215 protein-coding genes, 1 tRNA gene and 1 pseudogene (2 of these 217 cut by a window edge) are annotated in these 230,686 nt (G+C 44.4%); 132 read left to right on the forward strand and 85 right to left on the reverse strand.

What is annotated here, in order from left to right:
• Positions 1-1,756, reverse strand: the 5' portion of a protein-coding gene (locus DYU05_RS11625) for a DUF5916 domain-containing protein (protein ID WP_117383211.1). The gene continues 695 nt to the left of window position 1, outside the view; only the first 1,756 of its 2,451 coding nucleotides appear in the window; the start codon lies at positions 1,754-1,756; its stop codon lies off the left edge, out of view.
• A gap of 160 nt (positions 1,757-1,916) precedes the next feature.
• Between DYU05_RS11625 and ffh the strand changes: the two genes are divergently transcribed.
• From ffh to DYU05_RS11660, 7 genes are all read left to right on the forward strand, one after another.
• A complete protein-coding gene (gene ffh / locus DYU05_RS11630) occupies positions 1,917-3,245 on the forward strand; it encodes a signal recognition particle protein (protein WP_117383212.1) in 1,329 nt (442 codons plus the stop codon).
• A 79-nt stretch (positions 3,246-3,324) separates the two neighbouring features.
• Positions 3,325-4,107 (forward strand): energy transducer TonB, encoded by a 783-nt coding sequence (locus DYU05_RS11635; protein WP_165852060.1) that lies wholly within the window; start codon positions 3,325-3,327, stop codon positions 4,105-4,107.
• Between the two features lie 86 nt (positions 4,108-4,193).
• The gene (locus tag DYU05_RS11640; RefSeq protein WP_117383214.1) at positions 4,194-6,341 is read left to right on the forward strand and encodes a S9 family peptidase; all 2,148 of its coding nucleotides are present in this window, start codon (positions 4,194-4,196) and stop codon (positions 6,339-6,341) included.
• 284 nt (positions 6,342-6,625) lie between these two features.
• Complete coding sequence (locus tag DYU05_RS11645; protein WP_117383215.1) at positions 6,626-7,003, forward strand: hypothetical protein; 378 nt, start codon at positions 6,626-6,628, stop codon at positions 7,001-7,003.
• Positions 7,004-7,094: 91 nt separating this feature from the next.
• The gene (locus DYU05_RS11650) at positions 7,095-8,120 is read left to right on the forward strand and encodes an acyltransferase family protein (protein ID WP_117383216.1); all 1,026 of its coding nucleotides are present in this window, start codon (positions 7,095-7,097) and stop codon (positions 8,118-8,120) included.
• A gap of 75 nt (positions 8,121-8,195) precedes the next feature.
• Positions 8,196-9,734, forward strand: coding sequence for a YifB family Mg chelatase-like AAA ATPase (locus DYU05_RS11655; RefSeq protein ID WP_117383217.1), 1,539 nt, complete (start codon positions 8,196-8,198; stop codon positions 9,732-9,734).
• Between the two features lie 92 nt (positions 9,735-9,826).
• Positions 9,827-10,201, forward strand: a complete 375-nt coding sequence (locus DYU05_RS11660) for a response regulator (protein ID WP_117383218.1) — start codon at positions 9,827-9,829, stop codon at positions 10,199-10,201.
• A gap of 276 nt (positions 10,202-10,477) precedes the next feature.
• Here the strand turns inward: DYU05_RS11660 and DYU05_RS11665 are convergent, their stop codons facing one another.
• The gene (locus tag DYU05_RS11665; RefSeq protein ID WP_117383219.1) at positions 10,478-13,438 is read right to left on the reverse strand and encodes an outer membrane beta-barrel protein; all 2,961 of its coding nucleotides are present in this window, start codon (positions 13,436-13,438) and stop codon (positions 10,478-10,480) included.
• A 212-nt stretch (positions 13,439-13,650) separates the two neighbouring features.
• Entirely contained in the window at positions 13,651-14,451 is an 801-nt protein-coding gene (locus DYU05_RS21230) for a collagen-like protein (RefSeq protein ID WP_205771869.1), read from the reverse strand.
• A gap of 203 nt (positions 14,452-14,654) precedes the next feature.
• Here DYU05_RS21230 and DYU05_RS11675 point away from each other — a divergent pair, with 203 nt between their 5' ends.
• Positions 14,655-14,927 carry a hypothetical protein gene (locus DYU05_RS11675; RefSeq protein ID WP_133300219.1) on the forward strand — a complete coding sequence of 91 codons (273 nt, stop codon included), beginning with the start codon at positions 14,655-14,657 and terminating at the stop codon, positions 14,925-14,927.
• A 67-nt stretch (positions 14,928-14,994) separates the two neighbouring features.
• On the opposite strand, the gene DYU05_RS11680 is transcribed toward DYU05_RS11675, so the two are convergent.
• From DYU05_RS11680 to DYU05_RS11690, 3 genes are all read right to left on the reverse strand, one after another.
• Positions 14,995-17,586 carry a zinc-dependent metalloprotease gene (locus DYU05_RS11680; protein WP_117383221.1) on the reverse strand — a complete coding sequence of 864 codons (2,592 nt, stop codon included), beginning with the start codon at positions 17,584-17,586 and terminating at the stop codon, positions 14,995-14,997.
• 91 nt (positions 17,587-17,677) lie between these two features.
• Entirely contained in the window at positions 17,678-18,844 is a 1,167-nt protein-coding gene (locus tag DYU05_RS11685) for an aspartyl protease family protein (RefSeq protein WP_165852061.1), read from the reverse strand.
• 170 nt (positions 18,845-19,014) lie between these two features.
• Positions 19,015-20,007 (reverse strand): YihY/virulence factor BrkB family protein, encoded by a 993-nt coding sequence (locus DYU05_RS11690; RefSeq protein WP_117383223.1) that lies wholly within the window; start codon positions 20,005-20,007, stop codon positions 19,015-19,017.
• A 45-nt stretch (positions 20,008-20,052) separates the two neighbouring features.
• Between DYU05_RS11690 and DYU05_RS11695 the strand changes: the two genes are divergently transcribed.
• On the forward strand, positions 20,053-20,664 hold the full coding sequence (locus DYU05_RS11695; protein ID WP_165852062.1) for a phosphoglycerate mutase family protein: 612 nt from the start codon (positions 20,053-20,055) through the stop codon (positions 20,662-20,664).
• Here DYU05_RS11695 and DYU05_RS11700 read toward each other — a convergent pair whose 3' ends face one another.
• From DYU05_RS11700 to porX, 3 genes are read right to left on the reverse strand one after another with little or no spacing between them, the layout of a single operon-like run.
• On the reverse strand, positions 20,665-21,891 hold the full coding sequence (locus DYU05_RS11700) for an alanine dehydrogenase (protein ID WP_117383225.1): 1,227 nt from the start codon (positions 21,889-21,891) through the stop codon (positions 20,665-20,667).
• A gap of 54 nt (positions 21,892-21,945) precedes the next feature.
• Positions 21,946-22,362 carry a tRNA (adenosine(37)-N6)-threonylcarbamoyltransferase complex ATPase subunit type 1 TsaE gene (gene tsaE / locus DYU05_RS11705; protein ID WP_117383226.1) on the reverse strand — a complete coding sequence of 139 codons (417 nt, stop codon included), beginning with the start codon at positions 22,360-22,362 and terminating at the stop codon, positions 21,946-21,948.
• A gap of 11 nt (positions 22,363-22,373) precedes the next feature.
• Positions 22,374-23,927, reverse strand: coding sequence for a T9SS response regulator signal transducer PorX (gene porX / locus DYU05_RS11710; RefSeq protein ID WP_117383227.1), 1,554 nt, complete (start codon positions 23,925-23,927; stop codon positions 22,374-22,376).
• Positions 23,928-24,064: 137 nt separating this feature from the next.
• Between porX and DYU05_RS11715 the strand changes: the two genes are divergently transcribed.
• From DYU05_RS11715 to DYU05_RS11740, 6 genes are all read left to right on the forward strand, one after another.
• Entirely contained in the window at positions 24,065-25,297 is a 1,233-nt protein-coding gene (locus DYU05_RS11715) for an HD domain-containing protein (protein WP_117383229.1), read from the forward strand.
• A 68-nt stretch (positions 25,298-25,365) separates the two neighbouring features.
• Positions 25,366-26,412 (forward strand): UDP-3-O-(3-hydroxymyristoyl)glucosamine N-acyltransferase, encoded by a 1,047-nt coding sequence (gene lpxD / locus DYU05_RS11720; RefSeq protein ID WP_117383231.1) that lies wholly within the window; start codon positions 25,366-25,368, stop codon positions 26,410-26,412.
• 71 nt (positions 26,413-26,483) lie between these two features.
• Positions 26,484-27,881, forward strand: a complete 1,398-nt coding sequence (locus tag DYU05_RS11725) for a bifunctional UDP-3-O-[3-hydroxymyristoyl] N-acetylglucosamine deacetylase/3-hydroxyacyl-ACP dehydratase (protein WP_205771870.1) — start codon at positions 26,484-26,486, stop codon at positions 27,879-27,881.
• Positions 27,882-27,884: 3 nt separating this feature from the next.
• Entirely contained in the window at positions 27,885-28,670 is a 786-nt protein-coding gene (gene lpxA / locus DYU05_RS11730; protein WP_117383234.1) for an acyl-ACP--UDP-N-acetylglucosamine O-acyltransferase, read from the forward strand.
• A gap of 113 nt (positions 28,671-28,783) precedes the next feature.
• Positions 28,784-29,416 (forward strand): ABC transporter ATP-binding protein, encoded by a 633-nt coding sequence (locus DYU05_RS11735; RefSeq protein ID WP_117383236.1) that lies wholly within the window; start codon positions 28,784-28,786, stop codon positions 29,414-29,416.
• Between the two features lie 67 nt (positions 29,417-29,483).
• Positions 29,484-30,296 (forward strand): hypothetical protein, encoded by an 813-nt coding sequence (locus DYU05_RS11740; protein ID WP_117383238.1) that lies wholly within the window; start codon positions 29,484-29,486, stop codon positions 30,294-30,296.
• 14 nt (positions 30,297-30,310) lie between these two features.
• On the opposite strand, the gene DYU05_RS11745 is transcribed toward DYU05_RS11740, so the two are convergent.
• Positions 30,311-31,171, reverse strand: a complete 861-nt coding sequence (locus DYU05_RS11745; protein ID WP_117383239.1) for an NAD-dependent epimerase/dehydratase family protein — start codon at positions 31,169-31,171, stop codon at positions 30,311-30,313.
• Positions 31,172-31,264: 93 nt separating this feature from the next.
• On the opposite strand from DYU05_RS11745, the gene efp reads away from it, so the two are divergent.
• Entirely contained in the window at positions 31,265-31,825 is a 561-nt protein-coding gene (gene efp, locus DYU05_RS11750; RefSeq protein ID WP_117383241.1) for an elongation factor P, read from the forward strand.
• Positions 31,826-32,130: 305 nt separating this feature from the next.
• On the opposite strand, the gene DYU05_RS11755 is transcribed toward efp, so the two are convergent.
• The 3 genes from DYU05_RS11755 to DYU05_RS11765 are packed head-to-tail and all read right to left on the reverse strand — an operon-like array spanning position 32,131 to position 33,948.
• Complete coding sequence (locus tag DYU05_RS11755) at positions 32,131-32,898, reverse strand: exodeoxyribonuclease III (protein WP_117383243.1); 768 nt, start codon at positions 32,896-32,898, stop codon at positions 32,131-32,133.
• On the reverse strand, positions 32,895-33,602 hold the full coding sequence (locus tag DYU05_RS11760; protein WP_117383245.1) for a peptidylprolyl isomerase: 708 nt from the start codon (positions 33,600-33,602) through the stop codon (positions 32,895-32,897). The genes DYU05_RS11755 and DYU05_RS11760 overlap by 4 nt, the downstream gene beginning before the upstream one ends.
• 1 nt (position 33,603) lies before the next feature.
• Positions 33,604-33,948, reverse strand: a complete 345-nt coding sequence (locus DYU05_RS11765) for a hypothetical protein (protein ID WP_117383246.1) — start codon at positions 33,946-33,948, stop codon at positions 33,604-33,606.
• 134 nt (positions 33,949-34,082) lie between these two features.
• Between DYU05_RS11765 and DYU05_RS11770 the strand changes: the two genes are divergently transcribed.
• Together DYU05_RS11770 and DYU05_RS11775 are read left to right on the forward strand one after the other, a co-directional pair.
• Positions 34,083-34,412: a hypothetical protein gene (locus DYU05_RS11770; RefSeq protein WP_117383248.1), complete on the forward strand. Its 330-nt coding sequence runs from the start codon at positions 34,083-34,085 to the stop codon at positions 34,410-34,412.
• A 61-nt stretch (positions 34,413-34,473) separates the two neighbouring features.
• Positions 34,474-36,777, forward strand: a complete 2,304-nt coding sequence (locus DYU05_RS11775; RefSeq protein WP_117383251.1) for a TonB-dependent receptor — start codon at positions 34,474-34,476, stop codon at positions 36,775-36,777.
• 57 nt (positions 36,778-36,834) lie between these two features.
• Here the strand turns inward: DYU05_RS11775 and DYU05_RS11780 are convergent, their stop codons facing one another.
• The 5 genes from DYU05_RS11780 to thrA form a co-directional block, all read right to left on the reverse strand.
• Entirely contained in the window at positions 36,835-37,440 is a 606-nt protein-coding gene (locus tag DYU05_RS11780) for an HAD family hydrolase (protein ID WP_117383253.1), read from the reverse strand.
• The gene (locus tag DYU05_RS11785) at positions 37,437-37,829 is read right to left on the reverse strand and encodes a hypothetical protein (protein WP_117383255.1); all 393 of its coding nucleotides are present in this window, start codon (positions 37,827-37,829) and stop codon (positions 37,437-37,439) included. Before DYU05_RS11785 ends, DYU05_RS11780 begins: the two co-directional genes overlap by 4 nt.
• Position 37,830: 1 nt before the next feature.
• Positions 37,831-39,141, reverse strand: a complete 1,311-nt coding sequence (gene thrC, locus DYU05_RS11790) for a threonine synthase (RefSeq protein ID WP_117383257.1) — start codon at positions 39,139-39,141, stop codon at positions 37,831-37,833.
• 103 nt (positions 39,142-39,244) lie between these two features.
• A complete protein-coding gene (locus tag DYU05_RS11795) occupies positions 39,245-40,249 on the reverse strand; it encodes a homoserine kinase (RefSeq protein ID WP_117383259.1) in 1,005 nt (334 codons plus the stop codon).
• A gap of 42 nt (positions 40,250-40,291) precedes the next feature.
• Positions 40,292-42,742 carry a bifunctional aspartate kinase/homoserine dehydrogenase I gene (gene thrA, locus DYU05_RS11800; RefSeq protein ID WP_117383987.1) on the reverse strand — a complete coding sequence of 817 codons (2,451 nt, stop codon included), beginning with the start codon at positions 42,740-42,742 and terminating at the stop codon, positions 40,292-40,294.
• A gap of 245 nt (positions 42,743-42,987) precedes the next feature.
• Here thrA and rsgA point away from each other — a divergent pair, with 245 nt between their 5' ends.
• The 4 genes from rsgA to DYU05_RS11820 all read left to right on the forward strand — a co-directional run bounded on the left by rsgA (position 42,988) and on the right by DYU05_RS11820 (position 45,789).
• Positions 42,988-43,905, forward strand: coding sequence for a ribosome small subunit-dependent GTPase A (gene rsgA, locus DYU05_RS11805; protein WP_117383261.1), 918 nt, complete (start codon positions 42,988-42,990; stop codon positions 43,903-43,905).
• 2 nt (positions 43,906-43,907) lie between these two features.
• Positions 43,908-44,366, forward strand: coding sequence for a D-aminoacyl-tRNA deacylase (gene dtd / locus DYU05_RS11810; protein ID WP_117383263.1), 459 nt, complete (start codon positions 43,908-43,910; stop codon positions 44,364-44,366).
• 87 nt (positions 44,367-44,453) lie between these two features.
• On the forward strand, positions 44,454-44,780 hold the full coding sequence (locus DYU05_RS11815) for a nucleotide pyrophosphohydrolase (RefSeq protein ID WP_117383265.1): 327 nt from the start codon (positions 44,454-44,456) through the stop codon (positions 44,778-44,780).
• Between the two features lie 82 nt (positions 44,781-44,862).
• Positions 44,863-45,789, forward strand: a complete 927-nt coding sequence (locus DYU05_RS11820) for a DUF4349 domain-containing protein (protein ID WP_117383267.1) — start codon at positions 44,863-44,865, stop codon at positions 45,787-45,789.
• A gap of 3 nt (positions 45,790-45,792) precedes the next feature.
• Here DYU05_RS11820 and DYU05_RS11825 read toward each other — a convergent pair whose 3' ends face one another.
• The 4 genes from DYU05_RS11825 to DYU05_RS11840 form a co-directional block, all read right to left on the reverse strand.
• Entirely contained in the window at positions 45,793-46,551 is a 759-nt protein-coding gene (locus DYU05_RS11825) for a 2-phosphosulfolactate phosphatase (RefSeq protein WP_117383269.1), read from the reverse strand.
• 33 nt (positions 46,552-46,584) lie between these two features.
• Positions 46,585-47,664 carry a glycine cleavage system aminomethyltransferase GcvT gene (gene gcvT / locus DYU05_RS11830; protein WP_117383271.1) on the reverse strand — a complete coding sequence of 360 codons (1,080 nt, stop codon included), beginning with the start codon at positions 47,662-47,664 and terminating at the stop codon, positions 46,585-46,587.
• A gap of 50 nt (positions 47,665-47,714) precedes the next feature.
• Positions 47,715-48,911, reverse strand: a complete 1,197-nt coding sequence (locus DYU05_RS11835) for a glycosyltransferase family 4 protein (protein WP_117383273.1) — start codon at positions 48,909-48,911, stop codon at positions 47,715-47,717.
• A 62-nt stretch (positions 48,912-48,973) separates the two neighbouring features.
• Positions 48,974-49,570: a ribonuclease HII gene (locus DYU05_RS11840; RefSeq protein ID WP_117383275.1), complete on the reverse strand. Its 597-nt coding sequence runs from the start codon at positions 49,568-49,570 to the stop codon at positions 48,974-48,976.
• Between the two features lie 132 nt (positions 49,571-49,702).
• Here DYU05_RS11840 and DYU05_RS11845 point away from each other — a divergent pair, with 132 nt between their 5' ends.
• Positions 49,703-50,176 carry a DUF4920 domain-containing protein gene (locus tag DYU05_RS11845; RefSeq protein WP_165852063.1) on the forward strand — a complete coding sequence of 158 codons (474 nt, stop codon included), beginning with the start codon at positions 49,703-49,705 and terminating at the stop codon, positions 50,174-50,176.
• Between the two features lie 6 nt (positions 50,177-50,182).
• Here DYU05_RS11845 and DYU05_RS11850 read toward each other — a convergent pair whose 3' ends face one another.
• Together DYU05_RS11850 and carB are read right to left on the reverse strand one after the other, a co-directional pair.
• Positions 50,183-50,860, reverse strand: a complete 678-nt coding sequence (locus DYU05_RS11850; RefSeq protein WP_117383279.1) for a hypothetical protein — start codon at positions 50,858-50,860, stop codon at positions 50,183-50,185.
• 95 nt (positions 50,861-50,955) lie between these two features.
• Entirely contained in the window at positions 50,956-53,775 is a 2,820-nt protein-coding gene (gene carB, locus DYU05_RS11855; RefSeq protein ID WP_117383988.1) for a carbamoyl-phosphate synthase large subunit, read from the reverse strand.
• 242 nt (positions 53,776-54,017) lie between these two features.
• Here carB and DYU05_RS11860 point away from each other — a divergent pair, with 242 nt between their 5' ends.
• On the forward strand, positions 54,018-54,542 hold the full coding sequence (locus DYU05_RS11860; protein ID WP_117383281.1) for a hypothetical protein: 525 nt from the start codon (positions 54,018-54,020) through the stop codon (positions 54,540-54,542).
• On the opposite strand, the gene DYU05_RS11865 is transcribed toward DYU05_RS11860, so the two are convergent.
• From DYU05_RS11865 to panC, 3 genes are all read right to left on the reverse strand, one after another.
• Entirely contained in the window at positions 54,543-55,514 is a 972-nt protein-coding gene (locus tag DYU05_RS11865) for an energy transducer TonB (RefSeq protein ID WP_117383283.1), read from the reverse strand.
• Positions 55,515-55,543: 29 nt separating this feature from the next.
• Positions 55,544-55,894, reverse strand: a complete 351-nt coding sequence (gene panD, locus DYU05_RS11870; protein WP_117383285.1) for an aspartate 1-decarboxylase — start codon at positions 55,892-55,894, stop codon at positions 55,544-55,546.
• 145 nt (positions 55,895-56,039) lie between these two features.
• Entirely contained in the window at positions 56,040-56,870 is an 831-nt protein-coding gene (gene panC / locus DYU05_RS11875; protein WP_117383288.1) for a pantoate--beta-alanine ligase, read from the reverse strand.
• 144 nt (positions 56,871-57,014) lie between these two features.
• Here panC and DYU05_RS11880 point away from each other — a divergent pair, with 144 nt between their 5' ends.
• The 3 genes from DYU05_RS11880 to glmS all read left to right on the forward strand — a co-directional run bounded on the left by DYU05_RS11880 (position 57,015) and on the right by glmS (position 61,189).
• Positions 57,015-57,839 carry a glycogen/starch synthase gene (locus DYU05_RS11880; protein WP_117383290.1) on the forward strand — a complete coding sequence of 275 codons (825 nt, stop codon included), beginning with the start codon at positions 57,015-57,017 and terminating at the stop codon, positions 57,837-57,839.
• 15 nt (positions 57,840-57,854) lie between these two features.
• Positions 57,855-59,243 carry a DUF4270 domain-containing protein gene (locus tag DYU05_RS11885; protein ID WP_165852064.1) on the forward strand — a complete coding sequence of 463 codons (1,389 nt, stop codon included), beginning with the start codon at positions 57,855-57,857 and terminating at the stop codon, positions 59,241-59,243.
• 110 nt (positions 59,244-59,353) lie between these two features.
• Positions 59,354-61,189 carry a glutamine--fructose-6-phosphate transaminase (isomerizing) gene (glmS, locus tag DYU05_RS11890; protein WP_117383293.1) on the forward strand — a complete coding sequence of 612 codons (1,836 nt, stop codon included), beginning with the start codon at positions 59,354-59,356 and terminating at the stop codon, positions 61,187-61,189.
• Positions 61,190-61,427: 238 nt separating this feature from the next.
• Here glmS and DYU05_RS11895 read toward each other — a convergent pair whose 3' ends face one another.
• A complete protein-coding gene (locus DYU05_RS11895; RefSeq protein ID WP_117383295.1) occupies positions 61,428-62,924 on the reverse strand; it encodes a catalase in 1,497 nt (498 codons plus the stop codon).
• 90 nt (positions 62,925-63,014) lie between these two features.
• Between DYU05_RS11895 and DYU05_RS11900 the strand changes: the two genes are divergently transcribed.
• Positions 63,015-63,950 carry a hydrogen peroxide-inducible genes activator gene (locus DYU05_RS11900; protein ID WP_117383297.1) on the forward strand — a complete coding sequence of 312 codons (936 nt, stop codon included), beginning with the start codon at positions 63,015-63,017 and terminating at the stop codon, positions 63,948-63,950.
• A gap of 3 nt (positions 63,951-63,953) precedes the next feature.
• Here the strand turns inward: DYU05_RS11900 and DYU05_RS11905 are convergent, their stop codons facing one another.
• The 3 genes from DYU05_RS11905 to DYU05_RS11915 form a co-directional block, all read right to left on the reverse strand.
• Positions 63,954-64,364 carry an HIT family protein gene (locus DYU05_RS11905; RefSeq protein WP_117383299.1) on the reverse strand — a complete coding sequence of 137 codons (411 nt, stop codon included), beginning with the start codon at positions 64,362-64,364 and terminating at the stop codon, positions 63,954-63,956.
• Between the two features lie 67 nt (positions 64,365-64,431).
• The gene (greA, locus tag DYU05_RS11910) at positions 64,432-64,905 is read right to left on the reverse strand and encodes a transcription elongation factor GreA (RefSeq protein ID WP_117383301.1); all 474 of its coding nucleotides are present in this window, start codon (positions 64,903-64,905) and stop codon (positions 64,432-64,434) included.
• A gap of 227 nt (positions 64,906-65,132) precedes the next feature.
• Positions 65,133-66,062 (reverse strand): 2-hydroxyacid dehydrogenase, encoded by a 930-nt coding sequence (locus DYU05_RS11915; RefSeq protein ID WP_117383303.1) that lies wholly within the window; start codon positions 66,060-66,062, stop codon positions 65,133-65,135.
• A 139-nt stretch (positions 66,063-66,201) separates the two neighbouring features.
• On the opposite strand from DYU05_RS11915, the gene DYU05_RS11920 reads away from it, so the two are divergent.
• Positions 66,202-66,765, forward strand: coding sequence for a hypothetical protein (locus DYU05_RS11920; RefSeq protein ID WP_117383305.1), 564 nt, complete (start codon positions 66,202-66,204; stop codon positions 66,763-66,765).
• 19 nt (positions 66,766-66,784) lie between these two features.
• On the opposite strand, the gene rsmA is transcribed toward DYU05_RS11920, so the two are convergent.
• Entirely contained in the window at positions 66,785-67,570 is a 786-nt protein-coding gene (gene rsmA, locus DYU05_RS11925; protein ID WP_117383307.1) for a 16S rRNA (adenine(1518)-N(6)/adenine(1519)-N(6))-dimethyltransferase RsmA, read from the reverse strand.
• Positions 67,571-67,756: 186 nt separating this feature from the next.
• On the opposite strand from rsmA, the gene pdxA reads away from it, so the two are divergent.
• From pdxA to porN, 16 genes are all read left to right on the forward strand, one after another.
• A complete protein-coding gene (pdxA, locus tag DYU05_RS11930; RefSeq protein WP_117383309.1) occupies positions 67,757-68,812 on the forward strand; it encodes a 4-hydroxythreonine-4-phosphate dehydrogenase PdxA in 1,056 nt (351 codons plus the stop codon).
• A 79-nt stretch (positions 68,813-68,891) separates the two neighbouring features.
• On the forward strand, positions 68,892-70,076 hold the full coding sequence (locus DYU05_RS11935) for a DUF5009 domain-containing protein (protein WP_117383311.1): 1,185 nt from the start codon (positions 68,892-68,894) through the stop codon (positions 70,074-70,076).
• 138 nt (positions 70,077-70,214) lie between these two features.
• A complete protein-coding gene (locus DYU05_RS11940) occupies positions 70,215-70,739 on the forward strand; it encodes a YceD family protein (protein ID WP_117383313.1) in 525 nt (174 codons plus the stop codon).
• Between the two features lie 11 nt (positions 70,740-70,750).
• A complete protein-coding gene (gene rpmF, locus DYU05_RS11945; RefSeq protein ID WP_117383315.1) occupies positions 70,751-70,942 on the forward strand; it encodes a 50S ribosomal protein L32 in 192 nt (63 codons plus the stop codon).
• 14 nt (positions 70,943-70,956) lie between these two features.
• Positions 70,957-71,895 carry a phosphate acyltransferase PlsX gene (plsX, locus tag DYU05_RS11950; RefSeq protein ID WP_117383317.1) on the forward strand — a complete coding sequence of 313 codons (939 nt, stop codon included), beginning with the start codon at positions 70,957-70,959 and terminating at the stop codon, positions 71,893-71,895.
• 6 nt (positions 71,896-71,901) lie between these two features.
• Complete coding sequence (locus DYU05_RS11955) at positions 71,902-72,891, forward strand: beta-ketoacyl-ACP synthase III (RefSeq protein ID WP_117383319.1); 990 nt, start codon at positions 71,902-71,904, stop codon at positions 72,889-72,891.
• Between the two features lie 200 nt (positions 72,892-73,091).
• On the forward strand, positions 73,092-73,577 hold the full coding sequence (gene accB, locus DYU05_RS11960; RefSeq protein ID WP_117383989.1) for an acetyl-CoA carboxylase biotin carboxyl carrier protein: 486 nt from the start codon (positions 73,092-73,094) through the stop codon (positions 73,575-73,577).
• 83 nt (positions 73,578-73,660) lie between these two features.
• Positions 73,661-74,995 carry an acetyl-CoA carboxylase biotin carboxylase subunit gene (gene accC, locus DYU05_RS11965; RefSeq protein ID WP_117383321.1) on the forward strand — a complete coding sequence of 445 codons (1,335 nt, stop codon included), beginning with the start codon at positions 73,661-73,663 and terminating at the stop codon, positions 74,993-74,995.
• A gap of 74 nt (positions 74,996-75,069) precedes the next feature.
• Positions 75,070-75,936, forward strand: a complete 867-nt coding sequence (gene tatC, locus DYU05_RS11970; protein WP_117383323.1) for a twin-arginine translocase subunit TatC — start codon at positions 75,070-75,072, stop codon at positions 75,934-75,936.
• Between the two features lie 57 nt (positions 75,937-75,993).
• Positions 75,994-76,428, forward strand: coding sequence for a ribose 5-phosphate isomerase B (rpiB, locus tag DYU05_RS11975; protein WP_117383325.1), 435 nt, complete (start codon positions 75,994-75,996; stop codon positions 76,426-76,428).
• Between the two features lie 25 nt (positions 76,429-76,453).
• Positions 76,454-78,013 (forward strand): M28 family peptidase, encoded by a 1,560-nt coding sequence (locus DYU05_RS11980; protein WP_117383327.1) that lies wholly within the window; start codon positions 76,454-76,456, stop codon positions 78,011-78,013.
• 117 nt (positions 78,014-78,130) lie between these two features.
• Positions 78,131-78,556 (forward strand): VOC family protein, encoded by a 426-nt coding sequence (locus tag DYU05_RS11985; RefSeq protein WP_117383329.1) that lies wholly within the window; start codon positions 78,131-78,133, stop codon positions 78,554-78,556.
• Between the two features lie 6 nt (positions 78,557-78,562).
• Positions 78,563-78,940: a VOC family protein gene (locus DYU05_RS11990; RefSeq protein ID WP_133300220.1), complete on the forward strand. Its 378-nt coding sequence runs from the start codon at positions 78,563-78,565 to the stop codon at positions 78,938-78,940.
• 53 nt (positions 78,941-78,993) lie between these two features.
• Positions 78,994-79,668 (forward strand): tRNA (guanosine(37)-N1)-methyltransferase TrmD, encoded by a 675-nt coding sequence (gene trmD / locus DYU05_RS11995; protein WP_117383333.1) that lies wholly within the window; start codon positions 78,994-78,996, stop codon positions 79,666-79,668.
• Positions 79,669-79,874: 206 nt separating this feature from the next.
• Positions 79,875-80,222 (forward strand): 50S ribosomal protein L19, encoded by a 348-nt coding sequence (gene rplS / locus DYU05_RS12000; protein ID WP_117383334.1) that lies wholly within the window; start codon positions 79,875-79,877, stop codon positions 80,220-80,222.
• Between the two features lie 71 nt (positions 80,223-80,293).
• Entirely contained in the window at positions 80,294-81,523 is a 1,230-nt protein-coding gene (porN, locus tag DYU05_RS12005) for a type IX secretion system ring subunit PorN/GldN (protein WP_235854008.1), read from the forward strand.
• Positions 81,524-81,752: 229 nt separating this feature from the next.
• Here porN and DYU05_RS12010 read toward each other — a convergent pair.
• The 4 genes and pseudogenes from DYU05_RS12010 to DYU05_RS12025 all read right to left on the reverse strand — a co-directional run.
• A pseudogene (locus tag DYU05_RS12010) lies at positions 81,753-82,406 on the reverse strand (phosphatidylserine decarboxylase family protein); the annotation flags it as partial.
• A 36-nt stretch (positions 82,407-82,442) separates the two neighbouring features.
• A complete protein-coding gene (locus DYU05_RS12015) occupies positions 82,443-83,255 on the reverse strand; it encodes a phosphatidate cytidylyltransferase (RefSeq protein WP_117383336.1) in 813 nt (270 codons plus the stop codon).
• Positions 83,252-83,464, reverse strand: coding sequence for a putative signal transducing protein (locus tag DYU05_RS12020; RefSeq protein ID WP_117383338.1), 213 nt, complete (start codon positions 83,462-83,464; stop codon positions 83,252-83,254). Before DYU05_RS12020 ends, DYU05_RS12015 begins: the two co-directional genes overlap by 4 nt.
• Entirely contained in the window at positions 83,465-84,388 is a 924-nt protein-coding gene (locus DYU05_RS12025) for a CPBP family intramembrane glutamic endopeptidase (protein WP_117383340.1), read from the reverse strand.
• A 37-nt stretch (positions 84,389-84,425) separates the two neighbouring features.
• Here DYU05_RS12025 and dusB point away from each other — a divergent pair, with 37 nt between their 5' ends.
• Entirely contained in the window at positions 84,426-85,418 is a 993-nt protein-coding gene (gene dusB, locus DYU05_RS12030; protein WP_117383342.1) for a tRNA dihydrouridine synthase DusB, read from the forward strand.
• Between the two features lie 45 nt (positions 85,419-85,463).
• Positions 85,464-85,850, forward strand: a complete 387-nt coding sequence (apaG, locus tag DYU05_RS12035) for a Co2+/Mg2+ efflux protein ApaG (protein ID WP_117383344.1) — start codon at positions 85,464-85,466, stop codon at positions 85,848-85,850.
• Between the two features lie 66 nt (positions 85,851-85,916).
• Here the strand turns inward: apaG and DYU05_RS12040 are convergent, their stop codons facing one another.
• A complete protein-coding gene (locus tag DYU05_RS12040) occupies positions 85,917-86,645 on the reverse strand; it encodes a zinc metallopeptidase (protein WP_117383346.1) in 729 nt (242 codons plus the stop codon).
• Positions 86,646-86,750: 105 nt separating this feature from the next.
• Here DYU05_RS12040 and DYU05_RS12045 point away from each other — a divergent pair, with 105 nt between their 5' ends.
• A complete protein-coding gene (locus DYU05_RS12045) occupies positions 86,751-87,893 on the forward strand; it encodes an NAD(P)/FAD-dependent oxidoreductase (protein ID WP_117383348.1) in 1,143 nt (380 codons plus the stop codon).
• Here the strand turns inward: DYU05_RS12045 and DYU05_RS12050 are convergent, their stop codons facing one another.
• Both DYU05_RS12050 and recQ read right to left on the reverse strand, forming a co-directional pair.
• Positions 87,894-89,249, reverse strand: a complete 1,356-nt coding sequence (locus tag DYU05_RS12050; protein ID WP_205771871.1) for a UDP-N-acetylmuramoyl-tripeptide--D-alanyl-D-alanine ligase — start codon at positions 89,247-89,249, stop codon at positions 87,894-87,896.
• Complete coding sequence (gene recQ / locus DYU05_RS12055) at positions 89,246-91,390, reverse strand: DNA helicase RecQ (RefSeq protein WP_117383350.1); 2,145 nt, start codon at positions 91,388-91,390, stop codon at positions 89,246-89,248. Before recQ ends, DYU05_RS12050 begins: the two co-directional genes overlap by 4 nt.
• A gap of 462 nt (positions 91,391-91,852) precedes the next feature.
• Between recQ and DYU05_RS12060 the strand changes: the two genes are divergently transcribed.
• Positions 91,853-94,357 (forward strand): M14 metallopeptidase family protein, encoded by a 2,505-nt coding sequence (locus DYU05_RS12060; RefSeq protein WP_235854009.1) that lies wholly within the window; start codon positions 91,853-91,855, stop codon positions 94,355-94,357.
• Positions 94,358-94,478: 121 nt separating this feature from the next.
• Here DYU05_RS12060 and DYU05_RS12065 read toward each other — a convergent pair whose 3' ends face one another.
• From DYU05_RS12065 to DYU05_RS12080, 4 genes are all read right to left on the reverse strand, one after another.
• A complete protein-coding gene (locus tag DYU05_RS12065) occupies positions 94,479-96,941 on the reverse strand; it encodes a TonB-dependent receptor domain-containing protein (protein ID WP_117383354.1) in 2,463 nt (820 codons plus the stop codon).
• A 212-nt stretch (positions 96,942-97,153) separates the two neighbouring features.
• On the reverse strand, positions 97,154-97,363 hold the full coding sequence (locus tag DYU05_RS12070; RefSeq protein WP_117383356.1) for a hypothetical protein: 210 nt from the start codon (positions 97,361-97,363) through the stop codon (positions 97,154-97,156).
• Between the two features lie 4 nt (positions 97,364-97,367).
• Positions 97,368-99,038 carry a PspC domain-containing protein gene (locus tag DYU05_RS12075; RefSeq protein ID WP_117383358.1) on the reverse strand — a complete coding sequence of 557 codons (1,671 nt, stop codon included), beginning with the start codon at positions 99,036-99,038 and terminating at the stop codon, positions 97,368-97,370.
• Positions 99,039-99,062: 24 nt separating this feature from the next.
• On the reverse strand, positions 99,063-99,398 hold the full coding sequence (locus DYU05_RS12080) for a PadR family transcriptional regulator (RefSeq protein WP_117383360.1): 336 nt from the start codon (positions 99,396-99,398) through the stop codon (positions 99,063-99,065).
• Between the two features lie 184 nt (positions 99,399-99,582).
• On the opposite strand from DYU05_RS12080, the gene DYU05_RS12085 reads away from it, so the two are divergent.
• The 3 genes from DYU05_RS12085 to DYU05_RS12095 are packed head-to-tail and all read left to right on the forward strand — an operon-like array spanning position 99,583 to position 105,302.
• Positions 99,583-102,726, forward strand: a complete 3,144-nt coding sequence (locus tag DYU05_RS12085; protein WP_117383362.1) for a SusC/RagA family TonB-linked outer membrane protein — start codon at positions 99,583-99,585, stop codon at positions 102,724-102,726.
• A 10-nt stretch (positions 102,727-102,736) separates the two neighbouring features.
• Entirely contained in the window at positions 102,737-104,308 is a 1,572-nt protein-coding gene (locus DYU05_RS12090; RefSeq protein WP_117383363.1) for a SusD/RagB family nutrient-binding outer membrane lipoprotein, read from the forward strand.
• A 22-nt stretch (positions 104,309-104,330) separates the two neighbouring features.
• Positions 104,331-105,302, forward strand: coding sequence for a DUF1735 domain-containing protein (locus tag DYU05_RS12095; RefSeq protein WP_117383365.1), 972 nt, complete (start codon positions 104,331-104,333; stop codon positions 105,300-105,302).
• 156 nt (positions 105,303-105,458) lie between these two features.
• Here the strand turns inward: DYU05_RS12095 and DYU05_RS12100 are convergent, their stop codons facing one another.
• The 3 genes from DYU05_RS12100 to DYU05_RS12110 all read right to left on the reverse strand — a co-directional run bounded on the left by DYU05_RS12100 (position 105,459) and on the right by DYU05_RS12110 (position 107,589).
• The gene (locus DYU05_RS12100) at positions 105,459-106,163 is read right to left on the reverse strand and encodes a toxin-antitoxin system YwqK family antitoxin (protein ID WP_117383367.1); all 705 of its coding nucleotides are present in this window, start codon (positions 106,161-106,163) and stop codon (positions 105,459-105,461) included.
• Between the two features lie 85 nt (positions 106,164-106,248).
• Positions 106,249-106,656 carry a DoxX family protein gene (locus DYU05_RS12105; RefSeq protein WP_117383369.1) on the reverse strand — a complete coding sequence of 136 codons (408 nt, stop codon included), beginning with the start codon at positions 106,654-106,656 and terminating at the stop codon, positions 106,249-106,251.
• Positions 106,657-106,677: 21 nt separating this feature from the next.
• Positions 106,678-107,589, reverse strand: coding sequence for a S66 peptidase family protein (locus tag DYU05_RS12110; RefSeq protein ID WP_117383371.1), 912 nt, complete (start codon positions 107,587-107,589; stop codon positions 106,678-106,680).
• Between the two features lie 134 nt (positions 107,590-107,723).
• Here DYU05_RS12110 and metG point away from each other — a divergent pair, with 134 nt between their 5' ends.
• From metG to DYU05_RS12130, 4 genes are all read left to right on the forward strand, one after another.
• Complete coding sequence (gene metG, locus DYU05_RS12115) at positions 107,724-109,790, forward strand: methionine--tRNA ligase (RefSeq protein ID WP_117383373.1); 2,067 nt, start codon at positions 107,724-107,726, stop codon at positions 109,788-109,790.
• 62 nt (positions 109,791-109,852) lie between these two features.
• Positions 109,853-109,924, forward strand: a tRNA-Arg gene (locus tag DYU05_RS12120).
• A 64-nt stretch (positions 109,925-109,988) separates the two neighbouring features.
• Complete coding sequence (locus tag DYU05_RS12125; protein WP_117383375.1) at positions 109,989-110,717, forward strand: cell division protein ZipA C-terminal FtsZ-binding domain-containing protein; 729 nt, start codon at positions 109,989-109,991, stop codon at positions 110,715-110,717.
• An 88-nt stretch (positions 110,718-110,805) separates the two neighbouring features.
• Positions 110,806-111,909, forward strand: a complete 1,104-nt coding sequence (locus DYU05_RS12130) for an acyltransferase family protein (protein WP_117383376.1) — start codon at positions 110,806-110,808, stop codon at positions 111,907-111,909.
• Positions 111,910-111,962: 53 nt separating this feature from the next.
• Here DYU05_RS12130 and DYU05_RS12135 read toward each other — a convergent pair whose 3' ends face one another.
• The 3 genes from DYU05_RS12135 to DYU05_RS12145 all read right to left on the reverse strand — a co-directional run bounded on the left by DYU05_RS12135 (position 111,963) and on the right by DYU05_RS12145 (position 114,074).
• A complete protein-coding gene (locus DYU05_RS12135) occupies positions 111,963-112,262 on the reverse strand; it encodes a hypothetical protein (RefSeq protein ID WP_117383377.1) in 300 nt (99 codons plus the stop codon).
• Between the two features lie 109 nt (positions 112,263-112,371).
• Positions 112,372-113,016, reverse strand: a complete 645-nt coding sequence (locus tag DYU05_RS12140; protein ID WP_165852065.1) for a DUF47 domain-containing protein — start codon at positions 113,014-113,016, stop codon at positions 112,372-112,374.
• Positions 113,017-113,087: 71 nt separating this feature from the next.
• Complete coding sequence (locus tag DYU05_RS12145) at positions 113,088-114,074, reverse strand: GlxA family transcriptional regulator (RefSeq protein ID WP_117383379.1); 987 nt, start codon at positions 114,072-114,074, stop codon at positions 113,088-113,090.
• Positions 114,075-114,183: 109 nt separating this feature from the next.
• Here DYU05_RS12145 and DYU05_RS12150 point away from each other — a divergent pair, with 109 nt between their 5' ends.
• The 8 genes from DYU05_RS12150 (at position 114,184) to DYU05_RS12185 (ending at position 118,537) form a co-directional block, all read left to right on the forward strand.
• Complete coding sequence (locus DYU05_RS12150) at positions 114,184-114,393, forward strand: hypothetical protein (protein ID WP_117383380.1); 210 nt, start codon at positions 114,184-114,186, stop codon at positions 114,391-114,393.
• Between the two features lie 26 nt (positions 114,394-114,419).
• Positions 114,420-114,830, forward strand: coding sequence for a VOC family protein (locus DYU05_RS12155; RefSeq protein WP_117383381.1), 411 nt, complete (start codon positions 114,420-114,422; stop codon positions 114,828-114,830).
• Between the two features lie 24 nt (positions 114,831-114,854).
• Complete coding sequence (locus tag DYU05_RS12160) at positions 114,855-115,241, forward strand: DoxX family protein (RefSeq protein WP_117383382.1); 387 nt, start codon at positions 114,855-114,857, stop codon at positions 115,239-115,241.
• Positions 115,242-115,244: 3 nt separating this feature from the next.
• Positions 115,245-115,790 (forward strand): SRPBCC family protein, encoded by a 546-nt coding sequence (locus DYU05_RS12165; protein ID WP_117383383.1) that lies wholly within the window; start codon positions 115,245-115,247, stop codon positions 115,788-115,790.
• A 23-nt stretch (positions 115,791-115,813) separates the two neighbouring features.
• Complete coding sequence (locus DYU05_RS12170) at positions 115,814-116,191, forward strand: DoxX family protein (protein WP_117383384.1); 378 nt, start codon at positions 115,814-115,816, stop codon at positions 116,189-116,191.
• A gap of 61 nt (positions 116,192-116,252) precedes the next feature.
• Positions 116,253-117,104, forward strand: coding sequence for a helix-turn-helix domain-containing protein (locus DYU05_RS12175; RefSeq protein ID WP_117383385.1), 852 nt, complete (start codon positions 116,253-116,255; stop codon positions 117,102-117,104).
• A gap of 62 nt (positions 117,105-117,166) precedes the next feature.
• Positions 117,167-118,072: an energy transducer TonB gene (locus DYU05_RS12180; RefSeq protein WP_117383386.1), complete on the forward strand. Its 906-nt coding sequence runs from the start codon at positions 117,167-117,169 to the stop codon at positions 118,070-118,072.
• A 33-nt stretch (positions 118,073-118,105) separates the two neighbouring features.
• Positions 118,106-118,537: a hypothetical protein gene (locus tag DYU05_RS12185; RefSeq protein ID WP_117383387.1), complete on the forward strand. Its 432-nt coding sequence runs from the start codon at positions 118,106-118,108 to the stop codon at positions 118,535-118,537.
• Positions 118,538-118,611: 74 nt separating this feature from the next.
• Here DYU05_RS12185 and DYU05_RS12190 read toward each other — a convergent pair whose 3' ends face one another.
• A complete protein-coding gene (locus tag DYU05_RS12190) occupies positions 118,612-120,516 on the reverse strand; it encodes a beta-N-acetylhexosaminidase (protein ID WP_117383388.1) in 1,905 nt (634 codons plus the stop codon).
• Between the two features lie 176 nt (positions 120,517-120,692).
• Between DYU05_RS12190 and DYU05_RS12195 the strand changes: the two genes are divergently transcribed.
• Positions 120,693-122,087 (forward strand): Gfo/Idh/MocA family oxidoreductase, encoded by a 1,395-nt coding sequence (locus DYU05_RS12195; protein WP_117383389.1) that lies wholly within the window; start codon positions 120,693-120,695, stop codon positions 122,085-122,087.
• Between the two features lie 52 nt (positions 122,088-122,139).
• Here the strand turns inward: DYU05_RS12195 and DYU05_RS12200 are convergent, their stop codons facing one another.
• The 8 genes from DYU05_RS12200 to DYU05_RS12235 all read right to left on the reverse strand — a co-directional run bounded on the left by DYU05_RS12200 (position 122,140) and on the right by DYU05_RS12235 (position 136,310).
• Positions 122,140-126,012: an NHL domain-containing protein gene (locus DYU05_RS12200; RefSeq protein ID WP_133300221.1), complete on the reverse strand. Its 3,873-nt coding sequence runs from the start codon at positions 126,010-126,012 to the stop codon at positions 122,140-122,142.
• 1 nt (position 126,013) lies between these two features.
• On the reverse strand, positions 126,014-129,814 hold the full coding sequence (locus DYU05_RS12205; protein ID WP_117383391.1) for a T9SS type B sorting domain-containing protein: 3,801 nt from the start codon (positions 129,812-129,814) through the stop codon (positions 126,014-126,016).
• 13 nt (positions 129,815-129,827) lie between these two features.
• Positions 129,828-130,814 (reverse strand): glycoside hydrolase family 43 protein, encoded by a 987-nt coding sequence (locus DYU05_RS12210; protein ID WP_117383392.1) that lies wholly within the window; start codon positions 130,812-130,814, stop codon positions 129,828-129,830.
• A gap of 2 nt (positions 130,815-130,816) precedes the next feature.
• The gene (locus DYU05_RS12215) at positions 130,817-131,560 is read right to left on the reverse strand and encodes a YdcF family protein (RefSeq protein ID WP_165852066.1); all 744 of its coding nucleotides are present in this window, start codon (positions 131,558-131,560) and stop codon (positions 130,817-130,819) included.
• Between the two features lie 504 nt (positions 131,561-132,064).
• Positions 132,065-132,697 (reverse strand): gluconate 2-dehydrogenase subunit 3 family protein, encoded by a 633-nt coding sequence (locus DYU05_RS12220; protein WP_117383394.1) that lies wholly within the window; start codon positions 132,695-132,697, stop codon positions 132,065-132,067.
• A gap of 3 nt (positions 132,698-132,700) precedes the next feature.
• A complete protein-coding gene (locus DYU05_RS12225) occupies positions 132,701-134,434 on the reverse strand; it encodes a GMC family oxidoreductase (RefSeq protein ID WP_117383395.1) in 1,734 nt (577 codons plus the stop codon).
• A 43-nt stretch (positions 134,435-134,477) separates the two neighbouring features.
• The gene (locus tag DYU05_RS12230) at positions 134,478-135,140 is read right to left on the reverse strand and encodes a 3-keto-disaccharide hydrolase (RefSeq protein ID WP_117383396.1); all 663 of its coding nucleotides are present in this window, start codon (positions 135,138-135,140) and stop codon (positions 134,478-134,480) included.
• A 159-nt stretch (positions 135,141-135,299) separates the two neighbouring features.
• Positions 135,300-136,310 carry a hypothetical protein gene (locus DYU05_RS12235; RefSeq protein WP_117383397.1) on the reverse strand — a complete coding sequence of 337 codons (1,011 nt, stop codon included), beginning with the start codon at positions 136,308-136,310 and terminating at the stop codon, positions 135,300-135,302.
• A gap of 171 nt (positions 136,311-136,481) precedes the next feature.
• Between DYU05_RS12235 and DYU05_RS12240 the strand changes: the two genes are divergently transcribed.
• The 3 genes from DYU05_RS12240 (at position 136,482) to DYU05_RS12250 (ending at position 139,866) form a co-directional block, all read left to right on the forward strand.
• Complete coding sequence (locus tag DYU05_RS12240) at positions 136,482-137,726, forward strand: DEAD/DEAH box helicase (RefSeq protein WP_205771872.1); 1,245 nt, start codon at positions 136,482-136,484, stop codon at positions 137,724-137,726.
• An 84-nt stretch (positions 137,727-137,810) separates the two neighbouring features.
• Entirely contained in the window at positions 137,811-138,686 is an 876-nt protein-coding gene (locus DYU05_RS12245; protein WP_117383399.1) for a TIM barrel protein, read from the forward strand.
• Positions 138,687-138,747: 61 nt separating this feature from the next.
• On the forward strand, positions 138,748-139,866 hold the full coding sequence (locus DYU05_RS12250) for an alpha/beta hydrolase (protein WP_117383400.1): 1,119 nt from the start codon (positions 138,748-138,750) through the stop codon (positions 139,864-139,866).
• Position 139,867: 1 nt separating this feature from the next.
• Here DYU05_RS12250 and DYU05_RS12255 read toward each other — a convergent pair whose 3' ends face one another.
• From DYU05_RS12255 to DYU05_RS12265, 3 genes are read right to left on the reverse strand one after another with little or no spacing between them, the layout of a single operon-like run.
• On the reverse strand, positions 139,868-140,644 hold the full coding sequence (locus tag DYU05_RS12255) for a molybdopterin-dependent oxidoreductase (protein ID WP_117383401.1): 777 nt from the start codon (positions 140,642-140,644) through the stop codon (positions 139,868-139,870).
• Positions 140,634-141,335, reverse strand: a complete 702-nt coding sequence (locus DYU05_RS12260) for a cytochrome b/b6 domain-containing protein (protein ID WP_165852067.1) — start codon at positions 141,333-141,335, stop codon at positions 140,634-140,636. Before DYU05_RS12260 ends, DYU05_RS12255 begins: the two co-directional genes overlap by 11 nt.
• Positions 141,336-141,372: 37 nt before the next feature.
• Positions 141,373-142,173 (reverse strand): DUF1223 domain-containing protein, encoded by an 801-nt coding sequence (locus tag DYU05_RS12265; protein ID WP_117383993.1) that lies wholly within the window; start codon positions 142,171-142,173, stop codon positions 141,373-141,375.
• Positions 142,174-142,350: 177 nt separating this feature from the next.
• Between DYU05_RS12265 and DYU05_RS12270 the strand changes: the two genes are divergently transcribed.
• From DYU05_RS12270 to DYU05_RS12285, 4 genes are all read left to right on the forward strand, one after another.
• The gene (locus DYU05_RS12270; RefSeq protein ID WP_235854010.1) at positions 142,351-142,926 is read left to right on the forward strand and encodes a sigma-70 family RNA polymerase sigma factor; all 576 of its coding nucleotides are present in this window, start codon (positions 142,351-142,353) and stop codon (positions 142,924-142,926) included.
• Position 142,927: 1 nt separating this feature from the next.
• Positions 142,928-143,200 carry a hypothetical protein gene (locus DYU05_RS12275; protein ID WP_117383403.1) on the forward strand — a complete coding sequence of 91 codons (273 nt, stop codon included), beginning with the start codon at positions 142,928-142,930 and terminating at the stop codon, positions 143,198-143,200.
• Positions 143,201-143,340: 140 nt separating this feature from the next.
• Positions 143,341-143,856: a molybdopterin-binding protein gene (locus DYU05_RS12280; RefSeq protein WP_117383404.1), complete on the forward strand. Its 516-nt coding sequence runs from the start codon at positions 143,341-143,343 to the stop codon at positions 143,854-143,856.
• 21 nt (positions 143,857-143,877) lie between these two features.
• Positions 143,878-144,981 carry a DUF5700 domain-containing putative Zn-dependent protease gene (locus tag DYU05_RS12285; RefSeq protein WP_133300222.1) on the forward strand — a complete coding sequence of 368 codons (1,104 nt, stop codon included), beginning with the start codon at positions 143,878-143,880 and terminating at the stop codon, positions 144,979-144,981.
• On the opposite strand, the gene DYU05_RS12290 is transcribed toward DYU05_RS12285, so the two are convergent.
• Genes DYU05_RS12290 through modA form a run of 3 tightly spaced genes read right to left on the reverse strand, consistent with a single transcriptional unit; the run spans position 144,960 to position 147,037 of the window.
• Positions 144,960-145,601: an ATP-binding cassette domain-containing protein gene (locus DYU05_RS12290; RefSeq protein WP_117383406.1), complete on the reverse strand. Its 642-nt coding sequence runs from the start codon at positions 145,599-145,601 to the stop codon at positions 144,960-144,962. The genes DYU05_RS12285 and DYU05_RS12290 overlap by 22 nt on opposite strands.
• Positions 145,598-146,269 (reverse strand): molybdate ABC transporter permease subunit, encoded by a 672-nt coding sequence (gene modB / locus DYU05_RS12295; protein ID WP_117383407.1) that lies wholly within the window; start codon positions 146,267-146,269, stop codon positions 145,598-145,600. The genes DYU05_RS12290 and modB overlap by 4 nt, the downstream gene beginning before the upstream one ends.
• Before the next feature lie 3 nt (positions 146,270-146,272).
• On the reverse strand, positions 146,273-147,037 hold the full coding sequence (modA, locus tag DYU05_RS12300) for a molybdate ABC transporter substrate-binding protein (RefSeq protein WP_235854011.1): 765 nt from the start codon (positions 147,035-147,037) through the stop codon (positions 146,273-146,275).
• A 112-nt stretch (positions 147,038-147,149) separates the two neighbouring features.
• Between modA and DYU05_RS12305 the strand changes: the two genes are divergently transcribed.
• The 7 genes from DYU05_RS12305 to DYU05_RS12335 all read left to right on the forward strand — a co-directional run bounded on the left by DYU05_RS12305 (position 147,150) and on the right by DYU05_RS12335 (position 156,944).
• Complete coding sequence (locus tag DYU05_RS12305; protein WP_117383995.1) at positions 147,150-148,001, forward strand: glycoside hydrolase family 16 protein; 852 nt, start codon at positions 147,150-147,152, stop codon at positions 147,999-148,001.
• Positions 148,002-148,016: 15 nt separating this feature from the next.
• On the forward strand, positions 148,017-149,249 hold the full coding sequence (locus tag DYU05_RS12310; RefSeq protein WP_117383408.1) for a glycoside hydrolase family 5 protein: 1,233 nt from the start codon (positions 148,017-148,019) through the stop codon (positions 149,247-149,249).
• A 177-nt stretch (positions 149,250-149,426) separates the two neighbouring features.
• Complete coding sequence (locus DYU05_RS12315) at positions 149,427-151,337, forward strand: 7TM diverse intracellular signaling domain-containing protein (protein WP_117383409.1); 1,911 nt, start codon at positions 149,427-149,429, stop codon at positions 151,335-151,337.
• Between the two features lie 560 nt (positions 151,338-151,897).
• A complete protein-coding gene (locus DYU05_RS12320) occupies positions 151,898-153,772 on the forward strand; it encodes a glycoside hydrolase family 30 beta sandwich domain-containing protein (RefSeq protein ID WP_117383410.1) in 1,875 nt (624 codons plus the stop codon).
• Between the two features lie 79 nt (positions 153,773-153,851).
• Entirely contained in the window at positions 153,852-155,084 is a 1,233-nt protein-coding gene (locus DYU05_RS12325) for a family 16 glycosylhydrolase (RefSeq protein WP_117383411.1), read from the forward strand.
• A 58-nt stretch (positions 155,085-155,142) separates the two neighbouring features.
• Positions 155,143-156,027 carry a hypothetical protein gene (locus DYU05_RS12330; RefSeq protein WP_133300223.1) on the forward strand — a complete coding sequence of 295 codons (885 nt, stop codon included), beginning with the start codon at positions 155,143-155,145 and terminating at the stop codon, positions 156,025-156,027.
• Positions 156,028-156,080: 53 nt separating this feature from the next.
• Complete coding sequence (locus DYU05_RS12335) at positions 156,081-156,944, forward strand: 3-keto-disaccharide hydrolase (RefSeq protein ID WP_117383413.1); 864 nt, start codon at positions 156,081-156,083, stop codon at positions 156,942-156,944.
• A 39-nt stretch (positions 156,945-156,983) separates the two neighbouring features.
• On the opposite strand, the gene DYU05_RS12340 is transcribed toward DYU05_RS12335, so the two are convergent.
• The 3 genes from DYU05_RS12340 to DYU05_RS12350 form a co-directional block, all read right to left on the reverse strand.
• On the reverse strand, positions 156,984-157,889 hold the full coding sequence (locus DYU05_RS12340) for a prohibitin family protein (protein WP_117383414.1): 906 nt from the start codon (positions 157,887-157,889) through the stop codon (positions 156,984-156,986).
• A gap of 152 nt (positions 157,890-158,041) precedes the next feature.
• On the reverse strand, positions 158,042-158,227 hold the full coding sequence (locus DYU05_RS12345) for a DUF6358 family protein (protein ID WP_117383415.1): 186 nt from the start codon (positions 158,225-158,227) through the stop codon (positions 158,042-158,044).
• 1 nt (position 158,228) lies between these two features.
• Positions 158,229-158,543, reverse strand: a complete 315-nt coding sequence (locus DYU05_RS12350) for a rhodanese-like domain-containing protein (RefSeq protein ID WP_117383996.1) — start codon at positions 158,541-158,543, stop codon at positions 158,229-158,231.
• Between the two features lie 120 nt (positions 158,544-158,663).
• On the opposite strand from DYU05_RS12350, the gene DYU05_RS12355 reads away from it, so the two are divergent.
• The 4 genes from DYU05_RS12355 (at position 158,664) to ypfJ (ending at position 164,018) form a co-directional block, all read left to right on the forward strand.
• Entirely contained in the window at positions 158,664-159,782 is a 1,119-nt protein-coding gene (locus DYU05_RS12355) for a DUF4407 domain-containing protein (RefSeq protein WP_117383416.1), read from the forward strand.
• A gap of 82 nt (positions 159,783-159,864) precedes the next feature.
• Positions 159,865-161,724, forward strand: a complete 1,860-nt coding sequence (locus DYU05_RS12360) for a M61 family metallopeptidase (RefSeq protein ID WP_117383417.1) — start codon at positions 159,865-159,867, stop codon at positions 161,722-161,724.
• A 1-nt stretch (position 161,725) separates the two neighbouring features.
• Positions 161,726-163,030 (forward strand): M20/M25/M40 family metallo-hydrolase, encoded by a 1,305-nt coding sequence (locus DYU05_RS12365; RefSeq protein WP_117383418.1) that lies wholly within the window; start codon positions 161,726-161,728, stop codon positions 163,028-163,030.
• A gap of 139 nt (positions 163,031-163,169) precedes the next feature.
• Positions 163,170-164,018, forward strand: coding sequence for a KPN_02809 family neutral zinc metallopeptidase (gene ypfJ / locus DYU05_RS12370; protein WP_117383419.1), 849 nt, complete (start codon positions 163,170-163,172; stop codon positions 164,016-164,018).
• A 256-nt stretch (positions 164,019-164,274) separates the two neighbouring features.
• Here the strand turns inward: ypfJ and DYU05_RS12375 are convergent, their stop codons facing one another.
• The 3 genes from DYU05_RS12375 to DYU05_RS12385 all read right to left on the reverse strand — a co-directional run bounded on the left by DYU05_RS12375 (position 164,275) and on the right by DYU05_RS12385 (position 166,670).
• Positions 164,275-165,009, reverse strand: coding sequence for a lysophospholipid acyltransferase family protein (locus tag DYU05_RS12375; RefSeq protein WP_117383420.1), 735 nt, complete (start codon positions 165,007-165,009; stop codon positions 164,275-164,277).
• Positions 165,010-165,056: 47 nt separating this feature from the next.
• On the reverse strand, positions 165,057-165,617 hold the full coding sequence (locus DYU05_RS12380) for an NUDIX domain-containing protein (protein WP_117383421.1): 561 nt from the start codon (positions 165,615-165,617) through the stop codon (positions 165,057-165,059).
• Positions 165,618-165,728: 111 nt separating this feature from the next.
• The gene (locus DYU05_RS12385; protein WP_117383422.1) at positions 165,729-166,670 is read right to left on the reverse strand and encodes an EamA family transporter; all 942 of its coding nucleotides are present in this window, start codon (positions 166,668-166,670) and stop codon (positions 165,729-165,731) included.
• Positions 166,671-166,769: 99 nt separating this feature from the next.
• Here DYU05_RS12385 and DYU05_RS12390 point away from each other — a divergent pair, with 99 nt between their 5' ends.
• Positions 166,770-167,411, forward strand: coding sequence for a CGNR zinc finger domain-containing protein (locus DYU05_RS12390; protein WP_133300224.1), 642 nt, complete (start codon positions 166,770-166,772; stop codon positions 167,409-167,411).
• A 52-nt stretch (positions 167,412-167,463) separates the two neighbouring features.
• Here the strand turns inward: DYU05_RS12390 and metK are convergent, their stop codons facing one another.
• Positions 167,464-168,714: a methionine adenosyltransferase gene (gene metK / locus DYU05_RS12395; protein ID WP_117383424.1), complete on the reverse strand. Its 1,251-nt coding sequence runs from the start codon at positions 168,712-168,714 to the stop codon at positions 167,464-167,466.
• 209 nt (positions 168,715-168,923) lie between these two features.
• On the opposite strand from metK, the gene DYU05_RS12400 reads away from it, so the two are divergent.
• The 30 genes from DYU05_RS12400 to DYU05_RS12550 all read left to right on the forward strand — a co-directional run bounded on the left by DYU05_RS12400 (position 168,924) and on the right by DYU05_RS12550 (position 198,567).
• On the forward strand, positions 168,924-169,814 hold the full coding sequence (locus DYU05_RS12400) for a diacylglycerol/lipid kinase family protein (RefSeq protein WP_117383425.1): 891 nt from the start codon (positions 168,924-168,926) through the stop codon (positions 169,812-169,814).
• Positions 169,815-169,818: 4 nt separating this feature from the next.
• Positions 169,819-170,154: a translation initiation factor gene (locus DYU05_RS12405; RefSeq protein WP_117383426.1), complete on the forward strand. Its 336-nt coding sequence runs from the start codon at positions 169,819-169,821 to the stop codon at positions 170,152-170,154.
• Between the two features lie 485 nt (positions 170,155-170,639).
• The gene (locus DYU05_RS12410) at positions 170,640-171,476 is read left to right on the forward strand and encodes a MotA/TolQ/ExbB proton channel family protein (RefSeq protein ID WP_117383427.1); all 837 of its coding nucleotides are present in this window, start codon (positions 170,640-170,642) and stop codon (positions 171,474-171,476) included.
• Positions 171,477-171,566: 90 nt separating this feature from the next.
• The gene (locus tag DYU05_RS12415) at positions 171,567-172,184 is read left to right on the forward strand and encodes an ExbD/TolR family protein (protein WP_117383428.1); all 618 of its coding nucleotides are present in this window, start codon (positions 171,567-171,569) and stop codon (positions 172,182-172,184) included.
• A gap of 6 nt (positions 172,185-172,190) precedes the next feature.
• Positions 172,191-172,724 carry an ExbD/TolR family protein gene (locus tag DYU05_RS12420; RefSeq protein ID WP_117383429.1) on the forward strand — a complete coding sequence of 178 codons (534 nt, stop codon included), beginning with the start codon at positions 172,191-172,193 and terminating at the stop codon, positions 172,722-172,724.
• A gap of 29 nt (positions 172,725-172,753) precedes the next feature.
• A complete protein-coding gene (locus DYU05_RS12425) occupies positions 172,754-173,581 on the forward strand; it encodes an energy transducer TonB (RefSeq protein ID WP_117383430.1) in 828 nt (275 codons plus the stop codon).
• A gap of 224 nt (positions 173,582-173,805) precedes the next feature.
• Entirely contained in the window at positions 173,806-174,726 is a 921-nt protein-coding gene (locus DYU05_RS12435; protein ID WP_117383432.1) for a PstS family phosphate ABC transporter substrate-binding protein, read from the forward strand.
• Positions 174,727-174,752: 26 nt separating this feature from the next.
• The gene (locus DYU05_RS12440) at positions 174,753-176,438 is read left to right on the forward strand and encodes a tetratricopeptide repeat protein (RefSeq protein WP_117383433.1); all 1,686 of its coding nucleotides are present in this window, start codon (positions 174,753-174,755) and stop codon (positions 176,436-176,438) included.
• Between the two features lie 75 nt (positions 176,439-176,513).
• A complete protein-coding gene (locus DYU05_RS12445; protein ID WP_117383434.1) occupies positions 176,514-176,885 on the forward strand; it encodes an NADH-quinone oxidoreductase subunit A in 372 nt (123 codons plus the stop codon).
• Positions 176,886-177,002: 117 nt separating this feature from the next.
• Positions 177,003-177,545, forward strand: a complete 543-nt coding sequence (locus DYU05_RS12450) for an NADH-quinone oxidoreductase subunit B (protein WP_117383435.1) — start codon at positions 177,003-177,005, stop codon at positions 177,543-177,545.
• Positions 177,545-178,048, forward strand: a complete 504-nt coding sequence (locus DYU05_RS12455) for an NADH-quinone oxidoreductase subunit C (RefSeq protein ID WP_117383436.1) — start codon at positions 177,545-177,547, stop codon at positions 178,046-178,048. Before DYU05_RS12450 ends, DYU05_RS12455 begins: the two co-directional genes overlap by 1 nt.
• Before the next feature lie 8 nt (positions 178,049-178,056).
• Complete coding sequence (locus DYU05_RS12460; RefSeq protein WP_117383437.1) at positions 178,057-179,268, forward strand: NADH-quinone oxidoreductase subunit D; 1,212 nt, start codon at positions 178,057-178,059, stop codon at positions 179,266-179,268.
• Entirely contained in the window at positions 179,261-179,785 is a 525-nt protein-coding gene (locus DYU05_RS12465) for an NADH-quinone oxidoreductase subunit NuoE family protein (RefSeq protein WP_117383438.1), read from the forward strand. Before DYU05_RS12460 ends, DYU05_RS12465 begins: the two co-directional genes overlap by 8 nt.
• Position 179,786: 1 nt before the next feature.
• Entirely contained in the window at positions 179,787-181,151 is a 1,365-nt protein-coding gene (gene nuoF, locus DYU05_RS12470) for an NADH-quinone oxidoreductase subunit NuoF (protein ID WP_117383439.1), read from the forward strand.
• 13 nt (positions 181,152-181,164) lie between these two features.
• Positions 181,165-182,157 carry a 2Fe-2S iron-sulfur cluster-binding protein gene (locus tag DYU05_RS12475; protein WP_117383440.1) on the forward strand — a complete coding sequence of 331 codons (993 nt, stop codon included), beginning with the start codon at positions 181,165-181,167 and terminating at the stop codon, positions 182,155-182,157.
• Positions 182,157-183,203 carry an NADH-quinone oxidoreductase subunit NuoH gene (gene nuoH / locus DYU05_RS12480; RefSeq protein WP_117383441.1) on the forward strand — a complete coding sequence of 349 codons (1,047 nt, stop codon included), beginning with the start codon at positions 182,157-182,159 and terminating at the stop codon, positions 183,201-183,203. The genes DYU05_RS12475 and nuoH overlap by 1 nt, the downstream gene beginning before the upstream one ends.
• Positions 183,204-183,213: 10 nt before the next feature.
• Positions 183,214-183,711, forward strand: a complete 498-nt coding sequence (locus tag DYU05_RS12485) for a NuoI/complex I 23 kDa subunit family protein (RefSeq protein ID WP_117383442.1) — start codon at positions 183,214-183,216, stop codon at positions 183,709-183,711.
• Between the two features lie 62 nt (positions 183,712-183,773).
• Positions 183,774-184,274, forward strand: a complete 501-nt coding sequence (locus DYU05_RS12490) for an NADH-quinone oxidoreductase subunit J family protein (RefSeq protein WP_117383443.1) — start codon at positions 183,774-183,776, stop codon at positions 184,272-184,274.
• A complete protein-coding gene (gene nuoK / locus DYU05_RS12495; protein WP_117383444.1) occupies positions 184,274-184,603 on the forward strand; it encodes an NADH-quinone oxidoreductase subunit NuoK in 330 nt (109 codons plus the stop codon). Before DYU05_RS12490 ends, nuoK begins: the two co-directional genes overlap by 1 nt.
• 87 nt (positions 184,604-184,690) lie before the next feature.
• Positions 184,691-186,595: an NADH-quinone oxidoreductase subunit L gene (gene nuoL, locus DYU05_RS12500; RefSeq protein WP_117383445.1), complete on the forward strand. Its 1,905-nt coding sequence runs from the start codon at positions 184,691-184,693 to the stop codon at positions 186,593-186,595.
• Positions 186,596-186,616: 21 nt separating this feature from the next.
• Entirely contained in the window at positions 186,617-188,083 is a 1,467-nt protein-coding gene (locus DYU05_RS12505) for a complex I subunit 4 family protein (protein WP_117383446.1), read from the forward strand.
• An 18-nt stretch (positions 188,084-188,101) separates the two neighbouring features.
• Positions 188,102-189,487, forward strand: coding sequence for an NADH-quinone oxidoreductase subunit N (locus DYU05_RS12510; RefSeq protein ID WP_117383447.1), 1,386 nt, complete (start codon positions 188,102-188,104; stop codon positions 189,485-189,487).
• Positions 189,488-189,540: 53 nt separating this feature from the next.
• Positions 189,541-190,194: a DedA family protein gene (locus DYU05_RS12515; RefSeq protein WP_117383448.1), complete on the forward strand. Its 654-nt coding sequence runs from the start codon at positions 189,541-189,543 to the stop codon at positions 190,192-190,194.
• 5 nt (positions 190,195-190,199) lie between these two features.
• Positions 190,200-190,748 carry an inorganic diphosphatase gene (locus tag DYU05_RS12520; RefSeq protein WP_117383449.1) on the forward strand — a complete coding sequence of 183 codons (549 nt, stop codon included), beginning with the start codon at positions 190,200-190,202 and terminating at the stop codon, positions 190,746-190,748.
• Between the two features lie 5 nt (positions 190,749-190,753).
• Positions 190,754-192,094 (forward strand): hemolysin family protein, encoded by a 1,341-nt coding sequence (locus DYU05_RS12525; RefSeq protein WP_117383450.1) that lies wholly within the window; start codon positions 190,754-190,756, stop codon positions 192,092-192,094.
• An 11-nt stretch (positions 192,095-192,105) separates the two neighbouring features.
• A complete protein-coding gene (locus DYU05_RS12530) occupies positions 192,106-192,816 on the forward strand; it encodes a 16S rRNA (uracil(1498)-N(3))-methyltransferase (protein WP_117383451.1) in 711 nt (236 codons plus the stop codon).
• Entirely contained in the window at positions 192,813-193,472 is a 660-nt protein-coding gene (locus DYU05_RS12535; RefSeq protein WP_117383452.1) for a DUF4159 domain-containing protein, read from the forward strand. Before DYU05_RS12530 ends, DYU05_RS12535 begins: the two co-directional genes overlap by 4 nt.
• On the forward strand, positions 193,472-193,969 hold the full coding sequence (locus DYU05_RS12540) for an acetyl-CoA carboxylase biotin carboxyl carrier protein subunit (protein WP_117383453.1): 498 nt from the start codon (positions 193,472-193,474) through the stop codon (positions 193,967-193,969). Before DYU05_RS12535 ends, DYU05_RS12540 begins: the two co-directional genes overlap by 1 nt.
• A gap of 131 nt (positions 193,970-194,100) precedes the next feature.
• Positions 194,101-197,190 carry a SusC/RagA family TonB-linked outer membrane protein gene (locus tag DYU05_RS12545; RefSeq protein WP_117383454.1) on the forward strand — a complete coding sequence of 1,030 codons (3,090 nt, stop codon included), beginning with the start codon at positions 194,101-194,103 and terminating at the stop codon, positions 197,188-197,190.
• A gap of 15 nt (positions 197,191-197,205) precedes the next feature.
• On the forward strand, positions 197,206-198,567 hold the full coding sequence (locus DYU05_RS12550; RefSeq protein ID WP_117383455.1) for a RagB/SusD family nutrient uptake outer membrane protein: 1,362 nt from the start codon (positions 197,206-197,208) through the stop codon (positions 198,565-198,567).
• Positions 198,568-198,614: 47 nt separating this feature from the next.
• Here DYU05_RS12550 and DYU05_RS12555 read toward each other — a convergent pair whose 3' ends face one another.
• The 5 genes from DYU05_RS12555 to DYU05_RS12575 all read right to left on the reverse strand — a co-directional run bounded on the left by DYU05_RS12555 (position 198,615) and on the right by DYU05_RS12575 (position 201,534).
• Positions 198,615-199,166, reverse strand: coding sequence for an NUDIX hydrolase (locus DYU05_RS12555; RefSeq protein WP_117383456.1), 552 nt, complete (start codon positions 199,164-199,166; stop codon positions 198,615-198,617).
• On the reverse strand, positions 199,153-199,563 hold the full coding sequence (locus tag DYU05_RS12560; protein WP_117383457.1) for a hypothetical protein: 411 nt from the start codon (positions 199,561-199,563) through the stop codon (positions 199,153-199,155). Before DYU05_RS12560 ends, DYU05_RS12555 begins: the two co-directional genes overlap by 14 nt.
• A 47-nt stretch (positions 199,564-199,610) precedes the next feature.
• Positions 199,611-200,408 carry a TPM domain-containing protein gene (locus DYU05_RS12565; RefSeq protein WP_117383997.1) on the reverse strand — a complete coding sequence of 266 codons (798 nt, stop codon included), beginning with the start codon at positions 200,406-200,408 and terminating at the stop codon, positions 199,611-199,613.
• A 10-nt stretch (positions 200,409-200,418) separates the two neighbouring features.
• Positions 200,419-200,853 carry a TPM domain-containing protein gene (locus tag DYU05_RS12570; protein ID WP_117383458.1) on the reverse strand — a complete coding sequence of 145 codons (435 nt, stop codon included), beginning with the start codon at positions 200,851-200,853 and terminating at the stop codon, positions 200,419-200,421.
• Between the two features lie 102 nt (positions 200,854-200,955).
• Entirely contained in the window at positions 200,956-201,534 is a 579-nt protein-coding gene (locus DYU05_RS12575; protein WP_117383459.1) for a LemA family protein, read from the reverse strand.
• Positions 201,535-201,715: 181 nt separating this feature from the next.
• On the opposite strand from DYU05_RS12575, the gene DYU05_RS12580 reads away from it, so the two are divergent.
• Positions 201,716-204,007, forward strand: a complete 2,292-nt coding sequence (locus DYU05_RS12580) for a GH92 family glycosyl hydrolase (protein ID WP_117383460.1) — start codon at positions 201,716-201,718, stop codon at positions 204,005-204,007.
• A 110-nt stretch (positions 204,008-204,117) separates the two neighbouring features.
• On the opposite strand, the gene DYU05_RS12585 is transcribed toward DYU05_RS12580, so the two are convergent.
• Both DYU05_RS12585 and DYU05_RS12590 read right to left on the reverse strand, forming a co-directional pair.
• The gene (locus DYU05_RS12585; protein WP_117383461.1) at positions 204,118-204,525 is read right to left on the reverse strand and encodes a hypothetical protein; all 408 of its coding nucleotides are present in this window, start codon (positions 204,523-204,525) and stop codon (positions 204,118-204,120) included.
• A gap of 222 nt (positions 204,526-204,747) precedes the next feature.
• Complete coding sequence (locus DYU05_RS12590) at positions 204,748-205,317, reverse strand: RNA polymerase sigma factor (RefSeq protein WP_117383998.1); 570 nt, start codon at positions 205,315-205,317, stop codon at positions 204,748-204,750.
• Between the two features lie 319 nt (positions 205,318-205,636).
• Between DYU05_RS12590 and DYU05_RS12595 the strand changes: the two genes are divergently transcribed.
• From DYU05_RS12595 to DYU05_RS12605, 3 genes are all read left to right on the forward strand, one after another.
• Positions 205,637-207,187: an NAD(P)/FAD-dependent oxidoreductase gene (locus DYU05_RS12595; protein WP_117383462.1), complete on the forward strand. Its 1,551-nt coding sequence runs from the start codon at positions 205,637-205,639 to the stop codon at positions 207,185-207,187.
• A gap of 82 nt (positions 207,188-207,269) precedes the next feature.
• Positions 207,270-209,237: a glycoside hydrolase gene (locus DYU05_RS12600; RefSeq protein WP_117383463.1), complete on the forward strand. Its 1,968-nt coding sequence runs from the start codon at positions 207,270-207,272 to the stop codon at positions 209,235-209,237.
• Positions 209,238-209,407: 170 nt separating this feature from the next.
• Positions 209,408-209,890, forward strand: coding sequence for a DinB family protein (locus DYU05_RS12605; RefSeq protein ID WP_117383464.1), 483 nt, complete (start codon positions 209,408-209,410; stop codon positions 209,888-209,890).
• A 13-nt stretch (positions 209,891-209,903) separates the two neighbouring features.
• On the opposite strand, the gene DYU05_RS12610 is transcribed toward DYU05_RS12605, so the two are convergent.
• The 3 genes from DYU05_RS12610 to DYU05_RS12620 are packed head-to-tail and all read right to left on the reverse strand — an operon-like array spanning position 209,904 to position 211,106.
• Positions 209,904-210,116 (reverse strand): hypothetical protein, encoded by a 213-nt coding sequence (locus DYU05_RS12610; RefSeq protein ID WP_117383465.1) that lies wholly within the window; start codon positions 210,114-210,116, stop codon positions 209,904-209,906.
• 31 nt (positions 210,117-210,147) lie between these two features.
• A complete protein-coding gene (locus DYU05_RS12615; protein WP_117383466.1) occupies positions 210,148-210,516 on the reverse strand; it encodes a hypothetical protein in 369 nt (122 codons plus the stop codon).
• A gap of 14 nt (positions 210,517-210,530) precedes the next feature.
• Positions 210,531-211,106 (reverse strand): RNA polymerase sigma factor, encoded by a 576-nt coding sequence (locus DYU05_RS12620; protein ID WP_235854012.1) that lies wholly within the window; start codon positions 211,104-211,106, stop codon positions 210,531-210,533.
• 130 nt (positions 211,107-211,236) lie between these two features.
• Here DYU05_RS12620 and DYU05_RS12625 point away from each other — a divergent pair, with 130 nt between their 5' ends.
• Positions 211,237-211,602 carry a CoA-binding protein gene (locus DYU05_RS12625; RefSeq protein WP_117383468.1) on the forward strand — a complete coding sequence of 122 codons (366 nt, stop codon included), beginning with the start codon at positions 211,237-211,239 and terminating at the stop codon, positions 211,600-211,602.
• On the opposite strand, the gene DYU05_RS12630 is transcribed toward DYU05_RS12625, so the two are convergent.
• A complete protein-coding gene (locus DYU05_RS12630; protein WP_165852068.1) occupies positions 211,603-212,142 on the reverse strand; it encodes a C40 family peptidase in 540 nt (179 codons plus the stop codon).
• A 465-nt stretch (positions 212,143-212,607) separates the two neighbouring features.
• On the opposite strand from DYU05_RS12630, the gene DYU05_RS12635 reads away from it, so the two are divergent.
• From DYU05_RS12635 to DYU05_RS12650, 4 genes are all read left to right on the forward strand, one after another.
• The gene (locus DYU05_RS12635; protein WP_117383470.1) at positions 212,608-213,411 is read left to right on the forward strand and encodes a hypothetical protein; all 804 of its coding nucleotides are present in this window, start codon (positions 212,608-212,610) and stop codon (positions 213,409-213,411) included.
• Between the two features lie 127 nt (positions 213,412-213,538).
• Complete coding sequence (locus DYU05_RS12640; protein ID WP_117383471.1) at positions 213,539-214,579, forward strand: hypothetical protein; 1,041 nt, start codon at positions 213,539-213,541, stop codon at positions 214,577-214,579.
• A 5-nt stretch (positions 214,580-214,584) separates the two neighbouring features.
• Positions 214,585-215,469, forward strand: coding sequence for a hypothetical protein (locus DYU05_RS12645; protein ID WP_117383472.1), 885 nt, complete (start codon positions 214,585-214,587; stop codon positions 215,467-215,469).
• Positions 215,470-215,476: 7 nt separating this feature from the next.
• Entirely contained in the window at positions 215,477-216,250 is a 774-nt protein-coding gene (locus DYU05_RS12650) for an HNH endonuclease (protein ID WP_117383473.1), read from the forward strand.
• 1,274 nt (positions 216,251-217,524) lie between these two features.
• On the opposite strand, the gene DYU05_RS12660 is transcribed toward DYU05_RS12650, so the two are convergent.
• The gene (locus tag DYU05_RS12660; protein ID WP_117383475.1) at positions 217,525-218,208 is read right to left on the reverse strand and encodes a fibronectin type III domain-containing protein; all 684 of its coding nucleotides are present in this window, start codon (positions 218,206-218,208) and stop codon (positions 217,525-217,527) included.
• A complete protein-coding gene (locus tag DYU05_RS12665) occupies positions 218,208-220,949 on the reverse strand; it encodes an MBG domain-containing protein (protein ID WP_117383476.1) in 2,742 nt (913 codons plus the stop codon). The genes DYU05_RS12660 and DYU05_RS12665 overlap by 1 nt, the downstream gene beginning before the upstream one ends.
• A gap of 268 nt (positions 220,950-221,217) precedes the next feature.
• Here DYU05_RS12665 and DYU05_RS12670 point away from each other — a divergent pair, with 268 nt between their 5' ends.
• Entirely contained in the window at positions 221,218-222,147 is a 930-nt protein-coding gene (locus tag DYU05_RS12670; RefSeq protein WP_117383477.1) for an N-acetylmuramoyl-L-alanine amidase, read from the forward strand.
• A gap of 414 nt (positions 222,148-222,561) precedes the next feature.
• Here the strand turns inward: DYU05_RS12670 and DYU05_RS12675 are convergent, their stop codons facing one another.
• A complete protein-coding gene (locus tag DYU05_RS12675) occupies positions 222,562-224,220 on the reverse strand; it encodes a glutamine--tRNA ligase/YqeY domain fusion protein (RefSeq protein ID WP_117383478.1) in 1,659 nt (552 codons plus the stop codon).
• 320 nt (positions 224,221-224,540) lie between these two features.
• Here DYU05_RS12675 and DYU05_RS12680 point away from each other — a divergent pair, with 320 nt between their 5' ends.
• The 8 genes from DYU05_RS12680 to DYU05_RS12715 form a co-directional block, all read left to right on the forward strand.
• The gene (locus tag DYU05_RS12680) at positions 224,541-225,671 is read left to right on the forward strand and encodes a zinc-dependent alcohol dehydrogenase (protein WP_235854013.1); all 1,131 of its coding nucleotides are present in this window, start codon (positions 224,541-224,543) and stop codon (positions 225,669-225,671) included.
• 12 nt (positions 225,672-225,683) lie between these two features.
• The gene (locus DYU05_RS12685; protein WP_117383480.1) at positions 225,684-226,169 is read left to right on the forward strand and encodes a hypothetical protein; all 486 of its coding nucleotides are present in this window, start codon (positions 225,684-225,686) and stop codon (positions 226,167-226,169) included.
• 110 nt (positions 226,170-226,279) lie between these two features.
• The gene (locus tag DYU05_RS12690; RefSeq protein ID WP_117383481.1) at positions 226,280-226,702 is read left to right on the forward strand and encodes a cobalamin B12-binding domain-containing protein; all 423 of its coding nucleotides are present in this window, start codon (positions 226,280-226,282) and stop codon (positions 226,700-226,702) included.
• 9 nt (positions 226,703-226,711) lie between these two features.
• Positions 226,712-227,494: an enoyl-CoA hydratase/isomerase family protein gene (locus DYU05_RS12695; RefSeq protein ID WP_117383482.1), complete on the forward strand. Its 783-nt coding sequence runs from the start codon at positions 226,712-226,714 to the stop codon at positions 227,492-227,494.
• 249 nt (positions 227,495-227,743) lie between these two features.
• Positions 227,744-228,322, forward strand: a complete 579-nt coding sequence (locus DYU05_RS12700; RefSeq protein WP_117383483.1) for an outer membrane beta-barrel protein — start codon at positions 227,744-227,746, stop codon at positions 228,320-228,322.
• Positions 228,323-228,502: 180 nt separating this feature from the next.
• On the forward strand, positions 228,503-229,939 hold the full coding sequence (locus DYU05_RS12705) for a sigma-54-dependent transcriptional regulator (RefSeq protein ID WP_117383999.1): 1,437 nt from the start codon (positions 228,503-228,505) through the stop codon (positions 229,937-229,939).
• 2 nt (positions 229,940-229,941) lie between these two features.
• Positions 229,942-230,151 carry a histidine kinase dimerization/phospho-acceptor domain-containing protein gene (locus DYU05_RS12710; RefSeq protein WP_117383484.1) on the forward strand — a complete coding sequence of 70 codons (210 nt, stop codon included), beginning with the start codon at positions 229,942-229,944 and terminating at the stop codon, positions 230,149-230,151.
• 88 nt (positions 230,152-230,239) lie between these two features.
• Positions 230,240-230,686, forward strand: partial view of an AI-2E family transporter gene (locus DYU05_RS12715; protein ID WP_117383485.1) — the 5' end (the start) only. It continues 597 nt past the right edge of the window; only the first 447 of its 1,044 coding nucleotides appear in the window; the start codon lies at positions 230,240-230,242; its stop codon lies beyond the right edge, outside the window.

Raw genomic sequence — 230,686 nt, forward strand, 5'->3', positions numbered from 1 at the left:
CGTTGCCTTCTACCCGGTAGTGTCCATTGATGTTTGCTTGCCACAAGTTCTTAAAGGTTCCAAATCCGCCGAAGTTTTGATTAAAGTATTGGAAGATGGATGGCGTAACGGTGCGTGAGTAGTAAGTATTTGTCCATACACCCCATTGTGTAAACAGGTGCTTTGGCTTGTAATTAGTGTACGCTAAATCAAGGTTATGGTCTAAAAAGTTGCTGTTTTGCATGTACCCAAGATCGTTCTGATCATAGTTTTTGCTTACCAGGTCCTGCCCGACGCTCCAGGTGAAATTACCTGACGATTTTCCGCCGAATACCTCATAGCTGTAACCGGTACTGGTTGGTGTGCCCGGCCCGTAAATATTGCTCATGAAGGCATAGCCGTTTAGCTTATAGGTATTCTTTTTATTGTTAAGAGTGTACACAAAGCCGCCTACATCTGCACTGTAATCTTTGTTAAAGCGGGTAACGTTGGTGTTGATGAATGTTACTGCCGAATTGTTTTTCAAGTTCTGATCCAGCACAATAATGTTGTAGTTGGCCACCGGGCTTGTTTCTACCTGCCGCTTATTGCCCTCCTTATCTTCTACAACGGCAAAAGCGCTGTTGGTTATTGCGTTAAATACACCTATGCCTAGCCCTTTTGATGTACGGCCCGAAAACTTGAACGCGTTGAGGAGTTTAGTTTCTGTCGGATTGCTGATCACTTCTTCACCATCAGCCAGTCCCCGGTAAGCCCTGTTGGAATGGATGGGCCCACCGCCAACACGCCGCGAATAAAAAAGATTTCCCTTATTAAACAGTTCCGTGCCTTCGGTGAAAAATGGCCGGTTCTCATTATACTTTACCTCAAAAGGTGTAAGGTTAAGCACCTTATTGTCAGACTGTACCTGGCCAAAGTCTGGTATCAGGGTAAGGTCAAGCGTAAAGGCGTCGTTAATGCCGTACTTAACATCCATCCCGCCGTTTACTGATGCCGTTGTATTTTTTACGCCTGCAGTGTTGTACGGGTAGTGGTTAACGTAGGTAGAAAAGTAGGGGTAAAATGCCAACCTTACGGGTGGCTGTAGCTTTTCTAAACCTGTAAGAATGCCTTCCTGGTTAATAAAGCCGTTCATTTTTGGGTCTACCTCGTTCCAGAAGAGCTGTTGCTGTATGCGCTGGCGCTTGCGGATAAGGTTCATGCCCCAGGTCTGTATGTCCTTTTTTGCAAAGCGCAGTGCCGAATAGGGGATGCGCATCTCGGCCGTCCACCCGTGTTCATCAACATGAACCTTGCTGGTCCATACGGCATTCCAATTTGGGTCCTCAGTATTACCTTCTGAATTGGGTGGAGTATATTTCGCATCAAACTGGCTATTGGCAGATGTCACAAAGAAGCCCGTGCCGTTGATCCCGTCTTTATAAGTGTCGAATATCACACCAATAAAATCAGCATTCCCCACCTGGTCGCGGGTGGCAATTTCCTTTGCTACCTTGTCGCCGGATGTTTCAAACATGCGGGCGCCCACGTAAATGGCGTTATTATCGTATATGATCTTTACTTCCGTACGTTCTTCGGCTTTTTCGTGCACGCCTGCATTAGGTTGCAGTTCTACAAAGTCTGTAGCAACAGGCACATTGTCCCATACTTTATCGTCAAGTACGCCGTCTAATTTAGGTGGTGTCTCGGTCTTAGTAGCAACAAGTGTCTTCTTCGGTTTTTGCGAGAAAGCGGTAAGAGTTGCAACAGTGAGCAGTAGGGTAAAAATGAACTTCATCAATCAGGTAATAGGTGATAAGATGCACAAAGCAAGTAAAACGTTACAGTAGTAGTTGTTAAATATTAGTTAAAGCGTGTTAAAATTTCTTAATGTAGAATGTTATTGAGCCGATTGGCTTCAAAATCATACCTTTGTATCCTCAAAAATTGCTATAATAATGTTTGAAAATCTTTCGGATAAGCTCGACAGGGCGTTCAAAGTATTAAAAGGACAGGGTTCCATTACCGAGATAAACGTGGCCGAGACCATGAAGGAGATACGTAAGGCCCTCCTTGATGCCGACGTTAACTATAAAACAGCTAAAACCTTTACAGATGATGTAAGGCAAAAAGCTATTGGCCAGAATGTACTGACCTCTATTTCTCCGGGCCAGCTGCTTACCAAGCTCATGAACGATGAGCTTACCGAGCTGATGGGTGGCACCACTGCCGACCTGGAACTAAAGGCATCGCCAACCATTATACTGATAGCAGGCCTTAACGGCGCGGGTAAAACAACCTTTACCGGTAAGCTGGCAAATTTTCTTAAAACTCAAAAGAACAAAAAACCTTTACTGGTTGCTGATGATATTTACCGCCCGGCTGCTATTGACCAGTTGGAGGTACTGGGCCAGCAGGTAGGTATACCGGTTTACTCTAACCGTGAATCTACGGACCCGGTGGCTATAGCTCGCGAAGGTATTGCCCATGCAAAGCAGAACGGCAACAACGTGGTAATTATAGATACTGCCGGCCGTTTGGCTATAGATGAGGCCATGATGCAGGAGATAGAGCGTGTTAAAGCCGCTGTAAACCCGCACGAGATATTATTTGTGGTTGACTCCATGACTGGACAGGATGCTGTGAATACCGCTAAGGTGTTTAACGATCGCCTGGACTTTACTGGTGTGGTACTGACCAAGCTGGATGGTGACACCCGTGGTGGTGCGGCGCTTTCTATTAAGTCGGTGGTGAACAAGCCTATCAAATTCATAGGTACAGGCGAGAAGATGGAAGCGCTTGACGTTTTCCACCCGGATCGTATGGCATCGCGTATCCTGGGCATGGGCGACGTCGTTTCCCTGGTAGAACGCGCGCAACAGCAATTCGACGAAAAAGAAGCTGCTGAGCTACAAAAGAAGATCCGAAAAAATAAGTTTGACTTTAACGACTTCTACAGCCAGATACAGCAGATCAAAAAGATGGGGAACATGAAGGACCTCATCGGCATGATACCGGGTGTTGGCAAAATGATGAAGGATGTTGAGGTTGGTGACGACGCTTTTAAATCTATTGAAGCGATCATCCAGAGCATGACACCTAAAGAAAAAGAAAACCCAGATCTGATTAACCCGAGCCGCCGTGCCCGTATAGCAAAAGGCTCTGGTACGGACCTTGCCGAGGTAAACCGTTTGATGAAGCAGTTTGAAGATATGCGCAAAGTGATGAAGCAGATGAGCAACCCTGCAGCTATGGCCAACATGATGCGCCGGATGCCTAAGATGTAAGTTAACTAAAAAATATGATAAGAGCCTCAGCAGTAATGTTGCGGCTCTTTTTGTAAATTACAACCCTATCTTTATGCAAATGAAATCTGTTACATCTATCATACTGCTTTTTATATCACCAATTGTATTTGCACAAACCAAGCGGGTTACAAGGGAAACTCCGCAGGGTACGGTAAAATACTTCGTTTTAAAGTCTGACAAGAAAATTAAAACAGGTTCTTACGAAATTTACGCTGAAAACGGGCCTTCGGTTACTGTAAGGGGCTTTTATAAAGATGATCTTAAAGATAGTTTGTGGCAATTTTTTGCTCAACAAAAACTTGTTGCCGAGGAACACTATAAAAATGGTAATAAGTGTGATATATGGACCGGGTACAACCGGGGCTTCGAACGCTTGAAATACGATCCTGTAAAAAATGATCTGTCGCTTTACATTCCTGCAAAGATGGATAGCATGTTTAATATCACTCCATTGGGCATGCCTCCAGGAGCGGTGTTAGAGCGACATCCAATATACTTAGGCGGTAATTACACAATCGCCTATCTTCTGGCCAGTAACATCCGGTATCCTGCAACTGCACGTACCCAAAACAAACAGGGAGAACTGACCCTGACGCTTTCAATTGACGAAGAAGGGAACATGGCCAACTGCTTTATTAAAGATAAACTTGGTTATGGGTTGGATAATGAAGTGTTAAGGGTTGCGCAGATGTTGCCTGGAAGCTGGGTGCCGGCCATGGCAGGTGGAAAAAAAGTTGCAGCACAAATAGATATTCCTATTGCTTTTGAATTAAATGCCACCGAACCAAGGGCTCATAAACCCGGACAAATAGTTATATCAGCATTTAGCGTCATGAGATAAGTTAATCCTTCCTTGTAAAAAACCCCTTACACAAGCGGTCTTTTCCTTATTTTTTCTAAACTTTAACGCTTAAACTTTTACTGATCATGATCTTTTCTATACCTGCACGCCGGTTGCTTTTGGTTGCTTTGGCCGTTTCGGCTTTGTCTACTGCTCAAGCACAAAAAAAGCAGCTCACCACCGGGCAAATGCTTAAGAACGAGCCGAATAAAGTAGTTACGCCGTTGCCTGTAATTACCGGCTGGGCAGATGATACTCACTATTTAAAAAGCTTGGGCCGCCGCGGCGGAGGAGGTGGTGGACAGGTTTCGGTTGACGTAGTAAGCGGTACCGAAACACCGTATACCCCACCAGAGAAGGACATGAGCGTAAGTGTACGGGACAAGGACATCTACCTGAAAAAAGCAGATGGTACCGAAACTCGCCTCACCAAAACCGCCGACGAAGAGCAAAACCCAACACTCTCGCCTGATAACAGCAAGGTTGCTTATACTTTTGCCGGAAACCTGTATATACTGGATGTTGCAAGCGGCAAGGTATCGCAAATTACAACAGACGGTACAGACGTTATTTACAATGGCTATGCATCTTGGGTTTACTACGAGGAGATATTGGGCCGTGCATCACGGTACAAAGCATTCTGGTGGTCGCCGGATAGCAAGACGTTGGCGTGGATGCACTTTGACGATACAAAAGTTCCCATGTTCCCGCTGTACAACTCGGCCGGGCAGCATGGCTTTACCGAGCTGACCCGTTATCCGGAACCGGGAGATCCGAACCCGAAAGTTAAACTTGCTTTTTACAACCTGCCAGGCAACAAGGTGACCTGGGCCGATTTCAACGAGAACGATGATACATACCTGGGCACACCATATTGGTCGCCGGATGGCACCTCGTTGTGGATGCAATGGATGAACCGCGATCAGAACAACATTAAAATATACGCGGTAAACCCATCTACAGGTGGCAAAAAGGAACTCTACGACGAGAAGCAAAAAACCTGGGTAGAATGGTTTAAGGACATCAAGTTCCTGCAGAACAACCAGGGCTTTATAGTAACGACAGACAAAAGCGGCTGGGAGCACATCTACTGGTACGGAATGGATGGTAAGCTGAAATCTCAGATCACCAATGGCAACTTTACGGTTACCGGAATGCAGTATGTGGATGAGAAGAACAAGCTGGTTTACTTTACCGCACGTAAAGAGAACAGTGCCCGTGTAGATTTCTACAAGATTGGTTTTAACAGCAAAGGCCTTACCCGCCTTACAGCCGGCGAGTATAACCATACAATTTCCCTGTCGCCAAATGGCATGTATTTTACTGATACCTACTCAAACGTAGCAACTCCGGCAAAAACGGCCATTTACGACAACAAAGGCAAACTGGTTAAAGATGTAGCAGACAGCAAAGGTGCCGAGTACGATCAGTATCAACTGGCAACAACTCAGTTAGTGCGTGTAAAAACTACGGATGGCTTCGACCTGCCAATGACGGTAATGCTGCCGTTAAACTTTGATCCGGCAAAGAAATATCCGGTAGTTATCAGCATTTATGGCGGGCCTAACGCGGGAACTGTTATGGACACCTGGCGCTTTAGCGGCATGAGCCAGTGGTGGGCAAAAGAAGGCATTATACAGGTAGCAATGGACCACCGAGCATCGGGCCACTTTGGCAAAGTAGGACAGAACTACATTTACAAAGATTTGGGTAAATGGGAAATGGCAGACTATTCGGCGATGGTAAAATACCTTGAAGCTAAATACAGTGTTGATCCAGCTAAGGTGATGATCACCGGCGGCAGCTACGGCGGTTACATCAGCGCGTATGCGCTTACCTACGGAGCAGATGTGTTTACCCACGGCATAGCAAACTTTGGTGTAATGGACTGGAGCCTGTATGATACCCATTATACCGAACGCTTTATGGGTACCCCGCAAAACAATCCCGAAGGTTACAAACGCAGCTCGGTACTTACTTACACCAAGAACCTTAAAGGCGTGCTGCGCATAGTTCACGGTACAATGGATGATAACGTTCACATGCAAAACAGCATACAGTTTACCAGCAAATTGCAGGATGAAGGGAAGCACTTCGAGTTTATGCTGTACTCCGGCCAGCGTCATGGTTTCCGTGATCCGGAGAAAGCAGCGCACCAAACTATGGAGAACAATGCGTTTATCTACAAGTACCTGTTAGAAAAGCCGGTGCCTGCCGAGCTTGCGGCAAAGTAATTGAAAAGCGGCTTAGGCCGCTTTTTTTATATAGAGAAAATATACAAAAACATAGTTTAAAGCTCGTTTAAACTGTTGGTGCTATGGATAAGGCTGATAATAACATTAGCAGCCCTCTACTATTAAATAGTTGTGTTGTTTGTTTTACCAAATTTATATTCCGGTTAGTTGGTAATTACAAAATATAATTCTAAGTTGCGCAACAAATATAGGTGCTGTGCGTTAAACTAAGTAATAGCGCTAAAGTCAAATAAACACATTTTTTAACCTAAAACAGACACGTTATGCAAAGAGCCTATCAATCCATTTATGTATCGTTTTACAGGTGGAATTTTAAAACATTTGGCCAGGGTAAAAGCCTGCCGGAATTCCGTTCTATGTTCAACGTTAGCTTCCTGCTGGTAGTGGTGCTTACCAATGCCATGCTGCTTACCAAGTTACTGGTTAAGGCCAATTGGTTAACATTGGGTATGGGTGCTTGTGTTGCCATTGTTGCAGGCGCTATTATGTTCTTGCTGGCAAACCATTTCATATTGCTCAATAACAAACGCTTCAGTAAATTGAATATGCAACTGGCAAATATGGACCACAGAAAGGTAAATATCTATTCTACCGCTCTGCTGGTTAACGTTTGCATAGCCTGCAGCCTTTGCTTTTTATAAGCAACCGCCGTTGCTGATGAACTAAGCTGTCTTCAATAAGTTGTTGCCTTGCCGTTAGATGTCAAACAGCATTGTTATCTTTCGCTGATAAATGGAACAACGGGCATTTAAGATTAATAATTTTGATCTGCTTCGGTTGCTGGCCGCAACCGAAGTGATCTTTGATCATTATTATCAGCATCTAAAACTTCCCCTTAGCCATACTGCTTTAAAGATAATTTACCTGTTCCCCGGCGTTCCGGTATTTTTTGTTATCAGCGGCTATTTAATTTCCGCTTCTTACGAGCGTAACAATAGTTTAAAGAACTATGTGCGCAACCGCGCGCTCCGTATTTACCCCGGTTTATGGGGGTGCCTGCTCGTTACTATTATCGTTCTTTCGTTTACCGGGGCCAGCTTCCTCAACAAACAAACACTTGCCTGGCTGCCATCGCAAATGGCCGGACTTATTTATACCCCGGGTTTTCTGGCGGGCTACGGCTTTGGTGCCTACAACGGCAGCTTGTGGACTATCCCTATCGAGCTGCAATTTTACATTATGCTGCCACTTTGCTTTGTAATGGCACCAAAAAAGTGGATCAATCAATGGTTTATTGCCTTGTTCCTGGTGTTTTTGGCGCTAAACCTGGCTTACCAGCTTGTTCCTTTGAGCGAGCAGGTAAGCAAGCTGATGCGTTACACTTTTGTCCCTTACTTTTATTTGTTCCTGGCAGGCGTTATCTTCCAGCGGCTCAGGATATATCAACATAACTTCATCTACGGGAAGGCAATGTACTGGATAGTGCCTTATGTAATTTTCAGTCTTTTCTTTTTCGACAGGATGGCACCGGCATATTTTACTGTTATACAGTACATTTTTATGGCCTTTGTGCTGCTTTCAATGGCATACACACTTCCAGCACTTGCCGATAAGCTGCTGCGTAAGAATGATGTTTCATACGGTGTTTATATGTACCACGGGCTGGTACTTACGGTTGCAGTGCAGCTGGGCATGGTTGCTCACATCAACCTGTTCATCGTTATCGCTATCACAATTATATTGGCAACCTTGTCGTGGGTGTTGATAGAAAAGCCGTCGATCAGGCGCAAACAGCGTACAATTCACCAGGTGCAGTAGAAAGTATAAATTGGGTTTACATCATTCCCCTTCGCTCCAAAATTTTCTATATCTTTCGCTGTAAAACCTTATTGTGTGTTAGTTAAAACCTTTGGAAGTGCGGTTTATGGTATACAGGCTATAACCATAACAGTGGAAGTGAATATTTTGCCGGGTACTAAATTCTTTGTAGTGGGTCTGCCCGATGTAGCCATCAAAGAAAGCTATTTCAGAATCGAGTCTGCCTTAAAAAGTACCGACTACCGTATGCCGCGCCAGCAGGTCGTGGTAAATATGGCCCCGGCGGATATCCGAAAAGAAGGATCGGCCTATGACCTTACTATCGCTATAGGTGTACTGGCCGCCTCTGGTCAGATAGAAGCTGAGAACCTGGATAAGTACCTGATCATGGGCGAACTCTCTTTAGACGGAAGCCTGCAGCCCATCAAAGGTGCGCTGCCAATAGCTATCCAGGCCCGTAAAGAGAAATATAAAGGATTTATACTGCCCAGCCAAAATGCACGCGAAGCGGCAATAGTAAACGACTTAGATGTTTATGGCGTAGATAATATTAAGCAAGTGGCCGATTTTTTTAACGGAACCGGTACGCTGCAAAAGGAGGAAGTAAATACCCGGGAGGAGTTTTTTGATACGCTAAGCAATTACGAGAACGACTTTAGCGATGTAAAAGGGCAGGAGAACATCAAGCGTGCCCTGGAGATTGCAGCCGCCGGTGGCCATAACGTTATACTGATAGGTCCGCCGGGCGCAGGTAAAACTATGCTGGCCAAGCGACTGCCTTCAATATTGCCTCCGCTTACTTTGCACGAATCATTAGAAACAACAAAAATACACTCCGTAGCAGGTAAACTATCCGCCGCAGATTCGCTGGTGACGCGCAGGCCTTTCAGGTCGCCGCACCACACCATATCAGATGTGGCACTGGTAGGTGGTGGCAGCAATCCGCAGCCCGGCGAGATATCGCTGGCCCATAATGGCGTATTGTTTTTAGATGAGTTGCCGGAGTTTAAGCGTACAGCGTTAGAAGTAATGCGACAGCCGCTGGAGGAACGGCGGGTGACCATCTCCCGTGCAAGGTTCACGGTAGATTACCCCGCAACATTTATGCTGGTGGCCAGCATGAACCCGTGCCCGTGCGGGTACTACAATCACCCCGAAAAGGAGTGTATTTGTCCGCCCGGAACAGTTCAGAAGTATCTGAGCAAAATATCTGGCCCGCTGCTGGACCGTATAGACCTGCATGTTGAAGTTACCCCGGTTGATTTTAGTGAATTATCATCCGACCGGAAAGCGGAGGCAAGTGACCTGATCCGTGAGCGTGTTATCCGCGCACGCGACAAACAGATTGAGCGCTTTGGTAATAACAACGACTTGCATGCCAATGCGCAGATGAGCCCGCAGATGGTGCGCGATGTTTGTAAAATAAGCGCCGCAGGGCAAACATTGCTCAAGAAAGCAATGGAAAAACTTGGGCTATCCGCAAGGGCTTACGACCGTATTTTGAAAGTATCGCGCACGATTGCTGATCTTGCTGGAAGCGACGAAATACTGCTGGAGCACTTGGCAGAGGCTATTCACTTCAGAAGTTTAGACCGAGAAGGCTGGGCCGGGTAAAGTAAAAGGAAACCCATTCACCGGCCTTTCGCTTGTAATTAAAATATTTGCTTTTTTTAAAAGTTATTTATAGTTTCACGGTCCACTTCCCTATGAGCGAACCATCTAGAAAAATCATCATTTTTGACGACGACGAGGATATCTTGTCTATATGCAGCTATATATTAGAAGAGCAAGGCTGGGAGGTGCACACCTATACAGATTGCAATAATATAGTTGAAAAAGTATCAGGCATTTTGCCCGATGTTATCCTGATGGATAACTGGATACCAGACGCCGGTGGCATTATAGCCACCCAAACCCTTAAGAAGAACGAAAGCTTGAAAAGCATACCTGTAGTGTACTTTTCTGCAAACAGCGACATACAACTTCTTGCCGATCATGCCGGTGCAGAGACATACCTGGCAAAGCCTTTTGACCTGGAAGAACTGGAGCGCGTTATTAATACCGTACTTGTAAAAAATTAGGCATTTTATATCCTGTAAAAAGAGCGGCTCACCAGATTGGTGAACCGCTCTTTTTATTTTCTGCTGAAAGTATTACTTCCAAATTTATTTTAAAATAGCCGTTTTTATACGTGCGATTTGATGTGGTTTTTAAAGCCTAAAGCATGTATTTTATGCCTTTAATGTACTTTAAAGTGCGATTTCTGACGTTTGGTTAGATGATGTAAAACAAGTGTTCAAAAGCTGTTGACACGAAAAAACGTGAACACTTTTGAACACTCGGGGCTGGTTTGCTGCTTACATCGGGCCGCCGCCAGGTCCGCCCGGACCACCGCCACCAGGGCCACCAGCGCCAGGACCGCCGCCACCAGGACCACCTCTGAAGCTTCTTTCTCCGCCACCTGATGGTGCCTTGCCCGAGAACTTCTGCAGCCTAAGGGTAAAGCTAAGCAGGAAATAACGGCCAAGCTTGTTAACGTTAGTTTGGGTTACGATGCTACCGTTAGTTGTGGTTGAAAAGCCGGTATTTTCGTTAAACAAATCGTACGCAGCCAAACGTAAAGTACCTCGGTGATCCTTAAGGAAACGGCGCTCCACGTAAGCGTTAAAGATGTTAGGGTTTTTCACACCAATACTGCTGGAGTAACCATAGTTAAGCTGCTTGGTATAGTCGTAGCTAAGCGTCCAATCCTTCCAGAAGTAATTCTTACCGTTTAAACCGAGGTTCAGTGTACGGATGTTGGTGTTTGAGCTGTATAGCGCAGTATTTTGTGAGTTGGTAGTTTTGTTTATAGAGTAGCTGGTATTCGCTTCGGCATCAATCACATCTGTGATATTAACTCTAAAACGAACGCCGGGGCTAAACGTAAATGTACGTGCTATGTTCTTATCAATCTGTGATGCAACGTTGTTGCTGTCTACTGTTTGAGAGAAGCCGATATTGTTAGTGTATAGTACGTTACCGTTTAGTATTAAGGTGTACTTGCGGTCTTTCCATGGTTTTGAATACACAACGCCTGCATTTGCCTGGTAGTAACCGCTAGAATTGAGGTATTGAGTTAAGTTAGTGTTCTGTAGCTTACGCAGGCCTTCATCTGCAGTAGCAAGTACAGCGTCTGTAAAGTGCTCAGGATATACCACTGTATTGGCAACTATCTTGTTATCCGTCTGTGTTAAAGACAAGTTGGTGAAAAATATGTTGCCGGTTTGAAAGCTGAACTTGTTGTATCGTATTTGTACATTGTTGGTGAATTCAGGCTTTAAGTTGGCGTTACCTTCTACAGGATATAGCGCGTTTGAAAAATCGGTAACCGGCTGTATCTGATTAAAAGATGGCTGGTTGCTGCTTCCGTTATAATTAACAGTGAAGGACTGGCTCCTTGAAAAATTATATACAAAACGGGCAGCAGGTATAACGTTGAAGGTCGTTACGCGGGTTGCAAGCGAAGTTCTTGACGACTCTCCTGATAATGTAGCTGGTTGCGCACCAACACCAAGGGTCAGGTTATATTTGGTTTGTACCAAGCGGTAGTTCAACCCGAAACGGTTGGTTGTAAAGGTATAATTATAGCTGTTGCTTAAGAGATCATACCTGTGGTAGCGATCAGGATTAGAGGTGTAGAGCGTGTCTGTCTCTTTGTCGCTGGTATTATAGTTATGGTTATAAGCATAATTAAATTCAAGGAAAGAGTGCTTGCTTAATGGCTCAAGGTACGATAGATTAATCCCGTAAGAATTAGTTCTGCTGTCTGTATAAATAACCTGATTAATAGGAGCGGTAGGTACACCTTCTGTATAGTCGTATATTGGGTTATCGTACTGGTTGTTTTTGTTGCTGGCTACGTTGAAGTTAATGCTCAGATTTCTACCGCGATGGTTAAACCGGTGGTTGTACAATCCATTTAAGCCGTAGTTAGGTGCCGAACTGTTGCTTATAGAGTTTGATGTATAAGCCAGGTTCGTGTTATTTCCTCTTGTAGATACGACCTGATCAAAACTGCTAACATCGCTGCCAGAATACGTGAAGTTTGGTGTTAGCTTTAGATAGTTTATGGTATCGGGCTTCCATTCTAAGTTGAAGTTGAATCTGTGATTAACAGGATTATTAGTTTCCTGGCTTAATTGATTACTGGTACTTGGCGTTTGGAAATTGTTAGTTTGCAGCGTAGTAGAGTTGATGAATGTAGTGTTATCGCTAAAGCTGTAACTACCATATACCGACAGGTTTTTTCCCCACTGATCTCTAAAGTTAAGACCGATAGAATGGGCGTTGGTTATCCCTGGTGCGTTCGTAGTAGAGCTATTGGCGCCGCCGCGTAAAGCATTGCCACGGCCGCCACCGCCTCCGCCAAAACCACCACCACCGCCACCCGTAGGTGAGCCAAAGCTAAAGGTGTTAACGTTAGTGTTGTTAATGCTTCCTAAAACGGAGATCTGCTGGTCTCCCTTGAACCTGAAAAAGTTTAGTAATCCTAAATACCTGTTATCATTGCTTACACCGGGATCCTTTGGTAACAAATCTGATCCATCGCCCGCTGTGGCCTGGCCGTAATAACCATAGTTTTTATCCTTGCGAATGGTAAAATTTAGCACCTTGGCAGGTTCGCCGGTTTTAACGCCGGTTAGGTTGGCTTGGTCGCCATAGTCATCTACAATCTGCACGCTTTCAATAACGTCAGCAGGCAAATTACGGGTTGCGCTTAAAACATCACCACCCATAAAGTCTTTACCGTTTACCCTCACTTTAGTAACCTGTTTGCCTTGTGCGGTCACGGTTCCGTCTCTGGCTACATCAATACCGGGCATTTTTTTCAGCGCATCCTCTATTGGCGCGTTTTCGCGCACTTTATATGCTGATACACTATACTGAACGGTATCTTCTTTAAGTACAACAGGGTTTACTCCCACGATAGTCACCACACCTAATTGTCTGGTTTCAGACTTAAGAACGATAGGATCTAAAACCACCGGTTTTGTATCGTTATCAAGTGTGTAATGTTTAATGATGCCCTGGTATCCTATCGAGGTAATTGTAAGCGTGATTTTTAATCCCTTAACTGCAGGGAATACAAATTTGCCATTAACATCCGCCGTGGTTGTAAGATTGTCGTTTTGCTCGGACGTTATCTTAATATTGCTACCGGGTAACGACAGTTTAGTAGAATCGATAATAGTTCCGCGTAGTTCACGACCACTCTGAGCGTTGGCCTTCAACGTTGATAATGAGAAAAGTGCAAGTAATACGTATAGATATTTCATGATGTGAGTAAGTGCTTCTGTTAAATATTAACTCGGGTTAAGCATATTTTATGCAAATGTTAGCTTTATCACGGTCAATCAGTTATAAATCATACGATTGTTACATATTATATATATCTCTCAATAGTATTGTTACACGGCAATAAAAAAGCCCCTTCACGAAGGGGCTTTGGAATATTATGGTGTATATAAATTAATACAAGATAGCTGTATCAATTGGTGGATAGTCGTAGAGCGGAAGCCAGTTGATTATAGTTTCTAAGATCAAGTCCGGGATTATTTAAAGAAAATCCGGTGATAGACGTTCCCTTTATAATAACTATTCTAAAATCTAAGCCACTGGAAGTGAAATTTGATTTAATGTTTACGTAACCAATTCCGTAAGAAGACAAAGAGAGCGTCTGCCCTGCCTCCGAATATGGGAGGGCGAAATAACCTGTGTTTTTGCCGGTTAATCTAAAATATACCAATACAACTCCGTTATCTACAACATCCTTGGTAATGGCTGGCAGGTTGAAAGTTGTAAACCCTGTTAAAAGCACTGTTTGATTAGTTAGTAGATAACTTTCCACATTTGCATTGCCGTCAGCTCCCGGTGCCCCTGTTGCACCTGTAGCACCGGTTGGTCCGGCAGGGCCTTGTGGGCCGGTCGCTCCGGTCGCACCTGTGGCGCCTGTAGCTCCTGCGGGGCCCTGTGGACCTGTAGCACCAGTAGCTCCGGTCGCACCAGTAGCGCCTTGCGGACCTGTAGCACCCGTTGCTCCGGCAGGTCCTTGTGCGCCGGTGGCGCCAGTTGCTCCTGTAGCTCCTGCGGGGCCTGTAGCACCCGTTGCTCCGGTAGCGCCTGTTGGTCCTTGTGGTCCTTGCGGACCGGCCGGGCCGGTATTACCCGTTGCTCCGGTAGCGCCGGCTTCTCCGGTGTCTCCTTTAGGGCCAGGAGTTATAGTCTTTTTGCAAGCTCCGAGGGAGAGGCATGCAACAGCAAAAATAGCAATAGTATAGGTTAGTCTCATAAGTGGTTTCGTTAGGTGTCTTTGTACGGCGGTATTTCTAATAAGTTTCATTACGTTTTTTATATGAAATTAAATTTCTACAACGGGGTATTTTATTTCAGCGTTAGCTATTTGTAACATTTTTATGGTTGTCATAAACTCTATTCTGCAAAGCGGAACCTTTATGTAAAAAGTTTCGTTAAAGTTTGCAAACATCTTAACCTATGGATAATATTGGAAGGTCTTTGCATGCCCGTGTGCACACGTGGATGGATGCCATTGGCTTTCGGCTAAACGCATCACAAGCCAATGCCGAAGACAAGACGATTACTAATCACTACTTTTTTGAGACGTTTAACTTTCTGGAGCGATCTAAAGCAGACGAACCTGCAAAAACTAAGTTTTTGTGCTTCGACACTTACGGAGAAAAAATAAGTGTTAAATCACTGTTGGACATCCAGGCCGCATTTTTCGAAAATATCAGCCAACTAAAGTAGTTCGACAAAATTGATAGCAAAAAAGCCCGGGCAATTGCCGGGCTTTTTTGTTCCATGGAAAACTGGATTAGTAATTTACTTCAGTTTGATCGGTCTCACTAAGCCTGCCAGGAGTACCAGGTGCAATGTTTACCACTGGCCTGGTAGGATTAAGCGTTTCCTTGATTCGTAACCTAAGATCGTCGTAATGAGCCTTAACAAGCGCATCGCCACCCTTTGGCAGTGAAGCACTAATTTTTGCCAGCTCGGCGCGCACCATCGGTCTCAGGTCTGATAATGCAATGTTGATTGGCGTTAATCCCATAGAAGATAGCTGAGTGCTGGTTGCGCCAGGGAAGCTTTGACTCGCATCGTCGGTTAAGAAACGCTTTAACGCATCAACATAGCCGCGTTGCAGGTTGCGCTGAAACTGATCTGGCTTTGCAGCAGGGAATATACCCGGGCGAAGGTCCGTTAAAAGGTTTGTTACAGTGTAAGCGTTTGCACCGCTTTTAGCTTCATTATCAAACATGCGGGCCATACGCGATGGATTGAGCACGTTGTTAAGCGTATTAACCTGTACTGATTTGATCCGGCCGATTACAACGCCATTATCAAACTTGCTGAGCTCCGGTGTATTAATAAGCCAGGTTGGTGTTTTAAATACCTGCTGGTTTAAAAATTCAACAGCATCATGCTGAAGAGACTTATTCACAAAGCCATAAACCGGTCCTTTTTGATCGTATGTTTTAAAGTTCTCGTTCATGCCGCCTATGTTCATGGTAACATGCCCGATGTAGCGGTTGTACTGACCAATAACCTCGTTGTATAAGGTCTGCACATCGTCAAAGTCTTCGCCTTTTTGGAAGGTCCATTTTTCTATGTTAGGAAGTATGCGTTTTAAATTGGCTATACCATAGGTGCTTGCCTTCATGGCATTGTCTCCAAGGTCTTCGTTCTGCAGGCGGGGATCTATAGACGTACCCTGGCGACCAAAGTAGTATAAAGGATTACCCGCGCGCTCTTTAGTCCAGGCATCAAGCAGTTCTTTTTCTTGCTTAGGTGTTTTGCCGCCCGGGATATAGCTGTAGCCCCATTTTATAGCCCACAAATCGTACTCGCCAATTTGTGGGTATAAGTGGGTTACGCCATCACCAGGTTGTGCAATGTAGTTAAAGCGGGCGTAGTCCATAATTGACGGTGCTGTGCCATGCTTGTCGGTGAACGCTTTAGAGCGCAGCGAATCTACTTTGTAGGCATAGCTTGAACCAAAGTTGTGCGGAAGGCCTAAAGTGTGGCCAATTTCATGTGATGATACAAAGCGGATTAGTTCGCCCATTTGCTGGTCGGTAAACTGCGCCATACGTACATTTGGATTAATGGCAGCCGTTTGTATAAAGTACCAGTTGCGTAATAAGCTCATTACGTTATGGTACCATCCAACATGGCTCTCTAAAATTTCTCCGGTACGGGGATCGGAGATGTGCGGGCCGTAGGCATTCTGAACATCTGAAGCAAAATAGCGCACTACACTGTAGCGGGCATCTTCCGGGCTAAACTCCGGGTCTTCCTTAGCAGTTGGTGCTACTTTTCCAACAATAGCATTTTTAAATCCTGCAGCTTCAAAAGCTTTGTTCCAGTCGTTAATGCCGGCAATTAGGTAAGGTACCCACTTTTTAGGCGTCGCCGGATCTATGTAATAAACAATCTGTTTTTTGGGTTCTACCAGCTCACCGCGTGCATATGCAGCTTCGTCTTTTGGCTCAAGCCTCCAGCGGTGGATATAAGAGGTTACCTCGGAACGCTGTGCGCCTGTGCCGTAATCTGTTTGCGATTGGCCAAAGTATCCAACACGAGGGTCCATCAAGCGTGCCTTCATAGGTGTTTTCGGCAGCAGCAGCATAGATGAGTTCAACTCAAACGTTAAAGCACCATTGGTATTGTCCGTTGGTGACTCTGATGCACGGAAGGTTTTTAATGTCCTTACCTCAACGTTTATCGGAAAGCTCTTGATGGTGTCTATATAAGAACGGCCTGCATCAATTGCGCTTACTTTATAAAGCTTTTTGATATTGTCCGGCAGGCTTATGGCAGCGAGGTCACCGTTGTACATGTCGGTAACGTCAACAAGTACACCGGTGGTGTCTTTGTTGTAAGCTTTAATGTCAAAAGAGGCTAGTACTGCATCAAGGTTAGAGTTTTTTACCGATTGATACATGTCGCTTGTGCTATCCGCACGAACTGAATAGCTGGGCACCCTAACAAAAATCTGCTTGTCGTGGCGCTCCCATTTCCATACCTGGTTGTTTACCTCTTCGCCACCGTACTGCTGTCCAAAAGACTTTAAACCGGCAGGGGTTTTAACAAACCGTGTAACCACCAGCATTTCGCGGCTTAAAAGGCTGTCGGGTATTTCAAAGTAGTATTTGCCATCAACTTTATAGGTTGGGAAAAGCCCTTCGTCTGCTTTGGTTTTTCCAACCAGGTCTGCAAACTTCTTAATGCCTTCTTTTTTACCTGGCCCTGCTGTAGCAGTAGCGGTAGTGCCGGCGGGTGTAGTAGTGGTTTTAAGGGTTAGGGAGGGTGCAGCTTGTTTTTTTGTTGCACAAGCACTTGCCAGAGCAGCAAATGCAATAACGGCAGCGCCCAGGCGGGTACCTGCCCGTAGAGTTATAGTCATTGTTTAAAATAAATTAATTAGTAAAATAGCGTGACTAAAATATGATTATTACTTAACATCAGCTAAATAATAGTGGGTTTGTTACAAACCGCTATATCCTTCGTTTTAGTGTAAGTACAACACGATCATACCGCTGGTCATGGAAAACTTCGAGCAGTAAACTTCGTTCGTTTTTTGATTTGAATAAGTTGTCAATCTCTTCAATGCTCATCTGCGTTACGGGCTTAAAGTTAACAGACATGATTTCGTCCCCTTGTTCAAGACCGGTCTCACTACCAGGCGAATCAGGTTCTACCCGGCTCACTAAAAGGTGTTTGAAATCCTTCCCCGCCCAGTAATACTCTATTCCTGCCATATCATGTTCAAAAGGATCTTTATAGTGACTGTTTGGTTTGAGGTACATAGCATTATTAGTGTAATCAAACACTACCAAAAACTTTTTTAATATCCCCAAGCCAAGATTACCATCTCGTTTAATCGTATAAACCCTTGTCTTATCGTTCTGATCGGGGAAAGCAGTGATAACATTGTCTAAGTGGTATTTGCCTAAAGTTACTTGTAACACCCGGCTCACAAAGCCATTAATTGGGCCGTTAAGCGCCAGACCAAGATTTGCGCGTATATGGTTTTTAGGCAGCTCTGGAGTGTTGGTAAGGTTCTCTAAAGATAAAGGATGGCCCGCACCAAGATCAATAACAACTTTGCTTGTTTTTTGATTGCCATTGACAAACGTGACTACTGTTTGCATATATGGTTTTTTGTCTTCTATGGTAATCGGTATACGCTGACTCCTTTTGATTCCTTTTAAATTTTGAGGTCTGCACACTGTTAATGTACTATCGCTAAAATCTACTTTTACAGCAAGGTTGTTAAAAAAATCCCAGCCAATAAGGCCATGAACCGGCATGCCGGCATACGATGAAAGATTAAAGTAGTCGGCTTTAAGTATAGCAGCCGAAACATCTTTGCTATGCAAGCCGGGCATTTTAACATTAATTGAAGAGGTTACATAAGCTTCGTAGTCTCCTCCATCACCTAATCCGGTAATTTTTATGTTTCGTTTTTGAGCAACATCAATAGAGTCAATCATGCCCGGATCTGTCATGATCATTAAACCTACGCCTGTATCTAGTACAAAATTAAAGGGCCCGCGGTTGTTTATATTCATTTTAACAACCACCATGTTGCGTACCAGCCTGAACGGAATTTTCACGTTTTTCCTGCCGCTGTCTACATCAAAGTATTGCGCACAAGCCAACAGGCCATAACAGCATAAAAATGAGGTAAGCCAGAAAGCCCGTTTTTTAAATATGTATAAAACAGCTAGCAATGAAAGACAATTGGTAGCTAAATGTACACCTTATTTAATTAACGTGTAAATGCAATGAAGGATAATAATAACAAAGAAATTAGGAGTAGTTAAAAGGGCTAAGACTTCTTTTCTGCGTCGTCATCACACTTCAAATTTCCTTTTAACTCGGGGTTTTGCGGAGGCAATTGCTTTACGTCGCGCTCAACTTCAGTTTGTTGTATGTGTACCGCGTATTCAGCCGGCTCAATATGGCTGCCTATGGCTTCGGCATAAACCTGTGTGAATTCCGCCCCAATGTAAAGAATAGCCGCCGTATAATAGATCCATACGAGTATTACGATAAGCGAACCCGCTGCACCATAGGTGGAGCCCTGAGCGGTATATTGAATGTACAGACCGATAACAAATTGACCGATCATGAAAAGAATGGCCGTAAAAATAGCGCCCGACCGAACGTCTTTCCATCTGATTTTTACATCTGGCAGAAATTTAAAAATGATCCCAAAAAGTACAGATATGACAAGTAGCGTGATACCGAGATTAACGCCCTTAAGTAAAATACCAGTAACCATCGGTAAAAAGTTTTCTATGCGCTTGCTTAGGGCATCCATAATAATGCTTACTAACAAAGAAGCCATTAGCAGAAAGCCAAGACTAATAATGAGCGAAAAAGATAAAAATCTATTCTGTAGCATTTTAACCCAACCCTTTTTTGGTTTGGCCTTTACCCTCCAGATGGTATTTAGTGAATCTTGTATCTCTAGAAAAATACTACTGGCACCAATAAGCAGCGTGCCTACACCAATGGTGACTGCAACGCCTGTTTTGCCTGAAAGCGCAAGTTTAGCCAGCATTTCCTGAATTTGGCTGGCGGCTTCTTTACCTACATAATGTTCTATTTGTGGATAAAGCCTGTGCGTCGCAGCATCCTGCCCGAAAAAGAGGCTGGCTACTGATATCACTAATATAAGTAACGGCGCAATAGAAAATACCGTATAATAGGCCAGGGAGGCACTTAACTTTAGGCCGTTATCGTTGGAGAAACCACTGAAAGTTGCCATTAGAACCTTCCAAAGCTGTTTTAAATAATCTTTACTGAAAAACCTCATATAAAATATTTTGTAGATACCTTTATCTTAATGCCTTATAACTGTATGAAAAAAGCCACCGTACTTTCTAAAGTGTTTAATGTATTCTTTGTTTGTTTTTTACTAAGCAATTTTGGTGCCTTTGCGCAAAAAACTACTATTTGGGTAGTGAGGCATGCAGAAAAGGATGCTGCAACAGTGCAAAACCCCAATGACCCCGGCCTGTCGCCAGAAGGGCGAAAACGCGCAGATGCACTGGCCAAACTGTTAAAGCGTGAAAAGATTAAAGCGATTTACGTAACCAAGTACAAGCGTACAGCGGAGACAGCCCGCCCCCTTGCCGAGCAGGCTAAAATATTACCCCGTGTTTATGGAGACAGCCTGAGAACCTTTGCTGCCACCATCCTGAAGAACTTTGCGGGCAACAACGTGCTGGTGGTAGGGCACTCAAACACAGTTATGCAGTTGCTTGATGCATTTGGAGCAGAAATGCCGTTTGAAACGCTAGATGAAGACGACTATGACATGGTGTTCAAGATCACGGTAACAGACTCCGGAAAGCGCGAATTAGAAGTAAGCTATTATGGTGTATTACACCATTCTTCAGATCTGCCTCAGAAATACAAGGAAGACAATCGCCCGCCACAGCAATTTACCACACCTACCACGCACTATTAACTAGTGATTGGACACTACCAGCAGGTCGAGATCCTTACAAGGGATGCCGAAGCGCTCGCCCATGTGCTTGTTGGTAAGGTGCCCCTGGTAAATGTATACCGCGTTGCGGATACCGGTTTTTTTCCAGATCACGTTTTTTAACCCGCCGTGCTCGCCAATATCGAGCAAAATAGGAGCAAAGATGTTGGTAAGGGCATAAGTTGCGGTACGTGCTACCCTTGAAGCGATATTTGGAACACAGTAATGGATAACATCATACTTGCGGAACACGGGATGGGTATGATTGGTGACTTCCGAGGTTTCAAAACAACCGCCCTGATCTATACTTACATCAATAATAACAGAGTTGGGCTTCATGCGGCTGACGGTTGCTTCGGAAACGATGCAAGGGCTGCGGCCATCTTCCGCGCGCATGGCGCCAATGGCAACATCGCAGGTAGTAATGGCTTTTTCAAGCACAATTGGCTGAACCACCGATGTAAATACTCGTGCGCCAATGTTGTTTTGCAAGCGTCGTAACTTATAGATAGAAGGGTCGAAAACCTTTACCTCTGCACCAAGGGATATGGCTGTACGTGCGGCATATTCACCTACGGTACCAGCGCCTAAAATCACGATCTCGGTTGGTGGCACACCCGTTATCCCGCCCAGCATCAAGCCTTTTCCTTCAAATATATTGCTGAGGTATTCGGCCGCAATAAGTACTGAAGTAGCGCCAACAATCTCACTCATGGCCCTCACAACAGTTAGCGATCCGCCTTCATCTTCCAGGTTCTCAAAGCATAATGCCGTGATCTTTTTTGCCAGCAGCGCATGCAGGCATTCTGCCTTTAATGTTGATACCTGTAAAGCAGATATCAGGAGTTGCCCGGGCTTCATCATTGCAATCTCGTCCATAGTTGGCGGTGCAATTTTAATGATGATATCTGCCTCGTAAACGCGCTTGGTGTCGTAAACAATCTGGGCCCCCTGTTCACTGTAGTTGGTGTCAGAGAAGTTAGCCGCCTGCCCTGCATTGCTTTCCAGCAATACGTCATGGCCGTTGTTTACCAATAAGGCTACCGATAAGGGCGTAAGGGCAATTCGGTTCTCTTGGAACGAGACCTCTTTAGGTATACCGATAAAAAGTTTGTTTTTCTTGCTCTTAACTTCAAGCATTGATTCCTGCGGCTGCATTAGCGCCTGCCGGGCAACATCAGAAAACCCGCTATACTTTCCTGAACTCATGTGAACTTATTAATATTCGGAATATGAAGATAAGAAAAACAGCTTAAATCCTGGCTATATATTTTCAACGGTGATCACCCTTAGCGCATTATCGTGAACAGCAATACGCACACCGGTATACTGATCCGGTATAAGCGCTGAGATTTTCTCGGGCCACTCTATAAAGCAATAGTTGTCTGAGAAAAAGTACTCCTCGTAACCCAAATCAAGTGCTTCGTCATGATCTTTTATCCGGTAAAAATCAAAATGATAAACGGTATTGCCATCGGCTTTATACTCGTTGACGATAGAAAAAGTAGGGCTGGTAACTTCGTCAATAACGCCTAACTGCGCGCATAATGCCTTAATGAGTGTGGTTTTACCTGCACCCATATCGCCATAAAAAAGAAATATGCGGTTTGTGCCGGCATACTCCAGTATTTGCGGTGCGGCATTGGTCAGTTCTTCAACAGAATGTATCTGAATGTCCATAATGTTCCTGCTTATTTAGGCCCGTAAGTTACTACCGGGATGATCATTTCTTCAAGCGATATACCGCCATGCTGGAATGTCTCATTATAGAAATTCACAAAATGGTTGTAGTTGTTGGGGTAAACAAAGTAGCTGTCGCTCTTGGCAAATACAAAGCTGGAGCTTACGTGCAGCTTAGGCAGCATTGCATCATGCGGGTTGCGGATGTGGAATACCTCCTTGGCGTTATAATTAAGGTTTTTCCCTTGTTTGTACCTCAGGTTGGTGTTGGTATTGCGGTCGCCGATGATCTTACTTGGGTTCTTTACCTTGATAGTGCCGTGATCGGTGGTGATAACTACCCTTACCTGTTTTTGCGCCAGGAACTTCAATAGTTCGAATAACGGCGAATGCTCAAACCATGATAGTGTTAGCGAACGGTATGCTGCATCGTCACTGGCCAGTTCGCGTATCATCTGCATGTCTGTACGCGCATGGCTCAGCATGTCTACAAAGTTATAAACAACAACGTTCAGGTCGTTGTTCATCAGGTTGTTTACCGACTCATTTAGCGAACGACCTTCGTCAATATTCAGGATCTTGTGGTAAGAGTGTTTAATATCTTTACGTAATACCCGTTTGATGTGATCTGCAAGAAATTCGGCTTCATACAGGTTCTTGCCGCCTTCATCCTCGTCGTTTTGCCACATATTAGGGAAGCGTTTTTCCATATCCAGCGGCATCAGGCCGGAGAAAATAGCATTACGCGCGTATTGTGTAGCGGTTGGTAATATACTGAAGTAAGTATCTTCCTCTTCCAGGCGGAAGTACTCGGATATGATTGGGTTAATGATCTTGAACTGATCATACCGCAGGTTATCTATCAGGATGAAGAACACCGGCCCATTGCCATCCAGCTTGGGGAATACCTTCTTTTTAAACAGCTGAGGAGATGAAGTCGGCGCTGATTCCGGGTTTTTCACCCAGTCGAGGTAGTTCTTCTCTACAAACTTGCAGAACTGCACGTTTGCCTCTGCTTTTTGCAGGGTAAGTATCTCGTGCATGCCGGCATCCTCAAGGGTTTCCAGCTCCAGCTCCCAGTAGATCAGTTTTTTATATACATCAACCCATTCCTGGAAGCTCAGGTTGTCGTTCAGCGTCATGCCAAGCGTACGGAAATCCTGTTGGTAAGCCATGGTTGTTTTTTCGGTAACCAGTCGCTTGTTCTCGGTCAGTTTTTTTATGGTAAGCAGTATTTGCTTAGGGTGAACGGGCTTAATCAGGTAGTCATCTATCTTGGAACCGATAGCGTCTTCCATCAGGTATTCTTCCTCGTTCTTGGTGATCAATACAATAGGAATATCGCTCTTAATATTCTTAATTTGCTGAAGGGTTTCCAGCCCAGTTAAGCCCGGCATATTTTCGTCAAGAAATACCAGATCGTAAAAATCTTTCTTAAACTCGTCTACGGCATCATTGCCATTGGTTACGGTTTTTACCTTGTAACCTTTTTCGTTTAAGAACAATATGTGTGGTTTCAGCAGATCAATTTCGTCATCGGCCCATAAAATAGTTGTATCCTGCATGGTATATTTACTTTTACCACGCTATAACCTATAGTGTGGGTTTTTGTTGTAAAATTATGGAAGCTTTAACATATATTAACAACGTAATGATGTATGTTTTACCATAAATCGACACTTTTGCGGTCTTATATAAAGCTTTGAATAAAAAGAAAATAATAAACGACCCTGTTTACGGGTTCATCAGCATCCCTTCAGAACTGGTGTTCGATCTGATAGAGCACCGGTACTTTCAGCGGCTAAGGTACATTAAGCAGTTGGGAATGACGCACCTGGTGTATCCCGGGGCGCTGCACACCCGCTTCCACCATGCTATTGGCGCCATGCACCTGATGGGTACCGCTATAGAAACCCTTTGCTATAAAGGCCTGGAGATTACTCCCGAAGAAAAAGAAGGGCTTATTATTGCTATCCTTTTGCATGACATTGGGCACGGGCCGTTCTCCCACGCGCTGGAACAAACTATTATACAGGGCATCAACCACGAGGATATCTCTATCCTGCTGATGAACAAGCTGAATGAAGAATTTGGCGGCCAATTGTCGCTGGCCATTGAGATATTTAAAGATACTTACCCTAAAAAGTTCCTGCACCAGTTAGTATCCAGTCAATTGGATATGGACCGGATGGACTACCTCAACCGTGACAGCTTTTTTACAGGCGTGTCGGAAGGGGTGATCAGCTCTGACCGTATCATCAAGATGCTGAATGTTAAGGATGATAATATTGCGGTAGAAGAGAAAGGGATATACTCCATAGAAAAGTTTTTGATTGCGCGCAGGCTGATGTACTGGCAGGTTTACCTGCATAAAACTGTTATAGCTGCAGAGCAGTTGCTTTGTAAAATATTTTACCGCAGCCGCGAGCTGGCGCTGAACGGGGCCAGGTTTGCAATTACACCGGCGTTGAAGCACTTTCTGGAGAAAGAAATATCTAACGAGGAGTTTGCCTCGTATCCGGAGCACCTGGATACTTTTGCAAAACTTGACGATACAGATGTAATGGCAGCGGTAAAGGTTTGGGCGGACTGTGATGATTTTGTGCTGGCAACCCTTTGCAACAGCTTTATTAACCGCAAATTGTACCATGTGGATATAGCTGCCGAAGTGCCCGATGAGGAGTTTGTAAGCACTTTAAGGAAAAAAGCTGTGGAGATGTATAACATTAGCGAGCATGAGGCGTCTTATTTTGTGTTTACCGACGTGATACGAAATAACGCTTACAACAAGGGCGATGGCAAGATCCATATACTAATGAAAAGTGGCAGGATGACAGATATTGCCCTCGCAAGCGATAACTCCAACCTGGAAGCACTTACCAAAACTGTTAAAAAGCATATTTTGTGCTATAGCAAGGCCTTGCTTGATGATTAAGTAATGCCCGGCTAACGTGCCGGTAACGATTGTTATACAAAAACATAAAATAAATTTAACTTTGCACAATGCAATTTACCGCCAGGGACATAGCCTTACTGCTTAACGGAACTGTTGAGGGTGATCCGCAGGCGAGTGTAGATAAGCTTTCCAAAATAGAGGAGGGCAGCCAGGGCTCTTTATCGTTTTTGTCTAACGCCAAATACGAGCCCCACCTGTATACTACAGCAGCATCTGTAGTAATTGTTAATAACGATCTTAAGTTAACGCAAGCGGTAAACACTACCCTTATACGGGTAGAGAATGCTTACAGCGCTTTTACCATACTGCTCGAAAAATATAATACCGTAAGGCTTCATAAGAGCGGGATAGAGCAGCCATGCTTTATACATGCCGGGGCACAGCTTGGCCAGGAGGTTTACGTAGGCGCATTCGCTTATATAAGCGATGGCGTTACCGTAGGCGACAACAGCAAAATATACCCCAACTGCTACATTGCAGGCAATGTTACCCTGGGCAACAATGTCACTTTATTCCCGGGTGTAACCGTATACCACGATTGTGTTATCGGCGATAATGTTATTATCCACTCTGGCGCAGTTATTGGCAGCGATGGATTTGGCTTTGCGCCAAATGCCGACGGCAGCTACAGCAAAATACCGCAGATTGGCAATGTAGTAATCGGGAACGATGTAGAGGTAGGCTCAAACACCACAATTGATCGTGCAACTATGGGCTCTACCATAATACATGCCGGCGCTAAAATAGATAACCTGGTGCAGGTAGCCCATAATGTAGAAATTGGTGCAAACACGGTAATAGCCGGGCAGGCAGGTATATCCGGCAGTGCTAAAATAGGCGAGCGGGTAATGATGGGCGGGCAGGCAGGTGTTGCAGGGCACTTAACCATAGCCGACGGCAGCCAGATTAATGCACAAACGGGCATAAACAGCTCTATAAAAGAACCCAATAAAAAATGGGGCGGATCGCCTTACCAGCCATACCAGGATTACCTTAGGGCAAATGTTAATACCAGGCGCCTGCCCGACCTGGAAAAAAGGGTAAGGGAGCTGGAAAAGCTAATAAGTGAACTAACAAAAAAAGACGAACAATAGGTTAAGCCAACATCTGCTGGTAACAGGCGGATCAAGGTCAGCTAAAAAGTCAAAAGAACATTATACAACAAATGAACGTAAAGCAAAGAACCATTAAGGCGCCTGTTTCTGTAGCGGGCACGGGTTTACACACCGGTGAAGCAGTTACCATGACCTTTAACCCGGCTCCTGAAAAGCACGGGTATAAATTCCGCAGGGTAGACCTGCCCGGGCAGCCAATAATTGATGCCGATTGCGATAACGTTACTGATACTTCACGCGGAACAACGCTTACGCAAAACGGTGCAAGCGTAAGCACTGTAGAACATGTGCTGGCCGCGCTGGTAGGTTTAGAAATAGACAACGTGCTGATTGACCTGGACGGACCTGAAACGCCGATAATGGATGGCAGTTCTATACAGTTTATTGATGCTATTGAGCAAACCGGTTTTCAGGACCAGGATGCCGATCGTGAATACTACCATATCCCTTACAACATTCACTACTCAGAACCCGATCGTAAGGTAGAGATGGTGGCTATGCCGCTTGACGGCGATTACCGCTTTACCTGTATGGTAGATTATAACTCGCAGGTACTGGGCAGCCAGCACGCTACTATATCAACCATTGCCGAGTTTAAAAAAGAAATAGCATCCAGCCGTACGTTTTGCTTCTTGCATGAACTAGAAGCGTTGCTGAAACACGACCTTATTAAAGGCGGCGACCTGAACAATGCTATTGTTGTAGTAGACAAAAATGTAGATGAGGAAGAGCTTGCGCACCTGGCAAAGCTGTTTAATCGTAAAGACATCAGCGTAGCACCGCAGGGCATACTAAACAATATTGAACTGCGCCACCAGAATGAGCCGGCACGCCACAAACTGCTGGACATGATAGGCGACCTTGCCCTTGTAGGCGTACCGCTTAAAGGCCATATCATGGCTGCAAGGCCCGGCCATGCCGCTAACGTTGCCTTCGCCAAGAAGATAAAAGCACTTATTAAAAAAGAGCGCAGCCGCAAGCACGTAAAGGTGTATGATCCTAATATGACGCCGGTATATGATACTGTGCAGATAATGAACATACTGCCGCACCGTCCGCCAATGCTGCTGGTCGACAAGATTTTAGAACTTACCAAAACGCACGTGGTCGGCTTAAAAGCGGTAACCATGAACGAGCCTTTCTTTGTAGGCCACTTCCCGGGTGCACCGGTAATGCCGGGCGTTTTACAGATAGAGGCTATGGCGCAAACCGGCGGTATACTGGTGCTTAACACCGTGCCCGATCCGGAAAACTGGCTTACTTTGTTCCTTAAAATAGAGAATGCACGCTTTAAGGATAAGGTTTTGCCGGGCGATACGTTAATATTCCGTTGCGACCTTGTGGCGCCTATCCGCAGGGGTATAGCGCAAATGAAAGGCATTGGCATGGTAGGCGAGAAGATTGTTGTAGAGGCCGAGCTGATGGCGCAAATAGTAAAATATAAGTAAGTTATGATCCAGCCGTTAGCGTATATACACCCCCAGGCCCGCATTGCTGATAATGTGGTGATTGAGCCTTTTGTTACCATACATAAAGATGTGGAAATTGGCGAAGGTACCTGGGTGGGTTCTAATTCGGTAATTATGGATGGTGCGCGTATCGGCAAAAATTGTCGCATATTTCCCGGTGCGGTTGTTTCGGCCCCGCCGCAGGATCTTAAATATAAGGGCGAGCCAAGCACAGTTACAATAGGCGACAACACAGTTATCCGCGAATGCGTTACGCTAAACCGTGGTACTGCATTAGACAAGAACACTACGACTATTGGCAGCAATTGCTTGCTAATGGCCTATGTGCATGTGGCGCACGATTGCGTTGTGGGCGATAATGTAATTATTGCCAATGGCGTACAGCTGGCGGGCCACATCAATGTATATGACTATGCTTTTATCGGCGGTACATCGGCAGTACACCAGTTTGTGGAAATAGGTGCGCACAGCATGATCTCCGGCGGATCGCTGGTACGTAAAGATGTTCCGCCTTACACAAAAGCGGGTCGCGAGCCTCTGTCTTACATCGGTATCAACTCCGTAGGCTTACGCCGCAGGGGCTTTTCAGCCCAGACCATAAATGAGATCCAGGAGATATATCGCATTATCTTCCTCAAAAAATACAACGTAACCAAAGCGCTGGACATCATTGAAGCCGAGTTTAACCCGACAGTAGAACGGGACGAGATCATCAATTTTGTACAAAATTCGCAACGCGGAATTATGAAAGGTTTTGGAGCGGTATAGTATTGTCTGAACCGGAATTCATTGAATTAAAGAATTTGTCGAATCCATATAAGCTTCAGCTCATCAATTCTGCTCATTAGTAAATTCTTTAAATTCGAGTTCAGACCACAACAATGCAGATCACCCTCCAGAACATAGGCCGGCGTTTTAACCGCGAATGGATATTCAGGGGTATCGACTATTCCTTTGGAGATAACAGCAGCTATGCCATACTGGGGTCTAACGGGTCGGGCAAATCTACCCTGCTGCAGGTGCTTAACGGCAGCCTGGCGCCCTCTACCGGCAAACTTACCTATACCCGCATTGGGGAGGAAATTGAACCGGAAAAGATATTTAATTACCTGAGCCTTGCCGCCCCTTACCTGGAATTGATAGAAGAGTTTACCTTGAACGAAGTGGTTGATTTCCATTTCAAATTTAAAGCCTTAAGATCGGGGCTAGACAAAGCCGCTGTGTTGGATATTCTCGGATTAGCAGGAAGCCGCAATAAGGCAATACGGTACTTTTCATCCGGGATGAAACAGCGCCTTAAGCTTGTACTAGCTTTTTGTGCAGATACCCCAATGCTGATGCTGGACGAGCCAACTTCAAACCTCGACACGCAAGGGATAGACTGGTATCTAAGTTTAATTCAACAATATAGCGTTGGCCGCTTAACTATTATCTGTTCTAACCAGGAGCACGAATATAGATTTTGTAAGCACCAAATGAGCATAGCGGACTATAAGGATGCTCCTAAAAAGTAGTTTTCTTAACAGTATTAGTTGCTCGAATTCATTACACATCAAGTTACATGCAATTAATTAAGTTCCAATGTTTGAAATATTTAAAAGACATAGGGATAGAATCAAAGTAGAGGGCTCCAACATCTACATTGACAATAAGAACAAGAATGTTGGCCGGGCATTTGAACTCCTAAACATCTTTGAGTTAACAACTGAACTGCCGGAAATAAAAATATATGAGAACCAAGACTTGGTTCGCACTTTCCGATTAGATGCAATGGACCGCAATCCTGACTTAACGGGTCAATTTTTACATAGCTCGATTAGAGTTTTTGCAAATAGCGGAGTGATGATTGATGGGGTGATCTCCAAAAATAATGTAAGTGTTGCAGAGTGGACAGACGCTAACTATGAAGCGATAAGATTGCAACCATTTTTTCTGTCTGATAAGAGCGAAATTAATACCAGTTTACAAGGCAGAGGGCTGTTTGAACGCGGCTTGCATTTTAGCGGAGTAATTACACCAGACGGAGTAAGATGTATTTGCGTTTGCGATGTGTGCAACTTAAGCTTTACTGTACAGCATTTTCATGCTGGTTTCTCAGAATTACAATACTTTTACTCGACAGACAGTCAAGAAACATTGGTCGTTCCCTATGGCGCAATCGAGGGCATGCCCGCACAATTGCAATCAACTATCAGCGATGATGATCTTAGAACTGTTGAGGCAGTGCTGCCCAAACCTTCTAACGGGCCGGGTACATTTAACTATTATAACTCTTTTAGATGTCCGCACTGCCATTTGCCGTATATCGACTTTGAAAACTTTAGAGAAATGAGACCTAATGAATATTATGGCAACACTTACATTAACCAGGAGGTTGTAAGACTGTCCGACTAAGAAGGAGTTGACTTTTACCCCCTCAAAAAGGCTGCCCTCTCTAACAAATAATCAAAAGTGTATTTAGGCGAATAGCCCAGCATCTTCCTTGCCTTATCAGTAACATATACCCTGTCAACACTCTCCGGAAACAACCATCCTCTTTCCTTATAAATGTTTGCAGCCTTAGGGTAAAGTTTAAGAATGCTCTCGACCGGATTATTTTTAAGTGCCTTCACGTCATCCTTCGAAAAGGGACTGCTGCTGGCAATATTAAAGATCTCGAAATTATTAAACTGCTGCTGTAGGGCCAGGTATAGGGCTTCGGCGCCGTCACGCTCGTCCAGTCCACGATAGAGGCGGTGATTGGCTTCCAGATTGGCTGGTTCCGGCAGAAATCGCCCCACCCGGTAAACGGAAGTTTGCAGCCCTTCTTTGTAGAAAAAGTCTTTACATAACTGCTCTGCAGCCTGCTTGGTAATATCATATATATCCCGCGGTTGTACCGGCAGCTCTTCATCCACCCAAACTGCCTGATCGGGGTTTTCCATAGCGCTCCCGTAAATAGAAGTGGTGCTTATATATAAAAACTGTTTAACTCCGCATTTTACACTCGCGTTCAGCAGGTTCAAAGTGCCATAAATGTTGGTGTCTATGAAAGCTTCTCTTGGATAATTAAGGTCGTAATGCCTGCCGTGTATTGCTGCGGTATGGATGATAGCGTCAACATCAGCGCAGGCCGCGAGCACCTGGTCTTTATGGGTAATATCAAGCAAGAGATTGGTAGATGGGCCGGGTACAATATCCGCGCCAACAGCCTCAATGTTTGTGGCCGCAAGCTTTTGCATTACAGCTTTTCCTAATTTACCTGCAGACCCGGTAACCAGTACTTTCATGAAGAGATTTTGTGCTAAAATACTATTCGGCTACAATCATTCCCAAATCTCGATACTAATACATAATTTTGCGCCTCAATTATAAATAGTTATATGGCAAAAGCATCAGATATAAAGAATGGCAACATTCTTCGCTTTAACGGAGAACTGGTACAGGTAGAGGAATTTATACACCGTACACCGGGTAACCTTCGCGCGTTTTACCAGGCCCGTATGCGTAACGTGCGTTCAGGTAAATTAGTTGAATATCGTTTCCGTACAGACGAAGAGGTAGATATAAGAAGGGTAGAAACCAACGACTACCAGTACCTTTATGACGAAGGCGACGCGCTGGTGATAATGGATAACACTACCTATGATCAGCATAGCGTGCCTAAAGCTTTGTTTGGCAACGCGGTACGTTTTCTGAAAGAAGGGATGAATGTTATTGTTGCGTTCGAGAGCGAAGAGCCAATTATGGGCTCGGTACCGGGATCTGCTGAGCTGGAGATCACTTATACTGAGCCGGCCGTTAAAGGTGATACATCAAGCGGAGCTTTAAAGAAAGCTACCGTTGAGACCGGAGCCGAAATTAACGTACCATTATTCATCAACATTGGCGATAAAGTGAAGGTTGATACCGCAACCGGAGCTTACGTGGAAAGAGCTAAATAATTAATAAATAAAAGACATGTATATCGGCCATCCGTAAGGACGGCCGGTCTTGTTTTAGGGGTAATTGAATAGGGGTTTTTGTACCTGTAATTTCACCTATTACCTGCAAATATTTTCAATATTAGCGTTGTGAATCGGTGTGGTTTTTAAAGGTGCCTGCATGGTTTTTCAGGCAAAAACCTTGTTTTTAATGCGATCAGATGCCTTTTCTGATTGGTTTGCCAGGTGTTCAGTTTGGGTGTTCAATATGCACAGGCACAAAAAAAGCTGAACACTTTTGAACAGTTTGCCACTTTAGGGTCGTCTTAAAACTCAAGCTCAACCATCACCGGGCAATGGTCCGAGTGTTTGGCTTCCGGCAGTATTACCGCGCGTTTAATGTTGTCTTCAAGCTCTTTACTAACCATGGCGTAATCAATCCGCCAGCCGAGGTTCTTGGCCCTCGCATTAGCCCTGAAGCTCCACCAGGTATAGTTGTGAGGCTCCTTATTAACATGGCGGAAGCTATCCACAAAGCCCGATTCCAGGAAGTTCTCCATCCACTCGCGCTCCTCCGGTAAAAACCCCGATGAGTTAGCGTTAGATTTAGGATTGTGGATATCAATAGGTTTGTGGCAGATGTTGTAATCGCCGCAGATAACCAGGTTAGGATGGTCTACCTTTAACAATGTCAGGTACTTACCAAACTCATCCAGAAAACGATACTTAAATACCTGGCGCTCATCGCCGCTGGAACCTGACGGGAAGTAAACACTCATAACAGATACTTCATCAAAATCCACGCGTATGCAGCGCCCCTCTCGGTCAAAGTCGGGGATACCGCAGCCATATTCGATATGATTGGGCAGTATCTTGGTAAAAATAGCCGTTCCGCTATAGCCCTTTTTTTCTGCCGGAAACCAGTAATGCTGATATCCAAGCGCGTCAACCAGGCCAAGGTCGGTAAGTACATCGGGCGTGGCCTTTATCTCCTGCAGGCAAACTACGTCGGCATCTGTAGCTTGTAGCCAGGCCAGCCAGTTCTTGTTTATAGCCGAGCGGATTCCGTTAACATTGTAGGTAATTATCTTCATTTAACTTTAGGCCAAAGGATTTTATCCAGCTGTTTGCATTCTTTTTTGCTGAGCAGTTCCACTATCATGGGCACATTTTTGGTAGGCCTGTCCCGTTCATCTTTCTTCACTGCGGCTACACGGTCTACCATATCGATGCCACTAACTACCTCGCCATAAACGGTGTAGTTTTGATCGAGGTGCGGAGCGCCACCAACAGTGGTGTAAATCTCCCGTTGCGATGCAGGTATCTTACGTCCTTTAAGGCGAGTGTTCTCCAGGGTGTCTAATTTACCCGGAGTAAACCGGCGGCCCTCCACAATGTAAAATTGGCACCCACTTGAAGCTTTCTTAGGGTTATCATCGCGCGCTGCAGCGAGCACGCCTCGTTTATGAAAAAGGCTATCGCGAAACTCTGCAGGGATAGTGTACTTAACATCGCCATTGCCCAGCTCTGCGCCTGGCTTTGCTTTAGATGTATCACGAGAGTCGGGGTCTCCGCCCTGTATCATAAAGTTCTGTATTACCCTATGGAACAGCGTACCATTATAAAAACCTTGTTTAGTAAGCTTGATAAAATTATCACGATGCAGCGGTGTCTCATTGTATAATCGGATGATACAATCTCCGTAGCTGGTGTGTATACGTACGTATTGGTTCTTTGGCGGCCTGGCAAAAGCAATACTTACAGTGAGTAGTAAAAGCAGGGTAAGAAGTTTCTTCATATTAATATCCGTTTTCCTCGAAGTAGGTTATAATAAGTGATTTCAGCAGCATTTCCTGTTCCAGTAGGGTATAGTTCGGGACCTGCTTTACTAATTTCCAATGCGGCCAGCCATCCTGATCCTGGCCCTCAAGTTCGTAAAACCCCATCTGGCTAAACAGTTTGCAGTTGGCTATATGCATCAGCTCCTCCTTCTCGCGTTTTTTGAATTTACGGGGGCCTTGGCCAAGCTCCTGCACGCCTATCAAAAACAAAAGCACCTTTATATCAGGTTTTTCGTTGTCAAAATCTGCAGCTATTTTGTCCTGTAACTGCGCAAACTTTGCATTAATTTCTGCAGGTTTCATATTCGCAAATATACAGATGTGCCGCGATACGGAACTTTATTATTGAAAGCGCTTTAACAACATTGTTACGTTTAGGTAGTTAGCTTAAAAGTTTATTAACTAACTTTGCGCAAAGTTGATAAACAACATTATCTGTGAAAAGAAACGTTTACCATATAGTTTTTGCCTGGGCATTGCTGCTAAGCTTTGTTACCGGCCAATATATGGTTTACGCGCATCAGCATAACTTGGTAAAAAATGTTCATGCTTCCTGTACCAGTGTAAAGCACGCCTGGCACCAGAGTGTTCAGGAAAAATGCCAGCTGTGTGACAGTATGCACCATGTGGCTATGGATGTGAACCACGACATCGCCTACCAGGTTACTTTAACATCGCAGCAGCGGTTGTTTGTTTCGCCTTTATATAGCTTCACCAGCATATCGCTCATCCTGGCCTCCGGGCGGGCTCCTCCTGTGTTTTCATAACATCCTGTTTAAACTAAGGCTGCTCACTGCAGTCATTTTCACGAACTCTTATTAATTTGTTATGAAACTCAAACTTATTAGTTGCTTTATATTTTCGTTTTTATTTCTCCGTATAGCGGCTTTTGCCGACGTCAACATAGTTAAAGGTAAAGTTGTAGATGCTAAAACCAACGAGCCCCTTATTGGTGCTACTGTAAGTGTACCGGAGCTACACGTATCTGTGGCCACCAACACCAATGGCGAGTTTACCCTTCGCTCAGTGCCGGCAAACGGTCGTTACGTTGTACAGGTGCAATACATCAGCTACAAAACAATTACACAAACGGTGGACTTCTCGTCTACAACGGCTTTGGTGTTTGCACTTCAGCCAAGTATTATTGAAACCCATGAGGTGGTTATTACCGGCACGCCCGTAACAGCAGGCAGCAAGTACAACAGTACATCCGCAAGTGTGGTTAGCAAAGAACAACTGCAGGGCAGCTCCACCAACCTGATAGATGCATTAAGCAAGGTAGCACCAGGCGTCAGCCAGATTACTACAGGCCCCGGTATTTCAAAGCCGGTTATCAGGGGACTAAGCTATAACCGTGTAGTTACACTGAGTGATGGCGTTAAACAGCAAGGCCAGCAGTTTGGCGACGAACACGGTATCGAAATAGATCAGAATCAAGCAGATCGTGTGGAGGTGCTGCGTGGTGCAGCATCCCTTCAGTATGGATCAGACGCTTTGGGCGGGGTAATTAATGTAATTGAGCCATCATCTCCGCCAGAAGGTAACATAAAAGGCGATGTTTTAAGTAGCTACTCTACCAACAGTGGCTTAATCAACACGTCGGTAATGCTTAGCGGTAACGAGAACGGCTTTGTTTGGCGTGGCCGCGGCAGCTATCAAAATGCCCATGACTTCAAAACCCCGTTTGGCTACTATCAAAATAGCGGCTTTAATCAATCAAACTTTAGCGGTATGCTGGGCGTGAACAAAGCCTGGGGTTACTCTCACCTTAACTTCTCTTACTATAAAAATAACATCGGCTTTTTTGATGCTGAACCCGGTGATGAACTTTACCGGAACGAGACCAGCCGCACACTGGAATACCCGCGACAGGACATTCGTCATTATAAGCTTGCATGGAACAACAACTTTATATTCGGAAGCAATTCGTTAAAGCTAGATTTAGGTTATCAAAAAAACCAGCGAAGAGAATTAGAGGATAGCACAATACCTTCCCTGTTTTTTGATTTGAACACTTATTCATTAGATGCAAAATATTCGTTGCACGAGTTTAATGGCTGGAGACCTGTTTTCGGATTAAGCAGCAGCATTGGGCATAGTGTCAATAAAGGCGAGGAACTATTGGTGCCCGCTTATGATGAATACAGCGCAGGTGCGTTCGGGTTTGTTAAAAAGACCTGGGAGAAGAACACCTTTAGTGCAGGAGTACGCTTTGACTATGTGGCAAACAAAGGCAAAGAACAGGTGGTAGATGGTGATGAGGTTTTTACCGGCTTTGATAACAAGTTTTCTAACCTAAGCGGCGCGGTTGGTTTTACACACATCTTTAATGATGATCTAAGCTTTAAGTCTAATTTGGGTACAGCGTTTAGAGCGCCAAACCCTGCGGAACTTGGCTCCAACGGTGTTCACGAAGGTACACAACGCTATGAAATAGGATCGGGCAACTTGTCGCCCGAACGTAGCTACCAGGCTGATGCAACCCTTGAATACGGCTCAGGAATTATAACTGGAAGCTTTGGTATCTATGAAAATTACATTCATAATTACATCTACGCATCCAACACCAACAATGAGCAAATTACAATTACCGATGAAGGAAGTGGAGATTTGAGGACCTTAGACGTTTACCGCTACGGCCAGGTTAACGCCAATCTTTACGGCTTTGAAGGTAATCTTACCCTTCACCCGGTATCATTTGTTCACTTCGAAAATACTTTTAGCTACACCAGGGCGCAAAACAGATCATTTGACAGGCCGCTGCCACTGATCCCTGCAGGTGTTTTACACAATACTCTACGATTTGAACCAAAAATAAAGGGATTGAACGATTTCTATTTTTACGCTGGTATAGACAACTTCTTTAAGCAAACACGTGTAGACGCTACTTTTGAGACGCCGGCAGATGGTTATACCTTGCTTAATGCAGGTATAGGCGCTACGTTCAAGCTAGGGTCGCAGCCACTGAAGCTGTATATATCGGGCAACAACTTAACCAATAAAAAGTATTATGACGCGCTTAGCCGTTTAAGGCCAGGCCGCTATAGCCAGGAAGATCCGACCTTTGGTGTTTATAATCCGGGTAGAAACATTACGTTTGGCTTTTACCTGCCATTCGGAACAAACAAGTAAAAATCAACAATTAAATATGCAAGCGCCCCGCCTTCTGAATGTTGGCGGGGCTTTGTTTTACAACAGGTTTTGAGCCGTGAGTTCTTGCCTGAGTTGCTCCGGCGAGGTAAAATGGATGCAGTTTATACCCATCTTTTCGGCAGCTAATATATTGCGGTAATTATCGTCTATGAACAGGCTCTCGGTGGGGTTAACGTCGTAACGGTCAAGCAAAATCTGGTAAAACTCAGGCGCGGGTTTGCGCATTTTCTCGGTGCCTGATACCACAATACCATCAAACCAGTTCAGGAAGTCAAATTTTGCCTGGGCCCTGGGGAACGTTTCTGCCGACCAATTTGTCAGCGCATAAATTTTGTACTTGCCGCTTTCGTTCAACTCTTTAAATATCTGTACAGTGCCCTCAAAAGCGTCGCCCAACATCTCTGTCCATCTGCCGTAAAACGCACGGATGTTTGCTTCATGCTGTGGGAACTGCTGCACTAAAAGCTCTGTGCCTTCTGCCAGTGAACGGCCGGCGTCTTGCTCCTCATTCCAGTCGGATGTGCAAACGTTTGCGAGAAAATCTTTCATCTCCTGCTCGTTTGGGAATATGGTGCGGTACATGTAATGTGGGTTCCAGTCGATCAGAACCGCACCAAGATCGAAAATTATAGTGTTGATCATTTTTTCTTTTTAGGCTTCCAGTTGTAATCCTTCTCTACCACTTTGGCGCTGGTTACAACGGAGTCTTTGTTTAGGTAAATAACAAGATCTTTGGTGTGGAGGGTGTCCACTCCGTTCATTTTACGGGTTATTTCGTATGAGAAACTACGGTCGGTAAAGCTGTTGCGTTGAGGAGCTTTTAGCAGCCAAACCACTTGTTTGTACTTTAACCCGATGAGTTTTTTGCTTGCAAGCAAGCTATCTACCATCAGGTATCGCTTAGGAAAGCTAAGCCCGTCGCCATCATCCCAGCCTTTCGGGGTAAATGGCTCGTGCCTTTTACAACCGCTTAATATTAAAGCGGTAGCGAAAAGGTATATAATAAAACGTAGTATACGTGAGCGAAACATGTTAGCTATTTTGAAGCAAATATCCTTTAAATCCGGCAAAGTCGGTGCCTAAATTTACAGCTTGCTTTTTCCTGGTTTCTAACGCTTCAACTTCGGCCGGTATTGTAACTGCTTTAGCAACATCACCATCAAAAACATCCGGGAATTTACAAGGATGAGCTGTAGACAGGAATATGCCGGCAGTATCTGCATCAATGTGTTCTTGCTGATATTCTTTTAAGGCTTTCCAGGCAATAGCTGTGTGCGGACAAGCAACATAGTTATACTGTTTGAATATATCGTTTATTGATTCTGTAGTGTCTTCATCAGTGTAGGTGGAGCCTTTAATAAGCTCATTTAATGTTGATGGAGATTCTTTAAAAAGATCCTGAATACGCACCCAATTGCTTGGGTTGCCTACATCCATAGCGTTAGAAAGCGTTGCAACGGAAGGCTTCGGTTCGTAAACGCCAGTTCTTAGAAACGCAGGTACGGTGTCGTTGGCGTTGGTAGCTGCAACAAAATGCTCTACAGGTAATCCCATTTTCCAGGCGAGTAAGCCCGCGCCAATGTTGCCAAAATTACCGCTGGGAACAGCAAACACCACTTTACTGATGCCGCGTTTTAACAACTGTGCATATGCGCTGAAGTAATAAAATGTTTGTGGGATCAACCTTGCAATGTTAATGGAGTTGGCTGATGTCAGTCGGAACCGTTCATTAAGTTCCGCATCAGTAAAGGCCTGTTTTACCAATGCCTGGCAATCATCAAATGTGCCATCTATCTCCAGCGCGCGAATGTTTTGCCCATTGGTAGTAAGCTGCAATTCTTGTATGTGGCTTACTTTGCCTTTAGGGTAAAGAATAGTTACGCGGGTATTGGGGACGCCTAGAAATCCTAAAGCAACGGCACCACCTGTATCGCCGGAGGTAGCTACCAGCACATCTAACTGTTTTTCACCGTCTTGTAGAAAGTAGCTCATGACACGGCTCATGAAGCGGGCGCCAAAGTCTTTAAATGCGAGTGAAGGCCCATGAAATAACTCTAGTACAAAAACATTGTCTTCCAGCCTTACGGCCGGCGCGTAAAAGTTAATAGCATCCTGAACAATGGTTTTAAGATCGTCACCCGGAATGTCTTCCCCCAACAGGTTTTGTGCAACATGAAAAGCGATTTCCGGCAGGGTATATCTGTCCAGGTTTGTAAAAAAACCATCCGGCAAACGTGGGATTTCTACCGGCATGTAAAGCCCTTTGTCCTGCGGCATGCTGTTGAATACTGCTTCTTTGAAACCGACCCGTAGTTCCGGGTTATTAGTGCTATAAAATTTCATTTTAGTAAGGTATACCACGCGTTATTGCGAGGAACGAAGCAATCCTAAATACAACGTGCATTTTGAGGAGATTGCTTCGTTCCTCGCAATGACGTACTCTTCATTACCCAATCACCCTCGGGCCTTTATCATTTATGGTAGACACGTAAGTATAAGACCCTATTCCTATTTTAGTAAGATGTTGCTGCAATTTAGCGGTTACCCGTCTTGCTGTTTGCTCATTTTTAGTAAACGCAAAAACAGATGGTCCTGAGCCCGATATTCCAAAGCTCACGGCACCCAATTCCATTGCCATTTCGCGCATATAGTAAAAGTCGGGAATAAGCATACTTCGTACCGGTTCAACCAGCACATCCTGCATGCTGCGGCCTATCAGGTCGATGTCCTGCATAAACAGGCCACTTACTAACCCTGCTATGTTGCCCCACTGTGTAACGGCATCCTTCATGTTGATTTTGTTGCGGATGATCTGGCGAGCTTCGCGGGTGGGCACATCTACATCAGGGAATACTATTGCGCACCAAAGACCTGGAGGATGGGGGAGCCTTACTACGTCCAGTGGTTCATAGCTGCGTATTAATACAAAGCCGCCCATCAAAGCAGGTGCAACATTATCTGCATGGCCGTGACCGCAGGCCATTTCTTCGCCTTTCATTGCAAAAGGTAAAAGGGTAGAAGAGTCGGTCTCGTCACCCATTAAGGTTTTGATCGCGAACAAACCTGCAACCGTACTGGCAGAACTTGAGCCTAAGCCACTCCCAATCGGCATTTTCTTGTGCAGCTCTATATCTACACCTACGTCTGTACGATCAATGCTGTTAAGGTAGTGTTGTACGCTCACACTCACCGTGTTTTTCAGGGGATTAAGGGGTAGCCGGCCGTTATCCCCGGTGATCTTGCTGATGGTGATACCTGGCGTATTAGTCATGCGCATTACCACCTCGTCGCCGGGTTCGTTTACAGCAAAGCCTAATACGTCAAATCCGCAAACCACATTGGCAACGGTTGCCGGAGCAAAAACAGCAATAGAGGCCGAGCCCCCCCCGCCCCCTAAAGGGGGAGCTTTTGAAATAATTGACTGCTTAGCTTCTTCTATATTATTTTCCATATCATCTCATTTTTACTTTCCCTCCAGAGGGCGGAGGGCTTCTTAATTGGCTCCTACGTTTATCAAATCAGCAAAAACGCCAGCAGCGGTTACCTCTGCACCTGCGCCTGGCCCTTTTACTACAAGCGGGCGATCCTTGTATCTGTCCGTAGTAAAGGATATAATGTTATCGCTTCCGGATAGCATGTAGAAAGGATGGCTTTCATCAACCATCTGCAAGGTAATTGATGCTTTACCATCTTCTAACTTCCCAATGTAACGAAGCACTTTTTTCTCTTTTTCAGCTTGCTTTTTAAGGTCCGCAAAGAACGCATCTTCACTTTTTAAGGCTGCGTAAAAGTCTTCCACAGTCTTTGCTTCCAGGCACGGTTGAGGCAAGATATTGTCAATCTGTACGTCGGCCTCTTCCATTTCATAGCCTGCATCACGCGCCAGTATCAGCATCTTGCGCATGAAATCACGACCACTCAAGTCATCGCGTGGATCAGGCTCGGTGTAGCCCTTATCCTGCGCTTCCTTCACTACGTCATAGAAGTTGGCGTCGCCTTTGAAATAATTGAAGATAAAAGATATGGTGCCTGACAAAATAGCCTCTATACGTTTAACCCTGTCACCACTACTCATCAGGTCTTTTAGTGTTCTGATGATTGGCAATCCGGCGCCAACGTTGGTTTCGTAAAAGAAGTCGACACCATGTTTCCTGGCGGTATCTCTAAAAGTTTTATACTGCTCGAAAGAAGCTGAGTTACCAATTTTGTTGCATGTGACTACCGATATATTAGCTTTGAATACATCCTCGTAGAAAGAAATTGGTTTAGGGCTGGCAGTGTTGTCTATAAAGACACAGTTGGGCAAGTTCATTTCCTTCATCTTTTCTACAAAGCCAGCAAGATCGGCACCGTGCATGGAGTCTGCTAATTCCTGTTCCCAACTGTCGAGAGATAAGCCATCGCTGTTAAACAACATCTTGCGAGTGTTGCTGATACCAGCAATTTTAACCTGTATGCCGTTGTTTTTTTCCAGGTACTCTTTGTGTGCATTAAGCTGATTGAACAGCGTTTTGCCAATGTTGCCGGTTCCGAGGCAAAACGCGTGCAGCGTTTTTGTCAGTTCAATAAAGAACGCGTCGTGAACGGCATTGAGCGCTTTTGCAAGGTCGTAAGAAGAAATAATTACCGATATATTGTATTCTGAAGAACCCTGTGCTATTGCACGAACATTTATACCGTTACGGCCCAGAGCGTGGAATAACTTGCCGGATACACCGGGTGTTTGTTTCATGTTTTCGCCGACGATAGCCAGTATTGCCTGGTTAGCTTCAACAACAAGCGGCTCTAGTTTATTGGCCAATAGCTCCAGTTCAAACTCAGCTTCTATCAGCTGTTTTGCCTTTTGAACATCCTGTGGTTGTACCGCGAACGTAATGCTGTGTTCTGATGAGGACTGGGTAATTAAGATGATGTTGATCTGCTCGCGGGCAAGTAACGAGAACAAACGACCGCTAAAGCCGGAGCGCCCAACCATACCGCTGCCTTCAAGGCTTAAAATGCTGATGTTGTTTATAGAAGAGATACCCTTGATAGGTAAGCTGGACGATTTACAATCGTGCCTGATAACCGTACCTGGGAAAGCAGGTTCGAAGGTGTTTTTAATAACGATAGGAATTCGTTTCAGGAATGCAGGGATCATGGTAGGCGGATAGATCACCTTTGCGCCAAAATAAGAAAGCTCCATAGCTTCAGTGTAGGATAACTCCTCCAACGGAAAAGCTTTCTTCACCATTCGAGGGTCCGCGGTCATCATGCCGTTAACATCGGTCCATATCTGGATCTCTTCAGCATTTAGGGCCGAACCCAGGATGGCTGCGGTATAATCGCTCCCACCACGGCCTAGTGTGGTGATCTGTCCAGCATCATTGCCGGCTATGAATCCTGTAACAAACAGCAGCTTATCACTATTTTCGCTGCAGAAACTTTGTACTAAAAGGTCGGTTAATTCAAGGTTTACCTTTGCCTGTCCGAAGCTGCTATCTGTCTTGATCAACTCGGAAGCATCAACAAATAACGCTTCGGGAAAATGCTGTGCAGCTATTTTGCTGATCATTAGGGTAGAGCAACGTTCACCAAAGCTTACGATCTGGTCGCGGGTTTTAGCAGTTAACTCGCGAAGGGTCAGTACGCCCTGCAACAGCTCTTCCAATTGATTAAAGTGGATTTTCAAGCGGGTATAAGCCGGGTTTTGATTCTGGATATCCAGTAAGGCCTTTACCACATCAAAGTGCCTCTTTTCTAATTCCGCCAGTTGAGCGGTAAACTCTTCGCCTTGTGCAGCTCCCTCAGCCATAGAAATAAGTAAGTTGGTGATGCCGCTCATGGCACTAAGCACTACTACAGGCTTACTTTCGTTGCTGTTTTCTTCCTTCAAAATTTCCAGCAGAGTTTGTATGCTGCTTACTGAACCAACCGAGGTGCCTCCGAACTTTAGAACTTTCATTTGAGTGATAATAAAAAAGCCTTCCTCTTTGCGGAGGAAGGCTTTCATTTGGTTTGTATCTATGTTTTACACCATACGATTATCTTCCTCCGTGTTTTATCCCGGTGGTAATAATGGTAGTAATAATGGTGTTGTGAACTGTCATCTTATATAATGCCTGTAAAGTAAGTAGATTAAATTTGAAATAGCAAAACAAAAGTTTTAATTTTTTTATAGCCTGTATATGTTTCCTAAATTGCGCAGCTATGCAGGGGTTAATAATTAGGTCGACAGGGAGCTGGTACCAGGTAAAAAGCGGTACAGACGTGATCGATTGCCGTATAAAGGGAAAGTTCCGTACAAAGGGTATTACTACTACCAACCCAATTGCGGTAGGGGATCTTGTTGACTTTGACATGGAGCCGGAACAAGGTACCGGGGTGATTACCAGGCTGTACCCACGTAAGAACTACATTATTCGGCGTTCGGTAAACTTGTCTAAACAGGCGCAGATTATTGCTGCGAATTTGGATTTGGCCATATTGGTTGTAACGCTTGCTTCTCCCCGCACATCTCTCGGGTTTATAGACAGATTTCTGGTAACAGCAGAAGCATATGACATTAGGGCTGCTTTAGTATTCAATAAGTTAGATCTTTTTAGTGAGGAAGGGCTGGAGATACTAGCTGATTACGAAAGCATTTACGAGGATATCGGCTACCCATGCTATGAGGTGTCCGCTCTGGCAGGTACCAACATTGATGAAGTACAGGCCATATTGAAAGATAAAGTGACGCTCATTTCCGGGCACTCGGGTGTAGGGAAATCCAGCTTGATCAACCGCCTATTGCCTGATCTTGATCTGCGTACACACCAAATTTCAGAATGGAGCGACAAAGGGATGCACACCACTACCTTTGCCGAGATGTTTGAACTGCCACAGGGCGGTTACCTGATAGACACACCCGGCATACGCGAGTTAGGGGTTATAGACATTGAAAAACAGGAACTTAGCCATTTCTTTCCTGAGATGCGGGAGCGTATGAACCAGTGCCGGTTTAACAACTGCAGGCATATAAATGAACCCGGTTGCATGGTTTTAGAAGCGGTTGAAGAGGGCGAAATAGCGCAATCACGGTACGATAGTTACCTGAGTATTTATCACGCAAACGAAACAAGAGCTTAATAATGAGGGCAGTACTACAACGCGTTTCCGAAGCATCGTGCAGGGTGAATGGTGATGTTACAGGTGAAATAGACCATGGTTTCCTGGTATTGCTGGGTATAGAGGATGCCGATACAGAGGAAGACCTGCACTGGCTTGCTCAAAAGATAACAAGCATGCGGGTGTTTGGTGATGATAATGGCTTGATGAACAAAGCCTTAGCTGATGTAGACGGCAGTATATTGCTTATTTCTCAGTTCACGTTATTTGCGCAGACCAGGAAAGGTAATCGGCCATCTTTCATCCGTGCGGCCCGGCCGGAAAAAGCTATTCCACTGTATGAGAAGATGATAGTTACTCTGGAAAGTCTAACAGGCAAGAAAATAGCAACCGGTATTTTTGGTGCAGATATGAAGATCAGCCTGGTGAACGATGGACCCGTAACGATAATCATGGACACTAAAGACAGGGAAAATCACTGACCAAAACCTTCAATTTCCACACTTTTTTGGATGCAGAAAACGGATAAAAAATTTGATAGATCACCATTCGCTAATAACCACAGAAATATGACCATTAAGGAAGCTCAAGACCTGGTAGACGGCTGGATTAAAACAACAGGGGTTAGGTACTTTAATGAGCTTACCAACACGGCCATGCTGATGGAAGAAGTTGGAGAGGTGGCGCGCATAATGGCCCGTCAATACGGTGAACAATCTTTCAAGCAGTCGGATAAAGAGGTGAATCTTGCAGATGAAATGGCCGATGTGCTTTTTGTGCTGATCTGCCTGGCAAATCAAACCGGTATCGACCTCACCCAAGCTCTTGAAAGTAACCTTGAGAAGAAGAGTATCCGCGACCTAGAACGACATAAAAGCAATACAAAATTACGTTGAGCCAAATTTAATTCTTTTTGGTCGTTTATTATAAAATATAATTCTGTTTCATTCGTTCTCATCATAATTAAACCACACTATTATGAGAACTTATCAAATATTCTTGGCAGCAGTTCTGACCTTAACCGCCTGCCATAACACTCCATCTTCCAAAGCGGAGAAGGTAACTGATGTACAATTGGTTGCCCCGCCACCACCAGTTTCAGAGACAGAAGTAAATGAAAAAGCCAGAGCCGATGCTAATCAGGAAATCGTAGTTGAGGAACCCGTTGGTAATTCAGATGTCAGAGCTGTACAATCGTTTGCACCGCCGGTAGTTAAGCCAGATAAAGAGGACGTTGCCCGCAAGATTATTAAAGAAGGCGAGCTGAGCTTCGAGACCAAAGATGTAATCAAGACCCGAAAGCAACTACTAAATTCGTTAAAGCGCTTTAACGGCTATGTAGAGCGCGATCAGGAAAGTGCGGGTACCGAGGGTGACCGTAAGGAATATCAGCTTTACATCCGGATACCGGCGGCAAACTTTGAAGCATTTTTAGACGGCGCCGCGAATACCGCCTATAAAATAGACAGCAAGAACATACGCGTCCACGATGTATCAACCGAATACATAGATACAAAGGCAAGGCTCGACAACAAAAAAGTGCTGGAAGCGCGCTACCAGGAGCTGCTGAAGAAAGCTGTAAAAATTGCCGACATGCTGCAGATAGAAGATAAGCTGACGGAGATCCGCAGCGATATTGAATCGACACAGCAGCAACTTAACTTTATGCAGAAGCAAGTTGCATACAGTTCGCTAAATATCACTTTTTACACCCGGCAAGCTTCGCAGATAGAGACCGCCCCAGGTTTCGGTAAACGAGTTCTTGCTTCACTTGGAGATGGATTATCAGGACTGGAAAACCTTTTGTTTGGCCTTATTTCCGCCTGGCCCTTGCTGCTGGTTGCAGCTATTGCGCTGGTGTTGATAAAACGCTGGAGAAGCCACAAGCGCGTAGTAGCAGAGTAAATATTATAGTTTTACCAACCTATCGCCATCCAGCACCGGGATGGCGGTAGTAAGGTCTACCTGCAGGCAAAAGGCAATATCTTTTTCTATGCCCAGTTTTTTAAGGCGTTCCCCGTGCGAGGTTTTGTTTAGATAGGCGGGTATATCGTTCTTTCCTAATTGAAACAGGTCATTAGCAGCAATGGCGGGATCATCCAATTTGTAATTACCGCTTTTTAACTGCTCTATAACGGCGCCTGCAAACAGGGTGTCTTCCAGGTTAAAGTTGTTCTTCCAGCCCGCGCAAACCAGCAGGATGTTCTCCTGCTGCGTTTTTAGCCAGTTACAAAGTGAAGTAAGATTCAAAAACGACCCGATCACAATTCGTTTGGCACTGCGTGATAAATGCAAGGCATGTGTACCGTTAGTGGTAGTAAGCACCACCGTTTTACCGGAAACTTTCTCCGGCGTGTAAGAGAACGGAGAATTGCCGAAGTCAAAGCCGTCCACAACCTTTCCGTCGCGCTCTGCAGCCAGCAGGTAGCCGGCGCCCTTTTCACGATAGGCCGCGCATTCCTCCACTTCAGATACGGGGATTATCGCCTCTGCACCATTCTCAATGCCGTAGCAAATGGAAGATGTAGCACGAAAGATATCTATCACCACTACAATGTAGTCCTTCACATTGTATAAGGGAATGAGCGATGGGGTGAGGCATACGTCGAGCCCCCTAACCCCTTGGAGGGGGGACTTTTGAAAATCTTGGATGGCAGTACTATTCATCAACTTATACTCCCCCTTCAGGGGGGCGGGGGGCTATTTATAAAATGGCGGTTTCACCACTTTTGCTTTCACTTTAGTATCGCGGATGCTGATGAATATCTCGCTGCCTTCTTTGGCAAACTCATTCTTAACATAACCAAGACCAATGGCCTTTTGCAGCGACGGCGATTGCGTGCCCGATGTTACTCGACCGATTGTGTTACCTTCTGCATCAACAATTGGGTAGTCATGGCGTGGTATGCCGCGGTCTATCATCTCAAAGCCAACTAATTTTTGTTGTACACCAGCTTGCTTTTGCTGCTGCAAGGCTTCGGAGTTGGTGAACTCCTTGCTGAATTTGGTTACCCAACCTAAGCCTGCTTCTAATGGAGACGTTTTGTCATCAATGTCGTTACCATACAGGCAAAAACCCATTTCCAAACGTAAGGTGTCACGTGCGCCCAAACCTATTGGCTTTATACCAAATGGCTCGCCTGCTTTAAATATAGCGTCCCATATTTGTTCTGCATTAGCGTTGTCAAAATAGATCTCGAAACCGCCCGCGCCGGTGTAACCCGTTGCAGATACGATGACATTGTCGACGCCGGCAAACGTGCCTTTTTTGAAGGTATAGTACTCCATAGATGCCAGGTCGATATCCGTAAGGCTTTGCAGCGCATCGGCAGCTTTAGGGCCTTGCACGGCCAGTAACGATGTACGGTCAGATATATCTTTCATATCCACCCCATCGGTATTGTATTTAGCTATCCAGTTCCAGTCCTTTTCAATGTTGGATGCGTTTACAACCAGCATATAGGTTTTCTCATCTATGCGGTATACCAGTAGGTCGTCTACAATGCCGCCGTCTTCGTTCGGCAGGCAGGAATACTGCACTTTACCATCGTAAAGCTTAGAGGCATCGTTGCTGGTCACCCTTTGTATTAGCGCCAGCGCGTTATCGCCCTTTAATATAAATTCGCCCATGTGGCTTACGTCAAACACACCAACCGCTTTGCGTACGGTTTCGTGTTCGGCGTTAATTCCTGCATATTGTACGGGCATATTATAACCTGCAAATGGCACCATTTTAGCGCCTAAACTGATGTGTACGTTAGAGAGAGCGGTATTCTTCATGAATGTATTTTAACGCCGCAAAAGTAGCAAATTAGTGCCAATTGCAGGCGTTAAATAACCGACTGGTAAAAAGCCACAAGGTCGCGGGTAACTTTGTTTACATCATGCTCCTGCTCTACCAGCTTTCGGGCGTTTTCGCCAATCTCACGGCAGTACCACTCGTCGGCTATGCAGCGTTTCAATGCATCATAAAATTCGCCGGCATTATTGGCTATAATAATGTTGTCGCCGTGGGCAAAGTTGATGCCTTCGGCCCCTATAGTGGTAGATATTATGCACTTTTTCATAGCCATCCCCTCAACAATCTTCACACGCATACCCCCGCCGGATAGCAAGGGCACAATCATGATAGATTTGCTGTTCACAAATTCGAGGGCGTCATCTACCTCGCCCTGTATAAACACTTTATCGGGTACATCATATTCGTCAAAGTCTTCTGGAATGCTGTTGCCTGCCACGTAAAATTTTACCTTCAGGTCACCATCTACAATCTCTTTGTGAAAGTTCTCGATGAACCATTCTATGCCTTCGCGATTGGGTAGCCAGTCCAGCGATCCTAAAAAGAAAAGGCTGGGGCACTCTGTTTTGTCCGGCTCGGGCTGGTATTTACCCATGTCTACGCCTATAGGAACCACGCAAAGCGGGATTTCAGCACCGAATGACTCCATTGCGTTTTTGTCCTCGCCCGTAAATACAGCTATGCCGTCAAACTGATTAAGCAGCTCCAGTTCATACTTTTTAACACGCCTGGCCAGCAGATTAAGGTACCATTTTTTAAAAGGGTCGTTTTTTTGATGTGCGAGCCGGTGCCATACCTGGTGTTCTATATTGTGTGCCCGGTAAATAAGTTTGGCTGTGGTGTTTTTGCGGATGGCAGCTACATAAGGCCCTACAAAAAGGCCTTCCAGCTGCACAACATCGTAGTGGTTGTCTTTTATATTTTGCAGCACCAGTTTTTCAAACCCGGCATCGTAATACTTATTGATATTATATGGGTTGCGGGTAAACAGGTTACTGAATACTTCAAGTACCGATATGTGGGTATCTATGCCGTATTCGGTATAGCTTATCTTGTTTAACAAGTCGTCGCGCTCGTGCTGCCTGCCGGAATGCTTTTTTACATTGATAGAAATAAGCGAAACTTCATGCCCCATGCTCACCAGGCCCTTTATGGTGTTACCCACCACAATAGGGTAGCCTCCATTCTGCGGGAACGGTACGCGGTGTGTTAAAATGAGGATCCTCAAGGTGGGTCGGCAATTGGTTCAGTCCAAATTTATCAATCCCTTTAGAGTTGGCAAAGCCGTAACTAAAAAATAGTTAGCTGAGGATCGGTAACGCGGAAAGTTTTACGATGATATGGCGTATGGCCTTTAGCCATTACAGTTTTGCGGTGATCTATAGTAGGGTAACCTTTGTTGCTGTGCCAGTTGTACTCCGGGTGCTCGGCAGCAATCTGCTTCATATAATCGTCGCGGTAAGTTTTGGCCAGTATAGATGCCGCTGCTATGCTAAAGTACTTACCGTCGCCCTCTACAATGCAGGCATGCGGCGTAGTGCCGTATTTGTTGAAACGGTTGCCGTCTATTATCAGGAACTGTGGGGTAAGGTGCAGTTTTTCTATAGCGCGGTGCATGGCAAGAAAGGATGCATTAAGAATGTTGATACGGTCAATCTCCTCATTATCGCACCATGCTACGGCATGAGCAACGGCATTCTGCTCAATTTCTATTCTTAACTGGTAACGCACTTCTTCGTTCAGCTGCTTGGAATCGTTAAGCAGGTGGTGATCAAAATCATCCGGCAGTATGACTGCAGCGGCGAAAACCGGCCCTGCAAGGCAGCCGCGCCCTGCCTCATCACATCCTGCTTCAATAAATTCGTGTTGGTACCTGGCTAATAACATCCCGCTCTATGCTCTCTCTTTTGGTGATACAAATATCCGCAATTATGTAATCAGGTCATAACACCTGTTGAAAAATAAACTATAAGTTTAAAACCTTGTCAAACCTTGAAACACAACAAGTGTTTAATGCATATGCGTGGAATAAAAGTGTTACTGGTTGGCGTACAGGTTTTAATAGCAGCAACGCTGTTTGCTCAAAAACCACCTCCGTTACCGCATGGTATGGTGTTTGGCATCAAGCCTGCCGGTATAGGGCCAACTAACGCTACTACCATTGAAAGCGACATGCAACGGAAGACACGCGTTACCGCTGCGCTTAGGGGCAGAATAATTAAAGTGACCAAACCAAAGGGCGGATGGTTTGAGATGGATGGCGGTAACGGCCGTATAATACAGGCACACTTTAAAGATTACAACATCTTACTACCAACTGCCTTGCGTGGCCGCATTGTAATTATACAGGGTGTAGCGCTAAAGCAGTTTATTGCAGATGATCTGCAGCACTTTGCTGGCGATACCGTTTCCGGCAAAAAACAACATAAGGTAAATACCAGCGCCAGCCACCGCATTAATTTTGAGGTGACCGGTTTAATAGTGGATGAATAGCCGCTATTACTTGTTCATTAAAAACACCGGCTCCAGGTGCAGATGTGCTGTGAACAGATCTTTAACCTTTTGAGAGATCTCAGTCCGGCTTACGGTAGAAGCGTCGCGGCGACATTTCAGATGATGCTCGCGAGCAATCTTCTCAGCAAGGTCACCGATGGTTTTCACCTTAAGTTCTTTTCCGAAGCGGCCAGCCAGCCTAAGCCCGGCAATTGATATCACCATACCTATAAACGCAATTGTTGAGCTGATGAAGAACAATCCTAAGGAAGCTACCAACAGCAGTGCAAAGCTCCAGGTGATCCATGGTTTTGGCTGTAGCAGGTTCATGTGGAAACCCAGATCGTTCTCGATATCGGCAACTACTTCAATGCGGTTATCTCTTGGAAAAAGCTCGCAAAGCTTTGTTTGCGGTTTAATCAGGTATTTTTCCGTTGGATTTTTGGCGTTAATGGCGTTACGCAGTTTGTAAAATGCCTGCTGCGTAGTACAGCCGGTATGTGCCTGTTTCACTTTTGAGGTTACCAGCTCGCAAAGCGAATTGAAAGTGCTGATGTTCTTCAGCTCGGAATCTTCGAATTTGATATCGAAAGACGCCTCTATCTGGTGCAGTACGCCTTGTATATCGGCCGGGTCAAAATCGTTAAGATTAATAACCGGCGTTGTTTTTAAATTAAGCTTCAATTACGTTCAAACTAAGTTCAACCATGCTTTATTGCGCTAATTTATTGCGCAATAAAGCGGATAAATTTTAAACTCGCAAAAATTGAATTCAAAAATTATTTACTCAAGTACATCGATTTTTCTTTATACAGGTGCCTGAAATATGGGTCCTGCAAATCGGGGATGAAACGGATGGCCTCACCTGTTGATTTCATTTCAGGGCCAAGTTCCTTGTTTACTTCCGGGAATTTATCAAACGAAAACACGGGTTCTTTTATTGCATATCCCTTAAGCTTGCGCTCTATGGTAAAGTCTTTCAGTTTATTAACGCCAAGCATCACTTTAGCCGCAATGTTGATGTAAGGCACATCGTAAGCTTTAGCAATGAAAGGCACCGTACGCGAAGCCCGCGGGTTGGCTTCTATCACGTAAACCTTGTCCTCCTTAATAGCAAACTGGATGTTTAGCAAGCCTCTTACATTAAGTGCACGGGCAATTTTCTCAGTATATTCCTCTATCTGGCTGATCACGTTTTCGCTCAAATCGAACGGCGGTAGTACCGCGAATGAGTCGCCAGAGTGTATACCAGCCGGCTCAATGTGTTCCATCATGCCAATAATGTGCACATCTTCACCGTCGTGTATGGAGTCTGACTCGGCTTCGGCAGCACGGTCAAGGAAGTGGTCAATCAGCACGCGGTTACCCGGTAGATTTTTAAGCAAATTTACCACCGCTTTTTCCAGGTCCTCATCGTTTATCACAATGCTCATGCCCTGTCCGCCTAACACGTAGCTAGGACGAACCAATACAGGGTATCCAACTTCATGTGCAACTTCCAATGCTTCTTCAGCGCTCTCGGCTACACCATATTTCGGATAAGGAATGCCAAGGTCTTTTAGCAGGTCACTGAAACGGCCGCGGTCTTCCGCGATATCCATGTTGTTAAAGTCGGTACCTATAATTCGGATGCCGTGCTCATGAAGCTTTTCGGCCATCTTAAGCGCGGTTTGCCCACCCAACTGAACAATGACACCATAAGGCTGCTCCAGGTCGATGATCTCGCGAACATGTTCCCAGAAAACCGGCTCAAAGTATAGCTTATCAGCCATGTTGAAGTCGGTAGATACCGTCTCAGGGTTACAGTTGATCATGATCGCCTCAAAACCGCTTTCTTTAGCAGCCAGCAAGCCGTGCACACAGCTGTAATCGAACTCTATACCCTGGCCTATACGGTTAGGGCCCGAACCCAGAACGATGATCTTTTTCTTATCAGATACCACAGATTCGTTCTCGCCTTCGTAAGTTGAGTAGAAATATGGCGTTTTCGCAGGGAACTCAGCCGCACATGTGTCAACCATTTTGTAAACCCTGCGGATACCAAGTGCTTTGCGGCGCTGATAAACTTCTTCTTCGGTGGTAGAGTTGCCCAGTATGTAGGCTATCTGCACGTCAGAGAAACCTTTTTGTTTTAGCGTGTATAAGAACTCTTCAGGAACGTTGTTAAGCGAGTAGCGGCGCAGTTCATTCTCCAGGTTCACGATGTCCTGAATCTGGTTCAGGAACCAGCGGTCGATCTTGGTGACCTTGCGGATAGACTCCATTGGCACACCCAGGCTCATAGCATCATAGATGTGGAACAGCCTGTCCCAGCTTGGGTGCTCCAGGCTGTGCATAATCTCGTCCAGGTTGCGGCTTTGGCGGCCGTCGGCACCAAGGCCGGCGCGGCCAATTTCAAGGCTCTGGCAGGCTTTCTGCAAGGCCTCTATAAAGCTGCGGCCGATACCCATAACCTCACCAACAGATTTCATCTGCAGGCCAAGCTCGCGGTTAGCTCCTTTAAATTTATCAAAGTTCCAGCGTGGAACTTTTACGATCACGTAATCCAGCGTTGGCTCAAAGTAAGCCGAGGTGGTTTTGGTGATCTGGTTTTCTATTTCGTCCAGATTGTAGCCTATAGCCAGCTTTGCAGCAATTTTAGCGATAGGGTAACCAGTAGCTTTAGACGCCAATGCGGATGAACGCGATACACGCGGGTTGATCTCGATAGCGATGATGCTTTCGTCAGCCGGGTTTACCGAGAACTGTACGTTACAGCCTCCCGCGAAGTTGCCAATGGCGCGCATCATCTTGATGGCCTGGTTGCGCATCTGCTGGTAGCAGCGGTCACTCAGGGTCATAGCAGGTGCAACAGTAATCGAGTCGCCGGTGTGGATACCCATCGGGTCAAAGTTCTCGATAGAGCAGATGATGATTACGTTATCACGATTATCACGCAAAAGCTCCAGCTCGTATTCTTTCCAGCCTAAAACAGCCTGTTCTACCAATACCTCATGGGTAGGGGAAGCCTGCAGGCCGCGGCTTAAGGCAGCATCAAATTCTTCTTTTTTGTGCACGAAACCGGCGCCTTTACCACCAAGTGTATAGCTTGGGCGGATAACCAGCGGGAAACCAATTTCCTGAGCGGCTTCTTTACCTTCCAGGAAAGAATTGGCTATTTTTGATTTGGCAACACCAACGCCAATATCTACCATCAGCTGGCGGAAAGCTTCGCGGTTTTCTGTTTTTTCAATAGCGGCAACGTCAACACCTACCACTTTAATACCATATTTTTCCCATATACCGCGTTCAGATGCTTCTATACACAAGTTTAATGCTGTTTGGCCACCCATTGTAGGCAGTACGGCATCAATTTGTTGTTCCTGAAGTATCTGTTCCAAGCTTTCGCAGGTAAGCGGAAGGAGGTAAACATGATCGGCGATAACTTTATCCGTCATGATAGTAGCAGGGTTGCTATTAATGATGGATACAGAAATGCCTTCGTCTTTTAAGGATAGGGCTGCTTGTGAGCCGGCGTAATCAAATTCGCAGGCTTGGCCAATAATAATAGGGCCGGAGCCAATGATCAGAACGGATTTGATGGAGGTATCTTTGGGCATAGGACTTTTTAAGTCAAAAAGTTTAAAGTCAAAAAAGTTAAAAACCGGCTTTCGCCATTTAACAAAACCTATGTGCTGAAAGAAGATATTTCCGACTTCAGCGTCGGGGTGCAAAGATAGTAATTTAGAGGTATTTGAAATTTTAATTTTTTAATTTAACACAACAAGCCTCTTTGCTACCGATATTGCAATATAAAGCAACTATCGTTTAAGCGTTATGCCTATAAACTATTAACCATGTTATGAAAAAAATTCTACTCTCTTCAGTTGTTGTGATGCTGGTTTTTATTCGCTGCGGTACTGTGCAGTCCATAATCAAATCAAGTTTTCCATATACTGCTACTTTGGTGGTTCCGGCAAGTTCAGCCACCGGTACTAACCTTAACGCGATAAGCGAAGGCTCCAGCTTCGATCAGAATTTTGTGAAGGATGGTAATAATGGCGGCAGGATCAGCAACGTCCGCATTGTATCTGCAAAGATCACGGCTGTTGTTCCGTCAGACTTTAATATTGGCAACCTGATTTCTGCAAGGGTTTACATGGCCAAAGCAAACGGAGCGGATGAGGTGCTTGTTGGCTCGAGAACTGATATAGGCCCGAACTCCGGAAGTAGTATTGTCTTAGATATTGACAATAGCAATATGCTTGATGAACTGATGCGCGAAAAGAAGGTGCGCATACGCATGGCTTATGTATTACGCAACAGAATTAGCCTTGATGCCAGTTTGAGAATAGTGCTGGGTATAGCCGCTGATCCTGCGAGGTAGTTACTGTAATCTGAAACTTATTGGCACAGTGTAATTAACTCTTATGGGTTTACCGTACATTGTTCCCGGGGTCCAGAGCGGGGAGATTTTCATCACACGAACAGCTTCTTCATCGAGTCCTTTACCTGCTGATTTATTTACTTTGATATCTGTCAGTCTTCCATCTCTTTCCACAACAAAGCCTAACACAACCACGCCCTGTATATTATTACGCCGTTCTGTCTCAGGGTATCTCATTGTGCGGACGAGAAACTGTCCAAAGCCAGATTCACCTTTCGTAAATCTGGGAAAGGTCATTCTGCTGTCTTTATAGTCAGACATGGTGCCCGTACTGTCTACAACAATGCCTTTAACAAGTTTGCCATTTTTATACAGCTCTTCAAACGTTAGTTTCTGCTCCAAAGACTTGCCTTTCCATATGCTATCCCTTAACCCAGCTTTTATCCAGCCTTCCTCGTTTACATACTTAAACTTGTCATCGTAGCCTTTGTAATATCCGTTACCGTCAGCTACTCCGCCGTTACCCAACGAGTCGGAACTTGTCGTAATTTTATAGCCATTCTTGAATGTGGTGTCTTTTTTTTCGGGATCGGGGTAAGTCAGGGCCCAGTAAAGCCTGCCATTTGGATAGTATTCAAAAGCGTCTCCAGATAGACGTCCCTGTTTATAACTTAGGGTGTTTTTACGGCGGCCGTTTTCATAAAAAGCAACTGTTTGCCCCTCGTACCAGGGTGGGTCAATTTTGGTCGATTTGCCTATAAGCTTTGGTTTGCCGCTTTTATAAAATTCGGTAACATTATACAAAACGGAACCAGAATCGGGCATTTTAACAACACGGATGTAATCGGCACTGTCTAAAACCTCTAGGTACCGCCCTTTATTGGTAAGAAAATAAACGTTTTTTGGTTCTTCTTTTTGTGCAAACGCAGATAGCGACAAGCAAAAAAGCAGGAGGGTGAAAACAGATCTCATTAGGTAAGAGGTGCATTAATGCACCTAAATTACTTAATAAGTTTGTTATTATTATCCGGGAAAATTAAAATTGGTTCATAGTTGCGGGCTTCTGCCGCTTCCATGTAAGCGTATGACATAATTATAACTATATCGCCAACCTGTGCTAACCGGGCGGTTGCTCCGTTAAGACAAACTGTACCGCTGCCGCGTTCGCCTTTTATGACGTAGGTTTCAAAACGGGCACCGTTGTTATTGTTAACAATCTGCACCTTTTCGTTTGGGATGATATTCGCCGCTTCTATCAGGTCCTCATCAATGGTGATGCTGCCTACATAATTAAGCTCTGCCTGAGTAACTTTAACCCGGTGAAGTTTCGATTTTAATATCTCGATGATCATAATTATTCGTCATCTGTCAATAATCCTACCAACAAAATAATGGATGTGGTACAATCGGCTAATAATGACGGTGCAAAGATACAAGTATTTCTGAGAGCTTACTTACCAGCCATTAAGACAGCTTTATGCCAAAGCGTCAAAGATTTTATTTGATCAGAACGTTATCTATCAGGCGTGTTTTCCCCACCTTAGCTGCTGTAAGCGCAACTATAGTTTCGGATTGCTCATCTGCAGGCAGCAAGGTTTTACCGTCAGCAATCTCAAAGTAATCGGGTTCTACACCGGGTTCGGCCTGCAGCATGTCAATTGCATCTTCTTCCAATTTCGCAATTGATGATATGTTAAAGTTCTGCTTAACCCAGTTAAGCGCTTTTGAAAGTACCAGGGAGTGCTTACGGTCATCTGCAGTAAGGTGAATATTGCGGGAGCTCATCGCCAGGCCATCGGGCTCACGCTCTATGGGGCACATCACCATCTTAACAGGCATGTTCAGTAATTCTACCATGCGCGATACCACCATGAACTGCTGATAGTCTTTCTGGCCCATATAAAGGCTTGTTGGCTTAATGATGTCAAGCAGCTTATACACCACTTGTGTTACCCCCTGGTAATGCCCGGGGCGGAACTCGCCCTCCAGTAAAAACTCCAGCTGCCCAATATTTAAATGCCAATGCTCATTATTTTCATACATCTCGCTAACGGGCGGATTAAAAAGAATATCGCAGTTGGCTGCTTCGAGTTTGCGAATATCTGCTTCAATTGGCCGCGGGTACTTTTCTAAGTCACTTGGGTCATTAAACTGCGTAGGGTTAACAAATATGCTGCAGATAACAACATCATTGTCAGTCTTAGCCTGGTTGATAAGTGAAATGTGGCCCTCGTGAAGAGCCCCCATTGTAGGTACAAAACCTGACCGTATATTGCCTAAAGCGGCTATATACTGCTGTACATCTTGCTTGGTGGAAAATATTTTCAACGTAATAAATACAAGAGGGCAAAGGTGTGTAATTGAACAAAAATTACCAAATGGCCTTGCAATATAGATTGTTACTTGTTATAATAATGCTTATATTTGCAAACTCAAATTTTTTGACTTCTTTAAATTAATTCTGATTCAGTGATGGGTAAATCTAAGCTTTTGTTCATAACTCATGAAATGTCCCCTTTCCTCGAACTCACAAAAATTGCCGAAATAACACGCCAGCTTCCACAAGCCATGCAGGATAAAGGATTCGAAATCCGTATTCTTATGCCGCGTTTTGGTAATATCAACGAGAGAAGGAATCGTTTGCATGAAGTTATCCGCTTATCGGGTATGAACATTATCATCAACGATAATGACAACCCCCTTATCATCAAAGTGGCTTCTATACCTGCTGCACGCATGCAGGTTTACTTTTTAGATAACGAAGAGTACTTTCAGCGCAAGCACGTGTTTACCGATAAGGACGGAAAGTTCTATGCAGATAACGACGAACGCATGATCTTCTTCTGCAAGGGTGCGCTTGAGACCGTTAAAAAGTTAGGCTGGGCGCCTGATGTGGTACACTGCCATGGATGGATGAGCGCGCTGGTGCCTGCATACCTTAAAACAACTTACAAAGACGATCCTACTTTTAAACACTCCAAGGTTGTTTACTCTATCTATGAGAACGACTTTAAAGATGCTATGAACCCTGAGTTTGCACAGAAAGCAGTTATGGGTGATATGACAGAGGCTAATACTGAGCTATACAAACCGGCAACTAACTCCGCTATGTATGCAGGTGCTATCCAGTACAGCGATGGTATTGTTTTGGCCAGCGAGAACATTGATGCAGATGTGTTAAATAATGTTAAAAACAGCAATAAATCGGTAATGGAATTCGTTTCCACATCAGATTACGAAAATTATTACAATTTTTACGACGAAATAACCAATGACGAATTGGTGCACGTTGCATAAGCTTTAATGTTATATATGAAATTTTCTAAATTAGGCTTATTAACCCTGTTAATAAGTCTTTTTATTTTGAATAGCTGTAAAAACCAGGATGGTATTGGTTTAGGGGTTGATGAGAACAACCAGCTTAACGGTACTTTATTTGCTGACACAAATATTACCCTTAATACAGTTCCCGAAGATTCTGTTGTTACTAATGGTCTTTTTAGAACTCCACTGTCTTATTTTAAAGATCCGGAGTTTGGTGTTACAGAATCAAACATTGCTGCTCAGCTAAGTTTGCCCGGTGGATCTGCATATACACTTCCAACAGGTGCACTTACAATTGACTCAGCTATTTTGGTACTCCCATATGCGGCTAACGGCTTTTACGGTGATTCCCTGGCATCTAAGTTTAAGATCAACGTTCATCAACTGAATGAAAAGTATGTTTCCACTACCTACTATAACAATAAGCAGTGGGATTATAATTCATCTGTGTTGGGTACAAAATCGTTTATTGCACGTTCACACGATACGCTGAAGATATTTAACATAGTAAAAGGAGCTAAGGATACGCTGATAAAAGTTGTGCCGCAAGTGCGCATACCTATTGCATCAAGTTTTATTGATAGCTATCTTTTTACCGAAGCTCCTCCGGCATACAGGGCAAGCAACCTTGGTTTTCAGAGTGCTGTTAAAGGTTTATATCTTACGCTGGATAAAACAGGCACTACAGGACCTGGAGGCAATCTTATGTTTACATTAGATTCGGCGAAGATTAACATTTATTATAGAGCTGTAAGCGGAACTACAACAGATACATCTGTTGTTACCTTACCAGTACAAGCCGGTACGCATATGGCCTCAATAAAGCATACTTACAGTGCAAAAGTACAGGCAGCACTTAATAGTACATCAACTGACGGATTGGTGTACTTGCAGGGATTAGCAGGGCTTCGCGCTAAAGTTGCCTTTCCCGAAATTCAAAAAACATTCGCTTCCCTGGGTTCAGACGTTGTGATTAACCGTGCCGAGTTAGTAGTTAGTGCATTGCCCGGTTCTGGAGTGCCTTATGCCCCGGCACCAAGGCTTACCATGTATAAATACGATTTAGCAAAACAACGCGTTCGTCTTCAGGATGCAGCTACAAGCGACCCGCGCGGCGTTAACGGTCCATCGTATTTTGACGGTTTTTACAATAAGAAGAACAACGAATATCACTTTTTAGTAACTGCGTTTGTACAAGACCTTATACGGGGCAAAACAGTAGATTACGGTACGTTTATAGCTCCGGTAAACCCGGTCACAGCAACAACTATTGACATATCGCCTACGGCAACTTACGCCGAGCGTACCGTCACTCCTGGAAAAAACTCTCCTTATCGCATCAAGCTTAACATTATCTACACTAAGATAAACCAATAGGCTTTTTGCAACATAATTAGCAAAGTCAATGTTATTTAGTACATAACATTGACTTTGTTGCGTTATTACGGGTATAATTATATTAGCTATTCACATCTAAACTTAAAAAAATGTGCGGAATTGTTGGTTACATAGGCTTTCGTGATGCTTATCCTATTATTATAAAAGGCCTGCACAGGTTAGAGTACAGGGGTTATGACAGCGCAGGTATTGCTCTTGCAGAAAAGGGGCTGAAAGTTTATAAAAAGGCAGGGAAGGTAAGTGACCTGGAAGATTTCGTTAAAGGAATTACCTTTACTGCTACCGCAGGGATGGGCCACACCCGTTGGGCCACACACGGCCCGCCAAGCGACCGCAACTCGCACCCGCACTCATCCGGTGATCGTAAGCTGACTATTATACACAATGGGATTATAGAAAATTACGGGGTTATTAAAGAAGCCCTGCTGGCTAAGGGACATGTTTTTAAAAGCGATACAGATACAGAGGTGTTGATACACCTGGTAGAAGATATACAAAAAAGCACTGGTCTTGACCTAAATGAAGCTGTGCGGCTGGCATTGAACCGCGTGGTTGGCGCTTACGCTATCGTTGTAATGAGTGCTGACAGGCCGGATGAGCTAATTGCTGCACGCAAGGGTAGCCCAATGGTAATAGGAGTTGGCAAAGGAGAATACTTGATAGCATCTGATGCAACACCTATAGTTGAGTATACCAAAAACGTCATCTATTTAAATGATAATGAAATAGCTTATATAAAACGCGATGACCTGCTGATCAAGAACATTGATAATACCGTACAAACCCCTTATATACAAGAGTTATCTTTAAAGCTGGAAATGCTGGAGAAAGGCGGCTACGACCACTTCATGATGAAGGAGATATACGAGCAGCCGCGGTCTATACGTGATTGCCTGCGTGGGCGTATATACCCGGGCAGGGGAGAGGTACAGCTTGGCGGTATAAAGGAGTACGCGGATAAGCTGAGAAATGTTGACCGTATAATCATTGTTGCTTGCGGTACATCCTGGCATGCCGGACTTGTTGGTGAATACTTGATAGAAGAGTTCGCACGTGTTCCGGTAGAAGTTGAGTATGCTTCGGAGTTCAGGTACCGTAACCCCATCATCACATCTAAGGACCTTGTAATCGCAATATCGCAGTCAGGCGAAACTGCTGATACCATGGCTGCAATTGAACTTGCTAAAGAAAGAGGTGCCACTATCTTTGGTATTTGTAATGTAGTGGGGGCATCTATACCGAGGCTTACACATGCCGGGGTATACACTCACGCAGGACCAGAAATTGGTGTAGCATCTACCAAGGCGTTTACTGCGCAGGTGTCGGTATTAACGCTTATGGCTTTTTACATTGCACAGCAACGAGGAACCATTACACGCAACAAGTCTGTAGAGTATCTTACAGAACTAAATGAGATACCTGATCTGGTGGAACGCGCACTGAAAGCTAACGATCAGGTGATAGCTATTGCCGAAAGATTTAAAGATTCTCCAAACTGTTTATTTTTGGGCAGGGGTAGTTCCTTCCCCGTTGCGTTGGAGGGCGCTTTAAAGCTCAAGGAGATATCTTACATACATGCGGAAGGTTATCCCGCTGCGGAGATGAAACATGGCCCTATCGCGTTAATTGATGCCGATATGCCGGTGATCTTTATCGCTACAAAGAATTCTTCTTACGAAAAAGTAGTAAGCAACATACAGGAAGTAAAAGCACGTGGCGGCCACGTAATAGCTATTGTATCCGAAGGCGACACAGACGTAAAGGAAATGGCAGAATACGTGATTGAAATACCGCAAACCAGCGAAACGTTTGTGCCTTTACTGGCTACAATTCCGCTGCAGTTGCTTGCTTATCATATAGCAGTAATGCGCGGCTGTAACGTTGACCAGCCACGTAATCTCGCAAAATCGGTAACGGTAGAATAGTTAGCCAAAACGGAACGATAGTTGTTTATCTACAGGATAGATAAACTAAACTGTTATGGCTACTAAAACAAAGAAGGACCCATGCTAGTCAGGCTACAAAAAAGAGGGTACAAAAGAGAAGAACGGAAAAACGGTTCCGAACTGTGTTAAAACTTTATCTAAAAAGAAAGACTAATTTCTTTTATAACAAAGAGGCCGGAGCATTGCTCCGGCCTCTTTGTTAACATTGAGTTATCGCTTAAACCGTAGGCATATGTTTCATGGTTTCCTGCAAATCTAATTGCAGGCCCTTGGCAATAGCCATACCCAGGTTAATGTCTGCCCTAAACCAGTGGCAAAGTTGGCGATTAGTAATCAGGTCTTTTTTAGGCCCTTCTATGCCACTCATGGAATTTACTACATTGGTTATCAAGTCTTGCTTGGCTTTCTCATCCATAAGGCGGTAGAGGTTGCCCGGCTGTGTGTAATGATCATTCTCACCCTCTGCATTGCGGTCGTACCAGTCTGCTACCTGGTTGCGCAGGTCCCAAGCAGGTTCTTTGTAGGTTTGATCAGCCTCTATTTCGTCAAAGCTATTTGGGAAGTAATTTGGTGCCGAGCCGCCATTGCCGTTTACAGCCATTAGTCCATCTCGTTGGTAATTGCTGACCAAATACGGACAACGGTTTACAGGTATCTGCTCGTAATTACCACCTAAACGATAACGATGAGCGTCAGGATAAGACAGAATGCGTCCTTGCAACATCTTGTCGGGTGAGAAACCAACGCCATCTACTACGTGTGCCGGCGCAAAAGCCGCCTGCTCTACATGTGCAAAGTAATTATCTGGATTTTCATTCAACTCCAATACACCCACATCAATAAGCGGGTAATCGCCATGTGGCCATACTTTAGTAAGATCAAACGGGTTAATGTGATATGTACGTGCATCCTCTTCAGGCATTACCTGCACTTTCAGGTTCCATTTTGGGAAGTCGCCATTGTCAATATGTGTAAGCAGGTCGTGCTGCGCAAAATCAGGGTTTTTGCCGCGCATAGCGCCTGCATCTTCATCGGTGAAGTTTTTAATACCCTGCTGGGTTTTAAAATGAAACTTCACCCAAAAGCGTTCGTTTTTGTCATTAATGAATGAAAAAGTGTGGCTGCCAAATCCATCCATGTGGCGGTACCCATACGGCGTACCGCGGTCGCTCATCAGGATAGTTACCTGGTGCAGGCTCTCCGGGTTTAAGGACCAGAAATCCCACATCATTGTTGCGCTTTTGCAATTGGTGTAAGGGTCGCGTTTTTGGGTATGGATGAAGTCACCAAACTTCTTGGGATCCTTTACAAAAAAAACGGGTGTATTATTGCCAACGAGATCCCAGTTGCCATCCTCTGTGTAAAACTTCACAGCAAAACCACGGGGATCACGTTCGGTATCAGCTGAACCCTTTTCCCCACCTACTGTGCTAAACCTCAGGAATACTTTGGTTTGTTTGCCAATTGTGTTGAAAACCTTAGCCCTGGTGTATTTAGATATATCATGCGTGACGGTGAACGTACCGTAAGCGCCCGAACCTTTCGCATGTACAACACGCTCTGGTATGCGTTCTCGGTTAAAGTGCGCCATTTTTTCGTGGAGGATAAAATCCTGCAACAAGATGGGCCCACGTGGCCCAACGGTCATGGAGTTTTCGTTCTCAGCATAAGGAATTCCTGATGCGCTGGTGAGTTTTTTCTTATTGGTATCCATAAATATTGGTTTGTACATCAAACATCAACAATATAATTCAATAGAAAAAATCAATATTTATTATCTTTGCATAGCAATCATCTATATATAATGACGATAACACAACTGGAGTATATAATAGCAGTAGACACTTACAGGAGCTTTGTTGGAGCGGCAGAAAAGTGCTTTGTTACGCAGCCAACCTTAAGTATGCAGGTACAAAAGCTTGAGGAAACACTTGGGGTTAAGTTGTTTGACCGAAGTAAGCAGCCGGTAGTACCTACAGAAATAGGAGCGGAGATAATAGCCCAGGCGCGCGTATTGTTAGCGGAAAGCGAGAAGATCAAAGAGATAATTAGTGACCGACAGAAGGAGCTATCCGGTGAATTGAAAGTTGGCATAATACCAACAGTAGCACCTTATATATTGCCTAAAATAATACAAAGCTTTATAGAGAAGTATCCTGCTGTGAAACTGATTGTATGGGAACAAACAACCGAGCAGATTATTCAGCAGCTTAAATTAGGAACGCTGGACTGTGGTATATTGTCTACCCCATTGCATGAGGGTTCGCTTACCGAAGTGCCGGTGTTTTATGAAAACTTCGTAGCGTACGTATCCAAAAACAGCAAGCTATCGAAGAAGAAGCACATTGTGCCCGAAGACATAGACATGGAAGAGATGTGGGTGCTCAACGAAGGACATTGTATGCGCGAGCAGGTATTAAACATCTGCCAGCGCCGAAAAGCTACCAAAGGTTATCAGCATTTTGAATATAACACAGGCAGCGTGGAAACATTAAAGCGCATGGTGGACATGAACAATGGGGCAACCATTTTGCCGGAACTAGCCCTTGCAGACATGAATGAAAAGCAATGGGACAAGGTTCGCTACTTCAAAAGTCCGGAACCTGCCCGTGAAGTGAGCATTGTAATGCACCGAAACTTTTTAAAACGGCGTATGATAGAGGCCTTAAAAAACGAGATACTCAACTTTGTACCCAAGCGCCTTCGTACTAAAAAGAAAAAGGAGATTATAGATATCTAGTGATTAATCTTCCTGCGTGGCAGATTGTATTGCCATCCGTATCTTATTGGCAGTGGCTTGTAGCTGCTCCGGAGGAAAGGAAAGCTTGGGTCGTGAAAAGTTCATATCATCTACCCGGTTCATTGGGATAAGGTGTATGTGCGCGTGAGGTACCTCCAGGCCAATGACGGCTACGCCAACCTTTTTGCATAGGACAGCTTTTTTAAGCCCGGTAGCTACTATTTTAGCAAAGATCTGCAACTCATTATAGATCACATCATCCAGATCGAAGATGTAATCAACTTCTTGTTTTGGAATAACCAGCACATGGCCTTCTGCCAGCGGACTGATATCCAAAAATGCGAGAAAGTCATCCGTCTCTGCAACTTTATAGGCTGGTATCTCGCCTGCAACTATTTTAGAAAAGATGGTCATGAGTTATCGTATAAATCAGCAACCTGGTTGATAAAATATTTCTACCAACCAGCTTGCTGGTGGTTTGTTACCTGCTTATTTCCAGTATTTCAAATTCAATTTTACCGGCTGGAACAGTAATTTCTGTACGCTCTCCAACCTTTTTGCCTAGCAGTCCTTTTGCAATAGGAGACGCTACGGATATTTTGCCCGCCTTCAGATCGGCTTCACTTTCAGACACCAGCTGGTAGCTCATGGTAGCGCCGTTCTTAACGTTCTTGATTTTTACTTTCGACAATGCCAGTACCTTTGATGTGTCAAGCTTAGACTCATCAAGTAAACGTGCGTTGGCAAGTGTTTCCTGCATCAGAGCTATTTTAGTTTCGTGCAGGCCCTGTGCTTCTTTCGCAGCATCATATTCGGCATTTTCAGACAAGTCGCCTTTATCCCGTGCTTCGGCAATTGCTTTAGCAATGTTAGCACGGCCGGTAGTTTTTAATTGTTGTAATTCTTCTTTCAGTTTCTCTAAACCTTCTTTGGTAAAGTATGATACCTCTGCCATAAAACCCTTATTAAATAAATAAACCTTTGTTGAGGCGCAAAAAAAACCGCCCTACTATTTACAGCAAACAGAAGGGCGAATGGCCTTAAAAAACAAACAAGACTACGTCGGCGGGGCCTGCATAGTCTTGTCTTGTGTTAAACGAAGATAAGAGAATTAAATTTTATTCTCCAAATTTTTGTTTGGGGTTGTCTTGTCAATTACAATAGTGAGTGTCAACAACTACATCAAACTTGCATGTCTTTTAGTTTGCGTGCCATAACTTCGCTGATCTTGCGGTAACTATCAAACGTCCATCCTGCTACATGAGGGGTAAGTATTACTTTACCTTGTTGCTTCAGTTCGTCAAACCAGGGCTGCTCTCCAAGAGCAGGAAACTTCTCTACTTCTAAAACATCCAAGCCGGCGCCAAGTACCTTACCCTCTTCGATAGCGTTCAGCACAGCTGTGGTTTTTACCACCTTTCCGCGGGAAGTATTAATCAAGAATATAGGCTTTTTAAAGTGAAAGAAGTATTCATCGTTCACCAGGCCGTTGGTTTCGGCAGTAAGCGGCACATGGAGGCTTAACACATCACTATGTTTAACAATTTCTTCCATGCTTACTTCGCGCACATACCTGTCGCTAAAGCCGGTTTTGTATTTATCGTAGGCAATAACACTTACACCAAAGCCGGATAGTTTTTTAGCAAAACTTTGCCCCATGTGGCCATAGCCAATTAAACCTACGGTCTTACCTTTAAGTTCATGACCACGGTTAGGTTCACGGCGCCACGATCCGGCACGTACTTCGGCATCTGAGGTGTTTATGTTGTTCATCAGCGACAGCAACAAGCCTATGGCATGTTCACCTACTGCGTCGGAGTTTCCTTCTGGTGCATTTATTAAGGTAATGTTATTGGCTGTTGCATATTCCTCATCAATATTGTCCATGCCAGCTCCGGCGCGGCAGATAAAGCGCAGGTTAGGCGCAAGGTCAATCACCCTTTTATCTACCTGGAACTTCGATCGGATCACCAGGCCCTCATAATTGTTAAGTATACCATAAGCTTCATCTGCTTTTATGGTGGGCTGGTAGTCGCAGGTGTATCCTAAAGCTTCTGCTTGTTCTACAAATACGGGATGGATATCGTCTACTATAAGTATGCTCTTTTTCAATGCTAAAGCGTTTGCGCAAAAGTAAATATTTCAGTAAAGCAATCATATCGAGCTGAGCAGGACCCTGTCATTTATTCCTCATTTTAAAACTGGCACGTAAATAGCGTGTTTATGAAGGCCGCTTAATGGCTATAGTAAGATGAATCTTTCGTTTAAAAAAACACGTTTCGATATCAAGAGGTATGCAGAGAAGCTTTCCCATGAGGGCTTTAAGCAGATATTTGACCATATAGACCAGCTAAATATTAAAAAAGGTGTGGACACCATGGGATTGGATAAGTTTATCAACCAGTGCGCATATTTAGCAGCCGGCTCGGGTGCCCTCTCGGGAACCGGTGGTTTTATAACTATGATTGTAGGGATGCCTGTAGACTTTGTGAACCTGATCACCCAGCAATTCCGGGTAACTATGGCTGTCATGTATTATAGCAGAGGACATAGCCGGTTTACTTTTGAAGACTTCATGTCCCTTATAGCTACATCTTTAAAGATAGAGGCCGGTGTATCCGTAACTAAAACGATGATGGAAAAGGTAGCCGAAAAGCTGCTGCTGGCTTTTGGCGTGCGCACGGCGGAAAGACTGGTGCCTGTTGTAGGTGCTGTTATTGGAGGCGCAACCAATTATATATTTGTAAAGCGTATGGCAGACTCCGTTAAGAAAATGCACAATGTGGTAGATGCAGAAGTAATAGAAATTAAATAGATAGCTTATATCAGCACGGTTAATCTTGCCGAGCCGCTTCTATCTCGTTAGTGAGTTTAACAAAATCAGCAACGCTCAGGCGTTCAGCTCTGAGGTCCAGAGTAGCGTTTTCTGTCATTTTCTCTTTATTTATAAGAGATGATAACGCGTTTCGCAAAGTTTTACGCCGTTGGTTGAATCCGGCCTTAACCACTTGCCAAAACAGCTTTTCATCACAGCCAAGTGCTTCCGTTTCGTTTCTTGTGAGCCGGATAACTGCCGACAGTACTTTGGGCGGCGGGTTGAAAACGCCGGCTTTAACAGTGAATAGATATTCTACCTTGTAGTACGCCTGTAGAAATACACTAAGAATACCATATTCTTTGCTGCCCGGTTTGGCTGCGCAACGTTCGGCCACTTCCTTTTGAAACATGCCTACAACCTCTGCAACTTGCTGCCGGTTATCTAATATTTTGAAAAGAATTTGTGACGATATGTTATAAGGAAAATTGCCTGCTACCGCCATCTTATCCTGAAAGAGGCTTTTAAAATTTAGCTCCAGGAAATCTGCATTGATTAGCCTGTTGCCAAGCTGAGGGTATTTTTTTCGAAGGAATTCGTAAGACTCTGTATCTATATCAATCAAAAACACCTCCATCTCCGGTTTTTGCAGTAGGAAGTCAGAGAGGATGCCCATGCCCGGGCCAACTTCAAGTACCTGGGTGTACCTGCCTTCCGGGCGTAAGCTGTCTACGGTTTTTTGGGCAATGTTCTTGTCGGTCAGGAAGTGCTGCCCTAAATGTTTCTTTGCCCTTACTAGTGTCATTCCTGTAGAATATTTGGGCAAATTAAGGCATATTTGTGCTTTATTAAGGAATTATAAACTTAAAATCTTTTTATTTGCTGTTTCAGGTAAGAACATAAAGTTCAAATACCAAAGCAATTACAACCTCCGGTGTTCACATCAGATACAATGTTGTCATGAGGTAAATACCGGCTCAATCATACTAAAATGAGCGATAGACCTAAAATTGGGATCAGTATAGGCGATGTAAACGGCATCGGGCTGGAGATCATCATAAAAACACTCTCTGACAATAAGATTTATGATTATTGTACACCAATAGTATACGGCCACACCAAAGTAGCATCATTTCACCGCAGGATAACGCATGTAAACGAACTAAACTTTAATGTAATTAATGAGGCAGCGAAGGCCCAGTTCAAGCGTGCTAATATGATTAATTGTTGGGAAGAAGATGTACGTATCGAGCCCGGAGTGGTAACTGCAGATGGCGGCAAGTACGCTTTACTATCCCTGCAAAAAGCCACAGACGATTTGCTGGCCGGTAATATAGATGGGCTAGTAACTGCCCCGATTAATAAAGATAATATCCAAAGCGCAGAGTTTAACTTTCCTGGTCATACAGAATATTTACAACAGCGGGATAATGCGCCTGAATCATTGATGTTTTTAGTTAGCGATACCCTGCGTGTGGGTGTGGTTACCGGTCATATACCCGTTGCTAAAGTTGCCCAAAGTATTACGGCCGAAAAAATTGTAGCTAAGTTAAAACTCATGAACGCCAGCTTGAAGAACGATTTTTGGGTGCGTAAACCCAAAATTGCTGTGCTTGGTCTTAATCCGCATGCCGGCGATAATGGTTTAATTGGCAGTGAGGAAAAGGACATTATCATTCCAGCAATTGAAGAAGCGCGAACTCACGACATCCTGGCGTTTGGCGCTTACTCGGCAGACGGTTTTTTTGCTAACGGAACTTACATGCAGTTTGATGCTGTGTTGGCCATGTACCACGATCAGGGTTTGATACCTTTTAAACAAATCGCGTTCGAGACAGGGGTAAATTACACGGCCGGTTTAAGTTTCGTACGGACCTCGCCCGACCATGGTACAGCATATGACATCGCCGGCAAAAACCAGGCATCAGAGGTGTCCTTCCGCGAAGCTTTATTTGCAGCAATACACGTGATTAAGCACCGCCGTGAAACAGTTGAGCTTAATCAGAACCCGCTTCTATTCAGTAAACTAAGCCGTGATCGCGATTAAACGGCATTAAAACGATACTGTTTTGGTAAAATCAACGTTTACTTAAAACATTTATCTCTAAAATCCATTTGCCTGTTTGATGACGAAGTTAGTTGACCGTATCAGGTCGATCGATGCATTTCGTGCGGTCACCATGTTCCTGATGATTTTTGTGAATGACCTTGACGGGATACCTGGTACACCCGAATGGTTAAAACATGCAGGAATTAACGATGATGCATTGGGTTTAGCCGATACCATTTTTCCCGCTTTTCTGTTTATTGTAGGTTTATCAATACCTTACGCTTTTGAAAACCGTATAAGGAAAGATGATGCTAAAATACCCCTTCGTATACTAACCCGGACGTTTGCACTGGTATTTATAGGGTTCTTTCACGCCAACATGGAAACCTATGACGAAGCAAACGCGGTGCTTCCAAGGCCGGTTTGGGACAGCCTGGCAACCTTCAGCTTCTTCTTCATTTTTATAGACTATAGCAAAAGCACATCACTTATTAAGCGCTATATAAGCCAGGGTTTAGGTATCGCTTTGCTGATAGCAGTTTGTGCTGTATACAAAAGTAATGACCCCGGACACCCCTGGTTGCACCTTACCTGGTGGGGTATTTTAGGGCTCATTGGCTGGGCATATGGCGTATGCGCTTTTATTTATTACTATTCTAACGGAGTGTTGTGGGTGCAGGCAGCGGCATGGCTTTTCTTTATGTTTTTTAATATTGATGTGCACTTTGGGTTGCTTAACTTTTTAGCACCAGTGCAAAAGTATGTATGGCTATCTGGCAACGGCGCAATGCAGGCTTTTACCATGGCGGGTATTTTCGTGTCAGTGCTGTACATCAGGCTCAACAAAACCGGAGAACTTAAATTGCTTTGGGTGGGAATGTTTCTTATCTCTGTTATTTTATTCAATCTCGGTTTTATAGTAAGGTACTTCAGCGGAGGTATTTCCAAGCTTAGGGATACACCGTCATGGACATTAATATGCACAGGTATAAGCCTGGTGATATATGCTGTATTTGTTTTAATAGTTGATGTTGGAAAAAAGTATAATCTTTTTAAAATAATTGAACCAGCCGGAACAAGTACTTTCACATGTTACTTGCTTCCGTTTCTGTTTTATCCACTCTACCAAATGACGGATTTTAACTATCCACAGTATATGGATCAAGGCACTGGCGGCCTAATTCGGTCGCTGTTGTTTGCCTTTGTGGTAGTGCAATTGGCAGGCTTGCTCGAGAGGGTAAACGTTAAGCTTAAAATTTAACTAAGACATCTTCCTTAGCGTTAGCCTGACACTATTAGCTAATCTACCGAAGCAGTGTTAATAACCCATTTTTCATTTAAAAAAAACACTTTCCCGTTTTAAGTATTTTTCCTACATTTGCGGGCTAATTATTGCTCATTGAAATCGCTAAAGACATATGCAATTCCTTTTACCGGCCTTAAGCTGGGTAAGCATGTTTTTGAATATGACGTCAAGGATGATTTTTTCCAGGAGTTTGAATATTCGCTGGTAAAAAAAGCTGATCTGAAGTGCGTGGTTGAACTGGAAAAGCAGGAAACCATGATTATACTGGATTTTGACATTGAGGGGACTATAGGTGTTACTTGCGACAAGTGCCTTTCTGACTTTCCGCAGCCGCTGAAAGTTCAGGAGCAGCAGATAGCCCGGTTTTCTGATGAAGAAGTTGCTGAGGATGACGAGATAATTACGCTTGGCAAAAATGATCATGAGATTAACGTTGCCAGCTTGATATATGAATATGTAACCGTTGCGGTGCCGTTTATTAATACTTGCGGCGATGAAGGCAACACACCATATTGTGATAAAGATATGCTTGATAAGCTTGCAAAGCTGTCGGCAAATGACGAACAAACAGAGCAGGCCGACCCGAGATGGGAAGCGCTCAAAAATTTAAATAACTAAAATACAGGATCATGCCACATCCAAAAAGGAAATTCTCCAAATCAAGAAGAGATAAACGCAGAACGCATTACAAAGCTGACGCACCTTCTTTAACTACCTGCCAAACTACCGGCGCTGTACACTTGCCTCATCGTGCTTATACTGTTGATGGTAACGTTTACTTCAACGGAAAAATTCTTATCGAGAAAGCAGTAGCAGTTTAAGTTAGTTTTCTGAAATGAAGATCGGCTTAGACATAATGGGCGGCGACTACGCCCCCAAAGCAGCTGTTTTGGGAGCAATTGAAGCGCATAAAACGCTTGCAGCCGACCAAACGCTGGTGCTGATAGGTGATAAGGAAGTCGCGCTTACTCTTCTGAAGGAAAATAATTATAGCGCCGACAACTTTGAGTTTGTACATACAACTGAAGTTATTGGCATGGGCGAGCATCCTACCAAAGCAATTATGCAGAAGCCGGACTCCAGCATTGCTGTGGGTTTCCGTATGCTGAAGGAGGGAAGCCTGCAGGCATTCTCTTCTGCCGGTAACACCGGTGCTATGCTGGTGGGGTCAATGTTCAGTGTTAAAACCATACCGGGTGTAATACGCCCTGCAATGACAGCAATTGTACCCAAACTGAAAGGCGGTTTGGGTATTTTGTTGGATGTAGGTGCCAATGCCGATTGCAAGCCCGATGTGCTTTTACAATTTGGCGTATTGGGCAGCCTGCTTGCAGAGTCTATTTACAATATACCCAATCCTAAGGTTGCGCTCATGAACATTGGGGAGGAAGAAGAAAAAGGCAATTTACTAAGCCTGGCCACCTATCCTTTAATGCGTGACACCAAGCTTTTTAATTTCGTAGGCAACGTAGAAGGCAGGGATCTGTTTAGCGATAGCAATGATGTAGTTGTTTGCGACGGGTTTACCGGTAATGTGATACTTAAGCTTGCCGAAACTTTTTACGTTATCACATTAAAAAAACAGTTTAAGGACGAGTTTTTTGCCCGCTTTAATTACGAGCAGTATGGCGGGAGCCCTATATTGGGCATAAATGCACCGGTTGTGGTAGGCCATGGTATATCAAACCCTGAGGCTATCAAGAACATGGTGCTCTTGTCTAAAAACATGATTGAGACCAAACTCATCGAAAAAATCAAACAGGCTTTTCAGTAAGAATATATGAGTAAAATTCATGCCGCTATTACTGCAGTAAATGGTTACGTGCCCGAGTACGTGCTCACGAACCAGGAACTGGAAACAATGGTTGATACCAACGACGAGTGGATCACCAGCCGAACCGGCATAAAAGAAAGAAGGTTACTGAAAGGCGAAGGCCTGGGCACTTCTGACATGGCGGTACCTGCAGTAGAAGGCCTTCTTAAAAAACGCGGTATCTCTGCCGAAGAAATAGACCTTATTATATTTTGCACAACCACGCCAGATTTGCCTTTCCCGGCAACGGCTAACATACTTGCACATAAAATAGGCGCCAAAAATGCCTGGGGTTATGACTTGCAAGCGGCCTGTTCGGGATTTATTTTTGGTTTGGCGACCGGTGCGCAGTTTATAGAAAGCGGTAAGCATCAGAAAGTATTGGTTGTTGGCGGCGATAAAATGTCGTCTATCATCAACTACGAAGATCGTGCTACATGCATCATATTTGGCGATGGTTGTGGCTGCGCCCTGCTTGAGCCTAATACCGACGGATATGGTATTATGGATTCAGTCCTAAAAAGTGATGGTTCTGGCTCGCAGTTGCTTTACCAGAAAGCCGGCGGCTCTGTAAGGCCTGCATCGCATGCAACTGTTGATGCAAAAGAGCATTACGCATATCAGGAAGGTCAGGCAGTTTTCAAGTTTGCGGTCACTAACATGGCAGACGTTGCTGCCGAAGTAATGGAAAGAAATAACCTTACTGCAGATGACATTGCATGGCTTGTACCGCACCAGGCAAACAAGCGCATTATAGATGCTACTGCTAACCGTACCGGAGTAACCGCTGATAAAGTAATTATAAACATAGAACGCTACGGCAATACAACCAATGGTACTATACCATTATGCCTTTGGGAATGGGAAAGTAAATTTAAAAAAGGCGACAACCTTATACTTGCTGCATTTGGCGGCGGCTTTACCTGGGGTTCTATTTATTTAAAGTGGGCCTATTAAGCCACTTACTTGCTTTTTAATGAGGACTGGATCATCATTAATTTTGTAAACTGCTGATAGTAAAGAATTATACAAACAATATTGCTTATTAAGTAATTATATCAATTGCACATAACCCCGGCTTTTGCTGGTTTGCACATGTGCATATTAACATATACCTTAGCTTTTTAACTTTCATCCGCAACCAATTATCTGTAAACATGGATATTAAACAAATTCAGGATCTTATACGCTTTGTTTCCAAATCTGGTGTAAACGAAGTTTCTATCGAGCAAAAAGACTTTAAGATCACGATCAAAACCAACGAACCTGCCCCAACGGTGGTTAATGCTACTATCCCTACAGCTCCGGCTATTGCAGCGCCCCAGGCGGCAGCGTTACCTGCAGCAGTTCCGGCAGCGGCACCAACAACTGAGCATGTTGCGGCGGTAACAGATACCACTAACTACATCACTGTAAAGTCGCCAATGATTGGCACTTTCTATCGTTCAGCATCACCAGAGAAACCTTTGTTTGTTAATGTTGGCGATGAAATAAGCACAGGAACAGTACTTTGCATTATAGAAGCAATGAAATTGTTTAACGAGATTGAGTCTGAAGTATCGGGCCGTATAGTTAAAGTGCTTGTAGACAACGCCTCTCCTGTAGAATACGACCAGCCTTTGTTTTTAGTAGAACCTAAGTAATTTTGCTGATTTCGACGAATAAATGATTTCACCGATTAGATCTGTGTAATTGGAGCAATCGTTGCAATCTTAAAATCAAGATCATGTTTAAAAAGATACTCATAGCTAACCGTGGTGAAATTGCCTTGCGAATTATTCGCACCTGTAAAGAAATGGGCATCAAAACCGTAGCTGTATATTCAACCGCCGATCGTGAAAGCCTGCATGTGCGTTTTGCAGATGAAGCTGTATGTATTGGCCCGCCAGCAAGCCGCGACTCTTACCTTAACATACCTAATATCATCTCTGCGGCGGAACTTACCAATGCAGACGCTATACATCCTGGCTATGGCTTCCTGTCAGAGAATGCTAAGTTCTCCGCCATATGCGCCGAATACAACATCAAGTTTATTGGAGCTACTGCAGCGCAGATAAACGCTATGGGCGACAAAGCCTCAGCAAAAGAAACCATGAAGAAGGCCGGTGTGCCAACCATACCAGGCTCTGAAGGCTTACTTAGCGACATTAAACAAGGCATAACCATTGCCAATAAAATTGGTTATCCGGTTATATTGAAAGCTACAGCAGGCGGCGGTGGCCGCGGTATGCGTGTAGTTTGGAAGGATGCTGATTTTGAAAGCGCCTGGGACAGTGCACGTGCGGAATCAGGAGCTGCCTTTGGTAACGACGGCTTATATATGGAAAAGTACGTGGAAGATCCGCGTCACATTGAAATACAGGTTGTTGGTGACCAATATGGCAAAGTTTGCCATTTGTCAGAACGCGACTGCTCTATACAGCGCCGCCATCAAAAGTTGGTAGAGGAAGCTCCGTCTCCTTTCATGACCGAAAAGCTTCGCAAAAAAATGGGCGATGCAGCAATTAAAGGTGCTAAGGCGGTTAAATATGAGGGTGCCGGAACAGTAGAGTTTCTTGTAGACAAGAACAGGAACTTTTACTTTATGGAAATGAACACCCGTATACAGGTAGAGCACCCGGTTACTGAAGAGGTGATCAACTTTGACCTTATTAAAGAACAAATTAAGGTGGCTGCCGGCATTCCAATCTCAGGTAAAAACTATGAGCCTAGCATGTGTGCTATTGAATGCCGTATAAATGCGGAAGATCCTGCCAATAACTTCCGTCCGTCTCCCGGTAAAATAACCAACTTCCATTCACCGGGCGGCCACGGAGTAAGGGTAGATACGCATGTATACAGCGGCTACACAATTCCGCCCAACTATGATTCTATGATAGCAAAAGTTATTTGCGTTGCACAAACACGCGAGGAAGCGCTATCTACCATGGAACGTGCCTTAAGTGAATTTGTGATTGAAGGTATTAAAACCACCATTCCGTTCCATTTAAAACTATTGAAAGATCCTAACTTCCGTGCGGGTAACTTCACTACCAAGTTTATGGAAACGTTCGATTTTTAATACTTACACCTTTTCAGGATAAATTATAATGAAAGTATCATTCCTTCGTTCAGGAATGATACTTTTACACACCAATGAGCGATAACAAATTAATAAAGGCAATTAAAGAAAAGGGCCAAACCATGGAGGCCGAAATGTCATTCTTCGATCACCTCGAAGAACTCCGCTGGCATTTAATCCGTTCTGCAATTGCTATTGTTATTTTTACCATCGGAGCTTTTTATTTCTACGATTTTATATTTGACACCATAATTTTAGGTCCTAGCCGGCCTAACTTTTGGACCTATCGCATGCTTTGTAAGCTTGGCGATCTGCTCCACAGTGATGGTTTTTGTATTAACAAAATCAATATTCAGTTGATCAATACCGAAATGGCCGGTCAGTTCACACTGCAGGTTAACTCAGCTCTGCTGATTGGTATTACGCTAGGCTTTCCTTACCTGCTGTGGGAAGTGTGGCGGTTTGTTAGACCGGCCTTACACGAAAAAGAGCGGAAAGCCGCTAGTGGCTTTGTGTTTTATGCCAGTGGATTGTTTATTATCGGCATTTTGTTCGGGTACTACGTTATCACACCTGAGTCGGTAAACTTTCTATCCAGCTATACAATAAGTCCGCAGATTCAGAACCTGTTCGACATGGACTCTTACCTGTCATCCGTAGCAACGCTTACTTTAGCAACCGGGATTGTTTTCCAGTTACCAATACTTGTTTATATCCTTTCCAGTTTAGGAATACTTACACCAAAGTATATGAAGGCTGGTCGTCGCTATGCAGTGGTAGTAATACTTATTGTTTCTGCAATTATTACCCCTACTCCGGATATGCTTACCATGACTATAGTAAGTATTCCGCTGTTCATTCTTTACGAAGTGGGCATTGTAGTAGCCGGTGTTGTTGAAAAACGCAAACTAAAACGCGCGCAAGAAGACGGTCTCGCCTAGTCAGTTCCTAACAAAATATTTACGTTTGTCCTTGTATAAAAAGTATACATTTGGATAATGAACTCCGGAATTAAAATTGCAATAGGTGCCGATCATGCAGGCTATGAGTACAAACAGGCTATTCAGGCCATGTTCCCAGAAATTGAATTTAAAGATTTTGGTACCCACTCGGTAGAATCTGCCGATTACCCGGATTTTGCACATGCTGTAGCTTCGGCAGTGGAAAGCGGCGAATTTACATATGGCTTTTTACTATGTGGTAGTGCAAATGGTGTAGCCATGACAGCCAACAAGCACCAGGGAATTAGGGCAGCAATTTGCTGGAAACAAGATGTTGCAGTCCCTGCACGTACGCACAATAATGCCAATGTGCTTTGTATCCCTGCAAGACACGTCAGCCTTGATGAGGCAAAGAGCATCATAAAGACCTTTTTGACAGAAGAATTTGAAGGTGGCCGTCACGCGCGTCGCGTAGATAAAATTGGCTGCTAATAGAACAATTATCAATTTAAATTAAATGAAGAAAGCATCATTATTAATGACCGCAGTAGCATTTGCAGCCAGCGCATGCGCGCAGCAGAATGCCACAGCGGTTAAGTACGGAAAACTTATTACCGCAGACGATTCTAAAAAGCATTTGAGCATTTTGGCCTCTGATGAATTTGAAGGCCGCGAAACCGGCAAGCCGGGCGCAGAGAAAGCAGCAAATTACATAGCCGGTGAGTTTAAGAAAATGGGTTTACAGGCTCCTGTAAAAGGTTCATACTTTTTAGATATACCATTAGCTGAGAGCAAGTTTAATGTAAATGCTTTTAGCATCAACGGACAGACCTTTGCAAACTGGACAGACTTTTTTGTACGGGGCAGCTTTGCGGATAAAACACTGAACGCAACTGACATCGTTTACGTTGGTTATGGTTCAGCAGAAGAGATTGCCGGCACCAGCCTTGCAGGTAAGATAGTTTTGTTGATTAACGAAGACAAGCCGGTTGCGGGCACTAAAACAAATACCAGCTACCGTGCAACTCCGGCCCGCCAGGCAATTCTTAAAGCTATACGCGATCAAAAGCCTGCGCTGATACTTGCTGCTAATGGGGAGTTAAGCGCCTTATTAAAGCGTTTTGGCGGCCAGAACCCAAGCGGTGGATCATCTATCGCTATCAAACGGGCGCAGGACGCCAATGCTCCAACGCCGGTATTCAACGTAACCACTGCTGTTGCAGATGCTTTGTTAAAATCGACAGGAAAAACTTACGAAGAATTAAAAACGGCAACGGCTGCAGGTAAACAAACACAAACAGTTAAAGCTGCTGTGAACGTTGCTTACGCTACCGAGTACAAGGACGTAAAAGCTGTTGATGTACTAGGATACCTGCCTGGTTCTGACGCTAAGCTTAAAGACGAAGTTTTGGTTATATCAGCACATTATGACCATATCGGTTTAGTTACTAAGCCTGGTGCCACTGATAAAGTGAACAATGGTGCCGATGATGATGGTTCGGGAACTACCGGTATGCTGGAAATTGCACAGGCATTTGCAAAGGCAAAAAAAGACGGTAAAGGCCCACGCCGCAGTATTCTTTTCCTTGGCAACGTTGGTGAAGAAAAAGGCTTATTGGGTTCTGAATGGTACTCAGATCATCCTGTATTCCCATTGGCAAACACCATTGCCGACCTTAACATAGACATGATCGGCCGTGTTGGTCAGGAATATTTGAACAATCCTGATTCTGCTAACTATGTTTATCCAATCGGCTCAGCAATGTTGAGCACCGAGCTGCATAAAATTGGTGAAGATGCAAATAACACGTACACCAAATTAAAATTAGATTACAAGTATGATGATTTGAATGACCCTAACGATTTCTACCATCGTTCTGACCATTATAATTTTGCCCGTTATGGCGTTCCAATCATTTTCTACTTCAACGGTGTACATGCTGATTACCACCAACCGGGCGATGAAGTTAGTAAGATCAATTTCCCGTTATTAGCTAAACGTGCGCAACTGGTGTTTTTTACCGGCTGGGAACTGGCTAACCGTGATACCCGTCCCGTTGTTGACGGCAAAAAATAGCAACCATTCACTTTGAAATAAAAATAGCGGCCACAAGCCGCTTTTTTTATTACGCAGTACGTCAACACGTTATTAAGATGCGTACCTTCGAGTACATCTTAAATTAAACACCCTCCTATGAATGTCGAGGTTTTTGAACGACCTACAAATTACGTTACCAAAAAGATGAAATTTGCTCCGGTACTTACTATACCTAACGGAGTAACCGACGTCAGTTTTTACGAAAAGGCCTTTGGTGCGTTTGAACTACGAAGGTTTGGTAATGATGACGGGAGCGTACACGTTGCTGAATTTCAACTCGATGAGGATACGTTATTTCACCTGCACGAATCAACAAACCGCTCATCTCAATCACCATCAAGCGCCGGTACAACCACTGTTACTATAGGCTTATTTGTTGATGATGTAGATGCTTTTATGGAAAAAGCAAAAGCAGCGGGTGCGGTTGTTGTTTCACCTGCGCAGGATTATGATTATGGCTACCGTCAGGGTAACGTGGTAGATCCATTTGGTCACAACTGGCAAATTCAAAAAGCAATCTAATTGGATATGGAAGAACAGGAGCCAATTTTCAAACATGGCAAAATATGCTATGTTGAGATACCCGCGCTTGATATTGATCAAGCTATAACATTTTATAGGAAAGTATTCTCCTGGGAAATACGCACAGATAACCAGGGTAACGCCAACTTTGATGATGGGACAGGGGGAGTTAGCGGAATGTGGTTTAAAGTAGACGAGCCGGTAACTACTTCCGGAATGCGTGTTTCTATAATGGTAGATGATGCACAGCAAACCCTTGATGATATTGTAGCTGCAGGAGGATCGATAATAGAGACGTTTGATCCCCAGTCAGATATTCCTATTGCACGCTTTGCCGATCCCAGCGGCAATGCTTGGACAATCTACCAGCATGGTAGCGAATAAGTTCAAATTTCCCTCCGTTATTAAAGGGTTAGGCATTTAACTTATCTTTGCGTATGCGCTTTGATATCATTTCTGTTTTGCCCGGTCTGCTGGAGAGTCCTTTTGCCCATTCTATTTTGCAGCGTGCGCAAAAAAAAGGAATATCAGAGATAGTTGTGCACAACTTGCGTGATTATGCAGCCGGTAAGCAAAAAAGCGTCGACGATTACCCGTATGGCGGAGGAAGCGGCATGGTAATGACGATCCCTCCGTTTGCTGCATGTATAGAAAAGCTAAAGAGCGAGCGGGAATACGATGATATTATATTTATGTCGCCGGATGGTGAAACGCTCAATCAAAAAATAGCTAACCAACTATCTATTAAAAAGAATATTATTATCCTTTGCGGGCACTATAAAGGAATAGACCAACGCATACGCGATATTTATGTAACCCGGGAGGTTTCTATCGGAGATTACGTTCTTTCAGGCGGCGAACTGCCTGCAGCCGTTTTGGTTGACGCCGTAGTGCGGCTGATTCCCGGGGTATTATCTGACGAAACATCTGCGCTTTCGGATTCATTCCAGAACGATCTTCTTGATGCTCCTGTTTATACCCGGCCTGCCGATTGGAATGGGCACAAAGTACCAGATATACTGCTAAGCGGCAACACACCTGAGATAGAAAAGTGGCGCTTTGAACAAGCTATAGAAAGAACAAAAGTAAGGCGGCCGGATCTTCTGGAGTAGATGGGTTTAATAATGAAAAAACCTGCTCAAGTAACGTCCAGGTGCATTGCCACGAAAACACTGTTGCTCACACTAATTAGCAAGCAGAATGTTAGGAAAGTGATAAATGTTTAAATTTTTTAAACTTGCTTTTTTATTTCAGAAAAAATCCCTATTATTGCACTCCGATTTTTACGGGTTAAAAGTCGCTTTAAGAGCTAAAAATCATGGATTTAGTAAAATTTGTAGAAGAGCAATCAGTAGTAAAAAATCAATTTCCCGCTTTTAAGGCAGGTGATACTGTTAGCGTACATTATAAAATTAGAGAAGGAAACAAAGAACGTGTTCAGGTTTACCAGGGCGTAGTTTTGCAGCGCAACAGCGTTGGCAACAGCGAAACCTTTACTGTTCGCAAAGTGTCTAACGGCATTGGTGTAGAGCGTATATTCCCTTTTAACTCACCAAATATTGATAAAATAGAGGTGAACAGCGTTGGTAAAGTTCGCCGCGCTAAATTGTACTACCTGCGTGCCCTTACCGGTAAAGCAGCCCGTATCAAATCTAAAAGAGTTTAATTTACATTTTTGTATATTGAGGCCTCACTGCAACAGCAGTGGGGCTTTTTGTTTTATACGGTCTGTTGCTGATGAAGAAGTTTTTTAGCGTACTTAGTTTTCTGTTTATCAGTGCCTTCGTTTACGGGCAAAACCTCACAGGCAAATGGCTGGGCGAACTTCCTCAAAACAATAAAGAAATAAAATTTAAGCTCGAGCTAGACATCTTGCAAACAGGTAAGGAACTTACCGGATCGTCCACCTTTGTTACTGCAGATAATCATACCGTGGTATTTGCACTTAAAGGGAAAGTTGACGGTAGAAACATAACCCTGGATGAGTTTAAAGCTATAAGCTGCCAATGTGAAGATGGTAAGTATGACTTTTGCCTTAAGAAAATGCGTGGCACTTTCCATGTGGACTCGCTGAAAGCAACGTTCGTTATTGATGGCACCTGGACAAGTGATCTTTCTTATAATGGTAAAGAATACCTGAAAAGCGTTTGTGCGCCTGGCTTGTTTACTATCGTTCGGCCGGCTTTTATTCGACCACTGGATGGCTACTATCGTAAGAATAACATCGCCAATTCTACTAAGGTAACCGGGTATGCCGGTATAAGGGAGACCGATGCTGTATTTGCCAGGCGTATCTGGAGAGAGATAGACCTTCGTAAAAAAGTAAATCAATATATGGCTTCTCCAAAAAGGCGGTTAATAGATGTATTGCTTTCGGCTATTGATGCCCGCGATATATTCGCCTACGATGCTGTTGACTCAAAAACCAACCCGGGAGGCGATGGCTTTATCACCAGGTTAACTGCAGAACAAGCCCGAAGTAAACTTTCCGACAGCAGCGTAGTTGATATTTTCGACAAGAAAACTGGAGATAAAGTAGGGTCTAAAGTGGTTGCCGGTGAATTCAACCCAGATGAAGTAGTTAAATTTAGGCTAAAGGAGGATTGGTTGTTTGATAAGCAACGTGGTGTTTTTGAGCCAAGAATTGTGGGCATCGCGCCGTTGATAAAAATCAAAACCGTTGTAGATGTAACAAATGCCGAATATCAGCCTGCATTTTGGATATACTTTCCAGAGGCACGCAGTGTGCTTGCTACTAAGGAAGCCATAAACCGTAATAACGATGCAACTGGGTTAAGCTATGATGATGTATTTATGAAGCGATTATTCAGCAGCTACATTGTAAAGCAAAGCAACGATAAGGATGAACGCATACGCGATTATACTCAGGGCGTAGACAGGCTGTATGAGTCTGACCGTATAAAGAAAAACCTAATGAACTGGGAGCTTGGATTGTGGGCTTACTAGTCAAATGCTTACTCTAACTTCACTCTTTCTTTTTAGGCCTTGCAAATCTCTCTCTCGGTGGCCTTTTAGCCTGCGGTTCTTTGCGGGCTTTAGCGGGTGCTTCATGTTCTACAACCATCGTCGGCTCGCCGTGTTCGTTAGATAATTCAGCCTCAACTGGGTTAACAAAATCGGGAATCTCTACTACGTCGGGCACTTCGTCAATATCAATAAAGTTGCCTACAGTTGGCAATTCTGCAAGTACGGTGCGGCCACCTTTCACAACATCATTTATATTGACGTTCACTTTAGAGTTCAGCGGAAGAAAAATATCCACCCGCGAACCAAATTTAATAAAACCGAACTGGTGGCCTTGTAGTACCTCGTCGCCTTGCTTTACATACCAAACAATGCGCCTGGCTAGCGCGCCTGCAATCTGACGGAATAGTACGGCTACGCCTTCGCTATTCTCGGTAACTATAGTGGTACGCTCGTTCTCGGTAGAAGATTTAGGATGCCATGCAACCAAATACTTTCCCGGATGATATTTGAAGTATTTAATAACGCCGCTGATTGGGTTGCGGTTGATGTGTACATTAATTGGCGACATGAATACAGATATCTGTATACGTTTATCTTTAAAGAATTCAGTTTCTTCGGTTTCTTCAATAACTACTACTTTACCATCTGCAGGGCAAAGCACTTGTGTCTCTGCAGCATTTATAGCAAGTATAGGGCTGCGGAAGAATTGTAAGATGATGAAGAACAGCATTGCCGATAAGATATACACGATCCATTTAATGGTGTGCGCGTCCGGAAAGTAAAACTGAAGTAACGCGTTCACTATAAAAATGAAAAGCACGCATAAGGCTATTGAGGTGTACCCCTCTTTATGAATCGTCATTTAATATATTGTCTTATGTGGTTATCTATTACAAAGTTAAGGTTTCACAACAAAGTATAGGTAAGTATATACAATTGGTGCAGCTATTAAGAGTCCGTCAAAACGGTCGAGCAATCCACCGTGACCGGGAAGTATACCGCCAGAATCTTTTATGTTGATACTTCTCTTAAACATTGACTCCACCAGGTCGCCTAAAGTGCCAAAGCAGCCGATAATTATTCCTACGGACATCCATTGCTTCCATTCCAACTCTGTAAAGTAGCGACTTAATACATAGCCCACCAAAGCAGCAACTACAACACCACCTATAAAACCTTCCCATGTTTTTTTAGGTGAGTGTCGTTCAAAAAGCTTAGTACGGCCAAAAGCACGGCCCACCAGGTATGCGCCGGTATCGTTAGACCAAAGCATCAGCAGGAAGCCCAACGGAAAGTGAAAATTAAAGCTACCCTGTACGTATGCTAATGCATGAAAGAACGTAAACGGCAGGCATACTAATATCAACCCTATTAACGTGTAGGCTATATTGTTAAACGGAGATACCGAAATCTTGAACAATTCGGCTATAAAAATCCCGCTAATGCTAAACGTGAGCAGTAAAGACAGTTTATAAGCCAATGGATTGTTGTTGTACGTAATAAATGCAAACACACCGTAAATAAATGCGGCATTAACAAATCCTGCCAGGCGGTTAGGTTCTATACCACTTTTAATGTTCAGTCCGTAAAACTCGTGCAGGCAGAGCAGAGTGAGTATAAGGTAAAAAGCCCCGAAGGTGTAATGGCCCAAAAGTACCGAGGCAAGCATTACAATTATAAAAAAGAAGCCTGTGATGGCGCGTGTCTTCATGTATTAATTTGATTCAGTATCATCAGCTCAATGGCTTCGCTAAAGTCCTCCTTGTGAATGTAAACCTCTATATCGCCAAAAGCCTGATGCGACGATGCCTGCCTGTTGAGCAAAACAGCGTCAATATGGTGCCCGGTAAGCATCTGCTTAACAATTTCTGACTGATAAAAGTTGGATGAGGTAAAAATCTTAACCCAATTCTTTTCCATTTAGTTCAGTGCCGGCTTTTTGCCCTGGGCAACGTTCTTATAAACTAACAGCAAAAGTATAACAATTATCAGGCTAAATAAATAGCCCGGCGCATTAAAAGTGTGCGAGTCGTCGGGGTTTAGCTTAATTTTCTTGTGCTGAAATAAATATGTTACAATAACAGCCGTTCCGTTATTAATAAAATGGGCCCAAACAGCAGGCCATATACTGCCGCTGTATGCCACAAAATAGCCAAATAAACCGCCTAGCAGCATGCGCGGTAAAAATCCGAAAAACTCCATGTGGAACGCGCTGAACAATGCTGCCGTTATCCATATAGCTGCATGAGTATTGCCGGTCCATCTCAGCATAATAGTCTGCAGCACTCCTCTAAACATGAACTCCTCGGCAATAGCAGTAAGTAAGCCTACCAGAAATAGGTTCTTCAGCATATCACCTATACTATCCATTCTCAGTATAGCTTTGGTAAGCTTTTGTGCCTGTTGCTCGCTGCTGCGCATCCAGTCTTCAATACCCTTTAAAAATTTAGGCAATACCATTTGTTGATTGATGTTGCTAAGTGCCTCTACCAACGGTGCCGAAATCAGCATAACTACAAAAACTATTATCATTAACAACCAGGGAAACTGTACGGTAGGTTTAAGATAAGTTGTGGTGTCTTTAGCTGAAAACCGGGCAAATATCAAAGGGGCTATAAAAAGTGGAACCGTAGTGCTAATGATTTGCAGCAGGTATAAGGCTCGGGTTGAGTCCGGATCCGAGAAGTCCATTCGGCTTATCTGCATTACCGGCGCCATGCCGTAAATAGCTGCTACAATACCAAGCGCTATAAAGTTAAAAAGCAGTACAATGCCTATTGACATCAGCGTAAATATCAAAAATTGAAGTGCCGGTGACTGTTGATTATCAGCGCTTTTTACCATTTAGCGTATTTTTCGTAATTTTGCACGAATATAATCTATGTCGGTACAAATTGGAAATATTGATCTGGGCGAATTCCCGCTGCTGCTAGCACCTATGGAAGATGTGAGCGATCCGCCTTTCAGGTATGTGTGTAAGCAAAACGGCGCGGATATGATGTACACCGAGTTCATCTCTTCGGAGGGATTGATACGTGACGCAGCTAAGAGTCGGCAAAAGCTGGATATATTCGAATATGAACGCCCGATAGGTATCCAGATATTCGGCAGTGATATTGAGCACATGCGCGAGGCTACCGAGATCGCTACGCAGGCAAAGCCCGATTTGATGGACATAAATTATGGCTGCCCTGTTAAACAGGTAGCATGTCGTGGCGCTGGCGCAAGCTTGTTGCAGGATGTTGATAAGATGGTAGCCATGACAAAAGCCGTTGTGGAGGCTACACATTTGCCGGTAACTGTGAAAACACGCCTGGGATGGGACGATAACACCAAGAATGTATATGAGGTAGCCGAACGCTTGCAGGATGTTGGCATTAAAGCGCTTACTATACACGGGCGTACCCGATCGCAGATGTATAAAGGAGAGGCCGATTGGCGTTTGATACGTGATATCAAGAAGAACCCAAGGATACAGATCCCCATTTTTGGTAACGGTGATATTGATTCTCCTGAAAAGGCTGCGGCGTGGCGCATGGAGTACGAAGTAGATGGAATGATGATTGGTCGTGCAGCTATCGGATATCCATGGATCTTCAGGGAGATAAAACACTTCTTCAAAACCGGCGAGTACCTTGATAAGCCTACAATAGCTGAGCGTATAGACGTTTGCCGTACCCATCTTATTAAATCAATGGAGTGGAAGGGGCCAAGAACAGGTATTTTTGAGATGCGCCGCCATTATAGCAATTACTTTAAAGGCGTGCCTGACTTTAAAGAGTTTAGGATGAAACTTGTTACGGCTGCAACCGTAGAAGAAATAGAGGAGATATTAGCCCAGGTAGATAAAAAATATGCCTTAGAGATGGCTTAATATTTGTTTCCATCGTATATATTTGACACAAAGAGATTTATCACAATGGCTACTACAATAACTGAAGGTGTTAAAGTTTCAGTTGAAACAATATACCAACCCGAATATTCTAACCCTGCTAACGATCATTTTATGTTCGCTTATCGGGTTGTTATTGAAAATTTGGGTAATTACGCAGTCCGCCTCATTAGCAGGCACTGGCATATTTTTGATTCTAACGGAGCCAAGCGTGAAGTAGAAGGGGAGGGCGTTGTAGGCCTGCAGCCAATAATTGAGCCTGGTAACTCCCACGAATACGTATCAGGCTGTAATTTAAAAACAGATATGGGCAGCATGAAGGGAGAGTATCAAATGGAGCGTTTGCTGGATCATTCACTATTTAACGTACAAATACCCGAATTTTATCTGATAGCTCCTTACAGGTATAATTAAAAATAATATTAAAAAATAAAAGGCTGCCTGAATAACCAGGCGGCCTTTTATTTTTTACCACATGTGTTAATCCCTTCTATTACTCAGAAAGGATGCATAGTATACCAATGTTGCCAGCGAGCCCAGTGCCGCAACTACATACGTCATAGCGGCCCACCAAAGCGCATCCTTGGCTTGTGTGTGCTCATTACTGGTTTGCATTACCGAATAGTTGTTGTTTAACCAAGCCAATGCACGGTTACTGGCATCAAACTCTACTGGCAGGGTAATAAAGCTAAAAAGTGTTACTAACGCCAGCGCCGCTACTCCAATTGCGAGCACGTATGGGCTACCGGAAAAAATTAGCAGCATTACGCCTATCATGATGGTCCATTGTGTAAGGGTTGATGCCACATTAACAACAGGAACCAACGTTGACCGCAAGCTGAGCCAACTGTAAGCTTTTGCATGTTGCACAGCATGCCCGCACTCATGAGCTGCAACAGCTGCAGCAGCCACGCTACGGCTGTGGTAAACATCCGGACTAAGATTAACAGTTTTGTCAGCAGGATTGTAGTGGTCGGTAAGCTGCCCTTCAACCGAAATAACACGAACATCGTAAATGCCGTTGTCTTTTAGCATACGCTCAGCAACGTCTTTTCCCGACAAGCCTGAAAGTAAAGGCATTTCAGCATATTGCCTGAATTTGCTTTTAAAGCGCATTTGTACAAAAAAACTGATGAGCGCGATAACAATCATGAGCAGCCAGGCAGAGCCCGGTGCTATAAAAGCCAGTATGAATGATAAGTTTAACATTGCTCTATATTTATTAAGGGATGTATTTCAAAAAGTATTCCATCTTAAAGGAAGAAGCCACACTGCTGTTAGCTTTTGCGCTTTTACTTTTTACATTTGATGAGTATGGATGGGGCAAACTTTTCTTATTGGGAGCGTACGGCTTTTACTGGCAATGCAGATGTTATTGTAATTGGCAGTGGGCTGGTTGGCTTAAGTGCGGCCTTGCATCTAAAGCAATGCGAACCTGAGCTGAAGGTGTTGGTGCTGGAAAGAGGTTTTTTGCCAAGCGGCGCTAGTACAAAAAATGCTGGTTTTGCGTGTTTTGGGACGGTTTCTGAACAATTAGAAGCTTTAAAGCATGCTCCGGAGGAAGAGGTAGCACGTTTAGCGGCTTATAAATGGAAGGGATTACATCGTTTAAGAAAAAATCTGGGTGATGCTAATATAGACTACCAGCAGCACGGAGGAAACGAGATTTTCTTCGCTGAACAAAAGAGCCATGCGGAAGAATGCATAGATAAAATTAGCTTGTTAAATAACTTGCTAAGGAATGCCATCGGTGCTACTGACATTTATTCAGTTGCAAACAGCAAGATTTCCGATTTTGGCATAAAAGGCGTAAGCCACATGATCTACAACGCGTTTGAGGGGCAGCTGCATACCGGGAAAATGATGCGCACATTGCTTAACCGGGTTTATGCTGAGGATATTATGGTACTCAATAATTGTGAGATCAATACGATTGATGAGGACAGTAGCGGCATTTTACTGCAAACCTCAAATGGTTTATTCAAGTCAACCAAGGTCATAGTGGCTACAAACGCATTCGTCAACCAACTTTATCCGGAACTGGATGTAGTGCCCGGCCGGGGGCAGGTACTAGTTACAAAGCCGGTACAAGGCTTAAAACTAAAAGGGACCTATCACTTCAACGAAGGATACTATTATTTTCGCAATATTGATGGGCGTGTGCTATTTGGCGGTGGCCGAAACCTCGACTTTAAAGATGAAGAGACACATCAGTTTGGCCATACGGATGTTGTGCGCCAAAGCTTGCTAACCTATTTGAAAGATAACATCCTCCCCGATCAACCGTTTGAGGTGGAGCAATGGTGGAGTGGTATTATGGGGTTTGGTGGCGATATAAGCCCAATAGTAAAGCAAGTAAAGCCTAACGTTTTCTGCGCTGTCAGGTGCAATGGCATGGGAGTAGCCATGGGTAGCCTGGTTGGTGAAGAAGTTGCCGATCTGCTGCTCAAAAGCTGATTACAATAACGTTATCAATCGCTCCAGCGCCATTCCCCTCGAGCCCTTAATTAGAACGGTAGCGTTAGTTACTGGATTGCTCTTCAATCCCGCAATAGCATCTTCAGCGGTTAAATAGAAAGTGCTGCTAGTTATTCCTGCCCCGTTGACTTCCGTTTGCTGGCTAGCAAAATCTTGGCCGATGAAAATACGTTCCTGTACATCTGCGTCAAGGGCCTTTTTAATTACCGCTGTATGTTCTTCAGCTGATTCTTCACCCATTTCAAACATATCTCCCAAAATAAGTACTTTACGCGCAGCTGCCATCTTATCTAAATTGTCAATGGCCACAAACATGCTGCTGGGGTTGGCATTGTACAGATCGCAGATAAGGGTATTTGTTGCAGTTTGCACTATTTGAGACCGGTTGTTTGTAGGATGATAGCCTGCAATACCATCGTTTATCTCGGCGGTACTCATTCCAAATGTTGCTCCTATGCAAATGGCGACCAGTATATTATCTATATTATAGGCACCTGTGAGGTTAGATGCAATGGTAAAGCTTTCACCACAAAACTTGTCCTTCCAATCTACTACCAAAAATGGTGAATTGTCAACCAGCTTACCACTGATAAGGTTTCTTTCGTCATCGTTTTTGCCGTAGTAAATTGCATTGGTGAGTCCACGCTCTTGCTGCATGGATAAGAGAATGGCATCATCACTATTGATGAAAGCTATTCTTCTGTTATCTGTAGTGTCTTCCGGTTGCATATTGACAAGATAGTCGTACATCTCGCCTTTCCCTTTCTTCACACCTTCTACACCGCCAAATCCTTCAAGGTGCGCCTTACCCACGTTTGTTATTAACCCGTGAGTAGGCTGAGCTATGGTACACAAAAACGCAATCTCTTTTTGGTGATTAGCCCCCATTTCAACTATGGCCATCTCGTGGGCAGTACTAATGCTTAACAAAGTTAAAGGTACCCCAATGTGGTTGTTAAGATTGCCGATTGTAGCAAGCGTTTTGTATCGCTGCGACAAAACAGCGTTTATTAACTCCTTGGTGGTGGTTTTCCCGTTGCTGCCTGTAAGCGCTATTACAGGTATATCTAACAAGCTACGATGATAAGCCGCAAGGTGCTGCAACGCTGTTAAGCCATCCTCTACCAATAGGTAACGTTCGTCTAAAGCATACTCCGGGTTGTCGATTACTGCGTAAGCAGCACCAGCTTCTATAGCCTTTTCGGCAAAAGTGTTGGCGTCAAACTTATCACCTTTAAGCGCGAAGAACAAACTGCCGGGTGCTATCTTCCGTGTGTCGGTACTAATAACAGGGTGCCTTTGGTATATAGCGTATAGGTCTGGGATGGTTATCATAATTGCGCTGCTTTAAATTTGTAATAAGCCACAACGGCCTTAATTTCACAGTACGTGTAATCATCGCCTAATGCTTCTTTTAATGGAGCAAGGCGCTCATTTCCATAATTATCTATTACGTCCTTAATGGCTGGTATTTTATTCTCATCAACAAATGTATGTACATCAAGTTCGCCTGTTTGTATAAAAATAGTAAGATGCGATTCTATCGTGATAGGAGAAAGGCTCCTTGCAGAAGCTATTTCGGCCACGGTGTTGCCAAGTCGAAAAAGTTCCAGGCTTACTTTAGCCGTTTCGGGAACCTTATCGATTTTGAGTTTACGGACAGGTTTTGCTGCTTTCAAGTTAATGCGCGACTCTAGTCCGTTCGCTTTACTGTAGCCAGTTATTACCTGCAGAAACTCTCTGCCGTATCTTGCCAGTTTAATATCGCCAAAACCAGAGATCTGCCTCAGTTCCTCCATCTTCTGCGGCAGGTAGGTCGCCATCTCTTGCAAACCGGCATCAGAAAGGATAATGTACGGTGCTACATTTTCCAGCTGCGCCATGTCGTAGCGCATTTTCCGGAGATCGGCCAGGAGCTGTGGTTCAAATTCTAGTGTGGCCGCATTACGTTCTTCTATGGTTTGTGAAGAGATCAGCTCTACTTTTTCCGTACCCTTTAGCACCAGTTCACTTTTAGGGGTAAGTTTTAAGGATACGTACTCATCATCGGTAACGCGTAAATAGCCTTGTGCTATAAGTTCACGCATATAGCGCTGCCAGTCAGCTTTGCTGATATCGGCACCTGCGCCGAAGGTTTTAAGTTGTTTATGCTCCTCCCGTATCTTTTCGGCTTTTGAACCGCGCAGGAAATCAATAATATAATTTACCCCGAAACGCTCTTTTAACCTGACCACGGCAGATAAAGCTTTTTGCGCGATGAGTGTACCGTCAAATTTCTCAAATTCGCTGAGGCAATAGTCGCAGGAGCCGCAATTATCGGGGAACTGCTCATCAAAATAGTTGAGTAAATACTGCCTGCGGCAGGCATGCAGCTGGCAGTAGTTTACCATATCGTCCAGCTTCTTTAGCATTATGGCGCTTTGCTGTGGGTTGTCATCAACCATAGCAAAACGCTTCAGTTTTACTGCATCGCCGGGTGAATACAGTAGCAGGGCGTCTGATGCAAGTCCGTCCCTACCTGCGCGGCCGGTTTCCTGGTAATACCCTTCGATATTTTTGGGCAGATCGGCATGTACTACGTAACGCACATTAGACTTGTTGATACCCATGCCAAAGGCAATTGTGGCCACCATTATCCTGACATCGTCCCGCAGGAATGCCTCCTGATTTTTGGCTTTTACCTCGTGGGTAAGCCCGGCATGGTATGCTTCTGCTGCAAAGCCTGCACGTTTAAGGTCATCTGCGAGTTCTTCGGTAGATTTGCGGGAAAGGCAGTAAATAATACCGGACTCTTCCCTTCGCTCGTTCAGGAAGTTGGTGAGCTGCTGCAGGCTGTTCTTTTTTGGGATAACACGATACGTGATGTTCTCGCGGTTAAAAGAGGAAACAAAAACCGCCGGATGGTTCAGGTTAAGTTTATCAAGGATGTCTTTCTGAGTCAGCTTGTCTGCCGTAGCGGTAAGGGCAATTACAGGCACATCGGGGAACTCCGTTTTTAAACCTGCAAGCATAAGATACTCCGGCCTAAAGTCGTGTCCCCACTGAGATATACAGTGCGCTTCATCAATAGCTATCTGTACTACGTTAAGCGTCTTTAAAAAAGTCATTAACCTGCTTTCGGCACCAAATAAACGCTCCGGTGCTATATATAGCAGCCGTAGTTGGTTGTTTTGGAGCTGCAGCGCTATATCGCGTTGCTCTTCCGGCGACTGGCTGGAGTTGAGGAACGCGGCAGGTATACCGCTTAGGTTAAGGCTGTCTACCTGGTCCTTCATCAGGGCGATAAGCGGCGAGATCACCACTGTTAGCCCGTTCAGCAGCACTGCAGGCAATTGGTAGCAAATAGATTTACCACCGCCTGTCGGCATTAACACCATTACGTCGCGTTTATCCAGCACATGGTTAATGATGGCTTCCTGCGAATGCCTGAACTGTGTGTACCCGAAATATTTTTTAAGCGCTGCTAAAGGTTCCATTTGCCGTTACAAATGTGCATTTTTTTGAAGCATTGCTGATAAGATGTTTACTACAAAGTGTTTCGGTTGAAAGCGAAACACCCGAAACACCCTCCTTTTGTAAAATCCTATTAATGAGGTAATTGTATTTTTGGCCGAAACAAACCGAAACAGTAGAAAAGCTTTACTTGAACTTTATAAGCTGTTGTAGATAAGTGTGTTGTTGAGTTTTAAAGCTTTTTAATTTGTATAGCGAAACAGTTAAAAAGTAAAACAATCCGAAACAGTAAATTTCATTATAGTTCGAATTGGTCTTAGTAAACGCTTGTTGCCGTCATCACGCAAAAAGACTGTAGCGGCAGTGTTGTTCTGTAAAAATCTCGTTTAAAGTGGCTTGTTTTGGCATTTAGTAGTTATCGACAAAAGAATTTAATTGCTTTTATTATTAGATTAGCCATTGCATCACTCCTTAATTATATAAATATGATGAAAAGGCTACTTTTTGCTTTTACCGCACTCGTTTTTACGGCATCAACCTACGCGCAGAGCATACAATCTCCTGCGGAGTTCCTGGGTTACCAGCTTGGAGAGCAGTTTACCCCACATTACCGCATTGTAGAATACTTTAAATATGTAGCGCAGGCATCTAAAAATGTAAAACTGCAACAATTTGGTACTACAAACGAAGGGCGCCCGCAGCTGGCCATGTTTATAGCATCTAACGAGAATATTGGCCGATTGGAAGATATCCGTCATAACAATCTGAAGCTTGCAGGTATGGAAAGCGGAACGGCAAACCTTGTTAACGCGCCGGTGATACTCTGGCTCAGCTATAACGTACACGGTAACGAGCCTGCATCCAGCGAAACAGCTATGTGGACGCTATATGATCTGGTGAACCCGGCGAACGCTCAAAATAAAGAATGGCTTAAGAATATGCTGGTGGTGATAGATCCCTGCTTAAATCCGGATGGTCGCGACCGTTACGTTAACTTCTATAACTCAGTAAAAGCAGGCAAACCAGACCCTACGCCAACCGCGCGCGAACACGCTGAGCCCTGGCCTGGTGGAAGGGTAAACCATTACTACTTTGACCTTAACCGCGACTGGGCATGGCAGGCGCAAAAAGAAACGCAGAATCGCGTTGGCCTGTATAACCAATGGCTACCCGAGGTGCATGTTGATTACCACGAGCAAGGCTACAACGCGCCTTATTATTTTGCACCTGCTGCAGAACCCTTTCATAAAGATATTACGCAATGGCAGCGAGATTTTCAGGTGACCATTGGAAAGGGTAACGCAAAAGATTTTGATAAGAATGGCTGGATGTACTTTACCAAACAGATATTTGATCTGCTGTACCCATCTTATGGCGATACCTACCCGTTGTACAATGGCGCAATAGGCATGACCTACGAACAAGGCGGTATTGGCGCGGGGCTTGCCGTGCAAACCCGCAGCGGCGATACACTTACCCTTGTGCAACGCGTGGCACATCACCATTCTACCAGCATCAGCACTATACAAACGGTATCAGCAAACGCTTCAAAGCTTTTAAGCGAGTTCAAGAAGTTTCATGATAATGGGATCGCCAATCCTCCCGGAGAGTTTAAGACCTACGTTGTGAAGAACGATAATAACGAGAAGACACGCAAACTGGCCGAAATGCTTAGCCGCAATGGTATAAAATTTGGTTACGGGTTGTCTTCAAAAAGCGTTACCGGGTTTGATTATTTTACCGGTAAAACCGAAACGGCCAGTGTAGATGGCAATGACCTGGTGATTAATGCAGCGCAATCTAAAGCTGTATTATTAAATGTGTTAATGGAGCCTAAAACCTTTATTGCAGATTCGGCCACTTATGATATTACTGCCTGGGCGCTCCCTTATGCTTTCGGGCTGCGGGCTTATGGCTTAAAGGAGTCGTTAAAACCGGCAACTACCTCCTGGAATGTTATTAAACCACAAGCACTTACTAATACTAAGGCTTACGCTTATGTATCTGCATGGCAGTCCATTGCTGATGTTAGGTTCCTGTCGGCATTGTTAAAGAAGGGTATAAAAGTGCGGTACGCAGAACAACCGTTCGAATCAGCCGGGAAAAAATTCATGGCGGGTTCGCTGCTTATCACCAAAGCCGGGAACGATCGTGCAGACTTTGACCAGGTGGTTACTTCAACCGCTGCCGAAATGGAGCACGAACTTACACCTTTGACATCCGGCTTTGTGGACAAGGGTTATGACATAGGATCGGATATGGTACACTACATCAAACAGCCCCGGGTAATGCTGGTGGCCGGTGATGGTGTGAACTCAGAGTCGATGGGAGAGGTGTGGCACTTGTTTGAACAACAGATAGGCTATCCTATAAGCCTTGTGCGCTACCAGGACCTTAACCGCACCAAAATAGCAGACTTCGACGTAGCTATTTTTGCAGATGGGCGTTATGATAATTTCCCGTCAGACAAATTACAAAGCTGGATACGAGATGGTGGCAGGTTAATAGCAATGGAAAACGCCGTATCGTTGTTGGCCGACAAAAAAGACTTTGGGCTGAAACGTAAAGAAGATAAAAAGGATGAAAAAGCTAAAGATAAACAGCAGCAAACCAAGTTGTATGCCAACCGGGAGCGTGAAGCTATCTCATCAAACATCCCGGGTGCTATTTACAAGCTTAACCTTGATAATACACATCCCCTGGGTTTCGGCTTGCCAAACTTTTACTACACGCTTAAGATGAACGACCAGATATACGACTACTTTGGCGACGATGACGGATGGAACGTTGGTACTTTAAAGGGCAACGCGTATGTATCCGGCTTTGTGGGTGCCGAAACCAAAAAGAAAATGGCAAATGGTATGGTGATCGGCGTTCAGGAAATGGGCCGCGGATCTGTAGTGTACCTTGCTGATGATCCATTGTTTCGCAGTTTCTGGGAAAACGGTAAGCTGCTGTTCAGCAACGCGGTGTTCATGGTGGGGCAGTAGTTCCAGTGGGCGGTAAGCAGTTTGCAGCTGGTTCAATAATAAAAAGGCAGTTTGCTGTTTTTTGGTAGCATTATTACATGCAAACTTCAAACAGCTAACTGCCAACTGCTAACGGGGCGTGTTAATTACCGCTCTTTACCCTGTTCTTTTCGTCATCGGCACCGGTTTGGTGCTGGCGCATTTTGATTTTGCTATTGCCAAAGTTATAAGTGAAGGTAAGCCTGGCTAAACGTGTTTCGTTTTTCTGGTGCACATCCAGGTTTACGCTTTGGTAGTGGCTGCTCACAGCATTACGGCGGGTATTAAAAATGTCGCTCACGGCAAACTTTACATTCATCTTCTTTTGATAGAAGGAATGGCTTACACCGGCATCAACCGCATATTGCTGCTTTATGTCAAATATACCAAAGGATAATGGCGATTGATAATAGCCCGAAGCTTCGGCTTTCCACCCCTTGGCTACCATGAAGGTTTGGGTAGTACGTAATATAAAGGTGGCTTTGCCATTGTTAAGGTTAGCACCTAACAGATCCGCAGATTTGTACTGCTGGTAAAAACCATTAAAGTTTACGTTACCTGTCCACCATTTACTAATGGTATACGGCGAGTTAATGTTGATGTTGTAAGAGTTTTGTGTATTTAAGTTAAGCCGGGTTTGGTAAGTGGCTTTGCTAATAGTGTCAGTAAGAATGATCTCTGTACTTACGTCTGTAGTTTTAGCGTATCCTAATGTTACGTTTATAGTCTTATTATAGGTATAACTCAGCTCAAAAGAGTTGGTGTATTGTGGTTTCAGGAACGGGTTGCCCTGCTCATAGGTATACTGGTCCAGGTAAAAGCGGAAAGGGTTCAGCTGATCATATCCTGGCCTGTCTATTCGGCGGCTGTAGCTGATGCCCAGCTCATGCTTGTCAGACAGGGTATGATTAATGAACACGCTCGGGAAAAAGTTAAGGTACTTGCGGTCTACCACCTGGTTCTTGGTAACTAAATCTCCCATTGATGAAGTGCGTTCTGCACGTAAGCCTGCCTGTATCGAAGTTTTCCTAAAGCTTTTGTTCAGGTTTAAGTACCCGGCGGCAATCTTTTCCTCGTAGATAAAGTGGTTGGTTCGGCTAGTGTCATTTATAAATACATCGCCGCTGTTTATCTGCGCCTGCAAGTCGTTATCTGTTTTTACAGAACTAAACTTTACACCGGCTTCCAGTTTCATGGTTTTGTTTAAAGGTAGCGCATAGTCTGCCTTTTGTGTCCAGATGGTTATGGTTGCCGGGGTTTGGTTAAGTATAAACTGCGGCGGGCGCTGTGTTGAACCGTTGGGCAATAAAAAGTTTGTTTCGTAACGGGCATCGGAACCATTATGGAAGATAGAGTAATCTAAATCTACACTCAGTTCTTGTCCGTTGGTATCCAGCTGTAGTTTATCATTAACGTTAGCCGCAAAGTTGCGGTAAGTTTGTTTAATGTTGGCAAGTGTTGTTTGGTAGGAGTCGTTTGCATCCGGTGTGCGGCCCAGCTGCGTTGTTGTTTTATTAGGGTTGTTATACTCGTTAGTGTAATCGCCATTAATTACAAAACCAACGGTGTTTTTTGACGATGTGGCATAATCAGCCCCAAAACGGTAGTTATTATAATGTACTTCTGATAAAAGCGAGGTACGTTGTTTAAAGTAAGTACTGCTTTGCGCGCTGTCTACCCGGCGGTCAATGTTCAGGATGTTCTCGCGTTTTTGGTCGCCGCGGCTTAATGTAGCAAAAAGGTTCAGGTTGCCTTGTTTGTGGTTCAGGCTCAGGCTGGTATTATTTCGCCAGTTGCGTCCTTTAACAACGCCTAAGCTCAGGTTGCCATTGGTACCGGTTTGTTTGTTCTTTTTAAGCTTTATGTTGATAATGCCGGAGTTACCTGATGCATCATATTTAGCAGATGGATTGGTGATGATCTCGATAGACTGTATAGTTGATGCATCCATCGACTTTAGCATGGTTGTCAACTGCGAAGCCGACATGTAGGTAAGCTTGTCGTTTATCATCACAGTAACCCCTTGCTTCCCCTTGAGGCTGATGTTGTCGTCTTTATCTATAGATACACCCGGTGCACGTTCCAGCACTTCAAGCGCAGAGTTGCCTGCTGCAAGTACACTGTTCTCCACGTTCATTACGGTGCGGTCCATTTTTCGTTCTATCAGTGGCTTGGCTGCTACCACGTTAACCGTTTGCAGGCTTTGGCTGCTTTGCAGCATTTTAATTGCAGGTACCATAGTTTTCGCCAGTTCGCCATTTACATCAACAGTTGGGCTGTATGTTTTTTTGTAGCCAATGTTGGTAGCCGCAACAATGTATTTGCCGGCCTGCAGCTTGTCGAACAGGTAAGTGCCGCTTTCGCTGGTTAAGGTGCCTTTTACAACAGAGGAATCTTTTGCGCGCAGCAGGGTAACGGTTGCGTAATCCAGTGGTTTGCCTTGTTCGTTTACCAGCGCGCCCGAAAGGCTAAGCGTTTGCTGTTGTTTATTTTGTGGTTGGGCCTGCGCGTTAGCGGCAAATAGCACAACCAATAGAATATATAGAGAGTGGATAAGTTTTTTCATGTTTAGTAAAATTTGGGCAATAAAGTTCCTGCGGGGCAATCCCCCGATTTTTTTAGCGCCGGTAAAATTTGAGTTGGTTCAGCCTTGCGGGCAGGTGTTAGCTGCGGCTGCGGGAAGTATTAGCGGAGATGTATTTATACATATGGTAGGGTTTGTGGTTGTTAATTATTGTTTGTGCGTTTGTGTATAAGATGCTCAAAAGAGGCAGTAGGTTACAAACTATTTTGATTTTTAGGCACGGGGAACAGGTTTTCTATTACGGTAGGGTATACAGAAAAGCTGTTTTGGTATTCACTTACAACCTGTTGCGGTTGTGTTTGCAGCGGTACTGATGACGAAAAAATTTTTATTCCGGAGGAGCAGAAAGGTAATATAAGCCCGCCGATGATCAGCAGGCTTATATACTTGTATAAGGTTTTCATGTTGTTAGTTGCCGGATGTTACGGTGTCGACCTTTGTGGTGTCTGCGGGTGCCAGGCGCTTATCAGTTTTTGGTATAACCAACGTGTCTACCTTGCATTGCAGACCAGTTTCAGTCATTATGAACTTGGCAGAAGTTGCATTGTCCTGCTTGTTATCGCTCTTGCAAGCCCATATATCAACATCGTGCAGGAAGCGGCCCAGCGATTCGTCAATAACCAGTTTGGAATTAAGCGGCATTTTAAGTGTCAGATGCACTTCCTGCGCGCGCCAGTATTGGTTTTCGTCTTTTTCAAAGCGGCGGTTAAATTTAAGCGTCCCCCCTTGCTGTACAAATTGATAACGGATGCCACGGGCGTTATCCAGCGCTTCCTGGTAGTCTGACCCGCGTGCCGTGAACGATTCTACAAGTGTAGGCTGTGCAACATCAGCCCGTTCTATATATAAGTCGATGTTTTTGTTTGGCATATCCATGTCGTTATCATAATCGTCATCCAAAATAACACGGCCGTCCAGCTTGCCCTTTATGTTCAACCTTACGCTGTCCTCACGAGAGAGGAGTTTAACATCGTTCAGCTTTAAATAATAAGTGCTGTCTGCCATCGGCGCTATCTTGATTGTTTGGCTGATAGTGGCACCCTCACGGAAGTTTGCACCCGCTTTTGCTGTGTAATAGATAACTATACACAGGGCTACAACCCAGGTCATTAACAAAGCTGTGCCGGTTGTACGGCCAATACTGTTGCTTTTAAAGATAACGTTGATGAGCGCAAGCATAATAGCCAGCAAAGGCAAGGCCGCCATCAGGAATGTGCATACCAGGAATATAGTATTCACATCATGGCTTACAATATTAAACGGAAACACGTGACGCATACCCGGGTTGCCATATACCACAAAAGATATGATAGCTACTATAAGGGCTATAATGCCGGCAAAACATGAGGCAATAATGGCTATACCGAAAGCTTTAAAAACCAGTTTGCCTGCCGTGCGTATGAACGAACCAGTATGGCTGAATACATCGCCTGCAAAGTCGCGGGTTTTGTAAGCTAACGGTTTGGCATCGTGGCTTAGGGTGTGCAGGTTACCTTTTAATGTGCTCATTTCCTGTTCGAAATTTGTTTTAAATCCTTGCAGGTCCAGGCGCTGGCCTTTCATAGCCATACGGTCTGCACGGGTAACCGCTTTCGGTACAACTATCCAGAGCACTATGTAAAGTAACAAGCCAAAACCGCCCATAGCCGATAGGAGCACAAAGCCAAGGCGGACCCAAATTGCATCAATATCAAAGTAATTGGCTATACCGGCAGCAACGCCACCTATCAAGTGTTCGTCGGGATTGCGGAAAAGGCGGCGATTAGCGCCAGCAAACGCTGAAAAGCCAGCGCCATGTGTTTCGCCGTTAGCTTCGGCTTCGAAATCAGCCACGGAGCCCATTTGTTCCGTAACATAACGCACATCCTGTGCTACAACAACCTGCTTGCCTTCGCGCACCAGTATCTCGGTAAGCATTTCAGCAATACGGTTCTCAATATCGGTGGTTATCTCCAGGCTGTCTGCCGAGTTCATAAAGTGGCGCGTAACATCGGTCATGTACGCTTTAAGTATTTCGTAAGCATCTTCTTCAATATGGAAGACGGTGCCGTTAATATTTATAATAATAGTCTTATTCATGATGGGTGATGGTTTATAGAGTAGTTATTTTTTTCTTTCTCCGATAGCAGTTTGTACTGCAAAAGAGAGCTCTTGCCAGGTAGTATCCAGTTGTTCCAGCACTTTACGGCCTTCCTCACTCAATACGTAATACTTTCGCGGTGGGCCGGAGGTGGATTCCACCCAGTTGTAAGATAGTAAGCCATTGTTTTTTAATCGGGTAAGCAGCGGGTATAAGGTACCCTCTACCACAAGCAGGCGGGCCTTTTTAAGTTCAGCTATAATGTCTGAAGCATATATCTCACCCTGCGCTATAATGGAAAGTATGCAATACTCCAGTATGCCTTTCCTCATTTGGGTTTGTGTATTCTCAACAATCATAATGCAAAGATATATGTTTAAGAATGTATTATGCAATACATAGTACTAAATTTATCAGTTTTTTTTATTTGTTTAACTTTTTTTAACAAAAACGCCCTTTTTTTTTGAAATGATTTGATTTATTGATACCGTAACACTACTTTTATGATTAATTAACTATTAACTGATCTTATTATTAACAAACATGAAAAAACTTCTACTAGTAAGTTTGTGTTTCCTGATGTTATGCGTAACCCAGGTTTATGCACAAAATCGTACGGTTACTGGTACAGTTACTTCAAAGGATGACGGCTTGCCGTTGCCTGGGGTAAGTGTTACAGTGACAGGAACTTCCGTTGGTACTCAAACCGATGCAACGGGTAAGTACTCTTTAAGTGTGCCGGCATCGGCAAAATCTCTTACTTTCTCTTTTATTGGTTTCGGCAGGCAGCAGCTAGCTGTTGGTGCTGGCAACGTGGTTAATGCTTCATTAAGCTCAAGCGCCAGCCAGTTGAGCGAGGTTGTTGTAACAGCCGGTGGTATTGAAGCCCGTAAGAAAGAGCAAGGTTACAACTCAACTACAATTCGCCCGTCGGCTTTAACTGCTGCAAAGCCTGTTAACGCTATTGCTGGTTTGAACGGTAAAGTTGCAGGTTTACGTATTAGTGCTACCAGCAGCGGTGTTAACCCTAACTACCGTATCGTACTGCGCGGTCTTCGTTCGTTAAAAGGTAACAACGAAGCGCTTGTTGTGGTAGATAACGTAATTGTGCCTAACTCTATTCTGGGCAACATCAACCCTGAAGATATTGAAGACGTACAGGTGCTAAATGGCGCCGGTGCTGCTGCGTTATATGGTTCTGAGGCATCAAACGGTGCGTTAATCATTACAACCAAAAAAGGTCAGCGCGGTAATACTTCTATTCGTGTGTCTCAAACTACCACAATCGAGCAGGTATCTTTCAATCCTAAATTTCAAAAAGGATTTGGCTCAGGTTCTACTGGTGACATCCAAGAGTACATTGCCTATGAAAATCAACAATACGGTCCTGCGTTTGACGGCGTAGTAAGGCCGGTTGGTTTGCCGCTTGTTAACGGTGATCAGCAGATGCTGCCGTACCAATGGTCAGACAAAAAAACTGATTTCTGGCAAAATGGCTTAACTAACCAGACCGACTTTAACTTGTCATCAGGTAATGACCGTTCTACCATTTATACTTCTGGTCAGTATGCAAAAATTAGCGGTACAACTCCGGGAGATAAATTTGACCGCGTTAACTTAAGGGTTAATGGCACGCAAAGGATATACAACAACCTTAACTTGACTTATAACGCTGGCTATACTCAAAATCGTTATGACCAAACCAGCCAAACTGCAACTATCTATGATAACTTGCTGAACAGCCCTGGTCAGATTGACATCACCAGCTATAAAGACTGGAGAAACAATGAGTATGCTAATCCTAATGGTTATTTTAACGCTTACTATAACAACCCTTATTTTATTGCCGACAATAACCGTCGCAAAACAAGGAATGACTATTTAGTAGGTAATGTGGAGTTAAAGTACAACCCGCTTAAGTGGTTAGATTTCACTTACCGCGTTGGTATCTCAACCCGTAACCAAACTGAAAAAACATTTGTTGACAAGTTCATCTTTAATGACTATGTAAAGTCTTCTGCTCGTCCTGAATTTGCAGGTACTTACAAAAGAACTGATATATTGGGATCTAACGAAGATTATTCGTTTTACAACACACGTGTTAACTCTGACTTCTTGATTGGTATTCGTCAAAATGTAAAAGACTTCAGCTTCAAATTGATCTTGGGTGCTAGTATACGTAATGATACTCAAAAAGACTTAAGGGCAACCGTAAACGGATTAGTTGTTCCGGGTTTGTTCAACTTGTCTAACAGTACAAACGTGCCAACTGCTACATCTAACTATTACACTTCGCACCAACAGGGTGTTTACGGTGATTTGACAGTTGGTTACAAAGATTATTTGTTCTTGCATGCTACAGGCCGTAACGACTGGGTTTCAGTTTTAGCTCCTGAGAACCGTTCATTCTTCTACCCGGCTGCAGACGTATCATTCGTAGTTACCGATGCCTTCCGTGAATTAAAGGATATTAAAGGCATTGACTTCATCAAACTTCGTGGTGGTGTTTCAAAAGTTGGTCAGGTTAACTTAGGCTCAAACTTTGGTTCTTATGCCTTATTGCCAACCTTCAGCCAAAATTCAGGTTTCCCTTACAATGGCCAGGGTGGATTTTCTTTAAGTAACACCATTGTATCTAACAGCCTTAAACCAGAAATCACCAAAGCATACGAACTTGGTTTCGATGCTAACTTCTGGGACAACAGAATTGCTACTAAATTTACCTACTTCAGCTCTAGGACAACTGCTCAAACAATTGAGACAGGGGTGTCTACAGCTACGGGCTTTAACACTTTCCGTACTAACGTAGGTGAAACAAGCTCAAAAGGTATCGAGTCATCAATTAACTTCACAGCTTATCGTAACCGCGACTGGGATGTTACTATCGGTGCGAACTATGCTCATTACAAAAACAGGGTTGAATCTATCAGCGCTGATATCCAGCGGTTAAGCCTTGCTACTTATGGTTCAGGTGTTGGTTCTTATGCTCAGGCCGGAGAATCGTTCCCGGTTATTATGGGTCACGATGCTAAACGCGATGACCAGGGCCGCATAATTGTTGACCCAATCACAGGTTATCCATCTCCTTCGGATCAGATAACCGTATTAGCTAACGCAAACCCAACAGACATCTTAGGTTTGAACTTAAGCGTAAGGTGGAAGGGTTTCCGTTTCTCTACGTTAGCTGAATACCGTGGTGGTTACAGCGTGTACAACAGGGGCGCATTCACTTTAGATTTCTCTGGTTCATCTTACGTAAGTGGTTTCTACAATCGCGACCGTTTTGTTATTCCTAATTCATCTTATCTTGATGCAACTACCGGCCAATATGTAGCTAACACTAATATCACTGTACGTGATGGTGGTACCGGTTATTGGACAGATGCTTCACGTAACGCGGTAGATATTAACTATGTATACTCCGGTGCGTTCTGGAAAATTCGTGAAGCATCATTAGCTTACGATCTGCCAAAATCATTATTCTCTAAAACTAAAGCTATTAAGGGGGTAACATTAAGTGTACAAGGGCGTAACTTATTCCTGTTCACTCCTAAATCAAATAGGTACACAGACCCTGAGTATAGTGATGGTGACGGAAGCGCAAGCGGTAACGCTATTGGTCTGACAGGCTTGGGACAAACACCTCCGTCTCGTTATTTCGGTGGTACAATCTCAGTAACATTTTAAGTAAAATATCATGAAAAAAATATTTAGTATAGTTTTAACGGGTATCTGTATTGTTTCTGCAACATCTTGCAAGAAATATCTGGATATCAACACTAACCCCAACCAGCCAACTACGGCTACGCCGGCGCTTGTATTCCCGCAGGCACTAACGGCGACGGCATCGTTAATTTCCAACAGCGGCGACTACAATGAGTATGGCTCACGTTTGAACGGGTATTTTGGTAACGCGGGAGGTTTTGGAAGTTTAGGTAACTTAATATCTTACAACTTCACCACAGGTGATTTCAACGGATTGTTCCAGAATACATATGATAACCTTGAGGATTACCAATACATTATTGATAACACTGACCCTTCATCTATTGAGAATGCGACAGCCAACATCATGAGGGCCTATGATTTTCAAATGCTGGTTGATACTTACAATAAAGTGCCTTACTTGGACGCATTGAAAGGATCTAGTGTACTTCAACCAACTTATACAGACGGCGAAGTAATATATAAAGATCTTGGCGATAAGTTAGATGCTGCAATTGCAACTTTAAACGCCGGAACAACTAGCGGTGTATTTGGTACCAGCGATGTGTTGTTTAAAGGTGATCTAAGCTTATGGAAAAAATTTGCAAATACACTTAAGCTTCGTTTGATCATTCGTGCAGGTAGTAAGGTTGCATTTACCAAGCCTACACCAGATGCGACTGTTGGCTTTTTAACTACTGACGCACTTGTTAACCCTGGTTATACTAAAACTGTAGGTAAGCAAAACCCAATGTGGGATAAATGGGCTTTCTCAGAAACCGGCGCTGTAAGAGGTGCTGCTAACGTTTACCTGGCTTCACCTTGGATCTTGAGCTTCTTTAATGGTACTAAAATTGATGATCCTGCTCGTGGTAAGGTGATCTTTTTTGGATACAACGGCGCAAGCACATTGTCAAACCAATTGGGTAACACCAGCGCGTCTGCGTCAAAAGCTCCAACACCTGCGTTCTTTTATACATTGCGTGATGTGGGTACCACTGTGCAGGGTTCTGGAAGTACTGGTAAAGGAATTTTAAAAGGTGAAACAGCTGGTCAACCATTAATGCTTGCAGCTGAAAGCTATTTACTTCAGTCAGAAGCTGCTGTTAGAGGAATAATCTCAGGGGCAGATGCAAAAGCATTATTCAACAATGGAATCAAAGCCTCTTTCAATTATTTGTACAAGGATGCATCAGGTACGGTAGTTGGCGATGCTAATGGCGACTACGCAACTTACCTGTCAAACAACTCTACTAATCGGTTGGTTAACTTTGATCTTGCGGGTACTAATGAACAAAAAGTTGAAGCAATTATTAACCAAAAGTATATAGCGTTAGCTTACCTTTTTGGAGCAGAAGCGTGGAACGAATTCAGGAGAACAGGCTACCCTGCTATAACGGGTAATACGCCTACAACTACATTTGCATCTACTGTATCGGTTTCAACCGCTCCAAACAAACTGCCGACCCGTATCCTTTATCCGGTGTCTGAGTATTCATACAATAGCGCAAATACACCTAGTGGAATAAATCCTTTCAGTGATAAGATTTTCTGGGCTAAATAATTAACATTTAATTAAAAAAGAAATGAAAAAATTTTTGAAAATTGTTTCGGCTTTAGCTCTTGTGACAGGTTTGTCCTCGTGTTTAAAGGAAGAGGCAGAGATTGGGAGTAAACCTCAAAATATTGTTGAGTTTTATACCACAGATGGTTATATCTCGGGTGTTAATGATCAATATGCAGTTTACGCAAAACAATATGTGGCCGGCACGCCCGGAACGTTTGACGTTACTGTTAGTTACTCAGGCACCGATGTAGCTCCTCAGGATATCACTGTAGAGGTTGGTGTTGATGAAGCTGCTTTGGCAAAATATAACACTAAGGCAGAAGCGAACGATGAGGATGGGTATGAGTTGCTTCCAAGCACATACTATGCAATTCCAACTACCACTGTGGTTATTAAAAAGGGAGAAAGAAGAGCTACTTTTCCTGTTAACGTGGCTATTACATCAACATTTGATTTTTCTAAATCATATGCTTTGCCACTTACCATCAAATCCGCTTCAATGGGCACCATAAGCGGCAATTTCGGATCAGTACTGTATTCTATTGGCGCTAAAAATAAATATGATGGTCGTTATACAGTTACTGGTACAATGGTAGACTTGACAAACGCTGCATTTACAGCTAAGTCTCCTACCGGATTTGATCTTTATACTATTACATCAAGTACAGCTGTAATGTTCGATTATGGTTACGCTAAAACTTATGGTCATAGATTTTTGAGCTCTGGCTCTGATAGCTATTATGGATCTTTCTCTCCCGTGTTTACTTTCGACGATGCAGGTAATATCACCAAGGTGGTTAACTTCTACGGTCAACCTGCTTCAAATGGCAGATCTGCACAGTTGGATCCGTCTGGACAAAACAAGTTTATTTCTGGTACCCCAGGTACCAAAGGTGCGACATTTAAGGTTAGTTACTTTTTGTTACAACCAGGAAGCACTGTTAGAACAAAATTTGACGAGACGTGGGTTTATGAAGGCCCAAGGCCATAAGGCAATTGTGTAGTTAAACTAAAAAAGCACCTCAATTGAGGTGCTTTTTTAGTTTAACTACTTATCAGAAAGAAGATTTATGGACTTTTTGATGAATTTAAATTGAACAAAAAAGCCTGCATTGACTTAATGCAGGCTTTTTTGTTTTGTATATGCTTACTGCTTCTGATTGGACATCATCATATTATAGGAGTTTTGCTTGTTGACGTCCATAGGTAATGTAGTAGCCATTGTTACTGTGCTTTTAACTGGCTTGCCGTTAATTTGTGCAGGAATAAAGTCCAGCAGCCCGGATGAGTTAGGACGCACGCTTAATCTTTTTCTTTCTGTTGTTCCGGCGCTTTCATAATCTGCCCAGGCGTCAGCTATATGGCCAGCTTCGTCGACGCTTATAGTGTATTTAACATTAACGTCTGTTTTTTCCTTAAGTATAGTAGCGGGGATATCTTTGCTGTTAAAGAATGTTAAAAACGCCAGCGTTGCTCCGCCTATTTTAACAGGGGGCTGTACTTGCGCATTTTCAGGCGCTGCAATGGAGTAATCTACTTTTACGTAAGAGCCGGAATCCTGATCAGTATATAACAACTTACCTGTATTATAGTCATATTGTTGGCTCAGTTTGTTATCAGGATTGTAAAAAAACCAGGTGCCCACTTTTTTGCCATTGTCATACTTACCGCGTACAACAGCACTGCCATTTGGATCAGTTACCATATACAAACCTTCACGCTGATCTTTGTTTGTGGTAGAAACGTGATATTCTTCAGTTAGATTTAACGAAATTTTCTTTTTAACTAACTTGTCTTGAGCCAAAGCTGCCAATGGTGTAAGCAGCAATGTAAGGGCTGTAATTTTTTTCATGGTGGTTAATATTTTATTAAATGTACTAAATATCTAGTTATAAAATTATTAACAAACATGAAATTTCTGTAGAGGTGATGATTGATCACCTCCTATCCACACTATACCTCCCCGGCCCGATAATAAATAACCCAAGGAACATGACACCATCTTCAATGGCGTGTGCCGCTTCGCCGAGGCCCTGACCTTTGCCAAGGTGCGACATTGCTGCTACCACCATATTAATAAGTAAAAACAGGCATGCGGGTCTAAATAATAATCCCAATACCAGTAGGAGCCCGCCTACAGATTCAATAACCCCGGCCATAAAACCCCAGAAAATGGGAGCGAAGTTAATGCCAACATACTTCATGGAGCCTCCCAGGCCGGCCCATAGTTGAGGGCCACCCATAAGTTTAGGATAACCATGATAGATGAACATAGCACCGAGACCTACACGGATGACGAGTAAGCCAAAATCCCGGTATTTGTTAAGAGAGTGCCATATAGCCATAATGATGTGATTTTTTGTAAGCTAATAACTTACAACCACACCATCTTGTTTCACGATTAGGTTAGCGGTAGCACCAAGTATCAGGCTGCAGTTATCATTAATATGCCCGGCGGGGAAATCAAAGCAAACGGGGTAGTTATACTTACCAACGATGTCCATTACCATCTCCGGGATAGTCTGACCGAAAGGAATGTCGTTGTCTTTGGTGCTGGTGAAACCACCTATAATTAAGCCAGCAAGGTTCTGGAGTTTACCGGCCCTATCCAGGCAGCGCAGCATGCGATCTATGGCATACAGGTATTCACCTACATCCTCCAAAAAAAGAATCTTCTCGGAGTAGTCAACGTCGGTAACAGAGCCTGATATAGCTACCAGCAAAGATAAATTGCCGCCAACGACGACGCCTGCAGCCCTACCTGGTCTATTTGAGGGATTGGGTGCTATATTATAGCTTAATGTCTCGCCAAACAGCGCCATACGCAAAGTGTCCAGCGAGTGCTTTGACGCATCCGGAATGTTCAGGGGCATTTGCCCGTGTATACAAGCTACGTTGCAGTTAGTGATTATGTGCGCGTGCAACAGGGTGATGTCGCTAAATCCAACAAGCCATTTTGGGTTGGTAGCCAGCTTACTGAAGTTTACCTTATCTACCATGCGAATAGTGCCATAACCGCCGCGTGCTGCAAAAATTGCCTTAATGCTATCATCATCAATAAAGCGCTGCATGTCGCGTGCGCGTAGGTCATCGTCACCGGCGAACTGGTTGTAGCTGGCATTAACCGTCTCTCCCAATATTACCTCAAGCCCCCAACTGGTTAATAACTTCACCGCATCGTCCATTGGTATAGGAAGCTTTTTTGCAGGACATGTAATAGCCACTTTGTCGCCTGGGTTGAGAAATGGAGGTATGATAGGTGCTGCCGGTGTACGCATAGGTGCTGTAAGTTTCTTTGTTGCTGCGAAATATAGACGATAGATGCCGCTTTCGTTCTCTTACGGCACTGTCCTTTTTAGAACTTTCCCGCTTAAAAGCTTATCTTTGCGAATTATTTAATACGCCTGTTTTCATGTCGCAACTCAACAAATATAAGAGATATACCATTACCTCGGCTTTGCCATATGCCAACGGTCCGTTGCATATTGGCCATCTTGCCGGGGCGTACCTGCCCGCTGATATTTTTGTACGTTACCTGCGGCTGATGAAAAAGGACGTGGTATACATTTGCGGTAGCGATGAACATGGTGCCGCCATCACCATAAAGGCTAAAAAGGAGAATACAACGCCTAAAGCCATAATAGATAAGTACCACAACCAAATAAAGGAAAGCTTTGAAGAGTTTGGGATATCGTTTGACATCTATCATCGTACATCATCTGACATTCATCATGATCTATCCCAGGAGTTTTTCCTGAACCTGTATGAGAAAGGCGAGTTTGTAGAGAAATTTACCGATCAATATTATGATCAGGAGTACGACCAGTTTCTAGCCGACCGCTACATCACCGGTACTTGCCCTGTCTGCAGTTACGACCGCGCTTATGGCGATCAGTGTGAGAACTGCGGTACATCATTAAACCCGACTGATCTCATTACGCCTATATCTACCCTGAGCGGCCAGCCGCCTGTGCTGAAGCCAACAAAGCACTGGTACCTGCCATTAGATAAATACCAGCCATGGCTGGAGCAATGGATAGATACTAAAGAGGGAGAGTGGAAGGTGAATGTATTTGGGCAGTGCCGCTCGTGGTTAAAGTCGGGCTTGCAGCCACGTTCCATGACACGTGACCTGGACTGGGGGATAGACGTGCCGCTTGCAGAAGCTAAAGGTAAAAAGCTGTATGTGTGGATGGATGCGCCAATAGGTTACATTTCTGCAACCAAGCAATGGGCTATAGACAATAACAAGGACTGGCAGCTGTATTGGAAGAAACAGGCGAATACTGAAGATGACTCCTGCCTGATGCATTTTATTGGCAAGGATAACATTGTTTTCCATTGCATTATATTCCCGGCTATATTGAAAGCGCATGGTGACTATATACTGCCACAGAATGTGCCTGCGAACGAGTTCCTGAACCTGGAAGGCGATAAACTATCTACCTCGCGCAACCATGCGGTATGGCTGCACGAGTACCTGGAAGAGTTCCCGGGTAAGCAGGATGAATTACGTTATGTGTTAACTTCTATACTGCCGGAGACCAGCGATAGCGAGTTTACCTGGAAGGATTACCAGGCACGCGTAAACAACGAACTGGTGGCCATTTTAGGTAATTACGTTAACCGCGTAATGATACTAATGCACAAGTATTACAACGGTAAAGTAGAGACAACTGGCGAGCCTGTGAGTCTGACTAATGGTGCTCTTAATGATGAGCTTGGCGGATATTATGACGAGTTGGGCAAGAACCTGGAGAGCTACCGGTTCCGGGCGGCGATGCAGAACGTGATGGACATAGCCCGTATGGGTAACCGTTACCTTACCGAGCAGGAGCCCTGGAAAACAATAAAGAGCGATCCGGAATCTGCAAAAACCGCACTGCATAACAACCTTGTATTAATAGGGCATTTAGCCACATGTTTACAGCCATTTCTGCCGGGTACTGCGGATAAGATCTTCGGCATGCTGAATGTGCCTCCTGTTGCATTTGATCAGGAGATAGAATTTGCAAACGGTCATCAGCTTAATCCTGCTGCGCTGCTGTTTGCTAAAGTGGAGGACGACGTGATAGAAGCGCAGATGCAAAAGCTTGCTGACAAGAAACAATCCTCATTAGCGGCGCAGAAGCCTGTTGTTGCACCGGCAAAAGAAAACATCAGCTTTGATGATTTTGTAAAGATGGATATCCGCACAGGAACCATTCTTACTGCCGAAAAGGTGGCTAAAACCAAGAAGCTATTGAAGCTGACCATTGATACTGGCATAGATGAACGCACCATCGTGTCTGGCATTGCTGAGCATTACGAACCGGAGAACATTATCGGGCAACAGGTAAGCATATTAGTGAACCTGGAACCGCGGGAGATAAAGGGCATCATGTCGCAAGGGATGATACTGATGGCAGAAAATGCTGAAGGTAAGTTGTGCTTTGTAAGCCCGACCAATGCTTTCAACGATGGCTCGGTGGTACGCTAACCGAAGTGCAAATGCCTGTTGACCAACTCAACGATAATTTGCACCTTTGCACTTCACATACCGGTCCCGTAGTTCAACGGATAGAATAGGAGTTTCCTAAACTCTAGATATGAGTTCGATTCTCGTCGGGACCACAAAAAGCCTTCAGATTGCTGAAGGCTTTTTTTATCAAATTACAATCCTAAATTGTACGTCAGAATGAATGCTAAGCAACTTATTCCATTAGTTTTTTTCACGGTTACAACATTAAGCTGTGGTGATAATCACAAGAAAGCTCCAAAGAATGATTACTTTATCTCCAGTGAAAGCGAGACCAACGAAAGGGTAAGAAAGTTAGGTTTGGATAAAGCTTCGGAAGATGCTTCTTACATTCTGGATGTGCGTAAATTAAAGATACCTGTCGACAAAAACAGCAAAAACAGCAATAACAAGATTGATACTAATGATAAGGCACCTAAAATAGCGGAGTTGGACCAGGATATCATTATTGTATTAAAAAGCGATACTAAGTTCGACGGAAAGAAGGTTTGGGATGTACTGCAAAGTGTCGGTTTAAAATGGGGCGACGGCGACCTCTTTCACTGGGGAAATCCAAATCAGAATTACGGGGATGATGCCCTTTTCAGTGTTTGGACCACTACTGATCCCGGATACTTCTTGCCTGAAAGTATAAAGCAAGGCCAAATGAATCCTGATGATCTGGTGTTTGGTTTTTCAGTCCCAAGAAGTGCCGACCCGGAAAACGTATTTAAGGTAATGACCGCAGCTGTTAAGTATTGCCAAAAACGTTTAGGCGGTAAAATGTTGGATGCAAATATGCACCCGCTTGACGAGTTATCGGCCAGCATGAATTTAAATGTGTTAATTACCGAATTAAAAAGTAAAGGAATTGTGCCGGGATCAACCCCTGCTTTACTAAGCTATTAATCTAGTTGTAGCGAATACCTGTTATCCACCCTGGCTTTTAGCAAAAATACCTTCCCTTTTACAACAGCATGGCTATATTGCGGCACCAATGAACAACCTAACTCAACCACCACAAGCTTCACTGTTTAAAAGTAAACAACACTTTGAAGTGCTGGATGGCATGCGGGGTATAGCCGCTATCAGCGTGGTAACTTTCCATTTTATGGAGGTGGCGTATACAGATTACAGCAAGAACTTTATTGGCCATGGTTTTTTGGCTGTTGATTTTTTCTTTTGTTTGTCCGGCTTTGTAATTGCTTACGCATATGATAGCCGGATAGCAAGCATCGGCATGCTAAATTTTTTTAAAGCGCGACTTATCAGGCTGCACCCGCTGGTTATCCTGGGCAGCATACTTGGTTTATTAGCCTTGTTGTTTGATCCCTTTGGTGGCAATGCCGGGCTATACAGCACCGGAAGAATGGCGTTAATATTCCTTTGTTCCGTTTTTTTAATACCCTTCCCGGTAATGAAGGACCGTGCTTTTAACAATTTCGGGCTGAATGCGCCGGCATGGTCGTTGTTTTGGGAGTATGTGGCCAATATAATATACGCTTTGGTACTATCGCGTATTAACCGGCGCTGGTTGGTGCCTATACTTGTTGCATCAGCAGCCTGGCTGTGTTTTGTTGTGTACAAGTCGGGTTCCTTAATGGGCGGCTGGAGCGGTGACAACTTTTGGGACGGTTGCGCGCGCGTCTGCTATTCTTTTACCGCAGGGATGTTGGTTTACCGGTATAACCTGATCATTAAGAATAAGCTTGGCTTTTTGGGTTTAGGTGTGCTGATGGTGCTAGGCTTTGTTATGCCCTTTTCTGCTTACAACTGGTTAACCGAATCACTGGTTGTAATAATTTACTTCCCGCTGCTGGTTGCATTAGGTGCCGGATCTCCGGTTTCTGCAGGCTTGCAAAAACTTTGCAAGTTCTCGGGAGATATATCCTATCCTCTTTACATGACACACTATGCCGCAATATGGGCATTTGCCAACTACTATGCCGCATACAAGCCCTCGACAGGCACACTGGCAATGGTAATAGCGGCAGGAGTGCTTTTGTTGCTGTGTTTCGCTTGGGTGGTTATGGTGTTTTATGATATCCCATTAAGGAAATATCTTACAGGAAAGCAGCAGTCGGCAAATGTTGGCAAGTAGCTTATAACCGACCGACCAATTAGTATGATGCCTGTCGGGAGCGATCAACTAAGTTAAGCTGATTTCTTTTTTTCTTTTGATTCCGCAGTGGCTTCAGGCTTAGCTTCAGCGGTTTCTTTTGCAGGTTTTTCGGCAACTGTTTTTGCTAGTACTTCCTTGTCTATTTTAACATCTGCAGAAAGTTTTTTTGCCAGCTTTCGCGAGGCTTTCTCAATTTCTTTCTCGTTTTTTTTAGATGCAACGCCCAGCTTCTCTGTTGTTTCTTTTAGCTGTGACAGGATGGTTTGCCTTATGCTTTCTTTAGCTGATTTACGCGCTGACTTGACCAAAGATTTAAGTTTATTTTTTTTCATATTTGTAAATTACAGCGCAAAGATATGTGAAGCCAAGGTTAGTGCAATGTTATCATTGTGTTAACTGCCGCATAAGTGGTTAACATTGAAGCAAATAGTAGGCGCGATGCTATTGGTTCTTGATTATGATGCTTTCTATTACGTTAGTGGCGTCTTCGCACTTGTCTGTTGTGCGTTCCAGTGCAGCTAAAATTTCGGTGAATTTTATTTGCTCTATGGAATCGCCGTCTGAAGACATAATTGAACCAACAGCTTTGCTATAAATCCTGTCAGCGTAATTTTCCAGCTCTTTAACCTTGTTACAGCTCTGTTTTATGCTGTCGGCGTTGCTTAAATTACTTAGGCCTTTTACAGCGTTGTCCAGTTCTGTGCTGGTCTCAATTATAATGCCTGAAAGCTCTTTAATTGCAGGTGCGGCCATATCGCCCTGGTAAAGGCTAAACCGTCTGGAGGAGATATGTATATAATCGCAAATATGATTGATGGACGAGGCAAGCGCGTACATATCGTTACGCTCAAACGGCGATACAAACGCCTTTGCGGACGCGAGGTAAACTTTATGTTTAAGTTCGTTACCGGTTTGTTTCAGCCTGTCTAAATCGTACAGCTGTTTTGTACTGTCGGCCTTATTTTCACCACTTACAATCTTGTAAAGCAGGTTGCTCATTTCAAGATTGTTTGCTGACGACTGGTTGAACAGGTTGAAGAACAGCTGGTTTTTCGGTATAAAAAATTTAAAGAGCTTAGATGCCATAGGTATGTTTGTTGTAAACATACGCAAGGGATATTAAGGGCGTGTTAATATTCCATTTTAAAATTGAGGGGCTAAACAGCTGCTTTTGCATCTTTATTGTACTTGTTACGGTATTCTATAGGCGATACGCCTGTTATGCGTTTAAAAGTCTCGCGAAATGCTTTCGTATCGGTATAGCCAACATTATACATTACCTCGTTAACATTTTCGCGCATGGTTTCCAGGCTCATTTTGGCCGCCTCTATACGTACGCGCTGCATGTATTCTACCACTGTATTTGACGTGGCCTTTTTAAACCGTCGCTCCAGGTGGCGGCGGCTGAGCGCCAGGGTAGATGCCAGTTGGTCAACCGTTATCTTTCCGGAATAATTGTGCTCTATAAAATCCTGCGCTCGTTTTATAACATCGTCATCATGATCTTTTTGGCCGTGAAACATCATGAACAATGACTGGCTGTTCCGCTCAATATCTATTTCAAACATCTTTGATGATTTTATAGCCATATCCCTGCCGGCAAACTTCTCTACCAGGTAGAGGATAAGATTGAGTGAGGAATATGCTCCGCCGCTGGTGTATATGCCACCTTCGTCGGTAATGATCTTGTACGGCATAACTTTAACGTCAGGAAACATTAGCTTGAACTCATCCGCCGCCAACCAGTGCGTAGTGCAGCTGCGGCCTTTTAACAGCCCTGTAGAGGCAAGCAGGAACGCGCCGATACATAATGATACCAGCTCGGCACCGGCTTTATATTGCTTGATCAACCAGGGTACAAAATCGGCATTGTCGCTAATCACCTTGGCCATATCGCCATGTACCGCCGGAATGATCACCATATCTGTTTTGCTTACGTCGTTAATGGTGAGATCGGGCTTTATAATGAACAAGCCGTTGGTAAGTGTGGTCTCGTTACTTAACCCCACCAGCTGAACCTTAAACACCGGCGGCTTTTTCATGCGGTCCATAGCCTCATTTACCTTGGTAAACATCTTGTAGGTCGCCTCAATATTGCTCAGGCTGGTCTCGCCTCTGGGGATAAGTATCGATACGTGTTTCATGATATCAAAAGTAAGCGGAAGCACTGTCGTAATCAACCCCACAGAATGTCGTAATTACACCCCTGCCATTTAGTTAAAGCGCTGCACCTTTGTTATGTTCGGATAAGTTATGATAGAAGTTTTTAAAACAAATGTGGATGATGCGGGCCGGTCGCAAATGCTGATCGGCTTGCTGAAAAAGCATTTTCCGGTGTGCCGGATAAACTTTGATCTGGAGGACTGTGATAAGGTGCTGCGGGTAGAAGGCCGGGAGTTTTGCCCCACTCGCGTAATAGAATTGATAAAACTGAACGGGCACTATTGTGAAATACTTACATAGGATTATTAACCATTATACAATTTATTATGTCCAAAATTAGCGCATACATTAATTTTAAGAACACTTGCCGCGAAGCCATGACCTTTTACCAGCAATGCCTTGGTGGCGAACTGCAGCTCATCATTGTTAAAAATTCGCCAATGGCAGAGATGTTCCCTGCTGAGATGCAGGACTCTGTATTACATGCCGACCTTACCGCCCGTGACCTGAACTTGCTTGCCTCGGATATGCAGGACCCGAGCGTAGCCGAGAAAACAGGCGGACCGGTATCTCTCACCCTCAGTTGCGACAGCAAGGAAGCGATGTTTGATGCTTTTGCTAAACTGAGTGATGGCGGTACCGTTACCTGCCAGCCCGAGGTGTTTTTTGCAGGAACGATGGGTAACCTTGTAGATAAATTTGGCATAAGATGGGGTGTATTTACCGCCGAAAAATAATAACTTACCTCACCTTTAACCATTATGAGCCCGAAAACAATCAAGATCATTTACTGGATACTAATTACCCTGTTTGTACTCTCATCCCTGGCAGACGGGGGAGCTGGAATTGCTAAAGAAAAAACAGGAAGAGAAGTAATGGCCCATTTAGGTTACCCGGTTTACTTGATGGTAATTACCGGGATTGCCAAAGTTTTGGGCGCGCTGGCTATACTGCAGAACAAGTTCCGGACCGTTAAAGAATGGGCATTTGCCGGATTTGTAATAAACGCGATTGGTGCATTTGCATCGCGCATGTTTGTTGGCGATGGAGCGGGCTTGCTGATACCGCCGTTGGTATTTTCGCTCATCACCTTTATAACCTACTACTTCTGGAAACAGTATGAACGACTACAAAACATCAACGCTTAATTTATGACCATCTTCCTCATCATTTTAGCTGTGATGGCAGGGGTAGTCATTTTGCTGCTTCTGACTGCCTTGCTTACCAGACGCGATTACGCTGTAGAACGGAATATTACAATCTATCGACCAGCGGCTGAAGTTTTTGAATACGTGCGGCACCTCAAGAACATGGAGGACTACAATAAATGGGTAATGGCAGATCCTATTGCGGTTAAAGAATATCGCGGTACTGACGGTAGCGAAGGTTTTGTTTATGCCTGGAATAGCAAACAGAAACAAGCGGGTGCCGGCGAGCAATTGATAACCAAGATTGTACACGGGAAAAGGATGGATATCCAGATCACCTTTTTTCGGCCATTCGCAGGAATTGCAAATTCTTATCTCGAGACAGAGGCTATATCTCCGGTGCAAACTAGTGTAAGATGGGGTTTTGCAAGTAAAATGTCTTATCCAATGAATGCAATGCTTATATTTATGAACATGGGCGAGATACTCGGTAAAGACTTGGACCTAAGCCTTGAGAACCTGAAACTTATTTTAGAAGATAACAAATAGAACAAACCTTAAAACCCTAAATTATGAAGATCGCGATGATTGTTATCCGTACGCTTATGGGCTTGCTGCTGCTCTTTGCTTCGGTAAGTTATTTTTTTAATCTAACGCCCCCGCCAACCAACATGCCTCAATCGGCTATAACTTATAACGAAGGACTGGCAATTGTTAAGCTCATGACACTAGTGAAAGCTGTTGAGCTAATTTGCGGCTTAATGTTCCTGATAGGCAGGTATGTTACCCTTGCGGTAGTGCTGATATTCCCTATCGTTATCAACATTGTGCTTTTCCATGGCGTTGTAATGCCATCAGGATTAGGCCCGGGCTTGTTCCTGTTGTTTGGCGAATTGTTTTTAGCTTATTATTACCGCAGGAATTACGCACCGCTTTTTGCTGCAAAATAATACATAAGCGGCAGGCTTGGCCTGCCGCTTACTATGCTTGCAATTTGTTAATTTGGCAGTAATGCTTAACCCTGTAACGCGCGAGCCGCGCAGTGCCATACTGCAAAAGCATATTGCTTATTACTACTTTATGCAAACCGATAGCGATCGTTTTGCCTCCCGCTACTATGCCTTTCCGCATACCTATACGGTGTTTAATATTCACCGCGGGGCAATAAAAAACTTTGGTGATCACTTTACAAATGTGCATGGAACGGGCTGCTTTGAACCTGTTGTCTCAGTACAAGGTATAAGGGAACACCCTTTAGAGGTAAATCTCACAGGTATAATAGATAAAGTGACAATATTATTTAAACCGCTCGGTTTAAACGCCTTTCTCGATCAGCCCTTTGCCAGCGTTATTACCCGGCCGAGCCAGCTGTTTACCTCGTGGGACAATTTGCCGGCTTATAAAAGTTTTACTAAAGCTTTTTTCGGCGAAAGTGACCTGGATAACCGCTGCAAAATTTTAGAGAGTTTTCTACTTACCCGCTATCGTTCGTTCCCGGAGCACGATCTGTTAAGCCGTTTCATTTCACGGCTTAGTGATTTTGACGAAAGCCTGCCTATAGAAGACATTTGCCGCCAGCTACAAGTGCAGCCGCGTACGCTTAACCGGCTTTTTCGTAAGCACCTGGGCGTCTCTCCTGCAAGCTATCGCAAGGTGGCCCGCTTCAGACATTCGTTACAAAACAAGCTGGTAGAAAACCAATTTACCCGCATGACTGAACTTGCATATCAAAGTAATTACTATGACCAAGCCTATTTCAATAAAATCTATAAAGAGCTAACCGGCAGTAACCCTCACCGGTTTTATAAAGAAATAGAGACACTGGCTGATGAGAGGCTGGTATTTAGGTTTATGGAGAGCTGATGTCCGAAAAATACAATTTTTGTAAATTACTATTCTGTTGATTTGTACTATATACAGCAACGATGAAGAATATAATAGTAATAGTCCTGTTAAGTGCATTGAGCAGCAACGTAAATGCGCAATCGCTCAATAAAAAGTTAATGTTACAGTTGGATAGTATTAACCGTGCCGATCAGCAATATCGGAGTAAGGCAGCACAACTTTCGGCACGTACATCTCGGGAGGATGACAAAAACATGCAAAAACAAGCTCGGTTAGATGCGGAGAATCTTGCAAAGATAGATAAGATAATAGCGCGGTACGGATATCCTGGCAAATCGCTCGTAGGTGAAAAGTACATGTCCGTTGCATTTATGGTAGTACAACATGGCGAACCGGAGGCACGTGAAAAATACCTGCCGCTTATGTTAGATGCCGCTAAGAAGGGAGAACTCAGAGCATCGTCAGTAGCAATTATGATCGACCGAAATAAGGTTGATAAAGGCGAAAAGCAGGTTTACGGATCGCAACTACATGAAACCCCGCAAGGCATTAAACTTCAGCCTATAGAGGACGAAGCTAATGTAAATGTTCGGCGCGCAGCGGTAGGGCTTCCGCCGTTGGAGCAATATCTTAAAGAGTGGAATATAAAATACAAGGTGCCTGCAGGCGGGTACCAAAACCCGTCAGACATATACTATCATGCCCCGGAGCTGCCATCAATAGAGTTGATTGGCGGGTACGAAGCGCTATATAAAAAGCTTGCCTATCCCGAAAAGGCGAAAGACAACAACATAAGTGGGGATGTGGTGCTGGAGCTAACTGTAGATAAGAACGGCAACCCTAAAGACATATCGGTTGTCAAGTCACTTGGATTTGGCTGCGATGAAGAAGCTTTAAATGCAATGAAAGCCGCCAAATTTACCAATGCCACAGGAGAAGATCGTGACATACGCGTAAAGCTGCCGTTTCCTTATAAGCAAAAGTAGCCTGGTTGAGTGTGAATGGACTATATTAGCTGCATGAAAAAACTGCTGCTGCTACTTGGACTGCTGTCTGTAATTACTGTTACCGGAAAGAACGCGCATAGTGCTGATACTGCTCCTGAGTTTATGAAGGGCAAGTTTAAGGACGACTATGGTATTAAGTACGAAGTAAGCGATACGCTTTGGGTACAGCTGCCAAAAACAAAATTCCACATTATTAAATGGAACAACGAGGAGCAGTACCTGCTTGCCCGCAACGACAACGCTAACCCCGGCGAAGGTGGATTGTATACCAAAATAGATTATATGCAGTTCAGCAATATGTCGCCTTGGAAATGGGGCTATTGCCTCACCGCTTACGAAGCAAAAACGCAGACCCTGGCCGAAAGCATGGCCAAGCCTGATCGCAGCCGACCTAAGACAGGCTGTAACGGATTCCCGTTCTCAAGAATGAAGCCGAACAACTAAACGTTCCAATAAACTAAAAAAACAAAGGCCACAGAGATTTACCTCCGTGGCCTTTGTAGTTGTACCACTTATGGTTAGTTTCCTGCTCTCTTGGTTAGCTCAGTTATTGGCATGTTATTCATGCGGCCCACCGGCTTACCGTTCTTGTAGGTGATCACACGAAGCAGCGCTGCATCTATCGGCACGGTTAAAGGTGCGGTGTATTTTGGATAGAACTTATCAGGGTAGGAATTATCAAAGCTGTAGTAAATGTCCAGCCCGGGTACTTCTGTAGTAAGTGTAACCTTAATTGTCTTGTCAGGATTGCGGCCTACTTGGAATATGGGATCATATACGCTTGGCGCATATTTAGTTTCTGATTGATCAAAACGCTCAAACTGCTTCTCTACCTTAGGGAAGAACGCTGCAAAATTCTTTTTTGCAGGAGGTGACCAAACAGACTCTGATACCGCGAGCGCACGAGGCCATATCATATATTCTACCTGGCGGAAGTTGTATACCTGTTCTGTCCAAAGATTGGCCTGGCCTCCTTTGATCAGTTTGGCATCAACACCTTCAGGAACTGGCTCAAACTCGTAAGTTTTGTTCAGGCGTAAGGTGGCGTACACAGGTGGTTCCATAATGCGGTCGCTTTGCATGTAATCCAAGTAGGCAAAGGTTGTTGGGCTCATTACCACATCGTGGCCCTGCTTGGCCGCCTCTATGCCACCTTTAATGCCGCGCCAGCTCATTACCGCCGCGTTAGGACCAAGGCCACCTTCTAATATTTCGTCCCAGCCCATGAATTTTTTGCCTTTGCTCTCTACTATTTTTTCTAAACGCTTCTCAAAATAGCTCTGCACCTCCTCCATATTCTTGAGGTTCTCTTTGGCCATTAATGCTTTTACCTGTTCGCTTTGCTCCCAAAAGTTTTTGGCACATTCATCTCCGCCCAGGTGCATATACTCAAAAGGGAATAGCTGCGCCAGTTCGGTAGTAACTTTGTCTAAAAACTCGTAGGTGTAATCGCCGGCAGGGTTTAATGTGTTATCTACCAGTGCAGGATGGCCCGGTTTAGACCAATCCATTATCTTTTCTCCCGAACGCACTACATATTTGTCGGCACCTGCAGTGGCTGATAACTGCGGATAGGCTACTACCGCAGCAAGGCTGTGGCCGGGCACATCTACCTCAGGCATAATGTTTACATATCTTTCCTGTGCGTACTTTACAATCTCGCGAATATCGTCCTGCGTGTAAAAGCCACCGTAATTACGTGGTTCGTCAGGCTTTGGCGGAATAAAATCACCAAAGGTGCCTTCGCGCTTCACATTGTAAGCTCCAACTGTTGTTAGCCGTGGCAAGCTTTTTATCTCAACCCTCCATCCTTCATCGTCTGTAAGGTGCCAGTGCAGCAGGTTAAATTTATACTTAACCATGTCATCTATAAAGCGCATTACTTCTTTCTTGGTAAAAAAATGCCGCGATACATCAAACATCAATCCTCTCCATGCAAAACGCGGGTAATCGTATATATCTACAACAGGTACGCTCCAGGTGACGCCTTTAGCAACTTTCAAACCTTCAATTTCCTTGGGCAACAATTGCATCAAGGTTTGCGCGCCGTAATACAAGCCGGCAGGCTCATTGGCACTTATAGTAATGCCGGTTGACTTTACAGATAAATAATACCCTTCTTTTCCCAGTACCGCGTCTGCTTTTTTGTTTAGCACCAGTTTTATTGCTGCGGCAGGCGCACTGGCTTTAACCAATATCTGTTTACCTGTTGCAGTGGCAAACTTTTCTTTTAACAGATCCAGCACGCGATTAAGCTCCTGCTGCTGCCCCGACTGTACTACTATAGCTTTAGGTAATGTGTATAGTCCCGGATGTTTGGTGATTTTAACAGGTTCTGGAATAATGGCAATGTCGGGGGTGCTTTGTGCCAACGCTGTTGCGGCAAATAAGCAGGACAATGCCAGCGCAGTAAATTTTTTCATACAGATAATTGAGGTTTTATAACGAGGTATCGCCTGCAATTTATGGCTTTTTAAATTAAATTAAAAAGTTTTTATTTTGCTTTATACTAATAGTTTATGCAGAAAGTTTTTTGCTAAATTGCCTAAGTATATCTCACAATTGCGCCTGCAATTATTAACCAATTAATACTACTACCATGTCAACTGATCGCAGAAAGTTTCTCAAGCACCTGGGTACTTCGGTGCTGCTTACCTCCGCTTCGCTAACCTCTTGGGCCGCGAAAGAAGAAAATGAAGTACGGCTGCAACGCGCACAGCGAATTGCCGGGCCTAACGACAAAATACGTATAGCCACTATTGGCATGGGTATAATGGGCTTTAACGACACCCGTGCGGCGCTGACTACATCAGGTGTGGAGCTGGCGGGTGTATGCGACCTGTATAAAGGCAGGCTGGACCGCGCCAAAGAACTTTACGGCCAAAGCCTTTTTACTACTATGGATTACCGCGAAATACTAGGCCGGAAGGACATAGATGCTGTAATTATTGCTACCAGCGACAATTGGCACAGCCAAATAGCCATAGATGCCATGCACAGCAAGAAAGCCGTTTACAGCGAGAAGCCAATGGTACACCTGATAAGCCAGGGCCTTGCCGAAATTAAGGCACAGCAGGATACCAAAATGGTAATGCAGGTAGGTAGCCAGCGCGTAAGCAGTATTGCTTATAAAAAAGCGAAGGAAATGTACCAGGCAGGTGCTATCGGTAAAATAAACTCTATTGAAGCATCATTTAACCGGCAGGATGCACTAGGCGCCTGGCAGTATACTATACCGACAGATGCCACGCTGGCTAATGTAGACTGGGCACGCTACCAGGCAAACGCTAAAGTAAAGTACGATTACGATCCTAAACGCTTTTTCCGCTGGAGAAACTACCGCGAATACGGTACTGGTGTAGCAGGAGACCTGTTTGTACACTTACTCAGTGGCATACATTTTATCACCGGATCTAAGGGGCCGGAAAAGATATACTCTATAGGAGGTCTTACCTACTGGAAGGATGGCAGGAACGTGCCTGATGTTATGAGTGCCGTGGTGCAATACGGCGAAACCAAGGAACACCCGGCATTCCAGGTAACCCTAAGGGTAAATTTCGTGAGCGGCGATGGCGGAAGCGGCAGAACTACAATAACTGGTTCTGAAGGTGTGATTGATCTTGGCGACGGAGATAACTTTACCATAAAACGAAATAAAATGCCCGAGGCACCAGGTATTGGCGGATGGGACTCATTATTTACTTATACCGAAGCACAGCAGAAAGCTCTGTTAGACGATTATAATAAAAAGTGGACTGAACAGCAGAAAAGGCGAACCCGCGAGCCCGACACTGTTTATAGTGCCCCCGAAGGGTATAACTCATCTAACGAGCATTTCGCAAACTTTTTTGACTCAGTACGCAACGGTACACCTGTAGTAGAAGACGCCAAGTTTGGTTTCAGAGCCGCCGCACCTTGCCTAGCTTGTAACGACAGTTATTTTGAGAATAAAGTTATCCGTTGGGACGCAGAAAACATGAAAATTATAGCATAATAGCAACTACTTTTTGGAAAACGGCCGCGGTGTATACCAGCGGCCGTTTTGTTTATCTTATGATAGCGACCCAGCCGGAAAGCACGCTAATATTGGTGTGGGTATCTATCATATAATAATAAGTTCCTGCTGGTACTTGCTTGCCGGAGTAGGTGCCATCCCATGGTTTGCTGTACCCTGTTGATTGAAACAGCAACTGGCCATTACGGTTATAAATAGATACAGTGCTGTTAGGATAGTTACTTAAAATAGGAATTTGCCAATAGTCGTTAATACCGTCGCCATTAGGCGTAAAAGTGTTTGGCGGAATGATATCGCACGCAGCATTCGCAAGCACAGAGACGGTAACCGCGTTTGATTCTGTAGCCGGGTTTGCCACGCATTTACCGCCGCTTACCATGGTGCAGGTAACTACATCACCATCTGCAAGATTTTTGGTGCTGAAGGTACTGCTGTTAGTGTCGGTATTATTACCATTAATGTGCCACTGGTAGGATGGTTCACCGTTAGTGGTTTGTACGTTAGTAGGCACAGCGGTAAAGGTTACCTTGCTGCCGGGGCAAAACGCCCCCGTAATGGAAGGAAATATCATTACAGAAGTTGTTACAGGCGGATCGGCAGTAAGTGTAGCTGGTGCTGAAGGTAGGGATGATATATCGGCGCATCCATCATGATTGGTTACTATGCAGGTAATTTTATCTCCTGTAAGTAACGCACTGCTGGTAAATTCAGGGCCGCCACTATAAACAGGAGCGCCATTTACAAACCACTGATATGTTGGCGCGTTGCCTCCATTCACTGCGCTGGCTGTATACTTTACTTCCAATCCCTCGCAGCTTGCGTAATAGTCCGGAGTTATCTTTACTGTAGGGGCGGGCAGCTTATTAGCGGTAACTGAAAACGTAACACTTACGGTATCATATGGGCTTAAACCATCACTTGCAATTAGTTTCACATAAACCTTCTCACCGTCTTTAAGAACACGGCCGGCTGCAGGTACCTGCGTGAAAGTTATACTACCTGTACAGGGGCTTGTGCCGGTTGCTTTTGCAGCGTAGTCTTCTAATATAGCAGGGCATGCATCAAGAAACGGCAACGTTACGGGCTGATATTTGCTGGTAATCGTGATAGGGTTAATAATAACTAAGGGGATATTAACGGTTTTCTTGTTGCTTTTACCATTGTTATCAAAATAGCCGGCAGTGCCACTGCCTGCTATGGTGCTTACCATGCCGGCGGGCGTTATTTTGCGGATAATGTGATTATCCTGATCGGCTATGTAGAGGTTATCTGCCGGGTCAATACCGATGCCTTGCGGGTTGTTGAAAGACGCGATGGTGGCGCCATCTCCGTCTGCCCGGCCAATTCTGCTTGCACTGCCGGCATATATTGTAAACGTGCCATCAGCAGCTACTTTATAAATCTTAGGCTCTGTTGATGCTATAAACGAGTTGCCTTTGCTATCTACCACAAGGCGTGTAAATCGTAAAAGCGGATCAGTTTTGCGGAATAACGTTGTAACCACCCCCGCAGGTGTTATTTTGCGAACGCTATTTACATCGTTTGCAGCAGAACTAGTTACAAATAAAGTTCCGTCAGGTCCAAAATACAACCCCTTGATACCATCAAAGTCCGCGAGTGTACCAATCCCATCTGTAAAGGCCTGCTTGCCGCTTCCCGCAAAAACTATTGCCGAGGAGCCATCCGGTGCTGCTTTGTATATTCTCGTTTTATCAGCTATATAAATGTACCCGCTTTTGTCAATAGCTATGGCCGCTCCCTCTATAGGATCAAAGTCGTTTAAGCCGGTAAGCGCCTCTGTGGTAAAGGTGCTCACTGTACCATCAGGTGTAATCTTCCGTATTAAAAAATTAGCAACGTCGCAAACATATATGTTCCCTTGTGCATCCGTTATAATGCTCAGCAGGTCTTTGGAGAAACTTGCTATGCCGGCTTTCCCATCCACTTTTCCAGGTCCACCATTACCCGCAAGTGTACTAACACGACCGTCAACAGCTATTGTTCTTATACGGTAATTGCCCTTGTCGGAGATGTACATTTTCCCGCTTACAGGGTCGAACACAATGTTAGATGGATAATTAAACCTGGCACTTAAAGGATCGACAGGGTCAGCGCCAAATCCGGTCTTCAATACTGATGTTTGCAGACCTACATCGGCGCAACTATACAAACTATCCTGCAGGGTTGTAGATGGCTGCTGAAGCTGGTATTCGCCCGTTACGGTGGCAACCGTGTCATAATTTATTTTGGTATTACCGGTTGGATCAAGCTTTATCCTTACCGGGTTGCCTTTGGGAACAACATCCGGGTAGACAAAAACTTCGGGTACTTCCTGTATAACTAAGGTGCGTTCCACCGGAGTAGCCGCGAAATAAAAGGGATCTTCGTCTTTATACGCGGTTATGGTAACGGTGCCGGCTTTTAAGATGTGGATTTTGCCGTCGAAAACTGATGCTATACTAATGTCGCTTGACTCATATCGGATGGGGTTGGAGTTTGACGGGCCAACAGCTGTGGCGTTAAGCGGGTAATCCAGATCGGTGTCTTTCATTACCGGTAACGGATCAAATTTAATCACCTGCTGCTTTCTTATTAACTCATTTACCTGTATGTTAAACGTATACGTCCCCATTCCCTCAGTATTGTAACCAAATATAGTGTAATCTGTAGAAGGCCAGGGCTGCGTAGGTGTCCCGCTGATTATGCCGGTTCGCTGGTCCAGCACCAACCCCGGTGGGAGATCGGGTATTACCTTAAACCCAGTGGTAGATATTTTACGAATTACGTTGTTGTCTGCATCGGCAACATAAATAAAGCCTTGTGCATCTATACACATGCCCATGGGCTTGCCAAACTGCGCATTTGGGCCAATAGCATCTACATATCCGGGTTTTTTGTTGTTTCCGGCAAGTACGCTTATATATTGCTCCCGCTTGCCAAACCTTTTTATCTCATGCCCTCCGCCGTCTGCAATAAACATGTTGCCGGCATTATCCAACGCGAGGCCCATAATGCTTTTGAATGTTGCATTTGCAGCAGTGCCCTCAAACGGATCGGTGTTATAGTTAACGCCGGCAGCCGTGCCTACTACTGCGCTTTGATTAACGGTTCGTATCATTTCACCATCCGCTACGTACATGATATCATCAGGGCCGGTGATCATCGCGTATAACGCAGCAAACTTGGCAGTGACGCCAGGCCCGTTAAAATTGGGAGCCGGGCCACGATAGCCGCCGCCAGCAAAAAAAGTTACATAGCCGCCGGGTACTTCCCGAATTTGAGGTACATCGGCCACAAACAATCTTCCCGCAAGATTGAACGTTAGCCCCGTCGGCTGCATAAACGTATTATTCGTCATGGCAGCTGTACCAGGAATACCTGCAAAAACACTTACATCTCTGGTTGGTGTTATCTGGCGTATCGCATTGTTGTCCTTGTCAGTAACAAACAAGTTACCCTGCTTATCAAACATGATACAGGCAGGATTATTAAACCGTGCGGAGGCGCCGTTGCCGTCAGCATAACCTGCTACCCCGCTGCCCGCATAGGTACTTACGGTACCGTCGGGCGCTATCATTCGGATGCAATTATTACCAGCATCAGATACATACAGATTCCCTGCCGCATCCATCTTAACGTCTGATGGAGCTGTGAATGCGGCATTTCGGCCCTTTGCATTGACTAAACCGGGTGATCCGCTGCCCGCCACAGTAGTTACCTCGCCATATATGTTGGGAGGTACAGTACCACTGGTAGGCCGGTAAGTGGGAGCAACGGGGGTGATAGGTGTGCCTGTGAAATACTGCTGAGCGGGCTGATCGCGAAAACGAGGAAGCTGGGCATAAGTTTGCTGTGCTGCTATAACAACAAGAAGCAAAGTAAATATGTAAGCTATCCTCTTCACACTACCTCAGAATTGTTACCGGACCAGAAAGTGGCGGCCGGCCTGTTTTTAAGTCTATAAGATAATAGTAAGTACCGGGTGCAAGCTGATTACCACTGTAAGTGCCATCCCAGGGCTTAGTATAGCCAACGGAACGGTACACTACTTTACCGTAGCGATTATAAACAGAGAACACACAGTCGGGAAAGTTAACAAGCTCCGGGATATCCCAGAGATCATTACGCCCATCTCCATTTGGGGTGAAAGTATTGGCAATGGTAATGGCGCATTCGGCATCTGTTTTTACCTGTACAGTTATCGGGTTAGATATAGTTATTGGTAACGCAGAGCACTTTACATGGCTGTCCATCTCGCAGGTTACTATATCGCCGTTGCGCAAGGTGCTGCTGGTAAAAGTTGCCGAATTACTGCCCTTTAAATCGCCATTTACTTTCCATTGATAATCCGGTGTTTGTGTTGCGGTTTGCACGTTTGACGGCACGGCCGTAAAAGAAAGTGCCACACCTGCGCATATCGCGTCGGTCGTAGAAGGCGTTATGATCAGAGCGGTCGCAATAGACGCTTCAGTAGAAACTACGTATAGCGCGGACTGCTCTGACGGTATACCGGCGCAGTAATCAGTGTTTAAAACCGTGCAGGTAACCTTGTCGCCATCGGCTGGCGCGTTGTAAGTGAAGGTACTGCCTGTTGCAGCTTGTAAAGCATTGTTAACGCGCCATTGAAATGTGGGGCTGTTTCCCTCATCAGCCGCTGTCGCTTTGAATGTAATAGGCGAGCCATCGCATACCGCGCTACTAACAGGCGCTATAGTCACCGTAGGTGAAGCAACAGGTATTGCATTAACATTGAAAGTAGCAGTTGACGATTGGCCCAAATCATCAGTGGCGGTGAGTGTTACCTTTATAGTTTGCCCCGCAACAATTGTGGTACCGGCCTGCGGCGATTGCGTTATGGTGATATTGTGTGCACAAGTGCTTTCTGCATGGGCGTCAGTTGCGTAATCTGGCAAAAGTGCAGGGCACTGCGGCGCTACCAGCATGTTGACATCGGCATATGCGCCTGTTATGTTAAGCGCGCTAACAATTTTTACTTTTACAGTAACCTTGGTAGCATTGCTCCTATTGGTGTTGTCCTTGTCACCCGGCTCTCCGCTACCGGCTATGGTGGTTACTTTGCCTGTTGTCGAGATCATCCGGATGCGGTGATTGTCTGAATCAACGATGTATAAATTGTCCTTACTATCTATGCCAATCCCCTGCGGGTTCCTGAATTGAGCTGTAGCCTTCGGCCCATCGGCAAAGCCTTCTATACCGCCGGCGTATTTAGTAAAATCCCCTGCATCGGTAAGGCGATATATAACCGGCAGCGATGATGCAATGAATATAATCCCTTTACTATTTACTACAAGGCGAGTGAAGTTAGCTGCGTAAGGCAATGAGATAATTGTAGCGGTAGCGCCGCTGGCTGCTATTTTTCTTACTGTGTTTACATTGTTTAGGTCGCTGGTACTCACGTATAAAAAGCCAGAGCCATCAAACGCCAGTCCCCGTATACCGCTAAAGCTCGCAGTCGCGCCAATACCATCTAAATTGGCTGCGTTTCCGCTACCAGCAAATAACGTTACGGTGCTTCCATCCGGCGTTATCCTGAATATTTTAGTGGCGTTCGCAACAAATATATTGTCGTTTTTGTCAACCGCTATGGCATTTGCGGCAAAATTACCGCCATTGGCTGCCTTAAGCTCATTGAAGGCAAATGTTGTGGCGTTACCGTCGGGATCTATTTTTCTTACAGCGTTATTAAAATAGTCGCACACAAATATGTTCCCGTGAGAATCTGTAGCGATTGAAGATAGCCCTCTGCCAAAGGCGACGTTACCACCATTGCCATCCCTGAAGCCTGAGATGCCCCCAGCTATAGTGGTAACGCGTGTATCAAGATCATACTTTCTTACTTTATAAAAAGCCTGATCCGTAACGTAAAAGTTCCCAAACCTGTCAAAGGCAAGTGCCGCGGGCTGGTCGAATTGCGCGTTAAGCGGGTCGGCCGGATCGGGGCCGTAACCCGCGCCGACAGTAATATCCTGCTCACCAAGGTCCTCACATGTAAAAGTGCCGGTTGGCCTGATGGTTTTGGTGATATCAGGTTTTTGAGGGCCGGGCGTGATCGTAGCTAGTTGATCGGGCGTTAAAGTAAGTGTTCCAAACTTATCTAATGCAAACACAAACGGACCGGCTTTGGCAACCACGTCGGGCTTGTCCAGCTCAGGCGGTGGTAAGATAGTGAGCTCTTGTGGGACCGGAATGGCTTCAGCATAGTCAACGTCCCCACGTTGTTTGGCAGTAATGGTGACTTTTCCAGGTGCCACCATGTGTATTTTGCCATTTGATATAAAAGCAAGGTTAAGATTGCTACTCTCGTATTCTATGGGGATGTTTGGATTGCTGCTTGTTGCACCCGGTGGAAAGTCCTGGTCACCAACGGTGACTGTAGGTAAGGGACCAAACGTTATTTGCTGTGGTTTAAGCACTGCTTCGCGTACCTCAAGCTGAAAACCAAACACACTTTTTCCACTGGTGTTATAAGCTATTACGGTGTAATTGGATAATTGCCTCGTCTCTGTAGGAGTGCCGCTTATCTGACCTGTAGTGCGATCAAATATTAGCCCTGCGGGTAGTGCAGGGCTAATTGAATAACCCGTTGTATAAACAGTGCGTATAACATGTGCACCTTCATCGGCAACGTACAATACTCCGTCTTTGTCAATTGTTAATCCGGCGGGTGCAACAAACGGCGCTGTTGCTATGGTTTTTATTTCACCGGAAGGATCAAATCTGCGTATAGAAGAGCCTGTTCGGTCGGTGAAGAACACTACTCCAGCAGCATCCTTAACCATGCCAGTGCAACCATTTAATAGTGCTCCTTTACCGTAACCATCCACACTGCCTGTAAAAAAATTCCCGGCCACGGTAACTATGTTGCCGTCCTTGTCCATGGAACGTATGTGCGATGCATCGGTAATGTAGAATATGCCGGCACCAATATTAACTATGCCGTTTGGATTGTTGAATGCCGCAATGGTATTGCTGCCATCTATCCACCCACTGGTGCCACTTCCCGATGTTACATTGGTATTGCCATCCTGTGCAACATGCCTTATTACATTGTTGCCATAGTCGGTTACAAACAAACCTCCGTTATCATCAACAGCTATACCTGTAGGCAGGTTAAAACGCGCGAATGACCCTTGAGCATTTATCAACCCGGATGCATTGGCTAGCCCTGCCAGCGTTGTAACACTTCCTTCGGGTGTTATTTTGCGAATAGTATGGTTTTTGCGGTCGGCAACAAACAGGTTCCCCTCCTTGTCAAAAACCAAACCTGTTGGTCCATTGAAAGCTGACAGGAGCCTTACACCATCCAGGCTGCCAGCTACACCTGTACCTGCATAGGTGGTTACATCGCCGGCGGCATCAATCTTACGTATTACGTTGTTTCCCGCATCGGCTATGTACAAATTACCGCTGGCGTCCTGTTTAATATCATAAGGCGCGTTAAAACGTGCAGCAAGCAGGTGCGCATTAACAAAGCCGGGGATTGTGCTTCCGCCGGCGTAATTTGTCACCTGGCCAAAAGGCGTTGCAGGCACCGCGCCTCCTGTGTTAACAGGCAATACCGGAGTTATTGGTACGCCTTTTTTATAGCTCTGATCCGGATAGGTAATGTTTGGAGCTTGTGCATAGCTGTTGCATACTGCCGTTAAGGCAATTATGAATACGGCAATATTGCATATACCCTTCACAAAGTTTCAGGCATCACTTTATCTTTCTGGCAGTTACACCTTCGTTGGTAATTTTAACGGGCTTAATTGTGCCATCGGCGTTAAATATCATCTTGTCTATACAGGTTACCCGGTGGTTAGCATCTGTTTCAGTCAAAGGCCGGCGGTGATAAACAATATACCAGTCGTTTGTTCCTGGTACATTAATCACCGAGTGATGGCCTGCTCCGGTTGCAACTTTAGCATCTTGCGCCAGTACAGTGCCTATTCTTTTAAACGGACCGTTTATGTTATCGGCTATAGCATATGCTACACGATAGTCAGGACCAGTCCAGCCGCCTTCAGACCACATGAAATAATACTTTTTGTTGCGCTTGAACATTACCGGCCCTTCTACATATCCTTCAGGGGTAATCTCCTGATAGGATATATCATCTTTATAGGTAGATATCCCGGTAAAATCAGCTTTAAGTTTGGCAATGTTACAGTGACCCCAGCCGCCATAAATTATGTAATACTGCCCGTCATCATCTTTAAACACAAACTGATCAATAGGTTGTGCCTTGTTGTGAAATTTATCAATGAGTGGTTTACCTAAATAGTCTTTAAACGGACCTTCAGGTTTTTCAGCAACAGCTATGCCAATGCCGCCTACAGTTTCATCGTTCTGTATATCATTAGCGGCAAAAAAGAAGTAATATTTATTGTCTTTTTTGACGATGGCAGGAGCCCACATCGCCCGTTTGGCCCATTTTACGTTTGATGAATCGAGCACATTGTTGTGCTTGGTCCAGTGTACCAGATCGGGCGAGGAGAAGGCGTCGAAATGTACCTGGCTGTTGTACTTGTCGGAATATGTTGGATAAATCCAATACTGTTTTTCGAAAATGGTAGCTTCCGGATCTGCATACCATCCAGGGAAAATGGGATTGCCTGATGTTGTTTTGTTCACCGGTTTTTGTGCAAACGCAGTGTTAAACGAAATTGAAGCCGAGACAGCGAGTATAAATAGTCGTTTCATAGTTATTTTAGTACAGCTACAACGTAGCCTATTAGCTCTTTTATATAGAGGTTCCACTTATCGTAGTTGACAGAGGAAGGTAAAAAGTCGTATAAAGATAAGGCACTCTTTAATGTTTTATAGTCGCATGGGTAACCAACTACCTGTAAGCCTTCCTTTTTAAATATAAGTTCCGCACGTTTCATGTGAAAAGCAGAGGTTACCAGCAAGTAGGGCGGCTTTAAGCCTGCTTTTTTTATAATTGCGTGCGATAAAGATGCATTCTCAAAAGTATTGCGTGCTTTGCTCTCAATAAAAATGGCAGAGTCTAGAAATCCTTGTTTGTGTAAAAGTTCGCGTACATACGCCCCTTCAGAAAACGCCGAGGGATTAAGGTTGCCATTGCCGCCCGTCATGAGCAGGTGAGAGGCTGTTTTGTTTTTTAGCAGCAGGGTAGCCTGTGTGTAACGATCTTTAGAGTCGTTTAAAAAACCGTGACCGCTTTCGTCCTCGGAAACAAAGCCACCTAACAAAATAATGCAGCTAAACTTTCTGTTGCCAGGATTATAAGGTTCCTCATCCCATCCGCGTGCGTAAAGATTCAAAAGCAAAGGGTTCCCAAACACATATAACAATGCCACGCCGGCAATAAGCAATTTATATCGTCTTTTAGCACTTTTAGTAACGATGGCGTAAACCAACAAGCCAAATGACCACAAAAATGGCAGTGTAAGGATGTAGAGCACTTTGGAGAGTATAAAATACATTGATTTTATATTGGCGGTACAATTTAACTCATTTTTATGTAACTGCATGTAACCAATAATTAATTCTATACGTCAAAGTTGCCAAACTTGTAACAATCTAAGTGAATTAGAGTATTGTATCCACACGAAGAGCGGTACAGATCATTGTTGAAGTGGGCTGGAATTTATTTACCAGCCAATCACTAGCTGAGCAAACCTTCTATTGGTTTATGCGTAAACAACCTTTCAGAGGATGTATGGTGGGTAGATAAAAAAAGTAGATAATACAGGCTTTGAACGAAAAATAGATAACCGATCCGGGCAGTCCGCAAGCAGAAAACAACAGGTCTGATATAGATTCGGTAAGGAACATCAAATAGAGGGTGATGTAAGAGGCAAGCCCGGGGCATTTTAGCTTCGGGTTTTGTCTTTTTACTTGCTAAAGGTTAAAATTAAAAAGGGTGGAACAAATATACTTGTCCACCCTTTTTTGTTAAGATGCCGCCATTAGCATAGCGGCAAGTATTACATAACAAAGTTTTCCAGCCCGTATTGCTTTAATACATCAGCAGGTACACCTTGCCAGCGGTTAGGTGCATTCCCGGCAAATCCCAAGTCTTTAATGCCTATTTCACTGGTGAAAAAACCAGTTGCGGTAAGGTCACGCATGCGATTAAAGAAGGCAACACCTTGCTGCATTTCGGGCTTGGCCTTTTTAGGATATGCAATCTGGTCTACTATTTCCAGACGCTGTGCTTCGGAGCATGCAGTGAATGCCTTGCCATATCGGTGCAGGCACTGCGTGTCCAGCCAGCGGATGCCTCCGCGCATGGGCAGTTTATGATCTGGGATGTCCTTTACGATAAATTCAATAAAGTCGGGCACCTTAGCGTCTGTAGCGCTGCCAGACTTACCATCCTTAGGAATGATGATATCCGCAAGGATAGCGATAGTTGCCATCTCATGCTCATTAAAATATTTCTCTGCCTGAAGCTTTTTGTCACGTTCTACTTCTTCGGGTTGGCGGCCGGCAGTGGCTTCGTTAGCCTGCTCGGTGCTTTGCGGAGCGTTCTTGTCTGTAGGTTTACAGGCGTCAAGCAATACCGTTGCCGATAATGTACCAAAGCCAAGGGCTTTTAGGGAGTCGCGTCTGTTCATGGCTTATACGTTAAGTTTTTTACGTTGCGATAAAATGTATTCTGCTGTGCGCATGCTCAATGCTAATATGGTCCAGGTAGCGTTCTTATCGCCTTGCTGTACAAACGGAGCGGCATCTACCACAAACAGGTTAGGGCAATCCCAAGCCTGGCAGTACTTGTTAAGCGCCGATTTTTTTGGATCGTCGCCCATACGGATAGTACCTACCTCATGGATGATCTTACCAGGAGCCTCTAAACCGTAATTGGTTTCAGGGCCTTGTTTCGGGCCATGTATAGCACCCATGTTGTGCAGTATCTCTTCGAATGTGTCCTGCATGTGTTTAGCCTGGTTTATCTCATCGTTGTTCCAGGTGTAGTTAAAGCGCAGTACGGGTATACCATACTTATCTACCACATTAGGGTCAATTTCACAATAGTTCTCTTTACGGGCGATAGCGGTGCCACGGCCTGCCATACCAACACCAGTACCGAAGAAACGGCGGTAATCATCTTTAAGTGAAGCGCCGTAACCTCCGGCTTCCTTCATTTTACCATCACGACCTGCTACTGCGCCGTTCATGCCTTCCATACCAAAGCCGAAACCATAAGATGGCATATGCATGCCGCCGCCGTATTCTATGTGGTACCCACGAGGGAAGTTTAGTTTTTTGTTATCGAGCCACCATGGTGAGTAGATGTGCACGCTGCCCACACCGTCTTCGTTATAACGTTTACGGTCCATTAATTGCGGCAGGAAACCGCCAGCGCTTGAACCTGTAGAATCGTGCAGGTATTTGCCCACTACGCCGCTACTGTTAGCCAAGCCGCCCGGGTGAGCTGATGATTTTGAATTAAGCAATATACGTGCAGACTCGCCTGCGCTAGCCCCAAGCACAACGGTTTTAGCGTTTACCTGGTACTCCTGCATATCTTCTTTATTGATGTAAGACACACCGGTAGCAATACCATTCTTGTCGGTTAATATCTCTCGCACCATTGCGTTGGTAATCACCTTAAGGTTGCCGGTTTTTATAGCCGGGATCACCAAACATGACGAAGCCGAAAAGTCTGCGTATACTTTACAACTACGGCCACATTGTCCGCAGAAGAAGCACTGGCCGCGATCTTTATTGCCCGGTAGCGCCTCGGTAAGTACCGAACCCCGACCAGGGATAGTAGTTACCCCGGCTTTACGCGCGCTTTGGGTAATGAATATTTCGTTCAAACGAGGTTTCGGCGGTGTCAGGAAGATACCGTCAGGTTCGTTCTCCAGATTTTCTTTGGTGCCGTATACACCTATCAGGCGGTCAACTTTATCGTAAAATGGTTTTACATCGTCGTAAGTGATTGGCCAGTCATCTGTAAGGCCGTCTTTAGCCTTAAAGTCGTGTGGGCCCATACGTAGGGAAATACGGCCCCAGTGATTGGTGCGGCCTCCAAGCATACGCGAACGGAACCAGTAAAACTCTGTTTTGTCTTTAGTAGTATAGGGCTCACCATCAATTTCCCAGCCGCCGTAAGCAGCGTCAAAGTCACCGAATGGGCGGGTTGTACTTGCGCCACGACGCGGCGACTCCCACGGCCATTTCAATTGTTGTGAATCGGTCTTGGGGTCAAAGTAAGCGCCGGCTTCCAGCATCAATACCTTAACACCTGCATTAGCCAGTACATAGCCGGCCATACCACCTCCTGCGCCAGAACCTACAATAACAACATCATACGTTGTGGCCGATTTTTTTATCTGAATATCTTCCATATTATCTTACGTGCTCTCTGTAATTGCTTGTGGAAGCCTTAGCTTATAGTTGTTTAAGTTTAATGTTTTTGTAAGATACCACTGCGCCATGGTTTTGTAGCGCGATGTGGCCGCTAGGGTATTTGGCAAACTTGTCCCAGGTTTTAAATTTGCTGTTGTTTAGCATTTCGGTCCACTCGGGGCTGCCCATTTGTACGTTAACTGTCTCGACGCCGTTAAGCCAAAAGGTAAGGTGGCCTTTGTCTTTGCGTATCTTGGCAGTATTCCACTGTCCGGCTGGCTTAGCGGCTGCAGGTGCAGCTTTCATATCGTATAATGACCCTGCCAGGTGGCTTGGTTTCTTGTTGTCCTCAGCCTTTTCGTTATCTAAAACCTGCATTTCAATACCTGTAAGGTAAGTAGCACCCAGCGCAGGATCTTCATGCACCCCGAAGATGATACCGCTGTTACCACCTTCTGCAATTTTCCAGTCTACGGTAAGCTCGTAGTTTTCGTACTCGCCATCAGTAACAAGGTCGGCTGCGTCAGTAGCTTTTGGGTCAAGCTGCAATGCGCCGTCAACTACGCCCCAGCCTCCGGTGCCCGGCTTGTTGTAAGCGTGCCATCCTTTGGTGGTTTTTCCGTCGAATAATTTAACTGTTTTTTGTGCAGATGCAGTGAGCATGCATGCTGATAACGCGAACGCGCTCAAAAGTATTTTCTTCATGGGTAATTTGGTTTAGCAGCAAATGGGGCTGCTGTGTTAACTGGTTGCTAAAGTAGCATTTATTTCGATTGCTGCTTAAATAACGCTAAATCAATCGAAAAAATTACAGTTACACTTAACCAATATGGCCAATAAACTTTACGCTTAAAGTACCCGAAGCTACCTGCTCAACAAAAAAGACAATCCAGAAGCAAGCCCAACAGTTACATACCCGTAGCTATCCTGAAAGGAGAAGTTGTAATCGTCCTGCCCGCGGTACCCGCCGCCGCCCATAACGGCCACATCTTTCAGGAATGGCAGATGGTAGTAATATTTAAGCCCAATGTTCAACCGTTTTTTGATGTCTAAGGTGCCGTAGCCGTTGTACTTATCGGCAATGTAAGTAAAGTCAAGTTGCAGGCGTTGCCAGTTTTCAAATAGTTTGCTGTCTTTTTTTATTGGATCTTCATAGCTCTTAGCAATGTTGAGCATATAGCTGCCGTTAACACGTACCCACCCGTATTTACCAGGCAGGCCAGTAGCATAACCTTTACCAAACAGGCCGCTGTGTAACTCAACTCCAACCGTCTTATATTGATTAATGATCCGGTCTGTTTTATCAGTACGTTTACCAACAGTGTAGTTAAGCGTGTAAAAATTGGTCGAGAACTTTCCGCTGTCGGCATTAAAGCTGCCGTCAGGCAGTACTGTTGGTCCGCGTACCCCGTTGGAATGGTGTGTGTAGCCGCCCGATAAAAACTCCGGATGATATACATCATGATTCAACCGGTAGAAGAGCTGTATGCCGGGCATATAGCTGGGCGATTTTACAGGTGCCCCGGGTGTTGCAAGCAGCCTGATTTTAACCCTCGTAAAAGCATTTATGAATAAACGCGACTTAGGGGTGCTGTAAACCACAAAATTAGCTACAACATCTGCTACTAACTGTGTTTTTACTTTTTGAAAGTACTCATTGCCGAACATGGATGACCGTAGATTTTGTGTGTAGATATCGTTGAAATCCCGGTTGATGAGCCGCGTCGCGATCAGGCTGGTTATGGTGTCTTGCCGTATGGCTGTGCCTTGCACCTTAATGGTGTCAACGCTGGTAGCAAGTAGACGGGAGGCAGAGAGCAGGACTAAAACAAAGGCAATTACCGACGTTCTAAGAGGTATAAATTTAGCAGACATTATTAAAATAAGAGTGGGCTATGTTGCCCGGTAAAATTACAGCCTTTAACAGTTATTGTTTTTGACACACCTGTACAGAATATAAAAGAGACGTTTACCTGACATAACAAGCCGTATTTACTATTAAACCAACAAAATACCTATCTTGCACTTTTACCATAATAACGATAAGTGACTTTCCAGGAATTTAATTTTGACGAACAACTACTAGAAGGGGTACTAAGCATGGGCTACACCAATGCAACCCCCATACAGGAACTTGCAATACCTGCTATAATGGCCGGTGACGACCTTATAGCCTGCGCGCAAACAGGTACCGGCAAAACGGCATCGTACCTGTTGCCCGTGCTAAACCACATAGCTACCACACATAAGCATAATATTAGTGCGTTGGTATTGGCACCAACCCGCGAGCTTGCCCAACAGATAGATCAGCAGGTAGAAGGTTTAGCCTATTTTACCGGCATCAGCTCTATTGCCGTATTTGGCGGAGGCGATGGCATTGCTTACGAGCAGCAGCGCCGCGGCATTCAGAACAATGTGAATATTTTGATAGCTACCCCAGGCAGGCTTATTGCTCACCTTACCTCAGGCGTGTTAAAGCTTAATACCGTTACGCACCTTGTGCTTGACGAAGCAGACCGTATGCTTGACATGGGTTTCCAGGACGACATAATGCGCATCATTAGCTATCTGCCTAAAAAGCGGCAAACACTGCTTTTCTCGGCAACTATGCCGGGCCGCATCCGTACCCTCGCTAAAGCTATCCTACATGAGCCGCAGCAGATCAATATCGCGATATCAAAACCTGCAGAAGGTATCGACCAGCAGATATACCGGGTTCACGATGGTCAGAAGATGCCGCTGCTGAAGAAAATACTTAAAGAAGGCGGCTATTTAAGCTCCATTGTTTTTGCGTCCCGTAAGGAAATTGTAAGGGCGATATACAAGGAACTCAAGCAAGCCAATTTAAGTGTTGCCGCCTTCCACTCGGACCTTCAGCAAAACGAGCGAGAAGAAATATTGCTAAAGTTTAAAAACAAGCAACTACCTGTAATTATTGGTACCGATGCGCTTTCGCGCGGTATTGATGTGGAAGGGATAGATTTGGTTATAAATTACGACGTACCACCGGACCCGGAGGATTATGTACACCGTATTGGCCGTACCGCAAGGGCAGCCACCAAAGGTACTGCTATAACGTTTGTAAACGACCGTGACCTTCGGCGCTTTAAAACCATTGAGGCGCTGATAGAGCGTACGCTGGAGCCAAAAGAATTGCCGGAAGAACTGCAGTCTATTGAGGCGCCAAAACAGGAGAGGCCGCACGATGGACCTAAGAACGACAAACGGCGCAGGCCTAACCGTTATAAAGGAAATAAGAAGGATAATAAGCCACGCCCTGCGGCTAATTAAACCTTGTAAAATTTGTGTGGTCTATTTGATTGTAAATGTCAATGCGTTACATTTACACAACAAACCAACTAAACACTAAATAAAATGACTTCCAGACGTTCGTTCCTAAAAACTTCGGCGATGCTTGGCGCAGGGCTCATGATGTCGCCCGAGCTTTTCGCACGCAACAAAAAATACATTGGCGTACAACTGTATACCGTGCGGGATGCTATGGCTAAAGACCCTAAGGCAACCCTCGCTAAAGTTGCGGGCGTTGGCTTTAACTCCGTTGAGGGCGCTACCTATACAGGTACGCAAAAGTTTTACGGGATGGAGCCTGCAGAGTTTAAGCAAACACTGAAGGATAATGGCCTGATTATGCCAAGCGCACACTATATGCTGGGCGAAGGTATGCCGAACACTAAAGGAACCATTATAAACGAATGGCAGAAAGCGGTTGATGACGCTGCTGCAGTAGGTTTAAAGTACATGGTTTGCGCTTATCTTTTAGATAACGAACGCGGCACATTAAGCCACTACAAAGAGACTGCGGCAAAATTGAACCATGCCGGCGAGATTTGCAAAAAAGCAGGTATACAGTTGTGCTACCATAATCATGATTTTGAGTTTAAGCAGGAAGACGGCAAATACCCGTACGAAATGCTGCTGAACAATACCGATCCTGACCTGGTAAAGATGGAGATGGATATTTACTGGATATACAAGGCAAAGCAAGATCCTATTGCATTGTTCAACCGCTATCCTAAACGTTTTCCTTTATGGCACGTAAAGGATATGGATAAAACCCCTAAACAAATGTTTACCGAAGTTGGTAACGGGGTAATTCCGTTTAAAAACATTTTTAAAGAAGCTAAGAAAGCAGGTTTAGACTATTTCTTTAACGAACAGGATATTTGCCCGGGCGATCCGTTCGACAGCATCACTAAAAGCTATTCTTATATCAAACAGAATTTAGTTTAACTAGACATTATACAATGAAGAAGCCGGATCTTTTGTCCGGCTTTTTTATTTTGCAGCTTTTATGGTAAGACTGATCTTAAGCGTGTTGCTGTTCCTCGTGTCGTTACTGGTTATTTTCGGCGCTCCCGAATACCACATATGGATGCTGGCAGTAGCTGTTAATTCCTATCCGCTGGTATTTACCGGGATAACCTTTATACTGCTGCTATCTCTTATTTCGCTAAGAAGATATCGTTTACCTGCAGTGTTAACAGCTGTAATTGCTTTTGCACTATTTCTTTATCCGGTTGTTAATGCCTGGTCTGTAGCCAGGAGTCTGCCGAACGCTTTTAACAGCGCGGTTAATAGCACAGAAGCTAAAGCGATTTCCTATAAACCATTTAGTTTCTTGCAATTGTTAAAAGGTCCGCCAGCGATGCCATTTAAAACCATCACCTACGACAGTGCATCTCATCTTACGTTTGATTACTACCGCAATAGTAAACAACAAAAACAGCCCTGCGTGGTCGTTGTTCATGGCGGCTCGTGGAGTGGTGGCAACAGCAGGCAATTACCAGGGCTAAATGGCTACCTGTCTGTACGTGGCTACAATGTGGCGTCTATTAACTATCACCTCGCCCCGAAATACCGGAATCCGGTTCCGGTTGAAGATGTGAGGCATTTAATTAATTATTTAAAAGCAAATGCGATACAACTTAATATAGATACCGGCAGGTTTGTGCTTTTAGGACGGTCGGCAGGGGCGCAGATAGCCTTGCTTGCTGCTTATGCGCATCCTGATAAAAACATAAAAGGAGTAATAGATTTTTACGGACCTGCAGATATGGTGTGGGGCTATTCTGTACCGGCAAATCCACTGATCATGAATTCAAGGAAGGTGATGCAAAACTATATAGGCGATGCATATGAGAAAATGCCTGATAAGTACGCTGCTTCTTCACCGGTGTTGTTTGTAAATGAGCGCACTGTGCCTACACTCATCATACATGGAGATAATGACGTGCTGGTATCACCATTGCATAGCACAAAGCTGGATTCGGTGTTATCTAAAAACAAAGTACCACACTTGTTGGTGCAGCTGCCCTGGGCCACACACGGGTTCGACTATAATTTAAACGGACCGGGCGGGCAGTTGTCCACCTATCTAACACTAAGATTCCTGCAAGTTGTTTGCAGATAGGTTATAGTCCTGAGTAATAATCATAACCCTGCTCCGCCCAATAGTCGGGTGGCCGGTTGTTGCCAAAGGTTATGCTGCCAATTCGCTTTAAGTTTTTGATGCCGTATTTTACGGGGATGATCAGCCGAAGCGGCGCGCCATGTTTAGCAGGCAATGGCTTGCCGTTCATCTCATAAGTAAGAATTGTTTGTGGATGCACCGCGCTGGGCATATCTAAGCCTACGTAGTACTTTTTGTCGGGCGTCATCATACCCACATAGTTTAGCTGTGTTTCTTTAGCCAGGCCAAAATGTTCTATAAAGTCGATGAACTTAACGCCTCCCCAATATTGTATCTGGTCCCAGCCCTCTACACATTTAAAGTCGAACACGATCTCAGTTTTAGGCAAAGCTTTTATTTGATCTATGGTGATGTTCAACAATTCGCCGGTGCTTTTCTTTACCTGCAGTGCCCAGTCTTCAGGTGCCGCGCCGCCGTTGCCTATATCGCTGTTATGGCGCACCTGCTTTGCTGCCATTTCTTTAGGATAGGTTTTAACCAGGTGATTGTTGCTAAAGAAATTGCGAAAGAAAAGTTCTGTTTTATTAAGTGCTTTTCGCAGCGGTGCCTTAGCCCCTGATGTAACGCCGGACACTTCTTTAGGCGCGGTATAAAGTGCCCGCCAGCCCTCGTAAGCGGCAGCTGATAATACACCAAAAACTCCGAACGATATAAAGTTGCGGCGACGGATCTTTTGATCCACTGTAAGTTCTTTCTTTTGCTTTGCCTTATCTTCCATCTTCTGCGGGGGCTTGTGGCGCAACGGCCGGTGTGGGATCTTCGTTCACAACTTCAAAGCCGGAGATCATCGAACGGAAGTTGTTCCAGCCTGCAAGTATTACCTGTACAATGTGAATAATGAAGAAAAGTACGTATCCTATTGTTAAAACGAAGTGTTCTACCCGGGCGGCATGATACCCGCCGCAAAGCCAGGTAAGCCTGTTAAACTGTACCGGCTTGTAAATTGCAAGGCCGGTAATAAGCGAACCAAGCCCCATTATAATAATAGCGGTATAGGCAATACGCTGGGCAGCATTGTACTTTTCTTGCGGTGGTGCCATCTTACGAATGTGCAGATCATGCAGCAGCACCAGCCAGGCCTCTTTAAAGGAGTGCCGGTTGGGGAGCAATTCCCTCCACGCGCCGGATATTATCGTGTATAAAACATAGAGTATACCATTTATGACGAAAAACCACATAAACAAAAAGTGAAAAGACATTCCCTCTGCCAGGCGGCGTGGTACATGCAGCGCGTTGTAAAAGCCCTGCGGAAAGAACTTGTAATAAGTATGGCCGAACAACTTAATGGAGTACTCATCGTTAGCCCAGTAGATAAGCAGCCCGCTCCATATCATAATGGTGAGTATCGGGAAGTTTACCCAGTGGGTCCATCGCATTATCAGCGAATGTTTTTCTTTGATTGCTTTCATTGTGGAGGCTCGTCGTGTATTGCAAATATCAGATAATTTAGTTGCTTGCCATCATGCCCGTTTGCAGCGGTGATTTTGCTGCCGCTAGTATTTCCCCGGTAGAAGTGTTTTGCACCAAGCCTATTATCTCGTACTTGCTGCTGATAAAACCTTTTGATAATGTAAATTGTACCTGGCCTTTATCAGCGGTTAGGCTAACGTTTTTAAGTTGGCTTACTATCTGTACGTGAGATAAAGTACGCCCGCCGTTCTCGCCGCTTTTTACTTCAGTTGTGGCGTTCTTTTCTATCAGCGCAACAACAAGCGAGCTGTTTGCTGAGGGTTGTTTCGCGCTGTAATTAACGCTGATACCTGTAGCTGAGATCTTGGGATCAGCTAACGTAAGTTCTGCTGTTGTTTGCTTGCCAAGGCCAGCCGTTATAGCATTGCGCAGCGTGCCTTCCTGCGAGCCCACAAACTCTTTCTGGCCATTAACAACTATCTGCGGCGTATACACCGAGCTGGTGCGCAGCCAGCTGGCGTAAGCATTTTGACGTTTAGAATAATCTGCGCTGCTGAACGGGTCTTTCCAGCCCAGGCGGTTCCAATAGTCTACGTGATAGGCTAAAATGTAAATGGGCCTGTCTTTAATTTCTTTTTCTATTTTAGCTATAACGGCATCGGCAGGCGGGCAGCTGGAGCAACCTTCGGACGTAAACAGTTCTACAACGGCAAAGCCTTTGTTATCTGTATCAAGTTTAGTTACGTGTTCTTTAGGGGTGCCTTTTACAAACGCGGCAGTTATAAAGCCTAGGGTTAGTATTATTATAATCAGCGGAAGTATTTTCAAAGTTTTCATGTGAATGTATTTATACCGCTTAGTAGCTGCGCGTTTAATTTCCTTACAAATAAAGCTACATTTATTTAGCACCATAATACTTACGTAATTGCACAAGCGCCAATCTCAATAAAAATGTAAAGATCTTGTAAGGTTTTACAGGTTTTTACTACAAAACATTATCATACGACCGATACCATGACGATGCCTCCCAACGATCATCAGCTCGAGCCGCGCAATTGGGTAAAAACCTATGCCGACTATTTATATGCTTACGCGATAACCCGTATCCGCGACGAGGAACAGGCGCGAGACCTTGTACAGGAAACCTTCCTTGCCGGCCTGCAGGGCCTTGACAGGTTTGTAGGAAAAAGTTCTGAGCGTACCTGGCTTACCGCGATACTGAAAAATAAGATAATGGATGTTTACCGTAAGAATTCATCAGGACTAAAAACAACGCCGTTGAATGTTGATACGACCAGCGACAAAAATTTCTTTGGCGATGATGGGCACTGGATGCCTGAACATGCGCCACAACACTTTGGGCTCGATCAGCAGGATGCGCTGAATACAAAGGAGTTTGATTTTGTACTGAAGAAGTGCATGCAGAAGCTGCCAGGATTGTGGGCATCGGTATTTACCATGAAGCACCTGGATGACGAGGAAACAGAAACTATTTGCACAGAACTGAAAATAAGCCCTTCTAATTACTGGGTGATTATTCATCGTGCGAAGCTGAACCTGAGGGCCTGCCTTCAGAAAAACTGGGTATAGAATGAGCAACCTAAAAAATATAGTATATAACTGCCGCAAGGCCACTTACCTTATAGACAAACGTATGTTGGGCAAGATAACCGTACGCGAAAGTGTGGAATTGCGCATACACCTGCTGCAATGCGATGTGTGCAAGCTCTATATAAAGCAAAGTGCTAAAATTAATGAGATGATTAAAGCACTTCTGAGAGCAGAACCGAAGGAAATTACACTGGATGACAGCTACAAAAAGCAGCTTGAAATTCAGGTGAACGATGCTCTGAATAAAAACTAAATTTTATGTAAGGTTTCCCCGGCGTTAACGACAAAGCGGAAAATGATTGGGAGGTCGTTTTTGTTTTTGTTGATGAGGGGCGGCAACGCCCCTTTTCTTTTGGCCGGAAATTGCTACTTTGCAAATACAGGATTTACATCATGAGGAACATTCTATTTATTCTTTTTCTTGCCGTTGCATTAAACGCGACCGCGCAGGATACTGCTACCAAACAAACGTTACAGTTTACTATCACCGGTGGGGTAGAGAAGGAATCGTTAATTACGCCGGACTCGCTTAAGCAATATAAAACAGTTGTAATCGGCGATATAAAAGTGACCGACCATACCGGCGCCTTTAAACATAAGGATGATGATCTGAAAGGCGTTTTGCTAAAAGACATACTATCACATACCAAATACAAAACCAGCAGCCCTAAACTGCTCAGCCGCTTTTACTTTGTTTGCACCGGCGCTGATGGCTACAAGGTAGTATACTCCTGGAACGAGCTTTATAATACTACTGTTGGCGACAAGGTATTCATTATTACTGAGAAGAACGGAAAAGGCATAAACGAGTTGCCCGAAAGCATTCAGATGACGTCTGCCTCGGATTTTAAAACCGGGCGCCGGTACTTACATAATTTGCTTAAAATTGCAGTAGAAGAAGTTCAATAAAAAGAGATGTATTTAAGTAAGATGAGAAAGTACATTGTTACCTTACTGCTGCTATGCTTTTATGGAGTAAGTGTTGCAGGGCAAATAAAAACCGGGCCTGTGATCAACGTCACAGTGGACTTTGAAAGTGCCCGCATAATTACAGGTTTACTTGCCGGTAAAAAGGTTACGGACGAACAGTTAACAAATGCTGCTCAAGCTTTTGGCAGCAAACAGCTTATTGCTAAGGTAAAAGGCTACAGTGGCGCCGGCGAAGATAAGTTTAAAAGCACCCTGAGGGAGATTATAGAGACTGGTACAATTAAGGGTGACGACAACTATAACTGGAAACTTGTTAAAGCGAACTTGCCCCAAATACGTTTACTCATCAACAAACTGGCGGCAGATCAGAAGAGCTTTATTGCTGATGTTACCCGGATGATAGAGACCTATACACCCGACAGCATAAACGCTAATGTAAGGGCATGCTTTCTGGTAGGCGGTGGATCGCTGGGCTTTGTACTGAATGATGGCAGCATCTTTAACGTAGCCCTGCAAAAAATTGGGAATGACTACGAAGGGCTAAGATACCTGGTAGCACACGAACTCTACCATTCGATACAGGATGCTGGCCGCACATTGCGTAAAGTTAGCGCTCAAAAAGGAACGCCTTACAACGCAAAGGCATCATGGGCCATTGCCTATAATGTTTGGAGTGAAGGCACCGCTACGCTGGTAGGCGACATAACCAGAATTACTAAGCCGGAGCCATTTACCAAAGTACAGATGGAAGAGGTTAACAAGAATCTGGCTCGTAAGCGGCAGAATTTTGTACTTATTGAAACGATGCTGTTTAAAGCCTATGCTGATACGGCAACGCACGTTTATAACGAACTTTATAACATCGGATTTACCACCGGCTATGATGAAGCCGGCTACTATGTTGGTTATGAAATGGCAAAAAAGCTGCAGCAATTTAACGGCGCAGGTGCGATTGCCGATCTTATCATTAACGATCCGCTGGTGATGTTTGAGGAGTACATCAAGCTTTACAAAGCGCACCCGCAGGATAATACTTTCATCCGTTTCGATGCAACGACAGAGGGTATTATTGCAAGCCTTGCTCAGTGGAAAGGCAAAATATAGTCTTCTCCTATTATTAATTCATCGCTTGCAATTTCCTTCAACTCCTGTGGGTTGTGGCTCACTATAAGCACGGTAGCCGCTAACTCTTTAAACACGTTGTTAAGGTCAGCAAGCAACTCTGTCTTGGTTTTTACATCCAGTGCAGAAAAGGGTTCATCCATCAGCAAAACTGCTGGCTTAATGGCCAGCGCGCGTAAAATGGCCAGTCGCTGCTGCTGTCCGCCCGAAAGGTGGTTCGGCTTATGATTGGCAAAGGCGTTTAGTTTACCAATTGCAAGTAGTTGGTCTATCCAGTCGTTGTTGGTAGTTGCATAGTTCAGGTGCTGCCTCACTGTCATGTTGGGGAAAAGCGCATAATCCTGGAAAACAAACCCGGTGCGGCGTTGCTGTGGCGTAATGTTTATTTTTTCTGCGGCGTTAAACCAAGTTTGTTCGTTTACCACAATGTGGCCATTGTCCGGCTTAATCACCCCGGCTATCATCTTTAACAAGGTGGTCTTGCCCGCGCCGGAAGGCCCGGTAATCAGGTTAATACTTCCCGCGTTAAATTGCTTTTCGATTCGTAGTACCTCCGTACCGCTGTATGCCTTTAGCTTCTTTTCTATATCGAGAACTATCATTCTAAAGGGCTTTTTGCGTGATACTTATTGTAAATGAATACTCCTGTCACCATCACAAAAGTAATAGCGAACAGCACCAGCGAGTAGTTGTTAGCCGCCGTATAGTCCAGCTGCTCTACGGCATCATACACGGCTATGGAGGCCACGCGTGTTACACCGGGTATGTTGCCGCCTATCATCAGCACCACACCAAATTCACCCAGCGTATGTGCAAAAGTTAATACAGCAGCTGTAAATAGCGATGGTTTAATATTGGGTAGCAGCACGTGCCAAAATGTTTGCCATTTGCTTTTCCCTAATGTATATGATGCCTGTGAAAGTGATAAAGGCAGCTGTTGCAGTGCCGATTTAACCGGGCTTATCATAAACGGAAGGCTGTATATTAAAGATGCAATCACCAATCCCTTAAATGAGAATACAAACTGCACATCAAACGTCTGGTATAGCCATTTACCCAAGCCTTTGCTGGGGCTAAAAGCCAGCAGCAGGTAAAAGCCGAGTACAGACGGCGGCAGCACCAGGGGCATGGTGATCAACGCTTCCACAATGATCTTAACAAAAGACCGCCTGCCAGACAGCCACCATGCTAGCGGCAGGCCCGCAACCAGCAGCACGAGTGTAGTAATACCGGCAAGTTTAAGGGTAAGCCAAATGGGGGTAAGGTCCATCAGTTACAATACATGGTAACCATATTTAACAATTAGCTTTTTAGCCTCTGCTGTAAAAATATACTTATAAAACTTAATGGCGGCGGCATTGTCCTCAGCCCTTTTTAGCAATATCATTCCCTGCTCAATTGGTGGATAAGTGTTGTCCGGGATAGTCCAACCTACCAGGGGTATTTTGCTGCTGTTCTCCCTAAAAAAAGCAAGGGTTGTAAAACCTGCGTTCACAGCATCGGTGCTAATGTATGTATTTACCTGTCCAATGCTTTCGCCCACAACCATTTTGCTTTTCAGCTTATCGTAAACACCCTGCCGTTTCAGAGCCGCCTCTGCGGCCTTGCCATATGGCGCGACAGCCGGGTTTGCTATGGCAAAACGCGTTACTTTGTCTGACAGTAAAATTTCCCACCATTTTTTTAATGATACCTTGTGCCGGCTGCATAAAATAAGTATGCCTTGCGCATAAACAACGGGCGCATTAGCGGCAAAACCATCCTTAAATAACGCTTTCGGAAGTTCGGTATCAGCCGACATGAAAATGTCAAATGGCGCTCCGTTCCTGATCTGCGTTGCCAGGGTGCCTGAAGCGGCAGACACCGGCTCAATAGTTATGCCTGTCCTCTTTTTAAAATCCTGCTGAAGCACTTTGATAACCGGCTGTAAGTTGGCTGCTACAGCTACCCTTACAACCTGCGCAGATGCTCCGCTGCTTATCAGCAAGGCTGTCATCACTGCCGCAAAGTATATGATTTTACTGATCAAAGCTTTCATAGGCAACAAATAACGCACATTGCTAATGTATAACCAACAACAGCCCTTAAATATGTCCCTTAAAATGGTTATATTTGTTTTGCTTACATACCAATATAAACCCTTACCGCTTATGAATATCTCCCGTGCTTTACTGGCATGTGCAGTTTTGTCTGTAGCTTTTTTTAGCTGCGGTAAAAAGAATGATGCCACCCCCCGGACGCCAACAATTGTACCCCCGGTAACTATTGAGGATAAAGGCTGGGCATTTGAAACCACACCTTATTTTGCAGATGAATTTAATGTTGATGGTGCGCCAAATACAGCAAGCTGGGGTTATGACAACGGTGGTGGTGGCTGGGGAAATAACGAACTGGAATATTACACGCCGGCCAATGTTGCTATTGCGGCAGGCAAACTAACCATTACTGCAAAGAAGGAAGCCATGGGCGGGCTTAATTATACGTCTACCCGGTTAGTTTCGAAAGGGGCAGGCACCATGAAGTACGGCCGTGTTGAGGTAAAAGCAAAGCTGCCCGCCGGCACGGGTACCTGGCCGGCAATATGGATGCTGCCAGATACTTATGCTTATGGCAACTGGCCAAACAGCGGCGAAATAGATATTATGGAAATGGTGGGGTTTGATCCCGGAAATGTGCATTTTACCGTGCACAATCAAACCTACAACGGAGCTAATGGTAAAGGCGATTCTAAAGTGATCGCCACTGCCAGTACTGATTATCATCTTTACCGGGTAGACTGGACACCTTACGCTATCCGCGGCTATTATGATGATGCCCTGGTATTTACTTACGTAAATAACAATGGCGGGTCGGCCACCTGGCCTTATGATCAAAACTTTCACCTCCTTTTAAACATTGCAGTTGGCGGCAGCTGGGGCGGGCAAAAAGGAGTTGATGATACATCCTTTCCTACTACTATGGATGTAGATTATGTGCATTTTTACAAAATGATTGATAAATAAAGTCTACCTTTTCTAATGAAAAAAGTATTACTTCTGCTGGCTGTGCTTTATGCAGGCATTAGCAATGTTTCCGCACAACAAACAAAATTTATTTCTACCAAAGGTAAAGACGTTATTGGTACAGATGGCAAGCCCTTCCTTATCCGCGGCACCAATTTGGGTAACTGGCTGGTTCCTGAAGGGTACATGTTCAAATTTGAGGATGCCAGTTCTCACCGGCTTATTAATCAGGCTATAAGCGAGTTGGTTGGTCCCGAAGAGGCTAAGCTTTTCTGGAAAAAATTCCTGGAGAACTATATTACACGCGATGACATCCACTTTCTAAAGGCATCCGGTATGAATTCTATACGGATACCGTTCAACTATCGCATGTTCACTACCGAGGAGTACATGGGCGGCAATGACCCTAACCGTGGCTTTGCATTGCTGGACAAGGTGATTGGATGGTGCAAGCAGGAGAAATTGTACGTACTATTGGATATGCACTGTGCGCCCGGCGGCCAAACCGGCGACAACATAGACGACGGCTTTGGCTATCCGTTCCTGTTTAAAAGCGCGGCAAGCCGTGCGCAAGCAGCGCAAATTTGGAAAAGGATTGCCGACCACTACAAGAATGAGCCAACAGTAATGGGCTATGACCTGCTGAATGAACCTATTGCACACTACTTTGATGTGAACGACCTTAACCCACACCTGGAGCCTGTTTATAAAGAGCTTACTGTGGCCGTGCGGTCTGTAGATAAAAATCACATCATCTTTTTAGGTGGCGCGCAATGGGATAGCAACTTTAAGATATTTGGAAAGCCGTTCGACCCTAAATTGGTTTACACCTTTCATAAATACTGGACAGATGCTTCCGTAAAAGTTGTACAGGAATACATTGATTTTCGTGATAAGTATAATGTACCCATCTATGTAGGCGAGACCGGTGAAAATACCGACGAGTGGGTGCGGGACTTTCGCCTGGTATGCGAAAAGAACAACATAGGCTGGCATTATTGGCCATACAAAAAGCTGGACAGCAGCCGTGGCATCATGAGCTTTGATAAGCCTGATGGTTATCAGGAAGTGATTGACTATACGCAAAAACCGCGTACAACCTTCAAAAATATCCGCGATACTGCACCAAAAGATCGCGAAAAAATTAGGCAGGCGCTTTATGCTTTGCTGGAGAATTGCAAGTTTGCAAACTGCAAACCGCAAAAGGGTTATATAGAAGCGTTGGGCTTGAAGGTGCCAGCCAAGTAGACATCCTCCCGGCCCCTCTTTGCACGTTGTGAAAGAGGGTGCAGGAAAACAAAGTTTCACCCTCTTTACGCGCAGCGGAGAGAGGGTCGACGAGCGATAGCTACGTCGGGGTGAGTAGAATAAGGGCCGTACGCTGTAGCGAATGTCGCAAGTAGATAACATAGTTGGGTATGTAACATGGTAAAACTCTACCAAAAACTATTTCTTACGTTGTTGTTATGGGTGGCGGGGCTGTCGCTTTGCTATGCGCAACCTGTTTTGCATGTTACCGATAGCATAAGGCAGCACGTTTTCCGCAGGGGAGATATAGCATGTTACCAGGAGAAAGGCAACAAGCTGGAAATTACAGACGTAGCAAGTGCGCGGTTAGCGGATAAATTTGTACGTAGCGCTGTAGTCACCCCCGAGATACATGACCCGGCAAGTACGTATTGGTACCGAATTAAAATTGACCGCTCCGGCTCTACAAAGAACAGCTGGCTGCTAGAGTTTTTTGACCAGACCATTGATAGCATTACAGTTTTCTACCCCGGCAAAAACGGCGCTTACCAAGCGTCGTTACTGGGAAGTAACCGTCCTTTTTTACAACGGCCATATACGCATAAAAACCTCATTTTCAATTTAGACAACGGGCTGAAAGGTGAGGTTACTTATTACTTAAGGATAAGGTCGCAGCAATCTGCAAACGTCATTATTGTTTTACGTGCAGTAAACTACTTTGTAAGTTACGCCTTGGACGAGTACTTCTATTTCGGGATATTCTACGGAATGATCTTGGTATTCGGCTTATACAATTTCATGATGTTTATTGCCATGCGGCAGCGGCAATACCTTTATTACATTGTTTACAACCTCAGCATCGGCTTGTACGAAATGTGTACGGATGGTATTGCTTACCAGTACCTGTGGCAAATGGCACCCCAGTGGAACCATTATGCCTATGGTATAGCATTGTTTTTGGCCAGTACATTCGCCATGCTGTTTGCGCAAAGCCTGCTCAATCTTAAAGAGAATGCCCCACGTTTTAATAGCGTATTGAAGGTAATTATTGTAGCCCGCACGGTATTCTTCCTATTGTGCCTTTTTGTAGACCGTCACCTGTTTACTTATAAGATTGTAGAGTTTATACCCTTGTCGGTAGCGTTTGTATCCGGTTGTTATGTACTATATATGGGGTACCGGCCTGCGCGGTTCTTTGTAATTGGGTATAGCTTCCTTTTTATAGGCTTTATAATAAAAACGCTTATTGCGCTAAATATGTGGGCCTTACCAGTAACGGCATTCAATTTTTATAGCCTGAGCTTTTGCTTTATTATGGAGATGCTGTTCATCACCTTTGCCATAGGCGACAGGCTGCGTATACTAAAGCGTGAAAAGGACGAAGCTCAGCAGCGGATGATAAAACAGCTGCAGCAAAATGAAGAGTTGAAAGATATCCTGAATAAGAAACTTGAGGAGCAGGTGGCAGAGCGCACGAGCGAACTGGTAGAGAAATCCTACCTGATAGAGCTGCAGAACCAGGAGCTTACCGAAGTGAACCAGCTACTGCAGCAGCAAGCGGAGGAAATATCGAGGATGAACGTTCTGCTGGAAAAAGACAATCAACTGCTGCACCAGGATATAGACAAAGTAACACACGACAGGGTGATGCTTGCCGAGGTAGACTTTGAAGAGTTCAGCAAAATATACCCGGATCGGGAGACCTGCTTTAAGTTTTTGGCTGAGCTTAAGTGGTCCAAAGGTTATGCCTGCCGCAAGTGCAGCAGCGTACAATATAGTAATGGCCACCTGCCTTATAGCCGCCGTTGTTCCAAATGCGGATACGAAGAGTCTGTTATCGCGTATACTATCCTGCAGAATACCCGCATCCCGATCAATAAAGCATTTTATATGATCTTCCTGATGTACTCTACTAAAGGGAAGATATCATCACATAAATTGTCAGAGATCCTTTCCATCCGCCAGAGCACCTGCTGGTCGTACAGTACCCGCATTAAGAAGGCTATGGAGAGTATGAAAAAGGAACTGAAAACTGCCGGAGCCAAAGGCTGGAGCAAGCTGGTGATAGACACATCTGCGGAACAGTAAGAGATCCTTTACCCTCTACTTGTCTATTTTTTGCGAAACAGCGCAAAACGAATATTTAAATTTTCTTTGCTGGGTTTTGGTGTTCAAAAAAGTGTGGAAATTGAAGGTTTTTGCTCATGATTTTAAATACTGCAAACGTCGTGTCAACGGTTAAGGAGCTTCGATTTGTGCCCGATTACCCGCCGCTTACCTGATATCAAATATTTGCTTAAAAATTAACCCGTGAAATAAGCGTATCGTAACTATTTTTTAATTTTTTCTAAAGCAGGTTTAGCTTATTTAAACCTGCTTTTTTGTTTACCAACAGCCGGATGTAAGCGTATCAAAGTGTACGTAAATGCTTATTTATCAATTATTTGTAGTGGCTTACTCTTGTTTGTAACGTTAAAATTACTTTAAATTTGTTTCAACCAGTTATACCTGCATCTGCCTCCTCATCAAAAAAACACGAAAGATCTGCGCCAATGTTACAAGCGGGATCCTGCTTTACTGTTTAAGCAATAGTTTAGTGAGTGCGGGTAAATGCAGCCATAATAAGCATACAAACCAACCAATAACTTATGAAAATTAACTACAAATTTAAACTTCTTGCGGCTGCAGTAGTTACCGCTGGACTGTTTGTGAATGCCTGTAAAAAGGATGTCGGGTCTCAAACTTCGGGAGGCACAAATGCATCAGGAACTACCGCCCGGGCTGCAAATGAAACGGTAAGTGCCTGGCTTACAAAGGGTGACCAGTCAAGCTTGCTCGCACAAAGCACTCTTAACTTTGCCGCAGATGCAGGTACCAATGCAACAACAATTACTGTGGATGAGAATGTTACTTACCAGGGTATAGATGGCTTTGGCTACACCCTGACGGGCGGAAGCGCCAGTTTATTAAATGGCTTAGGGGCGAACCAGACAGCGGTATTGAATGAGCTTTTTGGCACTGGTAATGGACAGATTGGGGTAAGCTATCTGCGTATTTCTATTGGAGCATCCGACCTTAGTTCTTCCGATTTCACCTACAACCAAACAGCCGGTGATGTAAACATGAATAACTTCAGCCTTGCACCGGAAAACACTGATTTCCTGCCTATTCTGAAAAAGATAGTAGCTATCAACCCCAGTATCAAGATCATCGCCACACCGTGGACAGCACCTACCTGGATGAAGGTGAACACCACTGGTAATAACGGCTATACTGGAGGCAGTCTTAACACTGCTTACTATGATGCTTATGCACGGTATTTCGTAAAGTACATACAAGCAATGAAAGCACAGGGTATAACCATTGATGCCATTACGCCTCAGAACGAGCCACTTAATCCGTATAATAATCCAAGCATGGTAATGCAGGCCAGTGAGCAGGTGACGTTTATCAACAACAACCTTGGCCCGCAATTACGTGCTGCCGGCTTAAATACCAAGATTATTGCTTACGATCATAATGCAGATGTGCCAAGCTACGCCACAACAGTGGTGGGGCAGGCTGGGCAGTATGTAGATGGGTCAGCGTTTCACTTGTATGCGGGCAATATCAGCGCGCTTACGGATGTACACAATGCGTATCCCAATAAGAACGTCTACTTCACCGAGCAATGGGTTGGTGCGCCAAGCAACTTCGGGGGTGACCTTAACTGGCACGTTAACACGCTCATAATAGGTGCAACACGTAACTGGAGCCGCAATGTACTGGAGTGGAATCTGGCCGCTGACCCTAATAACAACCCACACACCAACGGTGGCTGCAGCACTTGTTTAGGCGCTATTACAGTAAGCGGTACATCTATTACCCGTAACGTGGCTTATTACATAATAGCCCACGCGTCGAAATTTGTTAGGCCCGGGGCTGTGCGCATTAACTCTAACATTGCGGGGAGTATATCAAACGTAGCTTTTAAAAATAGCGATGGCTCAAAAGTGGTTGTAGCGCTTAATACCGGCAGCAGCACAGTAAGCTTTAAACTAAAATGGGGTGCCGAGTCTTTCACTTACAGCCTGGCTGCAGGTGCAGTGGTTACCTTCAAATGGAGCGGTACGCAATCTACAGGTGGCGGCACCGGAACAGGGGCTCCAATTGGTTCTACCATCACGCTTAAGGGCTTTAACAACCAGTATGTAAGCAGCGAAAATGGCACGCAGCCAATGAATTGCAACCGGGCTACAGCAGGTGGATGGGAGCAATTTACCGTGGTCGATGCCGGCGGAGGTAAAATAGCGCTGCAAAGCCAGGGCAAGTACGTGTCGTCAGAAAATGGTGCTCAGGCTATAACCTGTAGTCGTACTACTATTGGCGACTGGGAGAAGTTCGACTGGGTACCCACTGCAGATGGCAAGGTCACGTTCCGCGGTAACAATGCAAAGTTCATCAGCAGCGAAAACGGGACACAGGCCATGACCTGCTCGCGCGCCACAGCATCCGGGTGGGAAGCGTTCGGTGTGAACCAGTAAACTCTTATGCTGTCAGCCTCTCAGGCTATGATAGGCTGACAGATTCTACGGCACTTAACCAAATACTAATACCAATTTTATGAAAAAGCAATTATCTGACTTTCTTAAAAGTACCGGCATCCTGCTGGCGCTTGGCGTGATGGCTGTATCTTGTAAAAAAGATGTAAGCCGGTCTGGGGTTGATAAGCTTACGGCGCCTTCAGGCAGTGCAACTACAACCTCGCCGCGTGCTTTAACACTGGTTTGGAGCGATGAGTTTAACGGCACCACCATTGACGGCAGCAAGTGGAACGTTGACAACGGCAACCCGAATGTGAACAACGAGAAGGAGTATTACCAGGCAGCCAATGCTGCAGTAACAGGTGGAAACCTGGTGATTACTGCCAAAAACCAGAGTATGGGCGGCCAACCATACACATCTGCAAAGCTTAATACATCCGGAAAATTCAGTATTAAATATGGTCGTATTGAGGCCAGGATAAAGCTCCCGGCCTTTCAGGGGAGCTGGCCTGCATTCTGGATGCTGGGCCAAAACATAGGTCAGGTGGGCTGGCCGCAGTGTGGCGAAATAGACATAATGGAGCAAACCAACACCAGCAACACTATACTGGGTACTATGCACTGGAATAACAATGGCCATGTGTACTACGGCAACAGCATTACCGCTACCGCGACTGATTACCACGTTTATGCGGTGGAATGGGATGCTAACAGCATCAGGTGGTATGTAGACGGAACTTTGTTTAACACCGGCAACATTCAAAACAATATTAATAACACAGAAGAGTTCCACTTGCCATTCTACATAATCCTGAATCTTGCTGTAGGCGGAGATCTGCCGGGTAACAACATTAACAACGGCGCACTTCCTGCCAATATGTATGTAGATTACGTTAGGGTGTATAACATTACCAGCGGTACAGGCAGCACAGCACCTATAGGGCAAACGGTAACGCTTAAAGGTTTTAACAACCAATATGTAAGCGGCGAAAATGGTACACAAGCTATGTGGTGCAACCGCCCGTCTCCACAAGCATGGGAGCAATTTACTATTGTAGATGCAGGTGGTGGTAAAATTGCCCTGCAAAGCCAGGGTAAATATGTCTCCTCAGAAAATGGTACTCAGGCTATTACCTGTAACCGCACTACTATTGGCGATTGGGAAAAGTTTGATTGGGTACCAACCAGTGATGGAAAGGTTACTTTTAGAGGAAGTAACGGTAAATTCATTAGCAGTGAAAACGGAACGGCGGCAATGACGTGTTCACGTGCAACGGCATCAGGCTGGGAAGCCTTCGGGGTCAATCAATAAAATATCTGTAAATTACAGCCTGCCTTCACCAATGGGCAGGCTGTTTTATTTCTTCCCCATGAAAAGATCGCTTGCTTTAGCCTGCTTATTGTTCAGCTTTGTTTACGTGCGTGCGCAAACCGTCCTGAAGGTCCAATTTGATATGGCCGTGGGTTATGAGCAACAGAAGCTTGACTGGTCGATAGCAGGAAACAGCCAGGGTCAAAATCCCAACATTTATTCAGAATTAAAGTGGAAAAAGCTTGGTGGCATTGCTCTTTCAGCCGGAGCTCAATGGAACATTACCGGGCGTTTTATGCTGATGGGGAGCTATTCACATAGTGCCATAAGTGCTGGCACCGTTACAGATAACGATTACAGCAGCGATAACCGCACAAACAGGGTGTATAACGAAACTTTTGATGCCGACCAGGGGTTTAGCAGGAGTGTTGCCGGTGGATTGGGTTTTATCCTGATAGATAACAATAGGTTTGGTTTAGTGCCTTATGTTGGTTATGGAACAAGTAAGCAATCGCTGCACTTGCTGGACCGCTCCGGCCAGTTTGCTGATCTCAATAGCTCTTATCAAACGAACTGGAAAGGGCCTTTTGTTAAACTTGCAGCTGTGGCAAAGTTGCTGTCACGGCTTAGTCTAAAGGCTGATTTCAGGTATAATCAGGCTGATTACAACGCCAAAGCAGACTGGAACCTTATCTCAACTTTTCAGCATCCGGTGAGTTTCAGGCATACTGCTAAAGGCTATGGCTTAGAGGGCAACACATCTTTAGCTTATCAGTTGGTTAAAAGATTTGCCATTAACCTGGGTGCTGGTGTTTATCACTGGGAAACGGGAAAGGGTATTGATGAACTTTACCTTTCCTCCGGCACAGCTGAGCAAACGCAGCTAAATAGTGTAAACAGAAGCGGTTACCGGCTTTTTGCAGGTGTTATTTTCAAGTACTAACGGCTGTTCTTTTCAATTTTTTGTTAAGTTTGAGATGTAAACCATACTTAAACATGAACAAACTTCTTGCCTGCCTTTGCTGTGTATTGTGCCTTGTTACAGGTTCGTCTTTTCAGCCGGCATCTGAATGGACCCCTTTGCTGGATAAAACACTGTCCAGTTGGGAGATATACCAAAGCTTTTACCATAAACTGGGCTATAAAGGGCAGGCACCAACAGATGAGAATGGAAAGTTGATAGAACCCATTGGCTACAACAAGAACCAGGCTAACGTATTCTCGGTAGATATGGTGAGCGGTGAGCCTGTTCTGCATGTTACAGGTGAGATTTATGGTTGTGTTTTCACCAAGCAGGAGTTTGAAAATTACCACTTACGCTTAAAGTATAAATGGGGCGAAAAGAAGTGGGTACCGCGTATATACGAGTTAAAAGATAGCGGATTGCTATATCACTCGCAGGGACCTGCAGGTGTTGAGTACTGGCGCAGCTGGATGCTAAGCCAGGAGTTCCAGATCATAGAGCATAGCCCGGGCGATTACTGGTCACAGGCATCTTCACAGGCCGACATTCACGCGGTAAAAGATTCAAGCTACAGGTTTGATACTAAAGGCCCGCTTACCTCTTTCGGGGGAGCAACAGGTCATGGCGGTTTTTGCCAAGCCGGTACCGACATGGATAAAGTGGGCGAATGGAACCAGATAGACCTGATTACTTACGGCGATAAAAGCTTGCAGATAGTTAACGGCAAAGTGGTTAACGCGCTTTCAGGCTCAAGGTATAAAGATGGCGATGTATTAAAGCCGCTCATTAAAGGCAAGCTGCAGCTACAGAGCGAGGCTGCTGAGATCTATTACAAAGACATCCAGATAAAGTCGATAAAAGGGATCCCTGCGGAGTACGCTGCTTACTTCAAATAATGCACCGGCTATTTTACCGATGCACTATCTGTTTTGACGCTACTTATCAGTCAGCATTATTGGGGTATTCTTGCTATTGCCAAGAATTATAACTTTTGCATTAGGTGATAAAGCGATATCTTTTTGCGCCTTAATTAATTCATATTGCAGCTGCTTGTCAGATAAACCGGTTGAAAGTATTTTCTGATAGTCAGCTATACCCTGTGCTTCTACACGCTTACGGTCCGCCTCCTGACGCTCTTTCTGCAGCACAAAGGTCATCTTCTGAGCATCCTGTTCAGCCTGAATTTTTGATTCAATACTAGCTCTTACAGAAGCTGGGAGAGAGATGTTCCTAACCAGTATCTGCTGAAGCACTAAGCCGCGTTTTGCAAAGCTTTCTAATATGGTGCGGTTGATTTTATCCTGAAACTCCTGCCGTTTTGTCGAGTAGAGGTCTACAGCTGCATAATTAACCGCGTTATCACGTATGGCGGTGCGTGCTACCGGGCGAACAATCTTGTCCACGTAGTCTGCACCTATATTTTGCAGTATGTAAGGTGCTTTAAGCGGATCTACCTTGTAAAGTACAGATAAATCAATAGTGACCTCCAGCCCGTCTGATGATAGTACGCGTATAGCGTCGTCGCCTTGTACTTCACCCTCCGAGTGCACGGCACTCATAGTGTAGTTTTGCGTTTGTACGTTAAACGTCTTTACATCCACAAGTGGATTAATAACATGCAAACCGCTTTCTAAAGATGCAGGCTGCACTTTGCCAAATAAAACCTGAACGCCTACGGTACCGGCATCTATCACCTTAAAAGAGGATGTTATAAAGCCCAATACCGCAACAGCTATACCAACAGCACTTACGATGCCGCCAAACCGGCCAAAAGGTTCGGTAGAGCGTTTTACCATTATACCCGCAAACAGGATAATGATACCGAGAATGATCAAAAACATGATATGTAAATTTAATTTGAGGAGTGATTAGATATTATCAAGAATGAGATATACCCACTTTAAAAATGTTACTAAATGTAGCAGATTTATTTATAACTAACAAAGCCGGATAAGTTCTCTTATCCGGCTTTGTTAGTGTCTGTTGGAACAGGTTAGTTCCGTATGTTTTGTTTTACTTCTTTAATAAGCTTCATCTTCAGCATTATAAAAACGCCGCCAATAAATAAAGCGCCTATTAGAAATTCATAACGTGCGTGCTCAAACCCCCAGTAAGCTGTAAAAAGGCATATCATTATGCCTATGTTGTAAAGCACATTTAAAGCCAGCTTCTTACCCATATTAATATACGCTGATTGTTGGGTCAATTTCGGCTTGCCATGCAAGTATGCCACCTTTAAGATTGTAAAGGTTAGTAAAACCCTGGCTTTCCAGCTGATGAAGCGCTACCGAGCTGCGTTTACCGCTGCGGCACATAATAACTACCGGTTTGTCTTTAGCTACCTGGTCTGCCTCAATAAGTATACCGCCCAGAGGTATAAGTTTGCCGCCTATGTTAGAGGTCTCGTATTCAAAATCCTCGCGTACATCTATCAGTTGGAAGTCTTCGTTGTTATCTATCTTCTCTTTTAATTCCTGTACCGTAATCTCTTTCATGTTGGTGTAATTATAACTCAAAGGTATGCTTTTCTGCATCAAATATTTGTGCGTGTTTTGTAACAATAAGTACCTGCCGGCGTTTCATAGTAAGCTGTTAAAATATTGCAGCTAAAGGCAATGAAGAAAATAACCCGGTTTTTTTGGTTCTGTTCCGGTGCACATATAGATACTTTAAAGAAATACCCTATAGAACATAACAAATATGTGGGTATAGGCGCTACTATATTTTTCACCGCTCTGTTTGCCGCACTTTCCGGCGGCTATGCTATGTACTTCGTATTCAGCGGCAGCGCTTTCGCCGTCGGCTTTGCTATTCTGTTCGGATTGCTGTGGGGCACTGCTATTTTTAATATGGACAGGTACATTGTGTCGAGTATCAATAAAGAAGGCACAACAGGTCAGCAAATACTGCAGGCATCGCCGCGTATACTGCTTGCCATTATGATAGGCGTGGTAATATCGCGCCCATTGGAGCTGAAGATTTTTGATAAGGAAATCCGCGACAAGCTGAAGACTGCTTATCTTAAAGGGCAGCACAGCAAGATAGATACGCTGCAAAAAACTTATCAGCAGAAGTACGCCCAGGAACTGGTGAAAAACACCGACCTGAAAAAGGAGAAGGATTCGCTTGAGCGCGACATCAATCGCTCACGCTATGAGCTTAACCAGGAGGTATTTGGAGACAAAACCAACCAAACATCCGGTATAACGGGTTATGGCACCTATGCTAAGCAAAAAGAACAGGTTTTAAAAGAAAAGCAGGACCGCCTTAAAACCGTTACAGAAAATCTCGGGCAAATGGATGATTACCTTGCCCGCAGAAAGGATTACGAGGGATTGAACAGCACCCGTTTGTTCAGTAACCAGCAACTGGACAGCCTGGCTAATATAGCAGGTTTTGCCGACCGAAACTGGGCGTTGGGGCAGCTTTCCTATAATGTAAACGGCACGCGCGATCTGGATACTTATCTCGCAATTTCCTTTATAGGCTACCTTTTTATATTGTTTGAGTGCTTACCGGTATTTGTTAAGCTGATGTCTCCTAAAGGGCCTTATGATACTGCCGTAGCGAAGGTGGCGGAAGCTGATGTTCATTATGCGGATAAAGACAAAGAACGATACATGGCAGTTACCGACAGTACTTACGATCATAACCTGGATGCCGATATAGACAGGCGAAAGCGGATTATAACTGCACAGTCTGAGTATGATCTCAGCCGTCACAGTTATGATTAGTATAGTCTGTTATTCGTAATAAAATTGATAGATAAGCATAAGAGATTTAATGGTAATTTAACAGCCGAAAGATTATCCATTAATGAAGAAAATTTTGTCTTTAGGAGCGGCTTCCTTATTGTCGCTTACCGCGTTGGCACAAACAGCGCCTAACACTATCAGCTACACGGTTTCATTTCCAAATGCGGCTCATCATGAAGCTGAAATAGCTATGAGCATTCCGCAGGTACCTGCGGGTCCGCTTAAGGTACGCATGAGCCGTTCATCGCCGGGCAGGTACGCTACACACGAATTTGGCAAGAACGTTTACAACGTAAAGGCATTCGGCGAGGGTAACAAGCCGTTAGCTATTAACCAATTGGAAGGCGATGTGTATCAGATACCCAGCCACGGTGCGACTGTTAAGATCACCTACACGCTTTTTGGCAACTGGACAGATGGGACATACGCCAGTATAGAGCCCAGCCACGCGCATTTAAACATGCCAGCATCGTTTATGTGGGCATATGGTATGGATAAGCGGCCTGTTACCTTTAAGTTTAACGATCTTGATAAATACGGTTGGAAAGTTGCTACACAACTTAACCCTATTGGCGGTGGCGTTTACTATGCGCGCGATCTGCAATATATGATGGATAGCCCTACTGAGCTATCCGCCTACAAAGAGGCCAAGTGGACCGTCAAAAATGCCAATGGTAAGGATGAGACCATCAAGCTCAGCACCCACTCAGACGATGACCAAAGTGTTATAGACAACTTTGCTACAATGGTGCAAAAAGTTGTACTGGAGGAGAAAGCTGTATTTGGAGAACTGCCGACGTACGATTATGGCAGCTACGTTTTCCTGCATGATGTACACCCAAGCACCGCCGGCGACGGTATGGAGCACCGTAATTCAACTGTTATTGTACAACCAATTGGTAAAGTCGGTGGCAATGAAGTACGCCTGCTGGGTACCTTTTCACACGAATACTTCCACAGCTGGAATGTAGAACGCATTCGCCCTAAAACGTTAGAGCCTTTCAATTTTGAGCACGCAAACATGAGCAACGAGCTTTGGTGCGCGGAAGGTTTTACTCAATATTACGGAGAGTTAGTGCTTACCCGTGCAGGCTTCCATACGCCTGAAGAGTATGCACGTACTGCAGCCGGTTTGATAAATTCTGTACTAAATACTCCCGGTGCAAAATATTACAGCCCTATACAGGCAAGCCGCTACGCGGTTTATGCAGATGCCGGTGTTGCCGTAGATCAACTGAACACAACTAATATATTCACCAGTTATTATGTATACGGCGGCGCAACTGCGCTGGCTCTGGACCTTCGCTTACGCGCCGAGTTTGGTAAAACGCTTGATGATTTTATGCGTCAGCTGTGGCTTACCCACGGTAAAACAGAAAAAGCGTATACAGTTGCAGATCTTCAGACTGTATTGGCACAAGTAACCAATGCGACCTTCGCAGCAGATTTCTTTAAGCGCTACATCTATGGTGTAGAAAAGAATGATTACGAAAAATTGCTGGCAAATGCAGGCTTCGTGCTTCGCAAAGCGCAGCCGGGTAAAGCCTGGTTAGGTTCTGCAGGTGCGCAATTAAGGGGACGTTCAGGTCAGTCCAACACCGGAGAAGGCGGGGTGCCTATTTCATCACCAACAGCTAAAGGTAGTCCGCTTTACAAAGCAGGTATCGATGCAGGTGACGTGATCTTAAAGGTAGATGGTAATGCAGTAGATGCAGCCGGCTTACAAAAAGCGGTTGCTGATAAAAGGCCTGGCGACATAATTACAGTAACGTATAAAGACCGTTTAGGTGAACACGACACCAAAGTAACCCTGGAAGAAAACCCTAGCTACGAGGTGGTAACCTATGAAGCAGCTGGTAAAGAAATAACCAAACAACAGCAAGACTTCCGCAATAGTTGGTTGTCATCAAAAGTAAAATAATATGAAGAGATTTCTAGCATCGGCTGCGTTAATGGCCGTATCGGTGTGCGGCTTTGCACAGGATGTAAACAAATTAATAAAGCAGGATGATGTAGAGCGCATCATTAAAACCCTAAGCGCTGATGACATGGAAGGTCGCGGTACATTTACTAAAGGGATTGACAAGGCTGCAACATTTATTGACGGTGAGTTTAAAGCAGCGGGCTTAAAACCGCTGACAGGAGCAACTGGCTTCCGGCAGAGCTTCAGTATGCTGAAGACTACTCCTGTGAGTGCCAAAGCAACCATCAATGGTACGGAAGTGCCTGCAGACCGCTTGGCTATTACAGCTCCGGCATCTTTTAACTGGGCAAGTGTTAGTGGAGTAGAAGTAGCTAAAGTACCGGCTGGGAGCAACTTTATGGAAAAGTACCAGCTATACGCTAGAGGAGATAAAGATATGCTGGTGTTGGTAGATACCAGTTTTGCCCCTATGTTCAAGAGATTGGTGGCACGTGCTAAACGCGGCGGTACGGCTTTTAAAGCAGCTAACGGTGCAAATAAAGGAGTAGTGTTTGTTATGGGGTCGCTGGATGATGTAACATCGCTTAATGTTGCTTACGAAGTGAAAACAGAGGAGAAGCCGTTATTTAACGTTGCGGGTATGATCCCGGGTAAATCAAAAAAAGGAGAATATGTTGTGTTCTCGGGCCATTACGATCACCTCGGCATTCAAAAGAATGGCATAGCAGGAGATACTATTGCTAATGGTGCCGATGATGATGCTTCCGGAACGACTGCTGTTATTAGCCTGGCTAAGTACTACAAAAAGCTGAACAATAACGAGCGCACCCTAATCTTCGTAGCGTTTACTGCCGAGGAAATTGGCGGATTTGGATCACAATACTTTTCTAAACAGATGGACCCTGATAAGGTAGTTGCCATGTTTAACATTGAGATGATTGGCAAAGATTCAAAATTTGGTGAGAATTCGGCGTTCATCACCGGTTACGAACGTTCAGATTTTGGTAAGATCCTGCAAAGCAATCTGGAGGGTACGGCATTCAAGTTTTACCCCGACCCATATCCGCAGCAAAACTTATTCTACCGCAGCGATAATGCAACATTGGCCGCGTTAGGCGTACCTGCACACACCATTTCTACCGACCAGATAGACAGCGACAAGCTTTATCATACGGTTAAAGACGAGTTTAGCAGCCTTGATGTGAAGAATATCGTTGCTACTATCCGCGCTATTGCGTTAAGCTCCCGCTCGATAGTTGCCGGGAAGGATGCCCCAACCCGAATTCCTAAGTTGCAGCAATAACAACACATTATAGTTTAAAAGTGAGCCCTTTCTACTTGGTAGGAAGGGCTCGCTTGTTTAAACCAAGCATAGTTAGACAAACATGCCGCAAACAAATTTCGGCGGCATCATGTTACATGGTAACTAATCTTAAAACACTATGCAATGGTTTGGCAGGCGCGAAAGCGGTAATGTGGAAGAAGGCAGCAGCGGCGGTGGCCGTGGTTTTGCCGTAGGTGGCGGTTTGGTTGGCATAATAGCCGCCGCTATATATTTCTTTACCGGGATAGATCCTTCCGCCGTACTTAACCAAACTCAGCAGGGCGGTGCTCAGCAGGAAAATACACAGTCAGCCGGACCGGATAACGATCAGAAGAAATTTGCACGTGTGGTACTGGCAGATACAGAAGATATCTGGACGAAGCTTTTCCAGGATATGGGAAAAACTTACGACAAGCCTGTAATGCACTTTTTTACCGAGGGTGTAAATACAGCCTGTGGGCAAGCCGGTTCTTCAACAGGACCGTTTTACTGCCCTGGAGATCAAAAGGTTTATATAGACGTTTCGTTTTTTGATGAGTTAAAGAACAAGTTTGGTGCGGCGGGTGACTTTGCCCAGGCTTATGTAATAGCTCACGAAGTAGGGCATCACGTGCAGGACTTGCTGGGCGTAAGCGCCAAAATGGATCAGGCACGCCAGCAGATGAGCCAGACTGAATACAACAAACTATCTGTTAAACTAGAGTTGCAGGCCGATTTTTATGCAGGTGTTTGGGCACATTACGAGCAGAAGCTTAAGAATGTGCTGGATCCCGGCGATATTGAAGAGGCCCTTAACGCGGCGCACCAGATAGGTGACGATCGCCTGCAACAAGAATACCAGGGTGAAGTTACACCTGATAGCTTTACACATGGCACCAGCGCGCAGCGTATGTACTGGTTTAAAAAAGGCTATGAAACAGGCGACCTTAGCCAGGGTAATACCTTTGCAGCGGCTGATCTGGAGTAACGGAATACACTAAGTGCAAAGGTGTTTCGCTGAAACAGGTGAAACACTTTTGAGTGGCTTGAAACAAGATTGTCTTAGTAATCAGGTAGTTATAAGTTGGTGGAAGTTGAAGCGAAACAGCAATAGTACTTCATCAAAGATCATTAACAACGTGTCCATTAGACTGTTACAAAATCACCATAATGAAAGAATGTGTTTCGGTGAAACAGTCTGAAACACATCTGTGGTAAATTTCGGAACACTTACCCCTTGGCGTTTACTTTACCACAACTGCCCGTATTCTCTCTTCGCAGATTTTTGTAAGTTCATCAGCCGGTCTGCCCTGTGGTTCTATGGGTTCAAGAACTTCCCACTTCATTGGAGTAAATGTATTCATAGGATAAAAACCGTACTCTACCATTTTCCATGAATCGGTTATGGCAACAGGTACTAACAAGGCGTTCGGGCATTTTTTTAAAAGCGTTGCTACTCCTGCAGATTGAAATGGCTTTACACTGCCGTCCTTAGATCGTGTTCCTTCCGGGAATATCATTGCACCCCAATTGTTTTCTTTCATGCGCGTGCCAAATTTGGACAGCTCCATAATAGACTGCCGCGGATCTTTACGATCTATATTGGCACCGCCCCCAACTTTTAGGTTATAAGATATAGAAGGGATGCCTTTTGTAAGCTCTACCTTAGATATAAACTTAGCGTGATACTTCCGCAGGTAGTAGATCATCGGCGGGATATCGAACAAGCTTTGGTGGTTGGCTATAAAAATTATCGGTCTGCTTAACGGAAGGTTTTGTTTGTTTATAAACGTCACACTGTTGCCCAGCAGGTAAGCTGTTTTAACCAGGAAAAAGTTAAGGATGTCTACAGAGCGCTTGTGAGCAGAATAACCAAATAGTTTATAGCATATCCACTGCACCGGTTGAAATATAACCAGCATCAAAAAAAATGCGACAATGGCAACGGGTGACAGGAAATAACCTAGCAATTTTCTCATTAACGCCGCAAAGGTAAATTTTTTTGAGAATATGGTAAACAGATGAATTACAATCGGTTTTCCACCAGCATCAGCTTTACTTTAAGTATTGCTGCTACAGTTACAGCATCGGTTATTTCGCCGCTGCAAACCATTTGGTAAACATCTTCAAAAGGCACTTTTCTCACCAGTAATTGCTCGGTATCTTCAGGTTCTGCTTCATGCTGCTGCAAGCCGCGCGCCAGGTAAATAACGCTAAACTCATCACATACAGAATTGGAGAGATGCATCTGTAATATCTCCGTCCATTCCGTCGCTTTCAGGCCGGTTTCCTCGAGTAGTTCACGCTTCGCCGAATCCAGCGGGTTGCTGCCTTCAGGTCCGCCACCTTCGGGAATTTCCCAGCAGTACTGGTTTAGCACAAAGCGGTATTGTCCTACCAGGTAAGTATTCATATCCTCATCAAGCGGTACTACACCTATGGCTGCATTTTTAAAATGAACCTTGCCGTAAATACCAGGATTACCTGATGGATTTATCACCTGGTACTCGGTTACGTTTATCCAGGGGTTATCGTAAACATTTTTTTCAGACGTTACTTTCCACGGGTTTTCGGTTGGGTTTTCCATCCTGTAAAGATAAATTTCGCATACAAAAATCTGCAAAAAACACACTTTTAAACGCTGCTTTGTAACGGCTCTTTTATCAGCGTAAACTTAACAGTAGTGCTCTACGTGCTATTAACTTTTCGCCTCCGCAGTATCTTGCTTTCTCTTTAAATATCCTGGTACGTTTACCAGCAGTATACCTGCAAGTATTACCACAAGGCAAATGAGCTGAGCTTTGTTCACGGGCTCATCCATCAGCAACCATCCTAAAAATACCGCCACCACAGGGTTCACATAAGTGTGGGTGCTAACAACCGCCGGCGGTTGGAAAGAGATAAGCCAAACAAAAGACAGGTACGCTACCAACGACCCCATAACAATGAGGAACAACAAACCACCCCATGCTTCTGCTGTAACCTGGGCAAACGAAAAGCCTGTTTGCTCGCTTTTGCAAAATGCTATTAATCCAGCCGCTATGCTGCCGGCAAGCAACTGCACGCTGGCGTTCATTACGGTGGTACTACTGCCCTGGTTCCCCTTCGTAATAAGCGAGCCGGCTACCCATAGCAAGGCACTTACCAGCACCACAATGCTGGCTGCTATAGCCATAGGCGAATCGTTAACGTGAGATACCCCTAGTCGTAGAAAGAAAAAGATTCCGGTAAAGCCGATGATAAGACCGCCGAGAATGTATTTGTTAGAGAAATATTGCTTCCACCCTTTCCTGTCCACCAGCAAAAACATCAGCGGTTCTGTAGCAACCAATATAGCTGCCTGTCCCGAGCTGATGTATTGTTCGGCCCAGGCGATCATGCCAGTGCCGCCCACCAACATTAATGTGCCGCTGAGCGCGTGCCGCCAAAGGTATTGCCATTTGGGTAAGGCCTCTTTCTTTAACTTGCACCAAGCCAGCATAAGTAACCCTGCTGCCAGGTAGCGCAACCCTACCAATATAAACGGTGGAAACCCTTTTAAGCCATAAGCTACCGCTAAGTAGGTTGATCCCCACACAATATAGATGCTAAAAAAGGCGAATGCCACTAACAAGGGTGAAGCTGGATGTTTGTTTGCCATAACTAATGTTACTATCTAAATGAGTAACGGTGGTAAAGTATAATAGTTTTTACTATCTTGACTTACTTTGATGGTAAAAATAAGATTATATTTGAAGTAATGAACAAAGTAAGAACAATAGCCAGTTTGCCGCTTGATGGAGGGTTGCTCTGCCTCGACTTTGTGAACACGGTACAAACGCGCAAGAAAACGCCATCTCATGAGTATCTTGCAGATTATGCAACCTTCCTGGATTGGTGCATAAAAGTTGAAATTGTTTCAGAGGACGAAAAGCGAGAGCTGGCTTTACTGTCGGATGCATCACCCCGAAATACCCAAGTGGCTTTTCAGCATATTTTACAAGTGAGGGATAATTTCTATAGTTTGTTTTCCCAAAAGGCTGCCGGAACAAGTGTAGATCAATCCACACTTGATAAATTTAACACCCTGGTATCTCAAGCGCTGTCGCATATCGGTTTTGCAAATCATAAAGATGGGTTAAAACAGGTTTGGCTAAACATGGGAGAAGATCTTGCCAGTCCACTTTGGAAGGTTGTAAAATCTGCCTATGATATTTTGACTTCCGCAGATGCTAAGTATATAAAAGAATGTTCTGCATGTGGGTGGCTGTTTTTAGATAAAACCCGCAGTCACACCCGTCGATGGTGTAACCCGTTGGAGTGCGGCAGTACAGATAAAGCTATACGTTATTACTATAAGCGCAAAGCTGCCGAGGGACCTCAACCGAAAAATCTTAAATGAAAAAAGCGGCCGATTACCGGCCGCTTTCCAAAATTGAAATTTATTAGGGGAATTACAATCCAAATGCTGATTTCACCTTCTCTACGTAGTCCAGCTTTTCCCAGGTAAACAGTTCTACCTCGCTGGTAACTACGCGCCCTTCGGGGCTTGTAAAGGTTTTTGTAATAGTTTGGCTTGGTTTGCCAAAGTGGCCGTAAGCTGCAGTTTCGCTGTAAATTGGGTTGCGAAGTTTAAAACGGGTTTCAATGGCGTAAGGAGTCATGTCAAAAACCTCTTCCACTTTCGCAGCTATCTCGCCATCGTTCAGTCCTACTTTGCCGGTACCATAAGTGTTTACATAAATACCCATTGGTTTAGCAACACCTATTGCGTAAGATACCTGTACCAGTACCTCGCTGCAAACACCTGCACCAACCAGGTTTTTAGCAATATGGCGGGTGGCGTAAGCAGCAGAGCGGTCAACCTTTGATGGGTCCTTACCGGAAAATGCACCACCACCATGAGCGCCTTTGCCACCATAAGTATCAACAATAATTTTACGACCGGTTAGGCCGGTATCACCATGCGGCCCGCCAATAACAAATTTACCGGTGGGATTAATATGATATTTGATGTCGTTGTTAAAGAAGTGCGCGTATTTTGGATACTTGGCCTGCACACGCGGTATAAGTACGCCAATAATGTCATCACTTATCTTTTTAAGCATAGCCTGCTCTTCATCAAAATCGTCGTGCTGGGTAGATATTACAATCGCATCTATACGGGTTGGCTGGTTATCATCGCTATACTCCAGCGTAACCTGCGATTTTGCATCCGGGCGAAGGTATTTAATGTCGGTATTTTCACGACGGATTGCAGCCAGTTCTATCAATAAAGCGTGGGCTATATCCAGCGCAAGCGGCATGTAATTATCTGTTTCTACTGTTGCGTAGCCAAACATCATTCCCTGGTCGCCGGCACCTTGCTCTTCTTTAGAAGTACGGTCTACACCCTGGTTAATATCCGGAGATTGCTCGTGTATGGCCGACAGCACGCCGCAAGAGCTGCCATCAAACATATATTCGCCTTTAGTGTAGCCGATTTTGTTGATCACTTCGCGCGCAATCTTCTGCACATCAAGGTATGCTTTAGATTTTACTTCGCCGGCAAGTATCACCTGCCCGGTAGTTACAAGTGTTTCGCACGCAACTTTAGATTCAGGGTCAAAGGCTAAGAAATTATCAATTAACGCGTCGGATATCTGATCGGCAACTTTATCTGGGTGCCCTTCTGATACGGATTCTGAAGTGAATAAATATGGCATAAAAAGTTTAAATAAACGTAAACGCCGAAAGGTAAGATCTTTTTGAAACTGTAAAAGAGAAGCAGGATTAGCACTTTTTTACGTGGTTGCAACATGTACCGGCGCTGGTCCGGAGCAATCAAATCAGTCCACTTTCGCGTGGGCAAAAATAAAACAATTTTTTACAAAGCCGAAAATACATTTACTTTTGACGCCTTAAACTTATATAGTTGAAAAGGAAAGCGTTATTTATTATAAACCCGGTGTCGGGAGGGAAGAAGAAGGATGGTGTTCCGGAGCTTATAAACAAATACATCAACCAGCAACTGTTCGAGTTTAATACCATTTTTAGCACCGGCGTGAAGCATGCCCGTGACGTTGCCCGTGAAGAAGCTGCCAATTACGACATGATAGTAGCCGTTGGTGGCGACGGTACCGTAAACGAAGTAGCATCGGGCATAGCAGGTACCGATACCATCTTGGGAGTTGTACCGTATGGATCGGGCAACGGCCTGTCCCGCTTTTTGGGAATACCTATGAACGCCGAGGGTGCGCTGCAGGTATTAAACAATGGCCATACCATTAATATAGATGCCGGTAAAATGAATGGCAAGTGGTTTTTCAACATGGCAGGTATGGGCTTTGATGCGCATATAAGCCAGGTTTTTGCGCACGGCAGCGAGAAGCGCGGTTTCTTGAGCTATTTTAAATCATCACTGCAGGAAATATCCACTTACCAGTCCCAGGTGTACAAGCTTAATATTGATGGAGTGCCTTATGTACGGGAAGCTTTTATGCTGAGCCTGGCCAATTCGTCTCAGTACGGTAATAATGCGCATGTTTCGCCTACGGCTTCTGTACAGGATGGCTTGCTTGATGTTTGCATTATAAAGCCGTTCCCGTTATACCGTTTTCCGGAGATGGGTTTACGGATGTTCACCAAGACGGCAGACAGATCAAAGTTTGTAGAGATAATAAAAGGCAAGCGCATCAGTATAACCCGCAGCAAACCGGGCCCAATACACCTGGACGGAGAACCCCGAGATGCAGGTGAGGAACTTACTGTTGATATTGTACCTGGTGCATTAAAGGTGATGGTAGGCAGCGCTTATAATAAATAGCAGTATGACAAAAAAGAACTACACCGGCATAATGTATTCTACCGATCCTGATTTTCAGTACCAGGAAAGTGAAAGTGGTAATGCAGATACCCTTCCGCCGCAACAGCAAAACTTAAAGATATACCTTGACCGGAAGGGCGGCAGTAAGCTGGTCACCCGTATTACCGGCTTTATAGGTACACCAACCGACCTTGAAGCACTAGGAAAGAAGCTGAAGACCAAGTGTGGTATAGGCGGCTCGGCCAAAGATGCTGAGATACTTATACAGGGCGACTTTAGAGATAAAGTGCTCACCTTATTACTGGCGGATGGTTACAAAGCCAAGAAAGCTGGCGGGTGATACACCAATCCGTAATTTTCGGCTTAGCCAAATTTAATTTTGTATTTTAGCACAATAGAATTACTTAGGCACAAGTTTTAACTAATAAAAACAGATTAGTGTAAAAACAACTTAAAGTAGCTGTTGTTCAATGTGTACCAATAGTTATAACTAAGTAATTAGGTGTAATTGTAAAAAAGTAACTGTACTTTAGACACTATTATATCACTTTAGTTACATACTTTTTATACGTCAATGTTTGCTATTATTAAAAAAAATGGGTTTCATTGTAAAAAATTAATTAGCAAAAACACAATTTTCACAGCTAATTGCGTTAAGTATTACCAATTTATAAAAGGTTAAGCCTGTTATATTAAGTTATCATAAACAATTAGATAAAAAGTTTTTTTAATTCATTTAAATTCTATTTTTGTTATTCGCTAAAAACGCACACATTTTTTATTAACTTATATTATAAACAAAACGAAAACTAAAATTTCAAAGTAATGGCAAACGCACCAACAAAACCAACTACCCCTGTAAAGAAAGAAAGCTCAAGTGCATCGGGCGCATTTGCATCTTTAACTATACCTATCTGTATCGTGGTAGCTATTTGTATCTTCATCTTCATCCTGGGCGATGGAAGTCACTACAAAGGCGGCGACCCAGCTAACGAGCCGGTAGATATCTACGGAACTGTACACAAGGGTGGTGTTATCGTACCCCTAATTATGTCTTACCTGTTAATGGTTATCACTTTCTCTGTAGAGCGTATGGTGGTTATCAACAAAGCAGCAGGTACCGGTAGTGTAGAGGCTTTTGTAAAAAGGATCCAGTCTTTCCTTAACTCAGGCAACATCGACGCTGCAAGCGCAGAGTGCGACAAACAAAAAGGTTCAGTAGCTAACGTTATCAAATCAGGTCTTAAAAAATACCGCGAAATGGAACTTGAGCCAAACCTGGACGTTGACCAGAAAACTCTTGCTATCCAAAAAGACATTGAAGAAGCTACTGCTCTTGAAATGCCAATGTTAGAGCAAAACCTTACCATTATCGCTACCCTGGTATCTGTAGGTACATTAACAGGTCTGTTAGGTACGGTAATCGGTATGATCGGTGCATTCGCTACACTGGCGGCATCAGGTGCTCCTAACCAGGCTGAGCTTTCTTCGCACATCTCTGAAGCATTGATCAACACTGCATTAGGTATCGGTACATCAGCTATCTCTATCGTAATGTACAACATCTTTACTTCAAAAATTGACAAGTTGACTTATGCTATCGACGAAACTGGTTTCAGCATCGTTCAAACATTCGCTGCTTCTCACAAGAATCAAAGATAATTTAGAATAAAAGAAGGCTATTTTCCGATATAGCAAAATAAAATTCGGAATTACTTGTTTTTTTAAATTATTATTTTTTAAATTTGTACCATGGCAAGAGTAAAAGTACCAAGAAAGAGCACCCACATAGACATGACAGCTATGTGCGACGTGGCCTTCCTGCTGCTTACCTTCTTTATATTAACAGCGAAGCCAAGGACTGAGGACCCTGTTCCGGTTGACGTTCCGGGATCGTCTGTAGAGATACCAATCCCCGACGACAATACGCTGATGCTTACTGTTGGTAACGGCAAAGTGTTTTTTAGCGTAGACGGAAGCGACATTCGTAAGGCTACACTTGAGCAAATGGGAGAGAAATACAACGTAACCTTTACTCCACAGGAAAAGGCGACATTTGCATCTCTGCCGGTGTTTGGTGTGCCGATGAACCAACTTCAGAGTTTTCTGAAAATGGATGTTGATCAGCGTAAAGAGTACAAGCAGCCCGGTATCCCTAAAGACACAACTAATGCAAATGAGTTGTCAGACTGGATACGCGAAGCACGTAAAGCAAATGCAGCATTGCACAGCAAGCCGCTTTACGTTACTATTAAAGGAGATAGCAAGGAAGAGTATCCAACCATTAAAACGGTGATCACTATTCTGACTAAACAAAAAAACAACAAGTTCGCGCTTATTACTACTGTAAGGGCGGCAACTAAAAAATAACCCGAAATGGCAGAATTAGATACCTCCAGCGGGGGTGGTAAAAAAGGCGGGAAAGTTAGGACCAAAAAGGCGTCGACACGTGTAGATTTAACTGCAATGGTTGACCTGGCATTTTTGCTGATCACTTTCTTTATGCTCACAACCACCCTGGCGAAGCCTAAGGCATTAGATGTTCCGATGCCTGATAAGGATGAAAAAACAAACGACCAGTTGCCAGTAGCGGCTTCACGTTCGATGACGCTTTTATTAGGCGCCAATAACAAAGTGGAGTGGTTTATTGGTGTTCCGGGCGAATCGCAGCCAACAACAGAAGGCTACGGTAAAGATGGTTTGCGTAAAACCCTGCTTGAAAAAGGCAGGGAGATACAGCAGTCTACCGGTAAGTACATGGTAGTGCTTATTAAGCCAAGTGATAAATCAACTTATAAAAATCTGGTTGACGCACTGGACGAAATACGCATCACTGCTGTACAATCATACGCTATTGTTGATATCACAGAACCAGAACTTGGGCTGTTGAAACGTGATGGCAACTATTAATAACACTAATAATAAATAACGTTAAAACTATGTTAGGATCAAAGTTAGACATACTTAATCAGCAGTGGATCGACGTTGTTTTTTCCGGCCGTAATAAAGCTTATGGTGCATACGAACTAAGAAAAGAAAACCCTCGCCATACCAACAGGGCTCTTATTATAGGTGTTGTAGCGTTTGTTTTTATTATCTCGTTAAAAACTATCATCAACAAGATCGAGGGATTTATCCCTAAAGCTGCTGAAAAGGTAAAGGTAACCGAAGTTGTGTTACCCCCGCCGCCAGTAAACAAGGAAGTAAAACCACCGCCGCCACCTCCAGAACCTCCTAAACCGAAGGTTGACCAGGTGCGTTTTCCACCTCCGGTGGTGAAACATGACGATGAGGTGCGTGAAAAAGACCCGCCAACCGTTAAAGAACTTGAAGTAGCTGACCCTGGACAAAAAGACCAGAAAGGTGACCCAAATGCGGACATCCGTATTGAGGAGCCGGTTGGTAACTCTGACGTGAAACAAGTGGTAGAAGAGAACCCTAACCAGATCTTCACCGCGGTAGAAAAACAACCAGGTTTCCCTGGTGGTGATGCTGCCTTCGGTAAATATCTTGGTAAAGCTATTCGTTACCCGGCAATTGCAAGAGAAAACAATGTTCAGGGCCGCGTTATTCTTACTTTCGTAGTAGAAAGAGACGGATCGTTAACTGACATTAAAGTTGTAAGAGGTATTGGCAGCGGTTGCGACGAAGAAGCAGTACGTGCATTAAAGGCATCGCCTAAATGGACGCCAGGTATTCAAAACGGTCGCCCGGTACGTGTACAGTACAGTGTACCGGTAGCATTCTCGCTGGCATCTGAAGAATAAAGTAATGTCATTAAATAATAATGAAGAGCAAAAATCGCCCAAAAGGCGGTTTTTGCTTATTTTAGGCGGGGTGGTATTCGTAGGGCTGTTCACAATGGGTTTATTACTTATTGTATGGAGCGGCTTTTTACCACAGCTTCCAAAACCGCAGCGGACTATTTTTGGCGCAGTTGTAATACTATACAGTATCCTACGCTTCGCAAGGTATTTACGTAAAGACCCAAATGAAAGATAGTGTAAGAGTTATATTGAGCGGGGTAGCTCTGTTACTGTTTACTTTACCGGCATGTAAGCAGACAAATGATAAAAATGGTGTTGTTTTAGATGGTTTTACCACTGGTAAGGCAATATTTGCATGTGACGAGTCGTTTTCTCCTATTGTAGGCGAGGAGCAATATGTTTTTAAGGCGCTTTTCCCGGAAGCGAATCCGGTGATTAACTACTTGCCAGAGGGGCAGGTACTTGACCAGTTGCTGAACGATAAGGTAAGGGTTGCTATCATGTCCCGGGAATTGGACACTGCGGAAGCCGGTGTACTTAAGCGCCGCAAGTTACCGCCTGATGTTAACAAGTTTGCCATTGATGCAGTTGCTGTTATAGTAAACCAGGCATCAACAGACACACTGATATCAGTAAATGAAATTAAAGCGATGTTGAATGGCAAGGCCAAAGCTGATAAAAGCATCGTATTTGACAATCCGAACTCAAGTTTGGTAAGGTATTTGAAGGCATTGTCTGGAAACAGCGAGTTCAAACAAAAAAATATTTACGCTCTGAAATCTAATAAAGAGGTTATCAGATATGTTGCAAGCCATCCTGATGCAATTGGCATTACAGGGTTTGCTTGGCTAAATGACCCGGATAAGGACTACGCTGAAGCTGTTGATCAGGTTAAAATAGTGGGTGTGAAGGATGAGAGTAGCAAGACCTCACCCAAGGAATATTTTAAACCTTCGCAGGAAACGCTTGTCCAACAAACGTATCCGCTAAGCAGGTCGCTGTATATAATTGATTGCACGGGCAGAAAAGGTTTAGGGGCCGGATTTGCATCATTTTTAGCCAGCGAACGCGGACAACGGATTATACTAAAGTCGGGCCTGCTGCCTGATTCTATCCCGCCGAGGGAAATAAATATAACACATTAAACTATACATAACTATTAGAAGCTAAGATGAAAATGATCAGTAAAATAAGCAAGCTAGCACTAGCGCTTTCGTTTTTTGGGTCATCGGTTTTTGCGCAGAGTTTAGACGACGCCAAGAAAGCGATTGACGCCGAACAATACCAAAAGGCTAAGTCTATGCTAAAGAACTTGACCGTTACCCAATCCTCTAAAGACGAGAACTTCTTTTACCTGGGCTGGGTGTATTTATTGCAGGATTACAGCGACTCTGCGAAAACAGTATTTAACAAAGGTATTGCGGTAAACCCAAAATCAGCACTTAACTATGCTGGCCTTGGTGCTGCAGCTTTGGTAGATAAAGACCGTGCTACTGCCACTAACAACTTTAACCAGGCAGTGAGCTTAGCAGGTAAAAACAGCAAACCTTACGTTTATATGGGCGAAGCTTATTTGCTTAATCCGGTTAACGATAAAGTAAGTGCTGCTGATGCCAACGCCGCTATTGCAATTTTGAACAAAGGCAAGGCTATTAACCCTAAAGATGCTGAGCTTTTAATTGCTTTGGGAGATGCTTACCGCTCACAGTTAAAAAGCAACGAGGCATATGAAAATTATGCTGCCGCAACTGCGCTTGACCCAAAATCAGCCCACGCTAAAGTAGCTACAGGTGTGCTTTGGAAATTTGCAAACAACTTTGAAGATTCTGAAAAGCAATTTAAAGAAGCATTGGCAGTTGATCCGAATTACGGGCCGGCTTATCGTGAATGGGCTGAAACAGATGTACGCTGGGCGCTTACAGACCCTAAGATGGCGTCTGTGAAGGTAAAGGAGGCAACAGACAACTATAGAAAGTTCTTATCGCTTACTGATATGTCTGAAGACTCGAGACTACGCTACGCCGACTTCCTGGTTTACGCAGGTGATTGGAAGACCTTACAGACCGAAGCTACAGCCCTATCTAAGACTTCAAAAAACCTAAAGCTGTACCGCTACTTGCTCTATTCATCAGTAGAGAATAAGGATTATCCAGCAGCTATAACAGCCGGTAATACATGGTTAACTAAGGCTGACCCTAAACGTGTGATAGCTCGTGATTATCTTTACATGGGCCGCGCTCAAATTGCATCTGGACAAGATTCGTTGGGAATTGCTGCCTTAAGAAAAGCATATGATCTTGACACTACTCAGGCGGATGTTTACTCTGAAATTGCTAAGTCTTTTTATGCTCAAAAGAAGTACGAAAAGGCTGGCGATGCTTACCACGAATACTTGCAAAAGTCTAATAAAGGAACGCTGAACGACTACTTCAGAGAAGGATTCAGCTATTACTTCGCTTACGATCCTGCTAAGCCAAATGCAGACACTACTTTACTAACTAAAGCAGACTCGGCATTTAGCTATGTGCAGCAAAAAGCAAGTAAACCAATTGGAGACGTTTCTTTATACCGCGCACGCGTTGCAGAATACAAAGATAAAGATCGGAACAATATAAAGGGCTTGGCTAAGCCATATTATGAACAGTATATTTCTATTATGACGGCCAATCCACCAACTGATGATCGTTCTAAAAGGGCATTAGGGGAAGCTTATTCGTACCTGGGAACCTATTATGAGTATAAAGAGAAAGATGAGGCTAAAGCAGCCGAAAACTTTACTAAAGCGAGAGAGGTTGATCCAGCTAATAAACAAGCTGCCTCTTACTTCCAGCGTAAAGGTGGAGCTAAGGGTAAATAATTTATAGCATTACTGAGCGAAAAGCCCCTTGAAAAAGGGGCTTTTTTATTGTTTAGCCATTTGTATATTTGCAGTATGGAGTTACAAAGTACATCTGTTGATTACCTGCCAATTATATTCCAGATGCTGGTGGCGTTGGGGTTTGTGTTTACCACGATGTTTGTTACGCACAAAATTGGGCCTAAACGCGAAACAAAGGACAAGCTTACACCCTTTGAGTCGGGCATAGAGGTTGTGGGTAACGCCCGCACGCCGATGTCCATTAAATACTTCCTTGTAGCTATACTATTTGTATTGTTTGATGTGGAGGTGATATTTATGTACCCGTGGGCAGTGAACTTCCGCGATCTTGGTAAAAATGGCCTTATAGAAATGTTCATTTTTATGGCAACATTACTAGCCGGCTTCATCTACGTTATCAAGAAAAAAGCGCTTGATTGGGATTAGTTTAGACTGATTCTAAATATTGACGGCGCTATTCCCAATGTGCTTGTTACAACGTATTTTGTTTAAATTTGCATAATCAGCAAAGCTGATGAATTTATACATTTTCGATTAAAATTCATGAGTGATATTCAATTAGTTGACGCTCCGGCAGGTGTAGAAGGGCAAGGATTTTTTGCTACGTCGTTAGACAAGGCAATAGGGCTGGCGCGTGCAAACTCATTATGGCCACTGCCCTTTGCAACATCATGCTGCGGCATTGAGTTTATGGCAACCATGGCATCACACTACGACCTTGCGCGCTTTGGCGCAGAGCGTATCAGTTTTTCACCCCGCCAGGCAGATCTGTTAATGGTTATGGGTACCATATCTAAAAAGATGGGGCCTGTACTTAGGCAGGTTTATTTGCAAATGGCAGAACCACGTTGGGTTATGGCTGTTGGCGCTTGTGCATCGAGCGGTGGTATATTTGATACTTATTCTGTTTTGCAGGGGATTGACGAAGTTATCCCGGTTGATGTATATGTTCCAGGCTGCCCTCCGCGTCCTGAGGCTATAATTGATGGCTTTATGGCAATACAAAAGCTGGTGCAAACAGAAAGTTCCCGGCGTCGTAACGAACCGAAATATCAGGAACTTTTAGCTAAATACGGAATACAATAATGGGTAAGATAGCTAACGAAGTTCTTGTAGAAAAACTTGCTGGTCGTTTTGGCGACCAGGTAATGCCGCTAAATCAGGATTTTGGCCTGTTAGCGGTGGAAACAACTAAAGAGCTGATAACGGACGTGCTTGCTTATTTAAAGCAGGACGAAGAGTTGAAGTTCATATTCCTGACAGATATTACAGCTATTCATTATCCTGAGTTGGAGAAGTCGATAGGTGTTATTTATCATTTACATAGCCTTACTACTAACACCCGTATTTGTGTAAAGGTGTTCTTGACGGCTGACAATGTTCACATACCTACTGCAACCAACTTGTGGGAGGGTGCTAACTGGATGGAGCGCGAGACGTACGACTTTTTTGGTGTAGTGTTTGACGGCCATCCGGATTTACGCCGGATACTGAATGTTGATGACATGACGGTATTTCCTATGAGGAAAGAGTTCCCGTTAGAGGACCCTAACCGTATTGATAAGAAAGATTACTTTTTCGGAAGATAACATATAAGATGCAGAATCATCCTGTTTTTACTGACAACGATCCGCAGACCGAGTACTCCACACTTAACCTTGGGCCAACCCACCCGGCAACGCACGGGGTGTTCCAGAATGTGTTACAGATGGATGGCGAGCGTATTGTTAACGGCGTATCAACAATAGGCTATATACACCGCGCTTTCGAAAAAATTGCCGAGCACAGGCCTTTTTACCAGATCACCCCGCTTACTGATCGTCTGAACTACTGTTCGTCGCCCATTAACAATATGGGATGGCACATGACCGTTGAGAAGCTTCTGGGCATTACTACTCCGAAACGTGTTGATTACATGCGAATCATCATTATGGAGTTGGCCCGTATTACCGACCACATTATTTGCAACTCGATATTAGGTGTAGATACAGGAGCCTTAACAGGCTTTACCTACATGATGCAATATCGCGAGTCGGTGTATGAAATTTACGAAGAAATATGCGGATCGCGCCTTACAACCAACATTGGTCGTATAGGAGGGTTCGAGCGTAATTTCAACAAAATAGCTTTTGACAAGATCCGCAAGTTTCTAAAGGATTTTAATTATGGTTTAAAGGAGTTTGAAAGCTTGTTTAACCGTAATCGCATATTTGTAGACCGTACACGTGGTGTAGCTGCTGTTACTGCCGAAACTGCACTGAACTATAGCTGGACCGGCCCTATCTTGCGTGCCGCCGGTGTTGACTATGATGTACGTGCGATGGAACCATATTCATCTTACGAAGAATTTGACTTTGAGGTACCGGTGGGGGACAATGGCGATGTTTACGCCCGCTTCCTGGTGCGTAATGAAGAGATGTGGCAAAGCATGCGACTGATAGAACAGGCGCTTGATAAAATAGAAAAAGAATCGCCAGAAATATTTCATGCGGATGTGCCGGAGTTTTACCTGCCGCCAAAACAGGAAGTATACAACAACATGGAAGCTTTGATCTATCACTTTAAAATTGTGATGGGCGAAGTGGACACTCCTAACGCTGAAGTTTACCACGCGGTAGAAGGTGCTAACGGGGAATTGGGATTTTACCTGGTTAATGATGGAGGCCGCTCGCCTTACCGCTTGCATTTCCGCAGGCCTAGTTTCATTAACTACCAGATGTATGCGCCAATGAGCCAGGGGATGTTGTTATCTGATGCGATCATAAACATGAGTAGTTTAAATGTTATAGCCGGAGAATTAGATGCTTAGCGTACAAGAAACCAGCGCGCCGGTAAACTTTTCACCGGAGCTGATAACAAAATTTGACGACGTAGTTAGCCGTTATCCGAAAGGAAAGCAAAAATCTGCTTTATTGCCTATACTGCACCTTGTACAGGCGGAGTTTGGCTGGGTAAGCCCGCCGGCAATGGATAAAGTAGCGGCCTACCTGGATATACAACCTATAGAGGTTTATGAGGTTGCCTCTTTTTACACCATGTATTTTTTAAAGCCGCAGGGCAAGTACATGCTGGAAGTTTGCCGCACCGGCCCTTGCGAGACAGTTGGCGCAAGCAAGATTATTGATCATGTGGAGCAAACATTAGGTGTTAAAGAAGGCGACGTAACTCCAGATGGTTTATTTAGCTGGCGCGGCGTTGAGTGCCTTGCTGCCTGTGGTTATGGCCCGGTACTGCAAATAGGCCCCGAATATACTTTTTACGAGAACTTAACAAACGAGTCGGTAGATACTTTGATTGCCGATCTCAGAAGAAAGGCTGGCAACTAACATGGGACGTAAGCTTTTACTCGAACATATAAACGTACCTGGCATTAATACATTTGATGTGTATCGCTCCAAAGGTGGTTACGCGTCAGTAGAAAAGGCCTTGAAGACCCTCACACCAGACGAAGTTGTAGAAGAGGTTAAGAAATCAGGCTTACGCGGCCGTGGTGGTGCGGGTTTTCCTACCGGCATGAAGTGGAGCTTTCTGGCAAAACCGGAAGGTGTAGCGCGTTACCTGGTGTGTAACGCAGATGAATCTGAACCCGGTACTTTTAAAGACCGTTACCTGATGACGCATATCCCTCACCTGTTGATAGAGGGTATGATAGTAGCAAGCTACGCGCTGGGTGCCAAAACATCATACATCTACGTTCGCGGCGAGATGATGCCCCAGATTCGCATTCTTGAAAAAGCTATTGCTGAAGCTAAAGCAAAAGGCTTTTTAGGGACCAATATTCTAGGCACCGGTTATGACCTTGAACTTTACGTTCAACCGGGAGGCGGCGCATACATTTGCGGTGAAGAAACGGCATTGTTGGAATCACTGGAAGGAAAGCGTGGTAACCCGCGCATTAAGCCACCCTTTCCGGCTATTGCTGGTTTATATGGTTGCCCAACTGTAGTGAACAATGTTGAATCGATAGCTGCTGTAGTACCAATCGTTAACGAAGGTGGAGAAGAGTACGCTAAAGTTGGTATTGGCCGGAGCACTGGTACCAAGTTGATATCTGCAGGAGGAAATCTTAAACGCCCGGGTGTATATGAGATTGAACTTGGTGTACCAGTAGAAGAGTTTATATACGGTGATGAATATTGCCAGGGCATAGCTAATGGCAAACGCCTGAAGGCGGTTGTTGCTGGTGGTTCATCTGTACCGATTTTGCCGGCTAACCTGATATTGAAGACCATCAACAACGAAAGCAGGCTGATGAGCTATGAGTCGTTAGCTGATGGTGGTTTTGCAACCGGCACCATGATGGGTTCCGGCGGCTTCATAGCTTATGACGAAGACCAGTGTATTGTACGCAACACCTGGAACTTTGCAAGATTTTATCACCACGAAAGCTGCGGACAATGTTCGCCTTGCCGCGAAGGAACCGGCTGGATGGAAAAAGTCCTTCATCGCTTAGAATATGGCCATGGCAAAATGATTGACATGGACCTGCTGGTAGACGTTAGCAAGAAGATAGAAGGTAATACTATCTGTCCGCTTGGAGACGCAGCAGCATGGCCGGTAGCCAGCGCTATACGCCACTTCAGGAACGAATTTGAGTGGCATGTAACCAATGCCCATGAGGTGACAACAAGGAATTACGGACTGGCGCACTACGCAGATCCGCTGCCACTGTTAGAAAAAGCAGAGGCATAAAGGAGAAATTTCAATGAAGGTTACAATAGACAACATATCAATAGAAGTAGAGCCGGGCACAACCATACTAAATGCCGCAAGGATGATAGGTGGCGACATTGTTCCGCCTGCTATGTGCTACTACTCCAAGCTGGAAGGTAGTGGTGGTAAATGTCGTACCTGCCTGGTAAAGGTGAGCAAAGGTTCTGAGAAGGACCCGCGCCCGATGCCTAAACTCGTTGCTAGTTGCCGTACAACGGTCATGGATGGCATGGAGGTGCAAAACATAACATCTCCTGAAGTTATTGAAGCTCGTAAAGGCGTTGTGGAGATGCTTTTGATCAATCACCCGCTGGATTGCCCTGTTTGCGACCAGGCAGGTGAATGCCACTTGCAGGATCTTGGCTACGAGCATGGTGCTGCTAAAACACGCTACGAATTTGACCGCCGTACCTTCGAAAGAATAGACATAGGCGACAAGATACAACTGCACATGACGCGCTGCATACTTTGCTACCGTTGTGTTTTCACTGCCGATCAGATCACAGATCACCGTATACATGGGATCCTGAACAGAGGAGACCACTCAGAAATATCAACTTATATCCAAAAAGCGGTTGATAATGACTTTAGCGGCAACATCATTGATGTATGCCCTGTAGGCGCACTTACCGACAAGACCTTCCGTTTCAAAAACCGTGTATGGTTCACCAAGCCTGTAGAAGCTCACCGCGATTGCGACAAATGCTGCGGTAAAGTAACCTTGTGGTATAAAGGTGAAGATGTGTTGAGGGTTACCGCTCGTAAAGATGAATACGGTGAGGCTGAGGAATTCATTTGTAACACCTGCCGTTTTGATAAAAAGAAAACCAGTGATTGGGTTATAGAAGGGCCTCGTAAGATTTCTAATAAATCGGTTATCAGCGCAAATCACTACGATACGCTTAAGCCGCTGCCGGTGGTTAAAACCAATCCGTTACTGCAGCAGGCCAATAAAGAACAATTTGAAAGGGAGACACGCCTCTAATGGAACTAACAGATATAGCCATTAAATTCGGGCTTATTATAGTTATCTTTTTAATAAGCCTTGTTATTGCCATGTATTCTACCTATGCCGAGCGTAAGATAGCGGCATTTTTTCAGGATAGGATAGGGCCAAACCGTGCTGGTCCATGGGGTATATTACAGCCGCTTGCAGATGGTGGTAAAATGTTCCTGAAAGAAGAAATTATTCCTACCAATGCAACGCCATTCCTGTTCATAGTTGGCCCCTCTCTGGCTATTTTAACAGCTTGTATCGGTTCAGCGGTTATCCCATGGGGACAAAACCTAGTGGTGAATGGCAAGAGCATTCCATTGCAAGTTACTGATATAAACGTAGGTATACTTTATATTTTCGGCGTGGTTTCACTTGGTGTATACGGTGTGATGATAGGTGGTTGGGCGTCAAACAACAAATATTCTTTGTTGGGTGCTATACGTGCTGCCTCTCAAAATATCAGCTACGAAATTTCAATGGGCCTTAGCATTATTGCTTTGTTATTGGTTACAGGCACTTTGAGCCTGGGCGAAATAGCTCAGCAGCAGCATGGCTTTTGGGCAAATGGATGGTTTACCTGGAATTTTTTCAAGCAGCCTTTAGGTTTCTTATTATTCCTGGTGTGTGCTTTTGCCGAAACTAACCGTACGCCTTTTGACCTTCCGGAGTGTGAAACAGAACTTGTGGGCGGGTACCATACCGAGTATTCGTCTATGAAGCTGGGCTTTTACCTGTTTGCGGAATACATCAATATGTTTGTTTCGTCGGCAGTAATGGCAACCCTTTATTGGGGTGGTTACAACTACCCGGGGATGGATTGGGTTGCTGCAAACGCAGGGCCAAACATTTCTGTGATATTAGGAACAGTGCTGTTGTTTGGCAAAGTATTCATGTTCATTTTCTTCTTCATGTGGATACGCTGGACAATCCCGCGTTTCCGTTATGACCAGTTAATGGATCTTGGCTGGAAGGTGCTTATACCGCTGGCTATAGCTAACATAGTTATTACAGGTATAGTTATTACCTTTTTATAAAAGCAGGTAAATGGAATCATTAAGTAATAAAAAGAAAGTTTTAGAGGTAAAGCCACTCAATTTTTGGGAGAAGGCCTACCTGCCGGCTATAGCAAAAGGGCTCAGTATTACCATGAAGCACTTTTGGAAAAAGCCTGTAACTATACAATACCCAGAACAGAAGCGTGAGTTCTCTGAAAACTTCAGGGGAATGCACTCACTTAAACGTGACGAAGAGGGACGTGAGCGTTGTACAGCCTGCGGGTTATGTGCACTATCATGCCCGGCAGAAGCTATTACAATGACTGCAGGTGAACGCCAGAAGGGTGAGGAAAACCTTTACCGTGAAGAGAAGTATGCCGCAGTTTACGAGATAAACATGCTACGCTGCATTTTTTGTGGCTTGTGCGAGGAAGCTTGCCCTAAAGAGGCGATATACCTGGACGGGGATATTGTCCCTTCAGACTATTTACGTAAAGACTTTATTTACGGCAAGGATAAATTAGTAGAGCCACCTTTAAACCAATAACAAGAAGTTTTATACCTTTGCCCAGCCTTAAAAAGAGGCAAGGGTATTTGTAGAAGATAAATATGAGTACATTTTACGTCATTGCGTTTTTATCGATATTTTTCTCCATACTGGTTATTTCTGCAAAAAACCCGGTGCACAGTATTCTGTACCTTATACTCACGTTTTTTACTTTCACTATTCACTACATCTTACTAAACGCGCAGTTTTTGGCTATCGTTAATTTCATCGTTTACATGGGTGCCATATTGGTGCTGTTCTTATACACGCTGATGCTTATTAACCTTAATAAGGAAGCTGAGCCTGTAAAACCCTTCCAAGTAAAACTGGCTGCTGTATTTGGTGGTGGTATTTTAGCGGTTGCGCTGGTATCATCGTTAAAACTGGTAGGCGCGTCTGATCCGCTGGTTATCAAAAACCCGGGATTAGGGTTGGTTAAAAATTTGGGTAAAGTATTGTTCAACGAATTCCTACTGCCTTTTGAAGTGTCGTCCGTATTGCTGTTATCGGCAATGGTAGGCGCCGTTTTATTGGCTACAAAAGATCCTAAAGCAACCGCATAATGGAAAGTTTAACCCACGCAATTCACACGGTTCCGTTAAACCATTACATTCTTTTAAGCGCTGTTATATTTTCTATCGGCATAATGGGTGTGTTATTACGCCGTAATGCGATAGTGATATTCATGTCTGTAGAGTTAATGCTGAATTCGGTTAACCTTCTGTTGACCGCATTCTCCGTATATCGCGGCGACGCAGCAGGACAAGTATTTGTATTTTTTATTATGGCACTTGCTGCTGCGGAAGTTGCAGTGGGCCTGGCCATTATAGTAATGATATACCGGAACACCAATTCGATAGACATCAATGTCCTGAATCGTTTGAAGTGGTAAAGCACGCCTGTTCCTGAACAGGAGCGTTCGGCATAAAATAAATTTAAAAACTTCTGTTCCCTTCATGGGAATTATGGGGCGAATTATATGAACAATTTGATCTGGCTTATTCCTGTATTACCTCTGGCCGGTTTTGTGATAAACGGACTAGGACGTAACAGCTTATCTAAAGGCATTATTGGCACCATTGGCAGTTTGCTGGTGCTGGTGGCATTTGGATTAAGCCTTGCGGCATTCTTCCAGATAAAATCTTCCGGTGTTCCCATTAACGTTACTGTATTTGATTGGATCAGCGTAGGAAGCTTTAAAATTCCATTCTCTTTCCTGGTTGATCAGTTAAGCTCTATAATGTTGCTGATCATCACTGGTGTAGGTTTTTTAATTCACCTTTACTCTGCAGGTTACATGCATGATGATGCAGGTTTCGGCAAGTTCTTCGCTTACCTGAACCTGTTTGTGTTTTTTATGCTGCTTTTGGTAATGGGCAGTAACTACGTGGTGATGTTTGTTGGCTGGGAAGGTGTAGGTTTATGCTCATACCTGCTTATCGGCTTTTGGTATACCAATGGCGCCTATTCTGACGCTGCTAAAAAGGCATTTATCATGAACCGTATAGGTGACCTCGGGTTCTTGTTAGGAATATTCCTTTTAGCTAAAGAGTTTAACAGCACTTCTTTTCAGGAGATATTCCCTAAGGTTGGCGGCATGCCTCGCGGCCATTTATATTTCACAGTAGTAACGCTGCTGTTGTTTATAGGCGCGGTTGGTAAATCGGCACAGTTGCCGCTGTTCACCTGGCTGCCCGATGCAATGGCAGGCCCAACGCCAGTATCAGCGCTTATACATGCTGCAACCATGGTTACAGCGGGTATTTACATGATAGCACGCTCTAACATCTTGTTCAGCATGGCGCCTGACACTATGGAGGTAATAGCTATCATCGGATTAGCGACTGCTTGCTTTGCTGCCCTTATTGCACTTACACAAACCGACATAAAAAAGGTACTGGCGTATTCAACAGTATCTCAGTTAGGATACATGTTCCTGGGCTTAGGTGTTGGTGCTTATACCGGATCATTTTTTCACGTGTTAACTCACGCATTCTTCAAAGCTTTGTTATTCCTTGGGGCTGGTTCCGTTATCCACGCCATGGGAGGAGAGCAGGACATGCGCAAAATGGGAGAATTAAAAGGTAAGATCAAAATAACCTTTATTACCATGCTGATAGGCACTATAGCCATTGCTGGTATCCCTCCTTTCTCGGGGTTCTTTTCAAAGGACGAGATATTAGCTGCTGCTTTTGCGCATAGCACAACATTTTACGTAGTTGGTGTTATCACCGCCGGTTTAACATCGTTTTATATGTTCCGGATGATGTACTTGACGTTTTGGGGTAAATTCCGCGGAACGCACGAACAAGAACATCACCTGCATGAGTCTCCCGCAAGCATGACTATTCCGCTGATAGTACTTGCGGTTCTTTCAGCCATTGCGGGTGCTATTGGTGTTCCTGCAGTCATGGGTGGCCATCATGAACTTGGCGCGTACCTTGCCCCGGTATTTAAAGGCTCGGTTGCATTGCTTGGTGAGCATGAGCTAAGCCACAGCACAGAATGGATATTGATGGCTGTATCCGTGGGTGTAGCAATACTTGCGCTGATTTACGCTTATGTTAAATACGTAAGTAATGCTCACGTGCCGGTTGCAGATGATCAGGAAAGGCCTGCATTATCCAACCTGTCTTACCACAAGTTTTATGTAGATGAATTGTATGATACAATAATCCGTAAGCCACTTGATGCTGCATCGGTATTCTTTTATAACATCATAGAAAAAAGCGGAATTGACGGCCTGGTTAACGGTTTAGGTAAAGGTACAGTAGAGGCAAGCAAAGGCCTGCGTCTGCTGCAAACAGGTAATGTAGGCTTTTACATATTCATGATGGTTATTGGCATTATCGCCGTTTTAGTATACAGTTTTGTTAAAATATAAGCCTGGTGCTTACAATATAAAATGACGGTTAGTATTTTACTTCTTTTACCGGTTTTAGCTGCTATAGTTGTTTCGTTTATTAAGAACGGATCTGCAAAGCATGCATCCATGTTTTTTGCACTTGCAGAGCTTGCACTGGCGTTTTACTTCCTTAGCGGCTTTGTTGCCGACAGATCTATACAGTATGCGATTGATCTGCCGTGGATACCTAAATTTGGCATTTACTTTAGCGCCGGCATAGATGGTATCAGCATGGTTATGGTGCTGTTAACTACAGTGCTTGTGCCAATTATTATCCTGACCACCTATGAACATCAGTATAAGAATGCAAATGCTTTTTATGCTTTAATTCTGTTTATGCAGGCAGGTTTGCTAACAGTGTTTACAGCACTAGATGGTTTCTTGTTTTATGTTGGATGGGAAGCCGCGTTGATACCGATTTATTTCATCTGTGCGCTATGGGGCGGCGAGAACCGCATCCGCGTTAACCTGAAATTCTTTATTTACACCTTTGCAGGTTCACTTTTTATGCTGGTAGGTATTATTTACCTGTACCTGCAAACGCCTAACAAGGTGTATGACATTCATGCATTTTATGATTTGGCCTTATCACCCGGCCAGCAGTCGTGGGTTTTCCTGGCGTTCTTTATTGCTTTTGCTATAAAGATGCCATTGTTCCCTTTCCATACCTGGCAACCGGATACCTACAGCGAGGCGCCATCAGGCGGTAGCATGATGCTTTCCGGAATTATGCTGAAAATGGGTATTTATGGTGCAATCCGCTGGATGATACCTAATGCACCGTTAGGCTTTTTACATTGGGTGAATACGGCCATGATACTCGCTATTATCGGCATTGTATATGCATCAATAATTGCCTTTAAACAAAAAGATGGTAAGCGCCTGGTTGCTTATTCTTCTATAGCACACGTTGGCCTTATAGCTGCGGGTATTTTTGCATGGAACCTGGTGGGTATACAAGGTGCTCTAATACAAATGGTAAGCCATGGTATAAACGTAGTAGGAATGTTCTTTATATGGGATATTATAAGCCGTAGAATGAACACCCGGGATATAGACCAGCTTGGTGGCATAGCTAAAGTAGCTCCGAATTTTGCAATTGCATTCCTGATTATCACACTGGGTACAGTTGCGTTACCGCTTACTAACGGATTTGTTGGCGAGTTTCTGTTGTTAAAGAGTGTTTTTAGCTACGGTTTGTATTTCGCAGCTGTTGCTGGCCTTACCATAATCTTTGGTGCTGTATATATGTTGAGAATGTACAAAGGGGTAATGCAAGGGCAGTTAAACGACCTTACGGCAACCTTTACAGATATTAAAGGCTCAGAAAAACTTGCGTTGGGTATTATTTGCGCGCTAATCATTGTTATAGGTGTTTATCCGCAGCCGCTTTTGCATATATCTGAGGCTGCCGCAAATCACCTTTTCAACGAGGTTAGTCATAAGTTTATGAATGCTAAATTTTAACATACAGATATAATAGAAATGACACCTTTAATTATCATATCTGTTTTACCGATAGTACTACTTTACCTCGGCTTGTTTAAAGCTCAAAAAGCTTTGTTGCCCGTCGCTATTATTGGTATGCTGGTTGCTATGGGCACTGCCATTGCAGCATGGACCACTCAAGATCAGGCACAGCCTATTTATAACGGCATGCTGCTGTTCAACAACTTTTCTGTTGCCTTTACAGTAGTAAGCATTATATCTACCATATTGATTTTGATGCTTTCAAAAGGCTATTTTGAAAAGATAAGCACACATGTTGCGGAGTACTATGCTATTATTCTATTCTCGCTTGCTGGCATAATAGTTATGGTAAGCTATCACAACCTAACCATGCTGTTCATCGGTATCGAAATCATGTCAGTTAGTTTGTACATTCTTGCCGGCATTCGTAAAAACGATTTTGCCTCCAACGAAGCTGCCTTAAAGTACTTCTTAATGGGTGCCTTCTCAACCGGGTTCCTATTGTTCGGCATAACGCTTATTTACGGCTCAACAGGTTCTTTTGATCTGGATGCTATCCGTGACTGGATCGTAACTCATCCCCGCAAAGTTGATCCCCTGTTCTATACGGGTGTAATGCTGATTATAGTAGGCCTTTGTTTTAAAGTGGGCGCTGCACCGTTTCATTTTTGGACGCCAGACGTTTATGAAGGTGCTCCTTCGCTCATTACCGCATACATGTCTACAGTTGTGAAAGCAGCAGGTTTTGCAGCGTTCCTTAGGCTGTTCTCAGCTTGTTTTGCCACCATTGCCGATTTTTGGGCACCTGTGCTAATGGTAATAACTATTATAACGTTGTTCATTGGGAATATCACGGCGCTTTACCAGCAAAGCTTTAAGCGAATGCTGGCGTTCTCCAGTATATCGCATGCCGGATACTTGCTTTTTGCTATTGTAGCATTGGGTGCCGCTTCTGCAAATTCGGTATTTGTTTATGCTACAGCATACTCTATAGCATCAATAATTGCCTTTGGTGCACTGGTGCTGGTAAGGCAGCAAACGGGGACTGACGATTTTGAGGGTTTTAATGGTCTGGCCGGCAAAAACCCCTTTTTAGCGTTTGTACTTACAATCAGCATGCTTTCTCTTGCGGGGATACCACTAACTGCAGGCTTCATGGGTAAGTTCTACATGTTTTCAGGTGCATTACTTCAATACAGGTATTGGTTGGTGATTATAGCTGTGGTAAACGCTATTATAAGCATCTTCTACTACTTTAGGGTTATAGTTGCCATGTATTTCCGCCCTGCGGAACGTACAGAAGTAGTAGTTCCGGCATATTACAAGTTTGTATTAGGCTTCTCTGCTTTAGCTACCATAGTAATAGGGGTTTACCCCACCTTGGTATCTAGCCTTATTTAATTTTGCTTGAAAGCATTTTTCCATTAATATTTGTAGTTTTACAGATATAGTTGATGGAGAACTTTTGGGAATACCTGCGCACTTTAACAGATGCACAATCCATTATTAGCAGTGGCGGTTTTTACCTGTTGCTTATTGTGGTTTTTGCGGAAACCGGCTTGTTCTTCGGGTTCTTCCTGCCCGGTGATTATCTTCTTTTTTTAGCTGGGATACTTAGTGCAGCCGGGATTATCCAGGTGCCTGTTTATGTACTAGTTCTTTCATTGATTGCTGCAGGCATCTTGGGCAACTTTACAGGTTATTGGTTTGGCTACCGAACAGGGCCTGTTTTGTTCAGTAAGAATGATTCGTTGTTCTTTAAGAAACGCTATATCGTAGTTGCCGAAGAGTTTTACGCAAAATATGGTGGAATGGCGCTTATCTTAGGAAGATTTTTCCCGATAGTTAGGACTTTTGCCCCTATATTTGCAGGTGTTGTTAAAGTAGATATCAAAAAATTTACTTTATACAATATCATTGGCAGTGTTGCATGGGTAACAACGTTAACACTGGCAGGTTATTTTTTGGGGCGCAGGTTCCCGCAACTAAAAGATTACCTGCAATATATAATATTGGGATTAATTATTATAACAACAGTGCCGCTGATTTTTGCTTTTGTCAAAAAGAAGATTTCGGGCGGCAACGAAACAAATAAAAACAACATCTAAACTGCATGAGCACCCTACACCCATGGCACCAGGTTTCTCCCGGTGAAAACATTCCTGAGATTGTAAACGCGATAATTGAAATACCAAAAGGCTCAAAAGCCAAATATGAAATTGACAAAGATTCAGGCTTGTTAAAACTTGACCGTGTTTTGTTTTCATCTGTAATGTATCCGGCCAATTACGGCTTTATACCACAAACTTATTGCGACGACAAAGATCCGCTTGATATTTTAGTACTTTGCTCTATAGACGTTTTTCCAATGTCTATTATTGAAGCAAAAGTTGTAGGTGTAATGCACATGGTAGATAACGGCGAACAAGACGACAAGATTATTGCCGTAGCAAAGAACGATATGTCTGTAAACTACATTAACGATCTTAACGAATTGCCGCCACACGCCATGACCGAAATCGTGCGTTTCTTTAAAGATTATAAAAAACTAGAAGGCAAGAACGTAACTATCGAGCATTTGCTTGGTGTGCGTTATGCCCACAAGGTTATATCTGAAAGTATGGATCTTTATAAGTCCACTTTCCCTGTTTACCAAGCGTAATTTTAATGGGCCCCGAGCATTACGAAATAAGTGTATTTTATATTATAGCCACCATTTTTTTGGTGCTTCTGAATGGGTTTTTTGTTGCCGCGGAGTTCGCGATGGTGCGTGTCCGCGGTTCGCAAATTGAAATTAAAGCAAAATCTGGCAGCGGCGTAGCAAAGGTAGCACGCGGTATATTACATAATTTGGACGGCTATTTAGCCGCCACACAACTCGGCATCACCATTGCTTCACTTGCGTTAGGTGTAGTGGGGGAAGAGGTTGCTACCAACATAGTGATAAGAGCATTTCTGGCGGTAGGCATAACACTTTCACCTGGCTTTATTACAGCCAGCCATGTGTTGGCATTTGCCACCATTACAATTTTACATATTGTATTTGGAGAATTAGCCCCTAAGTCGATCGCTATTCAAAAGTCAGTCCGTACAACGTTAGCGGTTTCGCTACCATTACGAGGATTCTTTATAGCAGCAAGGCCATTTATATGGGTACTTAATGGTTTCGCTAACCTGATTTTAAAAGCATTTGGCATCGCTAATGTAGAGGGAGGTGAAACACATCATTCATCAGAAGAACTGCAGTATCTGTTGGAGCAAGGCAAGGAAACCGGCGCCATTGACTCTAACGAGCACGAATTGATACAGAACGTATTCGACTTCAACGAGCGGGTGGTAAAGAACATTATGGTACCTCGTACTAAAATACAAGGTATTGAATTGGATACGCCTAAGGCGGAGCTGTTAGAAATGCTGGTTACAGAGGGGTATTCACGTATGCCTGTGTACGATGAAGTGATTGATAAAATTGTAGGTATTGTGCACGCCAAAGATGTACTGCCTCTTTTAGTAAAGGGAGATGACATAGTGTTGAAGGACATTATGCGTAAACCTTACTTCATCCCGGAAACAAAAAAGATTAACGACCTGATGGCCGAACTGCAGCAAAAGCGCATACAAATAGCAATTGTAAGTGACGAGTTTGGTGGTACAGCAGGAATGGTGACCTTGGAAGATATTGTTGAGGAATTGGTTGGCGAGATACAGGATGAGTTTGACGAAGAGAAGCCAATTGTAGAAAAAATAACCGAACGCGAGTTTGTTGTTAACGCACTTGCTCCTATTTACGACGTTAACGAACATCTTCCGCATGACTTACCCGAAGATGGCGATTTCGATACAGTATCCGGATGGTTGGGCGACATTTTTGGTAAGATACCTGACGTTGGCGAGCAGAAAGAATCTAATGGCTACAATATAACAGTACTCAAAAAGTCAGACCAGAATATTGAGTCGGTTAAATTGGAGCTGTTAATAAACGAGGAGGATGCGGTAGACCTGCACTAGTAACACAAGCTATGCATTTGTTTTACACACCTGATATCGACCCTAAATTATCCCAATACTTTTTAACCGAGGAAGAAAGCAAGCACGCCATACGTGTACTAAGGCTTGTTGTGGGCGATCTGGTTACTTTGATTGATGGTAAAGGAGGGTTATATAGCGCCGAGATAAAGGACCCACATCCAAAGCGGACAATCCTGCACATCAACTCTGTTGAATTAAATTATCAAAAGCGAAACCACTACCTCCACATAGCCATTGCGCCTACAAAGAATATTGAACGAACCGAATGGTTCCTTGAAAAGGCAACTGAAATAGGTATTGATGAAATATCTTTAATCATTTGCCAGCGGTCTGAAAGAAAAGAGGCCAAGATAGACCGGCTAAACAAAATTATTACATCAGCTGTAAAGCAGTCTATTAAGGCATACCACCCGGTACTCAACGAAGCCGTAACTTTAAGCCAGTTTATTAAAAGCAGTAACGATAGTCAGAAGTATATTGCTCATTGTATCAACAGTGAAAAAACTACTCTTTCACAAACGCTTATACCAGGACGCAAGACGTTGGTATTGATAGGGCCCGAAGGTGACTTTACTCCTAACGAAGTAGATACCGCTTTGCAAAGCGGATTCAATCCAATATCTTTAGGCGAAAGCCGTTTACGTACAGAGACAGCCGCCTTGGAGGCCTGTTTTGAAGTGAACTTTTTAAACCGGATATGAGGAAATTACTTCTGGCACTATTATTTGCTTTGCTGATTACGGCAAGCGGCTTTAATGTGCCATCCTATAAAATGGGCAGGCTTAAGTATAATGGAGGCGGTGATTGGTATGGCGACCGTACTGCATTAGTCAACCTGATTAAATTCTGTAATGATAACCTTAAAACCAACTTCGAACCTGAGGAAGAAACGGTAGAGGTTGGGAGCGAGCAGCTTTTTAACTACCCGTTTATATTTATGACGGGCCACGGCAACGTGATATTCAGTGATCTGGAAGCTAAAAACCTTCGGAAATACTTAACCGGTGGTGGCTTTTTGCATATAGATGATAACTACGGATTAGACAAGTTCATCCGTCCCCAGATGAAAAAAGTTTTTCCGGAACTAAACTTTGTCGAACTACCGGTTAACTATGCCATATATCATCAGAAGTTTAACTTCCCGGCAGGTCTACCCAAAATACATGAGCATGATGGTAAACGGCCACAAGGCTACGGATTGATATATAAAGGCAGGCTGGTATGCTTTTACACCGTTGAATGTGATCTTGGCAATGGCTGGGAAGATTTAGGAACTTACGCCGGTGATAGCCAGGAGACGCGGCTAAAGGCGTTACGCATGGGGGCAAATTTAATTCAGTATATATTTACTAAGTAATGTATAAGATAACAGTAAACGACGAATACCATTTCGAAACTAGTAGCCAAAACGGTGAGTTGCTTGTAAATGGTAAGACGCACCAGGCAGACATAGCCTGTATAAATAACTCTTTGTATAACGTAATAAAAAATAACGTTTCCACACAAGTAGAAGTAATAAGCTTTGACAAAGCAACCAAAGTTGCAGAGGTTAGAGTGAATAATTCTATCTACAACCTCACAGTAAAGGACAACTACGATCTTCTACTTGACAAGATGGGTTTAAGTTCGGCTAATGCTACAGTTGTAAGCGAAATAAAAGCGCCAATGCCTGGTTTGGTGCTTAAAATATTCGCAAAAGAACAGCAAGATATAAAAAAAGGAGAAAATTTGCTGATACTGGAAGCAATGAAGATGGAGAACATCATAAAAGCACCAGCGGATGTAAAAATCAAGTCTGTTTTTATTAAAGAAGGCGGTAAAGTTGAAAAAGGACAGGTAATGATTTCTTTTTAGTTTATAAAATATACTATTTAAGTAGATGAATTAAAATTTTGTTAACAAAGGGCATATATTTTTATGTCCTTTGTTGTTTTTGCACTTTTTAGTTGTTAACTTACTTTTTCTATTCACAAAACAACTAAAGCATGAAGAAAATTCTACTCTCATTCCTGCTGTTATTTGTATCTGTAACATTCGCGTTTAGTCAAAACAGTGTTATTACAGGTAAGGTAACTGATCAGAAGGACGGCTCAGCGTTACCGGGAGTAACGGTGTCCGTAAAAGGCTCGCCAAACATCGGCGTGCAAACCGATATAAACGGCAGCTATAGCCTATCCGTGCCGGCAAGTGCGAAAACTTTGGTGTTCAAGTATATTGGCTACAAAGATTTTGAACTTTCAATATCAGGTACTGTATTAAACGCCGCTTTAACAACAGATTCTAAACAGTTAGGAGAAGTTGTAGTTGTAGGTTACGGCACGCAAAAGAGGCAAAATATTACGGGTTCAGTAGCTTCTATAGCTGCAAAGGAAATAGGTAACACTCCGGTTACTACTCTTGAGCAGGCTATTCAAGGTAAAGCCGCTGGTGTGGTTATCCAGGCCAACAACGGTAAACTTGGCCAGGGTATCAAAATTAGCGTACGTGGTACTTCATCTATCTCCGCGGGTACACAACCTTTAATAGTGCTTGATGGTATTATCCTAAACCAGGGCGACCTTTCAAGTACCTCTGCTGCAACCAACCCACTTGCGGATATAAACTTTAACGATTTCGAATCTGTACAGATTTTAAAAGATGCATCAGCATCTGCAATATACGGTTCCAGAGCCTCAAACGGCGTTATTTTACTTACATCTAAGCAGGGTAAAGCTGGCCGTACCAAATTAAACTTTAGTGCACAATTCGGTAACAGTAAACCCTCCAGGCACAGGCAATTTCTAAACACAGAGCAGTATTTGCAGATAGAGCGCCGGTCTGCCGTTGGTGGAGCACTCCAGGATTTTAACAATGGCTTCTATGATACCTATGAAGATGCATTGGCAGATGATCAGGCTTTTGTAGAGAGCCGACTTACCAGGTATGCCGCAGGGCAGGCAGATGTTGGAGCAGTAAATACTGACTGGGAGAAGCTCGCTTACCAGGACGCGCCGCAGGCAATTTATGATTTGAATATGTCTGGCGGAAACGACAAGACCAACTATTACATATCCGGACAGTACTCAGATCAAAAAGGTATACTACAGGGGAATAGGTTTAAGAAGTATTCAGGACGACTTAACCTATCATCAAAACCTTTCAACAGGTTGGACGTAGGGATGAACCTTAACTTCGCCAATACGGTAAACAACAGGATATCTGACGACAACCAGTTTTCTACTCCGTTGCAAATTGTGGCATTGTCACCTATTACACCAGTAATAGACCCGCGTTCGGGTTTGCTAAGCGGAAGTCTGCCAGGCTCTGCAAGTAATTATCCTGTGTATTATAACCCATTGCTAAGTGTTGATAATGCCTATTTTAACACAACCATATACCGTACTATAGGCAACGTGTATGCAAATTGGCAAGTATTAAATCACCTAAGTTTCCGAAGCGAGTTTGGTGTCGACCAAACCAATCAAAATGAAGATAGTTATTACGGAAGGCTTACTTTCCGTAATACAGGTACTCCAAACGGCGCCGGTCAAAATACCAATAACAGTATTATACATTATACGGTAAACAACTACCTTACTTACAAAAATGTATTCAATACAAACCACTCGCTTGATGTTACCGGTGGTATGAGCTATGAATACAGCCACTTTGTTGGAAATGACATACAAGGACAGCAATTCCCGTCAGACGCTTACAAGCAAATTGCTTCTGCAGCGGTTAAGTCCGGCGGGTCTTCTTCACAAAATGAATATAGCTTTGTATCCTATTTTGCCCGTGCCAACTATGCTTACATGGGTAAGTACTTGTTAACTGCAAGTGCCAGAACTGATGCATCATCGCGCTTTGGTACCAACAACAGGTATGGGTTTTTCCCAGCGGTATCCGGTGGGTGGATCTTGTCTGAGGAAGACTTCCTGAAAAATAGCACCATACTGAGTAACTTAAAGCTTAAGGCAGGCTACGGGTTAACCGGTAATGCTGAGGTAGGTAATTATTCGGCATTGGGGCTTTTCTCAGGCGATGCAGGGTACAACGGTTCTGCCGGGCAGCGGTTTTTCCAAATAGCCAACCCAGATCTTAAATGGGAGACTACAGGGCAATTGGATGTTGGATTGGACTTCGGATTTTTTAATAATCGTTTGTCAGGTACCGTTGATTACTACCGTAAAAACACACGTGATTTGTTATTGAATGTGAACATACCAGGAACTCTGGGCATTTCTACACAGACGCAAAATCTGGGCAAGTTGTACAATAAAGGCTTTGAGCTTGAGCTCTCAGGCGACATTTTTGTAGGCAAATTCCGGTGGACATCTAGTGTTAACGCAGCTTACAATAAAAATATAGTAACTGATGTAAAAGGCCAGATATTGGGAACCAACGACCTGAACCGCGTTATAGAAGGCCAACCCATAGGTGTTTTCTACGGACGTGAGTACGCAGGCGTTGATCCTGCAAACGGCGACGCATTATACTACCTGAATACTAAAGACGCAAACGGTAATCTGGAGAAAGGTACTACAAACGATTATAACGCTGCGCAAAATGTGGTACTGGGTAACCCAACACCTAAATATACAGGTGGCTTCACCAATACGTTTGCCTACGGCGGTTTCGACCTTTCTGTAACCTTTCAAGGTGCATTTGGCAACAAGATATACAATGGCGGCGGCCAGTACATGAGCGCAAGCGCAAGTAACGGTTTTGATAACCAAACGGTTGATCAGATGAATTACTGGGATAAGCCTGGTGACATTACTGATGTGCCGGAGCCAAGGTTGTTTTACTCCAACGGAACGAATGCTTCAAGCAGATATCTTTCAAATGGTTCTTACGTAAGGTGTAAAACTGTTGCACTGGGCTATAACGTTCCTAAAGCGTGGTTATCCAAAATAAAACTAAACAACGCACGGGTATTCATGAACGCTTATAACTTGTTTGTAATAACTAAATATAAGGGTTGGGATCCGGAAGTAAATGCAGATTACCAGGCAAGTAACATAAACTTAGGGGTTGATTTTTACTCAGCACCACAGCCGCGCACCATTACTTTCGGAGTGAACATAGGATTATAATTTAATATTATAGCAATGAAAAAATTTAGACCAATATACATTACCGCTTTAAGCACAGCGTTGTTATTAACCGCTTGCAATAAGCAGCTTGACCTAAAACCGTTTCAGCAAATAGAACAAGATCAAGCTATTCTTACGTCTACAGACGTGCAAATAACGCTGGTAGGTGCATACAACCGCCTCGGGCTTTCTGATGTTTACGGGGGAGGCGCCTTCTTTGAACCCGATTTGATGGCTACGCAATCTATAATTGACTGGCAGGGAACTTACCAGGATTTAACACAGATGGTATCACAAACCATCCCTAACGATAATGGCTTTGTTGCAAATATGTGGCTATCTTCTTACCAGGCTGTTAACCAGGCAAACAATGTTATTGCCAACCTTGATAAAGCAGAAGCAGCGCAAAAGGACAGGATGGAGGGTGAAGCGAAGTTCATCCGTGGTATTGTTTATTTTAACCTGGTTGAGATGTACGGGAAGTCTTATAATGACGGCAGCCCGGCAACCAACCCGGGTGTTCCCATTGTGTTAACACCCACCAAGGTTGTAGATGAAACTTCAAAGGTATCACGTGCGAGCGTTGAGCAAACTTACCAGCAAGTAATTGCAGATTTAACCGACGCTGAGGCAAAATTACCGGCAAGCAATAGCTTTTACGCAAACAAATACTCTGCTGCCGGTATGCTGGCAAGAGTGTATTTGCAAAAAGGCGATTACACTAATGCAGCTGCAGCTGCAAACAGGGTAATTTCGGCTAACAAATTCTCGTTAGTTAACCCATATACCGACGAATTCCCTTACCCTGCTCAGGTGCATGTAGACAACACCACAGAAGATTTGTTTGCTGTGCAGGTTACACCTCAACAGGGTACAAACAGCATGAACACCTATTACGCCTCTGCCGATGATAGTGGCCGGGGCGACATCATTGTTAGAGACAATTTCCTTGCGGAGTTTGAACCAGATGATGAACGTGCTGAAGTATATACACTGGATAGTGATGACGTGCTTAGGGTGGGTAAGTTCAGCAATGTGTACGGCAACGTGCGGGTGATCAGGCTTGCCGAAATGTACCTTATCCGCGCCGAAGCAAATTTTAGGCTTGGTACAGCGTTGGGAGCTACGCCGACCTCTGATATCAATAAGATAAGAGAACGCGCAGGCCTTAATGATGTTGCAACTGTAACGCTTGCGAGTATCTTAAAAGAAAGGCGGCTGGAACTTGCTTTTGAAGGCGGTTTCTTCCTGCACGATGCTAAACGATTAAAACAGAACGTTGGTGCATTGCCTTATAACTCGCCAAAATTGGTGTTCCCTATACCTTTACGTGAGATAAATGCAAATGCTAATCTAACCCAGAACGAAGGTTACTAAAAAGAAAGCCCCGGAACTGTCCGGGGCTTTCTTTTTAACGTAAAAATCTAACTTATTTCTCCAAGCTTCATCAGCGCGTAAAACAAGCCGGTACAATGCAATGCTTGTGGAATCTTGTTTTCGGCAAGCAATTGTTTTACTTCATCAATGGTGTATTCAAACACCTCTATTCGTTCGTGTTCATCCAAATGTTGTTCCTGAACTTTTCTGCCGCCACGCGCCAAATAACAATAAGTTACATTGGCGGCAGTAGAAGGATTGGCATACACCGTCGAAATTAGCTCAATGCTGTTAAACTCATAGCCGGTTTCTTCTAGCAGCTCGCGGCGCATACCTTCGTCGCGGCCTTCACCATCTTCTATAACACCGCCGGGCAACTCTAGCGATAATATGCCTGCTGCATGCCTGTACTGGCGTATCAGCACTATCTTATTGTCTGTAGTGAGTGCAACTGCATTGGCCCAATTGGGATATTCTAAAACGTAGTAATCATCTACAATTGTTCCATCGGGCATTTCACATCGTTCAGATCTCAACGTGGCCCATGGGCTTTTATGCACATAGGTGGTCGAGAGAACTTTCCACTTATAGTTGTCCATAGTCTTTAAAGAAGCTGTAAATATGACTTCTTTTATTCAAATTGTCGAAAGATTCGTAATGGTGCTTGTTCTCAAGTAAGTCAAATATTTGGATTACTTTCTTCAGTATACCAGCAGTAGCTTCATTCTTTTCAAAGGGTTCTGCAAATACATAAAGTATTTGACTTAGCGCATTCAGCTTTTCTACGCTGTAATTTTCTGCTAATAGCGTACTCTCAAACTCCTTTTCAGATAACCCGAGCATGAAAGCAAGCTCCGTGTTGTATTCGCTTTGAAGTGCCCTGTTAAGCTCCGCTTCGTACTCTGCGGGGTTGCCTTCGGCCTTTAAGCCCATAAGCTTGGCAAGCAAGAGCGCTAACTTACGCGCTTCATTAAGCATGTAATCACGTTGTAACATGATATAAAATCGTAGTGTATGAAAGCATTTTTAAAATCGTTGAAGCATTACCAGCTACCGCTGCTTCCTCCACCGCCTGAGCTGCCGCCGCCGAAGCCACCCCAGCCGCCGCCTCCCCAGCTTCCACCACCGCCGCCCCAGTCGCTGCCGCTACTCCGACCGCCACCGCCAAGCAAGTTTCCTGCAAGAAGCCACCAGAAAGGATTTGCTCCCCCACGGCTACCAATAACGCGCCGGCCGCCACCGCCGCCGCCTTTGTTGCGAAAGACGATAATAAGTATAATAACTACAATGATGACGATAAAACCAACGCTGCCCCCGCCTTTACCTTCGGCCCGGTTAGTTGCTTTTGGTTCAGCTTTATACTCGCCTTTAGTCGCCTTGATTATGTCATCAGTTGCAGCATCCAGCCCACCATAAAAGTCACCTTCTTTAAAGCGGGGTTTCATATCGTTTTGGATGATCTCCTGCGTGGTAATATCCGGAAGGGCGCCCTCCAGCCCATAACCGGTTTGAATGGACATTTTGCGATCATCAGTAGCTACCAACACTAGCACGCCATTATTTTTATCTTTTTGGCCAATTCCCCATTTCCGCATCAAACCGATGCCGTAGTCGATTATTTCATAGTCGCCCAAAGTTTTGATCAGAACAATAGATATCTGATTGGATGTGGAGTCTTCAAAAGCCTTGAGTTTAGCATCCAGCTTTTGTTTATCGTCAGAGGAAAGCGTGCCTGTAAAGTCGGCTACCGGGCTGCTGGTTGGTTTCTCCGGATAGTCTTGCGAGAAGGCAGTAATAGTGCAAAGCACGAGGCTAATACACAATAGTATTTTTTTAAACATCAGGGTAAGTTTATTGGCCATCAATAAAGGCGATATCATCTGGTAACTCGTTGCTATCATCAATCAAGTGAGGGAAAAACGTTTTAAGCTGTTCACCTGCGAGAGCTACACCGGCAACAATTCCCTCAACAATGTTTCCGTACTTAAAATGTTCCAGCATTGCGTCTTTGGTGGTATCCCAAAAATTGGCAGGTACAACTTTGTTAATTCCTGCATCACCGATAATAGCAAATTTCCGGTCAACAGTGGCAACGTAAATTAATACACCATTTCTAAGCTTGGTTTTATGCATTTCTAACTGCGTGAAATACTTTGCCGCCCGGTCTAGCGTCTCCTCATTACAGGTTTTCTCTATGCAGACCCTGATCTCACCGGATGTATTCTTTTCAGCTTCAGCTACCGCTTTTTGTATCCGCAGCTGCTCTTCATCGGTAAATACCGCCATGTTAATTAGTGATTTGGTAAATGGTAGTTTATTAAAAATTTAGTGAATCAGTACAGCCAGAATAGGCCTCAATTACCAATTCACTAAATTATACTTCACTAATTAAAAGGACACTTTAGGTGCCTTCTCAGAACCGGGCTCTGCCTGGAAATATCCTTTTTCTTTAAAGCCAAACATCTTTGCAGTAATATTGGCTGGGAAAGAGCGGATTTTGCTGTTGTAAGCCTGTACAGCATCATTGAAATCTTTACGGGCTACAGAAATGCGATTTTCAGTACCTTCTAACTGTACCTGCAGGTTTCTAAATGCGTCGTTTGCCCTTAAAGTTGGATAGTTTTCGGTAACGCTTAGCAGTCGACCTAATGCGGCGCTTAACTGGCCTTGTGCTTCCTGATATTTCTGTATGCTTTCAGGAGTTAACTTGGTAGGGTCTACCTGTATAGAAGTAGCTTTAGCGCGTGCTTCGGTAACTTCTGTTAATGTGCTTTTCTCAAAATTGGCTTCGCCCTTAACTGTTGATACAAGATTAGGTATCAGGTCGCTGCGGCGCTGGTATTGAGTTTGTACCTGGCCCCATTTGCCTTTTACGTTTTCGTCTGCGCCAACCATGCTGTTATAACTGCATGAACTTAAAGACATGGCAGCAACCATAACTAATAGTATTGAGAATAGCTTTTTCATTTTTGTTGTTGAGTTTTGGTGATGTAATTTACGAATTAGATTACAAAAGCCATACCGATGTTACAAACCGTAACATTTACGCCATAATGGCAAGCTAATGTGCTTTTAAATGGGCGTAAACCGTATATGATATTATATTTGCCATAGTTATCTATTTTACTGATCTGATTACTGCCATTTAATGAAAAAAACATTAGCCGCCCTGCTGCTTTTACCGGCGCTTTATGCCTCCGCACAAAAAAACAATCGCGAAAGCTTAGTACAATACGTAAAACCTATTATAGGTACCCAGCGCATGGGCCATGTATATCCCGGTGCAACCGTTCCGTTCGGAATGGTACAGCTTAGCCCCGAAACAGATACTGCCAGCTATGAACTAAACGGGAAGTATAATCCCGATGTTTATAAATACTGCGCGGGGTACCAATATGACGATAAGACAATTGTAGGCTTTAGCCATACACACTTCAGTGGAACTGGCCACTCGGATTTAGGCGACTTTTTGATAATGCCTACTGTAGGAACCCTGAAGCTAAACCCTGGCACCGCTGATAAACCGGGCAGCGGGTATCGCTCCGGATTTTCGCACGCTAACGAAGTTAGTGCAGCAAACTACTACAAAGTAAAGCTGGATGAAAGCAATATTACTGCTGAGATGACCACCACTACCCGTGTTGGCTTTCACCAGTACACTTTCCCCAAGAGCGACCAATCACATATCATCCTCGATCTGATGGCGGGTATTTACAACTATCCGGATAAAACAGTTTGGACTTACGTAAAGGTATTGGACGATAGCACTCTTGTGGGCTACCGCCAAACAAATGGCTGGGCACGTACACGCACGTTGTATTTCGCAATGAAGTTTTCTAAGCCGTTTACCCAATACGGTTTTAAAAAGTACGACAAGCGCCAGGTATATGGTGGTTTCTGGGGTAAATTCAATCAAAGCAAGAATTTCCCTGAGATTGCCGGAAAGCAAATACGTGCTTATTTCGACTTTAAAACCAACGAAGGCGAAAAAGTAAAAATTAAAATGGCCTTGTCGCCTGTAAGTATGGATGGGGCAATGGCCAACATGCAGACCGAAGCACCAGGCTGGGATTTTGAAAAGGTGAAAAACGATGGTCAGGTGCTATGGGAAAAGGAGCTGGACAAGATAACTGTCACAGGCAGCACCGAGAAGAAGCAAGATTTTTATACAGCAATGTATCACACCATGATAAACCCTACCATTTACATGGATGTGGACGGACAGTATAAGGGTTTAGACCAGAACGTACACAAGGCAGATGGCTTCACTAACTACACTACTTTCTCCCTTTGGGACACTTACCGGGCTTTGCACCCGCTGTTCAACATAATTGAGCCGCAACGTAATGCAGACATGATCCGCTCTATGCTGGTACATTATGATCAGAGTCCTGAACATATGCTGCCGGTTTGGAGCAATTCGGCAAACGAGAACTGGTGTATGAGTGGCTATCACAGCGTATCTGTATTAGCCGACGCGATAGTTAAGGGCAACGCACCTTTTGACGCTGACAAGGCTTTAGATGCTGCGGTTGCAACTGCACGACACCGCAGCTACGAGGGTATAGGCGAGTATATTGACAGGGGATATATTCCTGATGAAAAAACAGGAGTATCGGTATCTAATACGCTGGAATATGCATACGATGACTGGGCAATTGCACAAATGGCAAAAAAGCTTGGTAAAACTGACATTTACAACGAATTCATCAAACGTAGTGAGAATTACAAGAATGTGTATGACCCTGCTGTCGGCTTTATGCGTCCTAAACTGGCCAACGGTACATTCCGTGCCAAGTTTGATCCGCTGAGCACTATTAACGAAGGCTTTATTGAAGGGAACTCCTGGAACTACACGCTGTTTGCTCCGCAGGATCCCGAAGGTTTAATAAAGCTGATGGGAGGCGATAAGCGCTTCGTACGCTACCTCGACTCGCTGTTTACTATGGAATTGCCTGATAAGTACTTTGCAGAGACAGAGGACATCACCCGCGATGGTATTATTGGTAATTATGTGCATGGCAACGAACCATCGCACCATGTAGCTTACTTGTATAACTGGACTGATAAGCCATGGAAAACACAGGAACGCATCCGTATGATCCTGAATCGCATGTATAAGCCAACTCCTGATGGATTAGGGGGTAATGATGATACCGGTCAAATGAGTGCATGGTATATCTTCAGCACGCTTGGGTTTTACCCGATAGCACCTGGTTCACCGGAATATGCTATAGGCAGTCCTGCTATCAACACCGCAAGCATTAATGTTGGCAATGGCAAACAGTTCAACATCACTGTTAAAAACCAAAGCGAGAAGAACGTTTACATACAGAAGATGACGCTCAACGGGAAGCCTCTAAATGGCTTGTCTATCACTCATAACCAAATCATGAGCGGCGGCGATTTGGTGTTTTACATGAGCAGTAAGCATAAATAAGGAGTAGAGTTCAGTACTTGAGGTTAGTTTGGGCTCGCTATATGCCCGTTTAAGCAAAGTCGGAGCTATTCGCAGAATGAAGTTTCTTAAACGGGCCTTGTTATTGCTGGTTAATTCCATGTGATAACGCCAACGCGCCTCAAAAAGAAAAATGAATGCACAATAAAAAAGGGAATGCTCATGGATAGAAAAGATGGCCAAACGTCGTCATCATGAATGTTGAGTACAATTGAAACAGATGCGAGTAATGGCAACACGTAATAACTCGCGAATGTATAATGTTTGTTTTCCCGCAAAATTGGTTTCGTGTTGATGAAAACCGTTGATGCCAGCAGGGTAAGTGATAGGTTCCAAAATATTGCAGCAATATCCATGATTATAAGTCCCTGCCCTCCTTCAAGACCTTGCGACTCAGCTGAAAAAACGATAGCAAGCGTGATTATAGTAAGCACTGAACTGATGAGCCAAGTTATCAGCAATTCCTTTGCAAGGCTTTTACCGGATACAGGATTCTCCATTCGGTAAATATAGCAGACAGTAGTGTTCCGCAGAACTTTATTATTTAAACCACTGTGAGGCGTTTGGGGGAGTTTGCCTTCACTTATTGATTTGTTGATCGGGCCTGACGGGCTTGTCGGCGGATCAATAAATCAGGTGATCTTCTTCGAGATGCTCTATTCGGTTTTAGGTCTGGATTCTGCTAATCCTTAAATTCTGAAATTCTGATTCCAGACAGATAATTAGCAAGCCAAACAGTGGCTTTCTCTTACAGCAAGACTGTTTAACTTATTTTTCAGGATGGTACGTGCGCGGTGCAGTGTGGTGCGTGATAATAATTCGCTCATACCAAGCTTGCTTCCAATCTCCTGGTGCGAGTAACCTTCAATAGCATACATGCTGAAAACAGAGCGGTAAGTAGTAGGAAGATCCTGTACCATGGCCATTAGTTCTTTCGCCTCAAGTCCATTACCATTGCTGCTTGTGCTTACTGGTATATTTTGCTCGGTGAAGTCATCAACCAAAACCATTGTTTTAGCCTTGCGGTAGCGTGAAATTGCACTGTGTACCATAATGCGGCGGATCCATCCTTCAAGGCTGCCCTCACCCCGGTAGTTGTGCATGTTCTTGAACATCTTAATAAAGCCTTCCTGTAGAATGTCTTGGGCTTCGTCTTTATCCTTTGCATAGCGCATGCATACGGCCAGCATTTTGGGTGCAAGTGTTTTATAAAGCAACTCCTGTTGTTTTCTGTCGTTCTTCAGGCATCCTTCCCAAAGGGCTGCCAATTTTGTGTCGGTGTTCGGTGTCATAGTGATATTGTATTGATTCAGGTTATGCCAAAAATCAGCCATTTATATAAATCGGTGATAATCAGTTTTTTAAAATTTAACTAAACTTTTAAGTGTTCGCTTCCGTACGGTAACCGTTCTTAATCGAACGACTTTATAAGTGTGTGATGTACACTAAGCAAAAACAACCCTACGCACTATATTTAAGATGTGATACATTATAGTTTAATAATTTATTGGAAGTTGCCGCAGGACAAACTTTAACACAGCTATAAAGGCGTTGTCGCCGTAATCAAAAACAGTATATTTGTACTATCCGGGATAAAAACCCGGCAATATTATGATTAAGGAAGTTGAGGTTGTTTGCCCGCCCGGGCAACAGGATGATCAAGATGTTTTAAAGGCACTTGTATCTGCCAGTATTAGTATCTCTCCAAAAAGAATTACCGGCGTAAAGGTTATCAAGCGATCGATAGATGCCCGAGGGCGTAAGGTGGTATACCGTATGCAGGTGCAGGCTTTTATAGATGAACCGATAGTTCCGGAGATTTTTAATCATCATTATAAGAACGTAAAAGATGCTGAGCAGGTAATAATTGTTGGTGCTGGCCCTGCTGGCCTTTTTGCTGCTTTGCAATGTATAGATAAAGGATTAAAGCCAATAGTACTGGAGCGGGGTAAGGATGTAAAACAGCGCCGACGAGATCTGGCCAATATAAACAAGCAAGGCTTGGTCAACCCGGACTCTAACTATTGCTTTGGAGAGGGTGGCGCGGGTACTTATTCGGATGGAAAACTATATACACGGAGCACTAAGCGTGGCGATGTTAATGGTGTGCTGAGGACTTTTGTAGCACATGGCGCTACAGAAGACATTTTGGTAGATGCCCGGCCGCATATTGGCACAAACAAACTTCCGCAGATTATTACAGCTATGCGCGAAAGTATTTTGGATGCAGGCGGCGAAGTGCTGTTTGATACCAAGGTGACATCGTTGGTTGTTCAGTTTGGCAAGATAACCGGTGTGCAGCTGGCAAATGGGGAAAAGTTGCTGGCAGATGCCGTAATACTAGCCACCGGGCACTCCGCTCATGATGTTTTTAGAATGCTGCACAGTCAGGGTATTTCAATAGAAGCAAAGCCCTTTGCGCTGGGTGTGCGAATAGAGCATCCGCAGGAAATAATAGACAGAGCCCAATATCATTGTGAATACCGCGGGCCTGATCTTCCTCCATCGTACTACAACCTGGTAGAACAGGTAGATGGCCGCGGGGTGTTTTCGTTTTGTATGTGCCCGGGCGGCATTATAGCGCCTTGCGCTACTGATGTAAACGAAATAGTAGTAAATGGCTGGAGCCCATCCAAACGCAATAACCCGTTTGCTAACTCGGGTACTGTGGTACAGATAAATATGGAAGATGTACCTGGCGATTTGAATGATCCATTTAGAATGTTAAACTTTCAGCAGCAGGCCGAACATCTGGCGTTTAAAGCTGGTGGTGGTAATTTGGTTGCGCCGGCTCAGCGTATGGTTGATTTTGTGGAAGGAAGGATATCAGCTGATCTGCCTGTAAATTCCTATTTGCCCGGATGCAAGAGTACTGATCTAATAGAAGTACTTCCCAACTGGATACATGCGCGCTTGCGTAAAGCCTTACCTGCATTTGGCAGAAAGATGAAGGGGTATTATACTAATGAAGCAATATTGGTAGGCGTAGAATCAAGGACTTCATCCCCGGTTAAGATACCTCGTGACAAAGAAACCCTTCAGCACCCGCAATTGGCAGGTTTGTATCCATGTGGCGAGGGTGCCGGTTATGCGGGCGGTATAATCTCGGCAGCTATAGATGGTGTGAATTGCGCTAATGCTGCTGCGGCATTTCTAAGTTAAATTTTCACTATAGATCGTTCAATTCCTATTACAGAGTATGTAAGATAAGGTGTAATTTGGACAAGAATAGATCAACCTTAAAGTGAAAGAACAATACTTATCTAACAGGCTTTTCAGAGCTGCCTTATTTTTATTTTCAATCTGCTGCTGCCTATTTACAAGTAATGCTTACAGCCAGGCTGAGGTAGAACCCTGGGGCAATATCAGGGGTATACGCCACAAGGGCCAGCTATATGGATTTGAGTCGAGCATTCGGGTAATCTCTGAAGATGGCAGGAATGTATATGCCACTGCAAAAGAACGCCAGCAGCCTAAATACAAACGGAGTGGTAAAAGCCAGATAGTGAGCACCCGCATAGACAGCTTGTACTTTACCGAGGCTGTAACAGATGTGAGTGGCGGTAAGGTTAAGGTTGTTGTGCAGGCGGATGCAAGAAAGGACATGACAGTTAAAGGTGTGTTCTTCTGCATATCACTCCCCAACGAAGAGTACCAGTATAGTCGGGTAGAGTTATCCGGTGTAAAGAATGATTCTCTCAAGGAGGCTGCTCCTGAATTTAGCAATACCTACCTGAATGTTCGCGCAAAAAGCATCCAATTCACAGCTTCTAAGCGGAAACTGAAGGTTTCTTTCGATCAGCCGGAAATGGTGATTGTTCGCAGGGAGCCAACCAGGGGTCTAGAATTGTACATTCCGGTAGCTTTGGCAGAAATTAAGAGTGGTGCGAAGCTAAGTAAAAGCTTTACTATTAAAACATGGGGAGAGATTGATGAACAGCCAATAAGTATGGCAATAAACGCATCGCAGCAGGGGCGGATATTCGAAGGTTTGGGCGGCAACTTCAGGCTGCAAAACCCGAAGACAGATCCGCAGGTAATTGACTATAGCTTAAAGAACCTGCGTGTTGCCTATGGCAGGGTAGAAATGCCCTGGCGCCTATGGCAGCCTGAAAAAGATATGGACCCAACTGCTGCAGCCAGAGAAGGTAAACTAAACCCAGCTGTGCTTAAAGCCATGCAAATGGGCAAACGACTAGATAGTGCAGGTATGCCGGTTATCCTGTCGGCCTGGTTTCCACCCCAATGGGCTGCTTTGGGTAAGCTGAACATGCGGCCAACCCCCGAAGGTATATGGGGTAACCAATTAGATCCTGCAAGTATGGACGCGATATACAAATCAATAACTGATTACATTTTATACGTTAAAGAAAAGTACGGTTTCGAGTATAAAATGTTCTCTTTTAATGAAAGCGATTTGGGCATAAACGTTCGTGCTACTCCTGAAGAGCACCGCGATTTTATAAAAGGGTTAGGTGCCTATATGGCGTCAAAAGGCCTGAAAACTAAAATGCTGCTTGGCGATAACTCGGACGCAACAACTTATAAATTCATCTATCCCGCGTTGAACGATCCAACGGCCAGACCATACATTGGGGCTGTGTCTTTTCACTCCTGGAGAGGGTGGGATACCGAGATCCTTCAGAAATGGGCTGATGCTGCCAATCAGCTTAATGTACCGTTGATAGTAGGTGAGGGAAGTATAGATGCAGCCGCGTGGAACTACCCGGATATTTTCCAGGAGCAAACTTATGCTCTGGAGGAAATAAACCTTTATACCCGCATACTAGCTATTTGCCAACCAATTACCATATTGCAATGGCAGCTTACTGCCGACTATTCGCCGCTTATAGGCGGAGGGATCTTTGGCAACAATGAGCCATTGCATCCCGGCCAAAGATTTTGGAACCTGAAACAATTAGCCAACACTCCAAAGAACGTTTACGCACTGCCTATAACAGTAAACGGAGCAGGTGTGTCCGCCGCAGTACTAGGTGATAATAGCAAAGGTGTATATGTATTACACCTGGTAAATAACGGCAGTACCCGCAAGGTTACACTCACCGGGTTGCCAGTCAATGTTAAAGAGCTGAGATATTATATTACAACTACAAGGTTGAATATGAAGGAAGAAAAAGCGGTAGAGATAAAGAACGGTATAGCCAAATTTAAGCTACCTGCGGTGAGCTATGTAACGCTTATAAGTAAGTAGCCGAAATCTTTAGTTAGCATTTCGCCAAATCCTCACAGCCAGACCAATAGAATGCACTATGGTATACATAAGTAAGATACGACATCAGCGCGCGTTGGAGTTTCTGGTACAAACAACCAGGATAGCCTGACTAAGCATAAACTTATGTTGAGCAAAGCTGTTCACTAACTATGACAACTGCAGAAAGGTTAAATGCGTCGCTGGAAAGTGTCCTTTATGGCGATCCATGGTATGGTCCGAAAACATATGATATTCTAAGTAGCATCGCACTAGAAATGGCCTACGAACTGCCGGAAGGCAGTGTGCATAGTATTGCAGGCATCATGTTGCATATGTTAAGTTGGACGCAGGAAGTAACAGCACGCATGAACGGTAAACTTGCGGGAGAACCATCCGGCGGCGACTGGCCAGATCCGGGAACACCTGATGAACATAAATGGCAGCAGTTGCTTTCGAGCTTTAAATTGGCAAATGTTACGTTGGCGGGAGAGATAATGAAATTTCCAGAAGATAAATGGAGTGCTCCTACTAATGATGAGCGCAACCCTGCACTCGGCACAGGTGTAACCTACAGCGAACTCATAGAAGGTTTGATACAGCACCACATTTATCACAGCGGCCAAATAGCTTTACTCAAAAGATTGCTAAGCTAACATCAAGCGAAACTTACACCAGCTCCTCGCATTTAAATCCAGCAATATGCAGGATGTGCTTAATGGTTTGTGGCTCAATGTTAGAGCTTACCACTCGCAACACTTTGTCGCAATCCTCCAGGTCAAAGTTATACTGGCGTATATCGGTCAAAGCAGTTAACAAAGGCTTTACCCGGCCTGCTTGCAGGGGCGTAGCCACGTTGGTTTTAAATATAAGCACATCCATAAGTTAATTTATTGTAGCTACTGTAACATAGTTAATTATCCGCTTTAGCTTCCTCTTTAGGCTCTTGCCAATCCCAACGGCGTTTGCCCCAGTTGCAACGGTCCCGCCACTGTTCTTTAAACTTGGTACGTTCTTCTGGCCCCATGTTCCGGAAGTGCTCTTCCATCATCCGCTTGCGCCGCATCCATGGTGCGCCGCCTCCGCGCGGCCCTCCAAAGCCAAAGAGAATTTTACTTAAAATAAAAATACCTGCAGCTTGCCAGTAACTAATAGTTCCTACGTGTAAAATGTCAGGTAAAAGTGCATTCCACAGCAGCATAACGGCGTAACTGGCGAGTGCTAAACAAGCAAGTATTCCGAACGGAATTAGGAATAATTTTTTTCTATTATGTGGTTTCATCTTAATAGGTAATTTCAATAATCATTTAATTCGTTATAAAGTTGCTTCAGCCTTTTACGTAGATGCAATACTGCATACCGCTTTCGAGACACAAGCGTATTGGTGTTTTCGCCGGTGAGTTCTGCTATCTCGTCGAAGGGAACGTCTTCAAGTTCATGCCATACAAATACCTGCCGCTGATTTTCAGGCAATTCATCAAGAGCTATAAAAAGCTGCTCCCAAAAAAGATTACTGATATACTCCGTCTCCGGAGTACGTGCTTCGGTCAGCAGTATCGCTTTCAGATCAGGTAGATCGTCGTCATCGTCCGTGCTGTTGCCCAACATATCATCCAGCAGGGTCTCTGTATGTTTCTTATGCTTGTCGAGGATCTTGTTGCGAGCTACGCGATACAACCAGGCGCCGGTTTGCTCAATAGGTTCCGCGTTGATCACATTGCTGAACTGATACCAAACATCCTGCAGAATGTCTTCGGCATCAGCATCGCTCTTTACTCGTTTGCGAATGAACCCCATCAGGCTCTTACCGTACGACGCTATGGTTTGTACGATATGGCTGTTCTTGTCTCGGGGCATTGCAACGCTGGTCACTTTTGTATAACTGTTTAAAGATAAGACGAGCGGCGCAAGAAAACATTTTAAAATATTTTCGATTGATGATAACTATTTACAGCTATACGGAAGAAGTAAAACCATTAGCTATCTTGGTCGTTATTTAGCTATGGCAACCAAAAAGACATTGATACTAGGTGCAACGCCCGATCCCAGCAGATATGCATACCTTGCTGCTAACCGGCTTACCGGGCACGGACACCCAATTGTAAACGTTGGTATTAAGACAGGCGCTGTTGCCGGTGTGCAAATTGAAAAGCCCGAAGCTATTCACAGCGATATAGATACAATCACCCTTTATGTTGGCCCGCAGAACCAGCCGCCATTATACGATTACATTCTGGCTACCAACCCGAAGCGGATCATATTTAACCCGGGTACCGAAAACTCCGAACTGAAGAAACTTGCTCAGGAACGCGGCATTGAAACGGATTACGCCTGTACGCTGGTACTGCTGAGCATAGGGCAGTATTAACTAAAATACCTTCACTACTTTCACGAAACGCTGCATATAATCATCGTTCATGGTGGTTTCTACCACGCCTTTGGCTTTGCCCGAGGTTGAGTGGATAAACGTAACAGGCGAGCCCTTTTCTGATACCACTATGCCCATATGGCCCACAACACGGTCACTCGGATCAGTACCGGTAAAGAGGATGAGGTCACCGGGGGAGGCCTGTTCTAAGGGTATCTCGTGCTCTACGTCGGTGAAATCTTTTGATGTGCGGGGTACCGCTATACCGAAATGGTTGAACACATATGTTATAAAGCCCGAACAATCAAACCCTTGCGTGGGGTCTGTAGAGGCGTATTTATAGGGAGTTCCGGTTAGCGTACGGGCATAGGCTACTAGGTCTGTAGCGGCTACGTTGGCTGTTTTTACATGGTTTTGATTAGGTGTGCCGTCTGTTGGGGGGAGGGTAGCCGTAGTGGGCTGTACCTTGCCGCTGCTGTCCTGGGCGGTTATGGTGTAGGTAGGTTCATCGGGGTTACCGCAACCCAGTAAAAGCATCATTATCAACATTAACGGACCGGCTAAACGCATACCTTTAATACACCCGAACGCAAAAATTGTGTTATCCGATAGGCAAGTACCCCTACTGTATCACTGTAACACTAGAAGGTGTTACACCTGATACACCTAAAAAGGATAATTTTTTCGTAAGTAGCTATTTAATAACATCTTACATATAATGCATGTTTAAACATGTTACACTTTTGGCAATCATGTTACAGTTTTGAGGCTATTTTGCCATGGTGATACAGTTTTGAGCGCGGGCTTTTAAGGTAAGCAAAAACCTTTAAAAACCACACTTTTTCAAGTCGACTGGCAAAATGCTAAAGATACTGTATAGGCCTGTCGGCGCATTTAGCTACCGTTTGCAACAGCTATTTGGAAATGATGGATATGTTGGCCGTTTGCAGATGAATTGCAGCGTAGCCCTTAAAACCTGTTACTGCTTTTTTAGTTTTATAAACTATGCAGAGCCCAAGCCAAGCGCCATCTAAAAACCCTATTAAACCGTACGAGACCATCATCGCAGTTGTTTACGTCGGGTGGGTAATTGGCGCCTATTTGCTTGGGCTGGTATTCCTAAACATGTACACCAGCGAAGGTTCGGCGGCGCTGGCCTGGTGGGTGTGCGGTATATTGTTTCCGGCGGCGGTGTACATAGCTTTGCGGGGTGTATATTCCAGTGGGAGCAAATGGTATGGTTTCTTCGGCTATTTCCTTGGCGCGTGCATGGCACTGTTTATGACAGGTTATTATACCTCTGTAAAAACAGAACTTTTGGTATCGGCACTACTGAAACCCACTACCGCTGAAACCCTAAAGATAAAAGATATAGAAAAGATAGTATACCGCAAAAGCGGGTGGGACCGTACCGACGTTACCTTTATATACCACGGCCAGCCGCTTACCCTGGAAGCCAGCCGCACCGCTTATTTCCTGCTGCAGCACAAAAAGCAGCTCGGGGTAAAAATAGGAAGATCATACAGTGGCAATTACTTTGTAACCGATATAGACCTGCCGCAAAGCGAACGCTGGACGGCCCGCTGGCTTTACCTTAAAGACTGGGGCTGGCGCTACCTGTGGGTGCCCATAGTAATTGTTGCTTTAATAGGGTTAATATCTATCCGTGTTAAGTTTTTCCCCAACGTAAAGCCCATAAAATGGAGCTGGCAGAAAACGCTTTTGGTGATCATGGGCAGTATAGTAGGCGTAGTAATGCTGTTGTATGTTGGGCTGGTGATTTATGTGAAGTTTATATATAAAGCCTAAATACAATATAAGCATTATAACACGGTAAAATGACTTAGTATCAGTAACGTCCTGTGACGAACAGGCTGTATTTACAGACCTTGCAAATTTTGATAATATAAGTAACTTAGATTTTAAACAAGTCGAAATGCCTATAAAAATCTATACTATTGATGATGACAATGTAATTGGTAGCAAATTTATTACTGGAAAAACTAATTACGCATTTGCAGTAGAACATCTATATGAGTTAATCAATAAATTAACCATTCAAAGAAATCTTCAAAATCCTACGTTCTATAAAAGGTTGAGACGAGATTTACTAAGAGAATGTATAATTCCGCCTATAACATTAGCGTTCATATTGGACAAAGATGAGCTTCCAATAGAAGTAGAAGAAGCAACCGAATATATCAATCTGAACATCAAAAAGGCATTTATATTAGATGGAATTCAACGTCTAAATGCATTGCACCAAGCCTATACTGAACCAGAATTAGACGTTGCTTTAAATTTAACACGTCCATTATTTGTTAATGTTTTGATTTGTAAGTCGATGGATAATCTGCTTTATAGAATGATAACGTTAAACAATGGGCAAAAGCCAATGACAGCTAACCATCAAATAGAAATATTACTCGGAAATATCTACGATTTTGATGATTTAGATATTGTGATTCAAACAGAAAAATCTAAGGGGGCTGGCAAGGTCAAACATTCTTTTGAAAAGTCAAATATTATAAAGTCATATTTGGCCTTTTTGAGTAATAGTACAGCTATCGATAATAATAAAATTATTGAAAGTAAGCTAGATGAACTAATAGCAAGGAAGATTATTGATTCTAACATAACTGAAGATGGATTAGAGTACAGTGATATTATTAAGTTAATAAACAACTTTTCTGAAGATAGCTATCTGAAAAAGTGGTTTGATAATGTGAATAACATAATTGGATTTTCGGTGGGTATTCGAAAGTCATTTAAGGTAGTTCAGCTTTTGAACACTCAGCAGTTTAAAAAAAGCATAAATGTGTTTGAAGAAACGTTTTCGGCTTTAAAGCTCTCTACAATCAAGCTGAGTAGAGAACGTAGAAATTTATCGAATTACTTTATATCAAACTATGACACCGTAGCAGACATTGACGAAATAGATTTACTTGGAAAGTTCAATGATGAGGCCTTAAACTAGATTTTATGTCTTATAACCCTTACCAGTACGATGAACTTGTAGATCCCAAATATGTTAGATTTATCAAGCCAGAGTTCGTATTAAATTCATCTATATCAAATGAGGCTCTTTTAATTCGTATATTAACAGGTACACTCCGTTGTACAAACCTTATTACTTCAGATAGTTTTGATCAATACGATAACTACTTCATACTTGGGAGGGATACTAATGCCGTTGTGAAATCTACAACCATACGAACTTGTCTTGAGCCTGAGATCTCTTTCACAAAGGTGTGTGAATTTTTGAAAAGCTCTACAACACTAAATAATAGCTTTTTCGAAAACTTATTAATAGAAGTTACTTCTTGTTTCTATCGGCGACAAAAAGGGCACAATACAATGGCATTTCTGCACCTTTATAGATCTTTAGAATACATTTCCTACAGCTTTCCATTAATCTATGCATCTCATTCCAGAGATTATTACGGTACGTTTGATAGAATTAAGAACTACTTTGATGCATCAAAAAACGAACTCCTCTTTTTCGATGCATTTGTAAAAAAGCTTTTTAATGGACTTGGATATTTAGATACCCCGGTGACTTTCAACTTTAATTCATTAGTTCCTCAGATTAATAAGAATCATTATAATATTTTCAAGTTGTTTATTCCCAATGAAAAAATATTATCCGATTCAAAGAACTTATCGGTTACAACTAGTTACGATCAAATTCTAGATTTATGTGTTAATCTTAGAAATAGATATTTTCACTTTGCTATGGGAGGCAAAAGAAACATAAAAGGCACAGATATATTAGAAAGTGATATATTGTTTGGTATTATCAACGATGAATTGCTTAATTGGATAGCATTAATTTATAATGAAATATTAAAGACCTTTTGCGCTTAAAAAATAAATGAAGCTTGGTCAATCCCTTTGGACAAAAGAGCAACTTATACTCACTGTTAACCTGTACTCCAAAATTCCTTTCGGACAGATGAACGCGGGTAACCCGGAGGTGAAATCTTTGGCAGCAATTATTGCTCGTACGCCTGCGGCCATAGCTTACAAATTGGGCAATTTCGCCAGTTTCGATCCGAAGCTGCAAGCCCGGGGCATAAAGGGTTTAGAGAATGCCAGTAAATTAGATAGGGAGGTTTGGCAGGAGTACATGAACAATTGGGACGAGCTGTTTATAGAAAGTGAGAAGCTGCTCGCCCAAAAACAAGGCACTACTGTAGAAGAACTAAACCCGATAGACGAGGATGAGTACCAACCTGCTGAGGGTAGGGTAGCGGTGAGGTCGGTATTGGTACGCCTTAATCAAACCGCTTTCCGTAAAATGGTGCTCAGTAACTTCAAAGATCAGTGCTGTATCACGGGCATAAACGAGCGGTCGTTATTGGTTGCCAGTCACATACTCCCCTGGAGTGAAGATGTTGGTAACCGCCTTAATCCAAAGAACGGCCTTGCCCTAAATTGCTTGCATGATAAGGCGTTCGACCGGGGGCTGATCACGGTTACAGAAGACCTTACTATCAAAGTCTCGCCCTTGCTGCTAAAGAACAATGGCATCATCAGCATTGCCGCCAATTTCGTGGCCTATGACAACCAAGCGCTCATTCCACCTAAAAAATTTTCTATAGAGCCAGAGTTCCTTCGCAGGCATAACGAAAGATTTAAGAGTTAGGGCAGTTGGCAAGTCGACTCACCCCCTGCCCCCTCTCTCCGCATTGCGGAAAGAGGGGGTGTTGTTTTCAGGTGACTTGTGATTTTGGTGCGTCATTGCGAGGAACGAAGCAATCTCACGATAGAAAAGGTCGCCATAAGCATGTCGGGGATTGCCACGCTATCGCTCGCAATGACGAACGTGTATGGCAGGCACTCAAGTACCCCACGTCATTGCGAGGAACGAAGCAATCTCACGATATAAAGGTTGCACGCAAGCATGTCGGGAGATTGCCGCGCTATCGCTCGCAATGACGATTTTTTATGTTACCCTCTTTGCTCGCAACGCAGAGAGGGTCGACGGCGAAGCAACGTCGGGGCGTGTCGGCAACCTAGCGCCGCTTGGCGAGTCGACTCACCCCCTGCCCCTCTCTCCGCGTTGCGGAAAGAGGGGTGCTGTCTTCTGGCTAATTGTGATTTTGTGCGTCATTGCGAGGAACGAAGCAATCTCACGATGGAAAAGTCGCACGCAAGCATGTTCGGAGATTGCCGCGCTATCGCTCGCAATGACGAACATGTTTGGTCCTCCAGTACTACCGCGTCATTGCGAGGAACGAAGCAATCTCACGATGGAAAGGTCGCACGCAAGCATGTCGGTGATTGCCGCGCTATCGCTCGCAATGACGAACGTGTATGGCACTCAAGTACCCCACGTCATTGCGAGGAACGAAGCAATCTCCTGATGGAAAGGTCGTCTGCAAGCAATATCGGGAGATTGCCGCGCTATCGCTCGCAATGACGGACGTGTATGGCACTCAAGTACCCCGCGTCATTGCGAGGAACGAAGCAATCTCCTGATATAAAGGTCGCACGCAAGCATGTCGGTGATTGCCACGCTATCGCTCGCAATGACGGTTTGTTATATTACCCTCTTTGCGCGCAGCGGAGAGAGGGTCGACGGGCGAAGCAACGTCGGGGTGAGTCGGCCAGCGAGCGCCGCATGGTAAGTCAACTCACCCCCGGCCCCTCTCTGCTCCGCAAAGAGGGGTGTAAGTCAATTTTTCTCAACCCTCTTTGCGCGTAGCGGAGAGAGGGTCGACGGGCGAAGCAACGTCGGGGTGAGTCGGCCAGCGTTAGGGATTGTAAGGGTTTAGCCCGGAGGGCCGGAGCGGAGCGCAGCCCTGCAAAGCCCGGGCCACAGGCAACGCCCGTATATACCTCGGCCTAACGCCATGGCATTAGGCCAGTGTAAAGCATTTTTATAATACACTCAACACAGCCGCTAAGCTGTAAACGCTACTTTACGTAAAAGTTGCTGATGCCGGAGTCGGATATGTTGCCGTTGGCATCTATACTTACTACGCGCCAGTAGTAGGTGGTGTTGCTGCTTACGGTAACATCGTTCACAAAGCTGTCGGTAGTGCGTTCGCGGAAAACATCCGGGTTGGCTTTTGGTCCGAAATAAACTATGTAGCCGGTGATGTTATTGTCTACAGCGGAGCCTTTCCAGGTAAGGTTTACTTTGGTGGTACCGTTGTCAAACAACTGGCCAAAAGTTGGGGTAAGCAGTTCGGCCGGAAAGGGCGCGTAGGTGGTAATTCCCGCGCCTGCATTATAAAACTTCCATACTTCGCTATCGACAACGATAGTGTTCCGGCTCGCTTTAGATTTTACATGCCACGAATATGGTGTATTGCGCAGCAGCGTAACGGTTGCGTTTGGGGTAGTGGTTTCCTGCGTGCTTTCGGTAGCGGTTAACAGGTTTTTAATGGTAAGCGTGTATGCCGAAGCGTTACCGGCAGCGTTCCAGCTAAACGCAACGGAGCTTTCTGTTTGCGATACTACCGTACCGGTAAAGCAGGGAAGGTCCTTAGCGGGCGCTATTAATATAGCCGCGCCAGGTGCCGGTCCCGGGCCTCCCTTTTTCCTGCAGCCTGCTGCCAGGATGCAAATGAATAGGATATAGATGTATTTCTTCATTACTTCTTGATGATTTTAAAGCCGCTGGTACGTCCGTCCAGGCTCAGATTTAAGTAGTAGAGGCCATTTGGCAGGGCCGAAAGGTTAAGCTCGAGCACGCCTGCTTTATTGGTGAAGCTTGCGGTATGCGCCGGCTTGCCATCGGTAAGGCCAAAGATGTTTACCTGTACGTTTCTAACGTTGTCGTTACCTACGTTCACATACAGCACGCTGTTAAAAGGGTTTGGATAAGGTACCAGCCGGTCGTTCACGGTGATCACCTTTTCTATAATGCCCTGGCACAGCGCGTCGGTAGTAACGGTAACCTTGTTTACCCCGTTCATCAGCGGCAGGGTAATGTCCCGCTGGGTGGTTTGGTATTTATTGTTGTTGATGGTGATGGTGTAGTTTTTACCGCCATCCAGCTGCAGGTTAATGTTGTTTAAGGTTTTGTTAACGGTGGTATATACCGACAAATCTTTCGGCTCAGAGATATTTACCTGGTTACACTGGGAAAATACCTCGTTCTCTACCGTAAAGCACAGCGAGTAATTGCCCGGCGAAAGGTTACGGATGGTAAGCGTATCGGTAAACTGAATAGGGTTGTTTAGGTTGTTACCGCTGATAACCACCGTGTACTTTAACTTTTGCTTGGTAGAAATAAATATAGACCCATTGTTACTGCCCTTGCACGAAACGCTGTTTAGCTGTAATTTAAAGTTATCGGGTGCAAGCTTTAGCTGGGCAAACACGTTGATGTACAGCGAGTAAGTGGTGTAGTTTCGGGCTGAAAGAGAAACGTTGTAACCGCCTGTTTCTTTAGCGGCGTAGGTGCTATCGGTAGCTCCCGGGATAGGTATACCGTTAAACGTCCACTGGTAAGTGTAGCCACCTTTATTAGGACTAGCCTTTAACAATACAAAACCACCCTTAACTATTGAAGTGGATCCCTGTGCTGTGATAGTAGGTATGGGGAACACCGTTAACTTCCCCGGAACGTACTCAAATGAATAGTTGGCAGCTTCGGCACCGCTTACCTGGATGGGATAATCGGCTACGGCAGAGGTTTTAACCGCGGTAGTTTGCGTCGTTGCTTGTTTAGTGAGTATGGCTACGGTTTCATTATTAACAAAGCCGGTGTAGCTAACCGGTAGCTCCGGATTGTCGAACCCGTCGGTGCGGATCACGTCTACGGCTTTTACGGTTAAAGGCGCTTTGTTTACCACCAGATCCTGCGACACAGGAGTGGCGGGCAGGTAGTTTATGTTACCCGGCTGGCTGGCGGTAATGGTGGTTGTACCCGCGCCAACTATATGTATCACGGAATCTTTTAAAATAGTAGCCACCGCAGGATTGCTGCTGGTGTACCTGATTTTAATGAGGGTATCGGTACTGATAGCGCCCGGTGGGAAATCGGTATCGCCGTACGTTTTTGCCGGGAGTTTATCAAACGTGATGGTTTGCGTACCAATGGCAACCTCCAGGGTAACTACCGTGCTTGCCGATCCTTTGCTGTTATAGGCGGTTATGGTGTAACGTGTCGCCGGACTAACCACTTCCGGCGTGCCGGTGATGCTGCCATTGCCGTCCAGCTCCAGTCCGCGCGGCAGGTGGGGGGTAATAGTATAGCCATGCACAGCCACTTTGCGCACTACACTGCCGTAAGGTTCGGTTACGATCATGTTGTCGGCACCATCATAAAACAGGCCCATGCTGCCCCTGTAACTGCTGAGGGTATCAGTCCCGTCGGCAATTTTACGATAGCTGCCGCCCGAGAATGGGATGTCACCTATCTGCTTACCATCAGGACCAAACTGCAGTATGCTGAAGGTTTTGGTGTTAGTCATATACAACCTGCCAAGGTCATCTACCGCAACGCTATAAGGCTCTTTGTTAAGAGTATCAGTAAGTGTAGTAACCTGATTGGTACTAGCAGTAAACTTACGGATGGAATTATTATTCTGATCGGCAATATATAAGTCGTGATTTTTATCAACTGCTATGCTGTAAGGGATCTTAAAACTCGCAGTGGTGACTGCTCCGCCGTCGCTATAGCCGTGAGCGCCTGTTCCTGCTATGGTGGCTACATATCCGTCAGGCGTGATGCGTTTGATTTTATCGTTGTACGAATCAGCAACGTACATATAATCGTTAAAATCTACTACTAAGCTGTAAGGCAGGTTAAATTTTGCATCGGTGCCGTATACTTTATCCTTATCACCATCATTGACACTGCCGGCGAATGTAGTAACCAACCCTGTAGGTGTAATCTTGCGGATCATGTTATTTCCCCGGTCAGCTACGAACACATTACCTTTACTGTCAACTGCCACACCTGTAGGGTAATTGAAACGCGCAGCGGTGTCTTGTCCGTTCAGGGCCCCGGGTTTTGCTTTTGGGTTACCTGCCAGTACACTTACCACACCGTTTTTGGAAATCTTCCTGATAACGTTGAGGTTCGCGTCCGCTACATATATATTGCCTGATTTATCTATAGTGCCATTCACCGGGCTGGCAAACCTGGCGGCTAACGCCACGGTAGTATCTTTATAGCCGTAGAAGCCATCGCCTGCTATGGTGGTTACTTTAGAGTAGCGCTCGTTAGGTACAGCGCCCCCGGTTGAGGTAACCGTAAATGGCGTGATCTTAGCGCCAACGTTAAACTTTGCAGTAGCGGGGTAGCTTATTTGTGGAGCCTGGGCATAAGATTGGCCTGCAACTAATATTAAGGCCAAGAAACACAGCAAGTAAAGTTTTCCCATATGATCGGCTTAGGTTCTGTTAGTTAATGTTTTATGCCGATAAAAATAAGGATAATTTCACAAAAACGCAGGTGCTTTTCGCCAGAGGAGAAATATTATAGCGCTAGATGCAATAATTAAACCTTTTTGGAGTTAACTTATTACTCATCTCGCATGCTTGGTCACAAAAGCACATCATTGCTAAAGTCTTAATTATTATCTTGGCTGCGCTAACAGCTGGTTTATGCATCCGTCGCGAACAAATAGGCTGTAGTTTGTTTATATCACCATGCCAACATTTACTTTTCGCATTGTTCCCGTAAAATATTGTGTATTAATTATTGCTGCTGCTGCAGTAGCGCTTTCGGGCTGTTCGCATAAGGGCCCTTACGCGCTTACCAATGAGGTGCACCACAAGCAAACCGACAGTCTGGTAGCTGTGTTGCAGCAGGAACTCCCGGCTGCACTGCTGGATAGCGCTGGCAAACCAATCGCCAGCGAATGGGTGGGTACGGTTAACTTTAACCTGCGTAAGCCTAACTACGTAATAATCCACTACACCGCGCAGGACTCGCTGGCGCAAACGCTAAGAACTTTCACCCTGGTAAAGCCGCAGGTGAGCGCCCATTACGTGGTGGCTAAAGACGGCAAGGTGGTGCACATGCTGAACGATTATCTGCGCGCCTGGCATGCTGGCGTAAGCAAGTGGGGTACTATCAGCGATATGAACAGCTGCTCGATAGGGATAGAACTGGACAATAATGGTAAAGAACCCTTTGCCGCCGCGCAGATGAAGAGCTTGCTGGCATTGCTGACACAGCTTAAGAAAGCTTACAACATACCAACAGCAAACTTTATTGGTCATGGAGATATTGCACCACTACGCAAACCGGATCCCGGCGCGCTGTTCCCTTGGGCCGTGCTTGCTCAAAAAGGCTTCGGCATATGGCCCGGCATTAACATTCAGCCTGCTCCCGAAAACTTTGATACCACGACAGCGTTGCGGCTAATTGGTTATGATACCAGCAACCTGCCAGCAGCTATTGTTGCCTTTAAGCGCCATTTTATACAAACGGACATATCACCACAGCTAACACCGTGTGATCTGGATGTGCTGTTTAATTTAAGCGGAATGACAGCGGTGACGCCTGTACAGACAACGCCGGTTGTGGCGCCGGCAGTGGTCGCTCCGGCACAGGTAGTGCCTGCGGTTCCTTAGAAGTTAGAGGTAATTAGACCATTATCGTTTGTGTTTTTTTGGAGAACGTTGTGGTTCTGCGACTTTCGCTTAAAGCTGATATCCTGAAGATGTAAAACTAACAGCCAGTATATAGAGCCTGACAAACGGATCAAATACCCACCAAACCGGCCTAGGTAACGCACGGTTGGCACTACTACTGGATTAGCACCAACTTAGATAGTGCGGAACCAAGCCGGGAGTTTTCTTTGGTTACCTTCTTTTGCGGAAAAAGAAAGTAACAACCACAGGCTTAACAGCATTATACTACTGTCATTAACGAGCACAGCAGAATACTTTATTCGTTCAGAAGAAGGCACGCTATAGCTCTCAAGAGGGGAATAAAAAAGGCGAAAGGTTCATCACCCTTCGCCTTTAAGCTTTCACCTTTCGGCTTTATTTCTTCACCCAACCATCTTTTAGGGTAACCGTACGGTTGAACACGAGTTTATCGACTGTCGAATCTTTATCTAACACAAAATAACCTTTGCGCATGAATTGCACCGGTACTCCGGCAATAGCGTTAGCAAGATCGGGCTCTATGTATGCCGGCGATATTATGTGCAGGCTGTTCGGATTAATGTAGTCTTTAAAGTCGCCGTCCTCATTGCTTGGGTCTTCTACCTGGAACAGGCGGTCGTACAGGCGTACTTCAGCAGTTTTAGCATGCTCTACGCTCACCCAGTGGATGGTGCCTTTAACAGTTAACCCGCTGGTGTCGTTACCGCTTTTAGATTCGGGCAGGTAGCTGCAATGTATCTCGGTAATGTTGCCTTCAGCGTCTTTCACCACGCTCTCACCTTTAATGATGTAGGCGTTCTTCAAGCGTACCATTCCGCCAATACTCAGTCTGAAGTATTTCTTAGCGGGCACTTCCATAAAATCCTCGCGCTCTATCCATATCTCCCGACCAAACGGAAACTCACGGCTGCCATCGCCATCTTCCGCTTCGGGGTTGTTCTCACCGCTAAAGTATTCGGTCTTCCCTTCAGGATAGTTGTCTATCACCAGCTTAACCGGGTCAAGTACCGCCATGCGGCGCCATGCTTTTTTGTTCAGGTCTTCGCGTATACAAAACTCCAGCAAGCCAACATCAATCATGTTCTCGCGTTTGGCCACGCCAATGCGTTCGCAAAACTCGCGGATACTGGCAGGCGTATAACCTCGGCGGCGCAGGCCGCTAATGGTAGGCATGCGCGGATCATCCCAGCCTTCAACATGGCCTTCGGTAACCAATTGCAGCAGCTTGCGCTTGCTCATTACCGTGTAGTTTAAATTAAGGCGGGCAAACTCATATTGCTTACTTGGGAAAAGCTCCAGCTGCTCTATAAACCACTCGTATAGCGGACGGTGCGGTATAAACTCCACCGTACAAATGCTATGGGTTATCTCCTCAATAGCATCGCTTTGGCCGTGCGCAAAATCATACATCGGGTAAATGCACCAGGCATCGCCAGTGCGGTGATGGTGCGCATGTTTAATGCGGTACATCAACGGGTCGCGCAGGTGCATGTTCGACGATGCAAGGTCGAGCTTGGCCCTAAGCACCTTGGCGCCATCCGGGTATTTGCCGGCTTTCATATCGGCAAACAGCTGCAGGTTTTCTTCTATGCTACGATTGCGGTATTCGTTACCGGTACCCGGCTCGGTAGGGGTTCCTTTTTGTGCAGCTATTTCTTCGGCAGTGCTGTCATCCACATAAGCCAGACCTTTTTTAATCAGGGTTAGGGCAAATTCATACAGTTTGTCAAAGTAGTCGCTGGCGTATAGTTCCTGCGCCCAGTCAAAGCCCAGCCACTTAACGTCCTCTTTAATACTGTCAACGTATTCCACGTCTTCCTTTACAGGATTGGTATCATCAAAACGGAGATTGGTTTTGCCACCGTAACGCTGCGCAAGCCCGAAGTTAAGGCATATCGACTTTGCGTGGCCAATATGCAGGTAACCGTTAGGTTCGGGAGGGAAGCGTGTTAAAACACGGCCGCCGTGCTTGCCTGCCGCCAGGTCTTCCTCTACAATCTCCTCTAAAAAATTTAATGATTTTTCTTCGCTCATGGTGTTCGTAACAGAGGCGCAAAAGTACAGAATTTAGCACAATATACCGCCTTTTAAACACTTGTAAATGAGCGGCAGTACCCGTGCCAAAATATAGCCGCAAAAAAGGCTTGTAGTCCAGAAGTTCCTTATCACACAGATGTGATACTCCTCTTTTCAAATTATAGTTACTCTTTGATTAAAAAAGTTTCTTATTACATTATAATGGCGTGCTTTTTGTTTAATGAGATCAATATGTTCCGGTCCTTTCTGCGGCAAGTTGTCCAGCTTTTGTTTGCAACCAACTAAATCATTAACTAAAACATACTTATATGCTAGCAATGAATTACAGAGGCCCTTACAGGGTCAGGGTAGAGGAGAAACCGATGCCTGAGATACTACATCCGAGCGATGCCATTGTACGCGTAACCCGTTCGTGCATTTGCGGGTCAGACCTTCACTTGTACCATGGGATGGTGCCTGATACACGCGTGGGCCAAACCTTTGGGCACGAATTTATCGGTATAGTAGAAGAGATAGGCCCATCGGTACAAAACCTTAAAGTAGGCGACCATGTAATGGTGCCATTTAATATCGCTTGTGGTAAATGTACTTTTTGTAAGCAAGGCCTGTTTGGTAACTGTCATGAATCTAACCCAATGGCTACTGCTGTTGGTGGCATATTTGGTTACTCGCATACAGCCGGCGGCTTTGACGGCGGACAGGCACAATACGTACGTGTCCCTTATGCTGATGTAGGCCCAACGGTTATACCTGCAGATATGGACCCTGATGACGCTGTATTGTTAACAGACGTAGTACCAACAGCTTACCAGGCCTGCGAAATGGGGGGTATTAAAGAGGGCGACACTGTGGTTATTTTTGGCGCAGGGCCTATAGGCATTATGGCGGCAAGGTGCGCCTGGTTCTTTGGCCCGTCACGCGTTATTATTATCGATCATATAGATTATCGGCTTGAATTTGCACGTAATTACGCCAAATGTGAAGCTTATAACTTTAAAGAGCTGGAAGATCCGGTTTTGTTCCTGAAGAAAACCACCGACTGGCTGGGTGCTGATGTTTGTATTGATGCTGTAGGCTGCGAGGCTGAAGGCAATACTTTGCAAACCTTTACAGGTCGCGTTGCGCTGCTGCAAGCCGGTGCAGGCACCGCTTTGCAGTGGGCTATTAATGGTGTAAAAAAAGGTGGTATTGTTTCGGTAGTGGGTGTATACGGCCCTCCGTATAACATGATACCTATCGGCAACATAGTTAACAAAGGGCTTACATTACGTGCCAACCAGGCTTCAGTAAAAAGGTTGCTGCCGAGGCTGATTGATCATGTACAGTCGGGCAGGCTCAATCCTAAAGAGATCATCACCCACAGGGTGCCCCTTCAGGAAGTAGCCGAAGCCTATAATATTTTCTCATCAAAACTGGATAACTGCATAAAAACGGTACTTATCCCATAAAACCACAACATCATGGAAAGCAGAAACACTGATTACAAAAGCATACCGGGGTGGGGAATGGATGCAGACCCCGAGAATGAACCCACTTACCCGATGAAACATTACACCGGGGACGATCATAACCGGATAAACTACGAGCGCGAGCCACAGCAGCCTAAAACTGTCGAAATTTTACAATCTATAGAGCGGCCTGCAATAACAAGGGTTTTTGGTACCAGTACGCCACCCAAAGGGTTAAGCGGCATGATACGCCGTTGGGCATTTACACATAGCGAAGACCGTTATCGCCATTGGATACCGCTTATACTTGCAGACCGTATAAACGTATGGGAAGGTATTATTGAGGACATTAAAGGCGGCCACTTCCCCAATATTATTGCGGAGCGTGGCATGAAGGCCGATCTTAAGTACAATAAGATGGGACTTCTTAAGAAAGTGTTAGCCGTAGCCGCAGTAACGGCAGTTGTGGTAGCTACAGTAAACAATAAGAAAAAGTAAATAGAAGGCGGCAGCTACACACTGCCGCCTTTCCATCAAAATACTTTTGCAGTGTTCTGCATCTTCATACTTTCTGTTACCTTTGGTTAGCATTAGCTCCGGATTTTCTTATGAGCAATAACCAATTTAACAGGCCTATACGGGTTTTAGTGGCGAAAGTCGGCCTTGACGGGCACGACCGTGGTGCACGCATTATTGCAACTACCCTGCGCGATGCCGGTATGGAAGTAATATATACCGGCCTGCGCCAAACCCCAGAAATGGTGGTGAACACCGCCTTGCAGGAGGACGTAGATGCAATAGGCATAAGCATCCTATCTGGTGCGCACATGACGGTATTCCCCAAAGTATTAAAGCTTATTAAAGAAAAGCAAATGGATGATGTGCTGCTTACAGGCGGCGGCATTATACCTGCTGATGATATGGCCGAGCTAAAAAAAATGGGCGTAGGCGAACTGTTCCCCCCCGGAACCAGCACCCAGGAAATTGTAACTTACATTACTAATTGGGTACATCAAAACCGTAACTTTTAATCTGCAGCCATGGCATACGAAAACCTTCTTACCGAGCAAAAAGACCGGATATTATATATTACCATCAACCGTGAAAGCAAGCTGAATGCGTTAAACAGGCAAACACTGCAGGAGCTTAACAAAGCAATTACTGCCGCGATTGCGGACCAGAGTGTCGGAGGTATTATTATTACCGGTGCGGGTAATAAGGCATTTGTTGCTGGTGCAGATATAGCAGAGTTTGCCGGTGTAGACCAACAAGGTGGTACCGCTATCGCGCGTGAAGGCCAAAGTAATGTGTTCGACCTGATAGCTAACTCAGGCAAACCGATAATAGCTGCAGTAAATGGCTTTGCACTTGGCGGCGGACTTGAACTGGCTATGGCCTGCCACATCCGCATTGCCTCTGACAATGCAAAAATGGGTTTGCCTGAGGTTACCCTTGGGCTTATCCCGGGATATGGTGGCACGCAGCGCTTAACACAACTGGTTGGCCGCGGTAAGGCATTGGAGATGATCCTGACAGCTGATATGGTTACTGCCGAACAAGCACTGCAGAGCGGATTGGTAAACGCTGTTGTTCCTCAAACAGAGCTGCTTGCCAAAGCAGAGGAGATGACGGCCAAGATATTGAGCAGGGCTCCCCTTGCCCTGGCTGCCGCAATAAGATCTGTTAATGCTGCTGCAACAGATGGTGTAAACGGATTTGAAACTGAAATAACAGAATTCGGGCAGTGTTTTTCCACCGCTGATTTCAAAGAAGGTGTTGATGCATTTTTGAATAAACGCAAGCCATTATTTACCGGTAAATAGGGTTTTACGCTTTTTAGCCACTTTCAGGGTACTTATCAGGAACAAAACAGCTTCTTCTTTATGACAGAAAATTGCTATTTGCACCAGCTTTTTACACTGTGTTGACTAATATACCCCATTGGTCAAAAAATAAATTACTGTTAATCAATTGATTGAATAAACCTGACAATTGGATGAAAAAACATCTGTTTTTTCGTGCTTTAATTTGCTTCGTGTTTCAAACACACTTAGAGTTTAATTTAAAAGATCATGAAAAACATTTTCAAAATCGCAACAATTGCTTTAGCATTCGCAGGTTTATCACTTGGTGCAAAAGCACAATCAACAACAACTTCTACTACTACATCTAACGGTATCCGCTACAGCATTGGTGTAGAAGCAGGCGTACCAACCGGCAGCTTTAATGATGCCTACAAATGGAACCTCGGTGGTTCGTTACAGGCAGATATCCCTGTTGCCAACCAATTGTTTGTAACTATTAACGCGGGTTACAACAATGTATTCGGTGAAAAGAATGTTGGCCCTACCGGCTTTGATGTACCTAACGTACAGTTATTGCCTGTTAAAGCTGGTTTAAAGTTCTTCCCGGTATCAAACTTTTACATTCAGGGCGAAGCTGGTGCTGCATTCCTGTTAAACAAATCTGATTTCTTTAACGACAAGTCTACAGCATTTGTATACGCTCCGCAGATTGGTGTACAGTTCCCGGTAAGCGCAAGCAGCTTTATTGATGCAGGTATCCGTTACGAAGCTACTACCAAGTACAGCAGCAACATCGATCAAAGCAAAGTAAACTTTGTAGGCCTGCGTTTAGCTTACGGTTTCTAACAAAAAGAACACAACTATCTCCAGAAAAACAACAATTGGGAAAGAGGGCATAAGCCCTCTTTTTTTATGCCTAAAAATGTATGGCATTTACATAATGGATAACAATAATTCTTAAAAATTATCAAATATTTGTACCTTGACCTGCATAATACGTTTACCAATTACCAGTTTATTGCTGCCATGAAAAAAATTCTCATCATTGATGACGAAGTGAATGTTGGGCTGTTGCTATCGAAGTTTTTGACACGCAATGGTTTTGAAGTTGATACCGCGGCAAACGGAGAGAAAGGCATGGAATGCCTAAGGAACAGGGAGTACCAGCTGGTGCTTTGCGATTTCAGGCTGGAGGATACCGACGGCCGCGAAATGCTGAAAAATATAAAGGCGCAGTACCCTCAAACCGGGGTTATTATTATAACTGGTTACAGCGATATTAAAATGGCGGTAGAACTGATAAAGATGGGAGCGTACGATTATATTACCAAACCGCTTTACCCCGACGAGATACTAACAACCATAAATAAAGCCATTGAAACGCAGTACGCATTGCAGGAGCTGGCTAATAACAGTTATGCTTCCGGTAGCGAAAGCGAGAAACCTCAAAAAGAAACAAAGAAGCAAATACTTTCTGCTGAATTTGTTACAGGAGCCAGTCGTGCTTCAAAGGAGTTGTTAAGGCAGATAGAGCTGGTTGCACCAACCAACTATAGTGTTATTATACTGGGTGAAAGCGGCACTGGCAAGGAGTCGGTAGCTAAGAGCATTCACCTGAACAGCCTTCGCGCCGATCAGCCTTTTATTGCGATGGACTGCGGATCGCTTACCAAAGAACTAGCGGCAAGTGAATTTTTTGGGCACGAGAAAGGCTCGTTTACAGGCGCCTTTGCTACCAAAATAGGCCACTTTGAAATGGCTAACGGCGGTACCTTGTTTTTAGACGAGGTTGGCAATTTATCTTACGAGATACAGGCCGCCCTGCTGCGTACCGTACAGGAACGTAAAGTAAAGCGTATAGGGAGCACCAAGGAGATTGATCTGGATGTGCGAATCATTATCGCCACAAACGAGAACCTGCAGGAAAGCATAAGTAAAGGAAAGTTCCGCGAGGACCTTTATCACCGTTTTAACGAGTTTACCATTTACATGCCGCCATTGCGCGACAGGGGTAACGACATCATGATGCTAGCAGAGCACTTTCTGAAAATTGCTAACCAGGAGCTCGACCGTAACGTAACCAGCTTTTCGCCGGAAGTGGTAGACTGCTTTATGAACTACCGCTGGCAGGGGAACATACGCGAACTGAAGAACGTTGTACGCCGCGCCACATTGCTTACCGAAGGTAACGAGGTAACACTAAAAAGCCTGCCTTTGGAGATATCAAACTTCAAAATGACCGGCAGCTATGATATGGGCCAGGGACAAGCCTCCTATGCCGCGCCGGCAGAGGTACGTGAAGCACCTAAGCACGACCTGAAGTATGCTGCATTGGGTGCAGAGCACGAGACGATATTAAAAGTGCTGAGGGAGGTTAATTTTAATAAAACGAAGGCAGCGGAAATACTTAACATAGACCGCAAGACCCTTTACAATAAAATGAAGGCGATTAACCTAAAATAATAATGGAAGGTTCTACCGCGAACATGCCCGGCGCCGAGGAGCTGTTAATGCTTAAGCATGATATCAAAAACCAGTTGTCCAACATTCAACTTGCTATAGAGGCATTGAAGTTTGAGTTGGAAGACGGTAATGAGGAGCAGGAAATGTATGCGAACAGTATTGTAGTTTCGGCCCGTAAAATAGACGAGCTGCTGGCTATAATACCCGTTTAAGAATAATTCATATACAGGGCTCTGCGCTAAAACTTTACAATCCAGTTTCTGTTTACATACCGATACCGTACTTAAGCTTTTCGCAGGAATGTCCATCTTTAATTACAAGCAGCGCAATAACATCATATTGGTAAGCATTATTGTGCTGGGGTGTTTCCTGCTTTATGCTTTAAGCGAGCTGTTCAGCTCCATCCTTGGCGCTATTGTGCTGTTCACCATTTTTCGCCCGTTTTATCTTTACATGGTTGAAAGGCGCAAGTTCAACTCAACTATATCCGCACTGATTATCATTGCTATATCGCTCATAGTAATTGTGATACCGTTTTTGTCCATGAGCATTATGATCATCGGCAAAATTGCCAGCATCAACAAAAGCAACCTTCCGATAGATCAGTGGACGCAGAAGATAGATGCCTTTACAGGTGAAAACCTGGGGCAACCACACTTCGCGGAAGATACCTTTAAAAAATTAGGCGCTTACGCCGCAGATCTTTTCCCTTCGTTGCTAGGCAGTGCTGCAAGCATTATCATCACA

Origin of the sequence: Mucilaginibacter terrenus (assembly GCF_003432065.1) — a bacterium.
GTDB lineage: Bacteria > Bacteroidota > Bacteroidia > Sphingobacteriales > Sphingobacteriaceae > Mucilaginibacter > Mucilaginibacter terrenus.

Bases quoted from the DNA above. Each gene is read 5' to 3' on its own strand.
- DYU05_RS12355 (WP_117383416.1), top strand. From the start codon at position 158,664: ATGAAGAAAATAACCCGGTTTTTTTGGTTCTGTTCCGGTGCACATATA.
- DYU05_RS12555 (WP_117383456.1), bottom strand. From the start codon at position 199,166: ATGGACAACTATAAGTGGAAAGTTCTCTCGACCACCTATGTGCATAAA.
- DYU05_RS12045 (WP_117383348.1), top strand. From the start codon at position 86,751: ATGGATGGGGCAAACTTTTCTTATTGGGAGCGTACGGCTTTTACTGGC.
- DYU05_RS12360 (WP_117383417.1), top strand. From the start codon at position 159,865: ATGAAGAAAATTTTGTCTTTAGGAGCGGCTTCCTTATTGTCGCTTACC.
- DYU05_RS12510 (WP_117383447.1), top strand. From the start codon at position 188,102: ATGACACCTTTAATTATCATATCTGTTTTACCGATAGTACTACTTTAC.
- DYU05_RS12040 (WP_117383346.1), bottom strand. From the start codon at position 86,645: ATGTTAAACTTATCATTCATACTGGCTTTTATAGCACCGGGCTCTGCC.
- DYU05_RS12025 (WP_117383340.1), bottom strand. From the start codon at position 84,388: ATGGTAAAAAGCGCTGATAATCAACAGTCACCGGCACTTCAATTTTTG.
- DYU05_RS12535 (WP_117383452.1), top strand. From the start codon at position 192,813: ATGAGGAAATTACTTCTGGCACTATTATTTGCTTTGCTGATTACGGCA.
- accB (WP_117383989.1), top strand. From the start codon at position 73,092: ATGGATATTAAACAAATTCAGGATCTTATACGCTTTGTTTCCAAATCT.
- DYU05_RS12220 (WP_117383394.1), bottom strand. From the start codon at position 132,697: ATGAACAGACGCGACTCCCTAAAAGCCCTTGGCTTTGGTACATTATCG.
- DYU05_RS12135 (WP_117383377.1), bottom strand. From the start codon at position 112,262: ATGAAAAAAAATAAACTTAAATCTTTGGTCAAGTCAGCGCGTAAATCA.
- DYU05_RS12305 (WP_117383995.1), top strand. From the start codon at position 147,150: ATGAATATCTCCCGTGCTTTACTGGCATGTGCAGTTTTGTCTGTAGCT.
- DYU05_RS12450 (WP_117383435.1), top strand. From the start codon at position 177,003: ATGAGTGATATTCAATTAGTTGACGCTCCGGCAGGTGTAGAAGGGCAA.
- DYU05_RS11785 (WP_117383255.1), bottom strand. From the start codon at position 37,829: ATGTTTCGCTCACGTATACTACGTTTTATTATATACCTTTTCGCTACC.
- DYU05_RS12325 (WP_117383411.1), top strand. From the start codon at position 153,852: ATGAAAAAGCAATTATCTGACTTTCTTAAAAGTACCGGCATCCTGCTG.
- DYU05_RS12525 (WP_117383450.1), top strand. From the start codon at position 190,754: ATGGGCCCCGAGCATTACGAAATAAGTGTATTTTATATTATAGCCACC.
- DYU05_RS12290 (WP_117383406.1), bottom strand. From the start codon at position 145,601: ATGATAGTTCTCGATATAGAAAAGAAGCTAAAGGCATACAGCGGTACG.
- DYU05_RS12605 (WP_117383464.1), top strand. From the start codon at position 209,408: ATGACAACTGCAGAAAGGTTAAATGCGTCGCTGGAAAGTGTCCTTTAT.
- DYU05_RS12675 (WP_117383478.1), bottom strand. From the start codon at position 224,220: ATGAGCGAAGAAAAATCATTAAATTTTTTAGAGGAGATTGTAGAGGAA.
- DYU05_RS12095 (WP_117383365.1), top strand. From the start codon at position 104,331: ATGAAAAAATTTTTGAAAATTGTTTCGGCTTTAGCTCTTGTGACAGGT.
- efp (WP_117383241.1), top strand. From the start codon at position 31,265: ATGGCAAAAGCATCAGATATAAAGAATGGCAACATTCTTCGCTTTAAC.
- DYU05_RS11815 (WP_117383265.1), top strand. From the start codon at position 44,454: ATGACCATTAAGGAAGCTCAAGACCTGGTAGACGGCTGGATTAAAACA.
- DYU05_RS12490 (WP_117383443.1), top strand. From the start codon at position 183,774: ATGAGTACATTTTACGTCATTGCGTTTTTATCGATATTTTTCTCCATA.
- DYU05_RS11690 (WP_117383223.1), bottom strand. From the start codon at position 20,007: ATGAGGTTTTTCAGTAAAGATTATTTAAAACAGCTTTGGAAGGTTCTA.
- DYU05_RS12625 (WP_117383468.1), top strand. From the start codon at position 211,237: ATGGCAACCAAAAAGACATTGATACTAGGTGCAACGCCCGATCCCAGC.
- DYU05_RS12260 (WP_165852067.1), bottom strand. From the start codon at position 141,335: ATGAAAGCAATCAAAGAAAAACATTCGCTGATAATGCGATGGACCCAC.
- DYU05_RS11760 (WP_117383245.1), bottom strand. From the start codon at position 33,602: ATGAAGAAACTTCTTACCCTGCTTTTACTACTCACTGTAAGTATTGCT.
- DYU05_RS12150 (WP_117383380.1), top strand. From the start codon at position 114,184: ATGATAGAAGTTTTTAAAACAAATGTGGATGATGCGGGCCGGTCGCAA.
- DYU05_RS12460 (WP_117383437.1), top strand. From the start codon at position 178,057: ATGCAGAATCATCCTGTTTTTACTGACAACGATCCGCAGACCGAGTAC.
- DYU05_RS12690 (WP_117383481.1), top strand. From the start codon at position 226,280: ATGAGCAATAACCAATTTAACAGGCCTATACGGGTTTTAGTGGCGAAA.
- DYU05_RS11895 (WP_117383295.1), bottom strand. From the start codon at position 62,924: ATGGATACCAATAAGAAAAAACTCACCAGCGCATCAGGAATTCCTTAT.
- DYU05_RS12160 (WP_117383382.1), top strand. From the start codon at position 114,855: ATGAGCCCGAAAACAATCAAGATCATTTACTGGATACTAATTACCCTG.
- greA (WP_117383301.1), bottom strand. From the start codon at position 64,905: ATGGCAGAGGTATCATACTTTACCAAAGAAGGTTTAGAGAAACTGAAA.
- DYU05_RS12225 (WP_117383395.1), bottom strand. From the start codon at position 134,434: ATGGAAGATATTCAGATAAAAAAATCGGCCACAACGTATGATGTTGTT.
- pdxA (WP_117383309.1), top strand. From the start codon at position 67,757: ATGAGCGATAGACCTAAAATTGGGATCAGTATAGGCGATGTAAACGGC.
- DYU05_RS11700 (WP_117383225.1), bottom strand. From the start codon at position 21,891: ATGAGTTCAGGAAAGTATAGCGGGTTTTCTGATGTTGCCCGGCAGGCG.
- DYU05_RS11660 (WP_117383218.1), top strand. From the start codon at position 9,827: ATGAGCGAACCATCTAGAAAAATCATCATTTTTGACGACGACGAGGAT.
- DYU05_RS12505 (WP_117383446.1), top strand. From the start codon at position 186,617: ATGACGGTTAGTATTTTACTTCTTTTACCGGTTTTAGCTGCTATAGTT.
- DYU05_RS12235 (WP_117383397.1), bottom strand. From the start codon at position 136,310: ATGTCTGCTAAATTTATACCTCTTAGAACGTCGGTAATTGCCTTTGTT.
- DYU05_RS12190 (WP_117383388.1), bottom strand. From the start codon at position 120,516: ATGAAAAAATTTACTGCGCTGGCATTGTCCTGCTTATTTGCCGCAACA.
- DYU05_RS12130 (WP_117383376.1), top strand. From the start codon at position 110,806: ATGAACAACCTAACTCAACCACCACAAGCTTCACTGTTTAAAAGTAAA.
- recQ (WP_117383350.1), bottom strand. From the start codon at position 91,390: ATGGAACCTTTAGCAGCGCTTAAAAAATATTTCGGGTACACACAGTTC.
- DYU05_RS12215 (WP_165852066.1), bottom strand. From the start codon at position 131,560: ATGTATTTTATACTCTCCAAAGTGCTCTACATCCTTACACTGCCATTT.
- dtd (WP_117383263.1), top strand. From the start codon at position 43,908: ATGAGGGCAGTACTACAACGCGTTTCCGAAGCATCGTGCAGGGTGAAT.
- DYU05_RS11740 (WP_117383238.1), top strand. From the start codon at position 29,484: ATGTTTGAAATATTTAAAAGACATAGGGATAGAATCAAAGTAGAGGGC.
- DYU05_RS11885 (WP_165852064.1), top strand. From the start codon at position 57,855: ATGAAATTTTCTAAATTAGGCTTATTAACCCTGTTAATAAGTCTTTTT.
- DYU05_RS11775 (WP_117383251.1), top strand. From the start codon at position 34,474: ATGAAACTCAAACTTATTAGTTGCTTTATATTTTCGTTTTTATTTCTC.
- thrA (WP_117383987.1), bottom strand. From the start codon at position 42,742: ATGAAAGTTCTAAAGTTCGGAGGCACCTCGGTTGGTTCAGTAAGCAGC.
- DYU05_RS11680 (WP_117383221.1), bottom strand. From the start codon at position 17,586: ATGACTATAACTCTACGGGCAGGTACCCGCCTGGGCGCTGCCGTTATT.
- DYU05_RS11990 (WP_133300220.1), top strand. From the start codon at position 78,563: ATGGAAGAACAGGAGCCAATTTTCAAACATGGCAAAATATGCTATGTT.
- DYU05_RS11900 (WP_117383297.1), top strand. From the start codon at position 63,015: ATGACGATAACACAACTGGAGTATATAATAGCAGTAGACACTTACAGG.
- DYU05_RS12520 (WP_117383449.1), top strand. From the start codon at position 190,200: ATGAGCACCCTACACCCATGGCACCAGGTTTCTCCCGGTGAAAACATT.
- DYU05_RS12405 (WP_117383426.1), top strand. From the start codon at position 169,819: ATGACAAAAAAGAACTACACCGGCATAATGTATTCTACCGATCCTGAT.
- DYU05_RS11650 (WP_117383216.1), top strand. From the start codon at position 7,095: ATGGAACAACGGGCATTTAAGATTAATAATTTTGATCTGCTTCGGTTG.
- DYU05_RS11820 (WP_117383267.1), top strand. From the start codon at position 44,863: ATGAGAACTTATCAAATATTCTTGGCAGCAGTTCTGACCTTAACCGCC.
- rsgA (WP_117383261.1), top strand. From the start codon at position 42,988: ATGCAGGGGTTAATAATTAGGTCGACAGGGAGCTGGTACCAGGTAAAA.
- DYU05_RS12530 (WP_117383451.1), top strand. From the start codon at position 192,106: ATGCATTTGTTTTACACACCTGATATCGACCCTAAATTATCCCAATAC.
- DYU05_RS12445 (WP_117383434.1), top strand. From the start codon at position 176,514: ATGGAGTTACAAAGTACATCTGTTGATTACCTGCCAATTATATTCCAG.
- DYU05_RS12705 (WP_117383999.1), top strand. From the start codon at position 228,503: ATGAAAAAAATTCTCATCATTGATGACGAAGTGAATGTTGGGCTGTTG.
- DYU05_RS12185 (WP_117383387.1), top strand. From the start codon at position 118,106: ATGAAAAAACTGCTGCTGCTACTTGGACTGCTGTCTGTAATTACTGTT.
- DYU05_RS12245 (WP_117383399.1), top strand. From the start codon at position 137,811: ATGACTTCCAGACGTTCGTTCCTAAAAACTTCGGCGATGCTTGGCGCA.
- glmS (WP_117383293.1), top strand. From the start codon at position 59,354: ATGTGCGGAATTGTTGGTTACATAGGCTTTCGTGATGCTTATCCTATT.
- DYU05_RS12085 (WP_117383362.1), top strand. From the start codon at position 99,583: ATGAAAAAACTTCTACTAGTAAGTTTGTGTTTCCTGATGTTATGCGTA.
- DYU05_RS12545 (WP_117383454.1), top strand. From the start codon at position 194,101: ATGAAGAAAATTCTACTCTCATTCCTGCTGTTATTTGTATCTGTAACA.
- DYU05_RS12090 (WP_117383363.1), top strand. From the start codon at position 102,737: ATGAAAAAAATATTTAGTATAGTTTTAACGGGTATCTGTATTGTTTCT.
- DYU05_RS12685 (WP_117383480.1), top strand. From the start codon at position 225,684: ATGGAAAGCAGAAACACTGATTACAAAAGCATACCGGGGTGGGGAATG.
- DYU05_RS12680 (WP_235854013.1), top strand. From the start codon at position 224,541: ATGAATTACAGAGGCCCTTACAGGGTCAGGGTAGAGGAGAAACCGATG.
- DYU05_RS11795 (WP_117383259.1), bottom strand. From the start codon at position 40,249: ATGGAAAATAATATAGAAGAAGCTAAGCAGTCAATTATTTCAAAAGCT.
- DYU05_RS12015 (WP_117383336.1), bottom strand. From the start codon at position 83,255: ATGAAGACACGCGCCATCACAGGCTTCTTTTTTATAATTGTAATGCTT.
- DYU05_RS12125 (WP_117383375.1), top strand. From the start codon at position 109,989: ATGAATGCTAAGCAACTTATTCCATTAGTTTTTTTCACGGTTACAACA.
- DYU05_RS11765 (WP_117383246.1), bottom strand. From the start codon at position 33,948: ATGAAACCTGCAGAAATTAATGCAAAGTTTGCGCAGTTACAGGACAAA.
- nuoF (WP_117383439.1), top strand. From the start codon at position 179,787: ATGGGACGTAAGCTTTTACTCGAACATATAAACGTACCTGGCATTAAT.
- DYU05_RS11755 (WP_117383243.1), bottom strand. From the start codon at position 32,898: ATGAAGATAATTACCTACAATGTTAACGGAATCCGCTCGGCTATAAAC.
- DYU05_RS12050 (WP_205771871.1), bottom strand. From the start codon at position 89,249: ATGATAACCATCCCAGACCTATACGCTATATACCAAAGGCACCCTGTT.
- DYU05_RS12265 (WP_117383993.1), bottom strand. From the start codon at position 142,173: ATGAAAACTTTGAAAATACTTCCGCTGATTATAATAATACTAACCCTA.
- accC (WP_117383321.1), top strand. From the start codon at position 73,661: ATGTTTAAAAAGATACTCATAGCTAACCGTGGTGAAATTGCCTTGCGA.
- rsmA (WP_117383307.1), bottom strand. From the start codon at position 67,570: ATGACACTAGTAAGGGCAAAGAAACATTTAGGGCAGCACTTCCTGACC.
- DYU05_RS12385 (WP_117383422.1), bottom strand. From the start codon at position 166,670: ATGGCAAACAAACATCCAGCTTCACCCTTGTTAGTGGCATTCGCCTTT.
- modA (WP_235854011.1), bottom strand. From the start codon at position 147,037: ATGAAAGCTTTGATCAGTAAAATCATATACTTTGCGGCAGTGATGACA.
- panD (WP_117383285.1), bottom strand. From the start codon at position 55,894: ATGATCATCGAGATATTAAAATCGAAACTTCACCGGGTTAAAGTTACT.
- DYU05_RS12580 (WP_117383460.1), top strand. From the start codon at position 201,716: ATGAAAAAAACATTAGCCGCCCTGCTGCTTTTACCGGCGCTTTATGCC.
- DYU05_RS12610 (WP_117383465.1), bottom strand. From the start codon at position 210,116: ATGGATGTGCTTATATTTAAAACCAACGTGGCTACGCCCCTGCAAGCA.
- DYU05_RS11825 (WP_117383269.1), bottom strand. From the start codon at position 46,551: ATGAATAGTACTGCCATCCAAGATTTTCAAAAGTCCCCCCTCCAAGGG.
- DYU05_RS12695 (WP_117383482.1), top strand. From the start codon at position 226,712: ATGGCATACGAAAACCTTCTTACCGAGCAAAAAGACCGGATATTATAT.
- DYU05_RS12315 (WP_117383409.1), top strand. From the start codon at position 149,427: ATGGTAAAACTCTACCAAAAACTATTTCTTACGTTGTTGTTATGGGTG.
- DYU05_RS12585 (WP_117383461.1), bottom strand. From the start codon at position 204,525: ATGGAGAATCCTGTATCCGGTAAAAGCCTTGCAAAGGAATTGCTGATA.
- porN (WP_235854008.1), top strand. From the start codon at position 80,294: ATGAAGAAGTTTTTTAGCGTACTTAGTTTTCTGTTTATCAGTGCCTTC.
- DYU05_RS11645 (WP_117383215.1), top strand. From the start codon at position 6,626: ATGCAAAGAGCCTATCAATCCATTTATGTATCGTTTTACAGGTGGAAT.
- DYU05_RS12175 (WP_117383385.1), top strand. From the start codon at position 116,253: ATGCTTAACCCTGTAACGCGCGAGCCGCGCAGTGCCATACTGCAAAAG.
- DYU05_RS12635 (WP_117383470.1), top strand. From the start codon at position 212,608: ATGCAGAGCCCAAGCCAAGCGCCATCTAAAAACCCTATTAAACCGTAC.
- DYU05_RS12700 (WP_117383483.1), top strand. From the start codon at position 227,744: ATGAAAAACATTTTCAAAATCGCAACAATTGCTTTAGCATTCGCAGGT.
- DYU05_RS12340 (WP_117383414.1), bottom strand. From the start codon at position 157,889: ATGTTTTTGATCATTCTCGGTATCATTATCCTGTTTGCGGGTATAATG.
- DYU05_RS12560 (WP_117383457.1), bottom strand. From the start codon at position 199,563: ATGTTACAACGTGATTACATGCTTAATGAAGCGCGTAAGTTAGCGCTC.
- ypfJ (WP_117383419.1), top strand. From the start codon at position 163,170: ATGCAATGGTTTGGCAGGCGCGAAAGCGGTAATGTGGAAGAAGGCAGC.
- gcvT (WP_117383271.1), bottom strand. From the start codon at position 47,664: ATGAAGAATACCGCTCTCTCTAACGTACACATCAGTTTAGGCGCTAAA.
- DYU05_RS11985 (WP_117383329.1), top strand. From the start codon at position 78,131: ATGAATGTCGAGGTTTTTGAACGACCTACAAATTACGTTACCAAAAAG.
- DYU05_RS12285 (WP_133300222.1), top strand. From the start codon at position 143,878: ATGAGAAAGTACATTGTTACCTTACTGCTGCTATGCTTTTATGGAGTA.
- DYU05_RS12435 (WP_117383432.1), top strand. From the start codon at position 173,806: ATGAAAGATAGTGTAAGAGTTATATTGAGCGGGGTAGCTCTGTTACTG.
- DYU05_RS12650 (WP_117383473.1), top strand. From the start codon at position 215,477: ATGAAGCTTGGTCAATCCCTTTGGACAAAAGAGCAACTTATACTCACT.
- DYU05_RS12515 (WP_117383448.1), top strand. From the start codon at position 189,541: ATGGAGAACTTTTGGGAATACCTGCGCACTTTAACAGATGCACAATCC.
- DYU05_RS12595 (WP_117383462.1), top strand. From the start codon at position 205,637: ATGATTAAGGAAGTTGAGGTTGTTTGCCCGCCCGGGCAACAGGATGAT.
- DYU05_RS11745 (WP_117383239.1), bottom strand. From the start codon at position 31,171: ATGAAAGTACTGGTTACCGGGTCTGCAGGTAAATTAGGAAAAGCTGTA.
- DYU05_RS12280 (WP_117383404.1), top strand. From the start codon at position 143,341: ATGAGGAACATTCTATTTATTCTTTTTCTTGCCGTTGCATTAAACGCG.
- lpxD (WP_117383231.1), top strand. From the start codon at position 25,366: ATGCAATTTACCGCCAGGGACATAGCCTTACTGCTTAACGGAACTGTT.
- DYU05_RS12570 (WP_117383458.1), bottom strand. From the start codon at position 200,853: ATGGCGGTATTTACCGATGAAGAGCAGCTGCGGATACAAAAAGCGGTA.
- DYU05_RS12485 (WP_117383442.1), top strand. From the start codon at position 183,214: ATGGAATCATTAAGTAATAAAAAGAAAGTTTTAGAGGTAAAGCCACTC.
- DYU05_RS12420 (WP_117383429.1), top strand. From the start codon at position 172,191: ATGGCAGAATTAGATACCTCCAGCGGGGGTGGTAAAAAAGGCGGGAAA.
- DYU05_RS12590 (WP_117383998.1), bottom strand. From the start codon at position 205,317: ATGACACCGAACACCGACACAAAATTGGCAGCCCTTTGGGAAGGATGC.
- DYU05_RS12105 (WP_117383369.1), bottom strand. From the start codon at position 106,656: ATGGCTATATGGCACTCTCTTAACAAATACCGGGATTTTGGCTTACTC.
- DYU05_RS12020 (WP_117383338.1), bottom strand. From the start codon at position 83,464: ATGGAAAAGAATTGGGTTAAGATTTTTACCTCATCCAACTTTTATCAG.
- rplS (WP_117383334.1), top strand. From the start codon at position 79,875: ATGGATTTAGTAAAATTTGTAGAAGAGCAATCAGTAGTAAAAAATCAA.
- DYU05_RS12210 (WP_117383392.1), bottom strand. From the start codon at position 130,814: ATGAAACGACTATTTATACTCGCTGTCTCGGCTTCAATTTCGTTTAAC.
- DYU05_RS12350 (WP_117383996.1), bottom strand. From the start codon at position 158,543: ATGAAAGAGATTACGGTACAGGAATTAAAAGAGAAGATAGATAACAAC.
- DYU05_RS12475 (WP_117383440.1), top strand. From the start codon at position 181,165: ATGAAGGTTACAATAGACAACATATCAATAGAAGTAGAGCCGGGCACA.
- DYU05_RS12335 (WP_117383413.1), top strand. From the start codon at position 156,081: ATGAACAAACTTCTTGCCTGCCTTTGCTGTGTATTGTGCCTTGTTACA.
- dusB (WP_117383342.1), top strand. From the start codon at position 84,426: ATGTCGGTACAAATTGGAAATATTGATCTGGGCGAATTCCCGCTGCTG.
- DYU05_RS12575 (WP_117383459.1), bottom strand. From the start codon at position 201,534: ATGAAAAAGCTATTCTCAATACTATTAGTTATGGTTGCTGCCATGTCT.
- DYU05_RS11635 (WP_165852060.1), top strand. From the start codon at position 3,325: ATGAAATCTGTTACATCTATCATACTGCTTTTTATATCACCAATTGTA.
- DYU05_RS11905 (WP_117383299.1), bottom strand. From the start codon at position 64,364: ATGACCATCTTTTCTAAAATAGTTGCAGGCGAGATACCAGCCTATAAA.
- DYU05_RS12640 (WP_117383471.1), top strand. From the start codon at position 213,539: ATGCCTATAAAAATCTATACTATTGATGATGACAATGTAATTGGTAGC.
- DYU05_RS12670 (WP_117383477.1), top strand. From the start codon at position 221,218: ATGCCAACATTTACTTTTCGCATTGTTCCCGTAAAATATTGTGTATTA.
- DYU05_RS12275 (WP_117383403.1), top strand. From the start codon at position 142,928: ATGAGCAACCTAAAAAATATAGTATATAACTGCCGCAAGGCCACTTAC.
- DYU05_RS12060 (WP_235854009.1), top strand. From the start codon at position 91,853: ATGATGAAAAGGCTACTTTTTGCTTTTACCGCACTCGTTTTTACGGCA.
- DYU05_RS12465 (WP_117383438.1), top strand. From the start codon at position 179,261: ATGCTTAGCGTACAAGAAACCAGCGCGCCGGTAAACTTTTCACCGGAG.
- nuoH (WP_117383441.1), top strand. From the start codon at position 182,157: ATGGAACTAACAGATATAGCCATTAAATTCGGGCTTATTATAGTTATC.
- DYU05_RS12070 (WP_117383356.1), bottom strand. From the start codon at position 97,363: ATGAAAACCTTATACAAGTATATAAGCCTGCTGATCATCGGCGGGCTT.
- DYU05_RS11735 (WP_117383236.1), top strand. From the start codon at position 28,784: ATGCAGATCACCCTCCAGAACATAGGCCGGCGTTTTAACCGCGAATGG.
- DYU05_RS12140 (WP_165852065.1), bottom strand. From the start codon at position 113,016: ATGGCATCTAAGCTCTTTAAATTTTTTATACCGAAAAACCAGCTGTTC.
- DYU05_RS12365 (WP_117383418.1), top strand. From the start codon at position 161,726: ATGAAGAGATTTCTAGCATCGGCTGCGTTAATGGCCGTATCGGTGTGC.
- DYU05_RS12145 (WP_117383379.1), bottom strand. From the start codon at position 114,074: ATGAAACACGTATCGATACTTATCCCCAGAGGCGAGACCAGCCTGAGC.
- DYU05_RS11725 (WP_205771870.1), top strand. From the start codon at position 26,484: ATGAACGTAAAGCAAAGAACCATTAAGGCGCCTGTTTCTGTAGCGGGC.
- DYU05_RS12310 (WP_117383408.1), top strand. From the start codon at position 148,017: ATGAAAAAAGTATTACTTCTGCTGGCTGTGCTTTATGCAGGCATTAGC.
- DYU05_RS12660 (WP_117383475.1), bottom strand. From the start codon at position 218,208: ATGAAGAAATACATCTATATCCTATTCATTTGCATCCTGGCAGCAGGC.
- DYU05_RS12075 (WP_117383358.1), bottom strand. From the start codon at position 99,038: ATGAATAAGACTATTATTATAAATATTAACGGCACCGTCTTCCATATT.
- metK (WP_117383424.1), bottom strand. From the start codon at position 168,714: ATGCCATATTTATTCACTTCAGAATCCGTATCAGAAGGGCACCCAGAT.
- DYU05_RS11845 (WP_165852063.1), top strand. From the start codon at position 49,703: ATGCGTGGAATAAAAGTGTTACTGGTTGGCGTACAGGTTTTAATAGCA.
- DYU05_RS12320 (WP_117383410.1), top strand. From the start codon at position 151,898: ATGAAAATTAACTACAAATTTAAACTTCTTGCGGCTGCAGTAGTTACC.
- DYU05_RS12180 (WP_117383386.1), top strand. From the start codon at position 117,167: ATGAAGAATATAATAGTAATAGTCCTGTTAAGTGCATTGAGCAGCAAC.
- DYU05_RS12550 (WP_117383455.1), top strand. From the start codon at position 197,206: ATGAAAAAATTTAGACCAATATACATTACCGCTTTAAGCACAGCGTTG.
- DYU05_RS12380 (WP_117383421.1), bottom strand. From the start codon at position 165,617: ATGGAAAACCCAACCGAAAACCCGTGGAAAGTAACGTCTGAAAAAAAT.
- DYU05_RS12080 (WP_117383360.1), bottom strand. From the start codon at position 99,398: ATGATTGTTGAGAATACACAAACCCAAATGAGGAAAGGCATACTGGAG.
- DYU05_RS11860 (WP_117383281.1), top strand. From the start codon at position 54,018: ATGAAAAAAATTCTACTCTCTTCAGTTGTTGTGATGCTGGTTTTTATT.
- DYU05_RS12165 (WP_117383383.1), top strand. From the start codon at position 115,245: ATGACCATCTTCCTCATCATTTTAGCTGTGATGGCAGGGGTAGTCATT.
- DYU05_RS11865 (WP_117383283.1), bottom strand. From the start codon at position 55,514: ATGAGATCTGTTTTCACCCTCCTGCTTTTTTGCTTGTCGCTATCTGCG.
- plsX (WP_117383317.1), top strand. From the start codon at position 70,957: ATGAAGATCGGCTTAGACATAATGGGCGGCGACTACGCCCCCAAAGCA.
- DYU05_RS11675 (WP_133300219.1), top strand. From the start codon at position 14,655: ATGGATAATATTGGAAGGTCTTTGCATGCCCGTGTGCACACGTGGATG.
- DYU05_RS12565 (WP_117383997.1), bottom strand. From the start codon at position 200,408: ATGTTTAAAAAAATACTATTGTGTATTAGCCTCGTGCTTTGCACTATT.
- DYU05_RS12330 (WP_133300223.1), top strand. From the start codon at position 155,143: ATGAAAAGATCGCTTGCTTTAGCCTGCTTATTGTTCAGCTTTGTTTAC.
- DYU05_RS12415 (WP_117383428.1), top strand. From the start codon at position 171,567: ATGGCAAGAGTAAAAGTACCAAGAAAGAGCACCCACATAGACATGACA.
- apaG (WP_117383344.1), top strand. From the start codon at position 85,464: ATGGCTACTACAATAACTGAAGGTGTTAAAGTTTCAGTTGAAACAATA.
- DYU05_RS12710 (WP_117383484.1), top strand. From the start codon at position 229,942: ATGGAAGGTTCTACCGCGAACATGCCCGGCGCCGAGGAGCTGTTAATG.
- DYU05_RS12170 (WP_117383384.1), top strand. From the start codon at position 115,814: ATGAAGATCGCGATGATTGTTATCCGTACGCTTATGGGCTTGCTGCTG.
- DYU05_RS12390 (WP_133300224.1), top strand. From the start codon at position 166,770: ATGAACAAAGTAAGAACAATAGCCAGTTTGCCGCTTGATGGAGGGTTG.
- DYU05_RS11955 (WP_117383319.1), top strand. From the start codon at position 71,902: ATGAGTAAAATTCATGCCGCTATTACTGCAGTAAATGGTTACGTGCCC.
- DYU05_RS12345 (WP_117383415.1), bottom strand. From the start codon at position 158,227: ATGGGTAAGAAGCTGGCTTTAAATGTGCTTTACAACATAGGCATAATG.
- DYU05_RS12155 (WP_117383381.1), top strand. From the start codon at position 114,420: ATGTCCAAAATTAGCGCATACATTAATTTTAAGAACACTTGCCGCGAA.
- DYU05_RS11880 (WP_117383290.1), top strand. From the start codon at position 57,015: ATGGGTAAATCTAAGCTTTTGTTCATAACTCATGAAATGTCCCCTTTC.
- DYU05_RS12255 (WP_117383401.1), bottom strand. From the start codon at position 140,644: ATGGAAGATAAGGCAAAGCAAAAGAAAGAACTTACAGTGGATCAAAAG.
- DYU05_RS11665 (WP_117383219.1), bottom strand. From the start codon at position 13,438: ATGAAATATCTATACGTATTACTTGCACTTTTCTCATTATCAACGTTG.
- nuoK (WP_117383444.1), top strand. From the start codon at position 184,274: ATGGAAAGTTTAACCCACGCAATTCACACGGTTCCGTTAAACCATTAC.
- ffh (WP_117383212.1), top strand. From the start codon at position 1,917: ATGTTTGAAAATCTTTCGGATAAGCTCGACAGGGCGTTCAAAGTATTA.
- DYU05_RS11780 (WP_117383253.1), bottom strand. From the start codon at position 37,440: ATGATCAACACTATAATTTTCGATCTTGGTGCGGTTCTGATCGACTGG.
- DYU05_RS11980 (WP_117383327.1), top strand. From the start codon at position 76,454: ATGAAGAAAGCATCATTATTAATGACCGCAGTAGCATTTGCAGCCAGC.
- DYU05_RS21230 (WP_205771869.1), bottom strand. From the start codon at position 14,451: ATGAGACTAACCTATACTATTGCTATTTTTGCTGTTGCATGCCTCTCC.
- rpiB (WP_117383325.1), top strand. From the start codon at position 75,994: ATGAACTCCGGAATTAAAATTGCAATAGGTGCCGATCATGCAGGCTAT.
- tatC (WP_117383323.1), top strand. From the start codon at position 75,070: ATGAGCGATAACAAATTAATAAAGGCAATTAAAGAAAAGGGCCAAACC.
- modB (WP_117383407.1), bottom strand. From the start codon at position 146,269: ATGGACCTTACCCCCATTTGGCTTACCCTTAAACTTGCCGGTATTACT.
- DYU05_RS11695 (WP_165852062.1), top strand. From the start codon at position 20,053: ATGAAAAAAGCCACCGTACTTTCTAAAGTGTTTAATGTATTCTTTGTT.
- DYU05_RS11920 (WP_117383305.1), top strand. From the start codon at position 66,202: ATGAATCTTTCGTTTAAAAAAACACGTTTCGATATCAAGAGGTATGCA.
- DYU05_RS12645 (WP_117383472.1), top strand. From the start codon at position 214,585: ATGTCTTATAACCCTTACCAGTACGATGAACTTGTAGATCCCAAATAT.
- metG (WP_117383373.1), top strand. From the start codon at position 107,724: ATGTCGCAACTCAACAAATATAAGAGATATACCATTACCTCGGCTTTG.
- DYU05_RS11840 (WP_117383275.1), bottom strand. From the start codon at position 49,570: ATGTTATTAGCCAGGTACCAACACGAATTTATTGAAGCAGGATGTGAT.
- DYU05_RS12410 (WP_117383427.1), top strand. From the start codon at position 170,640: ATGGCAAACGCACCAACAAAACCAACTACCCCTGTAAAGAAAGAAAGC.
- DYU05_RS12270 (WP_235854010.1), top strand. From the start codon at position 142,351: ATGACGATGCCTCCCAACGATCATCAGCTCGAGCCGCGCAATTGGGTA.
- DYU05_RS12195 (WP_117383389.1), top strand. From the start codon at position 120,693: ATGTCAACTGATCGCAGAAAGTTTCTCAAGCACCTGGGTACTTCGGTG.
- DYU05_RS12110 (WP_117383371.1), bottom strand. From the start codon at position 107,589: ATGCGTACACCGGCAGCACCTATCATACCTCCATTTCTCAACCCAGGC.
- thrC (WP_117383257.1), bottom strand. From the start codon at position 39,141: ATGAAATTTTATAGCACTAATAACCCGGAACTACGGGTCGGTTTCAAA.
- DYU05_RS12455 (WP_117383436.1), top strand. From the start codon at position 177,545: ATGGGTAAGATAGCTAACGAAGTTCTTGTAGAAAAACTTGCTGGTCGT.
- DYU05_RS12230 (WP_117383396.1), bottom strand. From the start codon at position 135,140: ATGAAGAAAATACTTTTGAGCGCGTTCGCGTTATCAGCATGCATGCTC.
- DYU05_RS12065 (WP_117383354.1), bottom strand. From the start codon at position 96,941: ATGAAAAAACTTATCCACTCTCTATATATTCTATTGGTTGTGCTATTT.
- lpxA (WP_117383234.1), top strand. From the start codon at position 27,885: ATGATCCAGCCGTTAGCGTATATACACCCCCAGGCCCGCATTGCTGAT.
- tsaE (WP_117383226.1), bottom strand. From the start codon at position 22,362: ATGGACATTCAGATACATTCTGTTGAAGAACTGACCAATGCCGCACCG.
- carB (WP_117383988.1), bottom strand. From the start codon at position 53,775: ATGCCCAAAGATACCTCCATCAAATCCGTTCTGATCATTGGCTCCGGC.
- DYU05_RS12540 (WP_117383453.1), top strand. From the start codon at position 193,472: ATGTATAAGATAACAGTAAACGACGAATACCATTTCGAAACTAGTAGC.
- trmD (WP_117383333.1), top strand. From the start codon at position 78,994: ATGCGCTTTGATATCATTTCTGTTTTGCCCGGTCTGCTGGAGAGTCCT.
- DYU05_RS11640 (WP_117383214.1), top strand. From the start codon at position 4,194: ATGATCTTTTCTATACCTGCACGCCGGTTGCTTTTGGTTGCTTTGGCC.
- DYU05_RS12100 (WP_117383367.1), bottom strand. From the start codon at position 106,163: ATGAAAAAAATTACAGCCCTTACATTGCTGCTTACACCATTGGCAGCT.
- DYU05_RS12425 (WP_117383430.1), top strand. From the start codon at position 172,754: ATGTTAGGATCAAAGTTAGACATACTTAATCAGCAGTGGATCGACGTT.
- DYU05_RS12440 (WP_117383433.1), top strand. From the start codon at position 174,753: ATGAAAATGATCAGTAAAATAAGCAAGCTAGCACTAGCGCTTTCGTTT.
- DYU05_RS12665 (WP_117383476.1), bottom strand. From the start codon at position 220,949: ATGGGAAAACTTTACTTGCTGTGTTTCTTGGCCTTAATATTAGTTGCA.
- DYU05_RS12375 (WP_117383420.1), bottom strand. From the start codon at position 165,009: ATGAGAAAATTGCTAGGTTATTTCCTGTCACCCGTTGCCATTGTCGCA.
- DYU05_RS11935 (WP_117383311.1), top strand. From the start codon at position 68,892: ATGACGAAGTTAGTTGACCGTATCAGGTCGATCGATGCATTTCGTGCG.
- rpmF (WP_117383315.1), top strand. From the start codon at position 70,751: ATGCCACATCCAAAAAGGAAATTCTCCAAATCAAGAAGAGATAAACGC.
- porX (WP_117383227.1), bottom strand. From the start codon at position 23,927: ATGCAGGATACAACTATTTTATGGGCCGATGACGAAATTGATCTGCTG.
- DYU05_RS12250 (WP_117383400.1), top strand. From the start codon at position 138,748: ATGGTAAGACTGATCTTAAGCGTGTTGCTGTTCCTCGTGTCGTTACTG.
- nuoL (WP_117383445.1), top strand. From the start codon at position 184,691: ATGAACAATTTGATCTGGCTTATTCCTGTATTACCTCTGGCCGGTTTT.
- DYU05_RS12630 (WP_165852068.1), bottom strand. From the start codon at position 212,142: ATGATGCTTTTACTGGGTTGCGGTAACCCCGATGAACCTACCTACACC.
- DYU05_RS12615 (WP_117383466.1), bottom strand. From the start codon at position 210,516: ATGAAACCACATAATAGAAAAAAATTATTCCTAATTCCGTTCGGAATA.